Below are 216868 nucleotides of genomic sequence, written 5' to 3'. Positions count from 1 at the left end.
CGTCTGGGCGCTGCTCCGTGACAACCGCCGCTTCACCACCGAGGCACCGGCCCCCGCAGCCAACGCGGCTTGACACGGTCATTGAAACTCCTCGGGGCGGGTCGTCAGGCGGGAACGGGGACCGGCGTGCGGCGCAGGGCGGCCCGCCGGCGGGCGGTCCACAGTGCGACCGGGCCGAGTACGGCGGCCGCGAGCAGCGGCGAGACGACCATCAGCACCCCCGGTGGTACGAACAGGGCCAGGACCACGCGCAGGCCCGCCTCGGCGAGCAGCGCGCACCCCCACACGATCGTGATCCCCCGGAGCGCGCGACGGAACCCTGGATCCACCCACCGGGCCTCGATGACCTCGGCCGCCCCGGGCCGGCCGCGCAGGAGCAGGACGGGCAGGGGGCGCCGCGCGAGCAGCGAGCCGAGGAACCCCAACCCGATCACCCCGGTCATGAGCGACTCCTTGACCAGCAGGAACGTCGCGCTGTGCAGGAGCAGCGCGCCGGCCACGCTTGCGGCGATCGCACCGAGCGAGAGGGCGGCGAGCACGTCGACCCGCCGCTCGCGCGCGATCCCGACCAGCACGCCGACCAGCGGGAACAGTGCGCCCCAGGCCAGCGCGGTCAGGTCGGACGCCCCGAGCGCGGTGAGCACCCAGTACGCGGCGATCGGGGCGACGATCCCGAGCAGGAGATCGGCCCGGCGCATCGGTCCTCCAAACATGCCGACGACGCTAGGCACGGCCGGGCTTCCGGGCGTCCACCTGCGGGTGGGACCTCGGATCTCCACCCGAGGGTGGACGGCGACGAATTTTCGCGAGTCGCGCTGGCGCCCCCGGCGAGTCGGGAGCTGTGGCCCCCGCGAGTCGGGACTTCCAGCACCGCGAGTCGGGACTTCCAGCACCGCGAGTCGGGAGCTGCGGCACCGCGAGTCGGGAGTCTCGGGTCATCGAGATGCACATGTCGGGAGGGCGCGACCCCGCCGACGCGCGGACCGGCGGAGGAGCGGGCAGGGTGGGGACGTGGACCCGCTCGTCGTCACGGCCGTGCTCGACGAGCCGGCGCAGTCCCGGCTGAACACGTTGCGGCGCAGACACTTCCCTCCCGAACGGAACCATCTCGACGCCCACGTCACGCTCTTCCACGCGCTGCCCGGCGAGCACGAGACACCGGTCGCTGCGGCCCTGACCGACGCGGTTCGGCGGGAGCCGCCGGAGGCCGTCGTCTGTGATCCGCGACTGCTCGGTCGCGGCGTGGCCTTCCGGGTCGACGCGCCCGGGCTGCTCGCCCTGCGCGCCGATCTCGCGCGGGCGTTCGGCCCGTGGCTGACCCGCCAGGATCGCGGGAAGCGCGAGCTGCACGTGACCGTGCAGAACAAGGTGCAGCCGGAGCAGGCCCGGGACCTCCACGCCGCGCTGTCCGGCGACCCGCCCGAGCGCACCGCCGTCGTCGCGCTCGGTCTGTGGCGCTATCGCGGCGGGCCGTGGGAGCCGGTCGCAACCTTCCCCTTCGCGCCATGATCACCAGGAGTCGAGGGCCCGGAATCTCGTGATCATCCGACCCTGAGCCCCCCGCTCGGCGGCGGGAAGGATCAGCGCGTGACCTCCTCGACGAACGCCGAGGCCCGTTCTCGCAGGCCGGCACGGCGCTCGTCGACGGTCAGCCCCGGCGCGGGCCGCAGCGCCGCCGTCGCCTTCTCGACCCGGACGTGGTGACGGCAGCCGAGGTCGGCGCAGACGTACGTCCCGACCGTGTTCCCGTTGCGGCCCTTGCCCCCGCGGCGCGCGGCGGTGAAGAGTGTCGTGCCGCCCGCGCTGTGGGTGGTGCGGCACAGCGCGCACATCGCGGTCGCGCCGACGGCGTTCGACGCGGCGCGGAGCATGACCGCGATCGGCTCGTCGGCGCCCGGGACCAGCAGCACCGCGCGGTCGGGGGCCTTCGCGTCCCGCCAGCCGACGACGTCGTCCAACGTGTCGAGGTCGAGCTCACGGACGTCGGGCGGCAGGGTCAGCCGGCCGGCCTCGCCCTTCGAGCAGTTGGTCAGGACGCGGCGGATACGGGCGTCGGTGGTCATCGTGCGGTCCGTGGTCTCGGGGAGCAGGGCGTGATCACGCTAGGCACCGGGCCCGGCGAGGCGCATCCCTATTCCCGGGCGGACACTTCCCGACCTGCGTAGTTCGGTGACCCGGAGCTCCCGACTCGCGGTGCCGGAGCTCCCGACTCGCGGTGCCGGAACTGCCGACTCGCGGTGCCAGAGCTCCCGACTCACGGTGCCGGAAGTCCCGACTCGCGGTGCCGGAACTCCCGACTCGCGGAACTCGGGTCAGGTGAGGGGGTGGAGGGCTTCCCGGAGGAGTCGCAGGGCGGCGTCCGGGTTGTCCCAGAACACCATGTGCCCGGCGTCCGGGATCTCGACGAGCGAGGCGGCGGGGTTGGTCGCCTCCGCCTCCTTGGCCCCCTCCGCCGTGACGACGGGGGAGTCGGCGCCGTACAGCAACGTCGTCGGGGCCGGGACCGACGGCCAGACGTCGAAGAAGTCCTCGGTCTCGAAGCCCCGGTGGGTCTCCGCGATCGCCGTGCGCGAGCAGCTCGACAGCCACCGCGCCCGCAGCTCCTGCTCCCGCCGCGGCCAGCGTGGCCATGAGCGTGCGACCTCGTCCGCCGTCGTCCCGCGCACGGCCTCGTCGAGCTGGCCGAGGAAGGCCTCCAACGTCGTCGGGTACGGCCCGCGACCCGGCCCGCTCATCGGCGGGTCGACCAGGACCGTGCCGCGCAGGGGCCGGCGCACCGCCGTCGCGGCCACGATCCGCGCGCCCATCGAGTGCCCGACGACGACCGGGTCGTCCAGCCCGTCGAGCACGGCGAGGGTGTCCGAGGCGTAGTCCGCGAGCGTGTACGAGTCCCCGGAGTCGGACAGCCCGCGCCCCCGGACGTCGACGACGACGGGCCGGCCCAGGCCGACGAGCGCCCGCGCCACGAAGTCCATCGTGATCGCCGGGCTCGTGATGCCCGGGACGATCACGATCGGCACGCCGGAGCCGCCGTAGTCGAGCAGGTGCAGCCGGAGGGATCCGTTGCGCACCCACCGGGACGTCGCGGGGACGTCCGCCAGGTCGGCCAGCGCGTCCTGCCGCACGACACGGGTCACTTGAGTCCTCCCACGTACGCCAGGGCGTCGTCGAGCGAGATGACGTCCCCGTACTTCGCCTGGATGTCGAAGAGGTTCGCCTCGGCGGGACCGGAGGCCCGGTCGCCCACGCACTCCCGCGGGACCAGCACCGGATAACCGGACTGCAGCGCGTCCACCGCCGTGGCACGCACGCACCCGCTGGTCGTGGCGCCGCAGACGATCACGGTGTCCGCCTTGAGCGACGCCAGCAGCGCCGCCAACCCGGTGCCGAAGAACCCGGACGCGCCCTTCTTCATGATCAGGTGGTCGGCGTCGCTGTACGGCAACCGCGCGTCGATCTCCACCGCCTCCGACCCGACGGCCAGCGCCCGCATCCCCGGCGCCTTGTCCAGCCAGACCACGGTCTCCATCTCGGCGGGCGTGTACCCGATCGTCGTGTAGACGACGGGGACCTCCACCGAGGCAGCAGCCGTGACCAGCCGCGACGTCGCCGCGACGACGTCGGTCAGGTCCGCTCCCGTCGGGTATGCGGGGTCGGTGAACCCCTTCGTCAGGTCCACGACGACGATCGCGGGCCGCTCGCCGCGACGCACGGGCGCGCCGAAGCCGGCCCGGTCGTAGGTCGCGTCCGTCTCGGACCCGTGCAGACTCATACCCTGCTCCCGGCGAGTTGCTCCTGGAACGCCGCCCGGCGGCGGGAGGCGCAGTCGTCGATCGCCTCCACGATCGTCTGGTAGCCGGTGCAGCGACAGAGGTTCGAGGCGACGACCTCGCGGATCTCCTCGGTCGTGGGTTCCGGCTCCTCGGCGAGGTAGCCCTCGGCCAGCATGAGCATTCCGGGGGTGCAGAAGCCGCACTGCAGCCCGTGGTGCTCGGAGAAGCACTGCTGGAGGTCGTTCAGCTCGCCCTCCGGCGATAGCGACTCCACCGTGCGGATCTCCGCGCCCTCCACCTGCGCCGCGAAGATCAGGCAGGCCCGGGCCGGCGCGCCGTCGACCAGCACCGTGCAGGCCCCGCAGATCCCGTGCTCGCAGCCGACGTGCGTGCCGGTGAGTCCCAGGTCGTGGCGCAGGACGTCGACCAGGGTGCGGCGCGGCTCGATCGCGAGGTCGTGCCGCTCCCCGTTCACGGTGAGCTCCATCAGCTGGATCATGACGTCTCCAATGCGCGGAAGATCGCCTCGCGGGGGATCGGGGTGTCGTCGAGCTCGACGCCGGTGTGCCGCAGGGCGTCGTTGACGGCGTTGAGCACCGCGGCCGGCGCGCCGATCGTGCCGCCCTCGCCCGCGCCCTTGGCTCCGTTCTCGGTGAACGCGCACGGCGTCTCGAGGTGCTCGATCCGCACGTCCGGGATCTCCATCGCGGTCGGGACCTTGTACTCCATGAAGCTCGGGGCGAGCGGCTGGCCGGCGTCGTCGTACCGGACCTCCTCGAACAACGCCCCGGCGATGCCCTGCGCGATCCCGCCCCGCGCCTGCCCCTCGACGACCTGGGGATGGATCGCCACCCCGCAGTCCTCGACGCAGACGTACCGCAGGATCTCGACGCCGCCGGTGCCCGGGTCCAGCTCGACGACGCAGCCGTGCGTCGCGTTGGAGAAGGTCCCGTCGCCGCCGACGTCGAAGCTCGCCGTGGCCGACAGCCCGGGCCCGACGCCCTTGGGCAGCAGGTGCGCCTTCAAGTAGGCCACGTCCGCGATGTCCGCGTACGACAGCCAGGACGAGCCGACCCGGACGCCGCCGTCCTCCAGCACCGCCGCCTCCGGATCGCCGGAGAGGAGGTGCGCCGCGATCTCCCGCAGCTGGTCGCCGAGCTTCACCGACGCGGCCGCGACGGCACTGCCGCCGATGGTGATCGACCGTGAGGCGAACGAGCCCCAGCCGTAGGTGATCCGGTCCGTGTCACCCTGGACGATCTTCACGCGGTCGTACGGGACGCCGAGCCGGTCGGCGACGATCTGCGCCATCGTGGTCTCGTGGCTCTGCCCGTGCGACAGCGTGCCCGTGGTGACGGAGACCGTGCCGTTGAGGTCCATCCGGATCTCGGAGAGGTCGAAGCCCGGCACGACCTGCATCTTCCGCTGCGCGAAGGCGCCGGAACCGTAGCCCGTCCGCTCGGAGAAGCAGGCGAAGCCGATCCCGATCACCTTGTTGTCGTCCGAGCGACGGGAGAACCAGCCCTCCTCGCGCAACGTCGCCTCGCAGAGGTCGAGCGACTCCAGGTAGGAGCCCGGGTCGTAGGTGATGTTGTTGACGCCCGTGTACGGGAAGACGGTGATCACGTTGCGGCGCCGCAGCTCCACGGCGTCCATCCCGAGCGCCCGGGCGGCCTTCTCGAAGATCCGCTCGACCACCATCACGTACTGCGGCCGGCTCACCCCGCGGTAGGGCGCGGTCGGCGCCTTGTTCGTGGTGACCGCCCGACCACGCACTCGATAGGCCGGCACGCGGTAGACGCTCGGCATCTCGGCCGACGCCATCAGCGGCTCGATACCGGCCGTGAACGGGTAGCAGGAGTAGGCGCCCATGTCGCAGACGACGTCCGCGTCCAGGCCGAGGATCTCGCCGTCGGCGGAGAAGGCCGCGCGGACGGTGTAGCGCTGCTCGCGGGCGAGGAAGGCGGCGGTGAGCGCGTCGCGCCGGTCCTCGATCCACTTGACGGGCCGGCGCAGGCGCAGCGCCGCGGCCGCGGCGGCGATCTCCTCGCGCCCGACCACGCACTTCTGCCCGAACCCGCCGCCCATGTCCGGCACGGTCACCCGGACCTGCTTCTCGTCCAGCCCGACGCACCGCGCCAGCACCGTCCGCACCTGGTGGGGCACCTGCGAGCAGGTCTGCACACGCAGCTGCTCGTCCCGGTCGTCCCAGTCGGCGACGACGCCGCGGGTCTCCAGCGGGAGCGCGTTCTGCCGGCCGGTCTTGCTCCGGACCTCGACGACCACGGGAGCCGAGGCGAACACGTCGTCGATGCCCTCGGTGGCGAAGAGCGAGACGTCGACCAGCGTGTTGCGCGGGGCCTCGGCGTGCACCAGTGGGGCGTCCTCCGCCAGGGCCCCGAGATCGGTCACCACCGGCTCGAGCGGCGCGTACTCCACGACGGCCGCCTCGACGCCGTCCTCGGCCGCGTACGGGTCCTTCGCGACGACGACCGCGATCGGCTCGCCGACGTACCGGACCTTCCCGCGGGCCAGGACCGGCATGGCGGTGGGCACGAACTCGTGCGGCGGGCGGTCGAGCTCCGCCGTGATGTCGGCCAGGTCCAGGTCCGCCGCGGTGTAGGCGGCGACCACGCCTGGTGTCGCGCGGACCTCGTCGAGGTCGACGGCGAGCAGGTCGGCGTGGGCCTCGGTGCTGCGGACGAACTGGGCGTGCAGCATGCCGGGCAGGGTGATGTCGTCGACGAACCGGCCGCGGCCGGCCAGCAGCCGCGGGTCCTCGCGGCGCGGGACCGAGGCGCCGACCCAGGCGCCGTCGCGGCGAAGGTGTGGATCTCTCGGGGGCGGTTCAGCAGCCACAGGAGGCCTCCTCGCAGGCGCGTTCGACGAGCGTGCGGACCAGTCCCCGGCGGTAGTGCGCGCTGATCCCCGGCTCGTCGCGCAGCTCAAGGGAGCCGGCGACCGCATCGGCCCAGCTCACCGGGGGTCGTGAGTGCGAAGTGCCGCTAGAGGGGCAGTCGGCACTCACGGGGGTGGGACCGACGCCGCCCAGCACCACCCGGTCGGCGTCCAGGTCGACGGCCGCCGCGACCAGGGCGAAGTCGCCCTTGCGGTCGGCGTACTCGGTCAGCGCGGCCCGGGGGGCGGGGCGGGGGAACACGAGCTCGACGATCAGCTCGTCGGGCTCCAGGGCGGTGGTGAAGGGGCCCAGGAAGAACTCCCCGGCCGGGATCTCCCGGCGGCCGGCCGGGCCCTCGGCGACGATCCGGGCCTCCAGCAGGACGGCGAGCAGGCACCACTCCGCGGTGGCGTCGGCGTGCGCGATGCTGCCGCCCACCGTGCCGCGGGTGCGGATCGGCAGGTGCCCCACCCAGCGCATCGCCCGGGACAGCACGCCGAAGTCCCCGAGCTCCGCCTTCTCGACGGCGCGGTGCGTGGTGAGCGCCCCGATCCGCAGGGTGTCGCCCTCCCGCCGGATCCCGGAGAGCCCGTCGATGTGCGTGATGTCGACCAGGTGCTCGGGGCGGGCCAGCCGGAAGTTCATCATCGCGACCAGGCTCTGGCCCCCGGCGACGACCTTGGCGTCGTCGCCGAGCTCGGTGAGGAGCCCCACCGCGCCCGCCACGGAGCGGGCGCGGTGGTACTCGAAGGCGGCGGGCTTCACGAGCGGACGGCCCCGGTGGCCGGCGAGGCGTCCGAGGCCGGCGCCTCGGCCCCGGTGACCTCCTCGGACCCGGTGATCCGGTCGAGCTCGCGGCCCTTGGTCTCCGGCGCGCCGACCGCCATGTAGATCACGGCACCGAGCACCACGACCGCCATCAGCGCGAAGGTCAGTGGGAGGCCCAGGATCGGCCAGAGCACGCTGCCGAAGATCAGCGGCACGAAGCCGGTGACCGCGCGGCTCATCGACGAGGCCCAGCCGAAGCCGCTGGCCCGCAGCTCGGTCGGGTAGAGCTCGGAGACGTAGGCGTACATCACCGGGATGACCACGAGGGCGAAGAACCCGAACACCGCGATCATCGCGATGGCGGCCGTCGACGAGCCCAGGACCAGCGAGAAGACCAGCAGCGCGACGGCGGCGAGCGGGGCGGCGACGCCGATCACCCACTTGCGGCCGACCACCTCGACGAGCAGCACGGAGGTGATCACACCCAGGATGCCCACCGCGTTCATGACGGTCGTGGAGCCGAAGGCCGCGACCTCGCCCATGCCCTGCGCCCGCAGGATCGACGGCATCCAGGACAGCGCCGCGTAGTAGACGACCATGACCGAGATGAACAGGGCCCAGGCCACGCCGGTGACGACCGGGTTGTAGGCCCACACCAGGCGGAGCTGGTCGAACGCGGCCGTCAGGCCCTTCTTGCGCGACGCGGCGGCCTCCGGCACCACGGCCGGGATCTCGTACGGCTCGGGCGTGGCGCCGGTGCGCCGGACCATGTCGTCGATCACGGCGCGGGCCTCGGCCTCGCGGCCGGTCCGGGCCAGGTAGAGCGGCGACTCCGGCACGCCGCGGCGCACCCAGAACAGCAGGATCGCGGGCAGCACCATCAGCGCGAGCATCCAGCGCCAGTTGCCGCCGACGGGCACGAGGAACGTCGCCGTGACGCCGGCGAGCGTGGTCCCGATCGGCCACCAGCCGTCCATCGCGGCCAGCACCCGGCCGCGCTGCTTCTTCGGCGAGAACTCGCTGACGATCGCGTAGTCCACCGGGATGCAGCCGCCCAGCCCGACGCCGGCCAGGAAGCGCAGCACCAGGAAGACCTCCCAGCTCGGCGACAGCGCGCCCAGCACGGAGAACAGCGCGAAGATCATCAGGGTGATCGAGAAGGCCTTCTTGCGGCCCATCCGGTCGGCGATCGTGCCCCAGGCGATGGCGCCGACCGCCATGCCGATCAGGTTGGCCGTCGCGACGAGGCCGCGCTGGCCGGTGGAGAGCCCGAACTCGGTGCCGAGCAGCGGGGTGAGGAAGCCGTTCAGGGAGACGTCCCAGGCGTCGAACATGTACCCGAGACCGCCGATGACGAAGATCCTTCCCTGCACCCCCCACTTCCACGGGAGGTCCTGGACGACCTGGTCGCCTGTACGCATGATGTGCTCCGGTTCCGGTGGGGTGCGGTCAGCGGGCGAACGGGTAGGAGTGGGACTCGGTGTCGGGGTCGTTCAGCGGCGAACCGCCCCAGAGCCAGTCGTACGAGACGTCCGACTCACCCCGGAAGTCGGCCAGCTGCGCGTCGCGTCCGCGCTGCTCCGGGCCGTCGGGCAGGTGGTAGAAGCGCATGTTCTCGAGGGAGGCGTCCTGGACCATGCCGGCGTGCGTGGCCCGGCGGTTGACGTAGCGGATCAGTGCCGCGTCGATGCCGTCGCGGGTCACGGCGCCGAGCTCCTCGGCCAGGACGGCGGCGTCCTCCATCGCCTGCGACGCGCCCTGGGCCTGGTAGGGCAGCATCGCGTGGCAGGCGTCGCCGAGCAGGGCGACCCGGCCGTCGACCCACACCGGGTCGCGCCGGCGGCGGAACAGCGCCCACTTCGACGCGTCCCCCTCGGCCTTGGAGAGCATGGCCGCGACCCGGTCGTCCCAGCCGGGGAAGGCGTCGACGAGCTCGTCCGCCGTCGCCGGGAGCGTCCAGGCGTCGGTGGTGTCGAGCGTGTTCGGGACGACCGCGACCACGTTGAGATGTTCCCCGCCGCGGACGAAGTAGTGCACGAGGTGCCGCTCGGGCCCGTACCAGATCGTGGAGTGGAAGCGGTCGAGCAGGAAGCGGGTCGCGGGGTCGGCCGCGATCTTGTCGCCGGGGATCAGCGCGCGGTAGCACATCTCCCCGGAGAAGACGAGCGTGTCGTCGAAGCCGGCGGCGTCGCGGACCCGCGAGCGGATGCCGTCCGCGCCGACCAGGACGTCGCCGGCGAAGCGCCGGCCGTCCGCCGTGACGGCGACGGGGCGGGCCGGGTCCGTGCGGTCCACCTCCGCGACGCCCGAGTCGGTGTGGACCTCGGTCGCCGGGCCCGGGCCCTCGGGGTCCAGGCACGCGTCGAGCAGGATCCGGTGCAGGTCGGCTCGGTGGTAGTGCCAGTACGGCGCGCCGTACTCGCGCACCACCCGCTCGCCCAGCGGCAGCGAGGCGATGATGCTGCCGTCCTGCCAGCGCCGGCGCACCTGGTCGGTGGGCGCGGTGCGGATGGCCTGCATCTTCTTCCGCAGGCCCAGCCCGAACAGGATGCGGCTGGCGTTGGGCGCGGTCTGGATGCCCGCGCCCACCTCGCCGAGCTGGGCCGCCTGCTCGAGGACGACCGTGCGCAGCCCCCGCCGACGTAGCGCGAGCGCGGTGGTGAGACCACCGAGCCCGCCGCCGACGACGGTGACCGTGAACGACTGGCTGGCCACGTGCCCTCCCGGGTGAGATCCATTCTGGACGGTGCGCCGTCCCCGCCGGTGCCGCCGTGATCCGGCAGCTCAGGGCGATGCCGTGCGCCGCCCGTTGAGATAATCCGAACACTGACGATCCCGGAGCGCAAGGGGTCACGCAAGCTGTAACGCGTCAGAAACCGGGAAACACGGGTCGGCAACACCTGCGGGTCGCGCCGTGGGCCTCCGCGGGTCGCGCTGTGGGTTCCGGCGGGTCGCGCTGTGGGTTCCGGCGGGTCGCGCTGTGGGTTTCGGCGGGTCGCCAGCTCCCGGCCCGCGATGCGGGAAGTGTGGGCTCGCGAAGCTCAGGCCCCGACTCGCGGGAGCCCAGACCCCGACTCGCGGATCAGTCGTCGACCAGGGACTCCCAGTGCTCGGCGATGCCGTTGAGCCGGGTGAGCAGCGCGGTCTCCTCGGCGTGCTCGATGCCGCGCATCAGCAGCTTGTCGAGCGCCCGAGCCTTGTCGTAGGCCTGCTGCAGGGTGGTCGAGCCCGTCTCGGTGAGGTGCAGCAGCCGCTTGCGCCCGTCCTCGGGCGGCGTGACCCGTGTGATCAGTCCGCGGTCCTCGAGTCGGCGCACGATGCTCGCCATCGTGGACCGGTCGAGCGCGACGGCCCGGGCCAGCGACCCCTGCTCGACGCCGGGGTAGGCGTCGACCGCGGTCAGCACCGCGAACTGCGGGCCGGTGAGGAGCGGGTCGACGTGGCGCTGCCAGGCCGCGGTGTAGGCGCTGTGCAACCGCCGCGCGACGTACCCCGGCGCGGCGAGGAGGGCCTCCGGCGCCGGGAGCTGCTCCGGGCCGGCCTGTGCGCGCTCGTCACCCACGGCCTCCATTCGACCACGTGTGGTGCGACGGGGTCGCGGCGACCGGCGCAGAGCCCGTCGACGCCGAAGGCGGTGTCGCCGCTCGTTCGGACGTTCCACAGATCGTTGACGCTCAGCCTCAGCGTTGTAGAGTGTCGGGTACCACCGCACGAGGTATCCCTTCCCGACCTGGCAGCGACGACAGGAGGCCCGGAGTGAGCGACCCGTCCGGCGAGGAGCAGGTACCCGAGGTCTCCTTCGCCACGTCGCCCGACGCGTACCGGCACTGGCGGCTCGAGGTCGACGGCGAGGTGGCCACGCTGACCCTCGACGTCGACGAGACGGCGGGCATCGTGCCGGGCTACGAGCTGAAGATGAACTCGTACGACCTGGGCGTGGACATCGAGCTCTACGACGCCACCCAGCGGCTGCGGTTCGAGCACCCCGGCGTGCGGGCCGTGGTCGTGACCAGCGCGAAGGACAAGAACTTCTGCGCGGGCGCCAACATCCGGATGCTGGCGCAGAGCTCGCACCCGTGGAAGGTGAACTTCTGCAAGTTCACCAACGAGACCCGCAACGGCATCGAGGACGCCACCGAGAACTCCGGCCAGACCTGGATCGCGGCGGTCAACGGCACCGCGGCCGGCGGCGGCTACGAGCTCGCCCTGGCCTGCGACGAGATCCTGCTGATCGACGACAACTCCTCCGCCGTCTCGCTGCCCGAGGTCCCGCTGCTGGGCGTGCTGCCCGGCACCGGCGGGCTGACCCGGGTCACGGACAAGCGCAAGGTGCGCAAGGACCGGGCGGACGTGTTCGCCACCCGCGCCGAGGGGATCCGCGGCAAGCAGGCCGTGGAGTGGAAGCTCGTCGACGAGACGATCCCGAAGCGGGTGTGGGCCGAGACGGTGGCCGAGCGGGCGCGGGAGGCCGCCGCCGCGTCGTCCCGGCCGACGGACGCGCAGGGTGTCGCGCTGCCCCCGCTGGAGCCCGACGTGACGGCGGACGGGATCGCTTACCGGCACGTCAAGGCCGAGTTCGACCGCGCCCGCGGCCTCGTGGAGATCACCGTGTCCGGGCCGGACGGCGGGGTGCCGGAGTCCCTGGAGCGGGTGCACGAGCTGGGCGAGGCGTTCTGGCCGCTGGCCATGACCCGCGAGCTCGACGACCTGATCCTGCGGCTGCGCGCCAACGAGCTCGAGCTGGGCACGTGGCTGGTCCGCACGCGCGGCGAGGTCGAGGACGCGCTGGCCTTCGAACGGCTCATCGCCGAGCACTCGAAGGACGACTGGCTGGTCAACGAGATCCGGCACTACTTCAAGCGGGTGCTCAAGCGGCTCGACGTGACCTCGCGGTCGCTGATCGCGCTGATCGAGCCCGGCTCCTGTTTCGCCGGCGCGCTGCTGGAGCTGGCCCTGGCCTGCGACCGGCAGTACATGCTCGACGGGACCCTCGACGAGGACGACTCCGAGCAGGGCGACGAGGCCCAGATCATGTTGTCGGCCGGCAACTTCGGCGCCTTCCCGATGGGGAACGGCCTGTCCCGGCTCGCCAGCAGGTTCTGGGGCGACGACGACCACGTCGCCAAGCTGCGGCAGGAGACCGACCGGCGGATCGAGGCCCGCGAGGCCCTCGAACTGGGCCTGGTCACCGACGCGCCGGACGACATCGACTGGGACGACGAGATCCGGATCATGCTGGAGGAGCGGGCGTCGCTGTCCCCGGACGCGCTGACCGGCATGGAGGCCAACCACCGGTTCGTCGGCCCGGAGACGATGGAGACGCGCATCTTCGGGCGGCTGACCGCCTGGCAGAACTGGATCTTCGTGCGGCCCAACGCCTCCGGTCCGGAGGGGGCGCTGCGCCGCTACGGCACGGGACGCAAGGCCGAATTCGATCGCAAGCGGGTGTGAGCACATGAGCATCGACTACTCCGAGAAGATCCCCAACAACGTCGACCTCGCGAGCGACCGCAAGCTGCAGCGTGCGCTGGAGTCGTGGCAGCCGAACTTCCTCAACTGGTGGAAGACGATGGGCCCGGCGGTCCCGACGCAGGACGTCTACCTGCGCACGGCGGTCGACGTCGGCAAGGAGGGCTGGGCGCAGTTCGGGCACGTCGCCATGGAGGAGTACCGGTGGGGCGTGTTCCTCGCCGAGCGCGGCGACGACCGGCGGATCGCCTTCGGCGAGCAGAAGGGCGAGCCGGTCTGGCAGCAGGTGCCCGGTGAGTACCGCGCCGACCTGCAGCGGCTGATCGTGATCCAGGGCGACACCGAGCCGGCCTCGGTGGAGCAGCAGCGCCGCCTGGGCGAGACCGCCCCGTCGCTCTACGACCTGCGCAACCTCTTCCAGGTCAACGTGGAGGAGGGCCGGCACCTTTGGGCGATGGTGTACCTGCTGCACGCCTACTTCGGCCGCAACGGCCGCGAGGAGGCCGAGGCGCTGCTGCAGCGCAACTCCGGCGACGTCGACAGCCCGCGCATCCTCGGGGCGTTCAACGAGGAGACGCCGGACTGGCTGTCCTTCTACATGTTCACGTACTTCACCGACCGGGACGGGAAGTACCAGCTCGGCACGCTGAAGGAGTCCGCCTTCGACCCGCTCTCGCGCACCTGCGAGTTCATGTTGAAGGAGGAGGCGCACCACATGTTCGTGGGCACCACCGGCATCGACCGGGTGGTCACGCGGACCTGCGAGCTGATGCGCGAGCACGACACCGCCGACGTCGCCCCGCACGGCGGCATCCCGCTGGACGTGATCCAGAAGTACATCAACTTCCACTACTCGGTGTCGCTGGACCTGTTCGGCTCCGAGCAGTCCACGAACGCGGCCAACTACTTCACCGCCGGCCTGAAGGGCCGCTGGCAGGAGGAGCGCCGCAAGGACGACCACCGGCTCACCGAGGACGCCTTCACCATCGACACCGTCAAGGACGGGCGGATGACCACCGACGAGGTCTCCGCGCTGCTCGCGCTCAACCTCGACCTGCGCAACGAGTACGTCAAGGACTGTCAGTCCGGCCTCAAGCGCTGGAACCGCATCCTGGCCAAGAACGGCTTCGACGAGTCGCTGTACCTGCCGCACGTCGGCTTCAACCGGCAGGTCGGGCTGTTCTCCGAGCACAACGTCACGCCCTCGGGCGAGGTCGTCGGCGAGGACGCGTGGAAGGCCAAGGAGGACTCCTGGCTGCCCAGCGCCGGCGACAAAGCGCACGTGCAGAACCTGATGCGCCCGGTCTACGAGCCCGGCAAGATCGCCGGCTGGATCGCCCCGCCGACCAACGGCATCAACGGCCAGCCCTTCGACTACGAGTACGTCCACTTCGCGTGACCCGTGAGCGGCAACTGCCCCTAGAGGGGCAGTTGCCACTCACGACCACGGCCGACCAGCGACGATCCCGTTGCGGCGGGGTCACGGCGCCTCGACGGGCCGGCGGTCGGGGTGCCCGGTGAACTGCGCCGGATCGCCCGGCGGGTCCGACGCGATCCCGATCAGCGCCATGTGGGCGATGGCCCAGCCGTCGCCGCGGCGGACGAGGCGCTGGGTGTAGCGACCCCAGAAGTGCCAGACGGCCTCGCCGGCGGAGTGGTACGCGTAGAGGCTCGCGGAGATCCGGGCGGTGTCGCCGGCGACGTCCACCAACGGGTTGCTCGCGTGGTGGCTGGTCCGCTCCCAGGCGGACAGGGCGGTCCGCAGGTACCGCACGATGTCCGCCGGTCCGCGGTGCTCGGTGTTGAGGATGTCGTAGACGCCGTCCTCGGTGAACAGGGCGCCGACGGCGTCGACGTCCCCGGCGTCGACGCGGTCGAGGTAGGTGTACAGCGGGCGCAGCGGGTCGTCGGTCACGACGTCGCTCCTCTCAGGGGTGTTCAGCGCGCGGTGTAGCCGCCGTCCGCGGCGAAGACACCGCCACTGATTCAGGACGACTCGGGGGAGAGCAGGAACAGGGCGAAGGCGGCGATCTCGGCGGGGGTGCCCAGGCGGCCCAGCGGGTAGCCGCGCGCCGCCCGCTCCCGCATCGCGTCCATCGAGCCGAACGTGGCGTCCCCGCCGCGCCCGGCGTACGTGCGCTCCACCAGCGGGGTCCAGACGGTACCGGGGCACAACGCGTTGGCCCGGATCCCCTCGCGGCCGTAGTCGACGGCGATCTGCCTGGTCAGGGCGGTCACGCCGCCCTTGGCCGCGCTGTAGGCAGCCAGGTCCGGTACGCCCGTGAGGGCCGCGGTGCTGGCCTGTGTGACGATCGAGCCGCCGCCCGCGGCGAGCATGGCGGGGAGCACCGCGCGGATGGTGAGCCAGGTGCCGGTGAGGTTCACGTCGAGCACCCGGGACCACCGCGCGTGGGTGAGCTCGTGGGCGCGCCCTGCGCCGTCGATCCCGGCGTTCGCGTAGAGGCCGTGGATCCGGCCGAAGGCGTCGACGGCCGCCGCGGCCATCGCGGCAACCTGGGCCTCGTCCGTGACGTCCGTGGCCACGGCGAGGCCGCCGGTCTCCTTGGCGACCTGCTCGACGGCGTCGGCGTCGCGATCGGCGAGGACGAGGTCCGCCCCCTCCGCGGCGAAGGCCTCGGCGGCCGCCCGGCCGATCCCCGACCCGGCCCCGGTGACCACGACGGCGAGGCCGCGCAGCCGGTCACCCACGGCCGGAGATCACCCGCTGGTACTCGGCCGCCTCCGCGGGATCGGCCGCCTCCAGCCCCATGACCGCGCCGAACATCTGGCCGGCCACCCCGACCAGGCAGACGAACGCGACCAGCTCCACGATCTCGTCCTCGGTGAACTCCTCGCGCAGGACGTCGAACTGGGCGTCGGTGATCCCGGCGGGGTCCTGCGCGATGAGCTGGGCGAAGGCCACGGCGAGCGACTCGCGCCGGTCGGTGGCGCCGGGACGGTCGCCGGTGTCCAACGACGCGCAGTACTCGCACCCGATCTCACCCGCGGTGGCCCGGCGCAGCGCCTCCTTGAGCGACCCCGGCAGCAGCCCGTGGAACCGGGTCGCCGCGTCGAGCCGGGCGAAGGCCTTCAGGATCTCGGGGCGCCGGCCCATCGTCCTGGCCAGGACGCTGTTGGTGACCGCGTTGCCGGACTCGTCGACGGGCAGCGGCGTGATCCGCGGCATGTTCCCACCTCCCTCGGTGTGGGCCCGACACTGCCAAACGGTCGTTTGACACTCAACCGCGATCACCTGTTCGGCCGAGGAGGCCGCGCTCTAGTCGCGGTAGACGGCGGGGCGGCGCTCCTTCGCGGCGGCCAGGGCCTCGTCGAGGTCGGCCGAGATCAGCGTGCCCGCGTTCCAGGTGGCGACCTGGTCCAGCGCGTCGGCCACGGTGTGGTCGCGGGCGTAGGTGATCGCGTGCTTGGTGCCGCGCAGGGCGAGCGGCGGCTTGGCGGCGAGCGACGCGGCCAGCTCGGCGACCCCGGTGGCGAGCGCCTCGGCATCGGGGTACACGCCGTTGACCAGCCGCAGGCCGAGCGCCTCGCCGCCGCTGACGGTCCGGCCGGTGTAGGCGAGCTCGCGGGTCACGCCCTCGCCGACGATCCGCGGCAGCCGCTGCAGGACGCCGACGTCGGCCACCACGGCCATGTCGATCTCCTTGACCACGAATCGCGCGTCCTCGGTGCTGTACCGCAGGTCGCAGGCGGTGGCGAGGTCCATCCCGGCGCCGACGCACGCCCCGTGCACGGCCGCGATCACCGGCACCCGGCACCGCTCGACGCTGGTGATCACGTCCTGCAGGTCGAGGATCGTGCGGCGCAGGGCCTCGGCCGCCCGTCCCGCGCAGTCCGCGCCGGCGCGCAGGCTGCCGAGCATCTCGAGGTCGATGCCGGCGCAGAAGTGCTTCCCGTTGCCCGCGATCACCACCACGCGGACGGTCGGGTCGGCGTCGAGCGCGTCGACGGCCGTGCGCAGCTCCGACCAGAGCGTCCGGTTCAGCGCGTTGGCCTGGGCGGGCCGGTCGAGCCGCAGCTGCGCGACGCCGTCCTTCGCCTCCACGGTGAGCGTCTCGAACTCCATGGTGTCCTCTCGCGGGTACCGGTCAGGTTCGACCGTCGGTGAGCATCTGCCGCGCGAGCCGCTTCCACAGGTCCAGGTGCGGGTCCGTGGTGGGGTCGCGCGGGTCGATCGCGTAGGTCAGCGCCACGCCGCGCATGCTGGTGAACATCAGCTCCCGGACGTCGTCGAACGCCGGGTGGGTGGAGTGGACCGGCCCGAACAGCGCCGCGACCACGTGCTGGATCGCCAGGCCCAGCCGCCGCTCCTCCGGCAGCAGCTCGGCGCGCAGGGTCTCGTCCGTGCGGGCGGCCGTCCACAGCTCCATCGCGGCCCAGAAGTAGGGCTGGCGGAAGGTCTCCCAGAGCAGCTCGACCGCCCGGTCGATGCGCTCGGCGCCGCTCGCGGTGGCGTGCGGCCAGCTCTCCATGTCCGTGATCCGCTCGACGGCGAGGTGCTGGGCGGCGGCGACGAGCAGCGCGGTCCGGGAGGGGAAGTGGTGCAGCAGCCGCCCGCGGGAGACCCCGGCGCGCTCCTGGATGGTCACGGTGGTGGCGCCGGAGTAGCCGTCCTCCATCAGGCTGCGCACGGCGGCGTCGAGGATGAGCGCGTGGCTGCTGGCCCGCCGCTCGCCCTGGGTGCGACGCGGGGTCGGTGCGGCCATGCCCGGGAGGGTAGTCGGCCGCGGCCGGGTTTCCCGGCACGACCGACTGTTTTGCCCGCCCGATCTGGGCGGGCGCGCGAAGATCGGGTTGACTGACGCCGTGGTGGTCCGGGTCGCGGTGCTCGGCCCGGTCCGGGCCGAGGTCGCCGGCGTGCCCGTCGACCTGGGCGGGCCGCGGCAGCGCGCGGTGCTGGCCCGGCTCGCCGTGGCGGGCGGCGAGGTGGTCTCCACCGACCTGCTCGTCGACGACCTGTGGCGCGGCGAGCCGCCACCCCGCGCGCTCGGCGCCCTGCAGGTCCACGTCTCGCACCTGCGGCGGGTGCTCGAACCGGACCGGCGGCCCCGCACGCCGGCGACGGTGCTGGTCAGCGAGCCGCCGGGGTACGCGCTGCGGCTGCCCGCCGACGGCCTGGACTCCCGGCGCGTGGGCGCCCTGCTCGACGCCGCCGCGGTCGCCCCGCCGGACCGGGCGGAGGAGCTGCTGGCCGAGGCGCTGCGCTCCTGGTCGGGACCCGCCCTCGCCGAGTTCGCCGACGAACGCTGGGCCGCACCGGAGGCCGCGCGGCTGGGCGAGCTGCGGCTCGTCGCGACCGAACGGCTCGCCGAGGCCCGGCTCGCGCGGGGCCGGGCCTCCGACGTCGTGCCCGATCTCGAGCTCCTGCTGCGCGACCATCCCCTGCGCGAGAACGCGGTGCGGCTGCTCGCGCTCGCCCTCTACCGCACCGGCCGCCAGGCGGACGCGCTCGCGGTGCTCGCGGCCGCGCGCACGCGGCTGGCCGAGGAGCTGGGCGTCGACCCGGGGCCGGAGCTGCGGGCGGTGGAGCAGGACGTCCTCACCCACGCCGAGCACCCCGTCGCGCCGCACCCCGGCGCGCCCCGCGCCGTCGCGCCGGAGCCCGGACCGGCCATCGTGGGGCGGGCCGCCGAACTGGAGCGGTTGCGCGCCGCGGCCGAGCGCGCCCGGTTCGGGGTGGCCGTCGTGCTCGTGGAGGCCGACGCGGGTGGCGGCAAGTCCGCCCTGGTCGAGGCGTTCCGGGCGGGCCTCCCGGGGTGGACGACCGCGCTCGGCCGGTGCCCGGAGGTCGACGGCGCCCCGCCCGGCTGGGCCTGGACCGAGCTGGTCGAGGAGCTGGCCCGGGCCGCACCGGTGCCCGACGAGCTCGCCGCGCGGCTCGCCCCGCTGCGGGCCGCCGGGCCCGGGCGGGAGGAGGTCGGCGAGACGTTCTGGTTGTCCCGGGCCGTCGTCGAGCTGGTCGGAGGCGCCGCGGCGGGCGGGCCGGTGCTGCTCGTGCTCGACGACCTGCACCGGGCCGAGGACGAGACGCTGCAGCTGCTCCGCGCGGTCGTCGGCGGGCTCGGCGCGGCGCCCGTACTCGTCGTCGCGACGCTGCGGCCGACCGAGGTCGGCCCGGACCTCGCCGCCACGCTGGCCGCCCTCGCCGGGCCGGTCGCCGACCGTATCGCGCTGGCCGGATTGACCGGGCCGGAGGTGCGCGCGCTGCTGGCCCGGCAGGGCGTCGCCGATCCCGACGAGCACACGGTCGCCCTGGTCACCGAGCGCACGGACGGCAACCCGCTCTTCGTCCGCGAGACCGCCCGGCTGATCGCGGTCGAGGGCACCGGGGCCGCAGTTGACGCGATCCCGGCCGGGGTGCGGGACGTCCTGCGCCGCCGGGTCGCGCGGCTCCCTGCGCCCGCCCGGACCGTGCTGGGCCAGGCTGCGGTGCTCGGCCGGGAGGTCGACATCGACACCCTGGTCCGGTTGGCCGGCGCAGCGGGTGGTTCGGAGGACGGCGTGCTCGACGCGCTCGAGCTGGGCGTGCTCGCGGGCCTGCTGACCGAGCCCGCACCCGGCCGGGTCCGGTTCGCGCACGCCCTCGTCCGGGACACCCTCGACGCCGACCTGCCACGGCTCCGGCGCACCCGCCTGCACGCGGCGGCGCTGACCGCGGTCGAGGCCGGCTCCGGTGATCCCGCGGCCCTCGCCCGGCACGCGCTCGAGGCGGGCCCGGCCGTGCCGGCGGCCGTCGCGGTGCGGCACGTCGAGGCGGCGGCGCACGAGGCCGCGGGCTTCGGGGCGCACCGGGACGCGGCGCGGCTCTGGGCGGCCGCGATCGACCTGGCCGGCCCGGCGGGCGTCGGCGTCGACCACGAGGTCGCCCTGCGTTGCGGGCACGTCTCCGCGCTGGCACACGCCGGCCAGGTGGCCGCGGCCGTCGGTGCCCGCCGTGCCGCGGTCGACCGTGCGCGCGGCACCGCGTCCCTGGTCGCGGCGTTGACCAGCTACGACGCGCCGGTCTCGTGGACGATCCGGCAGGACGTCGCCGTCGACGCGGAGCTCGTCGGCCTGCTCGACGGGGCCCTCGCCGAGCCCGGCCTCGACCCGGCGACGCGGTGCCGGCTGCTCGTCGCGCTGACGTTCGAGCTGGAGTCCCACGACGACGTCCGGGTCCGCCGGCTGACCGCCGAGGCCATGGACCTGTCGACCGGCCTCGGCGACCCGCTGCTGCGGTGCCGGGTGCTCAACGCCCGCTCCTTCGCCGCGCTGGGCCCCGACCTCCGGCACGAGCTCGAGGGGGTGGGGCGCGAGCTGCTGGGGACCGCGGAGCGGGCCGGGCTGGCGGGGTACCGCTCCGAGGGCCACCACCTGCTCTTCATGATCGCCTGCGAGCGGTTCGACCTCGACGGGGCGCAGCGGCACGCCGACGCCGCGATCGCCGCGGCCTCCGGCGGCCAGCTCGGCGTGACGCTCGCGTGGGCGGCGATCTTCGCCGCGCTGCGCGCCGTCGTCGCCGGGGACTTCGCGCGGGCCGAGCAGGGGTACGCGACGGTGCAGGCCGCCATGGAGTCCGTCGGCGCGATCAACGCCGACACCCTCGGCCTCTTCGGGCTGTTCGGGGTCCGGCACGCGCAGGGCAGGCTCGCCGAGCTGGCCCCGGCCTTCGCGGCGCTGCAGGCCCGGATCCCCATCGCCATCACCGACCCGACCGCCCGCGCACTGGTCGCCGCCGGGCGGGTCGACGAGGCCCGCGCCCTCTGGCGGCCCGACCTGCACCCGCCGCGCACCTACTACTGGCTGCTGTTCATGGGGCTGCGCGCCGAGGTCGCGGTCGCGCTCGGCGACCGGGAGGCCGCGGCCGCCTGCCTGGCCGAGCTCGGGCCGTGGGCCGACCAGCTGGCCGGGCTCGGCAGCGGGACGGTCACGCTCGGCCCCGTCGCGCAGCACCTCGGCGAGCTCGGCGGAGTGCTGGGAAGGCCGGTCGACGAGCGGCGAGCCCACTTCGAGCGCGCCGGTGCGATCGCGCGCCGGCTCGGCTCGCCCCACTGGGAGGCGCGGGCGGCCGCGTCGCTCGCCGAACTCGACCGGGTTTCCGCAGGTCAACCGATGTCGTGAGTGGCAAGTGCCCCTCTAGGGGCAGTCAGCACTCACGGGGTGCCGAAGACGAGGCTGACGCGGCGGGCGTGGCGGGGGCGGAGCAGGGCGAGCAGGAGCACGAGCACCGGGCCGGCCTCCGCCTTGATCGCGGCCAGCTCGTCCGGCGTGGTGACCTCGGCGATCCGGGGCAGGACGAAACCCATCGGCGGGCCGCCCTTGCGGATGGCCTTCTCCATCTCCTGCCAGTCCGCGGCCGCGACGTACCGCTCGATCACCGGGAAGAGCTCGGCCTCCTCGTTCTCGATGTGCTCGTCGAGCTCGTCGCGCACGCGGGCGAGGGCGTCGGCGAGGACCGCGGCGCGCTCGGGGTAGATCGGGGCGTCGAGGAAGCCGGCGGCCGCGCGGCGCAGGCGGTCGAGCAGGGGGTCGAGGGCGCGGTGGTCGTCGGACAGCACGGTGAGGTCGACGGCGGTGCCGGCGCTGTGCTCGATCAGCGGCCAGGTCAGCTCGTCCTCGACGGTGTGGTGGTGGTGGATCTCGTCGGCCAGCGTCGCCACCCAGCGGGTGAGGGCCTTCGCGCGGCGGCCGTCGCAGGGCTCGCCGGCGGCCAGGCGCTGCGCGACGGCGGTCAGCCGGTGCAGGTCGCCGCGCATGATGCGGTGCGCCAGGCGCATGCCCAGCAGGTCGGGGGTGGTGGGTGGGGCGGTCATGACGTCTCCTCCTCGGGGTGTGTCGCCACCCTCCGTCACCCCGCTTAAGCCTCACCTGCCGTCGACTTGTGGTGCCACTTGTCGCGGGCGCGACTCGCGGTGCCGGAGCTCGCGACTCGCGGTGCCGGAGCTCCCGACTCGCGGTGCCGGAACTCCCGACTCGCGGCAAAGTTTCCGCTGAGTGGGAGGATCGGAGGGTGGCGGGCAACCTGTCGACTCCGGGGGCGAGTGTGGCGTCACGGGTGTTCGCGCTGCTCGGGGCTTTCGACGCCGAGCACCGGACCTTGTCGTTGACCGCGCTGGCCGAGCGGGCCGGACTCCCGCTGGCGACGGCGCACCGGCTGGCGGGGGAGCTCGTCGGGCTGGGCGGGCTGGAGCGGCGGGGCGACCGGTACGTCGTCGGACGACGGGTGTGGGACCTGGGGCTGCTCGCGCCCGTGCAGGCGGAGCTGCGGCAGGTCGCCGCGCCCTTCCTGCACGACCTCTACGCCGCGACCCACGCGACCGTGCATCTCGCCGAGCGTGCCGGCACCGAGGTGCTCTACCTGGACCGGCTCTCCGGCCGCACGACGGTGCCCGTGGTCAGCCGGGTCGGCGGGCGGCTCCCGCTGCACACCACCGGCGTCGGCAAGGTGCTGCTCGCCCACGCCCCGGACGACGTGTTGCGGACAGTCCTCGCCGACCTCTCGCGCGTCACGCCGTACACGATCACCCAGCCCGGCCGGCTGCGCGAGCAGCTGCGCCGGGTGCACCGCGAGGGGTTCGCGCAGACCGTTGAGGAGATGAGCCCCGGCGCCTGCTCCGTCGCGGTCCCGGTCCGACGGGGAGCGGACGGCGAGGTCGTGGCCGCGCTCGGGCTCGTCGTGCCCGACCTGCGGCGCGGCCGGGCCCGGCTGGTGGCCGCACTGCAGGTCGCGGCGGCCGGCATCGGCCGTTCGCTTTCCACTGAGTGAAAGCCGACGCTAGGCGCCGGGCGGCCGGGCGGACACACTCCTCCCATGCGTACCCAGGTCGCCATCGTCGGCGCCGGCCCCGCCGGGCTCCTGCTGTCCCACCTGCTCGACCGCGCGGGCGTCGAGTCCGTGATCGTCGAGACCCGTTCCCGCGAGTACGTCGAGGCGCGGATCCGCGCGGGCATCCTGGAGCACTCCACCGTGCAGCTGCTGCACGAGGTGGGGCTGGGGGAGCGGCTCGCCCGGGAGGGCGACGAGCACCGCGGCATCTACCTGCAGTGGCCGGGCGAGCGCCACCACCTCGACTTCGTGGACCTCGTCGGCCGCAGCGTCACCGTCTACGGGCAGACCGAGGTGACCAAGGACCTCGGGAAGGCGCGCGAGGCCGCAGGCCAGGAGATCCGCTACGAGGTCACCGACACCGCGGTGCACGACCTGGAGACCGAGCAGCCGTACGTCACCTTCACCGGCCCGGACGGCACCGCCGAGCGTATCGACGCCGACGTGGTCGTGGGCTGCGACGGCTCCTTCGGCCCCTCCCGCGCCGCCGTGCCGGACTCGGTCAAGCAGACCTGGGAGCGCGTCTACCCGTACTCCTGGCTGGGCATCCTCGCCGACGTCGCGCCGTCGACCGACGAGCTGATCTACGCCTGGCACCCGGACGGCTTCGCGCTGCACTCCATGCGTTCGGAGCACGTCTCCCGGCTCTACCTGCAGGTTCCGAACGGCACCGACATCGACGAGTGGTCCGACGACCGGATCTGGGACGCACTCGCCACCCGCCTCGGCCACGGCCAGGACGGGTGGACGCTGACCCCCGGCCCCGTCACCGAGAAGTCCGTGCTGCCGATGCGCAGCTTCGTGCAGCAGCCCATGCGGCACGGCCGCCTCTTCCTCGCTGGCGACGCCGCCCACATCGTGCCGCCCACCGGCGCGAAGGGGCTGAACCTCGCCGTGGCCGACGTCGCGCTGCTCGCCCCGGCCCTGGCGGCGCTGCTGCGCGACAAGGACCCCGCGCTCGCCGACGCCTACTCCGACACGGCCCTGCGCCGGGTCTGGCGCTGCACCCACTTCTCCTGGTGGATGACGACGATGCTGCACCGGTCCGGCGACCCGTTCGACGCCCAGCTGCAGCTCTCGCAGCTGCGCTGGGTCGCGGCCAGCGAAGCCGGACGGATGGGCCTCGCCGAGAACTACGCGGGCCTGCCGATCGGCTTCTAGGAGCCCTCGCCCGGATCGCCCGGCACCGCGCCGATGGCCGGCACGGCGGTCCTGGCCGGGCCGGTGCCCGGCCCGACGGCCCGGTGCGGGATCGCGCACGCGACGACCAGGACCGCATAGCACGAGAACAGCAGGACCGAGGCCCACGCGCCGTGCGGGGTGAGCAGCGACCCGATGTCGTCGAGCAGGTGCACCACGAGCAGGTAGGCCGGGACGGGCAGGAGTGCGGCCGACCCGGTCGACCACCGGCCGCGCCGGGACCCCCGTCCGGACAGTGCGTAGCCGCCCGCCATCGCGGGCAGCACCAGGACCAGCGCGCCCGGGTCGACCCCGAACACCAGCGGCGACAGCGCGAGCCGGCGCCACCGAGCGCGCCCGCCCGTGCGCCGCCGGTGTTCGGCCAGCCCGAACAGGCCACCGACGATCGTGGCGGCGGGCAGGATCACGCCGAAGGTCCCGAACCAGCTGACGGTCGACACCGGCTCGGCGACGGCCGCCATGAACCCCCGCATGCCGGCGCCCCACGCCAGACCGCACACCGCACCGGCCACCACCAGCCGCCACGCCGGCCGGGACGGGTCCGGAGGGCCGCGATGCGGGAGCGCACACCCGAGCGAGAGCACTGCGAGCAGGGACAGGAAGAGCACCGCCGTCCACGCGCCGCGTGCGCTGCCCAGTGGCGGTCCGAGCCCGGCCGCCGACGCCGCGACCAGCCACGTCGGGACCGGGACGAGGGCGAACGCCCCGGCCGCCCACCGCGCCGGACGGGAGCCGCGCCCGGCCAGCGCGTAGCCGCCGGCCATGCCGAACAACGGGACCGCGAGGGCACCCCCGCCCAGACCACCGTCGACGAACATCGAGACGACGACCCAGGGACTGAAGAGCACGAAGACCAGTGGTGCGGCGGCGAGCCACGGGTGGTGGCGGCCGGTGCGCCGCAGGTGCTCGGCCCAGCCGAGCAGGCCGCCGGCGACCGCGCCGGGCAGCAGGATCCCCTCGAACGTCCCGATCCAGCCGAACGTCGACGCCGGGCCCGCGACCTCGACCATGAACGCGCGCAGGGCAGCGGCCCAGGCCAGCCCGGACACCGCGCCGACCAGCACCGGCGACCGCCCGTCCCGACCCCCTGCGGGGCGGACGGCCGCTGCGGCGCTCACGAGCCCGACGGCGCGAGCGCCGCCGCGATGCCGAGCTCGCCGACCTCGAACTCCACGTGCCGCGGGCCCGGGTCCGCGGGCAGCCCGGCCCGGCGCAGGGCCGGGTGCAGCCGCTCCGCGACGAACCGGTCGTGCTGCACGCCCGACTCCCAGACCGACACGATCTGCAGGCCCTGCTCCGACTCGCCCGCGACCTGCACGAGCAACCCGTCCGGCCGGCCGGCGCCGGCGACGAGCGCGGCGATCTCCCGGTACCCGGCCAGCGTCCCGGCCGGGATCGCGGTGATGGTGGCGAACGCCATGACGGCCTCCCCGTGGCTCGGGACGTCCGGACGCGTCGACGCTAGGCGGGCGGGCCCGGCCCCCGCGTCCGCCGAAATACTCCGCCGCCTACTCAGGTCCGGGTGCCGAGGTTGTGCACCGCCCACACCGCGATCTGGCTGCGGCGGGAGAACCCGAGCTTGGTGAGGATGTGCTGGACGTGGTTCTGCGCGGTGCGCTCGGAGACGACGAGCGCGGCGGCGATCTGCGGGTTGCTCATCCCGCGCGCGACGCATGCCGCGACCTCCCGCTCGCGCGCGGTCAGCAGGGCGGCCGGGGCGCGGCGCAGCCGCTCGTCGAGGGCGGCGAGCCGGGCCGCGAACCCGGGCATGCCCAGGCCCTCCGCCGCGGTACGCCCCTCGGCGACCAGCGTTGCCGCCTCGCCCAGGTCGTCGGTGCGTCCGCGGCGCGCGAGCACGGCCGCGAGCTCCGTCTGCGCCTCCACGGCGTACCCCGCGGCGCCGCCGGTGCGGCAGGTCGCCAGCGCCGACCGCAGCTCGTCGACGGCCGTGTCGAGCTCGCCGAGGCGTGCGGCGGCCGAGCCCAGATGGAGCGTGACGGGCCCGCCGTAGTGCGCGACGCCGGCGCCGGAGCCGACGTGCCGCCCACGGTGGGGCAGCAGCAGTCCGCGCAGGGCGGCGACGTCGGCGGCCGCGCCCTGGGCGCCGGCCACGGCGACGCCGGCCGAAAGGACCGTCAGCAGGAAGAACGGGGCCGGGCGCCAGCCCGCGGGCGGGCCGAGCGACCGGTACAGCGCGCCGGCCTCGGGCAGCCGCCCGGCGTCCGTGAGCATCAGCGCGGGACCCAGGGTGAAGGTGATGCGGTAGCCCGAGCCGGCGGCGAGGGGACCGCCGGCCGCGGCGAGCGCCTCGAGCGCGGTCGCGGTGCCGGCGTGGTGGTCCACGGCGGTGAGCAGCGCGAGCCGCGATCCCACGGCGCCGCCCGTCCCGTTCCCCGGAGCGGCGGCGAAGGCCTCCGCGCCCAGCCGGGCCGCCTCGGCGAGCCGGCCGTGGGCCTGGGCCAGCATCGCCTTGACCTTCAGCACGTGCCACCGCGCGGTCGCCCCGCCGTACCGCCCGGCCACCCACTCCAGGCGGTCCAGCTCGGCGGCGGCGTCGAACAGCTCGCCGCGCTCGACGAGGGCATCGATGAGCCACAGGTGCGCCCACAGCCGGGCCTCGTCCCGCGCCGTCGTCGCGGCGAGCAGGCGCTGCGCCAGGACGGTCCGCTCCTCGACGCCGTCGGGCCCGCTGCGCGCCAGCTGCCGGGCCCGCAGCGCCGCCACCAGCGCGGACGCGTCCCCGCAGCCCTCGGCGGCGGCGAGCGCCTCGCGGCTGGCCGAGTCGGCCTGCGCGACGTCCTCGAGGTACATGTCGGTCTCGGTGAGAAGGGCGAGCAGCCGGGCCCGGCGGGGTCCCGTGACGGCCCCGGCGAGCGCCTCCTCGCACAGCGCGCGCACGGTGCGGTCGAGGCCCTGGTCGTTGGTGCAGCCCAGGGTGAGCACCGCGTCGGCGACCAGCCGGGGCCGGTCCGGCCCGTGGGCCACGGCGATCGCCTCGCCGGCCGCCGCCACCGCCCCGGCCGGATCCGCGGCGCGGAACCGGGCCGCGGCCAGGCCGGTCAGGAGGCGGTGGCGCGTCACGGCGTCGACCGCGGCGTCGCCGACGTCGAGTGCGAGCCGGTAGAGCCGGGCGCCCTCCTCGAACGCGAGCGTGCGCACGGCGGCAGCGGCCGCCCGCTCGATCCACGCCGACGCCTCGGCCCGCTCGCCGGCCACGGCCGCGGCCGCCCAGTGCCGGGCGAGGTCCGCGAGGTGGGGATCGACCCGGTCGCCGGCGTGGCGCAGGATCGCGTCGACGGCGGCCCGGTGCAGCCGGACCCGCTCGCCGCCCGGGAGGCCGGCCTCGACGGCGTCCCGGACGAGGGGGTGGACGAACCGGTACCGGCCGGGCGCGTCGCCCGGTTCGAGCAGGCCGGCGTCCGCCGCCTCGTCGATCGGGTCCAGGCACTCCAGCAGCGGCCGGCCGACGACGGCGGCGAGGACGACGAGGTCGACGCACGGGCCGAGCACCGCCGCGATGCGCAGCTCGTGGCGGCACCGGGGGGAGAGCCGGCCCAGCCACCGCCCGACGGCCTCGCGCACGCCGACCGGGACGCCGATCGGGCGTCCCTCGGCGAGGTCGCGGCCCAGCTCGGCGGCGAGGAAGGGATTTCCGGCACTGAGCTCGTGCACCCGCTCGGCTTGATCGACGGGCACCGCGGCCCCGACGACATCCGCGAGCTGCACCGCGACGGCCTGCGGCGGGAGCCGGCGGAGCGCGAGGCGGTCGACCGCCGGCCCGCTGGGCAGGGACGCCGGTCCGGCGGTGTCGTCGTGGGTGGCGACGAGCAGCAACCGGCCGCCGCGCAGCTGCGCGGCCACGTGGTGCAGGAGCCGCAGCGACGCGGGATCGGCCCGGTGGACGTCGTCGAGCACGACGAGGAGCCCGGCCGGCTCCGCCGCCGCGTGCAGCACCCGGACGACGGTGTCGAACAGCCGGAACCGGTCCTCCTCCTCGACGGCCGCCACCCCGTCGGTCAGCGGGGCGAGGTCGGACCCGCCGGCCGGTGGGGCGGGACCGGGGAGCCCGCGCAGGACCTGGCGCCAGGGCAGGAACGGCGGCGCGACGTCCGGCCCGGCGCCCGCACCCCATGCGACCGGGACGCGGTCTGCGGCGGCCCGCGCCGCGAGCTCCGTGGCGAGCCGAGTCCGGCCGATTCCGGGCTCGCCGCCGCAGAGCACGAGCCGGGGGTCGCCGGTGAGCGCGGCCGCGAGCATGCCGGTCAGCGCGGCCAGCTCGCGGTCGCGACCCACCAGCCCGGACGGCACCGCTCCCGCACCCCCTCCGCGCCCGCGGCGCGACCGGGAGCAGTGTCGTCCGGGTGACCGGCCCGGGCAAGCGTCAGGCCGGTACGCGCTCCCCGGTACGGGTCTCGGCGAGCACCGCGGCGCCCAGCGCGGCCCACAGCAGGTGCCAGACGCCGAGGGCGGTCACCGCGGCCGGGGCGCCCGGGCCCGGGCCGCCGGTCAGGATGATCACGGGCACGGCGACGACGACGATCCACGCGCCGACGAGCAGGGGCACGACGCGGTGCCACCCGCTCCACCGCCCCGAGCGCAGCACCGCGGCGCCGGCGAGCAGCATCCCGAGCGCTGTCAGCAGGGGCACGACGGCGTACAGGGCGTCGCCGGTCGGGCCCGGCGAGGCGGCCTCGGCGGCGATGAAACCGAGCAGGCCGACGATCGCGAGGGCGACGCCGACCCGGCCCGTCCCGCCCGCCGCCGCTCCGGTGAGGGCCAGCGCGACCACCCCGGCGAGCGTCGCGACGTAGATCGGGAGCAGGTAGGGCGACTCGTCCGCCGGCGCGAAGCCGGCGAGCAGGGCGGCGGAGAACAGGACGGCGCCCAGGGCGCCGACGACGCAGAGCACGGCGCCGGCGCGGGCCGCGCGGATGGGGTCCATGGCGTTCCTCTTCGACGAGGTGGGTGGGACGCCTCGACGCTAGGGAGGCCGGCCCGCCGGACGCGTCCGCCGAAGTACTCCCGCCCTACTCAGAAGCCCCTCCGCGCAGGCTCCTACTCGCAGTGCCCTACCTCGCAGTGCCCTACCTCGCGGTGCCCTACCTCGCCGTGCCCTACTCGGACGCCGCGCTGAGCTCGTCGACGAAGAAGTCGAGCTCGGGGTCGTCGCCGCCGCCGTAGCGGGTGAAGTCGGTGACCCCGGTCTCGCGCAGGATCTGCACGTCGATGATGGTCTCGCCGCTGCGCTCCTGCGGCAGGGACAGCACGGCCATGGCGGCGTCGGCCATGATCTCCGGGTCGCGCGAGCGGTCCACGGTGTCGGTGCCGCCGAGCAGGTTCTGCACGGCCGCGGTCTTGATCGCGGTCTCGGGCCAGAGGCAGTTCGCGGCGATGCCGGCGTCGGCGAACTCGGCCGCCCAGCCCAGGGTCAGGATCGTCATCCCGAACTTGGACAGCGCGTAGGCCGGGAACTTCCCGAGCCAGTGCGGTGCCATCGTGACCGGCGGAGACAGCGTGAGCACGCGCGCCCGGTCGGACTTGCGCAGGTGCGGCAGGGCGGCCTTGAACAGCAGGAACGTGCCGCGCGAGTTGATCTGCTGCATCAGGTCGTAGCGCTTGACGCTGAGCTCCTCGGTGCCGGTGAGGTTCAGCGCCGAGGCGTTGTTGACCACGACGTCGATCCCGCCGAACCGCTCGACGGCCTGTGCCGCGGCGCGCTCGACGTCCTCCTCCTTGCGGACGTCGCCGACCACGGCGAGCGCCTGCCCGCCGGCCTGCTCGATCTCGGCGACGGCGGTGTGCACCGTGCCGGGCAGGCGCGGGTCGGGCTGGTCGGTCTTGGCCAGGATGACGACGTTGGCGCCGCGCCGGCCGGCGGCGACGGCGATGGCCAGCCCGATGCCGCGGCTGCCGCCGGACATCAGGATGGTGCGGCCGGCGAGGGCGTCCTGCTCGCTCACGGGCTCCTCCTCTGCGCTGGGGACGCCCGGACAGTAACAGTCAGTCCTGACCGCTACTGGGTGATCTCGACCACCACGAGCACGTTCCCGTCCGGGTCGCGCAGCGTGAACATGGGCGGGGCGTACTCGCCCATGCGCAGCACCTCGGGATCGACGTCGACGCCGCGCTCGCGCAGCTCGGCGTGGGCCGCATCGGCGTCGGGGCTGGCGAGCCGGACCGCGGTGCCCAGGCCGCCCGGCGCGGGCTCGCCGGCGACCAGTGCGATCGACGTCGCCGAGCCGGCCGGGGCGACCTCGATCCAGCGGCCCTCGCCGAAGGGGGCGTCCCTCCGCTTCTCGAGGCCGAGCGCGCCGACGTAGAACTCCAGCGCCCGGTCCTGGTCCCGCACGGTGAGCGCCACGGTGTGGATGCCGCTGATCATGGTGTGCCTCCTCGGGTCGACGGGCGGTGGACCGCGCCCTGCCCCGGAACTCATCGGCCGAGCAGCCGTCGGCCCCGGGATGTCCGACCGCATGATCGGGAGCACGATGGCGGCATGACCGCTCCCGTCCGCATCGGGCTGCAGCTGCAGCCCCAGCACGCCGACTACGGCCGCATCCGTGACACGCTGCTCGCCGCCGAGGAGGCCGGCGCCGACGTCGTCTTCAACTGGGACCACTTCTTCCCGCTCTACGGCGACCCCGACGGCAAGCACTTCGAGTGCTGGACCATGCTCGGGGCCTGGGCGGAGACCACGAGCCGCGTCGAGATCGGCGCCCTCGTGACCTGCAACAGCTACCGCAACCCCGAGCTGCTGGCCGACATGGCCCGCACCGTCGACCACATCTCGCAGGGCCGGCTCATCCTCGGCATCGGATCGGGCTGGTTCGAGAAGGACTACGCCGAGTACGGCTACGACTTCAAGACGGCCGGCCGGCGGCTCGACGACCTCGGCGCGGCCCTGCCCCGCATCCGCGACCGCTGGTCGAGGCTCAACCCCGCCCCGACCCGCGACATCCCGATCCTCATCGGCGGCGGCGGGGAGAAGAAGACGCTTCGCTACACCGCCGAGCACGCCGCGATCTGGCACGGCTTCGGCGACGCCGACACCGTGCGGCACAAGTGCGCCGTGCTCGACGGGCACTGCCGCGACATCGGCCGGGACCCGGGCGAGATCGCGCGGTCCTGCGGCGTGCAGAAGCCGCCGTCGGAGGCCGCGCAGGAGCTCCTCGACGTCGGGGTCTCGCTGTTCACCGTGGGCGTGGGCGGGCCGGACCACGACCTCTCCCTGCTCAAGGAGTGGATCGCCTGGCGCGACTCGCTCGGCTGAGTCCGGTCACGCGAGCTCCTCCCGGAGCAGGGCCGCGGCGCCCGCCATCGCCCGCATCTTCCCGACCGCCGAGTCGCGCGGCAGGTACTTCATCCCGCAGTCCGTGGCGATGACGATCTGCTCGGCCGGGAGCCGGTCGAAGGCGCGCCGCGTCCGCGCCGCCACGGTCTCGACGGACTCCACGGCGTGGTCGGACAGGTCGATCACGCCGAGGAGGATCGTCTTGTCCTTGAGGTCGGCGAGCACCCCGAGGTCCAGCCCGGACTGCGCGGTCTCGATGGAGATCTGGTCGGCGGTGCAGCCGGCCAGCTCCGGCAGGAACGAGTACCCCTCGGGGCGCTCGTGGATGATCGCGGCGTAGCCGAAGCAGAGGTGCACGACGGTGGTGCCGGTGATCCCCTCGAGCGCGGCGTTGAGCGCGGCCAGCCCGTAGGCGCGGGCGGCGTCCGGGCGGGCCTGCAGGTAGGGCTCGTCGATCTGGACGACGTCGGCACCGGCCGCGAACAGGTCCCGGATCTCGTCGTTCACGGCGGCGGCGTAGCCCATCGCTGCGGACTCGAGGTCCGGATAGTGGTCGTTCTGCGCCTGCTGGGACATCGTGAAGGGGCCCGGCACCGTCATCTTCACCGTGCGGTCGGTGTGCGCCTTGAGGAAGCGCAGGTCGTCGACCTGCACGGGCCGCGGGCGGGAGATCGGCCCGACGATCCGCGGCACCGGGTTGGGGTGCCCGCTGCGGTCGAGCGCCGTGCCGGGGTTGTCGACGTCGACGCCGTCGAGCGCGGTGGCGAAGTGGTTGGAGTAGCTCTCCCGCCGGATCTCCCCGTCGGTGACGATGTCCAGCCCGGCCTCCTCCTGCTCCCGGATCGCGACCCGGGTCGCGTCGTCCTGGGCCTCGGCGAGGTGCTCCGGCGGGATCCGCCAGAGCTCGCGGGCACGGACCCGGGGCGGGAAGCGGCCGGCCAGCCGGGCGCGGTCGATCAACCATTCGGGCTGGGCGTAGCTGCCGACCAGGGAGGTGGGCAGCAGCGGAAGCGACGGCGACACGGGCTCCTCCAGGAACTCAGACGACGAGGACGATCCGGCCCTGCGCGGCGCCCGCGGCCTGGCGCTCCCAGGCCGCGCCGGCGTCCGCGAGCGGGACGGTCTCGTGGGCGACGGTCAGCTCCTGCCCGGCGAGGTGGGCGACCGACTCGGCGCGCTCCTCCCTGGTCAGGGCGTTGTTGGTGTAGCCGAGCACCCGCAGCGAGCGGCTGCGCAGCGTCGAGGAGTCGACCGGGAAGGTGTCCCCGGCGGAGCTGCCGAGGTTGACCAGCCGTCCGCCGGGCCCGAGCGCCTGCGCCGCGGCGGCGGCCGGCACCCCGTAGAGCGGGTCGAGGACCAGGTGGGCGGGGCCGCCGGCGGCCTCGGTGAACCGGCCCGCCAGCTCGGCGACGTCGTCCGTGTCCAACGCGACCACGGCGTCGGCGCCGGCGGCGGAGGCGCGCTCCCGAGCGGCGGCCGACCGGGCACCCGCGACGACCCGGGCGGCCCCGGCGAGCCGGGCGAGCTGCACGGCGACCTGGCCGACCACGCCGCCGGCGCCCAGCACGATCACGGTCTCGCCGGGCCTCAGGCCGCCGGTGCTCAGCAGCGCGCGGTGCGCGGCCACGGCGGACAGCCCGAGCGCGGCCAGCCGGACGGGGTCGACGCCCGCGGGCAGCGGGACGAGGTCGGCCTCGGGGACGCACGCGACCGCGGCCATGCTGCCGTCGCCCGGTGCCATGCCGGCCGGGGTCGGGAACCACACCGTGCGGCCGTCGAGCGTGCCGACGCCCTGCACACCGGGCACGTACGGGGTGCGCGGCACGCCGAAGTACGAGCGGCCGGAGGCGCAGAGCACGTCGAGCGGGGTGATCGGGGCGGCCAGGACCTCGACGAGGACCTCGCCGGGCCCGGGCTCCGGCGGCTCGCGGTCCGCGACCACGGGCGGCCGGCCGGGCTCGGGGATCAGGGCGGCGCGCACGGGTCGGTGTCCAGGTTCGCTCCGCAAGCTGCGCTCATGCGGGCTGCAGGCGGAAGTCGTACCGGGCCTCGAGCCAGGGCACGTCGGACTTGCCGCCGTCGGGCGTCGGTCCGGGCTCGCGCTCCTCGAACGCCACCACGAGCTCCTGCTTGGTGCCGAACACGACGTCGCTGTCCAGGAACTCCGCGCCCTCCTCGAACAGGTGCGTGATCAGCGGCGCGTAGCCGTCGACGGCGAGGAGGAAGTGCACGTGCGCGGGCCGGAAGTGGCTGATCTCCGTCCGCCCGATGAGGTCACCCACCGGGCCGTCCATCGGGATGGCGTAGCCCTTCGGGGCGATGGTCCGCAGGCAGTAGGAGCCGTCGGCGCGGGTCGTGTACTTGGCCCGCAGCCGCGCCTCGTCGATCTCGGGCAACTGGGCCTCGTACACGCCGTCCGCGTCGGACTGCCAGACGTCGAGCACGGCGCCGCCGACCGGGGTCCCGTCGAGCGCGGTGACGCTGCCGCTGATGTAGAGCGGGGTGCCGGGCAGCCCGTCGGACATGTCGCCGCCGAAGTCCAGCTCCGGCGAGCCGTCGATGTGGAACGGGCCGAGCACCGTCGCCGGGGTCGCACTGGGGTCGAGCCGGTTGTTCATCTGCACGACGAGCATCGACAGGCCCAGCACGTCCGAGGCGAGGATGAACTCCTCGCGCTTCTCGTCGCTGATCTGGCCGGTCGCGGTCAGCCACTGCATCGCGGCCATCCACTCGGCCTCGGTCAGCCGGACCTCGCGGGCGAAGTCGTGCAGGTGCCGGACCAGCGCCGTGAGCACCTCACGGGTGCGAGGGTCGCGGGCCGTGGACCAGCGCTCCACCGCGAGGTCGGTGATGTTCTCCTCGGTGACCAGCTTCATCGCTGCCTCCCGCGTTCGTCACAGGTCCCGCACCGTCAGGACGGTCGGTAGGGGTCCGGGTCGACCGGCCTGTTGTGGAGGTCGACGGACAGGAAGATGTCGTTGCCCACGGGGTGCCGCAGCTCCTCCGCGAGCTGGCCGATGAGCCCGGCGGTGCGGGCGAGCAGGGCGAACCCGCGCAGCAGCTCCATCGGCAGGCCCAGGTCGGCCAGCGCGGCGCCGCAGACGCCGGCGCCGTTGAGCGGCAGGGTCCGGCCCAGGACCTGCGGGTGGACGCGGCCGATCGCGGCGAACAGCTCCAGGTGCGGCCCGACCAGGTCCTCCTCGCGGGCGATCGCGTAGAGCCGGCGGGTGCGGGGATCGCCGTCCTTGTGCACATGGTGGCCGAGACCCGGCACGAACCTCTTCGCCTCGCGCTGCTCCCGCACGACCCGCAGGGCGATCTCGTCCCAGCCGGCGTCGTCCATCGGGAGCTGGTCCGGCAGCCGCTCGTGCAGGAACCGCCCGCAGTCCTCGGTCACGCCGAGGAACCGCGACCCGCCACCGAGCAGGCCTGCGGCGAGCGCGCCCTGGACCGAGTCCGGGGCGGACAGGTAGGTCAGCCGGGTGACGATCGCGGTCGGGGTGAAGCCGTGGTCGGCCAGCGCGGCCAGCACGGCCTCGAACACCCGGGTCTCGCCCTTGCTCGGGCGGCGCTGGCTGGCCAGCCAGAAGGCGAGCTCGCCGAACCCGACCTGGCCCATGACGTCGTCGGCCAGGTCCTGGCCGAGCAGGGTGATCGTGTCCAGGGACGCCGCGCCCAGTGCGGTCGGGTACTCGCGGACCGGTTCGTGCTGGTCAGGCATCCTCGCTCAGCCACTTCCTCAGTTCGGCGCCGTGCTCGTCGAGCTCCGGCGGGGGGAACCGGTAGACCGCGGGCGTGGCGGAGAACCGGATCGGGTGCCGGGTCGTGGGCACCGCACGATCACCCTCCCCGACGGGGACGACGGGGTCGAGCCCGAACCGCTCGGCCATGGCGAAGCCGCCGTCGATGGTCTGGATCGGCCCGGACGGCACGCCCGCCGCGGTGAGCAGGTCGAACCACTCCACCGCGGTCTTCTGCCGTAGCCGCTCCACCAGGACCGGCCGCAGCTCCTCGCGGTTCGCGGTGCGGTCGGCGTTGCGGGCGAAGCGCGGGTCGTCGGCGACCTCCGGGATCCCGAGCACGCCGCAGAGCTTGCGGAACTGCGGGTCGTTGGCGGCGGCGACGATCAGGTCGTCGTCCGCGGTGGGGAGCGGCTCGTAGGGGAAGACGCTGGGGTGGGCGTTGCCCATCCGGTAGGGCACGGTACCGCTCGCGACCCAGGCGGAGCTGTGGTTGACCAGGCCGGTCAGCGCGGAGGACAGCAGGTTGACCTCGACGTGCTGGCCCTCGCCGCTGCGGTCGCGGTGCCGCAGCGCGGCGAGGATGCCGATCGCGGCGTGGTTGCCGGCCATGACGTCGAAGACGGAGATCCCGGCCCGGTACGGCGGCCCGTCCGCGTCGCCCGTGAGCGACATCAGCCCGGACATGGCCTGCACCATCAGGTCGTAGCCCGGCACGTCCCGGCCCGGGCCGGAGCCGAACCCGCTGATCGACGCGTAGACGACGCCGGGGTTGGACCCCCGGACCGCGTCGTAGTCCAGCCCGAAGCGGGCCATCCCGCCCGGCTTGAGGTTCTCGATGACGACGTCGGCGCGCCGGGCGAGCTCGCGGGCGGCGGCCAGGTCGGACTCGTCGCGCAGGTCCAGGGCGATCGAGCGCTTCCCGCGGTTGATGCCCAGGAAGTAGGTCGAGACGCCCTCGCGGACCGGCGGCATCCAGGTCCGGGTGTCGTCGCCGGCCGGGCCCTCGACCTTCACCACCTCGGCGCCCAGGTCCGCCAGCAGCATCGTGGCGTACGGGCCGGCCAGGATCCGGGAGAAGTCGGCCACCAGCAGGCCGGCGAGCGGGCCTCCTGTCGTGGGATCGGGCGCACTCATCCGATACCCTCCTGTCCGCTGAACGGACATCCGTCCGTCGCGCCTCGGATTCTTCGACCTGAGGCGGGCGGCGTCAAGCGGGGCGCGACGAGCCGGGCACCGTCACGTGCGGGACGGTCTCCAGCCGGGCGAAGTCCGCGCTGATCTCCCCGGCTGCGTGAAGCAGCAGCGGCAGGTGGTGCTCGCGCAGGTGCTCCACGGACGTCTCCGCCGCGTGACAGTTGACGTTGACCCCGGCGATCACCCGGCCCGACCCGTCCCGCAGGGGCGCGGCCACCGAGCGGATGCCGGGCGCGAGCTGCTCGTCCGTGAGCGCCCAGCCGCGGGCCCGCACCTCGCGCAGCACCGCGTCCCGCTCCGCGCGGTCCGGCTGCCACCGCGGGACCAGGCCGGAGCGGGTGGGTTCGGCGAGCACGCGCTCCAGCTCGTCGGGCGGGAGGGCGGCGAGCTGGACCTTGCCCAGCGAGGTCTGCAGCGCGGGGAACCGCGTGCCGATCTGCACCGCCAGCGACACGATCTTGGGCACCGAGACGCGCGCGACGTAGACGATGTCCGAGCCGTCGAGCTGGGCGATCGAGCACGACTCGTTCGTCCGCTCGACCAGCCGCTCGAGGTGCGGGCGGGCGACCTCCCACAGGCCGGTCGACCGGACGTAGGCCACGCCCAGGTCCAGCACCCGCGGGGTCAGTGCGAAGCCGCGCTCCTCGGCGCGGACGTAGCCGAGCTCGGCGAGGGTGAGCAGGATGCGCCGGGCCGTCGGCCGGGCGAGGTCCGCGGCGGCGGCGACCTCGGCCAGGGACATCACGGGCCGGCCGGGCCGGAACGCCGTGATGACGTCCAGCCCGCGGGCCAGGGCCTCGATGAAGTCCGGACCCGTTCCCTCGCGTGGCATGCGTACCCCCGTCCCGCCGCGTGCGGCGCCCACCGTAGCCCGGCCGCGTCCGCGGGCCGGTCAGGGCGGTACCGGGGCGGGCCCGCCCCGGGCCCGGAGTGATTGACACCGCCGACGGGCTCGACCACAGTAGCCCGCACGCGGGGCTGACCGACAGGCGGACGATGGTCCGAAGATCGCGAGGGAGCGAGCCGATGAGCGAGTCGACCGAGGGGCGCCCGATCGTCCTCCGCGGCGGGACCGTGCTGACGATGGACCCGGCCAAGCGGGTCCTCGCCGGTCAGGACCTGCTCGTCACCGACGGCCGGATCGCCGCCCTCGGCCCGGACCTCGAGGTGCCCGAGGGCACCGTCGAGATCGACGCGACCGGCGGCGTCGTCATGCCGGGGATGATCGACACGCACCGCCACATGTGGCAGACGGCCATGCGCGGCTACGGCGCCGACTGGACCCTGACCCAGTACTTCGTCTGGTACTACCTGGAGTGGGGCAAGGCCTTCCGGCCCGAGGACGTCCACGCGGGCAACCTGCTCTCCGCGCTCGAGGCGCTCGACGCCGGCGTCACCACCACTGTCGACTGGTCGCACGGCCTGCAGACCGTCGACCACGCCGACGCCGCCGTCGACGCGCTGCAGGCCGTGCCCGGCCGGTTCGTGCTGGCTTACGGCAACATCCAGCAGGCGCCGGCCGAGTGGAGCGCGGCACCCGAGTTCCGCGACTTCGTCTCCCGCCGCCGGGACGACCTGCTCGGCTTCCAGATGGCCTTCGACGTGACCGGCGACCCGGCGTTCCCGGAGAAGCAGGCCTTCGAGGTGGCCCGCGAGCTGGGCGCGCCGGTCACCACGCACGCCGGGGTCTGGGGCGCCACGAACGACGACGGCATCCGGCTCATGCACGAGCACGGCTTCATGACGCCCGAGTCGGTCTACGTGCACGCCGCGACCCTGTCCGCGGACTCCTACCACCGGATCGCGGCCACCGGCGGCTCGGTGTCGGTGTCCACGGAGAGCGAGCAGAGTGCCGGCCAGGGCTACCCGCCCACCTGGGCGCTGCGGCTGCACGGGATCCCGGTGTCACTGTCCATGGACACCTCGGTGTGGTGGAGCGGCGACCTGTTCTCCGCCATGCGCACCACCCTCGGCGCGGACCGCTCGCGCGAGCACCTGGAGGCGCACGCCAAGGGGAACACCGTCACCCACGCCGCGCTGCGCGCCGAGCAGGTCGTGGAATGGGCGACGCTGGGCGGGGCCCGGGCGCTGGGTCGCGACGCCGAGCTGGGCAGCCTCGAGGTGGGCAAGTCCGCCGACGTGGTGCTGATCCGCAACGAGCACTCGCCGGTGATGTTCCCGCTGCTCAACCCCTACGGGCACGTCGCCTTCCAGGCCCAGCGCGGCGACGTCGACACAGTGCTCGTGGGCGGGCGGATCGTGAAGCGGGCGGGCCGGCTGGTCGACGTCGACCTGGCGGCGGCGCGGGCGACGGTCGAGCGGACCGTCGAGCACCTGCGGTCGACGCTCGGCGAGGAGGCGTGGGCGCAGGGCATGAACCCCGACGTCCCGGAGACCAAGATCCTCGACAACCCGTACACCTACACCGACTACCAGAGCGCCGCCACGCACGGCGGGTGAGTCACGCCGCCACGGGGAGCGCGACGCCGGTGAGCCGCTCGGACTCGGCCCACAGCCGGGCCGCCAGGTCGCCGTCCCGTGCCCGGCGCGGCACCCGGGCCTCGGTGGTGGTCCCGACCAGGCCGAACCGCCCGTCCGGTCCGTAGTAGCCGCCGTCGGTCGCGGCGGGGTCGGCCGCGGCGAACAGCAGGGGCTCGGCGCCCTGCCGCGGCTCCTGCGACGGCAGGACCCCCACTCCCCGGCCCATCAGGCTCGGCCTGGTCCGGCCCATCGTCGGCCCGGCGGTCTGCAGGTTGGTGCGGGTGAACCCGGGGTGGGCGGCGGTGCTGCGCAGGGTCCAGCCCCGCTCGCGGGCCAGCGTGGAGAGCTGCCGCGCCATCAGCAGGTTCGCGAGCTTCGACTGCGCGTAGGCGAGCGTCGGGCTGTACCGCCGCTCCCACTGCAGGTCCTCGAACCGGATGCGGCCGAGGTGCGCCGCCCCGCTGCTCATGGTCGCGACCCGCGGTTCCGGCGCGGCCAGGACCAGCGGGAGCAGTCGCACGGTGAGGGCGAACGGGCCGAGGTGGTTGCTGCCGAACTGCAGCTCGAACCCGTCGGCCGTGGTGAAGCGGGTGGGCGGGGCCATCACGCCGGCGTTGTTGACCAGGGTGTCGACGGGCGTGCCCTGGTCGAGCAGGCCGGCCGCGAACTCCTCGACGGACGCGAGGTCGGCCAGGTCGACCCGGCGGACCTCCAGCTGTGCCGCGGGGTGCTCGCGCAGGATCTCGGCCTTCGCGGCCTCGCCCTTGTCCGGTGTCCGGACGGCGAGGACCACCCGGGCGCCCGCCCCGGCGAGCCGCCGCGCGGCCTCCTTGCCGGTGCCGCTGTTGGCCCCGGTGACGACGACGAGCTTCCCGGACTGGTCGGGGACGGTGTACATCGGCTTCTCCTAACAGACCGTCGGTCTTTTCACGACCTCGACAGTAACGGACCGTCGGTCCGATAACAAGTGACCAGCGGTCTGTAAACTCGGCACCGTGGGTTTCCAGCGGGCACGCAGCGCGGAGCAGCGCGAGGAGCGGCGGCGCGCGATCCTCGGCACGGCCGAGGCGATGCTGCGCGAGGCGCCGGTCGCCGACCTGACCCTCACCGCCCTCGCCCGGGGGTCCTGCCTGGCCAAGTCCGCGGTGCTGCGCTACTTCGACTCCCGCGAGGCCGTGCTCCTGGAGCTGCTCGTGGCCGAGTGGCAGGCCCTGCTCACCGAGCTCGCCGAGCGCCTCCCGGCCGCGGTGACCGCCGACGACCCGGGCGCCCGCCGGGAGGAGCTCGCCGGGGCGCTGGCCGAGGCGCTGGCCGCCCGGCCGGTGTTGTGCGACCTCGCCGCGGCGCAGGCCGCCGTGCTGGAGCGCAACGTCTCGCCCGGAGTCGTGGCCCGGTTCAAGCGCGCCGCGATCGCCGCCACCGAGGAGCTCGCCGACCTGGTCCGCGCCCGGCTGCCCGAGCTGACGGCGGAGTCGGCCTTCGCTTTCGCCGGGGCACTGGCCCTCACCACCGGGGCGCTGTGGGCGCACTCCCAGCCCTCGGCCGCGATGCTCGCGGCCTACGACTCCGATCCGGAGCTGGCTACGTTGCGCCTGGACTTCACCGGCACCCTCCGCGAGCTCCTCGCCGTGCTGCTGGCCGGTCTGGCCGCGCGCGCCGGCTGACCGGTACGCCGCGCAACGGTCCTAGGTTGGACGGGTGCGCGTCCTGATCTCGAGCATCGCCGCCCACGGCCACACCTACCCGCTGCTGCCCTTCGCGATCGCGGCACGCGAGGCCGGGCACGAGGTGACCTACGCGATCGCACCCAGCTTCCACCCGCTCGTCGAGCGGTTGGGGTTCCGGCCGGTCGCGGCCGGCGGCGAGATCCGCGAGGCGTTCGGGCAGGTGTGGGCGCAGTCCGGGAAGGACCCCCGGGACCGGTTCTCCACCCCGCCGAACGAGGTGATGGCGATGGCCGGCCGGGTCTTCGGCGAGGTCCTGCCGCGGCGCACGGCCGCCGACCTCGCGCCCGTACTGGCGGAGCTGCGCCCGGACGTCGTGGTGCACGAGGCGGGCGACCTCGGGGCCGGGCTCGCGGCGAAGGTGGCCGGGATCCGGGGCCTGTGCCACGGGTTCGGACGGGTGGCGGGCGGCAAGATGCTCGCCCGTGCCGGCGACCACGTGGGCGGGCTGGCCGCCGAGCTGGGGCTGGACCCCGCCGTCGTCGCAGGCCCGGGACTCGGCGACCCGTTCCTCGACGTCTGCCCGCGGTCGCTGCAGGACCCGGCCTTCCTGGCCGCCTTCACCCCGGACCGCGCGCCCCGCGTGCCGCTCCGTTCGGTGCCCTTCGCCGAGCCCGCCCCGCTGCCGGCCTGGGTGGGGGAGCCCGGACCGCCGCTGGTCTACCTCACGCTGGGCACGGCGTTCGCCGAGGGCAGCGTCCTGCGCACCGCGATCGACGGCCTCGGCCGGCTGCCCGCCCGGGTGCTGGTGGCCGCCGGGCCCATGATCGACGCCGCGCTGGTCGACGACCTGCCGGACACCGTGCGCGTCGAGCAGTGGGTGCCGCAGGCGGACGTGCTCCCGCACGCGGCGCTGGTGGTGCACCACGGCGGCTCGGGAACCACCCTCGGCGCGCTGGCCTCCGGGGTGCCGCAGCTCCTCCTGCCGCAGTGCGCCGACCAGTTCGACAACGCCGGGGCGGTGCTGGCCGTCGGGGCCGGCCGGCGGCTGCTGCCCGGCGAGGCGACGCCCGACGCCGTCGCCGAGGTCGCCTCGTCGCTGCTCAACGACCCGGAGCCGCGGGCGGCCGCCGGGGTGGTGGCCCGGGAGATCGCCGGGATGCCGTCGCCCGCCGAGGTCGTCGCCGCGCTGCTGGTCTGATCGTGGCCGGCCTGGTCAGGCCGGGCAGGGCTCGGGCCGCGCCGCGGTCCCGACGGGCTCGGCGTGGTCCGCCGGCCGGGCGTGCCGGAGGGCCACGGCGGCGACGCCGGCGATCACCACCGCGACGCAGCCCGCCGCGAAGGAGGTGACCTGCATGCCCGTCACGAACACCTCGCGGGCCAGCCCGAGCAGCTCGCCGCCGACGGGCGCGGGCAGCTCGGCCGCCACCCGCGCGGCCCCGCCCAACGTGTCCTCGGCGGCGGCCGCCGCCTCGGCCGGGACGCCGGCCGGCAGCGCACCGGCGATCCCGCCGCGGTAGAGCGCCACGCCGATGCTGCCCAGCACCGCGATCCCGAGCGCGCCACCCAGCTCGGCGGCGGTCTCCGAGATCCCCGAGGCCGCGCCCGCCTTCTCCTCCGGGGCCGAGCCGACCACCATCTCCGTGGTCAGGCCGAACACCGGGCCCATCCCCAGCGAGATCACGACCGAGGCCACGACCAGCGCGGTCAGGCCCTGCTGCGTGGTGACCGTGGTGAGCAGGAACATCCCGGCGGCCGCGCAGCCCAGTCCGCCCGCGACGACGCGCGCCGGCCGGACCCCGCCCAGGAGCCGCGGCGCCAGCTGGGAGGCGACCACGAACGCCGCCGCCGACGGCAGCGACCACAGCCCCGCCTCCAGCGCCGTCTGGCCCAGCACGAGCTGCAGGTACTGCGCGACGAAGAGGAAGTAACCGATCATCACGAAGATCGCGAGGAAGTTGACCACGAGCGCCGCGGTGAACCGGCGGTTCCGGAACAGCGCCACGTCGATCATCGGCTCGGCGAGCCGGCGCTGCCGCCGCACCCACAGCACGCCCACGACCAGGCCGGCGGTGATCGCCACGAACGCGCCCGTGCCCGGCCCGTGCTCGGCGATCCGCTTCACGCCGAACACCACGGCCAGCAGCGCGACGACGGACATGGCGGCGCTGAGCACGTCGAGCCGGCCGGCGTCGGGGTCGCGGAACTCGGGCAGCACGCGGGGACCGATGATCAGCAGCGCGCCCATCACGGGCAGGGCCAGCAGGAACACCGAGCCCCACCAGAAGAAGCCGAGCAGCACGCCGCCGAGCACGGGCCCGATCCCGCTGCCTGCGGAGAAGGCGCCGATCCAGATCGCGACGGCCAGCGAGCGCTCCCGCGGGTCCCGGAACATGTGGAAGATCAGCGACAGGGTGGAGGGCGCGATCGTCGCGCCGGACAGGCCCAGCAGCGCCCGGCTCGCGATCAGCATCTCCGGCGTGGTGGAGAAGGCCGCGAGGACCGACGTCAGACCGAAGGCGGCGGCGCCGACGAGGAGCAGCCGGCGTCGGCCGATGCGGTCGCCGAGCGTGCCCATCGTGACCAGCGCGCCGGCGACCATGAAGCCGTACACGTCGACGATCCACAGGAGCTGGCTGCTCGACGGCTGGAGGTCCGCGCTGACCTGGGGGAGCGCGAGCTGCAGCACCGTCAGGTCCATGACGTAGAGCAGGCACGCCAGCGCGAGCACGGCCAGGCCGGTCCACTCCCGGCGGCCCGCCCTCGCGGGCGAGGTGGTCGGCGTGCTCATCGGGCTCTCCTTCCGCGGGTGTACGGAAGGGGGACCGCGGCGGGGCGCGGAACTCATCGCGCCCGGGCCCGCCGGCCGGCGAGGGTCAGAACAGGTGGAGGACGCCGTAGGCGTAGGCGGTGCCCGCCAGCAGCAGGCTCAGCACGGCGAGGACGACCAGCGAGGCCCGGCCCGCGGGCCCGCGCTCGTCGGCGGCCGGCGCGGCGGTGAACAGCGGCGGTGCCCAGGGCTCGCGGGCGTTGCAGCCCCAGCCGGAGGCTCCCCACGCTGTGTGACGGTCGGGCACGACGAACTCCCTCGAACGGATGGCTCCCGTCCTTGTAGTCGTCACCGCCCGCTCGGCGTTACGCCGTCCGGCGCAGCAGGCGCCACACCCGGCTAGCTTTCGGGCACCTCGCGGCGGATCTCGTCGAGCCAGATCCGCGCCGACATGTCCGACGGCGCCCGCCAATCCCCGCGCGGGGAGAGCGACCCGCCGGCGGAGACCTTCGGGCCGTTCGGCAGCGCACTGCGCTTGAACTGGCTGAACGAGAAGAACCGCTGCGCGAACACCTCGCTCCAGCGCCGGATGTCCGCCATCGAGTAGCTCGGCCGCTCGTCCTCGGGAAAGCCGGGCGGCCACGGGCCCTGCGCCGGGTCGTGCCAGGCGTGCCACTGCAGGAAGGCGATCTTCGACGGCCGCAGCCCGTAGCGGAGGGTGTAGAAGAGCGTGAAGTCCTGCAGCGAGTAGGGGCCCACCTTGGCCTCGCTGCTCTGGACCTCCTCGTCCTCACCGGTCGGCACCAGCTCCGGGGTGATCTCGGTGTCGAGGACGTCCGTGAGGACCTCGCCCACCTCGTCGTCGAACTGCTTTGACGAGACGACCCACCGGATCAGGTGCTGGATGAGGGTCTTCGGCACCCCGCCGTTGACGTTGTAGTGCGACATCTGGTCGCCGACGCCGTAGGTGGACCACCCCAGCGCCAGCTCGGAGAGGTCGCCGGTGCCGAGCACGATCCCGCCCCGCTGGTTGGCCGCGCGGAACAGGTAGTCGGTGCGCAGCCCGGCCTGGACGTTCTCGAACGTCACGTCGTAGACGGGTTCGCCGGCGGAGAACGGGTGGCCGAGGTTGCGCAGCATCAGCCGCGCGGTCTCGGTGATGTCGATCTCCTCGAAGGTGACGCCGAGGGCCTCGGCCAGGCGGTAGGCGTTGCCCTTCGTCCGGTCGCCGGTGGCGAAGCCGGGCAGGGTGAACCCGAGGATGTCGCTGCGCGGCCGCCCGGCCCGGTCCATCGCCCGCGCCGCAACGATCAGCGCGTGCGTGGAGTCCAGGCCCCCGGACACCCCGATGACGACCTTCGGGTTCCCGATCGCCCGCATCCGCTGCTCCAGGCCGGAGACCTGGATGTTGTAGGCCTCGTAGCAGTCCTGCTCGAGGCGCGACTCGTCCGCGGGCACGAACGGGAAGCGCTCGATCTCGCGGCGCAGGCCGAGGTCGCCGCGCGGCGGGTCGAGCCGGAACTCGACGCGGCGGAAGGCGTCCGTGCGGTCGGCGTGGTGGCGGCGGTTGTCGTCGAACGTCCCCATCCGCACCCGCTCGGCGGAGAGGGTCGCGATGTCGACGTCGGCCACGGACTGGCGCGCCCCCTGGGGGAAGCGCTCGGTCTCGGCGAGCAGCAGGCCGTTCTCGTAGATCATCGTCTGGCCGTCCCACGCGAGGTCGGTCGACGACTCGCCCTCGCCGGCGGCGGCGTAGACGTAGGCGGCCAGGCAGCGCGAGGAGGCGCTGCGGGCCATGAGCTTCCGGTCCTCCGCCCGGCCCACGGTGATCGGGCTGCCGGACAGGTTGGCCAGCACCGTCGCGCCGGCCAGCGCGGCCTCGGCCGAGGGCGGGACCGGCACCCACATGTCCTCGCAGATCTCCACGTGCAGCACGAAGCCGGGCACGTCGGAGGCGGCGAACAGCAGGTCGGGCCCGATCGGCACGTCCTCGCCGCCGATCCGGATCGTGCCGGTGACGTCGTCGCCCGCGCCGATCTGCCGGCGCTCGTAGAACTCCCGGTAGGTCGGCAGGTAGGACTTCGGCGCGACACCGAGGACGCGCCCCCGGTGGATCACGACCGCGCAGTTGCGCACGCGCTGCCGGTGGCGCAGGGGCGCGCCCACCACGAGCACCGGCAGCAGCCCGGCCGAGCCGGCCACGATCTCGTCGAGCGCCGCGGCCACCGCGTCGAGGAGCGTGTCCTGCAGGAGGATGTCCTCGATCGAGTAGCCGGTCAGCGTCAGCTCGGGGAAGACCGCGAGCCCGACCCCGTCCTCGTCGAGCGCGCGCGCCGTCTCCAGCACCGCGGCGGCGTTCGCCGACGGGTCGGCGATCGTCGTGTGGATCGTGCAGGCGGCCGTGCGCAGGAAGCCGTGCCGGTAGGCCGAGAAGAAGTCCTCCACACCGGCAGTCTGCCCCAGCTGATCCGCACGTAATCCCGCCGGTCGGTGCCGGTTCGTCCCCGCCGGTGGTCGTCCGGCGGCGGAGCCGGACCGTCGGCGGGGAAGATCCCGGCTCCGGCATCCGGGCGATCGACCGGCCCGCGGAACGGCCTTACGCTGCGCTTTCCGGCCATCCACGGAGGACACACGTGTCGATCCCCGCGCCCGACCCGATCCCCGTCGTCTTCGTCCACGGCCTCTGGCTGCACGCGTCGAGCTGGACGCCGTGGGTGGAGCTGTTCACGGAGCGCGGGTACGCGCCCGTCGCCCCCGGCTGGCCCGGCGAGGCGCCGACGGCCGAGGAGTGCCGCGCCGACCCCGATGCCGTGGCGAACCGCGGCATCGCGGTGGTCACGGACCACTTCGCCTCGCTGATCTCCGACCTGCCCACCCAGCCGATCGTGATCGGCCACTCCTTCGGCGGGCTGATCGCCGAGAAGCTCCTGGGCCAGGGGTGCGCGCGGGCCTGCATCGCGTTCTCGCCCGCCCAGTTCAAGGGCAACCTGGCGCTGCCGCCCGCCCAGCTCAGGACGGCGTTCCCGGTGCTGAGCAAGCCGAAGCTGCGCACCAGGAGCTGGATCCACTCGAAGGACTCCTGGCACGCGGGCTTCGCCAACGCGATCAGCCGCGAGGAGTCCGACGCGCTCTACGACGCCTACGCCGTCCCCTCGCCGATGAAGCCGCTGTTCCAGGCCGCGACCGCCAACTTCGCGCTGCACAGCGAGGCGTCGGTCGACGTGCACCGCGACCGCGGGCCCGTGCTCGTCGTCGGGGCCGGGAAGGACCGGACGGTGCCGGAGGCGACCAGCCGCGCCGCCTACCGCATCCTCTCCCGCAGCCCCGGGGTCACGGAGTGGGCCGCGTTCCCGGATGCCGGCCACTCGTACGCCGTCGACTCGACCTGGCGGGACGCCGCGGACCTGGCCCTGGAGTTCCTCGCCCGGCACGGGATGGGGTCGACCAGCCCCGCCGGTGCCGCCGCGCCCGCGGACCCGGCCCCGGCCTGATCGCTGGCTAGGCTGCCGGGATGGCGATCCCGGTGGGGACGGAGCGGCGCCAGCTGTCCGAGCACGTCGCGATGGTCGTTCGCGAGGCGATCATGTCCGGGGAGCTCCGCGGGGCGGACTACCTGCGCACCGAGCAGCTCGCCGAGCGGCTCGGGGTGAGCGCCACGCCGGTGCGCGAGGCGCTGATGGTGCTGCACAGCGAGGGCGCGGTGCGCTGGGAGCCCCGGCGCGGGTTCCGGGTGGTGCCGCTGACCGAGCGGGACGTCGTGGACATGTTCGCAGTGGCCGCGTTCATCGAGGGCGAGCTGGCGGCGCGGGCCGTGGACCTGCTGACCGACGCCGACGTCCGCCGGCTGCACGAGCTGCAGGCCGGGCTGGTCGACGCCGCCCGCGCCGGCGATCCCGACGAGGTCTTCCGGGTCAATCACGAGATCCACTCGGCGATCAACCGGCCGGGCCTCTCGGCGCGGCTGCAGACCCAGCTGACGATGTCGCTCAAGTACCTGCCGCGCAGCCACTACGGCCGGGTCGACGGGTGGGTGAAGGCTTCGGTCCGCGACCACGGCCCGGTGCTCGCGGCGCTGGCCGCCCGCGACGCGGGGGCGGCGCGGGCGGCCATGCGCGACCACATGCTGCACATCGGCGAGCTGCTGCGGGTCCACCTCGAACGGGCGGGAGTGTTCACACCCTGAGGCGGAGCGCCCCTCACACCCTGATGGTCGCCATGGAGACGTCCCACAGCCGCTCGGCGGACTCGGGGTCCACGGCGTAGTCCGCGACACCCCGGTAGGTACCCGGCACGTGCGGGCCGGCCTCGGCGCAGTCCTCGAAGTACCGCCCGCCGATGCCCTCCACCAGCGGCGACGCGGCGAGCAGCACCGAGGTCGCGGCCCCCTGCTCCGGCGTCTTCCAGCCCGTCGCGGCGCCCCGCTGCTCCAGCGACGTGAGCTCGGCCGGGCGGAGGTGGCGCTGCAGGTTCGTACGGATCCCGCCCGGGCTGAGGGCGTTGACGTGGATCCCGTCGCCGCCCCACTGCCGGTTGGCCTGCACCGCGAACAGCACGTTCGCGGTCTTGGACTGCCCGTACGCGGTCCACGGGTCGTAGTCCCGGCCGTGGTAGTGGACGTCGTCGAACACGATCGGCGAGCGCAGGTGCGCCGCCGACGACACCGACACCACCCGCGCCCCGTCCGCGGCGACGAGCGCCGGGAACAGGCCGGTGGCCAGGGCGAAGTGCCCGAGGTGGTTGGTCGCGAACTGCAGCTCCCAGTGCTCCGCGGTGCGGGTCAGCGGTGCGGCCATGACCCCGGCGTTGAGGACCAGCATGTGGAGCGGGCCGTCCCAGTTGGCCACGAAGGCCCGGATGGACGTGCGGTCGGTGAGGTCGAGCCGGGCGACCGAGACGAGCTCGTTGTCGGTGACCCGGGTGATCTCGGCGGCGGTGGCGGCCCCCGCGTCGAGGTCGCGCACGGCGAGCGTCACGCAGGCGCCGGCGGAGGCGAGCGCGCGGGCGGTCTCGAGGCCGATGCCGGAGGCCGCGCCGGTGACGACGGCGCGGCGGCCGCCCAGGTCGAGGCCGGCGACGACCTCGGCGGCGGTGGTGTCGGCCCCGAACGGGCCGGTGAAGGGGCGGGAGATCGAGGGGGTGAACGTGACGGTCATGGGAACCCCTTCCGCGAGAATCGTGGCACGCCCGGCGAGTGCGCCCGGGCGCGTACAGTGCAACCGGAGCTGCCTCCGGTCCGAACCCGGGTGAACCGGAGGCTGTTCCGGTTGACAGGAGACAGTGATGCAGGTCACAACTGGCGGCGACGCGCCGGCGGAGTCGGGACGGCCGCTGCGCGCGGACGCGCGGCGCAACCGCGAACGGCTGCTCCAGGTGGCCGTCGAGGCCTTCTCCCAGCCCGGCCGGGACGTGTCGCTGGAGGGCATCGCGAAGGCGGCGGGCGTCGGGATCGGCACGCTCTACCGGCACTTCCCCACGCGGGAGGCCCTGGTCGAGGCGGCCTACCGCAGTGAGGTGGCCCGGCTGTGCGACGCGGTCCCGGGCCTGCTCGAAGCCGAGCCGCCGGACCGCGCGATGCGGACCTGGATGGACCGCTTCGTCGACTACATGACGGCCAAGCGCGGCATGGCGGACACCCTGCGGGCGATCGTCGCGACCGGAGGCAACCCGTACGCCGAGACCAAGGCGCGGATGCGCGAGGCCGTCGGCTCCTTCCTCGAGGCCGGCGCGAAGGAGGGCACCCTGCGCTCGGACGTCGACCCCGGGGACGTGATCGCCGCGCTGTCCGGGATCACGCTGTCCGCCGGTGCGCCCGAGCAGCGCGAGCAGGCCGGCCGGCTGCTCGACCTGGTCATGGACGGGCTGCGCCCCCGCAACTGAGCCACCGGGCTACCGGGCTACTGCGGCGCCAGGGCCTCGACGGTCGCGACCGGGTCCCCGCCGCCGAGCGGCGCCAGCACCGGCGTGCTCACCCCCGCCTTCACGTACTCCTCCACCTGCTCGCGCACCGCGGCGGCGGGACCGTGCAGCACCAGCCGGTCGACGACGTCGTCGGGGATGGCCTCGACGGCACCGCGCCGGTCCCCGTCCGCCCAGAGCTTCCACATCGGCCCGAGCTCGGTGCGGCCCAGCCACTGGTGGAAGGCGCGGTAGACCGGGACGTTGAGGTACGCGGCGGCGAGCCGGCGGCCGAGCGCGCGGGCCTCGTCCGGCTCGGCGTCGGGCACCACGAAGATCCGGGCCACGATCTCGGCGTCGGGCTTGCCGTACTCGCGCACGTGCGGGGCGACGGCCCGGACGTCGTCGGCCGTGAGCCAGTTGACGATCGCGCCGTCGCCCTCCCGGCCGGCGAGCCGCAGCATCCCGGGCCGCAGCGCCGCGACCAGCACCGGCGGCACCGGGTCGGGCACCTCGCCCAGCCGGAACCCGCGGATCGAGAACGACGCCCAGTCCTCGGCCACCCGCTCGCCGGTGAACGCCGCGCGGAGGAACCGCAGGGTGTCCCGCACCCGCCCGTAGGGCTCGTCGAAGGGGATGCCGTTCCAGCCCTCCACGATCACGTCGGACGAGCTGCCGATGCCGAGCGCGAACCGGCCGGGCGCCAGGTTGGCGAGGGTGGCCGCGGACTGCGCGAGGAGGGCCGGGCCGCGGGTGAAGGCCGGCACGATCGCGGTGCCCAGCCGCAGCGCCGGGGCCCACTGCGCGGCCAGGACCAGCGGGGTGAACGCGTCGGTCCGGTCCGCCTCGGCGCTCCAGACGTCCGTGTAGCCGAGGTCGGGGAGCCGTTCGACCACCGCGCGTTGCTCGCGGAGCGGGAGGCCGGAGAGCGGCAGGGTGATGCCCCAGCGGTCGGGCACGAGGTACCTCCACGAGCGACGGTGATCTTCTCCCGACGCTAGTTCGCCCGTGCCCCCCGGCGCCACCACCGGCTCCGCCGCGGTGCGGGCGTCTCCCGTGCGCGGGCCTGCCGCAGGGCGGCCGAACGCGCCTCCCGGTGGGCCCGCCAGGCCTCCGCGACGGCGTCGGGATCGGCGCGGCGCAGCGGCAACCGCGGCCCGTCCGGGGCGCGCAGACAGGTGGCGATGCGGGTGTTCAGCTCGGCGACGAGATCGCGCACGGCCTGCTCGGTCGGCAGGTCACGAACCGTCTCCGGCAGCCGCTCGACCTCCTTGCGGAGCTGGACCGGGGTGGGCAGCAGCGCGTCGGACGGCACGCCCTCGCGCCGCAGGTAGCCCTTGATCCACCAGTTCTCGTCCGCGTCGGCCAGGTTCGGCAGCGGCCGGCCCTTGCCGGGCAGGTCGTCGAACTCGCCGCGTTCCACGGCCTCGCGGATGGCCTTCTCGACGGCGGACTCGTACCTCATGGAGCACCCCCGGCTCCACGGTAGGCGATGAGTTCCGGGCGTGGCGGCGGTCCATCCGACGACGACCCGAGGAGGCCCGCCATGACCCGCACGCTCGAGCCGGTGACCGAGTTCGACGGCCGCTACAGCGAGCCCGCCGCCCAGCCGACGCCGTGGGCGACCGCCCGCGCGCGGCTCGCCGACGCGCCGTTGTACTGGGTCTCGACGGTCCGGCCCGGCGGCCGCCGCCCGCACGTCACGCCGCTGATCGCGGTGTGGCACGAGGGGGCGCTGCACTTCTGCACCGGGGCGGGGGAGCGCAAGGCCCGCAACCTCGCGGAGACCCCGGGCTGCGTGGTCACGACCGGCTGCAACGACCTGGACCGGGGGCTCGACGTCGTCGTCGAGGGCGAGGCGGTGCGCGTCACGGACACCGCGGCGCTGCAGGCCGTCGCCGACGCCTACGTCGCGAAGTACGGCGAGGAGTGGCACTTCGACGTCGCGGACGACGGCACCTTCGTCGGCGACGGCGGCCCCGCCCTGGTGTTCGCCGTGGCCCCCGAGGCGGTGTGGGCCTTCGCCAAGGGCACCTACGGCCAGACCCGGTACCGCTTCTGACCCCGCTCCCCCCGGTGAACGGCGCTCTCGCTCAGACCTCTCGAGCGAATGCGCCGCCCGCTCAGGACAGCGCGTCGGCCACGGCCTCGAGGCCGCGCGGGTCCCCCTGCACGAGGATCGTGTCGACGACGGTCTCCTCCCAGGCGGGGAGCTCCGCGCGGATCTTCTCCTTCGGCCCGACCAGCGCGACGTCCTCGACCATCGCCGTGGGCACCGCGGCCACCGCCTCCTTCTTGCGGCCCTCCAGGTACAGCTCCTGGATCCGGGCGCACTCGGCCTCCCAGCCCATCCGGACGAAGACCTGGTTGTGGAAGTTGGCGTCCTTGGCGCCCATCCCGCCGACGTAGAGGGCGAGGAAGGGCCGGACGTGGTCGGCGGCGCGCTCGACGTCCGCGTCGACGATCACGGGCAGGGAGGCCTGGACCCGGAAGTCGTCCGCCGTGCGGCGCGCCCCGGGGCGGGCGAAGCCCTCGGCGAGGGCGTCGCGGTAGAACGCGTCGGCCTTGGGGGAGAAGAAGAGCGGCAGCCAGCCGTCCGCGATCTCGGCGGCCAGCGCGACGTTCTTCGGGCCCTCGGCGGCCAGGTGGATCGGCAGGTCCGGGCGCACGGGGTGGACGGTCGAGCGCAGCGGCTTGCCCAGGCCGGCGCCGCCGTCGACCGGCAGCCGGTAGAACTCGCCGTCGAAGGCCACGGGCTCCTCGCGGGCCAGCACCTTCCGCACGATCGCGATGTACTCGCGGGTGCGGGCCAGCGGCCGCGGGTAGCGCTGCCCGTACCAGCCCTCCACGACCTGCGGGCCCGACGCGCCGAGGCCCAACACGAACCGGCCGCCGGAGAGGTGGTCCATGGTCAGCGCGGCCATCGCGGCGGCGGTCGGGGTGCGCGCCGACATCTGCAGGATGTTGGTCCCCAGCGTGATCCGGCTGGTCGCGGCGCCCCACCAGGCCAGCGGGGTGAGGCAGTCCGAGCCGTACGCCTCGGCCGACCACACCGACTCGTAGCCCAGCCGCTCGGCGGCCAGCACCGACTCCTGCGCACCCGGCGGCGGGCCCGAGGACCAGTAGCCGATGTGGAACCCCAGCCGCATGACGCCTCCTCGTGTCTCGCCGCGGAACCTACCCGGGGTCCTGTGGACACCCCTGTGGTCGGTCCCGGACGACGAACGGGGCGCGCGGACCACGGGACCGCCGCTAGTCTCCGCCGCATGAGCCCGGTCGACGAGATCCTCGCCCAGGTTCCGCTCGGAGACCTCGCGGCCCGCCTGGGCGTCGACGAGGCCACCGCGGAACACGCCGCCCGTCAGGCGCTGCCGGCCCTGCTCGGCGGCATCCAGGCCAACGCGGAGGACCCCGCGGGGGCCGCCTCCCTCGCGCACGCGGTGCAGCAGCACGACTCCGGCCTGATCGACGGCGGGGTGGACCTCGGACAGGTCGACACCACGGACGGCGACCGGATCGTCGGGCACGTGTTCGGCGAGCAGCGCCCGGTGGTCGTCAACCAGCTGGGCGGGCTCGGCCCGCTCGGCGGGAGCCCCGGCGGCGGGGCCGCGGCCCCCGGCGCGCAGGGCGCGCTCGGCGGGCAGGACGGCTCCGGCCTGATCGCGAAGCTGCTGCCGATCCTCGCCCCGATCGTGATGTCCTACCTGGCCAAGAAGCTGGCCGGCGGGTCCGCGGGCACGGGCGGCCTGTCCGGGTCCGGCGCGGGCTCGGGTGGCGGTCTCGGGGACCTGCTCGGCGGGATCCTCGGCGGCGGCGCGGGCGGGCAGTCCGGCCAGGGCGGGATCCTCGGCGGCGGGCTGGGTGACCTCCTCGGCGGCCTGCTCGGCGGCGGCCGCAAGTCTCCCTAGGGATCGCCCACTGCGGAGATCGTGTACCGCTTCACGTCCGCGTCGAGGATCTGCGCCTGCTGGCCCTCGGAGGGCCCGCCGCCCCGGAAGGCGAGCAGCGGCTCCTCCGCCGTCCAGCGCTCGTAGACGTTCACCCTGCCCGGGTCGAGCACGTCCGCGGTGATGGAGAAGTCCAGGCAGCCCTCGGCCGCCCGGGCGAGCTCCACGACCTGCGCACATCCGGCGACGTAGCCGTCCCGCTCGGCGGGGTCGACGACGAGGTGTCCCGCGACGATCAGCATGTCCTTCTGACCGTCGCGGGACCCCGGACTCATCGCACGCGGTCGCGCAGCACCGGCTTGAGGACCTTGCCCGACGCGTTGCGGGGCAGCGCGTCGAGCACCAGCACCCGGGTCGGCTTCTTGTACGAGGCGAGCCGGGTGCGGCACCACTCGGTGAGGTCGTCGAGCGACGGCGGGGCGGCCGGGTCCAGCGGCACGACCACGGCGACCGGGGTCTCGCCCCACTTCTCGTGCGGCGCGGCGACCACGGCGACGTCGGCCACCCCGGGGTGCGCGGCCAGGACGTTCTCGACCTCGGCGCAGTAGATGTTCTCCCCGCCGGAGATGATCATGTCCTTCTTGCGGTCGACGACGTAGAGGAAGCCCTCCTCGTCCTCCCGCACCAGGTCGCCGGAGTGGAACCAGCCGCCGGCGAACGCGTCCGCCGTGGCCTCCGGCAGGTTCCAGTAGCCGGCCATCAGGTTCGGGCCGCGGTAGACGATCTCGCCGATCTCGCCCTGCGCGACGTCCTTCATCTCGTCGTCGACGATCCGGATGGACACGGCCGGGACCGGCTTGCCCACGGACCCGATCTTGCGGATCGCGTCCTCGCCCTCCAGCACCGTGGTGACCGGGGACATCTCGGTCTGGCCGAAGGTGCAGACGTTGGGCACGCCCGGGAAGGTCTCGGCCATCCGCTCCAGCAGGGTGACCGACGCCGGGGCCGCGCCCCAGCACATGACGCGCAGGTGGGCGGCCCGCGCACCGGCGTCGGGCACGGCGACCACGGCCTGCCACTGTGCCGGGACGAGGAACACGTGCGTGACCCGTTCGCGCTGCAGGACGTCGAGCAGCCCGTCCGGGTCGAACTGGCCGCTGGGCAGGATCACCGTGGTGCCGCCGGTCGCGATGAGCGGAGCGATCCCGCCGATCGCCGCGATGTGGAACATCGGCGAGGCGCAGAGGTTGACCTCGTCGTCCCGGTAGAGGCGCCAGTAGCGGATCAGCGTCTGCGTCTGCACCGACAGGTTGAGGTGGCTGAGTACCGCGCCCTTCGGCCGCCCGGTGGTGCCGGACGTGTACATGATCAGCGCCGGGTCGTGCTCGTCGATCGCGATCTCGGGCAGCGGGCGCTCCGGCCCGGCGGCCAGCTCGTCGAACGACAGCGAGCCGGGGCCCGCGTCGGCGGGATCGGTCCCGGTGACCAGCACGACGGCCGGGCCCGCGAGCGTGCCGCGGACCTGCGCCGCGAGCGGGGCGAGGTCGGCGTCGACGGCCAGCGCGACGGAGCCGCTGTCGCCGAGGATGAACGCGACCTCCTCGGCGGAGAGCCGGAAGTTCACCGGCACCGCGATGGCGCGCAGCGCGTTCGCGGCGAGCACGGCCTCCAGGAACTCGGGCCGGTTGCTCATCAGCACCGCCACCCGGTCGCCCTCGCGGACCCCCTGCTCGGCCAGCGCCCCGGCCAGCGCACGCACCCGCGACCGCAGCTGCGCCCAGGTGATCCGCTCGCCGCGGAAGACCAGGGCGGCGCGGTCGGGTGTCTGGTGGGCGTGCCGGTCGATCTGCGCGATCCAGTGCTGGCCGCTGCCGGGCAGTCGCGGGGACGTCATCGTTCTCCTGAGGTCGCCTGGACGTGGGTCATCCTCCGGCGGCGGGAGCGGCCCGCCGCCGGAGGAGAGCTTGCCTGACCGCGGTCTACCAGTCGGCCTCGGTGTAGCGGACGACTCCGCGCAGGTTCTGCCCGTCGCGCATGTCCTGGTAGCCCTGGTTGATCTCCTCCAGGGTGTACGTGCGGGTCACGAGCTCGTCGAGCTTGAGCCGGCCCGCGCGGTACTCGTCGAGCAGCCGCGGGATCTGGGTGCGCGGGCTGATCCCGCCGAAGATCGCGCCCTGGATCCGCTTCTGCAGCAGGGCCAGCTCGAACAGCCCGACCTTCGCGTCGACCTGCTGCATGTCCGCGATCGCCGTGACGACGACCTGGCCGCCCTTCGCCGTGAGGTCCAGCGCGGGCTGGATCATGTCGCCCTCGAGCTCACCGACGGTCAGCGCCACGGTGTCGGCCATGGTGCCCCAGGTGAGGTCGCGCAGCGGCTCGAGCGCCTCGGCCATGGAGGAGAAGGTGTGGGTGGCGCCGAACTCCTGGGCCCACTCGCGCTTGTAGGCCACCGGGTCGACCGCGACGACCATGCGCGCGCCGGCCGCCGCGGCGCCCTGCACCGCGTTGATCCCGACGCCGCCGACGCCGACGACCACCACGACGTCGCCGGCCTTGGTGCCGCCGATCGAGGCGGTGGAGCCCCAGCCGGTGGAGACGCCGCAGCCGAGCAGGGCCGCGGTGGCCAGGTCGACGTCCTTCTCGATCTTGATCACGGACGACTGGTTCACGCAGACGTACGGCGAGAACGTCCCGAGCAGGCACATCGGCGACACCGGGTTGCCCGACGCGGTGATCCGGAAGGTGTCGTCGGCGATCGCCTTGCCGGTCAGCAGGTTCGCGCCCTGGTCGCAGAGGTTCTGCATGCCCTTCGAACAAGGCTTGCAGACGCCGCAGGCGGGGATGAAGCCGAGGACGACGTGGTCGCCCTCCTCCAGCCCGACGACGCCCGGGCCCACCCGGGTCACCACGCCGGCGCCCTCGTGCCCGCCGAGGACGGGGTACACGGGCACGGTGTTGGCCCCGGTGCGGACGTGCTCGTCGGAGTGGCAGAGGCCGGTGGCGGCGAGCCGGACCTGCACCTCGCCCGCGACCGGGTCCCCGATCTCGATCTCCTCGACCTTCCAGTCGGTGTTCGGCTCGTACAGCAGTGCACCCTTGGTCTTCACACTTCCTCCGACGCTGGGGGGTCTCGGACGACCGCGCGAGTCTCACATGACGGCGACGTCACACTCAAGGCCCTTCTTATCGATCGTTCAGGGCCGGACGACCGTACGGGCGGCGTCGGGTCGGTCACACCGGTTCGCCCGCAACGCCCCGCGCACCCTTAGCGTCACCCGTGCGCGGTTCGCGCACTCCAGCTCTCCCCGCACTCACGCCGCAGCCTCCGCACCGTCGCCGACCGCTGCCCGGCGACGACCCGTGAAGGCCGCCCGTGTCCCGTCCTGCCCTGTCCGCCCCGCCTGCCCTGGCTGCGCTGACGAAGCCCGCCGTCCTGCGCACCGAGGTGCTGTCCGGCCTCGTGGTCGCGCTCGCCCTCATCCCGGAGGCGATCGCCTTCTCCCTCATCGCCGGCGTCGAGCCGCAGGTGGGGCTGTTCGCCTCGTTCACCATGGCCGTGACGATCGCGGTGGTCGGCGGTCGCCCCGCGATGATCTCCGCGGCGACCGGGGCGGTGGCTCTCGTCGTGGCCCCGCTGGTGCGCGACCACGGGCTGCCGTACCTGGTCGCCGCCGTGATCCTGGCCGGGGTGCTGCAGGTGGTGTTCGGGCTGCTGGGGGTGGCGAAGCTGATGCGCTTCCTGCCGCGCAGCGTGATGGTCGGCTTCGTCAACGCGCTCGCGATCCTCATCGCGGCCGCGCAGTTCCCGCAGGTGTGGGGCGTGCCCTGGGCGGTCTACCCGCTGCTGGCCGTCGGCCTGGCGATCATGGTCCTGCTGCCCCGGCTCACCACGGTGGTGCCGGCGCCGCTCGTCGCGATCGTCGTGCTCACCGCCGTCACCGTCGGCGCCGGGATCTCCGTGCCCACCGTCGGCGACCAGGGAGCCCTGCCGTCCACGCTCCCGGTGCCGGGCCTGCCCGACGTGCCCCTGAGCTGGGAGACGCTGCGCATCATCGCGCCGTACGCGCTCGGGATGGCGCTGGTCGGGCTGCTCGAGTCGCTGATGACCGCGCGGCTCGTCGACGAGATCACCGACACGCGCTCCGACGCCCGCCGCGAGTCCTGGGGTCAGGGCGTGGCCAACGTCGTCACCGGGATCTTCGGCGGCATGGGCGGCTGCGCGATGATCGGCCAGACGATGATCAACGTCCGGGCCGGCGCCCGCACCCGGCTGTCCACCTTCCTCGCCGGCCTGTTCCTGCTCGTGCTCTGCGTGGTCCTCGGCCCGGTCGTCGCGCGGATCCCGATGGCCGCCCTCGCCGGCGTCATGATCATGGTGGCGGTGGGGACCTTCGACTGGCACAGTCTCCGCACGCTGCGCGGCATGCCGCGCAGCGAGACGGCGGTGATGCTCGCGACGGTGGTGGTCACCGTCGCGACCCACAACCTGGCCTACGGCGTCGGGGTGGGGGTCGTCGTGGCCGCGCTGCTGTTCGTGCGGCGCGTCGCCCGGCTCGTCGAGATCGACCGGGAGGCCGACGAGGAGCGGGTGGTCTACCGCGTCCGCGGCCAGCTGTTCTTCGCCTCCAGCAACGACCTCGTGCTCCGCTTCGCCTACGCCGACGACCCCGCGGAGGTCACGATCGACCTCTCCGGCGCGCACGTCTGGGACGCCTCCACGGTGGCCGTGCTCGACGCCGTCGCGCAGAAGTACGCGGCCCGCGGGACCGAGGTGACGATCACCGGGATGAACGCCGACAGCGCACGCCGGCACGAGGCCCTGGCGGGGCGGCTCGCCTGAGCTACAGCGCGCCGGTGGCGGCCTGCAGGCCCAGGCTCGACGCGGCCACGGCGACCCAGAGCAGCCCGCCGAGCAGGAGCGGGCGGAACCCGGCGGCGCGCATGTCGGCGAACCGGAGGGTGAGGCCGATGCCGGCCAGCGCCGTCGTCAGGAGGAAGGTTCCGAGCAGGGCGAGGCCCGCGTGCCAGCCCACCGGGACCAGGCCGAGGCTCTGCGCGCCGGCGGCGAGGAGGAAGCCGACCAGGAACAGCGGGACGACCTTCCGCCACGGCACCGGGCGGATGTCGCCGGTCCGGCGCCCGCGCAGCAGCGCCAGGGCCAGCACCACCGGCACGATCATCAGGGTTCTCGTCAGCTTGACGACGATTCCCTCCTGCGCTGCCTCCGGCCCGTAGGAGACGGCCGCCGCGACCACGGACGAGGTGTCGTTGATCGCCGTCCCGGCCCAGAGGCCGAACGCCGTCTGGTCCATCGCCAGCGCGTGCCCGACCACCGGGAAGAGCAGCACGGCGGCCACGTTGAAGGTCACGATCGTGCCGACCGCGTAGGCGAGGTCGGTCCGCCGGGGCTCGATCACCGAGGCGACCGCGGCGATCGCCGAGGCCCCGCAGATGCCGGTCCCGACCGAGACCAGGGTGCGGGTGTCACCGGTGACGCCGAGCAGCCGGCCGAGCAGCCAGCCTCCGCCGAGGGCCACCGCGAGCGTGCCGAGCATGACCGGGAGCGAGCCGAGCCCGACGCGCACCACCTGCTGCAGCGAGAGGCCGGTCCCGAGCACGACGATCGACGCCTGCAGCAGCGGCCGGGCGGCCACGGCCAGGCCCGGGGCGAGGACCCGGCCCGGGCGGACCACCGCGCCGACCAGCGCGCCGAGCACGATCCCGAGCACCGGCCCGCCGAGCACCGGGACGAGCCGGCCGATGCCGGTGGCGGCCGCGGCGACCAGCAGGGCGAGCGCGAGACCCGGGCCGACGCGGCGGACGGCCCGCCCGGCACGGCCGAGACCCGCGGCGGCGGAGCCGACCAGCCCCGCGTGGGGATGACCAGGTGTCCAGCCGGCCGACCAGCTGCTCATGTCTCTCCCCTCGGGACGGCTGCACAAAATGTACGGACATTAAGGGGCTGTGGCAAGGGGCGGGGCCGAAAGCAGATCGCAAGGTGATCCACCCTGCGTGAACTGATTCACGGTGCAACACTTCCGCTCGTCACACCGCCGGACCGGGAGAGGCCGCCATGGCCACCATGGGTTCACAGTCAGTCACCGCGGAGCGCGTCGCGGGGGTGAACGCCCGGCTGGACCGGCTCCCGGTCTTCGGGCTCTCGCCCGTGGTGTTCGTCGTCGTCGGGGCGTCGTACTTCTTCACCTTCTACGACATCACCGCGATCGGGGTCACGCTGCCGGTGCTGGAGGAGCGGTTCGGGCTCAGCGGCGCGGACCTCGCCCTGCCGGTGACGACCAACCTCTTCGCCTACATCGTCGGCGCCTACGTCCTGTCCAGCCTCGCCGACTACATCGGCCGCCGGCGCGCGCTCGCGCTGTCGGTGGTGCTGCTGTCCGTCGGGGCCGTCCTCACCGCCCTGTCCTGGAGCGTGACCAGCCTGGCGATCTTCCGGGCCGTCACCGGGCTGGGGATGGGGGCGGAGATCGCGCTCGCCGCGACGATCATGACCGAGCTGTCCCCGCCGCGGCTGCGCGGGCGCGGCGTGGCGCTCAACGTCTTCTGGGGCGGCGTCGGGCTCGCGGCCGCGCCGTGGATCGGGCTCGGCCTGATCTCGTGGCTGCCCGCGGACATCGGCTGGCGGGTGGTGTTCGCCCTCGGTGCCCTCGCGATCGTCGTGCTGGTCTTCCTCACCGACCGCTGGGTGCCCGAGTCGCCGCGCTGGCTCGTGCTGCACGGCCGGCCCGACCGGGCGGACGGGCTGCTGGACCGCATGGAGACGCACGTCCGGGCGCGGGGACACACGCTGCCCGAGCCGCGTCCCGTCGCGGCCGAGGGGGACCTGTCCACCTTCCCGACCTGGGAGCTGCTGCGTCCGCCGTACCTCGGCCGGGTCGTCGTCGTGTTCCTGTTCTGGTTCTTCAGCTACATGGCCGCGTACGCCTACCTGGCCTACCTGCCGACGCTGCTGGAGGAGATGGGCGTCGGGAAGAGCCTGCTGTACAGCGCCATCGGCGACCTCGGCTTCCTCGTCGGCGGGTTCGTGTCCGTGCTGGTCATCGACCGCTGGAACCGCAAGCACTCGGCGGCCGCGGCCGGACTCGTCGGGATGCTCGGCATCACCCTGGTCGCGGTGAGCCACGGGCCGGGGCTGCTGATCGTCGGCGCGTTCCTCGCCGGGATCTGGATCATGGCGCCGGCGCTGGGCTACGCCTACACCTCGGAGGTGTTCCCGACGCGCGCCCGCGCCTCCGGCATGTCCATCGGCGACGGCCTGGGGCACCTCGGCGGGGCGGTGCAGCCCTACATCGTGGTCGCCGCGCTGGCGGCGTTCGGCCCGCGCGGCACGTTCGGGCTGATGGTCGGCATGATCGCGGTGGCCGCGTCGATCATCCTGTTCGGCGGGATCCGCACGGCCGGGGACTCGCTGAGCGACCTGGCCCGGTGACCCGGTCGACGCGGCCGTTGACCGGCCCGCCCGGCGCCGGGCAGAGTCGGCGCCCGTGAAGATCGACGCGCGGTTGCGGGACGGCCTCGAGCACGTGGCGGAGGACGCCCGGACCGCCGAGGACCTCGGCTTCGACGGCGCCTGGAACAGCGAGAACAAGGCGGACGCGTTCCTGCCGATCGCGGTCGGGGCCGAGCACACCACTAGGCTGGAGCTCGGCTCGTCCGTCGCGATCGCCTTCGCCCGGACGCCGATGACCGTGGCCTACCAGGCCGTGGACCTGCAGCGGTTCTCCCGCGGCCGGTTCGTGCTGGGCCTCGGCAGCCAGATCCGCCCGCACGTCCAGCGGCGGTTCTCGATGCCGTGGTCGAGGCCTGCGGCGCGGATGAAGGACTTCGTGATGGCGCTGCGGGCGATCTGGCACGCCTGGGACACGGGCGAGCGGCTGCACCACCGCAGCGAGTTCTACGACCACACCCTGATGACGCCGAACTTCGTGCCGCCCGAGAACCCGTACGGCCCGCCCGAGGTGTTCCTCGCCGCCGTCGGGCCGCACATGCTGCGGACCACGGCACAGGTGGCGGACGGGCTGTTCACGCACCCGTTCCTCACCGAGCGGTACCTGCGCGAGGTGATCCTCCCGGAGGTCGAGGAGCACCGCGGGGAGGGCCTGGCGCCGCTCGAGATCGCGCTGTCCGCCTTCGTCGCGCTCGACGAGGCCGACGTCGAGGCCGTCCGCCGGCAGATCTCCTTCTACGGCTCCACGCCCGCCTACCGCCCGGTGCTGGAGCTGCACGGCTGGGGCGACCTGCAGACCGACCTCAACACGCTCTCCAAGCGCGGGCGATGGGACGACATGGTCCCGCTCGTCACCGACGAGATCCTGGAGAGCATGTGCTCGATCGGGACCGAGAAGGAGATCGCCGCCGACCTGCGCCGCCGCTACGACGGCCTCGCCCACCGGGTCCGCTTCAACCGCCCCGGTGACACCTCCGGCCCCGCCCGCTTCGGCGGTCTCGTGGACGCCCTCCGCACCCCGTGAGTGCCGACTGCCCCTAGAGCGGCAGTTCGCGCTCACGACCCCCGGTGAGCTGCAGAGACGAGGCGCAGGGCCGCGTCGGCGGCGAGCTCGAAGAGGGCGGCGCGGATCTCGGCAGCCGTGGTCCATCCCCGGTGCTCCCACTCCTCGCCCGCGAGGGAGTCGCCGGCGAAGAGCAGGTGGGCGAGCCGGATCCCGCGGTACCGGGCGACCGCGATCAGCGCCGACGCCTCCATGTCGACCACCGCGCAGCCCTCGGCGACGCGCCGGGCGACCCGGCCGCGGGTCTCGCGGAACACGCCGTCCGTGGTCCAGGCGCGGGCGGTGACGTAGGGGACGTCGGCGGCGTCGAGCGTGCCGGTCAGCGCGGCGACGCCCGCGGGATCGGCCTCCACGACCCGGCCGGCGGGCAGGTAGTGGAAGGAGGTGCCCTCGTCCCGCAGGGCGCTGTCGACCACGACCGCGTGCCCGACGGTCAGCTCCGGCACGAGCGACCCGGCCCCGCCGACGGCCACCGCCGCCCGCACGCCGAGCGCGATCAGCTCCTCGAGGAAGATCGCCGACAACGGCGCCCCGACGCCGGGCTGGATCACCGCCAGCCGCCGCCCGTCCCGCTCGATCTCGTGCACCGGCCACGGCCCGAGCTCCGACGACAGGTGCACCGTCCGCACGGCGGGTACCGCGGCCACGACCTCCGGGAAGAAGCACAGCACCGCGGCCTCCGGCAGCCGCACCCGGCGGGGCACGACGCGGTGCGGCTCGAGCACCCCCGGGTCGGCCAGGTCGTCCTCGCAGAGGGGCAGCGGATCCACGGGCCGATCATGCCCCGCGGCGCTACCGTTTCCGGGAGCGGGCACGGAATGTTGCACGCTCAACAATCGTTGGACGGGGTACCACCGACGGAAGGGGAGTCCGATGCCGCAGCCCGAGGGAGCCGAGCTCGAGGCCATCCGCGCCCGACGCGCCGACCTGCGCGGAAAGTACCTCCAGGCACCCGCCGACCGCAGGCCGACGACCGTGCAGGGCGTCCACCACCTCGCGCTGATCTGCAAGGACGTCGAGGAGACCATCCGCTTCTACCAGGAGGTGCTGGGCTTCCCGCTCGTCGAGCTGGTGGAGAACCGCGACTACCGCGGCTCCAGCCACTTCTTCTTCGACATCGGCCACGGCAACCTGCTGGGCTTCTTCGACTTCCCGGGCCACGACCACCCGGACTTCAGCGAGACGATCGGCGCGGTGCAGCACCTCGCCCTCTCCACCTCGCCGGAGGAGTTCGAGCGCGCCAGGGCCCGGCTCGACGAGGCCGGCATCGACTACCTCGGCCCGGACCGCGGCGTCGAGAACAGCCTCTACATCCGGGACCCCAACGGTGTCGGGCTCGAGTTCTACCGCGAGGAGCTCGGCAAGTTCGAGGGCGAGGAGCTCCTCACGTGACCCGTTGATCCTTCCGGCCCGCCGCCGGCACCGGCCGGCGCGGGTTCCGGACCGTCGCGCAACCCCGGCCGCTCCCGCGCGTCCCATGGTTGAGGGACCGGTACGGCCCCTCGCTACCGTGGTCCGCGACCGGAGCGGACCGGCGACTCGCCGAGCGGAGCTTGCGGAGCGAGCATCGCCTCGAGCGGAGCGCACGGAGCGAGCCTCGACACCGACGGGACGGTGCAGGGACGGATGAACGGTGACCGACGCGGCCCTGCCGGGCCGCCGCCGGGCAGGGGCGCCCCGCCCCCGCGGCGCGGCGGCGGGCCGGGCTGGACCGCCCAGCCGGGGCGCCGTCCCGCGCCGCCGCCCCAGGGGCGTCCGATGCCACCGCCGGGCGCGAGGCCGTCGGGCCCGCCGCCGCGGCAGGGTCCACCGCCCCCGCAGAACACCCGGATGATGCCGTCGTCGGCCCCCGCGCCGGAGACGTACCGGCCGCCGGTCCGCACCCGCCCGCCGAAGCCGCCCCGGGCCCGCCGGCCCGGGCGGTGGGGGCGCCGCATCAAGATCGCCCTCGCGCTGATCCTCGTCGCCCTGATCGGGTGGGGCGTCTACCTCGACCAGAACCTCAACCGGGTCCAGGCGCTGCCCGCGGACAGCACCGCGGAGTCGTCGGGCACGAACTGGCTCATCGTCGGCTCGGACAGCCGCGCCGACCTCTCCGCCGAGGACGAGGAGCGGCTGGGCACGGGCGACGCCGCCGGCCAGCGCACCGACACGATCATGCTGCTGCACTCCGGCAGCTCCGGATCGGTGCTGGTCAGCCTGCCGCGCGACTCCTACGTGCCGATCCCGGGGCACGGCTCGAACAAGCTCAACGCCGCCTACGCCTTCGGCGGGGCGCCGCTGCTGATCAGTTCGGTCGAGGCCGCCACGGGGCTGCACATCGACCACTACGCGGAGATCGGGTTCGGCGGGTTCGTCGACGCCGTCGACGCGGTGGGCGGCGTCGACCTGTGCGTGCCGAAGGCGATCAAGGACCCGAAGGCGGCGCTGGACATCCAGGCCGGTTGCCAGGAGCTCGACGGGCAGACGGCGCTCGGTTACGTCCGCACGCGGGCGACGGCGGGCTCGGACTTCGACCGCGTGCAGCGGCAGCGCGAGTTCCTCTCGGCGCTGATCGCGAAGGCGACGAGCGTGGGCACGCTCGTCAACCCGTTCCGGGTGGTCCCGCTGGCCGACGCGATGACCGCCCTGCTCACGGTCGACGACAACGACCACATCTGGAACGTCGCCCAGCTCGGCCTGGCGATGCGCGGGGTGACCAACGGGGGCATCGCGACGACCGCGCCGGTCGGCAGCACGCCGACGATCGGCGGGCAGTCCGTGGTGCGCTGGGACAAGACCCGGGCGAGCGCGCTGTTCGGCGCGCTGCAGAAGGACCAGACGCCGGCGCAGAGCTCGCTCGGCCCCTGACCACGTCGTCGCAGGTCACCTGCGGTCGTGAGTGCGTACTGCCCCTCTAGCGGCAGTACGCACTCACGGGGTCAGGCGGTGCGGCGCTTCCGGGTCGTGGTCTTCTTCTCGGCGCCGTCCTCGCCCTCGTCGGCCTTCTTGCGACGGGTGCTCGGCTTGCGGGCGCGGGCGGGCTTCTCCTCCGCCGGCTCCTCGGTCTCCTGCGGCTCCGCGCCCGCCTTCGTCGCGGCCTTCTTGCCGGACGAGCCGCGCGCGGCCTCGACGCTCGCCTGCAGCGCCGAGAGCAGGTCGGTCATCGAGTCGCCCTCGTCGTCCCGCTTCTGCTCGACCGGGGCCGGCTTGGTGTCGCCGTGCTCCTTCTTCGACTCGATCAGCTCGACGACGGCGTCCCGGTACTCGTCGTGGAACTCGGTGGGGTCGAAGTCCGCGCCCATGCTCTCGATCAGCGACGCGGCCATCTGCCTCTCCTGCGGCCGCAGCTCGATGTCCTGGTCGAGGATGTCGAAGTCCGGCTCGCGCACCTCGTCCGGCCACAACATCGTCTGCAGCACGATCGTCTTGTCCCGCACCCGCAGCAGTGCGAGGCTCTCCCGCTGGCGCAGCGCGAACCGCACGATCGCCATGCGGTCGGTCTCGGCCAGCGCCTCGCGCAGCAGCGCGTACGGCTTCGCCGCCTTGGTCTCGGGTTCGAGGTAGTAGCTCTTGTCGAACAGCAGCGGGTCGATCTGGTCCGCCGGCACGAACTCGACCACGTCGATCTCGTGCCCGCTGGCCACCGGCAGCGAGTCCAGGTCGGACTCGTCGAGGGTGATCAGCTCGCCGTCCTCGGTCTCGTAGCCCTTGACGATGTCCGCGTACTCCACGACCTCGCCGCACACCGTGCAGGTCCGCTTGTACCGGATGCGGCCGCCGTCGGCGCCGTGCACCTGGTGGAAGCGGATGTCGTGGTTGGTCGTGGCCGAGTACAGCTTGATCGGCACGCTGACCAGTCCGAAGGACACCGCGCCGCTCCACATCGCGCGCATGGTCGCCCGTCCCTTCCGCGCCGGTTGCCGTCCGTGACGGCCCGTCGGGTGACAGCATGACGGTGTGCAGCCCATGCTCGCCACTCCCGGACCGCTCCCGACGGGGCCGGAATGGGTCTACGAGGTGAAGTGGGACGGCATGCGGCTGCTCGCGGAGGTCACCGACGGTGAGGTCCGCCTGGTCACGCGCGCGGGCCGGGACGTCACGGCCACCTTCCCCGAGCTGACCGGGCTGACGTCGATCGCTCCGGACGTCGTGCTCGACGGCGAGGTCGTCCTGCTCGAGGAGGGGGTGCCGAGCTTCGCCGCGCTCGCCGACCGGGTGCACCGGCCGGTGTCCCGGGCCCGTGCCCTGGCCCGGCCCGTCACGTTCATGGTGTTCGACGTGCTGCGGCTCTACGGCGTCCCGCTGCTCGAACGCCCGATGCACGAGCGCCGCGCGACCCTCGAGCGGCTCGACACCGCCTCGGTCCCCGCCGTGGCGCTCTCCCCGCTCTACACGGACGGGCGCGCCCTGTTCGACGCCACCGGGCGGCGGGGGATGGAGGGCGTCCTCGCCAAGCGGCGCGAGTCGGACTACCGGCCGGGCGGTCGCAGCCCCGCCTGGGTGAAGGTGACCCACCGGCACACCCAGACCTGCCTGATCGGCGGCTGGCGGCCCGAGCGGTCCGGACAGGGCACGCGGATCGCGGCGCTGCTGCTCGGGGTGCCCGACGGCGGCGACCTGGTCTACGCGGGCCGGGTCCCGGTGGGGCTCGCCGGAGCGGTGGTGCAGCGGGTGCTCGGCGAGCTGATGACGGACCTGGAGACGGACGCGTCACCCTTCCGTGCCCGCCCGCCCCGGGCCGAGGCCGCCGGGGCGCACTGGTGCGAACCCGTCGTCACGGTCGAGGTGGCGCACCACGGCTGGACGGCCGAGGGCCGGTTGCGCCAACCGGTCTTCCGCGGGGTCCGGGCCGACGTCGACCCCGCCGAGGTGCGGCGGGAGGACCGGTGAGGGTCGACACGTCTGGAAACCGGCGGCACGGAGGTGTTGGATGACGCGGACGGCGATGCTCGAGAAGGGGGCACCCACCGTGGACATGCACGCACCGGCGGGCCGGGCACCGGCCGGACACGACGGGCGGCGGAGGGGTCCCGCCGTCGAGCCGACCGAGGGCCGCGCGCAGCCGCTGCCCCTGTAGATCATCTGCCCGACGACGGGCGTGTCGTACCGCGCCCGTCCCCGCTCCCTACGGTGGTGTCGATGACGACAATGCTCACCTGGCAGGCCGACGGCCGTCCGGGCCTCGAGGGCACGCGCGTGCACTTCGGGCCGGGTCCCGCCGGGTTCCGCGCGCTCGGCCGGATCGTCCGGCCGGACCCGGAGGGCGACTTCACGGCGTCGTACAGCCTGGTCGTCCGCGAGGACGGCACGCTCGGCCGGCTCTCGCTCAGCTCGGCGACGACCGGGTCGGAGAAGCATCTGACGATCAGCCGGACCGAGGGCTTCTGGCTCCTCGACGACGGCTCCGGCAGCGCGCGGCAGGACTTCGACGGCGCGGTCGACGTGGACCTGGCCTTCAGCCCGCTGTTCACCGCGCTGCCCATCCGGCGGCTGGGCGCGCACCGCGAGGCCGTCGACGTCGAGGTCCCCGTGGTGTTCGTGTCCCTGCCCGATCTCGAGGTGACCCTGACCAGGCAGCGCTACCGGACCGTGCGGCCGGGGGAGGGGGACTCGCCGGCGGTGGTCGAGTTCTCCCGCGCGGACCTGCGGGTCGAACTGGAGGTCGACGCGGACGGGTTCGTGCTCACCGTGCCGGGCCTCGCCGCGCTGGTGTCGAACGAGCGGGCGGAGCCGGCGCCGCAGAGCTGACGCCCGGCCGGGGCTACTTCCAGCCGCCGACCACGTCGCCGCGGCGGCCGAGCTCGCGCAGCTCGGCGAGGGCGTCGGGACCGTCGAGCGAGACCTCCAGGGCCAGCGGCTCGCGGGTCGAGGCCCAGCGTTGCCGGGCCAGGTACCCGGACTCGACGGTGGCCTTGAGCCCGCCGGTGGAGGCGAGGGCCCCACGCATCACGCCGAGCCGGCCGAGGGCCTCGTCGACCGCCGCGAGCAGCGCCGGCCGGTTGCCCTCGCACATGGCCAGGGTCAGCTCGGGGCGGGTGCCCGCGACGCGGGTGCCGTCGGCGAAGGAGCTGGCGGAGAGGGCGAGGGCCAGGTCGTCGTCGGGCTCGCCGGCGCCGACCGTCGCCAGCACGGCGGCGAGCAGGTGCGGGAGGTGCGAGATCCGGGCGACGGCGAGGTCGTGCTCGTCCGCGGCCGCCGGGACCACGCGCGAGCCGCAGGCCCAGGCCAGCTCGGCGACGTCCTTCCACACGTCGAGGTCGGCGCCGTCGTCGGCGATCACCACCCAGGCGGCCCCGCGGAACAGCTCCCCGTCGCCGGCGGCCCAGCCCGACTCGGCCGTGCCGGCCATCGGGTGCCCGCCGACGTAGCGGGCGCGCGGGGCGAAGGTGGCGACGGCGTCGGCCACGGCGACCTTCACGCTCACCGCGTCGGTCATCCGGACGGTGGGCGCGACGGCGTCGACCCGCTTCAGCACGCCCTCGACCGCGGGCAGCGGCACCGCGACCAGCACCAGCGCGTCGGCCTCGGCGGCCCTGCGCAGCGCGGCGTCGAGATCAGTGTTCACGTCGAACCCGTCGGCCCGGGCGGCGGACGCCGTGCCGTCGGACGCCGCGACGCCCCAGCACTCCCGGCCCGCGGCCCGCGCCGCGCGCAGCAACGACCCGCCGATGAGCCCGGTCCCCACCACGCACAGCGCTCGCATGGGCGAGCAGGCTAGTCGACCGGCCCGCCCCGCCCGAGCCGTGGTCAGTCCCGCTCCAGCGCCCCCGCCACCCGGAGGATGCCCCGCTCCTCGAGCCGGACGCCCGTGATCTGCACCCCCGCGGGCAGCTCACCCGCGGCGACGGGCGCCGGGACGGACACCGAGGGCCACCTCGTGAGGTTGAACGGGCTGGTCAGCGCGAGCAGCGCCGACCGCACCGGCACCCCGTCGACCTTCCGCTCGCCGATCGGCGTCGCCCGCAGCCGGGTCGTGGCGCTGACCAGTACGTCCATGTCGGACACGGCCGCGCGGAACTCCGCGGTGAGCCGCTTCCGGGTCCGCTGCGCCGCCACGTACGCGTGCGCGGGCCGGTCCGCGACCATCTCCAGCCGCTCGACGGTCTCCGGCTGGTAGTCCGCCCGCCGCGTGGCCAGCCAGTCCCGGTGCGTCGCGTAGGCCTCGGCCCCGACGATCTCGGCGTACGCCGCGGCCAGCTCGCCGATGAACGGCGTCCGGATCTCGAAGACCTCGGCGCCCGCCTTCTCCAGCAGCCGCACGGACTCCCGCACCGCCTCGGCCAGCACCGGGTCGGCGGCCTGCCAGTAGTCGTCGACCAGCACGCCGACGTGCGCGCCGCGGATGCCGGGCGGCTGGATGCCGCCGCCGGTGCCGTCCGGGCGGGACAGGACGTCCCAGGCGACGGAGGCCGAGTGCACGTCCGCGGCGAGGATCCCGACGGTGTCGAGCGTCTCGGCCAGGGGGAACACGCCGTCGGCCGAGAGAGTGCCGTACTCCGGCTTGAGCCCGACCACCCCGCACAACGCCGCGGGCGTCCGCACGCTCGCCCCGGTGTCGGTGCCGAGTGCGAGGGGCAGGTGCCCCGCCGCGACCGCCGCGGCCGAGCCGGACGACGACCCGCCGGTGATCCGCGTGGGGTCGCGTGGGTTGCGGGCGGAGCCGGTGGCGGAGACGTCCCCGGTCGGGCCGTAGGCGAACTCGTGCGTGGCCAGCTTCCCGACGATCACCGCACCCGCCTCGCGCAGGCGCGCCACGACCGGGCCCTCGGTCGTCGCGGCGGGGGCGTCGGCGAGCACCGCCGAGCCCGCCCGCGTGGGCAGGCCGACGACGTCGAACAGGTCCTTCACCCCGACCGCCACGCCGTGCAACGGGCCCCGCCACTCGTGCCCGGCCAGCTCGGCGGCGCGCTCCTCGGCGGTGGCCAGCGCGCGCTCGGCGTCGAGGGTGACGACGGCGGCGTGGTCGTCCGCGGCGAGCCGGTCCAGGACGTCCCGGACGTGCTCGACGGGCGAGAGCTCGCCGGAGCGCAGGGCGAGGGAGAGATCGCGCAGGCTGGTCACCCGTCCAGCCTGCCACCCCCTCAGAGCAGGGCCAGCGCGGCGTAGAGGGCGGCGCCCGCCGGGATCACCGACTCGTCGAACCGCACCCGGTTGGAGTGGTTGGGCGAGGTGTCGTGCGGCGAGGCGCCGGGCGGGCAGGCGCCGAGGAAGGCGAGGGCACCGGGCACCCGGGCCAGCACGTAGGCGAAGTCCTCGGCGCCCATGATCGGTGTGGGCAGGGTGCCGACGCGGGCGTCGCCGAGCAGCCGGCGCGCGACGTCGGACAGCCGGGTCGTGGCGGCCGGGTCGTTGACGGTCACGGGGTAGCCGGGCTCGATCTCGACCCGCGCGGTGCAGTCGTGGGCGAGCGCGGTGTGCGTGCAGACCCGCTCGATCTCGGCCCGCACCGCCTGCCGCACGCCCTCGGACATCGTCCGCAGGGTGCCCTCGAGCTCGGCGGTCTCCGGGATGACGTTGTCGGTGGTCCCGGCGCTGATCCGGCTCACGGTCAGCACGGTGGGGTCGTGCGTGTCCACCTTCCGGGTGATCATCGTCTGGAGGGCGCCGACCATCGCCGCGGCCGCCGGCACGGGGTCGACGGCGTGGTGCGGGGCGGACGCGTGGCCGCCGCGTCCCGTGACCGTGACCCGCAGGACGTCGGCCGCCGCCATGATCGGGCCGGGCCGGGAGTACACCTCGCCGCTCGGCATGGTGGCGCTGACGTGCAGGGCGTAGGCGGCGTCGGGCCGGCCGCCGGGCCCCCGGCGCTCCAGCAGCCCCTCCTCGATCATCTGCCGGGCCCCGTGGAAGCCCTCCTCGCCCGGCTGGAACACCAGGACGACGCGGCCGGCGAGCTGGTCGCGCCGCTCGCACAGCAGCCGCGCCGCCGCGGCCAGCATCGCGACGTGCAGGTCGTGGCCACAGGCGTGCATCACGCCGTCGACCTCGGAGCGGAACGGCACGGCCGCGTCCTCGCGCAGCGGCAGCGCGTCCATGTCCGCGCGGAGCAGCACGGTGCGGCCGGGCCGGGCGCCCTCCAGCACCCCGACGACCGAGCTCAGCCCGTTCCCGAGGTGTAGGCGCAGCGGGAGGTCGGCGAGGTCGGCGAGCAGGGCGTCGCGCGTCAGGGGCAGGTCGAGGCCCACCTCGGGCCGGCGGTGCAGGGCGCGGCGCAGCGCCACCGCGCGCGGCTGGAGGGACCGGGCGGCGCCCAGGAGGGTGGCGGGGGCGGTCGCGAGGTCGGGCACGAACCCGATCCTGGCACCGCGGGCACCTCCACCCGAATTGTGGTTTGTGACACAGCCGAAACGCGCCTACCGTGAGCGCCATGCCGGTGCAGACGGTGGAGGCGCCCACGGAGGCGCGGGGTTCCTCGCTGCCCGGGTTCGCGGTCGCCGCGATCCGGGAGGAGGGGCGTTGGCGATGCGTGCGTCTGGATCCCGACGCCCTGGTCGACCTCGACGCCGCGATCACCGAGCTGCGCGGGCTGCGGTCCACCGGCGCCGTCGTCGGGCTGCTCGACGTCGACGACGAGTTCTTCGTCCTCCTCCGCCCGGTCCCCAACGGCGTGTCCCTGATGGTGTCCGACGCGGTGGCGGCGCTGGACTACGACGTCGCGGCCGACGTGCTCGACCTGCTGCGGGTGGAGCTGCCGCCGGACGAGGACGCGCTCGACGACGACCCGTGGCCCGAGGGCGACCTCGCGATCCTCGCCGACCTCGGGCTGCCGGCCGAGGAGCTGGGCGTGCTCGCCGGCGAGATCGAGCTGTACCCGGACGAGCAGCTGGCCGCGATCGGCCGCCGTTGCGGGTTCGGCGAGGAGCTGGCCAAGCTCATCGGCAGCTGAGCGGAGCTCGCGGAGCGGACATCGGCGCTGAGCGGAGCTCGCGGAGCGGACATCGGCGCTGAGCGGAGCTCGCGGAGCGAACATCGGCGCTGAGCGGAGCTCGCGGAGCGAACATCGGCGCTGACCGGGCACGATGGCCGGGTGCTGCCCACCCCGGCCGACGACGTGCTGCTCGGCCGCGCCCTCGAGGTCGCGGCCGGTGCGCTGCGCACCGGTGACGTGCCGATCGGTGCCGTGGTCGTCGACGCCGCGGGGCGCGAGCTGGCGGCCGCGGCCAACGCCCGGGAGGCCCTGGGCGACCCCACCGCCCACGCCGAGATCCTCGCGCTGCGCCAGGCCGCCCGGGTCCGGGGGGAGTGGCGGCTCGAGGGCTGCACGCTGGCCGTGACCGTCGAGCCCTGCACGATGTGCGCCGGCGCGCTCGGCCTCGCCCGCGTGGGACGGGTCGTGTTCGGGGCGTGGGAGCCGAAGACCGGCGCCGCCGGGTCGCTGTGGGACGTCCTGCGCGACCGCCGGCTCACGCACCGTCCCGAGGTGGTGGGCGGGGTCCGGGCCGCCGAGGCGGCGGCGCTCCTGGAGGCGTTCTTCGCGGGGCACCGGGGGGCCTGAAATCCGTTGAGACCCGGCTTGTAACCTTGTCGGCGGTAGCGTGTCCGAGCGGCCGAAGGAGCGCGCCTCGAAAGCGCGTGAGGTTCACGCCTCCGTGGGTTCAAATCCCACCGCTACCGCCAGACCCGCCGGGCGGGCCCGCAAGGGCCCCCCGGCGTTCGTCGTTCCGGGCCGTTGACGTGGGCCGACGCACTCAGGACCATCGACCGATGCGCCTGCTGGACCGAGCCGCCGTCCAGGCCCTCCTCGACCCGGACGCGCTCCTCGACGCGGTCGCGACGGCCCTGGTCGACCTGAGCACCGGGCGGGCGTCCGTCCCGCCGCGGATCGCGGCACAGGTCGGCGAGCTCGGCCTCCTCGCCGCCATGCCGGCGTACAGCGAGACGCTCGGTGTCGTCGCCGCGAAGCTGCTGACCCTCTACCCGGGGAACGAGTCGCTGGGGCTGCCGACGCACCAGGCCCTCGTCGCGGTGTTCGCTCCGGAGGACGGCACCCTGCGCGCGCTGATGGACGGCGACGTCATCACCGCCGACCGCACCGCGGCGGCGTCGGCACTGTCCGTGCAGGCCCTGGCCCGGCCCGACGCCCGGATCCTGGCCGTGCTCGGCACCGGCCCACAGGCGCAGGCCCACGCGCGCTACGTCGCGCGGATGCGTCCGTTCGAGGAGATCCGCATCGGCGGACGCGACCCGCACAAGGTCGCCGCGGTCGTCGACTCCCTCGCGGCAGAGGGCGTCGCCGCGCGGGTCTGCACGATCGAGAGTGCGTTGCACGACGCGGACGTGGTCTGTGCGGCGACCAGCACCCTCCGCCCGCTCGTCGGGCCGGACGGGCTGCCGGACGGGGTGCACGTGGCCTCCGTCGGCTACCGCCCGGAGGGGCGGGAGGTGGACGCGGCCCTGCTGACCCGGGCGCAGATCGTCGTCGAGCACCGCCCGACCACCCTCGCGCCCTACCCCGTCGGCTCGAACGACCTCGCCGAGCTGCTCGAGCGGGGGAGGATCCACCCCGACGTCGTCGTCGAGCTCGGGGAGGTGCTCGGCGGCCTGCGCCCCGGCCGGGCCTGGGACGAGCAGCCCACCGTCTACAAGTCGGTGGGGGTGGCGGTGCTCGACGTGGCGGCCGCGGCGGTGGTCCTCGACGCTGCGGAACGGGCGGGAGCGGGCCTCGAGACGGCGCTGTAGTCCCTGAGAACGACGAACGCCGGGCATCGACCCGGCGCTCGTGCTCGCGTGGCGGAGGATAGGGGATTCGAACCCCTGAGGGATTGCTCCCAACACGCTTTCCAAGCGTGCGCCCTAGGCCACTAGGCGAATCCTCCGGCGGGAACGATACGCGACGCGATTTCCGACCCCCGCCCCGGGACCCTCCCCGGCGCATGTGGCTACACTCGGCACCGGACCCCGCGCGGCGTCCATCCTGTGAACTCCCCCAGGGCCGGAAGGCAGCAAGGGTCAGCGGGCTCTGGCGGGTGCGCGGGGTCCCCTTCGTTCTCTCCCTCTCCGGCTCCGCCCCTTCCCGAAACTTGTCGGGGGTGGTCGGTAGCCTCGCTCGCGTGGCGCTGGCTCTCTACCGGAAGTACCGCCCGGCGAAGTTCGCCGAGGTGGTGGGGCAGGAGCACGTCACCGAACCCCTGGGCACGGCGCTCTCCGCCGGCCGGATCAACCACGCGTACCTGTTCTCCGGCCCGCGCGGCTGCGGGAAGACGTCGTCGGCGCGGATCCTGGCCCGCTCGCTGAACTGCGTCGAGGGCCCCACGCCCGATCCGTGCGGCGTCTGCGCCTCGTGCGTCGCGCTCGCGCCCGAGGGGCCGGGGAACATCGACGTCGTCGAGCTCGACGCCGCGTCCCACGGCGGCGTGGACGATGCGCGCGAGCTCCGTGACCGCGCCTTCTACGCGCCGGCCGAGTCGCGGTACCGGGTGTTCATCGTCGACGAGGCACACATGGTCACCACGCAGGGCTTCAACGCCCTGCTGAAGATCGTCGAGGAGCCGCCGGAGCACCTCGTCTTCGTCTTCGCGACCACCGAGCCGGACAAGGTGCTGCCCACCATCCGGTCCCGCACACACCACTACCCGTTCCGGCTGATCCCGCCCGGCACGCTGCGCGCGCTGCTCGAGCGGATCTGTGCCGACGAGGACGTGCGCGTCGAGCCGGCGGTGTACCCGCTGGTCATCCGCGCGGGCGGCGGCTCGGCGCGCGACACGCTCTCGGTGCTCGACCAGCTGCTCGCGGGCGCCGGTCCGGAGGGTGTCACGTACGAGCGCGCGGTGGCGCTGCTCGGCGTCACGGACGTCGCCCTGATCGACGACGTGGTCGACGCCCTCGGCGCGGCGGACGGTGGCGCCGTCTTCCAGGCCGTCGACCGGCTGGTCGAGGCCGGTCACGACCCCCGCCGCTTCGCCTCGGACCTGCTGCAGCGGCTCCGCGACCTGATGCTGCTGCAGGCCGTGCCGGAGGCCGCCGAGCAGGGGCTGGTCGAGGCGGCGGACGACGAGTTGTCCCGCATGATCGAGCAGGCCGCCCGGTTGGGCCCGGCCACGCTGACCCGGTACGGCGAGATCGTGCACGCCGGGCTCACCGAGATGCGCGGGGCCACCGCGCCGCGCCTGCTGCTCGAGCTGCTGTGCGCGCGAATGCTGCTGCCCGCGGCCACGACGTCCGACGCCGGGCTGCTCGAGCGCCTCGAGCGGGTCGAGCGGCGGCAGGCCATCGCGCCCGAGCCGGGTGCGCCTGCGTTGTCGGGCGGGTCGGCTCCGGCCGGCGGTACTGCGCCGGTGGCGTCGGGTGGGGATGCGGCGCCGCGGTTCGTGCGGCCGTCGCAGCGGACGAGGAGTGGTGCTCCGGCGGCCCGGCCGGCGCAGGAGAGTGCGGCGGACGGGGCCCGGCCCCCGCGGGCGGCGGAAGGTGACGCGGCGCCGGGGCAGGTCGCGGCCGGTCGGGACGACGTCCCCGCGCGAGCGGAGGACCGTCGGCCGGCTGCTGCCGGACACAGCAGCTCGGCGGAAGGTGCGCGCGGTGGCGACGCTCCCGCCCCCGCCGACGCACCAGATCGCGCCGACGCATCTGACCCCGCCGAGGCACCTGGCCGCGCAGACGCACACGCCCGCGCAGGCTCGGCCGCCCTCGAGTCAGAGCCACCGGTGCGAGGCGAGGGCTCGGAGCCCGCGGCGCACCTTCGCGGCAACGCCCCGGGCCGCGAGGCCGAGGCCGACCGCGCGGGCGCCAGCCGCGAGGCGACTTCACCCACGCCCGCTGGGCGTGAGGCCTCAGCCGAGGCCACCGGACGTGGCTTCGCGGGTCCTGAGACGTCGGGCGAGGCGGCCGGACGTGGGTCCGCGGGTGGCGAGGCGTCGGGTGAGGCCGCCGGAAGTCGTGAGGCGGCAGGCCAGGAGGGCGTTGGAAGCGGCGCTCCCGGTCGCGCCGCGGCGTCCGAACAGGAGGCGCCCGGCCGCGAGGGAACTGGGCGTGAGACTGCCGCCGGCGATGCGCTCGGCCGCGACACTGCCGGTCGCGAGCCTGCTGGTCGTGAGTCCGGTGGTCGCGAGGCTGCGGACCGCGAGCTTGCTGGGCGCGACTCTGCCGACCGTGGGTCTGCCGGTCTCGAGAGTGCAGGTCGCGTGGGCGCCGGAGCCCGAGGCGCCGGGAGTGCAGAGGCGGCAGGAGCCGAGAGCGTCGGAGGCGAGGCGCGCAGCGGTGAGGCACCCGGCCGCGAGGCCTCCGCCCGCGAGGCCTCCGCCCGCGAGGCCTCCGCCCGCGAGGCCTCCGCCCGCGAGACTTCGGACCGTGAGACTTCGGACCGCGAGGCACCCGGCCGCGGGGCTCCCGGACGTGGGACCCCGCTCGAGCGTGAGGCTGCCGCCCGCGAGACCGCTGGACCGAGGGACGAGCCGCGGCGGCCCGAGGCACCCAGTCGGCCCGACACTGGGGCGAGCGCCGAGGCGCCGCCGCAGCAGGCGGCCCCGAGCCGTCCGTCGCCCGCAGCGCAGCCCAGCGCTGAACCTGCCGCCCCTGCTGCGGCCGAGGCGCCTGCCGCACACGGTCTCGACGCGAGCGCCGTGCGGCGTGTGTGGTCGGAGATCCTGGTCGCAGCGCGTCAACGCAGCCGCAGCACGGAGGCGCTGCTGGTCAACGCGACCGTCCGCGCGGTGCAGGACGACACGCTGGTCCTGAGCATCGCCTCGCCGCCGCTGGCCCGCCGCCTGTCGGACCAGCGGAACACGGATGTGATCGTCGAGGCGCTCCGCGCCGTGCTGGGCGTGCAGTGGCGCGTCCGCTGCGAGACGGGCGACGGCGGCGGTCCCGCGCAGCCGCCGCCCCGGCAGGCGGCGCCGCGACCCGCTCCGCAACGCCCGTCGCGGCGCGAGGCCCCGGAGCCGGAGCGGCCGAACCGTCCGGAGCCGGCGCGACAGGAGCGCCCCGAGCCGCGACGCCCGGCACCGGCGCAGCGTCCCCGCGGTGGAAGCGGCTCGGACGACGGCATCCCGCTCCCGCCCGAGCCGCCGTCCGACGAACCCCCGCCGGACGACGAGGAGGCCATGTTCGCCGAGGCCGACGCCTCCCGCGCGGAGCGCAGCGTGCGCCGCGATCCGGAGGAGGTCGCCATCGAGCTGCTCTCCTCCCAACTCGGCGCCCGCGCCTTCGACCAGCGGTGACCCCGCCCGACCAGCCGCCTCCCGGCCGACGCTGACGAACCGAGCACCACTCGCACACCCGTTCGCGCTTGGATCGCAGCGCACCAAGATCAGTGTGGGCGGCACGAGAACATGCAGCGTGGTGCAGCAGCGTGTCGTTCGGATCGATCACCGCCACGGTGATGGCTACGAGCGCCACCTGAGTGCGCGTCTAGCAACCGCAGTGTCACCCTCGGATTGATCACGGCGCTCAGCACGTGTGTGCGGATCCGCGGGCGCTACCAACGACCCACTGAGCAGCCTGCGCCAGTCCCGACAGGGCTGTCGGCCCTGCTCGCGAACCGGCACGGCGCTCGACACCAGCTCAGCGGCGGGCGAGGTGACAACGGTGTGTGCGAGCTGTCGCCGTCTGCATGATCGCGGGTTGAGGAGCGGAATCCGCGCTCACCGCGGAGCGCGCTCCCCAACTGGCGATCATGGCTGAAAGGACATGCAGGTTGCGGTGCCTCAGCCGCTCCAGTGCGGCTGCTGCACCACATCCCGCCCCAGCGCGACTCGCGGGGGATGTAGGGCGCGACCTGCGGGGGTGCAGGGCGCGAGCCGCGGGGGTGCAGGGCCCGACTCGGTTGCTGGAAGTCCCGACTCGCGGTGCTGGATCTCCCGACTCGCGGGGCCAGAACTCCCGACTCGCGGTGCTGGATCTCCCGACTCGCGTCGTCAGAGGTGGGAGAGAAGCTCTACACCCCTCCCGAATGCTGTGATCTTGTTCTCCCGCTTGTCGGGGCCGTGGCCCTCGTCCGGGAAGATCAGCAGCTCGGCGCCGGTGGCCTCGGCGATCTGCCGCGCCTCGGAGACCGGGACCCTCGGGTCGTTCTCTCCGTGCACCACGAGCAGCGGCGCGCGGATCTCCTCGACCCGCGTGAGCGGTGACGCGGCGGCGAGGAAGGTGGGGTCGGAGCCGTACTCGCGTTCCCGGAACGCCCGCCGGTGCGGCGCGGTGTTCTGCAGGAACGTGACCAGGCTGGACATGCCCGCGATGTCGACCCCCGCGGCCCACCGCTCCGGCTGGAAGGCCAGCCCGAGCAGCACCAGGTAGCCGCCGTACGACCGCCCCCACAGCGCCGCGCGCGCCGGGTCGCAGCCGAGTCCGGGCAGGGCGTCGTGCAGGGCCGCGAGGTCGAGCAGGACGTCGAGGCGCCGCTCCCGGTCGTCGGCGGAGTACCAGCGCTTCCCGAACCCGGTGGAGCCGCGCACGTTCGGCACCAGCACCGTGTGCCCGGCGGCGACGAGCAGCTGCACCACCGGGTCGAAGCTGCGCACCGCCTGGCTCTCCGGCCCCCCGTGCAGCACGACGACCGCCGACCCGTCCGGCGACGCGGGCCGGTACACCGCGCACGGCACCCGCTCGCCGTCCGACGCCGGCACCCGCACGTCCACGGGGTGCACGAACGGCGGTCCCTCCCACGCCGCGACGGTGCGGGTCAGCGGGGTGGCCTCCCCCGAGGCGAGGTCGAGCAGCACCACGTCGCCAGGTGTGTCCGGCGCGGTGAACGAGAGCGCCGCGTACCGGCCCGACGGCGAGAAGACCGGCGGGGTCCGCGTGACCACCCCGTCGACCGGCAGTGCGACGGTCGTCCGCGGCTCCCCGGTCGCGGCGTCGTGCAGCCGGAGTGTGTCGACGCCCTCGGCGGACCGCACCACCAGGAGCGTGCCGCCGTCCGGGGTGAGCAGGCCGAGGAGGTCGGCGTCGTCGTCCGCGGCGAGCCAGGAGCCGCCGAGCAGCGCGACGCCGATGCGGTCCCGGCCCGCGTCCGTGCTGACGACGACCTCGTCCCCGGCGAACTGCGGCCGCACGAACCGTGCGCCCTCGGCGAGCACGTGCACGCGCCCGCCCTCGGTCTCCGGCATGGTGTCGACGGCCAGCAACCGGTCGGTCATCGCCGCCTCGCCCGCCACCGTGACGAGCAGCCGGCGCCCCTCCGCGTCGGCCGCGACCTCGCCGATCGGCGTGCCACCGGCCAGCACGGTCTCCTCGGCCCCGGCGTCGACCCCGTGGATCACGAGATCGAACGCGACGCCGTCGGACCGGTTGGTCATGTAGACCACGCGGCCCGGCAGCACGGCGAGCAGCAGGTTCACGTGGTCCGGGTCGTCGACCAGCGGGGTGAGCTCGCCGGTCGCGAGGTCCAGCAGGCTGAGCTGGGCGCGCTCGTCGCCACCCCGGTCGTGCTCGACGACGACCCGGCGCTCGCCCGGCAGGTACCGCCCCCGGCAGGGGCTGTCGAAGGCGGTGAGCGGGGTCGCGCTGCCGTCCGGGGCGAGTTCGACGAGCTGGACGGAGCCGGAGGCGTCGCCGCCGGCGAGGACCCGGCCGGAGTCGTCGACGTCGAAGGCCCGCCAGGTGGGGAGCGCGAGGAGCTGTTCGGCGTGCACCGCGGGCACCTTACGAAAGGATCAGGCCGGCAGCCCGGCGAGGAACGTCGTGATCCCCGCGGCGATCGCGGCGGCGTAGCGCTCCCGCCCCTCGGCCGACGAGACCACGGCGGCCTCCTCGGCGTTGCGCATGTTCGCGCACTCCACCAGGGCCGCGGGCACCGTGGCGAAGTTGAGCCCGCCGAGGTCGGCGCGCGGGGAGAGGCCGTCCCGGCCGATGTAGTCGCTGGTCGGGAAGCCGTCGGCGCGCAGCGCGTCGCGCAGGTCGCGGGCGAGATCGACGGCGGGGCCGGACTGCGCGTCGTTGAGCGGCGGCGAGGAGTAGGCGACGTGGAAGCCGCGCCCGGAGGCGGCGGCGCCGTCCGCGTGCAGCGAGACGAGCAGGTCGGCGCCGGCCTCCTGACCGGCCTTGCCGCGCTCGTCGACGCAGGGGCCCACGCCGTCGTCGGAGGTCCGGGTGAGCACGACGGCGACGCCGGCGGCCTCGAGGTGGGCGCGGACCCGTGCGGCCAGGTCCCAGGTGAAGGCGTGCTCGGGGTAGCCGGCGTCGGTCGAGGTGCCGGTCGTGTTGCAGGCCTTGGTGCCGCCGCGGCCGTCGGGGACCTGGCGGGTGACGGCCGCTCGGGCGGATCCGTTGCCGCCGTTGTGCCCGGGGTCGAGGACGACCGTGCGCGTGGGGGCCGCCGGCGCGGGCGACGCGGCGACGCTGCTGGTCGGGACGGCCACGGAGGGCGCCGGGGCCGCGGGCCCGGCGGCCGTGCAGGCGACCAGCAGGAGCAGGGCCGGCGTCAGGACGAGGGCGCGACGCGGGGCGGACACGGCGGACAGCGTGTCACGGCTACCCTGGGTCGCGAGACCGCACACGCGGGCGAGACCTCGAGGAGTGTTCTGGTGCAACCGGGTGGTCAGCCGGACATGTCGATGATCCTGCAGCAGGCGCAGAAGATGCAGGAACAGCTCATGACGGCGCAGCAGGAGCTCGCCGAGGCCGAGGTGACCGGCCAGGCGGGCAACGGGCTCGTGCGTGTCACCCAGACGGCGGCGGGCGAGATCCGCCGCGTCGAGATCGATCCGAAGATCGTGGACCCCGAGGACGTCGAGACCCTGCAGGACCTGCTGGTGGGCGCCATCCAGGACGCCTCCCGCGCCGCGCAGGAGCTGCAGGCCGAGAAGATGGGCCCGCTCACCGGCGGCCTGGGCGACCTCGGCGGATTCGGCCTCCCCGGCGTCTGACGTGTTCGAGGGACCGGTCCAGGACCTGATCGACGAGCTGGGCCGGCTGCCCGGCATCGGTCCGAAGAGCGCGCAGCGCATCGCGTTCCACCTGCTCGCCGCGGACGCCGCGGACGTCACCCGGCTGCAGGAGGTCCTGCAGAAGGTCAAGCAGGGCGTGCAGTTCTGCGAGGTGTGCGGCAACGTCTCGGAGAACGAGCGCTGCCGCTACTGCTCCGACGCGCGCCGCGACCCGACGGTCGTGTGCGTGGTCGAGGAGCCCAAGGACGTCCTGGCGGTGGAGCGCACCCGCGAGTTCAAGGGCCGCTACCACGTGCTCGGCGGCGCGCTGGACCCGCTGGGCGGGATCGGGCCGGAGTCGTTGCGGATCCGCGAGCTGCTCGCGCGGCTCGGCGGGACCGGCCCGGCGACGGACGAGGGCGACATCGGCGAGGTCATCATCGCGACCGACCCGAACACCGAGGGCGAGGCGACCGCGACCTACCTGGTCCGGCTGCTCAAGGACTTCCCCGGGCTCAGCGTCACGCGGCTGGCCTCGGGCCTGCCGATGGGCGGCGACCTGGAGTTCGCGGACGAGATGACCCTCGGCCGCGCCCTCGCAGGCCGCCGTGCTCTCTCCTGAGGCCCTGTCCTAACCGGCCAGCACCTTCGTCAGCACCTCGGCGAACTCCGCCGGGGCGCCGAGGAAGCCGCCGTGGTCGCCGGGGAAGAAGGTCGGCTCCACCGCGAGCCGCTCGGCGAGGGCGGTCGACGTCGGGTGGGTCAGCAGGTGTCCGGAGTCCTGGCCGATCCCGACGACGATCCGGGTCCGCGCCGCCCGCAGCGCCTCGACGTCCGGCACGTACCGGGTCGTGACCAGCAGGTCGTGGGCCAGGAACCGCTCGGCGTCGCGCATGTCCTGCTCGGACGGCGGCGGGCCGGGCGGGGGCTCGGCCGGCGCACCGGCGTCGTCGCCCACGAATCCCGCCGCGGCCATGAACTTGGCGAACGCCGGACCGGCGCCCTCGGCGTGGAAGGTCGCGACGACGTCCTCGGTCGCGGCGCGCCGCGCCTCGCGGTCCGGCAGCAGCTCGAGCAGCGGCGGCTCGTGCGCGACGAGAGTGCGCAGCCGGTCCGGGTGCCGGGCGACGAGCGCGAGGCCGGTGGTCGCGCCGCCGCTGGAGCCGAACAGGTCCGCGGTGCCGGCGCCGAGTGCGTCGAGGATCGCGATGACGTCGTCCGCCCGCTGCTCCACCGGGACGTCGACCGTCGGGTCCTCGAGCGCGCTGTTCGCGATCCCGCGGGGGTCGGTGGTGACCACGGTGTGGTGCGCGGCGAGGGCGTCGGCGAGCGGCGCGAAGTGCGCCGCCGACATGGGCGAACCCACCACGACGAGCACCGGGCCGGAGCCACGGACCTCGTAGTGCAGGCGCGCGCCGGGAACGTCGAGCGTGTGGACCTCTGTCACGGTTCCTCCTGGTCTTCGGGGCCGGCAGGGGAGTGACCGTGCGCCGGGCGAGAACTCATCGCACGCGACGGAAAAGACCCGACGCCGCGGTGTGCGGCGCCGGGCCGAAGGTCCGGACCCGGTCCGCCCGGGCGGACCGCCTTCCCGGTGGGGCCGGTGGGGGCGCCGGTCCCGCTCCAGCGGGACCACCGCGCGCAGGAACCCCCCGGCACTGCGCAGTCAGTCGCCGTCGTCGTCACCCCAGGAGTCGTGGCCCGACCGGCCCATGGCGGCCTGCCGGCCCTCCCAGTTGCGACGGCGTTCGGCGGCGACCCGCCGCCAGGCGCGGGCCTGTGCGGCATCCAGGATGCCGACGACCACGCCGATGACGGCCAGAACACCCAGCCCGACCAGGACGATGCCGATGGGGCCGATCACGGGGACCACCTGCCCGACCGACGGCGGGCGACCTTGCTGGACGGGGCTCCGGCACGCGTGCGAACGGCTCGGATGTGGGTCATCGGATGGCACCTTCCACTCGGAGTGCTGCCCGGCGGGTGCCGGGAGTCGGTGGGGTCCCTCGGAGCGGGACCGGGGCCGCGGGGCGGCGGGTGCGACGGGCGGGGCGCGGGCCGGACGGGGAGATCACGGGCGCCCTCCTTCCCTCGGGGACCCCGGGTGGAGGTGATGCGAACCACTCGGGGTCCAGCTGTGCTTAGATTGCCCGACGGGATGTCCTCCTGCAATTGCATGGAAGGGTCCACGTGCGAATCACTCGCTCGGAGCATCCGGCCGGTTCCGACGGGTGACCGGGACGGGGGAGGTGGGATGGCGCCACAGCAGGGGCCCGCGGGTCCGCGCCGCCGGCTGGGCGCCGAGCTCCGGCGACTCCGGCTCAACGCCGACATGACCCTCGACGAGGTCGCGGAGAAGATGACCTGCTCGACCTCGAAGATCAGCCGGTTGGAGACGGGCAAGGGCATCCCCAAGCTGCCCGACGTCAACGAGCTGATCCGGATCTACGGCGTCACGTCCGACGCCGAGCAGGACATGCTGCGCCGGCTGGTCCGCGAGGGCCGGACGCAGGGGTGGTGGGAGCCGATCACCGAAGGCGTGCATCCCGAGCGGTTCGTGCTCGACGCCCCCGCGCGCTTCGCTGCACTGGAGACCGAGGCGGTCGAAGTGCGCACGTTCGACAACACGGTGCTGCTCGGGCTGCTGCAGACCGAGCGGTACGCCCGGGCTCTCATGCGGGCGCTGCTGCCGAGCCACTCGGACTCCGAGATCGAGCTCCTGGTGCAGCTCCGGATGCGGAGGGCGCGTGCGCTGCGGCGCGCCGAGGCCCCGCTCCGGGTGCGCGCCGTCATGGACGAGAGCGTGCTCTGCCGCCTGGTCGGCGGGGCCGAGGTGATGGCCCAGCAGGCGGAGCACCTGCTCGAGCTCGGGAACCTGCCGAACGTCTCGATCCAGGTGCTCCCGTTCGAGATCGGGATGCACCGGGCGCTCGCCGGTCAGTTCACCGTGCTGCGCTTCGCGGACGAGCTCGCGGGGGATGTGGTCCACATCGAGGGCAGCGCGGGCGACACCTACCTCGAGGCTCCGTCCGATGTGGATCTCTATACGAAGATCTTCGACGACGTCGCCGGGGTGTCGCTGTCCCCCGGTGACAGCGCAGAGCTGATCGCCCGCTACGGTGCGCGCAACAGTGCGCGAGGGGGCGGGTCGTGATCGAGTTCCGGACCAGCAGTTTCTGCAACCGCGGCAGCTGCGTGGAGGTCGGGCGCACTCCCGACGGCACGTTCCTGGTGCGGGACACCAAGAACCGTGAGCAGACGGCGCTGGCCTTCACCCGCGAGGAGTGGGCGGCGTTCGTGGCGGGCGTGAAGAACGGCGAGTTCGAGGCGTCCTGATCGGACTGTCGTACGTCCACGGTGGACGCTTGATCCGCCGGGTGGGTGTGCTCGCGCCACGGAGCGTGAGACTGTTACGCCCGCCTCACGCATTTGAGCTGGTTTTGAGGTAGCTGTGCCCCAACTGTGACGTTGCGGGCTACCGACGGGTAAACACCTTGACTAGCGTCTCCGGGCATCGCTCGAAACCCCGACGACCTCGAGGTGCCCTGAGAATGCCCACCACACGACGTCTGCTCGCCACCATCGCCGCTGGCGCGCTCACCGTCTCGCTCGCCGCCTGTGCGACCTCCGAACGAGGTGACGGCGGGTCGGCCGGCGCGACCGGCGGCACGATGGTCTTCGGCGCCGCCGGCGCCCCGAAGAACTTCGACCCGATCTTCAACGACGACGGCGAGAGCTTCCGTCCCGTCCGTCAGATGTACGACACGCTGATCACGTACAAGCCGGGCACCACGGACCTCGCGCCGGGCCTGGCGACCGAGTGGTCGTCCAGCCCCGACGGCAAGCAGTGGACCTTCACGATCCGCCAGGGCGTGAAGTTCCACGACGGGACCCCGCTCGACGCCGCCGCCGTCTGCACCAACTTCGACCGCTGGGCGAACACGACCAGCGAGGCCGCGCAGAGCAACATGATCTACTACGCGGACGTCTTCGAGGGCTTCAAGAACTCCGGCGGGATCTACGAGTCCTGCCAGGCGAACGGCGACAAGGCCACCATCTCCCTGAGCAAGTACAAGGGCGCCTTCCCCGCCGCCTTCGGCCTGACCTCGCTGTCGATCTCCAGCCCGGCCGCGCTGAAGCAGTACGACGCGGACAACGTCACGCAGAGCGGCGACTCGTTCTCCTACCCGGCCTACGCCACGGACCACCCGACCGGCACCGGCGCGTTCAAGTTCGAGAGCTACGACCGCACCGCGAACACGATCACCCTGGTCCGCAACCCCGACTACTGGGGTGAGAAGGCCAAGCTGGACAAGCTCGTGTTCAAGATCATCCCGGACGAGAACGCCCGCAAGCAGGAGCTCACCGCCGGCACGATCGACGGCTACGACTACCCGTCGCCCGCCGACTACAACGCCCTGAAGCAGGCCGGCCAGCAGGTGCTGATCCGCCAGCCGTTCAACGTGCTCTACATGGGCATCAACACCAAGAACAACCCGGCGCTCAAGGACATCCGGGTGCGCCAGGCGCTGGCCTACGCGATCGACCGGCAGGCGCTGGTGCAGACCAAGCTGCCCGAGGGCGCCGAGGTCGCGACGCAGTTCATGCCCAAGACCGTCGCCGGGTACGCCGACGACGTCCAGCAGTACCCGTACGACCCGCAGAAGGCGAAGGACCTGCTGGCCCAGGCCGGGGCGTCGAACCTGACGCTGAACTTCTACTACCCGACCGAGGTCACCCGGCCCTACATGCCGAACCCGACCGACCTCTTCCAGCTGATCTCGGAGAACCTCAAGCAGGCCGGGATCACGGTCAACGCGGTGCCGCGCCCCTGGAACGGCGGCTTCAAGGACGACGTCCAGACCGCGGGCAAGCAGGACCTGCACCTGCTCGGGTGGACCGGCGACTACAACGACGCCGGCAACTTCATCGGCACCTTCTTCGGCCGCGAGAAGCCGGAGTTCGGTCCGGAGGACCCGGCGATGTACGCGCAGATCAACGCGGCCGACGCCGAGCCGGACCCCGCCAAGCACGCCGCGGCGTACGAGCAGGCCAACCGCGACCTGATGGCGAAGTACCTGCCGGCCGTGCCGATCAGCAGCAGCCCGCCCGCGATCGTCGTCTCCGGTGCGATCCAGGGCCTGGTGCCCAGCCCGCTGACCGACGAGCGGTTCAACACCGTCAGCAAGACGCAGAGCTGATCCGACCGAATCGCATTATGGTTCCGTAATGCGACGATCCGGCTGCCCTGAGCGCGTCATGGTTCCCTGACGCGCTCGGGGTGCCGGTGTGAAAGGCCACCATGCTGCGCTTCATCGTGCGGCGGTTGATCCAGGTCGTCCCGACGCTCCTGCTGCTGTCCATCCTCCTGTTCGCCTGGCTGCGCTCGCTGCCCGGCGGACCGGCGGCCGCGCTGCTCGGCGACAAGGCGACCCCGGAGAAGATCGCCCAGCTCAACACCGTGCTCGGGCTCGACCAGCCCGTCCCGGTCCAGTACTTCCGCTTCCTCGGCCGCGCCCTGACCGGCGACTTCGGCAACTCCCTGATCACCGGCGAACCTGTGACGACCGAGATCGCCCGGGCGCTCCCCGCGACGATCGAGCTCGCGATGGCCGCGCTGCTGCTCGCCGTGGTGCTGGGCATCCCGCTCGGCTACGTCGCGGCGCGCTACCGCGGCCGCCCCCTCGACACCACCACCGTGATCGCGACGCTCGTCGGCGTGGCGGTCCCCGTGTTCTTCCTGGGCTACCTGCTCAAGCAGTTCTTCGCCGTGGACCTGGGCTGGTTCCCGCCCTCGGGGCGGCAGGCCGTGGACATCGACGCCACGCACGTCACCGGGTTCGCCGTGCTCGACGGGCTCGTGACCAGGGAGTTCGACGCGTCGTGGGACGCCCTCGTGCACCTGGTCCTGCCCGCGGTCGCGCTGGCCACGATCCCGCTCGCGGTGATCGTGCGGATCACCCGGGCCTCCGTGCTCGACGTCATGGGCTCGGACTTCGTGCGCACGGCCAACTCGAAGGGCCTCGCGCCCCGCACCGTCCGCGAGCGGCACGTGCTGCGCAACGCCCTGCTGCCCGTCTCGACGACGATCGGTCTGCAGACCGGCCTGCTGCTGGCGGGCGCGGTGCTCACCGAGAAGGTGTTCGTCTGGGGCGGCCTCGGCACGCTGCTCGCGCAGGCGATCGAGCGCCGCGACTACCCCCGGCTGCAGGCCGTGGTGCTGCTCGGCGCGCTGGTCTACGTGATCGTGAACCTGCTCGTCGACCTCTCGTACGCGGTCATCGACCCGAGGGTGAGGGTGCGATGACCTCGCCGAGGGGCAGCCTGCGACCCCGACCCCCGACACTGCTGGACCGCCGCCGGCGCCGGGTCGACGAGCTGGCCGAGGCGAGCGGGCGCAGCCTCACCGCCGACGCCTTCCGACGGCTGCGGCGCAACCCGGTCGCGATCGTCGGCGCCGTGATCGTCGGCCTGTTCGTGCTGGTCTCGATCCTCGCGCCGTGGATCGCCCCGCACGACGCCGCGACCGCCTTCCCCGAGCTGCAGCGCACCCTGCGCCCGGACTCGATCCCCGGCGCGCAGCCCGGCTTCCCGCTGGGCTCGGACCAGAACGGCCGCGACTTCTTCTCCCGGATGATCCTGGCCTCGCGCCAGACGCTGCTGGTCGGCGTGCTGGCCACCTTGATCGGGCTGGTGCTCGGCGTGGTGATCGGCGCGCTCGCCGGCGCCTTCGGTGGCTGGGTCGACACCGTGCTCATGCGGGTCACGGACGTGCTGCTGTCCATCCCGTCGCTGCTGCTCGCGATCTCGATCGCCGCCCTGGCCGCCAAACCCAGCCAGACGACGGTGATCATCGCGGTCGCGCTGGTCAGCGTGCCCGTGTTCGCCCGGCTGCTGCGCGGCTCGATGCTCGCGCAGCGGGAGAGCGACCACGTCCTCGCGGCCACCTCGCTGGGAGTCCGGCGTCGTTCGATCGTGCTGCGGCACATGCTGCCCAACGCGATGGGTCCGGTGATCGTGCAGGCCACGCTGACCCTGGCGACGTCGATCCTCGACGCGGCCGCGCTGTCCTTCCTCGGGCTGGGCGACGGCGACCCGGCCCGCGCCGAATGGGGGCTCATGCTCGCCAACGCCCAGTCCTACCTCGACGTCCGGCCCGCGCTGGCGTTCTGGCCCGCGATCGCGATCATCCTGGTCGCGCTCGGGTTCACGCTGCTCGGTGAGGCCCTGCGCGAGGCGCTCGACCCGAAGGGGCGCCGATGAGTGCGTTGCTGGAGGTCGAGGACCTGAAGGTGGCGTTCACCCGGCGCGGCGAGCCGGACACGGTCGCCGTGGACGGGGTGAGCTTCGACGTGAAGCCCGGCGAGATCGTCGGGCTGGTCGGCGAGTCCGGCTGCGGCAAGTCGGTGACCTCGCTGGCGGTGATGCGGCTGCTGCCCGAGCGCGGCAACCGCGTCGCCGGCTCGATCCGGATGGACGGCGAGGACCTGCTGGGCCTGTCGGACTCCGCGATGCGCGAGCGCCGCGGCCGCGACCTGTCGATGATCTTCCAGGACCCGCTGTCCTCGCTGAACCCGGTGATCCCGGTGGGGCTGCAGGTCACCGAGGTGCTCACCCGGCACCGCGGGATGAAGAAGGACGCCGCGCGCCGGGAGGCCGCGGAGCTGCTCGACCGGGTCGGCATCCCGGACCCGACGCGGCGGCTCGACTCGTACCCGCACCAGATGTCCGGCGGGATGCGCCAGCGCGCGCTGATCGCGATCGCGCTGGCCTGCACGCCCCGGCTGCTGATCGCCGACGAGCCGACGACCGCCCTCGACGTCACCATCCAGGCCCAGATCCTCGACCTGCTCAAGCAGCTGGTCGCCGAGACGGGGACGGCGCTGGTGATGATCACGCACGACCTCGGCGTCGTCGCCGGGCTGTGCGACCGGGTCAACGTGCTCTACGCGGGCCGGATCGTGGAGCGGGCCGACCGGCACGAGCTGTTCCGGCAGCCGCGGCACCCGTACACGCACGGGCTGCTCGGTTCCATCCCGCGGCTCGACGGGCCGCCGGGGGAGGACCTCGCGGCGATCCGCGGCTCGGTCAACGACAACCTGCCGTGGGCCTCGCCGGAGGGCGGGGCGTGCGCCTTCATGCCGCGCTGCCCGCGCGCGCTCGAGGTGTGCGCGGAGGTCACGCCGGCGGCGGAGGAGGCCGGGACGCGGCTGCTGCGCTGCCACAACCCCGTCCCGGTCGCGGAGGGAGCGGAATGAGCGAGCAGGCCGACGGGTCGGCCCCGGCCCTGCTGGAGGTCGAGGACCTCGCCGTCCACTTCCCGATCACCCAGGGGGTGTTCCGGGCCCGGACGGTGGGGCACGTGTATGCCGTCGACGGCGTGTCGCTCACGGTGCGCCGCGGCGAGACCTACGGCCTGGTCGGCGAGTCCGGCTGCGGCAAGTCGACGCTGGGCCGGGCGATCCTCAAGCTCACCGAGCCGACGCGGGGCCAGGTCCGGTTCGACGGCCAGGACATCGCCGGGCTCAAGGGCGAGGAGCTGCGCCGGCGGCGCCGCCGGTTCCAGATGGTGTTCCAGGACCCGATGTCGAGCCTGGACCCGCGGCAGTCCGTGGAGTCGCTGCTCGCCGAGGGCATGAAGGCGCACGGGCTGTCGCAGGGCCCGGAGGTGGACCGGAAGCGGCTGCAGGAGCTGGTCGACGCCGTCGGGCTGCCGAAGGGCGCGCTGCGCCGGTACCCGCACGAGTTCTCCGGGGGGCAGCGGCAGCGCATCGGGATCGCGCGGGCGTTGTGCGTGGAGCCCGACCTGATCGTTGCCGACGAGCCGGTGTCCGCGCTCGACGTCTCGGTGCAGGCCCAGGTGCTCAACCTGCTGTCCCGGCTGCAGCGCGAGCTCGGGCTGACCTACCTGGTCATCGCGCACGACCTGGCCGTGGTCCGGCACGTCAGCGACCGGGTCGGCGTGATGTACCTGGGCGGGATCGTCGAGGAGGCGCCGTCGACGGACCTCTACGCCGACCCGCAGCACCCCTACACCCGGGCGCTGATGTCCGCGGTGCCGCTGCCGGACCCGGAGGCCGAGGACCGGCGGGAGCGGATCCTGCTGGCCGGCGACCTGCCCTCGCCGGCCGCCCCGCCCAGCGGCTGCCGGTTCCACACCCGCTGCCCGTGGAAGCAGGCAGAACGGTGCGACACCGAGCGGCCCGACCTGCGCCAGCTCGAGGGCGCGGCGGCGGGCCACCGCGTGGCCTGCCACTGGGCGGAGCAGATCCGGGACGGCCGGATCCGCCCGCACCACGTCGACGCGGACATGGTCGACGAGGCCGCCAACCTCGCCGTCGGCACCCCGGAACACGCCGGCTCGGTGACGGAGATCCTCGGCCGCTGACCCCCGTGAGTGGCGATGGTCGCCGGAGCGACCATCGCCACTCACGAGCAGCCCGGGCCGGGGGTGAGGTCCGGGTGGTCGGGCTCGGGGCGAGGACGGAGGCCCGGAACGGGTGGGGTGGTTCCCGTCCTCCGGGCCGCGGCGCGGGCGGCGAGATCGTCGCCACCCATACCGCCGTCGGCACCGCCTCGGCGCGGGATCACGCGGCGGGCGGTGAGCACGTACACACGTCGGGCAGACCCGGCGCCGCACTCGCGGCGACCGGATTTCCGCAAGTCAGGCGGGGTCGTGAGTGCGAACTGCCGCTCTAGGGGCAGTTCGCACTCACGGGATCAGCGGAGGGCCCGGTTGATCGCCGAGACCAGCGCCTTGAAGGAGGCGGCGACGATCGAGGAGTCGATCCCGACGCCCCAGAGGACGGTGTCCTCGATGGCGCACTCCACGTAGGCGGCCGCCCGGGCGTCGTCGCCGCCGCCCATCGCGTGCTCGTGGTAGTCGAGGACGCGCACGTCGAACCCGATGCCGGCCAGCGCGTCGACGAACGCCGCGAGCGGGCCGTTGCCGCTGCCGGCGATCTCGTGCAGCTCGCTCTCGACCCGGACGGTCGCGACGATCTCGTCCCGGCCCTCGCCGTCGCTGGTCAGCCGGTGCCGGATCAGCTTGAGCGGGGTCTCGCGGGTCAGGTACTCGGTCTCGAAGACGTCCCGCATCTCCTTGGGCGAGACCTCGCCGCCCTCGGAGTCGGTGACCTCCTGGACGACCTTCGAGAACTCCATCTGCAGCCGGCGCGGCATGTCCAGCTGGTGCTCGGTCTTCATGATGTAGGCGACGCCGCCCTTGCCGGACTGCGAGTTCACCCGGATGACGGCCTCGTAGGTGCGGCCGATGTCCTTCGGGTCGACCGGCAGGTACGGCACCTCCCACGGGTGCTCGTCGACCGGGTGCCCGGCCTCGGCGGCCTCGGCCTTCATGGCGTCGAAGCCCTTGTTGATCGCGTCCTGGTGGCTGCCGGAGAAGGCGGTGTAGACCAGGTCGCCGCCCCACGGGTGCCGCTCGTGCACGGGCAGCTGGTTGCAGTACTCGACGGTCCGGCGGATCTCGTCGATGTCCGAGAAGTCGATCTGCGGGTCGATGCCCTGGGTGAACAGGTTCATGCCCAGGGTGACCAGGTCGACGTTGCCGGTGCGCTCGCCGTTGCCGAACAGGCAGCCCTCGATGCGGTCGGCGCCGGCCTGGTAGCCCAGCTCGGCGGCCGCGACGCCGGTGCCCCGGTCGTTGTGCGGGTGCAGGGACAGGATGATCCCGTCCCGGCGGGCCAGGTTGCGGTGCATCCACTCGATGCTGTCCGCGTAGACGTTGGGCGTGGCCATCTCGACGGTCGCCGGCAGGTTGACGATCATCGGGTTGTCCGGCGTGGGCCGCCAGATCTCGCTGACGGCGTTGCAGACCTCGACCGCGTACTCCAGCTCGGTGCCCGTGTAGGACTCCGGCGAGTACTGGAAGCGCCAGTCCGTGTCCGGGTACTTCTCGCCGAACTGCTGGACCAGCTCCGCACCGTCGGTCGCGATCTTGGTGATACCGGCGCGGTCGGAGCGGAACACCACGCGGCGCTGCAGCACCGAGGTGGAGTTGTACAGGTGCACGACGGCGCGCGGCGCGCCCTCGCAGGCCTGGAAGGTGCGCTCGATCAGCTCGGGGCGGGCCTGGGTCAGGACCTGGATCCGGACGTCCTCCGGGATCGCGTCCTGCTCGATGATCTCGCGGACGAAGTCGAAGTCCGTCTGGCTGGCGGCCGGGAAGCCGACCTCGATCTCCTTGTAGCCCATGCGGACCAGCAGGTCGAACATGCGGCGCTTGCGCGCGGGGCTCATCGGGTCGATCAGGGCCTGGTTGCCGTCGCGCAGGTCGACCGCGCACCACAGCGGGGCCTTGGTGATCCGCGTGGCGGGCCAGGTGCGATCGGGCAGCGAGACCGGCTCCACCAGCTCGTGGAACGGCTTGTACCGCCCGATCGGCATATGGGAGCCCTTCTGGGGGTTCCACACGGGCTGGCCCGCGGGCGCCGGTACGGAGGGCGTGCGGATCCTGCTGGCCGAGGAGGCGGTGTAGGCGTCGGGCGACATGGACACGGGGATCGTGCTCCTTCTGGGGGTGCTACCGGGAGGTGTCGACCGGCGGCACGCCAGAACCCGCGACGAGGGGCCGGTCGGTCAGACCCCGCCGCGGCGGCGAAGGAGCAGGCGCGCCATGGAGTCGACTGTAACCCCCCGCCCCGGGGCGTCGGCAACCCCGACCCCCGTCGCGATGACGGCGGCCACACTTCGTGACGCCGGGCCACCCGATAGGGGGAGCGCGCCGACCCCGCCGAACGGCCCACCGTCTGAGAGGATGCGCGCAACTCGTGCCGTGGAGGGAACACACAATGGCGGTGGGAACGACCGTGCGTCGCGGGGCAGGCCTGCTGGCCTCCCTGGTCCGGATCGTCGGGATGCTGATCGTGGCGGTCCTGGTGATCCACATCGTGCTGACCCTGCTCGACGCGAACCCGGCCAACGGCTTCACGATCTTCATCAGTGACCTGGCGGAGTACTTCAACCTCGGGCTCGGGAACCTGTTCCTGCCCGCGGAGCCGAAGCTCGCCGTGACCCTGAACTACGGCACCGCGGCGATCATCTGGGGCATCATCACCGCCGTCGTCACCCGGCTGATCCGCCGGATCGGCTGAGCCCCACCGCGGGGCCGGCCGCACGCGTGCGGTCCAGCCCGATGCGGCGGAGCCGCTCCAGGAAGTAGTCGGCGGCCGTGCGGGACGGGAACCTGTCCGGGTTCGCGCCCCACCGCTCGTGCGGCCGCAGGTCCACGTCCGCGCGGGGATAGACGAACAGCGGCGCGGAGTAGCGGGCCTCGGTGGTCGGGCGATCGGGTGCGTCGATGCGGTGCGCGGCGGACCGGAGATGGCCGCCGGTCATGTACTGCAGCATGTCGCCGACCTGGACGATGGAGTGGCCGGGCGGGGCGACCGCGTCGATCCAGCCGCCACCGCGCACCTTGACCTTCAGGCCGGTCGAGGTGGACGGCGGCAGGACCGAGACCAGGTTGCCGTCCGTGTGCCGGCAACCCCAGACCACGCGGCCGAGCCGCTCCGCCGGGACGGGCGGGTAGCGCAGCGGGCGCAGCGACGAACCGGCGTCCCGGGTCACCTCGTCGAAGAAGCCCTCCTCGTAGCCGAGCCCGGGTTCGAGTGCCCGCAGCACCTCGCGTCCGATCGCGTCCAGCCGGGCGTGCAGGGCGAGCGACCGGTCGCGGAAGCCGGGTGCGTCCTCCGGCCAGACGTTGTCGGCGTGGAAGGCCGGGAACCGGGACCGCAGTGTGGGGTCGGTGAACCCGTCGGGGCCGATCAACCAGCACGACCGGTGGTCCGGCTGGGGCGCGCCGCCGCGACCGCTCCGCCGGCACGCCGCGGCGGTCTCGGCACCCAGCGGCGTGTAGCCCCGGAGATGGTGGATGTCCGGCCGGCGGTACCGCTCGAGCTCGGCCTCGGGCCGGTCGAGGACCTCGGCGAAGGTCCGGTAGTCAGCCCGCAGCCGCTCGGCCACCTCGGGCGTGCGGACGAAGACGAAGCCGATGTCGCGCAGCCCGCGGTGCACGGTCTCCGCGCAGGCCCGGCGGCCGTGGGGCGCCGCCGACCGGAGGTCGGCCAGGTCCACGGCGGGAATCACGGACGCGGTGTCGGTCATCGTGACGCTCCTCGGGGTGGGTCCGGGAGGCGCCACCCCGGGCCTCGCCCGTACCGTAGCCCGACGCGTCGCCCGCTCGGAGGCCGTCCGGCGACGCGTCGCCGGACGGTCCTCAGATCGCGTACGGCCAGTCGGCCAGCGCGTAGGCCCCGAACCAGGCCGAGACCAGCACCGCCGCGACCAGCACGGACACCCGCGTGCCCGGCCTGCGCCTGGCCAGGCCCACGGCCACCGGCAGCAGCAGCGTGAACGCCGGCACGAGCAGCCGCGCCTTGGAGCCCATGAGCCCGTTGCTGCCCACGTCCATGACCAGCACCACCGCCGAGTAGACGACGAGCGGCCACGGCATCCACCGGCGCACGGACTGCGCCACGGACACCGCCAGCAGCGCGATCGCCCCGAGCAGGACGCCGACGGTCGCGACCTCCATGACCGACCGGCCGTCGGCCAGCGCGGCGGTGGCGAACGACGCGGTGGCCCTCCCGCCGTCGAACCGCGAGTCCCAGCCGCGCTGCTGCAGGGCGAACCAGCCGGTGAGCGAGCCCGTGCGGGTCGCGACGTAGCCGAGGTAGCCGAGCAGCCCGGTGGCCGCGAGCGGGCCGCCCAGCCAGGGCCGCCATCCGTCCCGCCGCCCGACGACGGCGACGACGGCGGCCAGCCCCACGGCCGCGACCAGTGCCGCCGCGGTCGGCCGCACCAGCCCGGCGCCGGCCGCGGCCAGGCCCGCCCCGATCCACTGCCCGCGCAGCAGGAACACCAGCGACCAGGCGGCGGCCGCGCAGAACAGGGCCTCGGAGTAGGCCATCGAGAAGACGACCGCCATCGGCGTGCTCGCGAACAGCACCACCAGAACGAGCCCGACGCGCCGGGACCCGCCGGGGACCAGCTCGCCCAGCTTCGCGAGACCGTAGGCCGCCACGATCCCGGCCAGGACGGTCGCCACGAGCGCCGCCGACAGCAGCGGCAGGCCCGTGAGGAACCGGACGACGGCGACCGTGGCGGGGTAGCCGGGGAAGAACGCCAGCGGGGTCTCGCCGCTGCGGTTGCCGTAGGCGTCGCTCAGCCCGATCGGGACGCCGTCGTAGCCGCCCTGGGCCAGGCCGAGGAACCACTGCCCGTCCCAGGAGCCGAGCTCGTCGCCGAGCCGGGTGCCCTGCCGGGTCGCGACCATGGCGAGCACCACGATCCCGACGCAGCGGACGCCGAGGAAGAGGGCGGCAGGGAGCAGCGCCCGCCCGATCGCGGCCCAGGGGACTGCGCGGCCGCGCGCCCGGACCGCCGCGAGCGGCTCGGTCGGGCGTTCGGCGGCCCCCGGGACCTCGTCCCGGACCACCTCCGCGCCCCTGTCGCCGCCCGCCGCGCTCATCGGTCCATGATCTCCTGCCGGTGCCCGGGCGTTCCGGCCCCCGCCGACCCGTACCCGACGGAGTGGTTTCGCGGCTGCGTCGCCGCGGTAGCCACCCAGCGCCCGACGGCCGGGTTCCCGCGCGGTGCCCCTCAGCTCCGGCCCCCAAACGTGGCGTGGGCCTCTGTGGCATCGGTCAAACAGGTTAACCCTGCACGTCGCAGCCGGTATCCTCGGCTCCCGACCAGCGCCCGGAGAGCGGTGCGAACACGCCCCCGAGGCGGAGGACCAGGGCGCCGGACCGGCGCCGGACAGGAGGTCGGAGTGGCCCTCGTCGTGCAGAAGTACGGCGGATCGTCGGTCGAGAGCGCGGAGCGGATCAAGAAGGTCGCCGAACGCATCGTCCGCACCCGCAAGGAGGGTCACGACGTCGTCGTCGTCGTGTCCGCCATGGGCGACACGACGGACGAGCTGACGGACCTCGCCGAGCAGGTCTCCACCGGAGCCCCGCCACCGCGCGAGATGGACATGCTGCTCACCGCGGGCGAGCGCATCTCCAACGCCCTCGTCGCGATGGCGATCCACTCGCTGGGCGCCGAGGCCCGCTCGTTCACCGGCTCGCAGGCCGGCATGCTCACCACCTCGAAGCACGGCGACGCGCGGATCGTCGAGGTCAACCCGCACCGGCTGCGCAGCGCGCTGGCCGAGGGGCACATCGTGCTCGTCGCCGGGTTCCAGGGGATGAGCGAGGACTCGAAGGACATCACCACGCTCGGCCGCGGCGGCTCGGACACGACCGCCGTCGCGCTGGCCGCGGCGCTCGAGGCGGACGTCTGCGAGATCTACACGGACGTCGACGGCATCTACTCCGCCGACCCCCGGATCGCCCCGAAGGCGCGGCACCTCGAGACCGTGACCTACGAGGAGATGCTCGAGCTGGCCGCCTGCGGCGCGAAGGTGCTGCACCTGCGGGCCGTCGAGTACGCCCGCCGCTACAACGTCCCGCTGCGCGTCCGCAGCTCGTACAACGAGAAGCCCGGCACGCTCGTCGCCGGCTCGATCGAGGAGATTCCGTTGGAGAACCCCATCATCACCGGGGTCGCGCACGACCGGTCCGAGGGCAAGATCACCGTGACGGGCGTGCCGGACACCCCCGGCATGGCCGCCCGGATCTTCCGCGTCGTGGCCGATGCCGAGATCAACATCGACATGGTGCTGCAGAACATCTCCAACCAGTCGGACGGCAAGACCGACATCACCTTCACCCTGCCCCGCTCGGACGGCCCCAACGCCGTCGCCGCTCTCGAGAAGGCCAAGGAGCAGATCGGCTACGCCGAGCTGATCTACGACAACGAGGTCGGCAAGGTCTCGCTGGTCGGCGCCGGCATGCGCAACCACCCGGGCGTCACGGCCACGTTCTGCGAGGCGCTCTCGGACGCCGGGATCAACATCGAGACCATGAACACCTCGGAGATCCGGATCTCGGTGATCTGCAAGTCCGACCAGCTCGACGACGCCGTCCGCGCGCTGCACGCCGCGTTCGAGCTCGACTCCGAGGAAGAGGCCGTCGTCGCGGCCGGGACGGGGCGCTGAATCATGGCCGGACCTGTACTCGCCATCGTCGGCGCCACCGGTGCCGTCGGCACCACCATGATCGAGATCATCGACGCCCGCGGGTCCGTGCCGTGGGGCGAGATCCGGCTGATCGCCTCCGCGCGCTCCGCCGGCAAGGTGCTGAAGGTCCGCGGTGAGGACGTCACCGTGCAGGCCCTCGCGCCCGAGGTGTTCGACGGCGTCGACATCGCCCTGTTCGACGTGCCGGACGAGATCTCCGCCGAGTGGGCCCCGATCGCCGCCTCCCGCGGCGCCGTGGCCGTCGACAACTCCGGCGCCTTCCGGATGGACCCCGAGGTGCCGCTGGTGGTGCCCGAGGTCAACGCCGAGGCCGCCGCGAACCGCCCCAAGGGGATCATCGCGAACCCCAACTGCACCACGCTGTCGATGATGGCCGCGATGGGCGCGCTGCACCGCGAGTTCGGGCTCGAGGCGCTGGTCGTGGCCTCGTACCAGGCCGCGTCGGGCGCCGGTCAGCCCGGCATCGACCGGCTGCAGGCCGAGCTGTCCGCGGTGGCGGGCAAGGACCTGGGCTCCCGGTCCGGCGACGTCGCCGCGGCGGTGGCCGACCTGGGCGACGACTCCCCGTTCCCGGCCCCGCTCGCGCTCAACGTGGTGCCGTGGGCCGGCTCGCTCAAGGACGACGGCTGGTCGTCCGAGGAGCTCAAGGTCCGCAACGAGTCCCGCAAGATCCTGGGCATCCCGGACCTGCGCGTCTCGGCGACCTGCGTGCGCGTCCCGGTGATCACCACGCACGCGCTGGCGGTGCACGCCACCTTCTCCCGGGACGTCACGGTCGAGGCGGCGCACAAGGTGCTGGCCGCGCAGCCCACGATCGTGCTCGAGGACGACCCGGGCGCCGGGGTGTGGCCCACGCCCGCCGCCGTCGTCGGGCAGGACCCGACGCACGTCGGCCGGGTCCGGCAGGCGCTGGACTTCCCGAACACCCTCGAGCTGTTCGTCTGCGGCGACAACCTGCGCAAGGGTGCCGCGCTGAACACCTACGAGATCGCGGAGACGATCGCCGACCAGGTCTGACCCCGCTCGCCTGCTGCACCGACGGCACTTTCGTGCGGAGCTACCGCACGAAGGTGCCGTTCGTGCATTCTCCGGATGCGCATCGGGAGTGAGATGTGCCCCAAGCGGGCATCCCGGCCTGCCTCGTCCCGGTCCGTCCGAGATGATGTGCGCCGTGAGCTACGACGAGCTGCTGACGCGGTACGAGGCCGGTGGCGGTCGCCTGGCCAAGGCGAACGCGGAGGGCCTGGCGGTCCCGCCCGCCCTGCACACCGCGGTGGTCACCTGCATGGACTCCCGCATCGACGTGTTCGCCCTGTTCGGGCTGAAGCTCGGCGAGGTGCACGTGCTCCGGAACGCCGGGGGCGTCGTCACCGACGACGTGATCCGCTCGCTGACGATCAGCCAGCGCAAGCTGCACACCCGCGACGTGCTGCTCGTCCAGCACAGCGGCTGCGGCCTCAACACCTTCTCCGACGAGGACTTCACCGAGGAGCTCGCCGACGAGACGGGGATGCGCCCGTCGTGGCGGACCTTCGCGTTCAAGGACGTGGCGACCAGCGTCGCGCGCGGGGTCGCCCAGCTCCGGCACGACCCGTTCCTGCACCCGGAGACGCGGGTCCGCGGCTTCGTGCTCGACATCGAGCGGTTCGTGCTCGACGAGGTGTTCGTCGACGACGAGACGGACGGGGTCAGGGCAGCCGCAACGTCGTGAGGACGGCCCGGTGGTCGCTGCCGGGCAGGTCCAGGACCTCGAACGACTCCGAGGTCGCGCCCTGGTTGGCGAAGACGTGGTCGATCTCGGCGCCCAGCCAGCGGGGCAGCATCGCCGGCCAGGTCGCGGTGAGCGCCGAGCCGCGCTGCGCGGCCGCGTCGCCGCAGTCCGCGGTGGCGCTCCGCAGCACCGAGTGGTCGAGGGTGGCGTTGAAGTCGCCGGCCACGATCGCCGGCGAGCCCGCGGAGCACCACCGGGACACGCCTGCGAGGTCCTGCCGCCACTGGGCGACCGAGCCCGCGGTGGGGGCCACCGAGTGGAAGGCGACGAAGGTCAGGTCGCCCATCTCCCCGCCGGAGACCTGCACGTACGGGAACGGCGAGTCCTCCGTGATCTTGCCGATGTCGAAGGTCACGTCGCCGAACCGCGGGGACACCGCCGCGACCACGCCGTTGACGTCCTGCGACCGCCGGTCGACCGAGGCCTCCGTGCGGTAGCCGAGGTCCTCGACGAGCGGCGCGAGCTTCTGCCGGTAGCGCTCCCCGGCCTCGGGCAGGGCGATCAGGTCCGGCCGCTCGCGGTGGATGAGGTCGGCGAGGGCCCGGACGTCCGCGTCGCCGGTGTAGACGTTGAAGGACAGCACCTTCACGGGCGTGCCGCCGGTCGGTACCGGGTCGGCGGACAGCCGCGGCACCATCGTCGACGCCGTCACGGCGACGACGGCGAGCATGGCCAGCGGAAAGGGCCACACGCGCCGCATCCCGAGCGTGACCAGCGCCAGCGCCAGCGCGACGACGGTCACGATCACCAACAGGATCGCGCGGAAGGCCACGATCTGGGTGAACGGGCTCCACCGGTCGAGCCCGAACCACAGGTCCGGCACGGTGAACACCGAGGCGGCCACCGCGAGCAGGACCGCGCCGACGACCCGTCCGCCGAGACCGCGCCGCGGCCGTCGGCCTCCGCCGCCGTACCCGGGCTCGGGGGTGCGCGGGGGCGGCGGGCCGGAGCCCGGACGGGCCGTGGGGACGGCCGGCGGGAACGGCCCGGGGGGCGCGCTCACCGCGCACCGCCGGCGCGGTGCGGGAACGGGATCTCGCTCATCGCGCACCAGTCTGCCCGAGCACGGGCGGCGCCCGGAGTGGTCACTCAGCGTGGCTTCAGGTACGCGCGAGGGATCCTCGCTCCGGTGACCCGGTCGAAAACTTGACTCGGTCCAGAGAACGTGGTGCAGTGGTGGTACGCGCACGGTTCCCACCACGGCGGTCGGCCCCCACACCCCTTCCCGGGTGCGGGGGCCGGCCCCTCTCAGGACCCGCAGACGTCCGGGTAGCGCTCGCACCAGGGCGTGGTGCCCGGCAGCCGGCCGCGGTGCCGGGCGACCCACGCGTAGACGCGGTCCTGCACCGGCGCGGTGCGGGAGTAGAGCCGCTGGGGCAGGTCCGTGCGCAGGGCGACCGCGAGGGCCGCGTTGACGGCCGCGGCGCCGGTGACCGTCCGCCCCTCGGCGGCGAAGTGGACCTCGTCGGCGCAGGCGGTGGTCGTCGCGCCGGCCTTCTCGGGGGCGCCCGCCTGCTGGTAGGGGAGCGTGGTGATCCGCGCGTCCCGGTCGAGCAGGCGCAGCCACCCGACGGTGCGGGTGCAGAACCCGCAGCGGCCGTCGAAGACCAGCAGGCCGGTGGTGGGAGGCGTCATGCCGGCCAATCTAGGCTCGGCGCATGACCGACGCCGGGCCCCAGGACGCCGTGACCATCTGGCACAACCCGCGCTGCTCGAAGAGCCGCGGCGCGCTCGCGCTGCTCACCGAGCGCGGCGTGGACCCCGCCGTCGTGCGGTACCTCGACGACGCGCCGGACCGCGCCGGGCTCGAGCGCGTGCTCGCGCAGCTCGGCACGGACGACCCGCGCGCGATCGTGCGGACGGGGGAGAAGCTCTACACGGAGCTCGGGCTCGCCGACGCGGACCGGGACACCCTGCTCGACGCCCTGGCCGCGCACCCGATCCTGATCGAGCGGCCGATCGTCGTCGTCGGGGACCGGGCCGTGGTCGGACGTCCGCCGGAGAAGGTCCTCGACCTGCTCTGATCCCTCGTGAGTGGCGATAGTCGCCATGGCGACTATTGCCACTCACGGCTAGCCGACGCGGGTGACGACCGGGCTCAGCGGGGCGCGGACGTGCAGCATCCCGCCGGCGATCTCGGCGGTGGGGCGCAGGCCGGCGCGCCGCAGCAGCTTCACCACCTGCATGTTCTGCGTGTGCGTGGTGGCCATCAGTTCCTCGTTGCCCTGCTCCGCGGCCACCTCGGCGGCGCGGCGGACCAGTGCGGTGCCCAGCCCGCGGTCCTGCCAGGCGTCCTCCACGACCACGGCGAACGAGGCCGCGGCCGCGCTCGTGCGCTCGACGTTGACCATCCCGACCGCGCTGCCGCCGTCCGTGGTGAGGGCGAGGACCGTGCGCTGGGCCCCGCGGCCGAACACCGTGTGCGGCGCCCCGACGAGCGTGTCCAGCTCGTCGGGGTCGAGCCGCGCGGTGGCGGAGAGGAACCGCGCGCTGCGCGTCGCCGGCGAGCAGCGGGCGTGCAGCGCGGCGACCAGCGGGAGGTCGGCCGGCGCGGCCGTGCGCACCCGGACCTCCGAGCCGTCGACCAGCAGCAGGATCGGGTCCGGCTGCGCGACCCTCCGCGAGGGCGGCCCGGTGAGCGAGAGCTGCCCCGCGAGCTCGAGCAGCGCGGCGGCGCGGGAGAGCTCGGTGGCGGTGAAGGGCCACGACCGGCCCAGGTGCACCTGCGAGGTGCCGACGCGCAGCGTGTGGACGTGCCCGGTGCGGGCGGGCGCGCCGGGCTCGACGATCCGCGCCCGCAGCAGCGTGGCGACGGCCTGGGGTGCGCTGCCCGGGTCGGCCGCGACCATCCGGGCCAGGGCGAGCGCGGTGGTGGCGGTGTCGGCCAACTCGGTCGCGTCCGCCCGGACGAGCAGGGTGCACGGGATCCCGGCCTGTTCCACGGCGGCGATCATGCTGGCGGGCTCGATCCCGTCCGGGATCTTGACCAGCAGCTCGTCCGTGACCGACCCGTCGTCGGCCGGTTCCCCCACCACGTGCAGCGAGAGGATGTTGCACCCGGAACGGCCGACCGCGGTCGCCAGCTCACCGAGCCGGCCGGGTCGATCCTCCAGCTCCACGTGCACGCGCCACAGCGCCACCGTGACCGCCTCCTTGCAGAGTCGACCCCATCGTGGCGGCGGCGCGTTACGGGATCGCTACACCGGCATGACGCCTAGGTGCGCGCGACTGTGATCCTCTCCAGGGCGCGGCGGGCGAAGTCGATCTCCGTGGCCACATGCCGCAACGTCTCGGCGACGACCAGGGAGCCGTGTCCGGCGTCGAACCGCGCGACCTCGTAGGGCAGGTCGGCGCGCTCCCGCAGCGCGTCCAGGTAGTTGTCGATCTGCCGGATCGGGCACCGCGGGTCGTTCTCCCCGGCCAGTACCAGCACGGGCGCGCGCACGTCGCCGACGTAGGTCAGCGGCGACGCGAGCCGGTAGCGCTCCGGCACCTCCTCGGGGGATCCCCCGAACAGGGCCCGGTCGAAGGCGCGCAGCTGCTCCATCTCGTCGGCGTAGGCGGCGAGGTAGTCCGCGACCGGCACCCCGCCGATCGCCCCGGCCCACCGCCCGGGCTGGGTGCCCGCCGCGAGCAGCGCCAGGTACCCGCCCCACGACCAGCCCTCGACGACCGTGCGCGCCGGATCGACGAGCCCGGCGGCGACGACGGCGTCGTGCACCGCCGCGACGTCCTCCAGCTCGGTCAGCCCCGGCCGGCCCTCGATCGCGTCCCGCCAGACCGAGCCGTAGCCCGTCGAGCCGCGGTAGTTGACCTCGACCACGGCGAACCCGGCGTCGACCCAGGCGGCGCGGCCGGCGGAGAACCGGTCCTCGTCGGCGGCGTGCGGGCCGCCGTGCAGGGCGAACACCGCCGGGAAGGGGCCTTCGCCGGCCGGCCGGGCGATCAGGGCGTGGACCTTCCCGCCCGGCCCGTCGACCCACAGGTCCTCGACCGGGACGGACTCGGGCGCGGGCTCCCCGGGCGGGGTCAGCAGGCGCCGGTCGGTGCCGTCCGGGTGCAGCGCCCGCACCGCCGACGGCATGGCCGCCGACGAGCTGGAGTACTCCACCGTGCCGTCCGGCCGGACGTCGGCCGAGCCGATGCACCCCGGGGCGGTGGCCAGCTCGGTGAGCTCGCCGGTGGTCAGGTCGTAGCGGTGCAGCCGGGTGCGGGCGGCGTGGGTGTGCCAGATGAGCAGGGCCGAGGCGTCCGGGTAGAAGTCGGCGTCGATCTCGCCGGGCAGGCCCAGGTCGAGCTCGGTCTCGATGTCCGTGGCGACGTCCCAGATCAGCAGCTCCTCGCGGCCGCGGCGCTCGTGGCCGACCAGCAGCCGCTGGTCGCCGCGGACGGGCGCGAAGGCGATCGGGCTCAGGCCCTTGCCCGGGCCGTCGGACTTCTCGGCGACGAGGTCGCCGTCGACGGTCATGACACGCAGCGCCGGGTGCCGGGAGTCGCCGTGCTCGGAGTGGCTGATCGCGAGCAGCGTCTCGTCCTCGGACAGGCCGCCGACGCCGGCGTCCTCGGCGTGGTGGTAGACGCGGGTGGCGGGCCCCGCGGCGCCGCGGCGGTGCAGCCAGATCGTGGTGCCGTCGTCCGTCGAGGTGCCGACGGCGACCAGCGCGCGGCCGATGTCGAGACCCGCGGGGTAGCCGTCCTCGACGCCGGGCAGGGGGTTGGCCGGCGCGGCGCCCGCGGGCAGGCCGGCGAAGGGCTCGGCGACCCAGTGGCCGAACTCGTCGCCGTCGGTGTCGGCGAACCACCAGACCTCCCCGCCGTCCGGCGGGAGCGTGGCGAAGTGGGTGCCGGCGGGCCGGTCGGTGACCTGCCGGTGCAGGTCCGTGGCGCGGTCCCAGGTGTGCACCTGGGTGGTGCCGCTGGCGTTCGACGAGTACACGCTGCGGTCCGGCGCGTCGAGCGCCCAGGCGGGACGGGACATGCGGACCGCCGTGAAGCGGGCACGCCAGCGCTGCTCGCGGTCGTCGTCGAAGAGCCGCTCCGGGACGGGGGCGACGGGGTGGCCGGGGGATGCCGTACTCACCTCAACGATCCTGCACGATGAGCCCGGTGAGCCGCAGGCGGTTGATGGCGGCCAGCTCGGTGCGGGTGCGCCGGGCCTCCTCGGCCGCCGTGGTGCCGAGCCGTTCGCGCAGCACGGCCAGCAGCTCGTCCGCGCTGCGGCCGGCGGCGCACACGAGGTAGACGTGCCCGAACCGGCGCTCGTACTCGGCGTTGCCCTCGGCCATCGCCGCCCTGACCTCGTCCGACGCCCCGGACATCCCGGCCTGCTCGCGGGCGGAGGTGGCGGAGTGGATGGCCCGCTCGCCGATGCGCGGATGCCCGGCGAGGGCGTCGGCGATGCCGGCCTCGTCGAGCCGCTCGAGCTGGGTGTCCGCGGCGGCGAGGAGGGCGTCGAGATCGTCGTACGGCCGGCCGTCGGCCATTGCCTCGGCCCACGCGGGCGAGCAGCAGACGGCCAGCAGGGCGGCGACGGCGTCGGGCCGGGGGAGGTGGTCGAAGGCGGCCGTTCCGGGGGAGGTGGCGCGGGTTTCCGGGGAGCTGGGGCCCGTCATGCGCACAGCATGGTGGGCGGCGCGCATCCGGGCGATCCCTGATCCGTCACACCGGCCGGGCGGGCAGCATGGGGGCGTGACCGAGCCGGTGCGCCCCGAGGACATGCGCGTCTCCGACGCCGACCGCGCCCGGGCCGCGCGGCACCTGCAGTGGGCGCAGGGCGAGGGCCTGCTCGACCTCGACGAGTACGACACCCGCTCGCGGGAGGTCTTCCGGGCCCGGACCCGCGGGGACCTCGAGCGGCAGGTCCGGGACCTGCCGGCGGCCCCGGCGCGGCTCCCCGACGCCACCGCCCGCAGGCGGGTCTTCTCCGACACCGCCGGCGGCACGGCGCTGCGCGTGCTCACGATCATCTTCAGCACGATCGCCGTGGTGAACCTCGTGGCCTGGGGGATCGTCTCGATCACCACGGGCGAGCTGCTCTACCCGTGGTTCCTGTGGACGGGGCTGCCGCCGCTCGCCGCGCTGGGGGTCCTGTACGCGTTCGGGATCGGCCGGCCGTCCTCCGATCGGTGAGCGCGGGTCAGTGAGCCGCGAGCTCCGGCGACCCGACGAGCATCCCGATGGCCTCGGCCACGTCCGCACCCGAGGGGGCGTCCTCCGGGTCGACGACCCACTGCACCATGAGCCCGGTGAGCAGGGCCTGGTAGAAGCCGCCGAGCACGCGGGTGCGGTGGTCGGCCTCGGCCGGGTCGTCCGGCAGCGCGTGGAACATCGAGGCCAGCTCCTCGCGGGTCTGGCGCTGCGCGCCCACCAGCGCGTCGTGCAGTCGGGGCGAGCGCGCGGACTCGGCGAGGGACTCCACGTAGGTGACCCACAGCCGTCGTTCCCGGGTGAACAGGTCCACCACGGCGGTCCAGGTCTGCGCCACCCGCTCCTCCGGCGAGGCGGCCGGGTCGACCTCGGCGAGCGCCCGGTCGAGGGCCTGCGCCCAGTCCGCGGCGCCGCGCACCGCGGCCTCGGTGAGCAGGGCCTCCTTCGAGCCGAAGTGGTAGCCGATCGAGGCGAGGTTGGTGCCGGAGACGGCGACGACGTCCCGCGCGGTCGTCCGGCCGAAGCCCTTCTCGTACAGGCAGTCGGCGGCGCCGTCCAGCAGGTCCTCGCGATGTCCCATGGGCGGCGACAGTAGTAGGTGATCAAGACACCCGTCTGGAACGGGTGTCCATCGTGTCGGTCACGTCGGCGGTGACGCTGTGACGTCGACCGAGCTCAGGGGCGGCCGTGCGACGCGGTTGCGGAACCCCTCGGGTGGTGCGCCTCGGCCGCGGACGGACACGCACCGCTGTCGGCACCTGCTCCGGCCGCCCACGCCGGTCGAGGGCCTGCCGCTGCTCGGGTGACCCACGGGTGTCCCGTTTTCGGACACGGCGCGACGGACGACGCACCCCACGATGACGGTGCCCCCTCCCCGCGCCCTCCCGCGCGGTGCGAGCAGTGAGGATCGACGACGATCAGGAGCAACCCGTGACCCGACTGCGGTTCGGCACCTTCCTCGCCCCCTTCCACGTGCCCGGGCAGAACCCGACGCTCGCCCTGCAGCGCGACCTCGACTTCGTCACGCACCTGGACCGGCTCGGCTACGACGAGGCCTGGATCGGCGAGCACCACTCCGCGGGCAGCGAGATCATCGCGTCGCCGGAGATCTTCATCGCGGCCGCGGCCGAGCGGACCCGCAACATCAAGCTCGGCACCGGCGTGACCTCGATCGCCTACCACAACCCGCTGTGGGTGGCCGACCGCATGGTCATGCTCGACCACCTGACCCGCGGCCGGACGATGCTGGGCGTCGGCCCCGGGTCGCTGCCCACGGACTCGGCGATGATCGGGCTGAACCCGACCGACACGCGCGAGCTGCTCGACGTCAACATCGACATCATCATGCGGCTGCTGCGCGGCGAGTCCGTCACGCAGCAGACGAAGACCCACAACCTGATCGACGCCCAGTTGCAGCTGCGTCCGTACACGGACCCGTGCTTCGACATCGCCGTCGCCGCCGTGGCGTCGCCCACCGGCCCGCGGCTCGCCGGCCGGCACGGGGTCGGCCTGCTGTCCATCGGCGCCACCCTCACGCAAGACGGCTTCGACGCGCTGGCCCACCACTGGAACGTCGTCGAGGAGCGGGCCGCGCACTTCGGCCAGCAGACCCCGGACCGCTCGGGCTGGCGGCTGGTCGGGCTGATGCACATCGCCGAGACCAAGGAGCAGGCGTACCGGGACGTCGAGTTCGGCATCGTGCCCTGGTTCAACTACTTCCAGAAGGTCGCGGCCTTCCCGCAGATGGACGTCGGCGACTCGACGGACATCAAGGGCATGATCGACTTCATCAACGAGGCCGGTATCGGCGCGATCGGCACCGTCGAGGACGCCCGTGCGCAGGTCCAGCGGCTGTGGGACCAGAGCAACGGCGGCTTCGGCTGCATGCTGCTGCTGGGGCACGACTGGGCGAACCCGGAGGCCACCAGGCGCTCCTACGAGCTCATCGCGCAGCAGGTGTTCCCGCACTTCCAGGGCCAGGCCGAGAGCACCCTCGCGGCGAAGAAGCGGGCGCTCGACACCCGTGAGGCGCACGCCGCGACCCAGCTCGCCGCCGTCGACCACATGACCGCGAAGTACGAGAAGGAGCTGTCCGAGAAGGGCTGATCCCGGCCCACCGGGGGCGGGCCCGCGCGGCCCGCCCCCGTCAGGCCGTCCGCGCGCGCCGCAGCCGCAGCCGGGCCGTCGTCGACTCCTTCAGCGGCACCATGCGGCCGGCCGTGGCGAGGCCGTGCGGCGGCATGTTGTGGTAGATCGCCTCGTACTCACCGGCGCGGACGAGGTAGGTCTCGTGCCAGATGCCCGTGCCCTCGTGCCGGGCCGCGCGGCGGTAGTAGTTCAGCCAGGCCGGGCGGTGCAGGTCGCCGGGGTCGCGGGCGAACGCCTCGAGGTGCTCGAAGGAGCGCCAGTACTGGACGATCAGCAGACCGCTGCTCTGGAAACCCAGTAGGCCCTTCTCCGGGTCCCGGCTCAGCTCCTTCAGCATCGCCGTCATGCCGCGGCGACCGCCGAGGTCGAGGAACGTGCGGATCGGGTGACGCAGCGACGGGCGCGCCCCGATCACGAAGACCACGAAGTCGCCGTCGATCTCCGCGGTGTGGTGCCCGTACCGGATGTCGGCCATCGGAACCTCCTCGTCTCCGGTGTGGAGCGGCGTCGCCGCGTGCCTGATACCGCGCCTTGACAGGCAACCTGTTGGTTGCCTATAAAGGCAACTCCAGGGTTGCCCGTGGAGGTGGGGATGGACGAGGTGTTCCGTGCGCTCGCCGACCCGCACCGCCGTGCGCTCCTGGACCGCCTGCGGCTGCGCAACGGGCAGACCCTGCGCGAGCTGTGCGCGGGGCTCGACATGAGCCGGCAGGCGGTGGCCAAGCACCTCGCGGTGCTCGAGGCCGCCGGTCTCGTCACGACCCGGCGCCGGGGGCGGGAGAAGCTGCACCACCTCGACGCCGCACCCATCGACCTGATCGCCGAGCGCTGGATCGGCCGGTACGCCCGGGAGCGCGTCCGGGCGGTGGCGGACCTGCGCGCGGCGCTGGAGGGAGCACCCGTGTCCCCGACCGAGTTCACCTACACCACCTACGTGCGGACCACGCCCGAGCGGCTGTGGGAGGCGCTCACCGATCCCGCGTTCACCCGCCGCTACTGGGGCGTGGCCTTCCGGACCGAGTGGCGCAAGGGCGCCCCGATGGTCTGGGAGGAGAACGGGCGCGAGACCGTCGACCCCGAGCAGGTCGTGCTGGAGGCGGACCCGCCGCGCCGGCTCGCCTACACCTGGCACACCTTCACCCCGGAGTGGGCCGCGGCCGCCGGGATCGACGAGGAGACCCTGACCCGCATCTCGGCCGAGCGCCGCTCGCGGGTGGCCTTCGAGATCGAGCCGGAGGGCGACGTGGTCAGGCTGACGGTCGTGCACGACGACTTCGACCGAGGCAGCCGGGTCGCCGAGATGGTGGCCCAGGGCTGGCCGCGGCTGCTGGCGGACCTGAAGACGCTGCTGGAGACCGGCGAGCTCTAGTCCCGGGCCTGCGAGGGCGGGTGGCCGTAGCGGCGGCGGTAGGCCGCGGCGAACCGGCTCGCGCTGGAGAAACCCCAGCGCGCGGCGGCCTCGCTGGTGGTGAGCGTGGCGTCGGCGAGCAGGTCGGCGCGGGCGCGCTGAAGGCGGATCCCGGTCAGGTACTCGGTCGGCGTGCAGCCGAGCCACTCCCGGAAGCCCTCCTGCAGCCGCCGCACGCTCGTGCCCGCCGCGGCCGCCATCTCGCCGGCGGTCCAGGCCCGGCCCGGGTCGTCGTGCAGCTGGTCGACCACGCGCGCGACGGTCCGCGGGCGTGCCGGGGACCCCGTCCCGGCGCCGGGGCAGCTGGCGAGGAGGAAGCCGGCGGCGATCGCCCCGGCCAGCTGGTCCTTGACCGGGCCGCAGCCGCCGAACAGGTCGGGATCGTGCAGGTGCGCCGCCATGCTCCCGACGAGCTGGCGCCACGCCCGCCCCGGACCGGCCGCCAGGTCCACCTGGTCCGGCAGCAGGCTCCGGACCGTCACCCGGTCGTCGCCCAGCACGCGTTCGGCCTCCCGGTCGAGCCAGGTCCGGTCGAACTTGACGCCGAGGACCGTGCAGGTCGCGTCCCAGTGGCTGATCAACGACGGGGTGTCCGCGCGGAACACGGTCGCCTGCCCGGGCAGCGAGACGACGCGGCCGTGCCGGCCGCGGCTCTCCAGGTGCCCGGTCAGCGGCAGGTTGATCTCGTAGGAGCCCGGGTAGTCGCACGCGATCCGGACGTCCGCGCCCCAGCCCACGTGCCCGACGAGCACGGCGCCGAGATCGAGCGTGCGCAGCGTGAGGCGCGGCTCCCGGCCCCCGCCGAGCAGCTGCAGCTCGTGCGGGAAGTACGCCTGCGCGACGGCCCGGGAGGCCTGGTCCCAGTCCCGGGGCGCTGCACGACGCCGTGCGGACATGCCGGGAGCGTACCTGAGAGTGACCTCACGAACCCGCCGCGCGATCCGTACCGGGGCCGCGCTCACGGTGTCGCCGGGCGTCGGGGTCGCGACCTACCTTCCCGTCCCATCCCGGACGACCCATCCCGGACGACGCTGTGGGAGGAGACGGTCGATGACGACCACCGAGAAGCCCGATCTGTCCTGGCTCGACGACGTCACGATGAGCGAGCTCGAGCGCAACCCGTACCGCACCTACGAGCGGCTGCGCGCCGAGGCGCCGCTGGCCTTCGTGCCGGTGCTGGGCTCGTACGTCGCCTCCACCGCCGAGGTGTGCCGCGAGGTCGCGACCAGCCCGGACTTCGAGGGCGTGATCACCCCGGCCGGCGGTCGCACCTTCGGGCACCCGGCGATCATCGGCGTGAACGGCGACATCCACGCGGACCTGCGGTCGATGGTCGAGCCGGCGCTGCAGCCCGTCGAGGTGGACCGCTGGATCGACGACCTGGTCCGCCCGATCGCGCGCCGCTACCTGGAGCAGTTCGAGAACGACGGGCAGGCCGAGCTGGTCTCGCAGTTCTGCGAGCCCGTCAGCGTCCGCGCGCTCGGCGACCTCCTCGGCCTGCAGTCGGTCGACTCGGACAAGCTCCGCGAGTGGTTCGCCAAGCTGAACCGCTCGTTCACCAACGCCGCGATGACCGAGGACGGCGAGTTCGCCAACCCCGAGGGCTTCCGTGAGGGCGACGAGGCGAAGGCCGAGATCCGCGCGATCGTCGACCCGCTGATCGACAGGTGGATCGTCGAGCCGGACGACAGCGCGATCTCGCACTGGCTGCACGACGGCATGCCGCCCGGCCAGACCCGCGACCGCGAGTACATCTACCCGACGATCTACGTCTACCTGCTCGGCGCGATGCAGGAGCCCGGCCACGGCATGGCGTCCACGCTCGTCGGTCTCTTCAGCCGCCCGGAGCAGCTGGAGCAGGTCGTCGACGACCCGGTGCTCATCCCGCGCGCCATCTCCGAGGGGATGCGCTGGACCTCGCCGATCTGGTCGGCCACCGCGCGCATCTCGACGAAGCCGGTGACCGTGGCGGGCGTCGACATCCCCGCCGGCACCCCGGTGATGCTGTCCTACGGGTCGGCCAACCACGACACGGGCGTCTACGAGGCGCCGTCGACCTACGACCTGCACCGCCCGCCGCTGCCGCACCTCGCGTTCGGCGCGGGCAGCCACGCGTGTGCGGGCATCTACTTCGCCAACCACGTCATGCGGATCGCCATGGAGGAGCTGTTCGAGGCGATCCCGAACCTCGAGCGCGACACCCGCGAGGGCGTCGACTTCTGGGGCTGGGGCTTCCGCGGACCGACGAGCCTGCACGTCACCTGGGAGGTCTGAGATGGGCTTCGCGGTGACCGTCGGCGGTCGCCGGGTCGAGTGCGACGCCGACCAGAGCCTGCTCGACGCCTGCCTGCGTGCCGGGCTGTGGATGCCGAACTCCTGCAACCAGGGGACCTGCGGCACCTGCAAGCTGCAGGTCGTCGGCGGGGAGGTCGACCACCGCGACTCGCCGTTCGACACCCTCACCGCGGAGGAGCGGGCGGCGGGCATGGCGCTGGCGTGCCAGGCCCGTCCGGTGTCCGACGTCGAGGTGGGCGGTGCCGGCGACCGCGCCACCCACCCGCTGCGGGACCTGACCGCGACGGTGCTGGAGGTCGCGGACATCGCCCGCGACACCCGGCGGGTGCTGCTCGGCCTCCCCGAGCCGCTGGCCTTCTCCGCCGGGCAGTACGTCGAGCTCGTCGTCCCCGGATCCGGGGCGCGGCGGCAGTACTCGCTGGCCAACACGGCCGACGAGGACAAGGTGCTCGAGCTGCACGTCCGGCGGGTGCCGGGCGGGGTGGCGACCGACGGCTGGCTCTTCGGCGGCCTGGCCGTCGGCGACGAGGTGGAGGCGACCGGCCCGCTCGGCGACTTCCACCTCCCGCCGGAGTCCGACGACGACGGCGGCCCGATGGTCCTCGTCGGCGGCGGAACCGGGCTCGCCCCGCTCGTGGGCATCGCCCGCACCGCGCTGGCGCGGCACCCGTCGCGCGAGGTCCTGCTCTACCACGGGGTGCGGGGCGCGGCGGACCTCTACGACCTCGACCGGTTCGCCGAGCTGGCGGAGGAGCACGCCGGCTTCCGCTTCGTGCCGGTGCTGTCCGAAGAGCCCGCGGCCGGGCGCCGCTCGGGCTTCCCGACGGACGCCTTCGTCGAGGACGTCCCCAGCGCCCGCGGCTGGTCGGGCTGGCTCAGCGGGCCGCCCGCCATGGTCGAGGCGGGGGTGAAGGCCTTCAAGCGTCGCCGCATGGCCCCGCGGCACATCCACCGCGAGAAGTTCACCCCCGCCGACGCCCTGGGATGAGGGGTGGGGCGGCCCGGGCGGAGCGTCCTCCGCCCGGGCCGTCGTCATTTCTGACGACGCTCGGTAATGGTGTTGCGACTCCTCCGATGGTCCGTTCAGCGGTGCGGCACGACGCCGTTCGCACCCAGGACCCGGAGAGGACCCCCATGACCGCGACCCAGCCGTGGACCCCGATCCCGCCGACGACCCCGGCCCGGCCGGGCAACGCCCCGGCCACCGCCGGGTTCGTGCTCGGGCTGGTCGGGCTCGTCGCCGGGTGGCTGCCGATCGTCGGGCTGCTCGTGACGGTCCCGGCCCTGCTGCTGTCGCGCGCGGGCCGTGCTCGGTTCCGGGACGGACGCGCCTCGTCCGCGGGCCGGAGCGGCACCGGCCTGGTGCTGGGGTGGATCGGGACGGCGATCTGCCTGCTGATGACGGTGTTCGCGTTCGTCGGCGCCGCTCGTGCCCCCGAGCCCGCCGCCGTCGTGCAGCCCGCGCCTGCGCCCGCCGCGCCGGTCCTCCTCGCCGTGCCCAACGTCGTCGGGATGGCCGATGCGCAGGCCCGCCAGGTGCTCGCGGCCGCGGGCTTCACCAACGTCGTGCTCGGCCCCTCGACGGGGTCCGTCGCGGGCGTGGCGGAGGGGACCGTCACCACGCAGCTGCCCGGCGCCGCGGCGCTCGCCTCGGCAGGCGACCCGATCACGCTCGGCGAGGCCGCCGCCCCGCCGGTTCCTGCTGCGGTCCCCACCGCCGCTCCTGCTGCTGCTCCTGCTGCCGTGGACGAGCCGGTGGCGGAGTCTCCGCGCGTCGACGCCCCGCGGCCCTTCGTCGCAGCGCCCCGCGCCGCCGCCCCGGCCGCTTCGGCGCCCGCACCCGTGGCATCCGCGCCAGCGTCGGGTGGGTCCTCGACCTACTACGCCAACTGCTCCGCGGCCAAGGCCGCCGGTGCCGCCCCGCTGTACGCGGGCGACCCGGGCTACCGGCGTGCGCTCGACCGCGACGGCGACGGCGTGGCCTGCGAGAGCTGAGCCGCTCCTCCCGCCCGGCAGGAGGTCGGGCGGGATGTGGTGCGGGCCCCGCTGGCGGAATGCGCCGGCTGGCTGTGCGGCGAGGCGGCACGGCACCGGGCCGGCCGCCGAGGCGGCGTTGTTCCGGCGGGCGGGTGGTGACGCGGCGCGGTGTCGGGCTCAGGCCGCGGGCCGACGGCCGTACGTGAGGTCGTGAGGTTGGCGGCGCGCCCGGCGTTCGCGAAGGTCGATCACGTTGCCCATCCGGCTCGGCGCGCCGGCGCCGCAGCCGCGACATCGGTACGTGTCGATCCCGTACTCGGTCCGGATGGTGATGATGGCCGTGCAGCGGGGGCAGAGGGCGGTGGTGAACATGGGGTCCTCCTGGGCGCGATGCGGACTCGCCAAGCGTGCGCTGCGGACCCCTTCCCCCTCGTCGGCGGACACTGCCCATTCGGGGCCGGCGACTGCCCATGTCGACGCGGATGCATGGGCATCGGTACATGGGCGCTCCTCGCGGTCTGAGCACAGGCGCAGCCGGTGCCCGCGATGCGGCGCGGCTTCTCTTGGCGGCTGCAACCCCAGCCGGGTGCCGAGTGGACGCCCGAGGAGCCGCGGAGGATCCCGGCTTCTGCCTGCCCTTGTCCCCGGCAGCCCCGTACTCATCGGCCCTTACTCCACGGGCTGGAGGAGGGGTGGTGGTTTCCGGCGGGGTGTGCGGCTGCGGTCGATCCAGCTCGGCGGGAGGAACTCGGGCAGCCCGTCGAGCATCCGGACCTCCCAGTGGGAATGGTGGATCAGCCGGTGGTGGACGGAGCAGAGCATCACCAGGTTGTGCAGGGCGGTCGGCCCGCCGTGCTGCCACTCGCGCACGTGGTGGATGTCGCACCAGGAGGGTGGGCGGTCGCAGCCGGGGAAGGCGCAGCCGCGGTCGCGGACGGTGACCGCGCGGCGCAGCCCGTCCGGGACGGTGCGGCTGGTCCGGCCGACGTCGAGGGGGACGCCGGTGCCGTCGAGCACGACCGGGATGACCGCGGCGTCGCAGGCCAACTGGCGCAGGGTCTGTGGGGTGAGCTGGCCGCCGAACTCCAGGGACGCAGACGATGCGCGCCGCTCGAGGTCCTCCAGCCGGACGGTGACGGTCAACTGCGGGCGCCGGCCGCCGGTTTCGGGCAGTCGCCCACGCGACAGCACCTGCACACACACCTCGGCGAGCGCTTCGGCCTGCCGCTGCGCGCTGCTGCGCTGGTCGTCGGCGTCCCGCGGGGCGGCCCCGGCATCCACGACCGCAGCGATCGCGTCGAACAGGGCGGCGTCGTCGTAGCGGCCGGCGAGCTTGCCGCCGGGGCGGGTGCGGAAGCGCGAGAGCCGCAGTTCGTTGAGCTGCGCGGGTGGGGTGTCGTCGGGTTCGGGGCCGTCCTGGTCGAGGAGCTCGAGCAGTTGGGTGCCCCAGGTGTGCAGCTCGGAGGGCGTGTAGATCGCGGCGTTGGCGGCGAGTTGGACCTCGGCGCCGGCCCAGGTCTTCGGGTCGAGTCGGCGGGCGGGGCCGCTGTCGAGCAGCCGGGCGATGACTTCGACGTGGCGGAGCCCGGCTTCGCCGGAGGCGAACACGGTCGCGGTGGCAGGAAGTCGGGCCGGCAGCGGAACGCCGTCGAGCCCGATCTGTTCGCAGACGTTCTCGGCGGCGATCACGCGGCGGCGGGCCTCGAAGCGTTCCCAGCCGAGCAGATCGGAGAGTGCGCCGGTGGGCGAGCGGTAGCCGCGCTCGGCGAACACACCGCGCCGCTGGAGATCGGCGGTGGCGTCGACCACGGCCCGGTCCAGGAAGCGTCGGGCTTCCTCGTAGGCGATCAGCGCGGCGATGAGGTCGTCCGGTTCGGCGATGGGTCCAGCGGCATCGGTCAGCTGCGCGATGGCCTGCTGGAGGCGCTCGCGCGCGGTGCCGACGGGCCCTGCGTCCATGCCCTGATCATACTCGAACTGATGTTCGAACTCTGGCTCATCGTCGCAGGTCAGTGGCCGTTCGGCGCTATGCCGAGGACCCATCAGGAGCGCGTCCTCCTGGCCTGGGCCGCTCGTCGCGCTTCACTCACCGCTCCCCAGAGAGCCGTCCGCACCACCTGAATGGCGGCCCGTGTCCGTGCGGGCCGCTGCCGCCGGCAACGCGCTCCTGAACGTAGTCCCGGCGCTCACCGAAGCGGCCTCCAGGCGCGCGGAGCGCAGTGGCAGCGGATTCCACCTTCACATCGGCGAGTAGATCCCGAGGCCGGCTTCGACCCCTGCCGCCGAGCTGAGGACACCAGGGAGCTCCAGGACTCCAGGTCATCCGAGAGAACGACGAAGGCCCAGGTCTGCTGACCTGGGCCTCCGAATATGGTCGGGGTGACAGGATTTGAACCTGCGACCTCTTCGTCCCGAACGAAGCGCGCTACCAAGCTGCGCCACACCCCGAGGGCCCGCGGTCTCCCTGCGAGCCGTGGTGAACTCTACCCGACGGTTCCGGCGGCCTGCGCGGGGGTGGCCCTTGCGGCGCCGGGGGCGGCCGGACGGGGCACGAGGGTCAGCAGGCTGGCCTCCGGCGGGCACGCGAAGCGCACCGGCGCGTAGGGCGAGGTGCCCATGCCGGCCGAGACGTGCAGCCAGGTGTGGGCACCCCAGCGGGAGGCGCCGCGGGCCCGCGAGCGGTCGATCCCGCAGTTGGTCACGATCGCGCCGTACCAGGGCAGGCGCAGCTGGCCGCCGTGCGTGTGCCCGGCCAGGACGAGGTCGACGTGGTCGGCCGCCATCCCGTCGAGCACCCGCGGCTCGGGCGAGTGGGTCAGGCCGAGCCGCAGGTCGGCCGTCATCGGTCCGGAGACGCTGTCGTAGCGGTCCAGCGACAGGTGCGGGTCGTCGACCCCGACGATGCCGATCCGCCGGCCGTCGACGTCGAGGAACAGCCGCTGGTGCGTCGCGTCCTGCCACCCGCGCTCGACGAACGCCGCCCGCAGGTCCCGCCACGGCAGCGGCTCGCCGTGGATGCGGCGGTCCGAGCTGCGCAGGTAGCGGGCGGGGTTCTTCGGGGTGGGGCCGAAGTAGTCGTTGCTGCCGAACACGAACAGGCCCGGCTTCTCCAGCAGCGGCCCGAGCGCGGCCAGCACGCCGGGCACCGCCCGCGGGTGCGCCAGGTTGTCGCCCGTGTCGACGACGAGGTCCGGCTCCAGCGCGGCCAGCTCGGCGACCCAGCGCTTCTTGCTCTCCTGGTCGGGCGTGAGGTGCAGGTCGGAGACGTGCAGGATCGTCAGCGGCCGGCTGCCCTCGGGCAGGACGGGCACGGTGGCCTCGCGCAGCGTCCACCGACGCCGCTCGTACCCGGCCGCGTAGGCGACCCCCGCAGCGCCGGTGGTGACGGCGCCGATGGCCAGGCGAGCGAGGCTGTTCACGTATCCCAGCGTACGGGCAGCGAGCGGTCGACTAGCGTCACGCCCGTGAGCACCCTCAAGGAGCAGCTGCGCAAGGACCTCACCGCGGCGATGAAGGCCCGCGACGAGCTGGTGAAGGGAACCCTGCGGATGACCCTGACCGCGATCGGCAACGCCGAGGTCGCGGGCGAGGCGCACCGGGAGCTCTCCGACGACGAGGTGCTCGGCGTGATCCGCAAGGAGGCCAAGAAGCGGGCCGAGTCCGCCGAGGCGTTCTCCGCCGCGGGCCGCGAGGAGCTGGCCACGCAGGAGAAGGCCGAGGGCGAGGTCCTGGCCCGCTACCTGCCGCAGCAGCTGGGGGACGACGAGCTGGCCGCCCTCGCCCAGCAGGCCGTGGCGGACGTCGAGGCCGAGACCGGTGAGAAGCCCGGCCCCCGGCAGATGGGGCAGGTCATGAAGAAGGCGCAGGCCGCCGCCCAGGGCCGCGCCGACGGCAAGCGCCTCTCCGCCGCCGTGAAGTCCCTGCTCACCTGACCTGCCCGAACCGGACGTCGTGCGCTAGGTCCGCACGACAGAGCCGTAGGTGTATTCCGGACGTCGTGAGTGGCATGGCACGTCGCTCTGTTGCGATCGCCGATCGCGGAACTTCATGTCGACGCGCCCCAGTCGTGTCGCTTCTTCTCCTTCTGAATCCAGTCTCGCCCTTCGATGGCAACAGCCTCCATAACGCGCATCGCGTTCCTGACCCCCGAGGTCTCTAACGCGAGCTCAAACAGCCGTGCCTGATCCTCGCCCGGCTCCGTCAGGTCCTTATAGTTCTCCACTCGGATCTCGGTCTCCGAGCCGTTGACCAATGCGATGATGAAGTCCTGCTGGTAGAGATGACCAGTCTCGTCGGCGCTCGCCTCGATCTCGTTACCGGTCTCGTCCTCAACGCTGATGATCGTGAGTCGCCTGCCCGGCGCGACCCGACCCGCCTCACGGACGGTGGCCGAAGCCACCTTGTCGTAGTGGAACCCGAGGCGCTTTCGGTCCCCGAGGTGTCCGGTGAAGAAGTCGAGCTCGATCTCGAACTGACGAAGTCCGTTCTCGGTGAGTAGGAGCAGCTTCGTTCCGTACTTCTCATAACGCACTGGACCGCGTGGCTCCCGCGCTCGGCGGCCGTCGGGTCTGCCCTCCGTCAGCGCGAGGTGAGTGAAGAGGTCACCAGGACGGAGTCCGTAGAGCTTCAGGGCATCGTTGCGGATCGCCCGAAGATCAAAGTCGAGCCACGTGGCGATCTCAACGTCTGAGGGCCGGTCCTTGAGGTAGTCCATCTGACGGTGGAACGCGCGGGTGGCTTCAGCGAGTTCGTCGTCTGTCTCGCGACGTTGCCACGTCGCCACCTTGTGGCTCGCGCAGGTTGACGCAACCTGGACGTACGCGCCGCTCCCCGCGACGAGGGTGCACAGCCAAAGGAGGATGCCGGCGCCTGAAGCTGTCGCGATGATGTTCGCGCTGAGTAGCACTGCGATGACGAGCAGGAGGACTGCGCCCACCGGCCCAGCCAGACGGCGGAAGTGGTCAGGTCGGTAGATGTCAGGCCAGGCTTTGAACTCGGCTCGGTCCCAACGTTGCCTCATGCGTTCGGCGTGGTGCCGGGCGAGCCATTCAAGGCTAGCCGGGTTGCGGCGATGCCGGGATCCGTACAGATCGATGCACTCCTGGCGCAACGATCGCCGGATACCCTCGGTATCCTTCCGCCACTGCTTGGCCTTCTGCTTATCGGTCGGGCTCGCGAAGAAGAACTCCCGGTTGTACATATCCCGCACGGTCGCCTTGAACCGTTTCGCATCCTCTCGGGAGTCGATCCTCGTGTCATCGAAGCGCGGAGCGCGGCGCTTCTCGAGGCGCGTCCTCGTGAGCCGGTTCCACCGACGGGCCGCGCTGACCCCTACGAACCCCCATCCCGCGCCTGTGGCAGCGGCGACGAGTGCCGGGAGAAGGAAGCTGGCCACAGTGCGGCCGATGCCCGACGTGAGGGCCAAGAAGTACCCGGCTGTTAGGGCAAACACGATGCACAGCGCCCCGGACAGCGCCCAACTCCGAATCGGATGAGGATCCTGGTCGACATAGCGGCGCAACGGCCTGGCCGGGTCGGGGATGAAGTACTTTCTGGCTCGTCGACGGCGGTCGCCGTCGAAGCGCCCTTGGTCGATCTCCTCGGCACGGCGCAGTTCCATCTCATCCTCGGCCACGCCCGCGAGGAGTCGGTCGAGGTGGCGGCCGATGTCTCGCCGCACGTCCCGCGCGAGCGCGGTGTACAGAGCGAACACCTCGTCACGATCGGGTGCCGGGGCCGGTGCCGGCGGAGCACCTCGACGCAGGACGAGGTCGAGGATGCGGCCGATGACGAAGAGCCCTTGTTGGTAGTGATCGTCCGGAGCGCTCGACGCTTGCTCGATGAGAAGCTTGAGCGTGGGCCGAGACTCCATCAGCGCGAGCTCGCTGGCAGAACGATTGCTGACCAGTGCGAGCGCGTGACAGAAGCGGACCTCAGGCGTGTCGTGTCCGCGCGCCCGCGCGTCCTCAATCAATTCTGCTGCTTTGCCCGGGGCTCCTGCCTGCAAGAAGTTGCGGCCGATGCGGAACTTCTCGGCCGGGCTGTCATCCCGTGTCTGATACGTGTAGTTGACGTTGCCATGGACGAAACCGAACTGGGCTCCGACTTGAGCGCCATCGGTGGCCGAGTTCGTCGAAGACTGGCTTGCTGCCCCGTCTTCCCTCCCGTCCGGCTGGTTGCCGGGGCCGGTCATGCCAGATGCTGGATCGAGTCGACGATCTCCGCGATGTCGCCCGACACTGCGGCAGCGCCGGCGACGGCCGTCTTCAAGCCGGTGAGCCCGGCGACGAACCTGGCCCTCCAGCCAGCCTTTCCAGCCTCCTTGTCGTCGATTGCCGCCGAGGCCTCCTCAATGGAGTTCAGCGCTGCCGCAGCCTGGGCTCTACCGATGCCCTGCGTGGACCGGGCCGAGGCGATCAGCTGTTCAAGCTCATCGAGTTGCGCCTGTATGCGTGGGACGCCGGCGACTGCTTCCTGAGGCGGAAGCGATTGCTCGACGTTGCCGGCCACAAAGCCCACCTGCATGCCGACGCGTGCATGGCCCTGCGCGGTGTTCTTGCTGTTTTGATTCACGTTCGCCCCCCGACTACCCGATCGGGTGACAACGCTACGTGCCGTGACTGGGTCGACACATCTCATCTATTGCGGATTGACGGCGGCCTGATGGCTTGATCTCACCGTGGAAGCACGAACGGCGCCTCCGCTCCCTTGAGAGGAGCTGAGGCGCCGTTCCGGTGCGTACTACTTGGCCGGGGTCTTCCTCGCCGGGGCCTTCTTGGCGGCCGGCTTGCGGGCGGGGGCCTTCTTCTTGGCCGGGGCCTTGGCGCGCCGCTCGGCGAGCAGCTCGGAGGCGCGCTCGTCCGTGATCTCCTCGACCGAGTCGCCCTTGCGGAGCGAGGCGTTGGTCTCGCCGTCGGTGACGTAGGGGCCGAAGCGGCCGTCCTTGATCACCATCTTCTTGCCGGTCGAGGCGTCCTCGCCCAGCTCGCGCAGCGGCGGGGTGGCGGCGGCGGTGCGCCGGCCGCGCTGCTTGGGCTGCTTGTAGATCTCCACCGCCTCGTCGAGCGTGACGGTGAACAGCTGGTCCTCACTGGTCAGCGACCGCGAGTCGGTGCCCTTCTTCAGGTAGGGCCCGTACCGGCCGTTCTGCGCCGTGATCTCCTCGCCGGACTCCGGGTCGGTACCGACCAGGCGCGGTAGGGAGAGCAGCTTGAGGGCGTCGTCGAGGGTGACCGTCTCCAGGGACATGTCCTTGAAGAGCGAGCCGGTGCGCGGCTTGGTCTTCTTCGAGGCGTCCTCGGGCAGGAGCTCGGTGACGAACGGTCCGTACCGCCCGTCCTTGGCGACGATCTCGTGCCCGGTCACCGGGTCCGTGCCCAGCGACCGGCCCTCCTGCGGGACCGAGAACAGCTGCTCGGCGATCTCCTCGGTGAGCTCGTCCGGCGGCAGGTCCTCGGGCAGGTTGGCGCGCTGCGTCTTGGGCTTGCCCTCGGCGTCCGTCTCGCCCGTGGGGCGCTCCATGTACGGCCCGTACCGCCCGACGCGCACCACGGCCTCGCGGCCCTGCGAGTCGGTGAACAGCGGGATCGAGTTGATCTCGCGGGCGTCGATCTCCTCGAGGTTCACGCCGACGAGCTTCTTCAGCCCGCCCGCCCTCGCCACCGAGCCCTCCGAGCCCGCGCCGTCGCCGAAGTAGAAGCCGGTCAGCCAGGCGTTGCGGGTGAGGTTGCCCGACGAGATGGCGTCGAGCTCGTCCTCCATCGCGGCGGTGAAGTCGTAGTCGACGAGCCGGCCGAAGTGGTGCTCCAGCAGCCCGACGACGGCGAACGCCACCCACGAGGGCACGAGCGCCGAGCCCTTCTTCCAGACGTATCCGCGGTCCTGGATCGTCTTGATGATCGACGCGTACGTCGACGGCCGGCCGATCCCGAGCTCCTCGAGCTTGCTCACCAGGCTCGGCTCGGTGAACCGGGCCGGCGGGTTCGTCGAGTGGCCCTCGGGCGTGAGCTCGGCAGCGGTGAGGGCCTGGCCCTCGGTGAGCTGCGGCAGCCGCGACTCGGCGTCGTCCGCCTGGCCGCCCGAGCCCTCCTCGATCGTCTCGACGTACGCCTTGAGGAAGCCGGGGAAGGTGATCGTGCGGCCGGAGCTGGCGAACACGACGTCCTCGCCGGTCGCCGCCGTGCCGTTGATCCGCACGGACACCGTGGTGCCGCGGGCGTCGGCCATCTGCGAGGCGACGGTCCGCTGCCAGATCAGCTCGTAGAGGCGGAAGTCGTCCCCGTCGACCTCGCGGGCGATCTCGCCCGGGGTGCGGAAGGTGTCGCCGGCGGGCCGGATCGCCTCGTGGGCCTCCTGGGCGTTCTTCACCTTGCGGGTGTACTGCCTCGGCGACGGCGCGACGTACGAGTCGCCGTACAGCTCGCGGGCCTGCGCCCGGGCGGCCTGGATCGCGGCGTCGGACAGCGTGGTCGAGTCCGTACGCATGTAGGTGATGTAGCCGTTCTCGTACAGCCGCTGGGCGCTGCGCATCGTGCGCTCCGCCGAGAAGCGCAGCTTGCGGCCCGCCTCCTGCTGCAGCGTCGACGTCATGAACGGGGCGTACGGGCGACGGGTGTACGGCTTCGACTCGACCGACGCGACGGTCAGGTCCCGGCCCTCGAGCGACTCCGCCAGCCGGCGGGCGCTCGCCTCGTCGAGCACGGTGACGTCCGTGTTCCTGAGTTTGCCGTCCGGTCCGAAGTCGCGGCCCGCGGCGACCCGGCTGCCGTCGACCGAGACCAGGCGCGAGCCGAACTGGCGCGGGGTCGCGTCGGCGCCCGCGTCCATGGTCGCGGCGATGTCCCAGTAGCCGGCGGAGACGAACGCCATCCGCTCCCGCTCCCGCTGCACGATCAGCCGGGTCGCGACCGACTGCACGCGGCCCGCCGAGAGCTTCGGCATGACCTTCTTCCACAGCACGGGGGAGACCTCGTAGCCGTAGAGCCGGTCGAGGATCCGCCGGGTCTCCTGCGCGTCGACCAGGTCCTGGTCCAGCTCGCGGGTGTTCTCCGCGGCGGCGCGGATCGCCGGTTCGGTGATCTCGTGGAAGACCATCCGGCGCACCGGGATCTTCGGGCGCAGCGTGTCGAGCAGGTGCCAGGCGATGGCCTCGCCCTCGCGGTCGGGGTCCGTCGCGAGGAGGAGCTCGTCGGCGTCCTTGAGCAGGTCCTTGAGCTCGGAGACCTTCGACTTCTTCTCCGGCGTGACGATGTAGAGCGGGTGGAACTCGTTGTCGACGTCGACACCCAGGCGGGCCCACGACTCGCCCTTGTACTTGGCCGGGACGTCCGCCGCGCCGCGCGGCAGGTCCCGGATGTGCCCGACCGACGACTCGACGACGTAGTCGTTGCCGAGGTACGGCTGGATCTTCTTCGCCTTGGTGGGGGACTCGACGATCACCAGGCGGCGCACGCGCCCGCCGGCCGATGTGGCCGTGCCGTTCCCGTTGCGGCGCCCCCCGCCGGCCGCGCTGCGGCGCGTGCGGGTGCCGGCGGCCGTGCCGTTGCTCTCGGCAGGCGCGTCGGTGTCGGTGCTCGTCGTTCGGGTTGCCACGTGGTCCTACTCCATCCCTCCGGCCGCGTCGCCGGTCACGCACCGGTTCGCGTCCGACTTCCGGGCGTCTCGGTCGGGGCGGCGCGACGGACCGTTACCTCCGGTCACCGCGTCACTCCCCTTCGACCCCGGGATCGACAGTATTGCTCCCCCGCCGGTCCCCGCCGCCACGGTCGCACACCGACCGAGCATGTCGCATCCGTCACACCGCGTCGCGACCTCCGGGGCGACCGGGGGAGCGTAGCCCGCGGGTCAAGCCCTGGGTCGACCCCAGTGCCTGGGCCATTCGGCGGTGTCCACATCCTCGGGCGCGGGGCCGACCAGCTCCACGAGACGCTGCAGGCGCCGCGCTCCTGCGATCCGTAACGCCGGTCCGGCCGCCGGGCATTCCGGCGCGACGGCCGGGACGAGCGCGAGGTGGTGGCTCCGGCACTGCGCCGGGGCGGGCGGCGCCGGCGGCAGGTCGAGGGCGGTGGTGCCGTCCGTGAGCAGGATCGCCGGGGCCGGGCGGGTGGGCGACGACCTGGGCGCGGGTGGGATGACCGGGCCGCTCGTGGGCGCGGGTTCGGCGTCGGGACATGCATCGGGGTCGTCCGTGGTGAGAGCGTCCTCCGTGAGCGCGGAGCCCGCCTCGGTGTCCGCCGCGGCGCGCTCCCGACAGCCCTCGCAGGGTGGGAGCACGATCCGCGCGGGCGGCAGGCCCAGCCGCGTCGTGGCGGCGATCAGGGCGTCGTGGGTGCCGGGTGCGGCGCCGTCGAGGGGCAGGACGCAGCCCCCACGCCCGTCCGCGCGGCCGCAGGCGAGCACCCAGAGCCGCAGGGCGGTGCCGTCGAGCTGGAAGCCCGCCGGCACGCTCTTGCGCCGGTCCCGGCCCGTCCAGGCCCGCGCGAGGCCGGCCAGGTCGCGGCGGTAGGCGGTACGCAGCTCCCGTCCCGCGCAGGTCCGCTCGCCGAGCTCGAACGGGATGCCGAGCGGCGCCGCCGCGGCCCGCACGGCCGCCGCCCGCCCCGCGTCGGCCACCTGGAGGCTGATCCGTGCGGTGTCCCCGGCCCCGAAGCGGGTGATCCGGGCCGGCCCGCACAGCAGCCCGGCGAGATCGCCGAGCCGCAGGGGCCGGGCGTCCGCGGAGAACAGCGAGAGCTGGGACACGTCGCGCACCCTAGAACATCTGTTCGAGAGGTGATCGCGCGGCGCGCCGGATTCGCCCGACCGGACGGCGACACGCCGAACCGACACGCGCACCCCGGGTTACCGGGTGCGGCTCATCGCGGTGCGGCGCCCGGGATCGCCGCGAGCTTCGTGCAGTTGCCGGCCTGCTGGGCCGCCTTGTCGAGGCGCGGCGAGGTCTTGAGGTCGCCGAGCGCGTCGGGCGCCGTGAGCTGCGTGAGGTTGGTGTTGGTCTCGTCCAGGGCGGCCCGGAAGGCGTCGACGTTCGCCGGGTCGGCGGCGTCGACCTTCGCCTTGGCGGCGCCGATGTCGTTCTGCAGCTTCTCCAGGCCGGACGAGATCCGCGCGACGGTGTCGTCGCCGCCGCCGACGGGCGAGGCCCCGACCGTGCCGAGCTGGTCGCGGCTCTGCTGGAGGCCGGTCTGGCTGGCGCCGAGGTAGTCCGACAGCCGCTGCTTGATCGTGGGCAGGTCGGCACCCTCGAAGGCGGGCTGGGCCAGCACCGGGGTCGTGTAGGTCAGGACCGCGCCGCAGACCTTGTCGACCCAGGCCACCGGGTCGGCGCCGCGGCCGGCCGTCGGACGCGGCGCGGGGTCGGCGGTCGGGGTGCCCGCGACGACGGTCGCGCAGCCGCTGACGGACAGCAGCCCGCCGAGCACCACGGCGACGGCGAGCCGGGACGGGCGAGGCACGGGGCGCCTCCAGGGGACGAGGGGAGCGGGGGCCGGGGACCGACAGTACGCGAGCGGGCCGTCCCGCCTGCTCAGCCGCCGGGCGTGGGGCTGCTGAGGCGGCTGAGGTTCTGGCAGGCGGGCGCCTTCGTCGCGGCGTCGGTGACCGCGGAGTCGAGGCCCGCCAACGGGTCCTGGTTCGCGTCCTGCAGCTGCAGGACCGGCGCGACCGCGCCCTCGATGTCCTGCTGCAGCGTCGGGGAGGAGAGGTCCAGGGCGTCGACCTGGGTCCTGGCCTGCTGGAAGGCCGAGCGGTAGCCGGTGAGCTGGTCGCGGAACTTCGTGACGGCCTCGTCGCCGCCGGAGACCGGGGAGGCGCCGAGGGTGTCCAGGTCGGCCAGCGCCTTGTCCAGCGACGTCGCCGTGTTGCCGAGGTAGGCCGACAGGTTGCGCGCCTGGGCGGGCAGGTCCGGGGCCGCCTGCGGCCCGACGATCGCCGCCTCGCGGAAGGTGGCGTAGGAGCTGCACAGGCCGTTGGTCCAGTCGACCGTCTCCTGCTCGCTCGCGCCGCCGCACCCGGCGAGCAGCAGCCCGGTCGCGACCGCGGCCACCGCCGCGGCGCGGCGCCGGGCGGCGCTGGTACGCATCGTCATCCGTGTCCTCCACGTCGGCCCTGCTGGCGGCCCCCCGGACGCCCGTCCGTCCCGTTCGCCCCGTCCGGGGCGCTGAGACGGTAGCGAGTCCGGCGTGGACGCAGGAGGCCGCCCGCCCCCGGAGGGGGACGAGCGGCCTCCTGGATCGCCGAGAGGGCCCGGCGCCCGGCCGACCGGACTCCGCCGGTCGGCCGCGCCGGATCACGCCACGGGGCTGTCCGCGGGCGTCTCCTGGATCGACGACGTGCGGCGCTTCGACACCGTGACCGCCGCGACGATGATGATCACCGCCACGACGGCGATCGCGATGCGGATCGGGGCCGAGGCGCTGTCGCCGACGGTGAACACGACGACCGCCGGCGCGATCAGCACCGAGACCAGGTTCATGACCTTGATCAGCGGGTTGATCGCCGGGCCCGCGGTGTCCTTGAACGGGTCGCCGACGGTGTCGCCGATGACCGTCGCCTCGTGGGCGTCGGAGCCCTTGCCGCCGTGGTTGCCGTCCTCGACCAGCTTCTTGGCGTTGTCCCACGCGCCGCCGGAGTTGGCGAGGAAGATCGCCATCAGCGTGCCGGTGGCGATGGCGCCGGCCAGGTAGCCGGCCAGCGGGCCGACGCCGAGGCCGAAGCCGACCGCGATCGGGGCGAAGATCGCGAGGAGGCCGGGGGTGGCGAGCTCGCGCAGCGAGTCCCGGGTGCAGATGTCGACGACCCGGCCGTACTCCGGACGGTCCGTGCCGTCCATGATCCCCGGCTTGCTGGCGAACTGGCGTCGCACCTCGTAGACGACCGCGCCCGCGGCCCGGGTCACGGCGTTGACCGCGAGCCCGGAGAACATGAAGACGACGGACGCACCGATGATCACGCCGACGAGCGTGTTCGGGCTGAACACCTCCGCGCTGAACGTGTTGCCGGCGTCCTGCAGCGCGACCCCGGCCTTGGCGAGCGCCTGGGTGAACGCGTCGCGGTACGAGCCGAACAGCGCCGTCGCGGCCAGCACCGCGGTGGCGATGGCGATGCCCTTGGTGATCGCCTTGGTGGTGTTCCCGACGGCGTCGAGCTCGGTGAGGATGTCGACGCCCTCGCCCTCGACGTCGCCGGACATCTCGGCGATGCCCTGGGCGTTGTCGGAGACCGGGCCGAAGGTGTCCATCGCGACGATCACGCCGACCGTGGTCAGCAGGCCGGTGCCCGCCATGGCCACGGCGAACAGCGCGACGACGATGGAGCCCGACAGCAGGAACGCCCCGTAGACGGCGGCGCTGATCACGAGCGCCGTGTAGACCGCGGACTCGAAGCCGATCGAGATGCCGGACAGGATGACGGTGGCGGCGCCGGTCAGCGACGAGCGTCCGACGTCCTGCACCGGCTTGTCCTCGGTGCCGGTGAAGTAGCCGGTCAGCCAGAGGATGACGCCCGCGAGCACGATGCCGATGATCACGGCGACCGACGCGATGATCCGCGGGTCCTGGGTCAGCGTGGTGACGGACGCGTCCGTCGGGTTCGTCAGGTCGGCGAAGCTGCCGGGCAGGTAGACGAACGCCGCCACGACGGACAGCACGCCGGCGAAGACCGCCGAGATGTAGAAGCTGCGGTTGATCGCCTTGAGGGTGTTCTCGCCGGCGCGGGCCCGGGTGACGTAGACGCCCATGACCGCGGTGATCACGCCGATGGCGGGGATGATCAGCGGGAACAGCAGGCCCTGCAGGCCGAACGCGGCCGAGCCGAGGATCAGCGCCGCGACCAGCATGACCGCGTAGGACTCGAACAGGTCGGCCGCCATACCGGCGCAGTCGCCGACGTTGTCGCCGACGTTGTCCGCGATGGTCGCGGCGTTGCGCGGGTCGTCCTCCGGGATGCCCTGCTCCACCTTGCCGACGAGGTCGGCGCCGACGTCGGCCGCCTTGGTGAAGATGCCGCCGCCGACTCGCATGAACATCGCCAGCAGCGCGGCACCGAAGCCGAAGCCCTCCAGGACCTTGGGGGCCTGACCGGCGTAGACCAGCACGACCAGGGCCGCGCCGAACAGGCCCAGGCCGACGGTGAACATGCCGACGACGCCGCCGGTGCGGAACGCGATGCGGGTGGCCTTCTCCCGGCCGCCCGGTTCCCGCGAGGCCGCGGCCACGCGGATGTTCGCCCGGGTGGCGAGCCACATACCGGTGTAGCCGATCGTGGCGGAGAAGACCGCACCGATCACGAAGAAGATCGACCGGCCGATGCGTTCGCCCAGGTCGTCGGCAGGCAGCGCCAGCAGCAGCAGGAAGACGACGACCACGAAGATGCCGAGCGTCCTGAACTGTCGTTTCAGGTACGCCTGGGCGCCTTCCTGGACCGCTTCTCCGATCTCCTGCATCCGCTTGGTGCCCTGGCCGGCGGCCAGCACCTCCCGGAGCAGCATGTAGCCGATGGCCAGGGCCGCGAGCGCGACGACGGCGACCACGCCGACGACGACGCGATCACCCGAGCCGAGCTCGAGGCCCACAGCGGGCACGGACATCCGTCCTCCTGTTGCGTCGGTGTGCGCCAGGGAGGCCGATCCGGCCGGCTCGCGTTCCGACGGCATCCCTGGCGTCGAGCGCATGCTCCGTCGCGTCGGTGCGACGGGCGCGTGCAGTGTACGAGTGTGTCCGATGTCGCAGTTGAGATCCACACCACCCCACCTCCCCGTCGGGCGAGGTGATCGAGAACACAGACGGCCGAATGGCCGAACCCGCAGGTCCAGTTGATGATTGAACGATCATCGAAAGAGGCCGTCTGCGGCTTCTACGACCACGTGCTCGACCTGCCGGCCGCGGATCGCGAGCTGCTCCTCGGAGCCCTCGCCGCGGCGCCCGCCCGGGACGGGGTCGCCCAGGACTTCGGGCTGCTCGCGCCGGGCCCTGCCACCGGTGCGGCCGCCGGCGCCGTGGCCGAGCAGGGCTGGATGTGCTGCTTCTCCGGCCGCTACCACCTGCACAGCGCCGGGCTCCTCGGCCCGGAGGAGCGGTTCGTGGTCGCGGTGCTCGGCGGCCGGCCGCGGGTGGGCGGCCGGGCGCAGGCGCGGGACGAGTCCGACGCGGTGGCGTCGGCGGCCGACGTGCTCACGGGGGCGTTCGGCAGCGACTGACCTTGCGCCCGATTCCCGGGCGTGCGCGCGGAACCGTCGGTGCGGTGTGCGAGCCTCGACCGTATGCGTGACCAGGCGATCGGGTGGGCGGGCGACGGGCCGGTGCTCGTCGAGGGGCCGCCGGACCCGGTCGCGCCCACCGCGCCGGCGCCACGGTCGGCGCGCGGGCTGGAGCTGCTGAACCGGGTGCTCGCGGGCTCCGGCGTCGATCCGGACGTGCCCGTGGTCGAGGTCGAGGCGGACGGGACCCTCCCGCCGGGAGCGGCCGGGGACACCGAGGAGCTCGAGGACGAGTTCGACCCCGCCGAGGCGGCGAACCCGCTGCGCCACGCGGTGCGCCTGCCGCCCCGGCCCGGTCGGGCCGTGGCCTGGCCGGCCTGGGCGCCGCAGGAGGTGGTCGAGGCGTTCCGCCGCGCAGGCGTGGCGCGGCCGTGGAGCCACCAGGCCGAGGGCGCCGAGCTGGCCCACGCGGGGCGGGACGTCGTGGTCGCCACCGGCACGGCGTCGGGCAAGTCCCTCGTCTACCAGCTGCCGGTGCTGTCGCGGCTCGCCATCGACCCCCGCGCCACGGCGCTGTACCTGTCCCCGACCAAGGCGCTCGCCGCCGACCAGCTGCGGGCCCTGCGCGAGCTCGGCCTGCCGGACGTCCGGCCCGCGGCGCTCGACGGCGACACCCCGATGGACGAGCGGGACTGGGCTCGCCGGCACGCCCGGTGGATCTTCAGCAACCCGGACATGCTGCACCGCTCGGTGCTGCCGCGGCACGGTCGCTGGGCGGGCTTCCTGCGCAAGCTCGCCTTCGTGGTCGTCGACGAGTGCCACACCTACCGCGGGGTCTTCGGCTCGCACGTCGCGCTGCTGCTCCGCCGCCTGCTGCGCGTCGCGGCGCGCTACGGCGCGCGCCCGACGATCGTGCTCGCCTCGGCCACCGTGGCCCGCCCCGGCGAGTTCGCCTGCCGGCTGACCGGCCGCGAGGTCAGTGCGGTGACCGAGGACAGCTCGCCCAGCGCGGGCCGGACGGTCGCACTGTGGGAGCCGCCGCTGCTGCCCGAGCTCAGCGGCGAGAACGGCGCCCCGGTCCGCAGGCCAGCGTCGACGGAGTCCTCCCGGATGCTGGCGGACCTCGTGGTGGAGGGCGCCCGGAGCCTCGCGTTCGTGCGCTCCCGCCGCGGCGCCGAGGTCACCGCGCTCGGTGCGCAGCGGCTCGTCGCCGACGTCGACCCGGACCTGGTGCCGCGCATCTCGGCCTACCGCGGCGGCTACCTGCCCGAGGAGCGCCGGGCCCTGGAGAGCGCGCTCATGCGCGGCGACCTGCTCGGCGTGGCCACGACCAACGCCCTCGAGCTGGGCGTCGACATCGCCGGGCTCGACGCCGTGGTCGTGGCCGGCTTCCCGGGCACCCGCGCCTCCTTCTGGCAGCAGGCGGGCCGCGCCGGCCGGGCGGCGGACGAGGCGCTGGTGGTGCTCGTCGCGCGGGACGACCCGATGGACACCTACCTCGTGCACCATCCGCGGGCCCTCATCGGCGCGCCCGTGGAGAGCTGCGTGCTCGACCCCGGCAACCCGTACGTGCTGGCGCCGCAGCTCGTGTGCGCCGCCGCCGAGATGCCGCTCACCGAGGCGGACGTCGCGGGCGTGTTCGGGGGCGCCGTCGCGGAGGAGGTGCTCGCCGAGCTGGTGGAGGACGGGGTGCTGCGCCGGCGCCCGACCGGTTGGTTCTGGCCGACGCCCCGGGAGCAGCCCGCCGCGTCGGTCGACATCCGCGGGTCCGGGCTGGGGCAGGTCGCGCTGGTGGAGGCCGGCACCGGGCGGATGCTCGGCACGGTCGACGGCGCCTCCGCGCCCGGGACCGCGCACCCCGGGGCGGTCTACCTGCACCGCGGGGAGAGCTACGTCGTCGACGAGCTGGACCTCGACGCCGGCGTCGCGCTCGTGCACCAGGAGGAGCCGGACTGGCGCACCGACGCGCGGTCGAACTCGGACGTCGAGATCGTGGCCGTGCGGGCCCGCAGCGACCACGGCCCGGTCTCCGTGTACTTCGGCGACGTCCGCGTGACCAGCCAGGTCGTGGGCTACCAGCGCCGCACCCCGGACGGGACGGTGCTCGAGACCGTGCCGCTGGACATGCCCGCGCAGACGCTCGAGACCCGCTCGGTCTGGTACACGATCGACGAGGGTGTGCTGGCCGATGCCGGTCTCGACCCGGCGCGGTTGCCCGGCGCGCTGCACGCCGCCGAGCACGCCGCGATCGGCCTGCTCCCGCTCTTCGCCATCTGCGACCGCTGGGACATCGGCGGCCTCTCGACCGCGCTGCACCCCGACACCGGATTGCCGACGGTGTTCGTCCACGACGGTCACCCCGGCGGCGCGGGCCTGGCCGAGCGGGGGCACGCCGTGCTCGAGCGCTGGCTGCGGGCGACCCGCGAGGCGATCCGGAACTGCAGCTGCCGCACCGGGTGCCCCTCGTGCGTGCAGTCGCCCAAGTGCGGCAACGGGAACAACCCGCTGGACAAGGCGGGCGCGGTCCGCGTGCTGGACCTGGTGATCGGCGCGCTGGTGCGGCACCCGGCGGTCGGCTGAGCGATCGGGCGGCGCGACTGCAGGGGACGTCGTCGGCCGCCGCCGGCGGGCCCGTCGGGGGCCGGACCGGCCGGCGGCGGCCAGCGAGCGGTGGGTCCGTATGGGGGTCAGCGACGGAGCGCCTCGGTCCCACCGCGGTCTGGGGAGCGTGCTCGTGGACGGTGCTGCCGACTCCGCCGTGCTCGTCGATCGCGCCGTGCCGTGTTCAGTAGGCCCGGTCCGCGCGGGACCCGCCAGACGCGGTCGCCGATCGGTTCCGGTCCCACGACGAGCGCGGGTGCCGGAGTCGATCGACGGGCAGCCGTCGGGCGGGCGGCTGCAGGTGGCGGAGGCCGGTATCGCGACACCGTTCACCGGGTCTTCCCGACCGTTCACCGGTTCGTCGCTCGGTGGTCTTCCCGTGGCCGTCGTGGAGGCCGTGTCGGGTACCGGTCCGGCGTGGGCGCGGCCGGTCGCCGCCTCTGCCGCGAGCAGGCTCCACGGCCGCCGCACCTGCACCTCCACCAGGGCGTTCCAGCCGTCCAGAGTGCACCGGGTGAGTTCGGCGGCCATGGCGCCGGTGACCCGGCGCGCCGCCGCGCAGGCGGCCTGCTCGCCCTGCACGGGGTCGCCGGCCGCCGCGAGTGCGGCGAGATCGGCGGCCGCTTCCGCCCGGTGCCGGGCGAGCACCGCGCCGCCGACGTCGACGAGGAAGGCCGTCACCGCCAGGAGGGTGGCCGCCGCGAGGGCCGCCCACACCGTGGCGGATCCCCGGTCACGGAGCTCCCTGCAACGCGGCTCGGCGCTCGACCGGCGCGCGCCCTGCAACCCGGTGCACGCGGCCGAGCGGTGTGGCGTGGTCCGGGTGCTCACGCGGCCGCCTCGGAGGCGGTGACGGCGCCGGGTTCGAGGGCGCCGACCGCCGTGCCGCTGACCTGGATCGGCACGGGGCCGACCGGCGCCGCGGTGACGACGGCCCGCACCTCGAGGGCCCCGACGGTCAGCTCGAGAGTTGCGCCGCGCGGAGCGAGCGCCGCTGCGGCCGCGCGCCCGCGGTCGGCCTCACCCCGTGCCGCGAGGCGGACCAGCTCCCGGGCCGCGTCGGTGCAGCGGACCGCGGCGGCGACCGTGGCGACGGCGCCGAGCGCGGCGAGGACGACGAGGGTGAGCGCGCCGAGCGCGATCGCCGCCTCGACGGTGACCGCGCCGCGCTCGGCCTGGCGCATCAGAACGTGACCGACAGCGCGCGCTGCACGAGCTGGGTCAGTGCCGTGACGATCGAGTCGCCGCTGATGACGGTGTAGAGCACGGCGGCGAACGCGGCCGCCGCCAGCGTCCCGATCGCGTACTCGACGGTGGACATCCCCCGGTCGTCGGCGGTGATCCGCGCCGCGAGCGCGCGGAGGAGTGTGGCGAGCCGGTGGCGGAGTCGCCGGAGCGGCGAGCTGCGGTCGGGCGGGCCCGGGTCGGCCGGTGCGCCGGACAGCCGCTCGACCGCGACGGGCGACGGCAGGTCGGCGGGCCCAGACCACGTGCGAAGTGCGTTGCTGCCGGGACGGGGCCGCGGGTCGGGACGCGGCTCGGGCCGGGGCAGGGCGAGGGCGGGCAGGGACATCGGGTCCTCCTCGGGTCGGGGTCGGGGTCGGGGTCGGGGTCGGGGTCGGGGTTGGGATCGGGTCGGTGGGACGAGTGGTCGGGTGGTGGTGGGGTGGGGGCGCGCGCCCGCCGGGTGTCAGCCGTGGGCGCTCCCGGGTCGGCGGAGCCGGCGCGGCGGGGGAGGTCGGGCGGTGCGGGGAGCGGTCACCATCGCGCCAGGGCCTCTCCGGCGAGGCCGATGACGACCGGCGCGATCCCCAGGGCGAGGAAGGCCGGGAGGAAGCAGAGACCCAGCGGCGCAGCGATCAGCACCGCGGCGCGCTCCGCCTTCGCCTCGGCCGCGTCGCTGAGCCCGGCGCGCAGCCGGGCCGCCTCCGACCGGGCGACCCGCGCCAGCCCGGCGCCGGTGTCGGCCGAGCGGCGGGCCGCCCGCCCGAACGCCTCGAGGCCCGGTACCGCCGCGACCGCGCCCCACGCCTCCGCAGGCGCCGACCCGAGCTCGAGCAGCCCGGCCGCTCGGCGGAGGCCGGTGCCGACCTCGCCCTCGATCCGCAGCGCCGCCGCCTCGGCGGCCGCGGGAACCGGGAGCCCGGCCTCGAGGCAGGTGGCCAGGAGCTCCCATCCCGCCGCCAGGCCACCCGCGTCCGCCCTGCGGACCGGGCGCGCCACGGCCCGCGCCACCAGGAGGTGCAGGCCCACGGCTGCGGTCGCACCGACGACCACGGCGCCGAGGACGCCGGCCGCACCGGCCGCGGGCCCGCCGACCACCGTCCAGACGACGACGGCGACGGCCAGCCCTCCGACCGCCGTCCAGCCACGGCGGAGGGGTACGGCCGGTTCTGCGGCCGGCGCGGCCGTCGACACCAGGCCGCCCAACCGGGCCCTGGCCCCCGGAGCGCCGCCCACCAGCAGCGCGAGGGCGAGGAGCACCAGTGCGGCGGCCGTGGTCATCGGCTCACCGGGCCCGTCGCGATGCGGTCGCTCCACAGGAGGCCGGCCAGCAGCAGGCCGGAACCGACCAGCAGCAGAACCTGACCGAGCAGCCCGCCGCGCAGCACCCCGAGGGGATCGGCTCCGAGCAGGTGGCCCAGGCCGAGCCCGAGCACCGGCAGCGCGGTCAGCACCCCGGCGGTGGCGCGCGGCCCGGCGAGCCTGGCGCGGACCCGGGCCTCGAAGGCGAGCCGCCAGCGCAGGTCGGCGAGCGTGCCGGACAGGAGGTCGGCGAGCGGGGCGCCGTGCCGGTCGGCCAGGGACCAGGCGCCGGCGAGGCGGCGCAACTCGGTCCCCACCAGATCGCCGCGGTCCGCGGCGCCGCGGCGGAGGGCGGCCGGGACGTCGTCGCCCAGGCGGGCGGCAGCGGCCGCCGGAGCGAGCGCCTCGGCAGCCAACGGACCGTCCGAGCGAGCGCCGTCGAGCGCGGCCGCGGGGTGCGCCCCGCTCCGGAGCTCCTCGACGATCCGCGACACGGCCTCGGCCAACTCGCCCGCGGCCGCGCTAGCTCCGGCCCGCTCCCGGGCCCGTGCGCGCCGGTGCCGGACCACTTCCGCCGCCCCGGCTCCCGCGACCCCGCCCGCGGGCCCGCCGAGCACCAGGCCGAGCCCGGCACCGGCGAGCACGACCAGCAGCCGGAGCGGCGGGACGGCGAGGACGCGCGCTGTCGGCGCCGGCGCGAGCACCCGCAGCCGACGGCGCGCCGAAGGGCCGGGCGCGCACACCAGCGCCGCCGCCAGGAGGGCCGGCACCGCGGCACTCACGGCGCATCCCACGGTGTCGGAACCCAGTCTTCGGTGCACGACCGCTGGAGGTGCCCGGGGACCCGGTCCCGATCCCACAGCGCCTGGACGACCCCGGCGTCCGAGGTCGTGACGGCGTTCACGACGCACTCCACGGCGCCGGGACTCCTCGTTCGGCGAGGAGGCGGTCGAGATGGTCGCGGTCGGCGGTCCAGCCGCGGCCGCGCTCCCACACCGGCCGGACGACCACCTCCGCGGGCCCGGCCGACGTCTGCCGGCCGAGCACACCGACGGCCTCGAGCACCCGGCCGCGGGGGGTGCGCCGCATGTGCAGCACGACCTGCACCGCTGCGGCGAGCTGGCTGTGCAGGGCCGCGCGCTCCATGCCGCCGAGCGCGGCGAGTGCCTCGAGCCGGGCCGGCACCTCGCGGACCGAGTTGGCGTGCACGGTGCCTGCGCCGCCGTCGTGACCCGTGTTGAGGGCCGACAGCAGATCGCAGACCTCGCCGCCGCGTACCTCGCCGACGACGACCCGGTCCGGCCGCATGCGCAGTGCCTGGCGGAGGAGGTCGCGCAGGCTGACCCCGCCCGCGCCCTCGATGTTCGCGGGGCGCGCGACCAGCCGCACGACCTGCGGGTGCCGCGGCTGGAGCTCCTGCGCATCCTCGACCGTGAGGATCCGCTCGGCCGGGTCGACCGCGCCGAGCAGGGCGGCGAGAAGGGTGGTCTTGCCCGAGCCGGTCCCGCCGGAGACCAGCACCGCGAGCCGGGCCGCGACGACCGCGCGCAGCAGCTGTTCGGCGGCCGGCTCGAGCGTGCCGAGCCGGGTGAGTGAGCCGAGGTCGTGCGCGGCGGGGCGGAGCACGCGCAGCGAGAGGCAGGTCCCGTCGACGGCGACGGGGGCGAGCACGGCGTGCAGCCGCACCCCGCGGGACCCGCCGGAGCCCCCGGGACCGCCCGCGAGCCAGCCGTCGACGTAGGGGCTGGCGTCGTCGAGCCGGCGGCCCGCCGCGAGCGCCAGACGCTGGGCGAGCCGCCGGACCGCCGACTCGTCCGGCAGCCGGACCGGCGCGGGTTCGAGCCCGGCGCCCCGGTCGACCCTCACGATGCCGCCCCCGGAGACCAGCACGTCCGTGGTGCGGGGATCGCGCAGCAGCGGATCGAGCGGGCCCGCCCCGACCAACTCCTCACGCAGCACCCGGAGCGCGGCGAGGACGTCGAGGTCCGAGGCGACGCCGCCGGACTCGGCGCGCACGGCGTCGGCCACGGCCGCCGGGGTGGGCTCGTGGCCGTCCTCGGCGAGCCGGGTCCGGACGCGGTCGACGAGCGTGGTCACGAGGCCCGCCGCAGGTCCGGCGCCCCGGTGCCCGCCAGCGCGGTGAGCAGCTCTCGGGCCGCGGTGCTGAGCGGGCCGCGCTTGCGGCCGGGTGGCACGCCCTGCTCGGTGAGCCGCGCCAGCGTGCGCTCCGGCGTCATCGACGCGAGCAGCGGGAGTCCGAGCGCCTCGGCGATGTCGGCCGGGGCGAGGCCGCCGGGCGAGGGGCCACGCACGACGAGACCGACCTCGCGCGTCTGCTCGGCCAGCACCGCCGCGACCCGGCCCGCCGCGGCGCAGGAGCGCACGTCGGCCGGGACGACCAGCGCGGTCAGGTCGGCGGCGTCGAGGGCCGCGACGGCCGCGTCCGTGGGGTAGCGCGGGACGTCGCACACGACCGTCTCGCCCGCCCGGCGGCCCGCGTCGAGCACGGCGGTGACGGCACCGGCCGACGGTCCGGCCGCCTCCCGCGCACACGACAGCACGCCGAGCTCGGCACCGGACCGGCTGATCGCGGGTGCGGGCAGCGCGGCGTGCAGCGCCGAGGCGGGCACGCGGCCGTCCGTGATCGTGAGCTCGGGCCAGCGCAGGCCCGTGACCTCCTCGGCACCGAGCACCAGGTCCAGTCCGCCGCCGAGCGGATCGCAGTCCACGAGCAGGGTGCGGTCGCCCGCAGTTGCCGCGACCACGGCGACGGCTGCCGCCAGCACGGACGCCCCGGCCCCGCCCTTCCCACCGACGACGGCGAGCACCCGCCCCACCCCCGTGGCCTCGCCCTGCTCGGCCGCGGCCGCGAGCCGTTCGACGAGGTGCGGCTCGGCGGCGGGCAGCTCGACCGCCTGCTCCGCACCGAGCGCGACGGCACACTCCAACGCCTCGATCGACGCCCGGTCGAAGCCGACCAGCATCAGGTCGGCGCGCCGGGGCAGGCCGGCGCGTACGCAGCGCCGGGCCGACTCCTCGTCGAGCAGCACGAACGGGGCGCCCGGCCAGTGCCGCCGCGCGTCCGCCGCATCGGCCGCCCGGTGCACCTCGCAGCCCGCGGCCGCCGCCAGCCGGAGGACGGCGTCGAGGAGTTCGGGGTCCTCGACCATCACCAGTGTCCGCTCGCCCATCGCACGCTCCCTCCGCCGCTCCCGTCCCTCGGGGCCGATCACGAGCCTGCGGCCTCGGGGCGCGGGTGGACGGACCGATCGCGCCGCTGTGGATCGTCGGGGTCGGGTGTGGACAGATCGGTCCGGGTCGGCCTCCGACCTCGGGAATCGTCGGGGTGCGGGGGCATGATCGTGCGGGGGCGTGTGGGTGCCGCTCGGGGCAGGGTGCGGTGGGTCGTGGTGGCGCTCCGGGCGGGTGTCGGGGTGGCGGTCGTCGTGGTTCGTGGTGGCGGCCGTTCTCGATCCGCGGCGGCGGTCGGGGTGGCGCGGGCTCGCCCGGCCGCAGTCCCGCGACTGTTCTTCCGCGGCGCCCACCCGACGCCTCGTGCCGTACCTGCGGCCCGCCGCCCCGCCGCGCCCCGCACCTGCACTCCGCCGTCCGGCCGTCGGGCGATCGCCCGGCAGACAGTCATGGCCCCGGGACGTACTTGCGGTTACAGTTGTCGTCGGCTCGGACCGTGTCCGAGCGGGTTCAGCTCGACCCCCCGGGGCTGAACCGCCCGACGGCCTCCGCCAATCCCCCCTGGCGGAGGCCGTCCCCATTCCGGGGCCGGCCGGGCGCCGCGTCGGGCCCGATCCGCGGATCTGGCAGGCTTCCCCGGTGCCCGCTCCGACCGCCCCCGCCGAGCAGCCGGCCGCTCCCCGGGCCCCGCGGCCGGCCGCCGCGTTCTTCGACCTCGACAAGACGATCATCGCCGGTTCCTCGGCGCTGGCCTTCTCCCGGCCCTTCCGCCGGCAGGGCCTCATCACCCGGCGGGCGGTGCTGCGCAGCGCGTACGCCCAGCTCCTGCTGCTGTTCGCGGGTGCCGACGCCGACACGATGGACCTGCTGCGCCGCCGCATCACCGCGCTCGCCACGGGGTGGGAGGTCGCCCAGATCCGGTCCATCGTGGCCGAGACGCTGCACGAGATCGTCGAACCGATGATCTACGCCGAGGCCGCCGAGCTGATCACCGAGCACCACGCCGCGGGCGACGAGGTCGTCGTGCTCAGCGCGTCGGGGATCGAGGTCGTGGAACCGATCGCCGCGCTGATCGGCGCCGACCGCAGCATGGCCACCCGGATGTCCGTGCGCGACGGCCGCTACACCGGGGAGATCGACTTCTACTGCTACGGCGAGGAGAAGGCGGTCGCCGCGCGGGCGATCGCGGCCGAGCGCGGCTACGACCTGGCCGACTGCCGGGCCTACTCGGACTCGATCACCGACCTGCCGCTGCTGCTCGCCGTCGGGCACCCGACGGTGGTCAACCCGGACAAGGCGTTGCGGCGCGAGGCGGAGCAGCGGGGCTGGCCGGTGCTCGCCTTCGCGGCCCCGGTCTCGCTGCGTTCCCGGCTCCGTCCGCGGGCGCCGGTCCTGGCCGTGGCCGCCGCGGGGCTGGGTCTCGCGGCCGCGGGGCTGGGTCTCGCCGCGGCGGGCGGCGCCGGCTGGTGGGCGCAGCGGACCCGCGAGCGGGGCAGCCGTTTCCGCAGGTCGGAGGCATTCTGACGGACAGGGCGGCCGCTCGCATCCGCCGTCCGGGTCGCGTCGCGGACCGCCGATCGACACCCTCCGGGACTGAACCGGTGCACCTCGCCGGACCCCTTGCTGTGGTGCCGCTCACGGGGTACGAATGTCCTCACGGACCTCCGCGAGGCCAGAGCCGGTGCGGCAGAGAAGCACCCGACTCCCCTTCCCGGAGCTCCGTGCACGACCGCCGGGCACTCCACGCACAGCACGCCGCGGGAGGCATGTCGTCGTGGGCCTGCGTACCGGGACGCCGGACGCCGAGGCCGGAGCACGACACGTAGTGCACGCCTGGATCCCGGTGCTTCGTGCGAGTGGGCGGTGCCCCTTCCCGACACGGTGGGGGCACCGCCCCCTCTCGTGTCGGGGGTCGGTCAGGCGCGGGCGTCGGCGATCGACATCCCCTCGCGGGCGCCGGCCTCCCAGGCGCGGCAGCAGTGCAGGATCCACTCGCGCAGCCCCTCCGGCGTCCCGGCGGCGAACCCCTCCGCGGCCGCGCGGTACTCCTGCGCCCGGCGCAGGTGCCCGACCTCCGGCACGGCGAGCGACTTGGGGTCGTAGCCGGTGGCCACGGCGGTGAGCCGGGCCGCCGCCCGGGCGACGACGCCGTCGGCGGTCCCGAAGGGACGCAGCGCGAGCAGCTCCCCGTGCACCACCGCGACGACGACGGGCGCGGGTACCGCGGTCCCGCCCGTCACCAGGTCGGCCAGCAGGGACAGCCGCGCCGACGCGCCCTCGCGCGGTCGTCCGAGCCGGGCCTCGTGCTCCTCGACCGGGATCAGGTCGGTGGCCGCCAGCACGTGCAGCCGGGCCAGCGCCTGCAGCGGCGCCCCCTTCCACGCCGCGAGCAGCTTCGTCGCCTCGTCGGCCACGCGGACGGCGCCGGCCAGCACCGGGTCGGTGACGTGGTCCTCCCGGGCGGGGGTGAGCGGGGCGCCGTCGAGCGCCGCCGACGCCCGGGCCCCGCGCAGCGCCGCCTCGGCCGAGGTAGCCGGCCAGCCGCGCCGGTTGACCTGGTGGTTGTGCACCGGGACGAGGGCAGCGCGGGCGGCGGCGACGGCGTCGGCCACCCCGGGCAGGTCCGTCAGCGGGGCGAGCGGGTCGGTACGGGCGGGCACCGGGCCATGCTGCCACCGGGACCTGCTGACCGACCGGGTGGTGTCCTCTCCGTACTGACGGTGCGCAGGCGCATCCGGAGCACTACGTTTTCCCTGACGTGCGCGCCGCCGCTCAGCACCGGTGCGCCGAAGCGCCACGGCTAGAGGAGGGCACGAGAACATGGCCGAGTCCGGAGCGACGCTCGACAACCTCTCGACCGAGAGCCGGAGCTTCCCCCCGAGCGAGGAGTTCGCGGCGCAGGCCAACGCCACGGAGGACTGGTACGGGCGGGCGGACGAGGACCGCGAGGGTTTCTGGGCCGAGCAGGCCGACCGGCTGACGTGGGGGACGAGGTGGGAGCGGGTCCTCGACTGGGAGGCGCCGTTCGCCAAGTGGTTCGTGGGCGGGAAGCTCAACGTCGCCTACAACTGCGTGGACCGTCACGTCGAGGCCGGCCACGGGGACCGCGTCGCGTTCCACTGGGAGGGCGAGCCGGGCGACACCCGCACGATCACCTACGCCGACCTGCAGCGCGAGGTCTCGAAGACCGCGAACGCGCTGGCCGAGCTGGGTGTGGGCACCGGTGACCGGGTCGCGATCCAGCTGCCGATGATCCCCGAGGCCGTGTTCTCCATGCTGGCCTGCGCCCGCCTCGGGGCGCTGCACAGCGTGGTCTTCGGCGGGTTCTCCCCGGGCGCGCTCAAGGCGCGGATCGAGGACGCCGAGGCCAAGGTGCTCATCACCAGCGACGGGCAGTTCCGCCGCGGCAAGCCGGCGCCGATGAAGGAGAACACCGACCAGGCCGTCGAGGGCACCTCGATCGAGCACGTGCTGGTGGTCAAGCGCACCGAGACCGAGGTGCCGTGGACCGAGGGGCGCGACCTGTGGTGGCACGACGTCGTCGACGCGGCCTCGGACCAGCACACGCCGGAGGACTTCGACTCCGAGCACCCGCTGTTCATCCTGTACACCTCGGGCACCACGGGGAAGCCGAAGGGCATCCTGCACACCTCCGGCGGCTTCCTGACCCAGGTCGCCTACACGCACAACGTGGTGTTCGACCACAAGCCGGGCGAGAGCGTCTACTGGTGCACCGCCGACATCGGCTGGGTCACCGGGCACTCCTACATCGTGTACGGGCCGCTGGCCAACGCCGCCACGTCGGTGATGTACGAGGGCACGCCGAACACCCCGCACGAGGGCCGGCACTGGGAGATCGTGCAGAAGTACGGCGTCACGATCTACTACACCGCGCCCACGCTGATCCGCACGTTCATGAAGTGGGGCAAGGAGATCCCGGAGAAGTTCGACCTGTCCTCGCTCAAGGTGCTCGGCTCCGTGGGCGAGCCGATCAACCCCGAGGCCTGGATGTGGTACCGCCAGGTCATCGGCGGCGAGCGCTGCCCGATCGTCGACACCTGGTGGCAGACCGAGACCGGCGCGATCATGATCTCGCCGCTGCCCGGCGTCACGGCCACCAAGCCCGGCTCGGCGATGCGCCCGCTGCCCGGCATCGGCGCCGCCGTGGTCGACGAGAACGGCACCCCGGTCGGCCACGGCCAGGGCGGCTACCTGGTGCTCGACAAGCCGTGGCCGTCGATGCTGCGCACGATCTGGGGCGACGAGGAGCGCTACCGCGACACCTACTGGTCGCGCTTCGAGGAGCAGGGCTACTACTTCGCCGGCGACGGCGCGAAGTACGACGACGACGGCGCGGTCTGGCTGCTCGGCCGCGTGGACGACGTGATGAACGTCTCCGGGCACCGGATCTCGACCACCGAGGTCGAGTCGGCGCTGGTCTCGCACCCGACGGTGGCCGAGGCCGCGGTCGTCGGCGCCTCGGACCCGACGACGGGCCAGGGGATCGTCGCGTTCGTGATCCTGCGCGGGAACGTGGCCCAGGACGAGGCGAAGGGCGAGGAGGCCATCGCGGCCCTGCGCAACCACGTCTCGACGGAGATCGGGCCGATCGCGAAGCCGCGCCAGATCATGGTCGTCGACGAGCTGCCGAAGACCCGCTCGGGGAAGATCATGCGCCGGCTGCTGCGCGACGTCGCGGAGAACCGGGAGGTCGGCGACGTCTCCACGCTGGCCGACTCGGCGGTCATGGACCTGATCCAGACCGGCCTCAAGGAGGGCAAGGGCGAGGACTGACCGGCAGGATCGCCGGCATGACCGACGACCCCGACGGCGTGTTCGTGCGTCGCGGGGTCGTCGTGCCCGCGCGCGAGCTCCGCTGGCGGTTCTCGCGCTCGTCCGGTCCGGGCGGGCAGAGCGTGAACACCACCGACTCGCGCGCCGAGCTGTCGTTCGATGTGGCGGGCTCGCCCAGCCTGCCCGACGACGTGCGGGAACGGGCCCTGGCCCGGCTCCGCGGGCGGTTGGTCGACGGGGTGCTGACGGTGGTCGCGAGCGAGCACCGCAGCCAGCTCCGCAACCGCGAGGCGGCCCGCGAGCGGCTCGCCCAGGCCCTCCGCGCGGCGACCGCACCCGATCCACCCTCCCGGCGCCCGACGAGGCCGACGAAGGGGTCGCAGCGCCGTCGCCTCGACGCGAAGGCCCGCCGCGGGGCCGTCAAGAAGCTGCGGGGCCGCCCCGACGAGTGATCGCCGGTTCGGCGTCCACGATCCGGGGAAGACCACCGTGGACCGTGGAACCGCCCAGGCACGGCGCCGGTCGCCGTGGCACGATGACCACTCGCCGACCGGCCCGCGCCGGTGCGGCGGATCCGCTCGACGAACGCAGGAGGCACCGCGGTGGCCACCCCGACCAGCTCCAGCGGCACGGACGTCCCGCCCGTGCTGCCGTCGATCCCGCTGTCGAAGGAGCCGGCTCCCGGCTCCGGCGACCAGTCGATCGGCGCCCTCGTGCGCGACGTCACCACCCACGTCTCGACGTTGATCCGCTCCGAGGTGGAGCTGGCCAAGGCCGAGGTGACGACCGAGGTCAAGAAGGGTGTCCAGGGCAGCGTCTTCTTCATCGTCGCGCTGGTCATCGCCCTGTTCAGCCTGTTCTTCTTCTTCTTCGCCATCGGCGAGCTGCTGTCGATCTGGCTGAACCGCGCCGCGGCGTTCGGCATCGTCTTCGGCATCATGATCATCGCCGCGGGCGTGGCGGCACTGATCGGCTACCTGCGGGTGAAGAAGATCCGCAAGCCCGAGCGGACCATCTCCTCGCTCAAGGAGACGGCCGAGGTGCTGCAGCACCGGGGGAAGGCCCAGTCGAACGGGACGCCCCAGCTGGACGGCACCGCCCGCTGAGCGGGATGGGTCGCGGGGGTCCGCGGCCCGAGCCGTCGTCCGTCCGGGTCCCCGGCCCCTGGCGGCACGGGTCGGTGTCCGCCAACGGGATCCGGCTGCACACCGTCGAGGCGGGCGAGGGCCCGCTCGTCGTGCTGCTGCACGGGTTCCCGGAGTTCTGGTGGTCCTGGCGGCACCAGCTGGTCGCGCTGGCCGCCGAGGGGTTCCGCGCGGTGGCCGTCGACCTGCGCGGGTACGGCGACTCGGACAAGCCGCCCCGCGGCTACGACCTGTGGACCCTGGCCGGCGACGTCGCGGGCCTGATCCGGGCGCTGGGCGAGCCGAAGGCGCACGTCGTCGGGCACGACTGGGGCGGCCTCATCGCCTGGACGCTCACGGCCCTGCACCCGCGGCTCGTGCGCACGCTCACGGTGGTCGACGCGCCGCACCCGCTGGCGATCCGCTCCTCGGCGGTGCGCGACCCCGCCGGGCAGCTCCGCGCGACCGCGGGCTACGCCCTCGGTTTCCAGCTCCCGCGGCATCCCGAGCGCTCCCTGCGCGCCGACGGCGGCGCCCGGGTCGAGCGGATCATGCGGGCCTGGTCGGGCCCGGACTGGCCGGCCACCGCGGACTTCGCCGAGGCCGCGCGGCGCAACCGCGAGGCCATGCAGATCTCGACGGTGGCGCACTGCTGCCTGGAGTACTACCGCTGGGCGTTGCGCTCCCAGTTCCGCGCGGAGGGCCGCCGGTTCGCGGCCGCCGTCGCCCGGCCGGCCGAGGTGCCCGTCCTGCAGATCCACGGCGCGGATGATCCCTGCCTGCTGGAGCGAACGGCGCAGATCTCGCCGCGCTGGGTCACCGGTCCGTTCACCCACCACGTCCTGCCCGGCACGGGGCACTTCCCGCATCAGGAGCGGCCCGCCGCGACGACCGCGGCGATCCTCAGACGGCTGTCAGGCTGAACGCGGCCACCGCGGTGTCGGGGTAGTCGGAGAACACGCCGTCGACGCCCGCGTCGAGGAAGGCGCGGTACTCGGCGAACACGTCGCCGTGGTCGGCCTCCCGCCCGGTGCGGCGCATCCCGCGGGGCAGGAACGAGTTCTCGTTGCGGAACGTGAACGCGTGCACGAGCAGCCCGGCCGCGTGGGCGTCGTCGACCAGGGTGGTCGGCTCGCCGTCCGGCGGGATCACCAGCTCCTTGGCGGGCCCGACGGCCGCGGCGTAGGCCGCGATGCGGGCCAGCTCGTCGGGCCGCGTGAGGTCCGCGAAGGTGCGCGGGTCGCCGGCCGCGACGAGGTCGGCCGGGGCGCCGAGGTCGTCGAGCAGCTGGACGAGCCGCACCGGGATCTCCTCGTGGAGGGCCCGCAGGTTGGCGGTCTCGAAGGACTGCACGAAGACCGGCGAGTCGGCCCGGTCCAGGCCGTGCGCGCGCAGCGACGCGACCAGCGCGGGCTCGCACGCGAGGCCGCGCCCGGCGAAGTAGGTGGGGTTCTTGGTCTCCGGGTAGACGCCGATCTCGCGGCCCAGCTCGGCGGAGAGCCGGGCGCGCAGGTCGAGGATCTCCTCGAAGGTCGGGACCGGGAAGAGGCCGTCGTAGACGGTGTTCTCCTGGCGCAGGTGCGGCAGCCGCTCGACCGCGCGCAGGGTGCGCAGCTCGGCCAGGGTGAAGTCGTCGGCGAACCAGTCCTCGACCGTGACGCCGTCGATCGTGCGGACCGTGCGCCGGCGGGCGAACTCGGGGTGCGCCGCGACGTCGGTGGTGCCGCCGATCATCGGCTCGTGCCGCGCGACGAGCACCCCGTCGGCCGTGCTGACCAGGTCGGGCTCGAGGAAGTCGGCGCCCATGCGGGCGGCCAGCTCGTAGCCGGCGAGCGTGTGCTCGGGCCGGTAGCCGGGGGCGCCGCGGTGGGCGATGACGAGGGGGGCGTGCGGCGCCGGGGCGGTCAGCAGCGCGGTGGGCACGGGGGAGTGTCCTTTCGCCGGGAAACGGCTCGCTTCCCAGCCTGCGCGGACGGGGGGTCGGGGATGCGACCGCCGGGCATCGGTCTCGTGAACTCCGGACGGCGGGTCGCGAGGCTACCCACGCGGGCGGGTGACACGCCCCGGACGGGTGAGCGGGATCATGCGGCGGGGACGGGACCGGCCGTCACGGCGTCTAGGCTTCCGACCCGTGCGCGTACTGGTCGTCGGGAGCGGAGCCCGAGAACACGCCCTGGTCCTCGCCCTGGCGCAGGACCCCCAGGTGACGGCGCTGGCCTGCGCCCCCGGCAACGCGGGGACCGCGGCGGTCGCCGAGCAGCACGGGCTCGACGCCCGTGACGGCGCCGCCGTGGTGGCGCTGGCCCGGGAGTGGGACGCCGGGCTCGTGGTGATCGGGCCGGAGGTGCCGCTGGTCGCCGGCGTCGCCGACGCGGTCCGCGAGGCGGGCATCCCGGTGTTCGGTCCGGGCGCCGCGGCGGCCCGCATCGAGGGGTCCAAGCAGTTCGCCAAGGACGTCATGGCCGCCGCCGGCGTACCGACGGCCACGTCGACCGTCGTGGACAACCCGGCGAACCTGGACGCCGCGCTGGCCGGCTTCATCCCGCCGTACGTCGTCAAGGACGACGGGCTGGCCGCCGGCAAGGGCGTGGTGGTCAGCGAGGACCTGGAGATCGCGCGGGCGCACGCCATGCACCTGCTCGACGAGGGTCACCCGGTCCTGCTCGAGGCCTTCCTCGACGGGCCGGAGGCCTCCCTGTTCTGCCTGGTCGACGGCACGACCGTGGTGCCGCTGGTCCCCGCCCAGGACTTCAAGCGGGTCGGCGACGGCGACTCCGGGCCGAACACCGGCGGCATGGGCGCCTACGCCCCGCTGCCGTGGGCCGGCGAGGGCCTCGTCGACGACCTGGTGGCCCGGGTCGTCCAGCCGGTCGCCGACGAGCTCGCGCGGCGCGGCACGCCGTTCAGCGGGCTGCTCTACGCCGGCCTCGCCCTGACCTCGAACGGTCCCGCGGTCATCGAGTTCAACTGCCGCTTCGGCGACCCGGAGACCCAGGTGGTGCTGGCGCTGCTGCGCACGCCGCTCGCCGGGGTGCTGCACGCCGTCGCGACCGGCACGCTCGCCGACCAGGCACCGCTCGAGTGGAGCGACGGCGCCGCGGTCACGGTCGTCGTGGCCGCCGAGGGCTACCCGGGCACGCCGCGGCTCGGCGACGTCATCAGCGGGGCGGAGGCCGAGGGCGTGCTGCACGCCGGCACCCGCCGGCGGGACGACGGCGCGGTGGTCTCGGCGGGCGGCCGGGTGCTGTCCGTGGTGGGCACCGGCCCGGACCTCGCCGCCGCGCGTGCCGACGTCTACCGGCGGGTGGAGGGCATCCACCTCGCGGGCTCGCACCACCGCACGGACATCGCACTGCGGGCGGAGAAGGGCGAGGTCTCGGTCCCCGGACGGTGATCTCCGCTTCACGCGTCCGTGGTCCAGGTTTCCGCGGTGTGTCCCCGCCGTTGCGGCCGGCCGTCCGCATGGTCCCGAATCCGGCAAACGTGCCGGACGTCCGGTAACCAGGGAGTAGCCCGATCGGACCAACAAACAGGGCTGTGCGGGTGTGGTTGTCAGCGTGCAAACAGCGTGTAAACCCGTTCGCCGCCGGTTGATCACGGAGGGGTCGGACGGCCAGGGTTCCCCCGTCGTCGCGCACACCGACGTGCCCGGCGTACCGAAGGAATCCGAATCCCCCGAAAGCGAGATCCCATGGGTTCGCATGCTCCCCGCACCACCCGTCCGACCCTCGCGAAGCTGGGCTTCGCGGCCGTCGCCGCCCCGGCCGCGATGCTCGCGGTCGCCGGTCCGGCCTCCGCGGCCGAGCTGGCCCCGGTCGGCGCCTACCTCGACGAGAACGTCACCCACGGCACCCCGCCGCTGGAGCCGGCCCTCGAGTACGTCGACGAGACCGTCGCCGCCACCGACAAGCAGGTCTTCGACGTCGTCGGTGTGCTGACGGGCCAGTTCGAGAGCTGATCCGTCGCCGGCGGCGGGCTTCTCCTGACCGTCGTCCGGCACCGGTCGCCACGGCGCCCGGGCGGGTCCCCCGAAGACCCGTCCGGCGCCGTCCGGCCTCCGCGCCCGGCACCAGGGGCTCAGGCCGGGCGTGTCGCGGTGCGGTGTCCCCGGCGGCGGCACCGCACCGCCCGGACCGGAGTTTTAGGCTCGCGGGCGTGACCTCCCTGAACCCCGGGATCGCGGGCCCCTCGGCCCGGTCCGGCATCGCCCCCTTCCACGTCATGGACGTCTGGGCGGCCGCCGGCGAGCGGCAGCGCACCCGCGGTGACCTGATCAACCTCTCCGCCGGGCAGCCCTCCACCCCGGCGCCCGCACCCGTCCGGGCCGCCGCCGCGGCGGCGCTGGAGACCGAGGTGCTCGGCTACACCGTCGCCCTCGGCATCCCGGAGCTGCGGGCCGGCATCGCCGCCCACCACGGGCACGCCTACGGCCTCGCCGTCGACCCCGACGACGTCGTGGTCACCACCGCCGGCTCCGGCGGCTTCCTCCTCGCCTTCCTGGCCGCCTTCGACGCCGGCGACCGCGTGGCGATGGCCCGCCCCGGCTACCCCTGCTACCGCAACATCCTCACCGCGCTCGGCTGCGAGGTCGTCGAGCTGCCGTGCGGGCCCGACACCCGGTTCCAGCCGACGGTCGCGATGCTGGAGGAGCTCGACGAGCCGGTGAAGGGCCTGATCGTGGCCAGCCCGGCGAACCCGACCGGGACGGTGCTGGACCCGGCGGAGCTGGCCGGGCTCGCGCGGTACTGCGAGGAGCGCGGGATCCAGTTCGTGAGCGACGAGATCTACCACGGCATCGGCTACGCGGGCTCGCCCGCGACGGCCTGCGCCTGGGAGACCTCCCGCGAGGCGATCGTCGTCAACTCCTTCTCGAAGTACTTCTCGATGACGGGCTGGCGGCTGGGCTGGCTGCTGGTGCCCGAGCGGCTGCGCCGGGCCGTGGACCGGCTCGCGGGCAACCTCACCGTCTGCCCGCCCGCGCTCCCGCAGCACGCCGCCGTCTCCGCGTTCACCCCGGAGTCCTACGCCGAGGCGGACTCGCACGTGGAGCGCTACGCCGTGAACCGGGACCTGCTGCTGCGCGGCCTGCCCGCGCTGGGGATCGAGCGGCTCGCGCCCGCCGACGGGGCCTTCTACGTCTACGCCGACGTCGGCCACCTCACCGAGGACTCCATGCGGCTGACCTACGAGCTGCTCGACGAGACCGGGATCGCGGTCGCCCCCGGTGTCGACTTCGACCCCGTGGACGGCCACCGGTACGTGCGCCTGTCCTTCGCCGGGGCGACCGAGCCGATCGCCGAGGCACTCGAGCGGTTGCGGCCCTTCGTGGCGAAGCGGTCATAGTGACCGCATGACCAGTGCGGACGCACAGCGCGAGGAGCCGCGCATCGCGGCCTGGAACCGGTGGCTGGACTGGCCGCTGACCGTCCTCGCGGTCGCGTTCCTGGCCTGCTACGCGTGGACAGTGCTGGACACCTCGCTGTCGCCGGACACGCGCGCGGCCGTCGACACGGGTCTCACCGTGGTCTGGGTCGTGTTCGGGGTGGACTACCTGATCCGGCTCGCGCTGGCCCGGCGGCGCCTGCGGTTCGTCGGCACGCACCTGCTCGACCTGGCGATCCTGCTGCTGCCGATGTTCCGCCAGCTGCGGGTGCTGCGGCTGGTCACGGTGATCAGCGTGCTGAACCGGCAGCTGCGGGACGACTTCCGCGGCCGGGTCGCGGTGTACGTGACCGGCACCGTGGCGCTCGTCGGGTTCGTCGCGGCGCTCGCGGTGTACGACGCCGAGCGCGGCGCCCCGGACGCGTCGATCACGACCTTCGGCGAGGCGGTGTGGTGGACGATCACCACGATCTCGACGGTCGGCTACGGCGACCGCTACCCGGTCACGGTCGAGGGGCGGATCATCGCGGCGACGCTGATGGTGGCCGGGATCGCGCTGCTCGGCGTGGTGACGGCGTCGATCGCCAGCTGGTTCGTCGAGAACCTGCGGCGCACCGCGGAGACGACGGCAGAGCGCACGGAGAGCGAGCTCGCCGAGTCCGAGCGGAAGATCGACCTGCTGCTCGAGGAGGTGCGCCGGCTCAGGGCGCGGCTCGACGCGCTGGAGCCGCCGGCTGCCGGACGGCCCGCTCCAGCGGTCCGATCCGATCCAGCGCCGCGCTGACGTCCGCGTCGGTGAGGTCGGCGTGCGTCATCAGCCGGACCTTCCCGGACATGGCGCTGACCCGCACCCCGGCCTCGGCGAACCGGGCGATCGTCCCGGCCAGGTCGGCCACGGTGACCAGCACGATGTTGGTCTCGGGCTCCTGCACCCGCCAGCCGCGCTCGCGCAGGCCGGCGGCGAGCGTGGCGGCGCGGGCGTGGTCCTCGGCCAGCCGGTCGATCCGGTCCAGCGCGACCAGCCCGGCCGCGCCCAGCACGCCGCCCTGCCGGACCCCGCCGCCGAGCATCTTGCGCAGCCGGCGGGCCTCCTCGACGAACTCGACCGACCCGGCGACGACCGACCCGACCGGCGCGCCGAGGCCCTTCGACAGGCAGACCTGCACCGTGTCGGACCCGACGGTCAGCGCGCCCGGCGGCACACCGAGCTTCACGGCGGCGTGCCAGAGCCGCGCACCGTCGAGGTGCACGGCGAGGCCGGCGGCCCGGGCGGCGCCGGCGGCCTTCGCGTGCTCCTCGGGGCGGGTGACGGTGCCGCCCGCGGCGTTGTGCGTGTTCTCCAGGCACAGCAGCCGGGTGCGCAACGTGTAGTACGGCCCGGCGGTGCCCGCGGCGCGGCGGACCGCGGCGGCGGAGACCTTGCCGGGCCCGGCGTCGTGGTCGAGCGGCTGCGGCATGCCGCCGGCCAGCCAGGCGGCGGTGCCCAGCTCGGCGTCGAGCACGTGGGCGCCCTTCGGGGCCAGGAACGAGTCGCCCCGCTGCAGGTGCGACATCAGCGCGATGAGGTTGCCCATCGAGCCGCTCGGCGTCCACAGGGCGGCCGACGCCCCGAGGATCCCCGCGACCCGCTCCTCCAGCTCGCGCAGCGTGGGGTCGCCGTCGAGGACGTCGTCGCCCACCTCGGCGTCGGCCATCGCCGCGCGCATCTCGCGGGTCGGCCGGGTGACCGTGTCCGACCGGAGGTCGATCGGCGCGTCCGGATCCGGCTTGCTCGCCTTGGCCCGGGCGGAGACCGCCGAGGAGACAGTTCTCGCCGCAGGTCGCCGGGATCGCGTCGGGGTCCGCATCGGACGGAATTCTGTCAGCCCCCGCCACTCTCGGTCTCGCCGGGTCACGAAAAGGTCACGACGTTGGGCCGGACGGGTGAGGTCGGTGGGGGGATGCAACCGTGGTCGGCGTCCGCATCGTCACAGGGGCGACGAAGGGAGGGCACCAGGTGGACGACGCCGCCGAGCGCGCGTTCGCGGAGTACTTCCGCGCGCGCCGCGACGCCGTGCGCCGCACGGCCTTCCTGCTCTGCGGGGACTGGCACCGGGCGGACGACCACGCGCAGTCGGCGTTCGTCGCGCTGCACCGGCACTGGCACCGCATCCGCGACCCGCAGGCGCTCGACGCCTGGGTGCGGCGGACTCTGGTGCGGGCGGTCGTCGACGAGTCGCGCCGGCCCTGGCGCCGCGAGCGGCCGGTCGAGATCACCCCGGACCGCGCGGCCACGGGCCCGTCGGCCGACGGGGTCGCGACGCGGACGGCCCTGGTCGAGGCGTTGCGCGCGGTCCCGGCCCGGCAGCGCGCGGTCCTGGTGCTGCGATACCTGGAGGGACTCGACGTCACGGCCACGGCGGAGGCGCTCGGCTGCTCGACCGGCACGGTGAAGAGCCAGACCGCACACGGGTTGGCGGCGTTGCGGGCGATCCTGGGGGACACGCTCGACGACCTCCGGGCCGCGGGATGACGGACGGGACGAGGAGGTGACCCGGATGGAGAACGACGACGACCGGCTGGCGGCCGCCTTCCGGGCCGCCGTGCAGGACGCCCCCGAGGCCGGCTTCGACCACGAGGACGTGCTCGCGGGCTCGCGGCGACTCGCCCGGCGGCGCCGGACGCTGGTCGCCGGCGGCGTCGCCGCCGCGGCGATCGTGCTGGCCGGCGGGGTCACGACCGGGGTCGTGCTCACCCGCGACGGCGGCACCACGACCTCGGCGGCGGCCCCGGCGCCTGAGCGGGCCGAGCAGGCAGGGCCCGGATCGGCGGCCGACGCGGCGGCACCGCGGGCCGCGGCGGCCCCGTCGGCGCCCCGGTCGGGAGCGCCGCTGGGCCCGGCCGCGGGGGACTGCGTGAACCCGCAGGACCCGGAGCTGCGGGCGCTGGTCGACGCGGCGCTGCCCGGGCTGGCCGGCGCGCGGGAGGCGCCGACCACGATGATCTGCCGGCCCGGGGGCGGCCGCGAGGTCAACCTGGAGGTCACCGACGGGGCGCTGACCGGCCTGCTCACCGTCGTCTACACCCCGGCGGGGGGGCCGCCCGCCCAGACCGCGAGCGCGGTGGGCTGGGTCACCGCGGAGGTGCCGACCGCCTCGGGCGGCACCGTGGTGGTGACCTCGCGCGGCGACGCGGACTCCGGCGGCGTCCCCTTCGCCGACGATGTCCGGCCGCTGGCGGAGGCGCTCGGCCCGCAGCTGTGAGCAGGGGACCGCAGGGCAGACTGGCGGCGTGACCACGGAGAAGGGCGAGCGCCGCCGGCAGGCGCTCACCGAGGCCGCGGGGGAGCTGCTCCGCGAGGGCGGCTTCGACGCCGTCCGGCACCGTGCGGTCGCCGAACGCGCCGGCCTCCCGCTCGCCTCCACGACGTACTACTTCGACTCGCTCGACGAGCTGGTCACGGCCGCGGTCGAGCTCACCAGCCGGCAGGAGCTCGCGGCCGGCCGCGCGGAGCTCGACGCCGGCACCGAGGCGGACCCGCTCGAGCTGGTGCTCGACCAGCTGCTGGGCCGGGACTCCCGCAAGGGCGGGCTCGACGCGGTGCTGCTGCGCTACGAGCAGCTCGTCGGGGCCGGGCGGCGGCCCTACCTCGCCCCGCTCATGCGCACCCTGCGCGCCGAGCTCGACAGCCTGCTCACCGAGGCCCTGGCCCGTGCCGGGCACCCGCTCGACGCGGGCGGGCTGCGGCGGGTGATCGAGGTCGTCGACGGCGCGGTCCTGTCCGCGCTGATCGAGGCCGACCCCGATCCCCGGGCCACCGCGCGGGCGGCGCTCCTGCGCGTTCTGTAGCCACGTACCCTGGTCAGACGTGATCCCCAACGTGCTGGCCGCGCGGTACGCGAGCCCCGAGCTGGTCGAGATCTGGTCGCCCGAGTACAAGATCGTGCTGGAGCGGCGCCTGTGGATCGCGGTGCTCAAGGCGCAGCGCGATCTGGGTGTCGACGTGCCGGAGCAGGCGATCGCCGACTACGAGCGCGTGGTCGAGCAGGTCGACCTCGCCTCGATCGCCGAGCGCGAGCGCGTCACGCGGCACGACGTGAAGGCCCGGATCGAGGAGTTCAACGCCCTCGCCGGCCACGAGCAGGTGCACAAGGGCCTGACCAGCCGCGACCTCACCGAGAACGTCGAGCAGCTGCAGATGCGGCTGTCCCTGGAGCTGGTCCGGGACCGCACGGTCGCGGTGCTGGCCCGGCTGGCGCGCCGGGCGTCGGAGTACGCCGAGCTGGTCATGGCCGGCCGCAGCCACAACGTCGCGGCCCAGGCCACCACGCTCGGCAAGCGCTTCGCCTCCGCGGCCGACGAGCTGCTCGTCGCGTACCGGCGGCTGGAGGAGCTGCGGGCGCGCTACCCGCTGCGCGGCATCAAGGGCCCGGTCGGCACGGCCCAGGACATGCTCGACCTGCTCGACGGCGACGCCGCCAAGCTGGCGCAGCTCGAGTCCCGGGTCGCCGGGCACCTCGGTTTCGCGGGCGTGTTCACCAGCGTCGGGCAGGTGTACCCCCGCTCGCTCGACCACGACGTCTGCTCGCTGCTCGTGCAGCTGGGCGCGGCGCCGTCGTCGCTCGCCACCACGATCCGGCTGATGGCGGGCCAGGAGCTCGCGACCGAGGGCTTCAAGCCCGGCCAGGTCGGGTCGAGCGCGATGCCGCACAAGATGAACACCCGCTCCGCGGAGCGGATCAACGGGCTGCAGGTGGTGCTGCGCGGCACCGCGTCGATGGCCGCCGAGCTGGCCGGCGCGCAGTGGAACGAGGGCGACGTGTTCTGCTCCGTCGTCCGCCGGGTCGCGCTGCCCGACGCCTTCTTCGCCCTCGACGGCCTCTACGAGACCACGCTGACCGTGCTCGACGAGTTCGGCGCCTACCCGGCCGTGATCGCCCGCGAGCTGGACCGCTACCTGCCTTTCCTCGCCACCACCAAGGTGCTGATGGCGGCGGTGCGGGCCGGGGTCGGCCGGGAGACCGCGCACGAGGTGATCAAGGAGCACGCGGTCGGCGTCGCGCTGGCGATGCGGGAGAAGGGCCAGCAGGACAACGACCTGGTCGAGCGCCTGCAGGCCGACGAGCGCCTGGGGCTCCCGGCGGGCCTGCTCGACGGGCTGCTCGCCGACCCGCTGTCCTTCACCGGCGCCGCGACCGCGCAGGTCGCCGCGGTGGTCGCGCAGGTCGCGGAGATCACGGACGCGCTGCCCGAGGCCGCGGCCTACACCCCCGGAGCGATCCTGTGAAGCTGCTGCACTCCGGCAAGGTCCGGGACATCTACGAGGACCGGGGCGACATCGTCCTGGTCGCGTCGGACCGGCTGTCGGTGTTCGACGTCATCCTCCCGACGCCGGTGCCGGACAAGGGCAAGATCCTCACCTCGCTCTCCCTGTGGTGGTTCGACAAGGTCGCGGACCTCGTGCCGCACCACGTCCTGAGCTCCACGGACGTCCCCGAGGAGTTCGCAGGCCGGGCGGTGCGGTGCCGGCGGCTGGAGATGCTGCCGGTCGAGTGCGTGGCTCGCGGCTACCTGACCGGCGGCGGCCTCACGGAGTACCGCGAGACCGGCACCGTGTCCGGCATCGCGCTGCCGCCCGGGCTGGAGGACGGGTCGCGGTTCCCCGAGCCGATCTTCACGCCGTCGAGCAAGGCGCCGAAGGGGCAGCACGACGAGGCGATCACGTTCGCGCAGGTCGAGGACCTGGTCGGCGCCGAGACCGCGGCCCGGATCCGGGACCTCACGCTCGAGGTCTACCGGATGGGCGCGGAGATCACGGAGAAGAACGGGATCCTGCTCGCCGACACCAAGCTGGAGTTCGGCCGGGACGCCGACGGGCGGATCGTGCTGGGCGACGAGGTGCTCACGCCGGACTCGTCGCGGTTCTGGCCCGCCGACCAGTGGGAGCCCGGCCGCCCGCAGTACAGCTTCGACAAGCAGTACGCGCGGGAGTGGGCGCTCTCCACGGGCTGGGACAAGACCGAGCCCGGCCCCGAGGTCCCGCCGGAGGTGGTCGCGGCCGTCCGCGCCCGCTACACCGAGGTCTACGAGCGGATCACCGGCAGCCCCTGGACCCTGTGAGTGGCGATGGTCGCCAGAGCGACCATCGCCACTCACGACCCTGTCCGGCGCCGTTCACCTGCGGAGCGTTCCCTTCGGGGCATGTCCGCCCGACTGGTCGTCTCGCTCTCCGGGCTCACCGACGCCCGGGCCGACGCCCTGCCCCGCGCCCGCGCGCTGGCCGCCGACCTCGACCTGCGCGGCGTCCCGCTGACCCACCTGGTGCAGCCCGCCTCGCCGGACGGGCCGCCGCCGCCCGAGCTGCTGGGGTGGCTGCGCGACCGCACCCGCGGTGCCGACGAGCTCGCCCTGCACGGCTACGACCACACCCCGGACCCCGCGCGGCGCGGCGGCGTCGGGCGCAAGGGCGAGTTCGCCGCGCTGCCCCGGCACGAGGCCGGCCTCCGGCTCACCGCCGCCCGGCGCGCGCTCACCGGTCTCGGGCTGGGCACCGCCGTGTTCGCCGCGCCGCGCTGGCTCGCCTCGCCCGGCACCGTCGAGGCGGTGCGCGAACAGGGCTTCCGCATGTGTCTCGACGACGGCGGCGTCCACCTCTTCGCCGACGGCGTGCTCCTGCGGGCGCGCGCCCTCGGCTTCCGGCTCGACGCCGTGGTGTCCGGTGACGACCGGCGGCGGGCCGAATCCTGGCGCTGCCGGGTGCTGCACGCCGAGGCCGTGCGGATCGCCCGCCGGGCGGGTGTCGTGCGGATCGGCGTGCGCGCCAAGGACCTCCGCCACGACGACCGGGTCCGCACGGTGCGGGAGACCGTCGACGCCGTCCTCGCCGAGGGGGCGTGGCCCACCACCTACGCCGCGCTGTCCGCGAGCCCGGCCGCCCGCACCGCCTGAGGCCCCTGGCGCTTCCTCGATCGTCGGAGGACCCTGTCCGGCTCCCGCAGGACCGCGAGAAGGGAGAGGGACATGCCGCACGGCCGCTGTGTCATCTACTCGTTCGCCGGTGACGAGCAGGAGATGATCGCGAAGGCGAAAGCCGGTGTCCTGCCGCTCATGCAGGCCCAGCCCGGCTACCTCGCCTACGGGGTGATGACCCAGGAGGGGAAGATCATCTCGATGAGCGCCTGGGCGTCGCAGGCGGAGGCCGAGGCCGCCGACGAGGTCGCCCGCCAGTGGGCCAAGGACAACATCGACGCCACGGTGCTGGAGCGCTTCGTGGGTGAGTACGCCTGGCTCGACATCGGTCAGCAGTAGGGCCACGCGCGGGTCGGCACCTCCGGTCGCCCGGAACCCCACGTCCCCGTCGTCCCGGGACGTGCGGCCCGGAGGTGCCGACCTCGGGCTCAGGGAACCAGCACCGCCTTGCCGGCGACCTCGCGGTCCTGCAGCGCGGTGTGGGCGTCCGCCGCCTTCGCGAGCGGGAAGCGCCGCCCCACCACCGGCCGGATCCGGCCCGCGGCCGCCTCCCGCAGCATCCGCTCCTGGCGGGCCCGCCGGCCGCCCCCGAACCCGGCGAGCTGCTCCGTCCCCCGCACGCCGATCCCCCGGGAGTGCGCCTCCACCGGGTCCACCTCGGTCGGACCGCCACCCGCGACGCCGTAGTTGGAGTAGCGGCCACCCGCGCCGACCAGCCCGAACGCGGCCCGGCCGAGCGCGCCGCCCACGCCGTCCAGCACCACGTCGACCTGGCCGACCCGGCGGCGCACGGCGTCCGCCCACTCCGGTTCGCCGTAGTCGACGGCGAGGTCCGCGCCGAGCGAGCGGGCCAGCGCGAGCTTCTCGGCGCCGCGCGCCGCACCGATCACCCGCGCCCCGGTCGACCGTGCGAGCTGCACGAGCAGGCTGCCCGCCCCGCCCGCCGCCGGCAGGACGAGCACGAGCTCGCCGGGCCGCACGCCGAGGTCGCCGAACAGGGCCAGCGCAGTGCCGCCGTCGTGCAGCAGCACCATCGCCTCGGCCGCGCCGAGCCCGTCGGGGACGGGGAGGACGGAGGTGAGGGGCGCGACGAGCTGCTCGGCGTAGGCGCCGCCCTCGACGTCGGCCAGCACACGGCGCTCCAGCCAACCCGCGTCCACGCCCGCGCCGACCTCCCGTACCCGGCCCGCCGCCCCGCGCCCGGGGACGTAGGGGAGCGGGGTCGCGAACCGCGGGCCGGCGGCGCCACGCCGGATGATCGTGTCGAGGGTCAGCACGCCGGCGGCCTCGACCTCCACCACGACCTCGCCCGGCCCCGCGACCGGGTCGGGCACCTCCACCGGCCGCAGCACCTCGGGACCGCCGAACTCGTCCACCCTGATGACCAGCACTTCTCCTCCTCGGGTCGTCGCCGGACCCACCCTCGGAGGTGAAGTGCGGTTCAGGTCAAGGGTCGGACCGTGGTGGCCTTCTCCCGGTCCAGCACCTCGACCGTGGTCCCCTTCGGCGCGAGGTTGGTGAACAGGCCGTAGTGCATCGCCGGGTTGGCGAGCACCGCCTCGTGGATCGGCACGGCGGTGCGCGGGGTCATGGCACGCAGGTAGTCCACGGCGTCGCCGGCCTTGAGCCAGGGCGCGCCCGTCGGCAGCAGCAGGGTGTCGACCGGGTCGCGGCCCTCGGGCAGCGGGACGTAGGCGTCGCCCGGGTGCAGCAGGGCGTCGTCGACCAGGTAGCCGTTGTTGCGGATGATCGGGATGTCCCGGTGGATCTCCGCGTGGTCGCCGTTCCCGACCACCTCGATCCGCGCGCCGGCGACCTCGAGCACCGCGCCCGGGGCGGTGGTCTCGTACTCCGGGCCGTCGAGCTGCTCGGCGGTGCCGTCGTCGACGATCAGCCGGGCGTCCGGGTTGGCGCGCAGGAGCGCGGTGAGCCGGTCGGCGTCGAGGTGATCGAAGTGCTGGTGGGTCACCAGGACCGCGTCGAGTCCGGTCAGCGACTCGAAACCGGTGGAGAAGGCGCCCGGGTCGAACAGCAGGCGGGCGGAACCGGTGTCGACCAGCACGCAGGCGTGGCCGTAGTGCGTGAGCTGCATGCCCCCACCCTGCTCCGGTGCGCGGCCCCCGGCACGCGCGGGCCGCGTGTCACCAGCCTCACCCGGGCGGGGCGCCGTCGTCGTCGCAGTTCACCGTACGCTTGACGGCGTGGCGAGAGTGGTCGTGGACGTGATGCCCAAGCCCGAGATCCTGGACGTGCAGGGCCAGGCGGTCTCCCGCGCGCTCACCCGGATCGGCGTGTCCGGCATCGAGGTGCGGCAGGGCAAGCACTTCGAGCTCGAGGTCGACGACTCGGTCGACGACGAGACCCTGCACCGCATCGCCGGCGACCTGCTGGCCAACCCGGTGATCGAGGACTGGACGGTGACGCGGGTATGAGCACGCGGATCGGGGTCATCACCTTCCCCGGCACGCTCGACGACGTCGACGCCTCGCGGGCGGTCCGCTACGCGGGCGCCGAGCCCGTCGCGCTCTGGCACGGCGACCACGACCTGCAGGAGGTCGACGCGGTCGTCGTCCCCGGCGGTTTCTCCTACGGCGACTACCTGCGCGCCGGCGCCATCGCGAGCCTCGCGCCCATCATGCGCGAGGTCGTCGAGGGCGCGGCGAAGGGCCTGCCGGTCCTCGGCATCTGCAACGGCTTCCAGATCCTCTGCGAGGCCGGGCTGCTGCCGGGCGCGCTGACCCGCAACGAGAAGCTGCACTTCGTCTGCCGGGACCAGAAGCTCCGCGTCGAGAACGCCGACACCGCCTGGACCAGCGGGTTCACCCGGGACGAGGAGATCCTCGTCCCGGTGAAGAACGCCGAGGGCCGCTTCGTGGCCGCGCCGGACACGCTGAAGGCGCTGGAGGCCGAGGGCCGCGTGGTGTTCCGCTACGTCGGCGGCAACCCCAACGGCTCCGCGGCGGACATCGCGGGCGTCGCCTCCGAGAACGGCCGGGTCGTGGGCCTCATGCCGCACCCGGAGCACGCGATCGACCTGCTCACCGGGCCCTCCGAGCAGGGCCTGGGTTTGTTCACCTCGGTCCTGGGCACGCTCGCGGGTGCTCCCGCAGCCTGAGATCGTCCGCGTCCCATTAGGCTGGCGGTCCGCTCCACCGACCGAGAGGCCGTTCGTGACCCGACCCCTGCCCGGTGCGGCCAGCCACCGGGTCCTGCTGGTCGAGGACGACCCGGGCGACGTCTTCCTCGTGCAGGAACTGCTCGCCGAGGTCGACCCGTCCGTGCGGGTCACCGTCGCCGAGTCGGTGCGCGCGGTCGTCGAGCGGAACCTGCTGCCCGCCGCGGACTGCGTGCTCCTGGACCTGAACCTGCCCGGTGTCAGCGGGCTCGACGGGCTGCGCGAGGTGCTGCAGGCGGACCCGTCCGCGGCCGTCTGCGTGCTCACCGGGCTCGACGACGAGCACCTCGGCATCGCCGCGGTCGGTGTCGGCGCGCAGGACTACCTGGTCAAGAACAAGGCCGACGGGGCCGTGCTGATCCGCGCGATCCGCTACGCCGTCGAGCGCCGGCGGGCCGAGGCCAGCATGGTCCGGCTCCGCGAGGAGCAGCTCGTGGCCGCGGAGTCGGTGCGCCTCGAGCGCGGCCTGCTGCCGTCGCTGCTGCTCGACGGCAGCGCCGTGCACGGCCGCTCCTTCTACCGCTCCGGACGCACCCGCGCGGTGATCGGCGGGGACTTCTTCGACGCCGTCCGCGGGCCGTCGGGCACGGTGCACGCGATCATCGGCGACGTGTCCGGCCACGGTCCGGACGAGGCCGCGCTCGGCGCCCTGCTCCGGGTCTCCTGGCGGGCCCTGGTGCTGGCCGGGGTCGACGAGCCGCAGGTCCTGCCGAACCTGCAGGAGGTGCTGGTCAGCGAGCGGCACGAGCGCACGCTGTTCACCACCGTCTGCACCCTGACGATCGACCCGGCTCCCGAGGGCGGCAGCCGCGTGCTGCTCCGCTCGGCCGGCCACCCGCCGCCCGTGTCGCTGCGCCCCGGCCCGGTGTCGTTGCGGCCGCGCGTCGGCGTGCCGCTCGGCGTGCTGCGGGACGCGAAGTGGGAGCCCGAGATCCTCGAGCTGACGCCGGGGTGGGCGTTGCTGCTGTTCACGGACGGGCTGATCGAGGGCCGCGGCGCGCGGCCCGACGAGCTGCTCTGGCAGGAGGGCCTGATCGACGTTCTCGGGAAGGAGCGGGACACCCCGATGTCCGAGCTCCCGGGCAGGCTCGTCGAGCACGTCGAGCGGATCAACGGCGGCCCGCTCGCCGACGACGTCGCCATGCTGCTGCTCACGGACCTCGCGGGGGACGAGTGACCGCGCCTGCCGCCCCCCGACGCCGCGGCCCGGTCCGGTTGCGGCTCGACCCCGCCACGATGGAGGACGCGCAGCAGCGCTGGACGCTGCGCCGGTGGTTCACCGTCGGCGCCACCGTCCTCGGGGTGCTCTCGGTGCTCGCCGTCGTGCTCGGTGCCTGGGCCGTCGTCCGGATCGCCGACGCGCGCACCGTGCTCTACGACGAGGTCGCCCCGGCCGTCACCGCGAGCCAGAACCTGTCGTCGGCGGTGCGCGACCAGGAGACCGGGGTGCGCGGGTTCACCATCCTCGCCAACGACGTCTTCCTCGCGCCCTATGTGAACGGCAAGCAGGCCGAGGCGGCCGCCGTCGCCGCGCTGCAGCCGCTGGACCGGTCCTTCCCCGGCGCGCGCCTCCCGGCGAACCTGCAGGAGGTCGAGGTCGCCGCGGACACGTGGCGCCGCGACTACGCCGAGCCCACCATCGCGGCCGCCCGGGCCGGCGCGCCGACGCCGAACGCCGAGGAGGGCCGGCTGCTCTTCGACCGCGTCCGCGTGGCCACGGCCACGCTGATCGACGACCTGCAGACCGAACGGCTCGCGGCCCGCCAGCGGCTGGACTCGACGATCACCTTCCTCGCCGTCGTCGGGATCACGATCACGGCGGTGGCCGCGGTGTTCCTGCTGCTCGCCTCGATCGGGCTGCGCAAGGTCATCCTGAGTCCGATCCGCCGGCTCGCGGCGCAGACCCGCCAGGTCGTCGAGGGCTCCGTCGGCACCCGCGTGCTCGGCAGCGGCCCGCGCGAGCTCGTGGAGCTCGGGGCGGACGTCGAGGCCATGCGCTCCCACATCCAGCGCGAGGTCGACGAGCTGCAGGAGGCCAACGCCCAGCTCGACGACCGCACCCGCGACCTCGAGCGCTCCAACCGGGACCTGGAGCAGTTCGCCTACGTCGCCAGCCACGACCTGCAGGAACCGCTGCGCAAGGTCTCGAGCTTCTGCCAGCTGCTGCAGCGGCGCTACGGCGGCAAGCTCGACGAGCGGGCCGACCAGTACATCGAGTTCGCCGTCGACGGTGCCCAGCGCATGCAGCGGCTGATCAACGACCTGCTGGCGTTCTCCCGTGTCGGCCGCACCACCACCGGCTTCGAGCCGGTCGACCTGGGCAAGGCCGCCGGCGCGGCCGCGGCACAGCTGGCCGCGCAGGTGGAGGAGACCGGCGGCGAGATCGCGATCGCGGACGGGCTCCCCACCGTGCCCGGCGATCCCTCGCTGGTCCAGCAGCTGCTGATGAACCTGATCGGCAACGGTCTGAAGTTCCACCGCACGGACGTGCCGCCGGTCGTCCGCGTCGACGCCGTGCAGCGCGGCGACGAGTGGGAGGTCTCGGTGTCGGACAACGGCATCGGCATCGAGCCCGAGTTCGCCGACAAGATCTTCGTGATCTTCCAGCGCCTCCACGGCCGCGACGTCTACGCCGGCACCGGCATCGGGCTGGCCCTGGCCAAGAAGATCGTCGAGTTCCACGGCGGCCGTATCTGGGTCGACCACGGCGAGCCCGACGAGCCCGGCACGGCCATCCGTCTGACCCTGCCGGTGTCCCCGGCCGACCCGCCCCCCGCCGACCCGGCCCTCGCCGGCGCGGTCCCGAGCAAGGAGTCCCCGTCGTGACCGAAGCCCTCACCGACCCCGCCCGCATCGTCAACGTCCTCCTGGTGGAGGACGACCCGGGCGACGTCCTCATGACCCGCGAGGCCTTCGAGGAGCACCTGCACAACCGGCTCGACGTCGTCACCGACGGCGCCGCGGCGCTGGCCTACCTGCGCAACGAGGCGCCCTACGAGGACAGCCCGCGGCCGGACCTGATCCTGCTCGACCTGAACCTGCCGCGCCGCGACGGGCGCGAGGTGCTCGCCGAGGTCAAGGCGGACGAGGCGCTGCGCTCGATCCCGGTCATCGTGCTCACCACGTCCCAGGCGGAGGAGGACGTGCTGCGCAGCTACCAGCTGCACGCCAACGCGTACGTGACCAAGCCGGTGGACTTCGACGGGTTCATCGAGGCCATCAAGCAGATCGACCACTTCTTCGTCAGCGTGGTCAAGCTGCCGGGCAGCTGACGAAGCCGATCAGAGCATCGCGTCGATCTCGGCGCGGTGGTACTTGAGCGGCGTGGTCGGGAAGCCGAACTCGTCCTTGTGCAGTGTCGCCGAGCCGCACCAGCCGCAGCGGCCGGCGGCGTCGATCACCGCGCGCCCCTCGAGCTCCGCCCGCCGGTCGGTCGCGCCGCCGCTCCGCCCGAGGGTGACGGGCGCGCCCGCGGCCAGCGCCGGCGGCTGCTTGCGCGCCTTCACCTGCTTGTAGATCCAGTACGCCCCCACCGGGATCGCGACGATCAGGGCGATTCCCAGTATCCACTGCACCAGCCCGACGGCCACGCTGATCGCGATCCCCGCCAGCACCAGCACCCCGACGATCTGCGCGACCCGCAGCACGACCTTGGACACGACCGGCCTCCTCCCGCACCCGCCCTCGTGACCGACGTTACCGGGATCCGGCCGCGGGGGACTGGGCCGAACGGCCGGTGGACGGGACCCGGGACTACCGCGGCGTCGCCGCGATCGTCTCCTCGATCTCGGCGCGGTGGAACGCCGCCGGATGCATCACGCCACCGCGGGCGTCGAGATGCATGGAGCGTTGGCCGCACCATCCGCAGCCGCCGGCCGCGTCGAAGACCGCGCGGCTCTCCACCTCGCGACGGCGCTCCGCCGCGTTCGCCGCGGCCCGTTCCGCGGCCGTCCGTCGCTTCGCCGTCGAGACGCGGTCGTAGAAGAACCATGCGCCGAACGGCACGACGAGGATCGCGGCGGTGATCAGGAGCCACTTCACGATGGTCACGACCACCGCGACCACGATCATCAACGCCACGAGGTGCGCGAGCCCGAACTTCTTCATGTCAGCACCACCACTTCCGCGCGCAGTAGCCGCCGGTCAGGAGACCGTCGGGGAGGCCCTGGTCACCCGGCGTCGGCCAGTCGACGTTGCCGTCGCCGTCCGACGAGTACGTCCCTGCCGGGCCGGGGGCCGGGGCCGCGCACACCTGTCCGCCGTAGTCCCGGCTCCGCAGCTCCGCGAGGTAGGCCGCAGGCGCGCCATGTCCGTCGTAGACGGTCGTGTGGTCGTAGATCACGGCGGACTCGGCGAAGTCGCCCCCGGGCGTCTCGACGTAGCGGAGGTCGTTGCCGTGCCGGTCCAGCTCGATGCCCGGCTCGCGGGTCAGGGTCACCTGCCGGCCCTCCAGCGTGCTCCTGGCGTGCCGGGTCGCCTCGTCACCGCCGTACGTGCCCGGCTCGCACGCGTCGATCCCGATGACCTGGACCGTCCCGCCGTCCGACGTCCGGAACGTGTCGCCGTCGACGACGTGCGTCACCGTCACGGCGTCCCCGGCCGGTGCGGCCACTGTCGTGGGAGCCGCGGCGGCCGGAACCGCGGGCACGGACGACGAGGTAGCGGCCCTCGTCGAGGCCGACGACGGCGAGCGGTCCTCGGACGCCCCGGACAGGTCCGAGATCGCCACGATCACGAAGACGCCGGCGGCGATCCCCGTCCACACCTTGTAGGCCTTGCGCACGCACCCGTGTCGCGTCCCGGACGATCTTTGTGAGCGACGCTCGTCAGATCTGTTGAGACGGACGGCTCGCCGAACCAGTCCTCCGCGGCGTTTACGCTGGTACCCGTGACCGAGCTCGACGCCCGCACCGTCACCGACATCCCGATCGACACCGTCGCGAACGCCGCGGCCTCGCCGGACCAGCCGCAGCCGTTCCGCGAGCTCGGCCTGAAGGACGACGAGTACGCCCGCATCCGCGAGATCCTGGGCCGCCGGCCCACGGACGCCGAGCTGGCGATGTACTCGGTGATGTGGAGCGAGCACTGCTCCTACAAGTCCTCGAAGGTCCACCTGCGCTACTTCGGCGAGACCACGACGGCCGCCATGAAGGAGAAGATGCTCGCCGGCATCGGCGAGAACGCCGGCGTGGTCGACATCGGGGACGGCTGGGCCGTCACCTTCAAGGTCGAGTCGCACAACCACCCGTCGTACGTCGAGCCCTACCAGGGCGCGGCGACCGGCGTGGGCGGGATCGTCCGGGACATCATGGCGATGGGCGCGCGGCCGATCGCGGTCGGCGACCCGCTGCGCTTCGGCCCGGCCGACGCCCCGGACACCGCGCGGGTGCTGCCCGGCGTGGTCGCCGGCGTCGGCGGCTACGGCAACTGCCTGGGCCTGCCCAACGTCGGCGGCGAGGTCGTGTTCGACGCCAGCTACGCCGGCAACCCGCTGGTCAACGCCCTGTGCGTGGGCGCGATGCGCACCGAGGACCTCCACCTGGCCTTCGCCTCCGGAGCCGGCAACAAGATCATCTTGTTCGGCGCGCGGACCGGACTCGACGGCATCGGCGGCGTCTCGGTGCTGGCCAGCGAGACCTTCGGCGAGGGCACCGGCCGCAAGAAGCTGCCGAGCGTCCAGGTGGGCGACCCCTTCACCGAGAAGGTCCTCATCGAGTGCTGCCTGGAGCTGTTCCACGCCGGCCTGGTCGTGGGCATCCAGGACCTCGGCGGCGCCGGCCTCTCCTGCGCCACCTCCGAGCTGGCCAGCGCGGGCGACGGCGGCATGCACATCGACCTCGACGCCGTCCCGCTGCGCGCCACCGGCATGACCCCCGCCGAGATCCTCTCCAGCGAGTCGCAGGAGCGGATGTGCGCGGTCGTGGCGCCGGAGAACGTCGAGGCGTTCATGGCCGTCTGCCGCAAGTGGGACACGATCGCCACGGTGATCGGCGAGGTCACCGACGGGGACCGGCTGGTCATCGACTTCCACGGGGAGACCGTGGTCGACGTGCCGCCGCGCACCGTCGCGCACGACGGCCCCGTCTACGAGCGGCCGGTCCTGCGGGGCAAGGGCCAGGACGAGCTGGCCGCGAACACCCCGGCCGCGCTGCCCCGGCCGAGCGCGCCGTCCGAGCTGCGCGCCGAGATCCTGCGCCTGGCCGCCTCGCCGAACCTGTGCAGCCGCGCCTGGGTCACCGACCAGTACGACCGGTACGTCCGCGGCAACACCGCCTCCGCGCAGCCGGCCGACGCCGGCGTGGTCCGGGTCGACGAGTCCACCGGCCGCGGGATCGCGGTCGCCACCGACTGCAACGCCCGGTTCGCGGCCCTGGACCCGTACGCCGGGGCGCAGCTCGCGCTGGCCGAGGCCTACCGCAACGTCGCGACCTCCGGCTCCGTGCCGCTCGCCGTGACCAACTGCCTGAACTTCGGCTCGCCCGAGGACCCGCACGTCATGTGGCAGTTCTCCGAGGCCGTCCGCGGCCTGGCGGACGGGTGCGCGCAGCTCGGCATCCCCGTGACCGGTGGAAACGTGAGCTTCTACAACCAGACCGGCACGCAGGCGATCCTGCCGACCCCGGTCGTCGGCGTGCTCGGCGTGATCGACGACGTGGCCGCCCGCATCCCGTCCGGATTCCGCCGCGAGGGCGACGTCGTCGTCCTGCTCGGGTCGACGGCGGACGAGCTCGGCGGCAGCGAGTGGGCGCACGTGGTGCACGGGCACCTGGGCGGCGAGCCCCCGGCCGTCGACCTCGCGCACGAGCAGCGGCTCGCGCAGCTGCTGGTCGCGCAGGCCGGCGTGCTGACCGGCAGCCACGACCTGTCCGACGGCGGCCTGGCCCAGGCCCTGGTCGAGGCCACCCTGGTCGGCGGGCACGGCGCCGCCGTCGCGCTGCCGGCGGCGCTCGCGGTCGACCCGTTCGTGGCGCTGTTCTCCGAGAGCACCGGGCGGGTGCTGGTCACGGTCGCCCCCGAGGCGGCCGACGCGCTGCTCGCCGCGGCGGCGGAGGCGGGCGTCCCGGCCGAGCGGCTCGGCACGGTCGGCGCGGCCGAGTCGTCGGGGGCGGAGCTCGCGATCGACGACCTCGCCGCCCTGCCGCTCGCCGAGCTGCGCGCGGCGTGGGAGGGCACCCTGCCGGCGCTGTTCGAGGCCGGCTTCGAGTCCCGGGCGGGCGCCGAGACCCTGTGAGCGAGCCGGACCTGCTCGACGCGTGGCTGGCCGGCGGGGCCGCCCCGCCACGCAGCGTGATCAAGGAGGCCGTCAAGGAGTCCCTGGCCGCGCTGGCCGAGCGGGCCCCCGGGCGGAGCGTGGAGGTGCGGATCCCGCCCTACGCCGCGGTCCAGTGCATCGAGGGGCCGCGGCACACCCGCGGCACCCCGCCGAACATCGTCGAGACGGACGCCCGGACCTGGCTCGCGCTCGCCACGGGCGGTCTGAACTGGACGGATGCGGTGAGATCGGGCACCGTGAGCGCCTCGGGGTCACGTGCCCCGGAGGTCGGGGCGCTGCTCCCGCTGCGCTGAGGACCACCGTCCGGGGCTCTCGTCGGGTCCCCGGAACGGGCGACGCCTGCACCGTACTGGTGGCGAAACGGCGTCCCGAGGTCGAAGATTGCCCCGATCGGCACACGGACGGACCCGACGGGCGACGGGAGGTGGCTGCGTGGTGGCAGCGGGTAGCCTCCCAGGCCCCGACGATCTGCCGGCCGGACTGTTGCGGACGGCCGCGGCCGGCGCGATCGGCGGGCTCGACGGGATCCTCGGCGAGCAGCCGGGGCCCGAGGTCCGCTCGCTCGCGGAGCGCTGGGCCGAGCTGCTGCCGAACGCCGGGATCGAGGACGCCGGCGTGCTCGCGTCGTTCGTCACCCGGTTGGGGGCCGCGCTGCGGGCCGAGCCCTTCTGGCCGCTGGCCGTGCGGGGGATCGGGTCGGACCTGGCCGCGTCGGGCTTCTGCGGGGACCGCGCCGGCCTGGTCGGCGCCGCACCGGAGGACGTCCTGCCCGGCACGGTCCGGCTGCTGCGCGAGGCCGCGCCGGGGGCGCTGGGTCTGACCTCGCCGGGGGACCGGTATCGGCTGTCCCTCGCGCTCGACGAGCTGGCCGCCGGGTTCGCCGGCGCCCTGCGGTTCCGCGCCCACCAGGCGCAGGAGGACCTGATGCGGGCCACCCTGCGGGCCCGCCGCAACGTCGAGAAGGCGCTCGCGGAGAGCGAGGCGCACTACCGCACGATCTACACCCAGGGACCGGTCGGCATCGCGATCGCGACGCTGGAGGGCGAGGTCGTCGACCTCAACCCGGCCGCCTGCCGCATGCTCGGGATGCTCGAGCGCCCCACGCTCCCGCGCCCGGTCTCCGACTTCATCCACCCGGACGACTACGAGGCCTTCGACGCCGCCTACCGCCGCCTGGTGTCCGGCACGCCGGACACCGTGAGCATCGACGTCCGGTTCGCCGGGCCGACCCGGATGTACGTCTGGGGGCACGTCACCGGCTCGCTGATCCGGGACGACACGGGCCGGCCGAGCCACCTCATCGGCGTCATCGAGGACGTCTCCGAGCGGTACCGGCTGCGGACGCGGCTCGTCGAGGCGTCGTCGCGCGACCGGCTCACCCGGCTGCCGAACCGGGACATCACCGAGGAGGCCGTGCAGCAGGCGTTCGCCGGCTCGGCGACCCGGGTGGGGCTGTGCGCGATCGACGTCGACGACTTCCGCCGGGTCAACGAGATCCACGGGCACGCCGTGGGCGACGAGCTGCTGGCCGCGCTGGCCGACCGGCTGCGCACCGCGGCCGGCCCGCACCTGGTCACCCGCACCGGCGGCGACGAGTTCGCCGTGCTGCTCACCGACCCCGAGGGCGTCGGCGAGGTGTCGGCGGTCGCCGACCGGCTGCTGCAGGCCCTCGCCGCGCCCTTCCACGTCTCGGGCCGGTGGATCGGGGTCACGGCCAGCATCGGCATCGCCGAGGGCGGCACCGACTCCGAGTGCCCGGCCGAGCTGCAGCGGGCCGCGGGTGTGGCGTTGTCCTGGGCGAAAGGTCAGGGCGGCGGCACGCGGGCGGTGTTCGACCCCGAGCGCGACGCCGGCGAGGCGGCCCGCTTCGAGTTGGTCGCGGCCCTGCGCGGCGCGGTCGAGCGGGACCAGTTCCGGCTGGCCTACCAGCCGCTGGTACGGCTGACGGACCGCTCGGTGCGCGGCGTCGAGGCGCTGGTCCGGTGGGAGCACCCGGAGCAGGGGCTGCTCGGGCCCGGCCGGTTCATCGAGCTCGCCGAACGCAGCGGCGCGATCGTGCCGCTCGGCCGGTGGGTGCTGGGGGAGGCCTGCCGGGAGGCGGCGTCCTGGCAGGAGGAGCTCGGCGTCGACGCGCCGTACGTGAGCGTCAACGTCTCGCCGGTGCAGCTGCCCGAGCCGGGGTTCGTCGAGGAGGTCGTCACCCTGCTGACCGAGACCGGGCTCGCCCCGGACCGGCTGCAGCTCGAGATCACCGAGCAGGCGGTGCTGGGGGACGAGCCCGCCACGATGGACGCGCTGTCCGCGCTGCGTGCGGCGGGCGTGCGGCTCGCGCTCGACGACTTCGGCACCGGCTACTCCAGCCTCGCCTGGTTGCGCCGGCTGCCGGTGCACGCGCTGAAGATCGACGGCTCGTTCATCGACGGCCTCCGGCACGAGAGCCCGGACCCCGTGGACGAGAGCATCGTGGGCTCGTTGGTCGCGATGGCGCACGCGTTGGGCCTCGAGGTCACGGCCGAATGGGTGGAGACGGACGTGCAGGCGGAGCGGCTCCGGCGGCTCGGCTGCGACCTCGGCCAGGGCCGGTGGTTCGGTGACGCCGGTCCCGCCCGATGGGTTCCGGGCCTGCGGCGGCGTACCATCGAGTAGCCGCCACCCCGAGTTCCCCGAGGAGCGAGTGCGTTGAGTTCCAGCCGGAACGAGACCCCCGTCCACTCCGACACCCCCTCCGACGAAGCCGACCCCTCGGTCGACGACTCCCCCAAGGAGGAGTGCGGCGTCTTCGGCGTCTGGGCTCCCGGGGAGGACGTCGCCAAGCTGACCTACTACGGCCTCTACGCCCTGCAGCACCGCGGGCAGGAGGCCGCCGGCATCGCCGTCTCGGACGGCCGCCGGATGGTCGTCTTCAAGGACCTGGGCCTGGTCAGCCAGGTCTTCGACGAGCAGACGCTCTCGTCGTTGCGTGGGCACCTGGCCGTCGGCCACTGCCGCTACTCCACCACCGGGTCCACGACCTGGGAGAACGCGCAGCCGGTCTTCCGCACCACCGCCACCGGGAGCGGCCTGGCCCTCGGGCACAACGGCAACCTGGTGAACACCGCGGAGCTGCGGGAGGAGGTCGGGAAGCTCCAGGACAAGGGCCGCGACTCCGGGGTGCAGGCCACCACGGACTCGGACCTGGTCGCCGAGCTGCTCGCCGCCACCGCCGCCGACACCGGCGTCGAGGAGGCCGCGATGCGGCTGCTGCCGCGCGTGCGCGGCGCCTTCTCCTTCGTCTTCGCCGACGAGAACACCCTCTACGCCGCCCGCGACCCGCACGGCGTCCGCCCGCTGGTCCTCGGCCGGCTGGAGCGGGGCTGGGTCGTCGCGAGCGAGACGGCCGCGCTGGACATCGTCGGCGCCTCGATGGTCCGCGAGGTCGAGCCGGGCGAGCTGCTCGCGATCGACGCGGACGGCATGCGCAGCTCGCGCTTCGCCGCGCCGGAGCCCAAGGGCTGCGTCTTCGAGTACGTCTACCTGGCCCGTCCGGACACCTCGATCTCCGGGCGCTCGGTGCACGCCGCGCGCGTCGAGATCGGGCGCCGGCTTGCCCAGGAGGCCCCGGTCGAGGCCGACCTGGTGATCCCGGTCCCCGAGTCCGGCACCCCGGCCGCCATCGGCTACGCCCAGGGCTCGGGCATCCCCTACGGCCAGGGCCTGGTCAAGAACGCCTACGTGGGCCGGACCTTCATCCAGCCCTCGCAGACCATCCGCCAGCTCGGCATCCGGCTGAAGCTCAACCCGCTCCGGGACGTCATCCGGGGCAAGCGGCTGGTCGTGGTGGACGACTCGATCGTCCGCGGCAACACCCAGCGCGCGCTCGTCCGGATGCTGCGCGAGGCCGGGGCGCTCGAGGTGCACGTCCGGATCGCCTCGCCGCCCGTGCGTTGGCCCTGCTTCTACGGCATCGACTTCGCCAGCCGCGCGGAGCTCGTCGCGAGCGGGCTGGACACCGAGGGCGTGCGGCGCTCCATCGGGGCGGACACCCTCGCGTACGTGTCGGTGGACAACATGGTGGCCGCCAGCGAGCAGCCCCGCAGCCGGCTGTGCTGCGCCTGCTTCGACGGCGAGTACCCGATCCCGCTCCCCGAGGAGGCCCGGCTGGGCAAGCACCTCCTCGAGGCCCCCGCGCTCGACGCCGCGGGCGCGGCCTCCGGCGACCCCGGACCGCTGCGGGAGAACGCCCGGGACACCCCGGCGCCGCTGTCCGTCGGCTACGGTGCTGCGGAAGCCCTGAACAGGCCCTGAGGCCTGTGCGGCCCGGCCCGCGACCGCGGGCCGGGCGGCCGGGGCGGCGCACGCCCGCCGACCCGGCGGACGCGGGTGCCCCCGTGTCCGAGACCTCCCTCCAGGAACGAGAGCCCGACCCATGCCGACCTCCCCGTCGACCCCCGAGCAGGACCCGCACGCCAGCTACGCCGCCGCGGGCGTGGACATCGAGGCGGGTGAGGAGGCCGTCGAGCAGCTCCGGCCGTACGCCGAGAAGGCCACGCGCCCGGAGGTCCTGGGCGGGATCGGCGGGTTCGCCGGGCTGTTCGCGCCGAAGCTCGGCAAGTACACCGAGCCGGTGCTGGCCGCGTCCACGGACGGCGTGGGGACCAAGGTCGCCATCGCGCAGGCCATGGACAAGCACGACACCATCGGCCTCGACCTGGTCGCGATGGTGGTCGACGACCTCGTGGTCTGCGGCGCCGAGCCGCTGTTCCTGCAGGACTACATCGCCGTCGGCAAGCTGGTGCCCACGCAGGTGGCGACGATCGTCAAGGGCATCGCCGAGGGCTGCCAGCAGGCGGGGTGCGCGCTGCTCGGCGGCGAGACGGCCGAGCACCCGGGCCTGATGGAGGCCGGCGGGTACGACCTGTCGGCCACCGGGATCGGGATCGTCGAGGCCGAGGCCATGCTGCGGCCCGAGCGGGTCCGCCCCGGGGACGTGCTGGTCGCGATGGAGTCCTCCGGCCTGCACTCCAACGGCTACTCGTTGGCCCGGCACGTGCTGCTCGACATCGCGCGCATGCCGCTCGACGGGCACGTCGAGGAGTTCGGCCACACCCTCGGCGAGGAGCTGCTGAACCCCACCCGCATCTACGCCCGGGACTGCCTGGCGCTGGCCGCGGAGACCGGGGTGCGGACGTTCGCGCACATCACCGGCGGCGGGCTGGCCCGCAACCTCGAGCGCGTGCTTCCCCAGGGCCTGGTGGCCGTCGCCGACCGCGGGTCCTGGACGCCGGACCAGGTGTTCAAGCTGATCCAGGGCCGCGGCCGGGTCGAGCGCGGCGAGATGGAGAAGACGTTCAACATGGGCGTCGGCATGGTGGCGGTCCTTCCGCCGGACGACGTCGACCGCGCCCTCGCCGTCCTCACCGCCCGGCACGTGCCGGCCTGGGTGCTCGGCGACGTCCGGCGCGCCGAGGGCGAGGCCTCGGGCGGGGTCGGGTCCCGGGTGCAGCTGGTGGGCGAGCACCCCCGCTTCTGACCCGTGCGCGCGAACTGCCCCTAGAGCGGCAGTTCGCGCTCACGACCCCTCCTGAGCTGCTGGTTCAGGTGGTCGCGTGGGCCAGGGCGACGGGCTCCCGCAGCATCGGCGGGTGCAGCGCGGTGGCCGGGCCGCGGCGGAAGAGCTGCGGTGGCCGGCCGCGGCCCCCGGTGACCCGGGTGGCCGTCGGGATGAGGAAACCGGGCGTGGAGGTGACCTTGCGCTGGAAGTTGCGCGGGTCGATCTCGGTGCGCCACACGGCCTCGTAGACCCGGCGCAGGTCGGTCACGGTGAACTCCGGGGGGCAGAAGGCTGCGGCCAGCGTGGTGTACTCCAGCTTCGCCCGCGCCCGCTCCACACCGTCGGCGAGGATCGTGTCGTGGTCGAAGGCCAGCCCGTACACGTCCTCGACGGGCAGGAACGCCGCCGTCGGTCCGCCGGTGGGCTCGGGGTCCGGCACGTCCGGCAGCAGCGCCAGATAACCCATGCTGAGCACCCGCCCGCGGGGGTCCCGGTCCGGTGCCGCGTACCCGCCCAGCTGCTCGAGGTGCCCCTGCACCGCGCCCTGGGTGGCCGCCCCGGTCTGCGCGACCAGCTCCCGCGCGGCCGTGTCGCCGAGGTCCTCGTCCGCCCGGACGAACCCGCCGGGCAGCGCCCAGTGGCTCTCGTAGGGCCGCTCCCCACGCCGGACGAGCAGCACGTTGAGCTGGTCGTGGCGCACGGTCAGCACCACCAGGTCGACCGCCACCGCGAACAGGTTCCCGCGCATCCCTCACCGCCTTCTCGTCGGCGTGAGGCTATCGGGTGAAGATCGGTCGCCGCAGGGCGGGCGGTACGCCCGGTCGCCGGGTCGGCGGGCATCTCCGCAGGTGCGCTGACCTGCACAGGAGTCCGATGACGGCGCAGCGTGGCCGACGCCCGGGCGCGTCCTCCGCTCGGGAACGATGGGGCGACCGTGGGAAGGCTCACGTCCCCGAGGGGCCGTGCGAGAGGCGCCACCGGCCCTGACGGACGCCTCCCACCCGTCCGGAGGCGGGTGGGAGGGAATGCGTCGTGACGTCCGGTGGTGCCGAACAGCCCGCCCCGGCGGTGGGCGGGAGGACCGCGCTAGCGGCGCTCGTCGTCCTCGTCGTCGGCGTACGACCCGTAGCGCTCGGCGTACTCGTCGTACGACTCGTCGTCGTCGGTTACCGCCGTCCCACTGCCGATCTCCCGCTGCAATGCATCGAGATCCATCGTGGGGGAGCTGTACTTGAGCGCTCGGGCCACCTTCGTCTGCTTGGCCTTGGCTCGTCCGCGCCCCATGGCTGGTCCCCCTTACAACAGGGAAGGGGCGGCCGGATGTCTCGGCGGCCCCGTCTGTGTCATCACTGTCCTGGGCTCCACAGTACCGTGCGATAGCGCGAGCGTGCGACGTGGCATCGACGGTGTGACCGAACTCGGTACGCGGTCCCGCGCGCACTCCGCGGTGCGATCACGCGGAGGGCGTGTCCGGCGGGCGGGCGGGTGCGGAAGGATCTCGGACCGTGCCGTCGCCGTTCCTCTCCTACCTGCGGGTCTACGAGCCGCTGCGCGCGTTCGACGGCGCGTCGGGCGCCGCGGTGCGGGCGGGGCTCGCGCGCGGGGCCGTCCGGCCGGACAGGGCGGGCCGCCGGGAGCGCGAGCTGTGCCTGCGGGCGATGCTGCGCGGGCGGCTCCTGCCGGGCGACGCCGGCGGCGGGGCGGGTGCCCCGGTCGACGTCCTGGTCCTCGGGGGCGAGGGCGGCGAACCGTTCGTCTGCCCGCTCGACACCCGGCCGCGCGCCGGGGCGGCCGTGCTGGGCTTCCTGGCCGAGGAGGACCCGGTGCTGCGGTCGTCGGCGCTCGTGGTGCCCGAGGCCGCGGCGCGGCGCCGGGCGGAGCGTGCGGTGGCCGAGCTCGGGGACTCCGCGGCCCACGTCGTGACGGCCGCGTGGACCGTCCCGCTGCCCTGGTTCGCCCTGGTCGACCCGGAGGAACGGCAGGTCAGGCTGGATGCGCAGCGCCGCGTCTGGTGGCGGGTGCCGATCGCCAAGGCGCTCGGCCGCGCCGGGCAGGCCGAGCGCGTCGTGCGCGGCGCCCTCGGCGACGACGGGCCCGCGGAGGTGCTTGCCGAGACCCGCGGCTGGCTGGAGCGGTTCGACCGGACGTCGATCGTCGAGCTGGACTACGGCGGCCTCGTTGACCTCGTCGACGACGCCGCCCTGCGCGCCGACGACTCGGCGGGCGAGGTCCAGCGGGCGCTGCGGCTGCTGCGCGCGGGAGACCTCGACGAGGCCACCGAGTGCTACGGCCGGCTGCGCGACTTCTGGGGCCGGGTCGCCGCCCGTCAGCGGGACGGTTAGCGGACCCGCAGCTGCGCCGCGCGCCCGGGCGGCGGGGCGCCGTCGTCGGCCGCGTAGGAGTCCGGGTCGATGGCCGCGGGCGAGGCCCGCTCCTCGGTCCCGGCGACCAGCTCGGCGTCCGCGGGCACCGACCGCTTGAGGAGCGCCAGCGCCACCGAACCCAGCTCGTGGTGCTGTGTGACACTGCCCACACGCCCGACGGGTCGCCCGTCCTTGAGGACGGGGTCGCCGGTCACCGGCAGCTCCTCGTCGCCCGCGTCGAGGTGCAGCAGCACCAGCCGGCGTGGCGGGCGCCCGAGGTTCGCGACGCGCGCGACCGTCTCCTGGCCGCGGTAGCAGCCCTTGGTGAGGTGCACGGCCGACGGGATCCAGTCGACCTCGTGCGGGATCGTCCTCCCGTCCGTGTCGAGGTGGACGCGGGGGCGACGGGACTCGACCCGGAGCGCCTCGAAGGCCATCGTCCCGGCCGGACGGGCACCGGCGGCCGTGAGCCGCGCCCACCACGCGTCGCGCTCGGCGCGGGGGACGAGCACGTCGGCGGCGTCGGGCCCGGGCCAGGGCATGCGCCGGACGAGCCCGCCCTCGGGCAGCGCGGCGCTGGCGTAGGCGCCCTCGGGCACCGGGAGGCCGGCCGCGGTGAGTGCCGCGGCCGTGTCCGGACCCACCACGGACAGCACGGCGAGCTCGTCGGTCGCGTCCCGCGGCTCGACCTTCGACCAGAACACCATCTTCTGCAGGTAGGCCAGCAGCTCGGCCAGGTCGGCCTGCTCGGTGTCGAGCCAGACCGTGTCGCCGGCGTGCGAGACCACCGCGTGGTGCAGCACCCGACCCTGCGCGTCGAGGATCAGCGCCTCGGTGCCCGCACCCTCCGGCAGCTCGCTGACGTGCTGGCTCAGCAACAGGTGCAGCCAGCTCAGCCGGTCCTCGCCGGGCACCGCGATAACGCCGCGGTGGGAGCGGTCGACGACCGCGGCCGAGCGGGCCATCGCGCGCTGCTCGGCCAGCGGGTCGCCGCGGTGCGCGGGAACTGCGGCGTCGGGGTCCGGCTGCTCGACGGTCGCCTCGGGTCCCTCGGTCACGCGCGCGCCTCCTTCTCTCCGAGTTCCTGGGACGCCTTCAGATCGGCCTCGCGGCAGGTCGCGCACCGCCCCGAGAGCGCCACGTGCGTGACGTCGAGCTCGAAGTCCTCCCGCTCGCGCAGGCGGTCCGCCAGTTCGTCCATCAGTGCCGTGGGCGCCTCGCTCACCGCGCCGCAGTGGTGGCACACGAGGTGGACGTGCTCGTGCGCCCGCTCCGAGTAGGTCGGCGCGCCGTGCCCGAGATGGGTGTGCCGGACGAGCCGCAGCTCCTCGAGGAGGTCGAGCGTGCGGTAGACGGTGGTGATGTTCACCGCCGGCGCCGCGCGCTGTACCTGCGTGCAGATCTGCTCGGGCGTGGCGTGGCCCAGCTCGCGGACCGCGTCGAGCACCAGCTGGCGCTGGGGTGTCATCCGCAGACCGCGCCGGTGCAGCGTCGACTTGAGCGAGGTGTCCACGGCCCTGATGGTAGGCGCGTCGACGGGCGTGGGACCGTGGCGAGGGTGAGTGCTCCACGGGCTGCTGTCGCAAGTCGACTGGCCGGGTGGAGTCGTGCTCCGTTAGGGTGAACGCTTCTGAACGCGAGTACGGATCTCCCTACCCTCGGCGAAGTGAGCGGTGGGGCGACGACGGAAAGGGTCGGGACATGACGGCTGACGGGGGTGAGCGCTCGCTCGGTGCCCCGCGGTTCGACGTCGTGCTCCGCGGCTACGACCGCAGGCAGGTCGACGAGCACGTGGCGCGCCTGCAGCGGGTCCTCGCGCGCATGCGCGCCGACCTGGACGCCGCCCGCAGCCATCCCTTCCCTGCCGTGGGGCCGCAGCCCGGCATGGGCCCTGGGCCGCGCCCGATGGGACCCGGGGGGCCGATGGGCCCACAGCCGGGACCGCCGCCGGGTGCCCGCCCGCGTCCCACACCGCGTCCGCGCCCGGGCGGACCCGAGTCGCCGGACATGATCGGCTCTTTCACCGACCGCATGCAGAGCATCCTGCAGGCCGCGGAGGAGGAGGCCGAGGAGATCCGCACGTCGGCCCGTCGCGAGGCCAGGGCCGAGACCGAGTCGCTGCGCAAGGAGCAGGAGAACGCGCGCACCGAGCTCGCCGAGCTGAGCCGGCAGCGCGACGCCGTCGTGGCCGAGCTGACCCGCCTCCGCGGCCAGCTCGAGGGCCTGCTCGGCGCCCCGACCGCGCGGTTCGCCGTCACGCCGCCGTCGTCCGGCGCGTCCTCGCCGTCGACGGGCGAGGACGCGCGCACCGATCGGCCCGTGCGGCCGAGCCCGCGTCCGAAGCCCGCACCTGCGCCGGCCGAGGGTCCGGCCGCGGGACCCGCCGCCCAGCCGCTGCCGGGTGCGGCGCCGTCCTCGTCCTCCGGGGCTCCGGGTGGGACCGCCGGGTCGCAGGGCGCGTCGTCGCCTGGGTCGGCGTCGGCGGCCGAGGAGACCACTGCCGTCCGTCGTCCCGAGTCCGGCTCGGCGCCCGGCGACCTCTTCCGGCCGGCCTCCGAGACCCGCGCCGAGAACCGCACCGGGACCCGCGCCGAGACCCGCGCCGAGAACCGCACCGAGAACCGCGCCGAGAACCGGGGCGAGAGCCGTCCGGAGCCCGACGAGGACGCCGAGCCGGCCACCGCGATGGTTCCGCTCGCGTCGTCCGATGAGGACGCCGAGAAGCCCGAACCGTCTGCGCGGCAGGTGGAACCGGACCGCACGGTCGCCGTGTCCGCGGTCTCCGCGCTGTCCCCGGCGAAGCGATCCGGGGACACCGGATCGGCTGAAAAGTCGAGCGCCACCCCGCCCGCGAGCGGGTCGGACACGCCGGGTGACACGCCCACGGCGAAGGCCGAGCCGGCGGCGAAGGCCGCGGCCGACGAGGTGTCCGAGACGGTCAAGGTCAGCGCGGTCCGGCCGGCGCCCGCGCCGTCCGGCGACTCCGCCAAGGGGCGGAACGGCAGGTCAGGGCCTTCCGATGAGTCGCGCAGCGGTGTGTCGGCCGGGGAGCGCAGCGGGTCGTCCGGGTCGTCGTCCGGATCGGCGCGCCCGTCCGGGAGCGACGACGCGGCCCGTGCGGACCGGTCGACCTCGGGATCACGCTCCGGATAGAACGACTGCACACCGTGACGTAGATCGGCGTAGCGTGCGCGCTCATGGAGCAGGCGTTCTCGGCTGACGTCCTCGTGCCGCTCGGCGTCGGGGCCGCGGCACTGGTGATCGCGGTCGTGATCGTCGTCGTGCGGGCGTTGCGCGGCAAGGCGAAGTCCCAGCCGGTGGCCGAGCCTACCCACTCCGACTGGACCGGCGAGTCCGTCGGCGAGATGCCTGCGCCGCGCCCCGCGCCCGAGCCCGTGCCCGCCGGGGTCGCGGCGGGTGGTGCTGCTGCGGGTGGTGCTGCTGCGGGTCCCGATGACGCGGCCGCGCTCGTCGGGCAGGCCCGCCCGCGGACCGTGGCCGACGCGGTGGCCGTCCGCGAGGCCGACACCGCGCCGCTCCCCGTGCAGTCCGACGTCCTGCTCGCGCGTGCCCGCGCCCACCGTGCGGCGGCCGAGCACGCCGCCGCCATCCAGACCGAGGCCCGCCGCGCCGCCTCGGGCGACGACCCGGGCCCGCAGGAGGAGTCGCGGGGCGACGAGCCGGGCCCGGGGCGCACCGACGGCCGCGCGACCGCCGTCGGACACCGTTCGCTCGCCGACCAGGGTGCGGTGGATGTCGAAGCCGACGCCGCCGGCGAGGACACCTCCGCAGCCCGGCCCGCCGGCGACGCCACGTCGGAGGGAGCGGCGGAGGGAGTGACGGGCCGAACCGCCCCTGCGGAGCCGCCGACGACAGGCGCCGATGAACCGGCTGCCCGAGCTGCTGCTGCCGACCGGCAGGAGGGCGTCGCCGACGTCGTGTCGCTGCGGCGCGACTCCGTGCCGGTCATCGGCGAGTCCGGCCCCCGCTCCGTTCCTGCCGACCGGCCAACTCCCGACGCCGAGGAGCCCGAGCTCACCCCGGCAACCCGCGCTGCGCGGCTCATGGCGGCCGCGAAGGGTGCGCCCACCCCCTACGCGCGCTCCCGCGAGGCGGTGCCGGAGAGCGGGCAGGAGCCGGCCGCGGGCGACGCGGTGGCTCCCACCGACGAGCGCCCCACCGCCGCCCAGCTCGCCGCCCTCGCCGAGCAGAGCACCGTGCCGGCCGCGAGCACGGACGCCACCGGCCCTGCTCCCTCGGGGCCCGACGGGTCCGCTGACGGTGGCGAGAACGAGCCGGAGACCGAGACGGAGACCGAGACGGTGACCGGAAGCGGGGCCGCCGACCAGACCTCGGCCGACCGCCCTGCCCAGGCCGAGCCGCCGGGCTCCGAACCGCAGGACGCCGACCAGCAGGAACCCGCTCAGCCGGGTGGGCTCGAGCCCGTCAGTGCCGAGCAGCCGGGCATCGACCAGCCGGGGCCGGAGGAGGCGGGGTCCAGCCGGACCGTCGCCGCGGCCGTCCAGCACGCCCTGGCGGCGCGCGCGCGTGCCGCGCAGCCGAACGGCGTGGTCGACCCGCGCCGCGGCGACGCCCGCGACCGGCTCCTCGCCGTGCTGCTCGACGACCCGGCGCGCGCGGTCGGCGCGACGGTCGAGCTGCAGAGCCAGCAGGAGGAGCTCAGCCGGCTCGCGGAGGAGATGCGTACCCGCCGGGACGAGCTCGGCGCCGTCGTCCGCCGGCTGGCCGCCGCCGGCCTCGGCCCGGACCAGGTCGCGAAGCTCGCCGGCCTCGACCGCGCCGAGGTCGACCGCATGCTCGGCCGGCCCCGCCGCCCCTGACCCGCCCGCACCGCACGATCACTCCGAGCGCGACAGGCGCTCCTCAGCTCATCGGCGCCAGTGGCACGGTCACACCGGAACGATCATCGCCACAGCGGACCGCCCTCAGCCCACCACCCGGTGCAGCAGGGCGGACATGTGCGGCTGCATCGGCTGCCCCTGCATCGCCCGCTCGTCGACGTAGGCGAGGTCGCCCTGGTTGACCAGGCCGTAGAGCCGCTTGGCCGCGACGACGTCCTTGGCGGACGGGGTGCGCACCACCGCGTCGGTCTCGATCTGCCAGGAGCGCAGGTCGCCCTTCTCGCCGTACCAGGCCTCGATGATGCCGGTGGCGTGGGCGATGAGGACCTCGAGCGAGCCGTCGGGCTGCGGGCGCCAGAACCCGGTCTCGCGCGCGGCGGGCCGGATGACCTTCCCGTCCTCGTCGAGCAGCCAGGCTCGGGCCTCGTACGAGACGAACGGGCGCCCGTCGTGCGCGAACACGAGCTGCTGGCCGAAGTGGAAGGGTCCGTCGATGGTCGGGTAGACGACCTCGCCGGTCCCGCGCCACACGCCGATCAGCGGGAGCAGGCCGACGCACTGCTCGTGCAGGTCCGGGCCCTGCCGGAGGTTGGCGGTGTCGTCGGGGACCGGCAGGTCGTCCCACTGGGGGCGGTTGCGCTGCGGTGAGTCCGGCGCGGCGTTGACGGGGCCGGTGATCGTGGTGGGGACGTCGTTGCCGTCGGGCTGCGTCATGCGGAGGGCTCCTCCGGGACTTCCTCGGTCGGCCGGGCCGCGAGCGCGGCGGCGGCGTCGGGCGCCGTCGTGAAGAGGCGCCGCAGCAGGAAGCCGGTGAAGGCGACCGTGCCGGCGCTCGCCGCGATCAGCAGCACGGTGAAGAACCAGTGCACGGCGGGCGAGCATAGTCCCGCCGACCCCCCGTTCGCCCGACCCGGGTGAGGGCGGCGCGCCTCCGTACGGACCACGCTGCGGGCGGGAGGGGCGGAATGGGTGGGCTCGCGGCCGAGCCGGCGACGACGACGGTCGTCCGGCTGATGGACGGCGCGGCGGTGGCCTTCGAGGTCCTCGGCGCCGCGGTGCTGGTGATCGGCCTCGTCTGGTCGGTCGTGCTGTCGGCGCGGGTCTGGCTCGCCACCGGGCGCGGCCGCGAGGGCTACCAGACCCTGCGCGAGACCTTCGGCGGCACGCTGCTGCTCGCGATCGAGGTCCTGGTCGCCGCGGACCTGCTGCGCACGATCGCGGTCGAGCCGACCCTGCAGAACGTCGCGATCCTCGGTCTGATCGTCGTCATCCGCACGTTCCTCAGCTTCTCGCTGGAGATCGAGATCGACGGTGTCCCGCCCTGGCGCCGCGCCCTGACGAGCGGCCCGGAACGCATGGCCGCCGCGGCCGTGCGGGCTCGGGACCGGACGAGGGCCGCGAGCGACTGAGTCACCCGCTCCGGGCGGTGCCGCCCGGGCGCGCGGGCGCGAGGGTGGACGACCGGCGCGACGACGGGAGACCGCTGATGGCCCAGGCGGACGAGGCCGCGAGGACCGGGACGACGACGGGCACGGCGGCACCGCAGTCCCCCGAGGACGTCCTCCGCTCGGCCGGCTACACCCGGCTCCTGATCCTCGCGGCGATCGTCGGTGCGCCGATCTCGGCGGCCGCGTACTTCTTCCTCCAGCTGGTGTCGGGGCTGCAGAGCTGGACCTACACCGACCTGCCGCGCGCCCTCGGCTTCGCCACCGCGCCCGTGTGGTGGCCGTTCCCGGTCCTGGCCGTCGCGGGCCTGATCGTCGGGGCGGTCATCCGCTACCTGCCCGGGCAGGGGGGCCACTCGCCCGCCGACGGCTTCAAGACGGGCCACGTGCCCGTCCCGCGGGATCTGCCCGGGATCCTGCTCGCCGCGCTCGTCGGGCTGGGGCTCGGGGTCGTGCTGGGGCCCGAGGCGCCGCTGATCGCCCTGGGCGGCGGTCTCGGCGTGCTGGCCCTGCACGCCTTCCGCAGGGGCGCCGACGGACGGACGACGGCCGTGCTCGCCGCGACCGGCAGCTTCGCGGCGATCAGCGCCCTGCTGGGCTCGCCGATCCTCGGTGCCTTCCTGCTGATGGAGGCGTCGCTGGCCGCGGGTGCGGCGCTCGGCGTGATCCTGCTGCCCGGCCTGCTCGCGGCCGGGATCGGCTCGCTGATCTTCCTCGGGCTCGACTCCCTGACCGGGCTCGGCACGGCGTCGCTGACGCTGCCCGGCCTCCCCGCGTTCGGCACGACCGACATCGTGGAATTCGGGTGGGCCGTGCTGGTGGGCCTGCTGGCGGCGCTGGTCGGCGTCGTGATCCACCGGTTGACGGCGGTGGTGCGCCGGCAGGTCGAGCCCCGGATCGTCGTGGCGGGGCCGGTGGTCGGGGTGGTCGTGGCCGGGCTGGCGGTGCTGGCGGCGGTCCTGAGCGGGCACGACGTGTCGTTCGTGCTGTTCTCCGGGCAGGAGGCCCTGGGTCCGCTGCTGCTCGGCAGCGCCGGGTGGAGCGTGCCGGCGCTGGTGATCGTGCTCGTGGCCAAGGTGCTGACCTACGCGCTGTGCCTCGCGAGCTTCCGCGGTGGCCCGATCTTCCCGGCGTTGTTCATCGGGGCGGCCGGCGGCGTGCTGCTCTCGCACCTGCCCGGGCTGCCGCTCGTCGCGGGGGCGGCCATCGGCATCGGCGCCATGTCCGTGGTGATGCTGCGGCTGCCGCTCACCTCGGTGCTGCTGGCGACGCTGCTGCTCGGGGCCGACGGGCTGGCCGTGATGCCGCTGGTCATCGTCGCGGTCGTCGTCGCGCACGTGACGGCGGCACGCCTCGCCCCGGCACCACCGACGGTCTGACCCCGACCCGCGGGAGGCCGGACAGCACACCGCCCCGGCCACCGCGAGGGTGACCGGGGCGATGCGGGTCCGCGGTCGTCAGGCGACGGCGATCTCCGTGCGGTGCAGGCCCGGCGCCTCCGGCGAGAGCGTGGCCTCGCCGTTGCCGCTGCGGGACAGCGCCCGGACGGTCCAGGTGCCCGGCGCGGCGAAGAACCGGAAGTCGCCGGAGGCCGACGACACGACCTCCGCTGTGAACTCGCCGGTCCCGTCGAGCAGGCGCACGAACGCGCCGCCGACCGGCTTGTCACCGGCCACGACGCGCCCGGCCAGGACGGTCTCCTTGGTCAGGTCGGTACCGGCGGGCAGCTGCGCCGCCTGGTCAGGTGCTCCACACATTGGTCACTTGCTCCCCAGCTCGATCGGCACGCCGATGAGCGAGCCGTACTCGGTCCAGCTGCCGTCGTAGTTCTTGACGTCCGAGTGCCCCAGCAGCTCACGCAGCACGAACCACGTGTGGCTGGAACGCTCGCCGATGCGGCAGTAGGCGATGGTCGACTTGCCGGCGTCGAAGCCCGCCTCGCCGTAGAGGGCGGTGAGCTCCTCGTCCGACTTGAAGGTGCCGTCCTCGTTGGCCGCCTTCGACCACGGGATGTTGATCGCCGACGGGATGTGGCCCGGCCGCTGCGACTGCTCCTGCGGCAGGTGGGCCGGGGCGAGGATCTTGCCGGAGAACTCGTCGGGCGACCGGACGTCGACCAGGTTCTTGGTGTCGATCGCCTCGACGACCTCGTCACGCAAGGCGCGGATCGTGTTGTCGGCCGGCTTGGCGGTGTAGGTGGTGCCGCTGCGCTCCGGGACGTCCGTGGTCAGCGTGCGGCCGTCGAGCTCCCACTTCTTGCGGCCGCCGTCGAGCAGCACGACCTTCTCGTGCCCGTAGAGCTTGAACTCCCAGTACGCGTACGCGGCGAACCAGTTGTTGTTGCCGCCGTAGAGGACGACCAGGTCGTCGTCGGCGACGCCCTTGCTCGACAGCAGCTCGGCGAACTGCTCCTGCGACACGATGTCGCGGCGGACCGGGTCCTGCAGCTCGGTCGTCCAGTTGATCTTGACGGCACCCGGGAGGTGGCCGCCGTCGTAGGCGGTGGTGTCCTCGTCGACCTCGAGGAACACGACGCCCTCGGTGCCCAGGTTCTTCTCCGCCCAGTCGGCGGTGACCAGGACGTCCTCGCGGCTCATGGTGATGTCACTCCTGTGTGTCGGTGTCGATGGTGAACGAAGAGGGGTCAGGCGCGTGCGGCGCGCGCCCGTGCGAGCAGGCCGTACATCTCGCAGCCCAGGCAGAAGCCGAAGGCGGCGTTGAGGAAGGCGGCCACCAACGCGAACGCGGTGGCGACGATGCCGAGCACGGTCAGCCCGGAGAGGTAACCGAGCGCGCCGACCGCGGCGAAGAGGAAGCCGACAGTCTGGGAGAAACGGACGGGGGCCGCCTCCTCGCGCTCGGCGGGCGGGCCCAGGCGAGGGGCGACCGCCAGCCGGTAGAGCACGCCGTAGGGCGCGAACCGCATGCCGGCGAACGCGCCCAGCGCGAACACCAGCGCCTGCGCGGCAGCGAGCCAGCCGCTGCCGCTGACGAGGACCAGCGCCAGGACGACGGTGGTCAGTCCGGCGGCGGACCGCACGCCGCGCGGGTCCAGGGGCGGGTCGACCGAGCGCGCGGGAGCGCCGGACCCGTCCGGTGCGGACATGGGGGAACTCCTGAGGGTTCTCGACGAAGGGGTCGGGGTCAGGAGGGCCGACACAGGCAGCCGGCCACGCGGCACAGATCGACTGCGCGGCGTCGGGTCAGCGGCCAGTTCACGGCAGCGAGGGTAACCGAAAGGTCCGGTCGGCGGGAGCGGCGTCCCGGAAGATGGACGCCCGTCACGCCGGGCGTCCGCGCAGCTCCGGGGCCAGCGCCGCGGCGAGCTCCGCGCGCCGGGGCACGCCGGACACCCGCAGCAGCTCACGGCCGGTGCGGTCGAAGCCGATCGTGGTGGGCGTCCGCATCACGGACAGCGCGCGGGCGACGTCCGGGCGATCGGCGACGTCGATCTCCACGTGCCGCACCCCGGGCTCGCCCGCGGCCAGCTCGCCGAGCACGCCCGCCGTCTGCCGGCAAGGGGTGCAGACCGGCGACGAGAGCTGCAGCAGGAGCACCTGCTCCGCACCCTCGGGGGCGGAACCGGTGAGGGCCCAGCCGTCCGGCGAGCCGGCGCCGGACGGGGTCCGCACCCGGCCGTTGCGGGCGCGCAGCACCAGCCCCAGTGCGGTGGCCGCCACCAGCACCGCGATCAGGACCACGAGTCCCGTACCGCTCATGTCCCGGGCCAACCCGGCCGGCCGGCGCGATGTTCCCGGGTCAGCCCGTCGTACCCGATCCGGGGAGTGCCCCGACGACGACGTCGCGCGCCTCGCCGGAGATCTCCAGCGTGCCGTCGCGGGCCTGGAGCTTCGTGGGCACCACGCCGAAGGGGAGGCCGCCAGGGTCGATGCGCAGCGCGAAGGTCTGCTCGACCAGCTCGGTGATCGCCTCGGGCAGCGGGTCGCCGTCGCTGCCGCGCACGTCCCGCGGCACGACTCGCATGACGCCGTCGGCCACCTGCAGCTCGGCGAGCACGACGGGCTGGTACTCCTCGCCGGCGATCGTCACGGTGCCGGAGAGCCGCGCGACGGAGTCCGGGTCGAGCTGGCGCATGGTCGGGTCGCCGCCCTCGTCGACGACGTCGGCGATCGCGTTGGCGTCGACGTTGCCGAGGCTGAACCGCTCGACGCCCGGGAGCATCCGCTGCAGGTCGTCCGCGCCGACGCGGGCCGCACCCTCGGCCGTGGTCACCCGCAGGCCGGGCGTGCCGCCGCCGAGCAGGCCGGACAGCGGCGCCTCGACGTTCCGCAGGTCGGCGCGCAGCTGCACGTTGTGCAGGTCGCCGACCTGGAGCCGGTCCGCGCGGACCTCCACGGAGCGGTACTCGCCCGAGACCGCCTGGGTGAGGAAGGGGAAGCCGTTGATCCGCACCGAGGGGTCGTCGGCCAGGCCGAGCCGGTCCCGCAGCTCGCGGGACACCACCGACTCCGCTGCCGCGGCGGCGGCGTAGTCCGCGGCGACCAGTACCCCGGCGAGCACCAGCACCGCGACGATCAGGCGTTTCACTCTCGACCTCCGGCTCCCACACGTCGCGCGGGCCCAACCTAGAGACCCCCGACGCCGGCCCGTGCGGCGGGCCCGCCACCCGCCATCCGTAACAGTGCTCTGACGGGTACGTAACGCGCCCGAAACCGCAGCCGCCTCCGGATGAGGGAATTCGTCACGCACAGGTATTTCTGCAGCGCACGAGCACGTCGAACGGGGTGAGCTGGCTCGCGGAACTCGTGTCCGCGGCAACCGCTTGTCTATTCTTGACCGATCCGCGTGACGGACCCGCCGGGTCACGCGGTGCGGGACGGAGGTCGGCGTCGCCCACCGTGACCAGAACGACGGACGCCGGGCGTGGCGTCCGCCGTCGATTCCCCGGTGGAGAGGAGGCAGCGGTGGAACTGCTACTGCTGACAGCGGACACGGACCCCGGTTCGGTGCTCCCCGCGCTGACCCTGCTCCCGCACGGCGTCCGGACGGCAGCGCCCGAGGTGGCCGCGCTGCTCGACGCCGGCCCCCACGACGCGGTCCTGGTCGACGCACGGACCGACCTGGTCGCCGCGCGGAGCCTCTGCCGGCTGCTCGGCAGCACCGGCACGGACGTGCCCGTCATCGCCGTGCTCAACGAAGGCGGACTCGTGGCCGTCTCCGGTGAGTGGGTGGTCGACGAGATCCTGCTCCCGTCCGCGGGTCCCGCGGAGGTCGACGCCCGCCTGCGGCTGCTGAAGTCCCGCCCGGGCGCGGACTCCGCGAGCGCGGGCGGCGCACTGGTGCTGGGCGAGCTGGTGATCGACGAGGCGACCTACGCGGCGCGGCTGCGCGGGCGCCTGCTCGAGCTCACCTACAAGGAGTTCGAGCTGCTCAAGTACCTCGCGCAGCACGCGGGCCGGGTGTTCACCCGGGCTCAGCTGCTGCAGGAGGTCTGGGGCTACGACTTCTTCGGTGGCACCCGCACCGTCGACGTCCACGTGCGGCGGCTGCGCGCGAAGCTCGGCCCCGAGCACGAGCAGATGATCGGCACGGTGCGCAACGTCGGCTACAAGTTCGTCCGCCCCGGCCGCGCCGGGCTGGGCGTGCCGGCCGGCGGGATCCCCGAGGAGAGCGACACGGACACGGACGACGACGGCGACCGAGCCGCCTTCCGTGGCCTGCACCAGATGCACTGATCGACCGATCACGGCACACCGGGACGGCCCGCGGGTAGGGTCGTCCCGGTGAGCGCCGTCCGGGTCCTGTCCGAGATCGACCCCGCCACGACGGCCGGCGTCCGCGCCCTGGCCGAGGCGGCCGAGCGGGCCGACGGGCGCGAACCCTTCTCCGAGCAGTTCCTGCTCAACCTGCGCGGCGGGCCCCGCGAGGGCGTCACGCACCTCGTGGCCCGCGCCGACGGGACCGTCGCCGGGTACGCCCAGCTCGACGGCACGTCGGCCGAGCTGGCCGTGCACCCCGACCACCGCCGCCGCGGGCTCGGTGCCGCGCTGCTCGCCGAGCTGACCGGCCGGGCCGCGAAGATCGATGTCTGGGCGCACGGCGACCTCCCGGCGGCCGCCGCCCTCGCACAGTCCCACGATCTGGAACGCGCCCGGGTGCTGTGGCAGATGCGCCGCACCCCCGGCGCCGGCCCGCTGCCCGCGCTGACCGTGCCCGCGGGCGTCACGATCCGCCCCTTCGTGGTGGGCGAGGACGAGAGCGAGTTCCTGCGCGTCAACAACGCCGCCTTCGACTGGCACCCGGAGCAGGGCGGCTGGGCGGTCGACCAGGTCCGCGAGCGCGAGGCCGAGGACTGGTTCGACCCCGAGGGTTTCCTGCTGGCCGTGGACGCCGACGGCACCCTGCTCGGCTACCACTGGACCAAGGTGCACCCGCCGACGGCGACCGAGCCGTCCCTGGGTGAGGTCTACGTCCTCGGCGTCGACCCCGCCGCGCACGGCCGCGGCCTGGGCCGCGTGCTGACCCTGGCCGGCCTGCACCACCTGGCCGGGCGCGGGCTCGACACCGTGCTGCTCTACGTCGAGGCGGACAACGCGCCGGCCGTGCGCGTCTACGAGAAGCTCGGCTTCGCCGTCCACACCTCGGACGTCATGTACTCCTCGTGATGCTGCGTCAGCCCCCCGTCACCGGTCCGTGTGGCCGATCACGTCGCAGGTCACGGGTGAGTCACGCCCCGTCGGGCGGGTGATGAACCCCGCGCCGTTCGGGTTACCTGTTCACTCCCCGTTCATTCGCCGTGGGTCGAGCGTCCACCGGACGCACTTAGCGTTCGACGCCGAGCGGCTCGGTGTGGGTCGCACGTGCGGCCGGTTCCGACCGGCTCCCCGAACCACGGAGGAACCAGCAGTGAAGACCATGCGCCAGAAGCGCGCGCGGATCGCCGCCGTCGGCCTGGCGGCCGGTGGGGCCATCGTGCTCGCCGGCTGCGGTGCGGCCAACGAGGGCTCGTCGGCGGGCGGCGCGTCGAGCGCCCCGTCGTCGAACGTGTCGGGCACGATCTCCGGCGCCGGCGCCAGCACCCAGCAGGCCGCCACCCAGGCCTGGGTCGCGGGCTTCACCGGCAGCAACCCCGACGCCACCATCAACTACGACCCGAGCGGCTCGGGCGCGGGCCGCACCCAGTTCATCGCCGGTGGCGTGGACTGGGCGGGCAGCGACGCCTACATCAAGGGCGACGAGCTGGGCAAGGCGCAGCAGCGGTGTGGCGGCGACATCGTCGAGATCCCCGTCTACGTCTCGCCGATCGCGGTCGTCTACAACCTCCCGGGCGTCGACAACCTGCAGCTCTCGCCGTCGACCCTGGCGAAGATCTTCGACAAGAAGATCACCACCTGGAACGACCCGGCCATCGCCGCGGACAACCCGGGCGTGAACCTGCCGTCGACCGCGATCGCGCCGGTCAACCGGTCGGACAAGTCCGGCACCACCCAGAACTTCGCCGACTACCTGAAGGCCGCCGCCGGTGCGGACTGGCCGTACGACGTCAGCGACAGCTGGCCGGTCCAGGGCGGTGAGGCCGCCCAGGGCACCTCGGGTGTCGTCGGCGCCGTCAAGGCGGGCCAGGGCACCATCGGCTACGCGGACGAGAGCCAGGCCCAGGGCCTCGGCCAGGCGAAGATCAAGGTCGGCGACCAGTACGTCGGCCCGACGCCGGACGGGGCGGCCAAGCTGCTCGAGTCCTCCGAGCGCGTCTCGGAAGGGGGCCCGCACGCCTTCGCCTACAAGCTCAACCGCACCGTGACCGACTCGAGTGCCTACCCGATCTCGCTCGTGTCGTACGCGATCGCGTGCAGCAAGTACACCGACGCCGCCAAGTCCGGCCTCGTCAAGGCGTACCTGAACTACGTGATCAGCCCGGAGGGTCAGCAGGCCGCGCAGCAGGCCGCCGGCTCCGCCCCGCTGACCGACGCGATCCGCCAGCAGATCACGCCGGCGGTCAGCTCCATCGCCTGATGAGCACGTGAGCCGGCGGGGCCGGGTCGTCGCACCGCGACCGCCCGGCCCCGCCCGGTGCCGCCCCACCCCGCTTGCAGAGAGGACGCCGTGAGCGCCCCCACTACGACCCCCGCGACGGCGACCCCGTCGACCAAGCCCGTCCGTCAGCTCGGCGATCGGATCTTCGCCGGGTCCGCCACGGGCGCCGGCGTCCTGATCCTGATCGTGCTCGCCGGTGTGGCGGTCTTCCTCATCGCGCAGGCGATCCCGGCCTTCACCGCCTCCCCCGAGGAACTGCCGGGCGGCCGCAACCTGGCCGTCTACATCGGCCCGCTGGTCTTCGGCACGCTGCTCTCCGCCCTGATCGCGTTGCTGATCGCGACCCCGCTCGCGGTGGCCGTCGCCCTCTTCATCACCCACTACGCGCCTCGCCGGCTGGCCCAGGGTCTCGGCTACGTGGTCGACCTGCTCGCCGCGGTGCCCAGCATCGTGTACGGGCTGTGGGGAGTGGCCGTCCTCGCGCCCGCCTCGCTGCCGTTCATGACGCGGCTGCAGGACTACCTCGGCTGGATCCCGCTGTTCGCCGGGCCGGTGTCGGCCACGGGCCGCACGATGCTCGTCGTCGGCGTCACGCTCGCGGTGATGATCCTGCCGATCATCACCGCCGTCTCCCGCGAGGTCTTCCTCCAGACGCCGAAGCTGCACGAGGAGGCCGCTCTGGCCCTCGGCGCGACGCGCTGGGAGATGATCCGCATGGCCGTCCTGCCGTTCGGCCGCTCCGGCATCATCTCGGGCGCCATGCTCGGCCTCGGCCGCGCACTCGGCGAGACGATGGCCGTCGCGATCATCCTGTCCGGCTCGGGCATCGTCACCTTCAACCTGATCAGCTCGAGCAACCCGTCGTCGATCGCGGCGAACATCGCCCTGCAGTTCCCCGACTCCACCGGCGTCGCGGTGAACACCCTGATCGCGTCGGGCCTGGTGCTCTTCGTGATCACCCTGCTCGTCAACTCCATCGCGCGCTGGATCATCAACCGGCGGCGCGAGTTCTCGGGGGCGAACTGATGACCAGCGACACCCGCACCGACACCGAACGCTCCCGGACGGACGGCGAGTTGGCCGAGCAGGCCGTCGTCCCGATGCCGCTCGTCCACGGGGAACTGCCCCGCTGGGCGCCGTGGGCGATCCTCGTCGCCTCGCTCGTCGTGGTCGGCGGGATCCTCGCCGCCACGGGCAATTTCGGCCTCGGGCTCACCCTGGTGCTCGGCGCCGTCCTGTACGCCGTCGCCACGTACGCCGTCTCGCGCTTCGTGGAGGGCGGCCGCAAGGCGACCGACCGCGTCGTCACCATCGTGGTCACGGTCGCCTTCCTGATCGCGCTGATCCCGCTGATCTCCGTGGTCGTCACCGTGATCCAGAACGGGCTGGCCCGCTTCGACGCGGCGTTCTTCACCAACTCGATGCGCGGCGTCGTCGGCGAGGGTGGCGGCGGCTACCACGCGATCATGGGCACGCTGATCATCACGGCGCTGGCCGCCCTGATGTCCATCCCGATCGGCATCCTGACGGCCGTCTACCTGGTCGAGTACGGCAAGGGTCGGCTGGCGCGGGCCATCACCTTCTTCGTCGACGTCATGACGGGCATCCCGTCGATCGTCGCGGGCCTGTTCGCCTTCGCGTTCTTCGCGCTCTTCGCCGGCCCGGGCATCCGCTTCGGCTTCGGCGGCGCGGTCGCCCTGTCGATCCTGATGATCCCCGTCGTCGTGCGCTCGACCGAGGAGATGCTCAAGATCGTCCCGAACGAGCTGCGCGAGGCCGCCTACGCGCTCGGGACGCCGAAGTGGCGCACCATCCTCAAGGTCGTCATCCCGACGTCGATCGCCGGTATCGCCTCCGGCGTGACCCTCGCGATCGCCCGCGTCATCGGTGAGACGGCCCCGCTGTTGATCATCGCCGGCCTGACCACGGGGGTGAACCTCAACCCCTTCAGCGGCCGGATGACCACGCTGCCGGTGTTCGCGTACAACTCCTACGCCGCGCCGGGCGTGCCCCGCGAGCCCTTCATCGACCGCGCGTGGACCTCGGCCCTCGTGCTGATCATCATCGTGCTCGTCCTCAACCTGCTGGCGCGCCTCGTCGCCAAGCTGTTCGCCCCCAAGACCCGATAAGGCGAGGATCCGACGTGAGCAAAGCCGTCACCGCCAAGAACCTCAACATCTACTACGGCTCGTTCCTCGCCGTCGAGGGCGTCGACATGGAGATCAAGCCGAAGACGGTCACGGCCCTGATCGGGCCGTCCGGCTGCGGCAAGTCGACCTTCCTGCGGTCGATCAACCGGATGCACGAGGTGATCCCCGGCGCCCGCGTCGAGGGGAAGCTCGAGCTCGACGGCCGCGACCTCTACGGCAGTGGCGTGGACCCCGTGGGCGTGCGCCGGCAGATCGGCATGGTCTTCCAGCGGCCCAACCCGTTCCCCACGATGTCGATCTACGAGAACGTGATCGCCGGACAGCGCCTGAACAACAAGCGGGCCGGCAAGAAGGCGACCGACGAGCTCGTCGAGCGCTCCCTGCGGGGTGCCAACCTGTGGAACGAGGTCAAGGACCGCCTCGACAAGCCGGGTTCGAGCCTCTCCGGCGGTCAGCAGCAGCGGCTCTGCATCGCCCGCGCGATCGCGGTGCAGCCCGACGTGCTGCTCATGGACGAGCCCTGCTCGGCGCTCGACCCGATCTCCACGCTCGCGATCGAGGACCTGATCAACGAGCTCAAGACGGACTACACGATCGTCATCGTGACCCACAACATGCAGCAGGCGGCGCGGGTCAGCGACTTCACGGGCTTCTTCAACATCGAGGGGACCGGAAAGCCCGGCCACCTCGTGGAGATGGACGAGACGAAGACGATCTTCTCGCAGCCGAAGCAGAAGGCGACCGAGGACTACGTCTCCGGCCGGTTCGGCTGAGCCGGGGACCTGCGGGAACGGACGCCGGCGGTGCGCGATGCCGCCGGCGTTCGGCGTTCTCGGCCTAGATCTGCAGGGCCTCGGGGTGGTGCCCGGTCACGACGTAGACGGTGCGCTCGGCCAGGGCCACGGCGTGGTCGGCGATGCGCTCGTAGAAGCGGGCGAGCAGCGTCAGGTCGACGGCGGCGGGGATCCCGCAGGTCCAACGCTCGCCGAACATCAGGGCGAACAGGTCGCGGTGCAGCGCGTCCACCCGGTCGTCGTCGGACTCGAGCTCGAGGGCAAGGAGGACGTTGCGGGTCCGCAGCACCGTGACGGCCTTGGCCACCATGGCGGTGACCTGGGCGCTGAGCTCCACGACGAGGTCGCGGGCGACGTCCGGCACGGCCGGCAGCGGGTCCCGCCGGTGCGCGGCCTCGGCGATGTGCTGGGCGAGGTCGCCCACCCGTTCGAGCTCGTGCGCGGACTGGATGGCCGCCACGACCACCCGCATGTCCGGCCCGACCGGCGCGAAGATGGTGATGGTCTCGGTCGCGAGGACCTCGATCCGCGCCCGCAGGTCGTCGATGGCCGGGTCGCCCTCGATCACCCGCTGGGCCAGGCGGGGGTGCCGGTCGAGCAGGGCGGCGCAGGCCGCCCGGAACGCGACCACGACGGCGTCGCCCATCTCGCCGAGCAGCGCCTGCAGCCGGGCGGTGTTGCCGTCCAGGGTCTCCCGTGCCACCGGGTCAGCCTAGGAAACGGGACGGACGACCACGGCCGGGTCCCCGTGAACGGTCGATGAACGACGGGCGTTCTAGGCGCCGAGCCGGAAGCCCACCTTCAGCCCGACCTGGAAGTAGTCGACGGCCCCGTCCTGCAGGTTTCCGCGGATCTCCGTGACCTCGAACCAGTCCAGCCCGCGGAGTGTCTCGTGGGCACGGCTCACGCCGTTGCGGATCGCCGCTTCGACGCTCTCGGGCGAGGTGCCGACGATCTCGGTGACGCGGTACACATGATCCGTCATGCACCTGTGTAGCCCGATCACGGGGTGCCGCAAACGTGGGAGCGGCGATCAGACGGCGAGCGGCCCCGGCATCTGCCCGGTGACGACGTAGACGATCCGCCGTGCGACGGCGACGGCATGGTCCGCGTAGCGCTCGTAGAACCGGGCGAGCAGCGTGACGTCGACCGCCGCCTCCACGCCGTGGTCCCAGTTCCGGTCCATCAGCACCGTGAACATGTGCTTGTGCAGGTCGTCCATCGCGTCGTCGTCCGACTCGAGCTCGGCGGCCGCCGCGAGGTCGCGGCTGCGGATGACCGCGCCGGCCTTGCGGGCCAGTGCCACACCGACCCGGCCCATCTCGGCGAAGTACGGCGCGATCTCCTCCGGCAGCACCGGCTGGGGGTGGCGGCGCCGTGCGGCCTGCGCGACGTGCAGCGCCAGGTCGCCCATCCGCTCGATGTCCCCGGCGCCGTGGATCGCGGAGACGACGATCCTCAGGTCCGTCGCCACCGGGGCCTGCAGGACGAGCAGGGCGAACGCCTTCTCCTCGGCGGAGTGCCGGATCTCGTCGATCCGGATGTCCTCGTCGATGACCTGTTCGGCGAGCCGGAGATCCGCGTCGAGGAGCGCGCGGGTCGCCTTCTCCATGGCCGTCGCGACGTCCTCGCACATCCCGGCGAGAGCGTCGCCGAGCTCGTCGAGCTGGTCCGTGTAGGCGTCGCGCATGGTCCGAGGGTAAAGGGGTGCGATCCGGCGCACAGCAGCAGGACGTGAACCGGCGATGAATGCTCGGGGTCGCGGTCAGCCGCAGGAGGCGGTCGGGGCCGTCTGCGCCGCCGGGGCGGCCGCGTCGGTCACGGGGGCCCGCACGGTGCCGTCGAACGAGCTGCCGAGGACCAGCTGGAGGGTCCCGGTGCTGCCCGGGTCCTGGACGAGCCGGGCGCCGGGGACGACCTCGCGGAGCAGCTCGGCGGCGTCGGCGCGGTCGGGGGAGAAGCGCAGGACCGTCTCGGCGGAGGGCTGCGCGGCGTTGCCGACCTCGCCCACGCCGAACCCGAGCGACCGCAGTGCGTCGCCGACCTGGCGGCCCAGCCCGTCGCGGCCCGCGGCGTTGACCACGCCGACCGTCACGTCGGAGGGCTTCGGCCCCTCGGCGGACGCCACCGGTGTCGTGGTGGTGGGGAGGGGCTGGCCCTTGCGCAGCGCGGAGAACAACCGGGAGGACTCGGTGTCGCGCAGCTCCAGGTTGCCGCGGGTGTTCGGCACGGCCGAGACGGGCAGCGGCAGGAAGGTCACGCCGTCGGCGGACGGCCGGTCGAGCGCCGAGGTCAGCCGGACCATCTCGTGCACGCCGACGTCGTCGGCCAGCATGCTGCGGCCCAGGGCGGCGGCGAAGTCCCGGGTCGTGGTCGGGGACAGCAGGGTCGAGGCGGAGAGTGCCTCGCGGAAGGTGGCCGCGAGCAGCTGTTGCTGACGTTGCAGCTGGCCCAGCGCGGGGGAGGGGTCGGTCGGCACCGCGGCCGCCTCGGCGAACCGGACGGCCTGCGTGCCGTCGAGCCGGGTGGTGCCGGCCTGCGGGACCACGGTCCCGAGTGTGCGGTCCTCGACGGGTTGCCCGACGCACACGTCGACGCCACCGATCGCGTCGACCATGCCGGCGATGCCGGGCAGGTCCAGCGCGACGAACCGGGTCACGGACATCCCCGTGAGCTGCTGGACGGTGCGGACCAGGCATCGCGGCCCGCCCACCGTGTAGGCCGACGACAGTGCGGTGCGGGTCTCGGCGGGGACCGTCTCGTCGAGGTAGGTGGCGGCCGCGGGATCCCAGCGCGGGCAGGGCGGTCGGTTGATCTCCAGGTCCATCGGGAAGGAGACGCCGACGACCCGGTCCCCGTCCGCGGCGACGTGCGCGAGCATCAGGGTGTCCGTCCGCTCGTCCGTGGCCGCCGGGGTGCCCGAGCTGCCGGAGGCGGTGCCGAGGACCAGGACGTTGTCGTCGCCGGCCTGGCCCGCGGCGTCGATCACCCCGGACTCGGGGTCGAGGGCGGCGACCGAGCGGATCGTCGAGTCCATCCAGCGGGTGGCGCCCCAGCTCAGCGCGACGCCGAGGAAGGTCAGGACCGCCAGCGCGGCCGCGGTGATCCGGCCGGCCAGGGCGAGGCGGGACGGCCGCTTCGGCGGGGTGTCCGTGGCGGTCCGGCGGTCGGCGCGACGGGCGCGGGGGGCCTCGTCCTCGTCGCTCTCGTCGTCCTCGTCGTCGTCCAGGCTGACGCCGGCATGGGCGGCGGTCAGGCGGGTGAGGCTCGCGTCGATCGCGCGGGTGCGGTCGGCGAGGGCATCGTCGTCTGCGGCCTCGTCCTCGACGGGGGGAACGAGCGCGGTGTCGTCGCCGCGGGGGGTGCGCAGGGCGCGGCCGGGGCTGTCCGGAGAGCCCGTGCGGGCGCGGAGGCGGGTGGTGGGGGAGGCGGTCGTCCCTTCGGCCTCGTCCGGCTGCGGGCGCGGCGCGGCGCCGGGTCGGCGCGCAGGGCTGGCCTGGGGTGCGGAGTCCTGCGCCGGCGGTCGGCCGCCGGCGTTCGGGGTTCGGAGCGGTGCACCGGCGGGGCCGGCCGGGACGCCGACGGTGCTCGTCGCGGGATCGGAGGGACGGCGCGGCCTGTCGGGGCGGATCCCCGTTGTGGCTGCGGCGTCGGAAGCGTCGGGTCGGCGCGGGACCGCGCGCCGCGGGTCGGCGCTCGACGGGCCGGGGCGGGCATCCGGCCGTCGGTCGCCGGCTTTTCCGACCGGTCCGGCGGGACCGGCCTGCGGGCCAGCCTGTCTGCCGCCACCCTGGTCGCCACGTAGGCGGTCGTAGCCCTGAGGCCCGGGGGTGTTCCGGCCGGCGCCGTTCTGCCCGACCCCGTTCTGGCCGGCGCCGTTCTGGCCGACGCCGCTCTGCCCGAACCCGTTCGGTCCCGTGTTCGGCGGGGCGTTGTTCCGCCCGGGGCCGTCCGCCCCGGTGTTCTGGGCGGCGCTGTTCGGCGTGGGGATGCTCTGCGTGGCGCCGGGCGGCCCGTACCCGCTCTGTCCGGCGCTGTTCCGGCCGTAGCTCCTCGGCTCGGAAGAACCGGGGGCAGCGCCGTTGCCTCCTGGACGGCCCTGTCCCGCGCCGCTGCGTCCGTAGCCTTCCCGTCCGACGCCGTTCTCGCCCTGCCCGGCCGGGCCGTGGCCGTTGCCCTGCCCAGCGGGGCCGAGGCTGCTGCGCTCGTCGGCGGCTCGGCGTCCGGCCTGTCCGGTCCCGGCCTGCTCGTACCCGCCGGGCTGCCCCGGCCAGGACTGGCTCGGGGCGGTGCCGTTCCGCGGCCGGCCGTTCGTCGTCGGGGCGGGGTCGTACCCGCCAACGCCCGGTCCCTCAGGGGCGCGGCGCTCGCGCCCGGAGGTCTCGTCCGCCCACGGGGCAGGCTCGGGGTCTTCGGTGGCGCGGATGCCGAGCCGGGCGAGGACGTCGTCCGCAGGGGGAGGCCCGTCCCCCCGGGCACGCCGGCCCGCGCGGGAACCCCGCGACCGCCGGTCGTCCTCGTCCTGCACGTCACCTCCGGCCCACCGACAGCGGGAAGGGCGGAGTAGCCGTCACCGGCAGTGTCCGCCCCGGCCGTCGAGTTTACGGAGCCGCAATGCTCCGACCGGCGGAGGGTCAGCCGGTCGTGCGAACCGGCTGGGGTATGGACCGGCGCGCCCCGGCCGGCCCGGCGAGCCGCACCCGGCCGCCGCGCGCGGTCCGGTAGGCCACGGCGTTGCGCCCCGCCTCCTTGGCCGTGTAGAGGAGCATGTCGGCCTCGCCGATCAGGCGCTCGACCTCGGCGATCCGCCCCGCGGCGTGCGCGACCCCGATGCTCACGGTGACTCGCAGGTCGGGGTGCAGGTCGGACCAGTCGTGCCGCGCGATCCGGTCCCGTGCCTGCTCGCTGATCTCCACCGCCTGGGCCAGGTCGCGGCCGGGCAGGACCAGCGCGAACTCCTCGCCGCCGTAGCGGGCGCAGAAGCCGCCCTCGGGCAGCGCGGCGTCGAGCTCGGTCACCATGCGTTGCAGGACGCGGTCGCCGAACAGGTGCCCGTGGGTGTCGTTGACGAGCTTGAAGTGGTCGATGTCGACCAGCGCGAGGCACAGCCCGGTGGTCCGGAAGGGCGTGCCGTCGATGTCGGCCAGCAGGGCGGCGAGCCGCTCGTCGAGGTAGCGGCGGTTGTAGCTCGCGGTGAGGCTGTCCCGGCGGCTCTGCTCGCGGGCCTCGGCGTGCTCGCGGCGGAGGCGGTCGAGCTCGTCGTGCGCGTCGGGCAGGGGCTCGTCGCCGTGCAGGAGGCGCAGTGCCGCGTGGAGGTGGCCGTAGGCCTGCTCCCAGGCGCCCTCGGCGGCGAGGCGTTCGGCGGCGGCGGTGTGCAGGGCCGCGCGGTTGCGCGGGGACGCCGGCGGGGTGTCCGTGACCGTCGGCGCGTCGTGCACCAACGTCCGCACCGTCGCCCTGCCGTCCATCCCGATCACCCCCCTGCTGCCCCTATCGTCGTCGTGACTCGTGTGGTTCTTGAGACGGACGGGACGTTCCTACCCGTTCGCGTCCCACTCCACCCGACCGGGCGAAAGATGATCCACGGGGCGTCGGCGCGCGACGTCACCCGCCGGAGTGCTCCAGCTCCGCGCCGAAGGGCACGGAGGGGTCGTCGGCGTCGTCGAGCCAGTGTTCGGGCAGGACGACCTTGCCCGGCGAGCCCTGCCGCCCCCGCGGGCCCTCGGCGTCGGCGGGGAACTCCTGGTCGAGGTCGAGCTGCGCGAGGAGCTCGTCGAGCTGGTCGATGCTCTCGACCATGCCGAGGCTGCGCCGGAGGTCGCCGCCGACCGCGAAGCCCTTGAGGTACCAGGCGATGTGCTTGCGGACGTCCCGGATGCCCTTGTGGTCCCCCATGTGCTCGCACAGCAGCACGGCGTGCCGACGCAGCGTGGCCGCGACCTGTCGCAGGTTCGGCGGGGTGGGCAGCGGGCGCCCGGCGAAGGCGGCCTCGAGGTCGCCGAACAGCCATGGCCGGCCGAGGCACCCCCGCCCGACGACGACGCCGTCGCACCCGGTTTCGCGGACCATGGCGAGCGCGTCGTCGGCGCTGAAGATGTCGCCGTTGCCCAGCACGGGGAGCCCGGCGGGCAGGTGGTCGCGCAGGCGCGAGATCGCGGACCAGTCGGCGTGCCCCGAGTAGCGCTGCGCCGCGGTCCGGGCGTGCAGCGCGACGGCCGCGACCCCGGCCTCGGCCGCGATCCGGCCGGCCTCGAGGTAGGTGTGGTGCCCGTCGTCGATGCCGATCCGCATCTTGACGGTCACGGGCAGGTCGCCGGCGTTGTCGACGGCCGCCTTCACGATCCGCTCGAACAGCCGCCGCTTGAACGGCAGCGCCGCCCCGCCGCCCCGCCGCGTGACCTTCGGCACCGGGCAGCCGAAGTTCATGTCGATGTGGTCGGCGAGGTCGCGCTCGACGATCATCCGCACGGCCTGCCCCATCGCCGCCGGGTCCACGCCGTAGAGCTGCATGGAGCGCGGCCGCTCGTCCGGGTCGAACGCGATCATGCGGAAGGTCAGCGGGTTCTTCTCGACCAACCCGCGCGAGGTGATCATCTCGCAGACGTAGAAGCCTGCCCCCTGCTCGCGGCACAGCCGCCGGAACCCCGGGTTCGTGATGCCCGCCATGGGCGCCAGCACGACCGGCGTCGCCACCTCGTGGCGGCCGATGCGCAGCGGCGGCAGCACCGGGCGGGCGGTGCTCGCGGGGGTGTCCAGCAGTGTCACGGGATCCCATTGTCCACGTGCGTGTCGCGACGGTGTGGGATGAGGGGGTGAGGGTGATCCGGATGACGGTCGTGGGGCTCGGTCTGGCGCTGTCGGCCGCCTGTTCGGCCTCGCCTGCGCCGGCCGAACCCGCCGCACCCAGCCCGGCTCCCTCGCGCACGGTGGTTCCGGTGCCCTCGCAGGTGTTCGAGCAGCCCGGCCACAGGACCGTCCTGCCCGGCCGCGTCGACGAGGCCGAGCTCGGCGTGTCCTACGAGTTCAGCGTGTACGCACACTGCGGTGGCCGGTACACGAGCTTCGACTCGCGCTCCTGGGACGCCGGACGTGATCCGTTCGACGCCGGCGGCGCGCTCGGCTACGTGGCAGGCGTGATGACCCTGGTGTCCGACGACCTCGCCCGCTTCGAGACCGGCGGCGCGGTCATCGATTACCGCCCCACCGTCGGCGCGACCCCGCTCTGCGCATGAGCCGCCCTTCGCACCCCAGCCGGCGTCCACGCGTCGAGTAGGCTCGACCGCGGTCGACCTGGGCAGCTCCCCGGGGTCCGGCCAGGGCCTCTAGCTCAATCGGCAGAGCAGCGGACTTTTAATCCGCGGGTTCAGGGTTCGATCCCCTGGGGGCCCACCCTGCCTGAGCTGCAGATATTGGATCAGAGGCGTAGCGCAAGCTTGTAGTGACTGCGAGTTCGAGCGACCGCTTCAGCTCTTCGTGGCTCGTTCGATGTTGTGTGTTGGCTGCTTGGGCGGGCCGGAACTGCATATCGATGCCTTGATCCGTCCTGCGCGAGCTGAGCTCAGTGAGCACGAGCTCGCGGAAGAGGCCGGTCGAGGGCGAGCCCTTGGCGAACTCGGTGTCCGGACGGGAGTACGTCGAGTTCGGGGCGAGCCTTGGCGTAGAGCAAGAACAGAATTCGGTAGAGGTAGCGCCGGCTCTGCCGGGTGAGGTCAGCGGCGAGTCTGTCGACGTCGGGCTGGCCCTCGTCACGGCGGCGGCGCAGGACCTCGGAGGTGAGGAGCTCGATCGACTCGCACGCCGTCGCGCAGATCCTTCGGAACGCCGACGGCGTGTTGACCGACTCCTTGCTCAGACCCAGCGGCCGGGCGTTGTCCTCACCCGTGTCCGGGACGAGGCTCTCGGCTTCGACGAGGATCGGCGATGATCTCGATGTCGCCGCTCGCCTTAGGGCCGCGGCGTTCGAGGGCGGTGGCGAGGTCGATTCGCGGTAGCGTCGCCGGGCCTGCTGCCCGCTCGGCGAGCTGCCCGGACATGGCCGCAGCCCAGCGATGGGCTCGGCCAGCGCGTCGCCCGGCGGCAAGCGTGACGACCTGTTTCACCTGTACTGCACGCCGATCGACCGGGCGCCGGGCTACTGCTGCACCCCGACCGACGGGGACGACGCGAAGTCCAGCCGCTGGTGGGGCGGCACCGGCGGCCGAGGCGGCTCCGGGCCGGGACGGCCGACCTCGAATCCGATGCCGGCGTGCAGGATCAGGAACGCCGCTGGTAGTCGCGCACGGCTATCGAGTCGTGCAGCCGCAGGCCGCGGCGGTTGAGCCGGCCGAGGGCGCGGGCCAGCGCCGGCGGGGTGTGCGAGGCCAGCCGTGCGCCGTTCGCGATCGCCCACAGGACCAGCCGGTTGACCGGGACGATGCTCTTGGCCGTGGCGCGGGCGAATGCCCGGCTGCCCCGCACGTAGTCGCCGATCGCGGCCTCGTAGGCGGGGAACGCCCGCGCTGGGTCGCCTCCGGCCTCGGCCAGTTCTCCGGCCAGCACGTAGGCCCCGACGACGGCCAGGCTCGTGCTGCCGCCGACGGCCGGTCCGGGGCAGTACCCGGCGTCCCCGACCAGGCTCACCCGCCCGCGCGACCAGGTGTCCAGGTGCAGCTGGGTGATCGAGTCGAAGTAGAACGCGGGGGTCGTGTTCAGCTCGGCGAGCAGCGCCTCCACCCGCGCACCCGCGCCCGCGAAAGCCGCCCGCAGCAGCTGCTTCTGCCGGGGCACGTCGCGATGGTGGTAGGCCAGCGGCGCCTCGGTGCGGAACAGGAACACCGCCCGGCCGTCGCCGGTGCGCCGCGCGCCGTAGAGCCCGGCCATCCGGCCGACCCCGGCGTCGACGATCATCTCGCCGCGCAGCCCGAGATCGTTGGGCACTGACGCGACCGCCACGTACGCGCCGAGGTGCGTGGCGAACCGCGTCTCCGGTCCGAACACCAGCCGCCGCACGTTCGAGTGCAGCCCGTCGGCGCCGATCACCACATCGAACACCCGCGGCCGGGCGCGCGCGAAGCTCACCTCCCCGCCCTGCCCGATCGCGGTGATCGAATCACCGAACAGATACTCCACGGTGGCGGCCGTCGAGGAGTGCAGGATCGTGCTCAGGTCGTCGCGCATGATCTCGACGTGCCGGTCGGACACGGCGGCCAGCAGCCGGGTGAGATCGATGTGCACCGGCGTCGCGACGCCCTCACGGTAGAGCGTGATGCGGTCGGTGCCGGTGGCTGCCGCGGCGACCTGCTCGGCCAGCCCCATCCGATCGATGATCTCCAGGGCCGGCCGGAACAGGTCCACGGCGTGCCCGCCGGCGTGGCGCAGCGCAGGGGCCTGCTCGACCACCGTCACCTCGAAGCCGTAGCGATGCAGCCAGTAGGCCAGCACCGGTCCCGCGACGCTCGCGCCGGACACGAGTACCCGCACCACCCACACACCCAAGCAGACCCGCGACCAGTCAGGGTAGGGAGCAAGCACGGCGGCTGCACTCGTCCAGGACCCCGTCGCCGGCTGGCCGCCCGCGAGGACGGTCGGTGCGACGGTGTCCCGCCCGTACTCGGGCGGGATACCGGCCAAGATGTTCGTCGCGCCGATCGATCAGGATGTTCTTTCCCGTTCGCGAATGTGAATCGGAGCGAGCCTTGGCCCGAACAGCGAGCTCCGGATACGGCACCGATCGCCAGCCGCGTCGGCCTCTTCGGATTCGAGCAGCCTACGTGCAGGAGGTCGACGACATCCTCACCGAGGTGCTGTGCGTCAAGGCTGAATCGGCATTTATCGTAGACCCTCTGCCCTGTCGTCCATGTCGACGCGAATCGATTTGCAGCGCACGGGCCGAAGGGCAAGAACAGCTCTGCATAGCGGGTCGGAGAACAAGGCTTCCGGCCGTAGGGCAGACCGGGTAGAGGTGATGGTTGCCACGGTCACGTGACTGTCCAGTCTGGGGGCGCACGGCTGAGGCGAAGACGGCCGGCTGGCTGCTGGCGTCGGACGCACGGTAGGAGGACGAGTGGAAGGCGGTCGCGAAGTCGGCGCGGGTCAAGGTAGGCCGTCGACCCGCGGTCGCGGGGGTGCTAGCAGCGCCAACGTTCACCGGCCGCTACCGGGCGCAACGCCGAAGGCTCCGCCGCGACCTATGCCTGCTTCTTCGTCGCCCGCGCGAACAGGACCTGACAACCACGGCGACACGCGAGGGTCCGCTCTTCTAGGCCTGACCGACCGGTAGTGGCGGACCTGAAAGGCTGATGCGGCCGATGCTGATCGTGGAGCCGACCGAGACGTGCCAGCGGATCATGTCGCCGGTGTCGGCCCGGTCAGCAGAGTGACCACACCAGCGCCCAGACCCCTTTCGACCTGCGACGGCGGTACAACCCGTTGATCGACTGCCGGTGACCGTAGCGTTCGGGCACGTCCGCCACGGCGCGCCGACCCGGGTGCGCCGGGATCCCGTCGACCGCGGGCGCCCGCCGCCACCACGGCAGCGCTACGGGCACCGACGCCATCAGTCGCACGGGCGAGCCGCACGGGCGCGGGCTCATTGACGAACGCGGTCGGGCCGGAACCCGTTCGCCCACCAGGCCAGCGTTCGGCGGCGTCGACCTCGTAGAACCGGCGCGGTGCCGAGCGGCACTGCGGTGGCGACCGCGGCGCCGTCGACCAGGTCAGCTCGGCTGATCGCCGCGCCGGACGGGCCGCGCAACCGCCCGACCGGCCGGAAGGCGTCGACCTGGTCGACCAGCGCGGGCGGAACCACAGCGGATTACCGGCCAGGGCGCCAGCGACCACGGTTGTCAGCCGGTCGGCGTGCTGGCCACGTCGAGCGCTGCGAGCAGTTGCTGGGCCACCGGGTGAAGTCGGTCGGCGTCGCCGATCTCCTCAGCCGATCACTGCGCGTGCGGTCTTGACCGGGAAGCGGCTGGCCGGGCGCGTGCCGGTCACCGAGGTCTTCCCGTACTTGGCCATCCCGAACCCGTCGTAGCCGTGTGCTGCGACCTCCGCGCAGATCTTCCGGTAGTTCCCGACGCCGCCGACGTACGGGTAGAGGTTGCGCGGCTTGCCCGGAATGTTCGCACCGACCCACCAGGAGTTCGCCATCGGCAGCAGCGTCGCCTGGGTCACCGCGTTGTGGTGGTCGACCCAGTCGTCCTCGGCCTCGGGCAGCGGCTCGATCTTGTCGAGCTTGTGCTCGCGCATGTACTTGATGCAGTCGGCGATCCAGTCGACGTGCTGCTCGATGGAGACCGGCATGTTGCTCAGCACCGACGGGCTCTGCGGTCCGGTGATCATGAACAGGTTCGGGAAGCCGTGGGTCGCGACGCCGAGGTAGGTCCGCGGCCCTTCGGCCCACTTCTCCCGCAGGGCGACGCCGCCCCGTCCGGCGATGCCCATGTTGAAGAGCATGCCGGTCATGGCGTCGAACCCGGTCGCGAACACGATGGCGTCGACCTCGTACTCCGCGTCCCGCGTCCGCACACCTGTGGGGGTGATCTCCTCGATCGGTGAGCGCCGCACGTCGACGAGCGTCACGTTGTCCCGGTTGAAGGTCTCGTAGTAGCCGTTCTCGAGGGGCGGCCGCTTGGTGAAGAACGGGTGGTCCTTGGGAGCGAGGAGTTCGGCGACCTCCGTGTCACGCACCCGTGCGCGGATCTGGTCACGGACGAACTCCGAGGCCGTCTCGTTGGCCGCCGGGTCGGTCAGGAGGTCGTTGAACGTGAGGCCGATGCGGAAGCCGCCCTGCGCCCACGCCGTCTCGTAGATGCGCTGCCGCTCCTCCTCCGGCACCGAGAGGGCGGGCCGCTCCGGGGCGTCGTAGGGGAAGCCGAAGCTCGTCTCCCGGGTCCGCTGCCAGATTTCGTTGTAGGTGGCCTTGGTCTCGCGCACGTACTCCTCGCTCAGCGGCCCGTTGCGCCCCGCGATGTCGTAGTTCGGGGTGCGCTGCAGCACGTACACGTGGGCCGCCTGCTCGGCGATCTCCGGGATGGCTTGGACCGCGGTCGCCCCGGTGCCGATCACTGCGACGCGCTTGCCGGTGAAGTCGACTCCTTCGTGGGGCCAGCGCGCGGTGTGGTACTGCTCGCCCCGGAAGCTGTCACGTCCCTCGAAGTTGGGCAGGTTGACCGCGGACAGGCAGCCGACGGCCGTGATGAGGAACGTCGCGGTGACCCATCCGCCGTCGTCGGTGCTGATCCCCCAGCGGTTGGTCGCCTCGTCGTAGTCGGCGCTGGTGACCCGGGTGTCGAACTGGATGTCGCGCCGGAGGTCGAAACGGTCGGCGACGTGCTGCAGGTACCGCAGGATCTCCGGCTGGGCGGCGAAGCGCTCGCTCCAGGTCCACTCCTGGAGCAGGTCCTCGGACAAGCGGTCGGAGAAGCTGTAGAAGTAGCTCTCCGAGTCACACCGGGCGCCGGGGTAGCGGTTCCAGTACCAGGTGCCGCCGACGTCGTCCGCCGCCTCGAACACACGCACCGACAGTCCGAGCGTGTTGCGCAGGCGGTGGAGCATGTATAAGCCCGAGAACCCCGCCCCGACAACGATCGCATCGAAATCTGTTCCCGGTCCGACACCGTTTCCCGGAGTGGTGTGCTGCTCGCTGGACATGCCTTACTCCCCGGTTGATCTTCCTAGGTCGGTACTACCTCCGGCAGGACCTGCCGGCAGCGAAGGACGTAGCCCGAGTGGGCCGAGCGTGCGGTTCCAGGAAGCTCTCACCGGCACTCCACGGATCGTCGAGGCCCAGCTCTGTGGCCGTTCGCGCTCCGCCGTCCCGTCCCGGCGCGGCACGAGGGGCGCCAGACGGTGGTGTGGCGGAGTGTGAGCTGGGGCACGGCGAGTGTCAAGGCTCGGCCGCCCACTGGTCCGGCCTGCGGCTGACCGGTGTGGAGGGCGCCGATGACCCCGAGCGGCGCTCGTCGCGACTCTTGGATTCGCGATGATCGAACGCATGCAGATGCTGCGCGGGAGCACGGCCTATACGAGTGGGTTTTGACCGTCTACTCCCCAACCGCTCAGAAGCCGGGGTTATTCGGTTCCCGCTGTTCGCCGAGAGGCGCGTGGTCCGACGATTGCCGTATATGTGACTCGTCGAACCTCGGTGAGGCCGACCTGCTCCCGTCGAGCAGCGGACCGACGGCATGGTGCGGCCGCGCGGGCTTGGCGTCGAGTTCGGTGTCGGGCAGGTCTCCGAGCAGCAGCCGTGGGCCGCGTCGCGCGGCGGGGCGGGAGTCGCGGATCGATCGTCGACGATCGGGGCAAGTCATGCGGGTGCCGGGGGACTCTGTCGGGTCGGAACCAGAATGTCCGCCGCGCAGACGGGTAGACGGCCTGTGTGCATCGTCGCACGTGAGGAGCGCCGGTGATGGTTCTGTCCCGCCTCACTGCTGCCGCCCGCCTGATGGCGGGAGCGGCCCTGAGCGCCTCCGCGACCGGGGTCGGGTTGACCGCGGGCCTGGTCGCGGGGTCCGCCGTGGTCGGCGCCAGGGCCACCCGCGCGGTCGCCGGGGCCACCGTCACGGTCGCCGGCAGCTCGCTGGCGCTCGCGCGGAGCGGCGCAGAGGCCGGCGTCAGGCGGGTCGCCACGGAGGTGACAGGGTCTGATCCGTTCACCGACGGACGGTTGGCGCGGGTCGCGGACGTAGCCCGGAGCATGTTCGAGCCGGCGGACGAGCGGCACCACCGCCGCGTCTGGGTCTCCGGGGGTCACGCGCACGTCGAGCTCGCCGAGCCGGCCGTCGAGGGCAGTGCGGAGATCCGGCGCGCCCTGCGCCGGCAGCTCGAGCGCCTGGAGGGCGTGGAGTGGGCGACGGTGAACGACGTCGCCGGCCGGGTCCTCGTCGCGTTCGACCAGCGGCGCGTCGGGGTCGAGGACGTCGTCGAGACGGTGACCGCGATCGAGCGGGCCCGCGGCGGGCGGCAGGTCTTCCCCCGTCACGACGAGCACCCGGCCGACCTCGAACCCCTGCTGGCCGCGCTCGCCATGGCGGCCGTCGACACGGCGGGGATCGGGGTGGCCGTCGCGGGGAAGCTGCTCCCGATTCCCGCGCTGCCCCGGCACGCGACGCTCGCGCTCGCCTTGCTCGACTCGCAGGGCTGGATCACCGAACGCCTGTCCCGGCACATCGGTCGGATCGGTACCGACCTGGTGTTCAGCGGCACGAGCGCGCTGCTGCACGCCCTGACCCAGAGCCCCGCCATCCCCGCGTTGAATGCGGTTGCCGCCGTCGAGCGCGCGCTGGAGGTCTACACGCGCCGGCAGGTCTGGCGCCGGCGGGAGCCGGAGTTGTGCCGCCCCGAGCAGGCGGAGGGGCCGGGCGCGCCGCTCGCGCCACCGGGGGAGCGGCCCGTTCCGCTGCCGCCGGGGCCGATCGAGTCCTACGTGTCCCGACTGAACCCCGCCTCGCTGCCGGCCGCCCTGGGCCTGCTCGCGCTGACCCGCGCACCCGGACGCTCGGCGGACCTGCTGAAGGCCCTGTCGCCCCGGACGGCGACCATGGGCCGGGAGTCGTTCGCCACCGTGCTCGACCTGCTGATGTGCCGGCGCGGGGTGCTGCCCATGGACGGTTCCGCGTATCGGAGGCTGGACCGCGTGGACACCGTCGTCCTGGACTCGGACGCGTTGTGCACCGGTCCGCCGGTCGTGCTCCAGGCCACCGCCGGAGCAGACGACTGGGACGAGCGGGCGATCTGGGGGACGGCGGCGCGCCTGCTCGCCGACCCCGACCGGAAGGCCGGCGCCCGGCTGGGCCCGCCCGAGGGGTCACCGGACGGGCCCGGTGGCGTGGTCCGGGCGGTGCTCGACGGCGACCGGCAGGTCGGGACGGTGACGGTCGCGGCGGAGCTCGACCTCCACGCCGAGGCGCTGCTCAAGGCAGTGGCCGCGGCCGGTCACCGGCTGGTGCTCACCGAGCACGACGGGACGCGCGAGCTCGCCGGCCTCGCCGACGAGATCGCGCCCTCGGGCGAACTGCTGGCGCAGACCGTGCGACGGCTCCAGGCGCAGGGCCGCGGCGTGCTCGTCGTGTCCGTGGTGGACGGTGCGGCGCTGCAGGCGGCGGATGTCGCCGTCGCCCCCGTCCGCCGCGGGTGCGCTCCCGCGTGGGGCGCGGACCTGGTGACCGGGCCCGGGCTGGCCGACGCCTGCCGTGTCGTCGCCGCGACCCGCCGGGCCCGGGAGGTGAGCGCGGAGGCCGCCCGCGGCGCCGTCGTCGGCAACGTCCTCGGAGCCCTGCTCGCCGCCGTCGGCGACCCGCGGCGTGGGCAGCGGAAGGCGACGGCGCCGGGCAAGACGGCGACCGGGGTGATGATGGCGCGGGGGGCGTGGGCCGCGCTGCGGCTCGACGCCGAGCCGGCGCCCCCGCCGACCGTGCAGACACCCTGGCACGCCCTCGAACCCGAGCAGGTCCTGCGCCGGCTGGCCGATCGGGCCGCGCAGGACGGCGAGGAGCATCCGCGACGGCCTCGTGCCGAACGGCCCAGGACCAGCCGGCCCGCGCGCTTCGCCCGCACGGTCATGGCCGAGCTGTCGGACCCGCTCACGCCCGTCCTGAGCACCGGGGCGGTGGCCACCGCGATCCTCGGCGAGGTGACCGACGCCGTGCTCGTCGGCGCAGTCACCGTGGTCAACGCGGTGATCAGCGGCTTCCAGCGGATGCGCGCGGAGACGGCCCTCGAGTCATTGCTGCTGCAGCAGGAGGTGGTCGCGCATCGCGAGGTCGACGGCGGCCGCGAAGACGTGCCGGCCGACGCCCTGCGTCTCGGGGACGTCCTGCTCGTCGAGGCCGGGGACGTGGTGCCGGCGGACCTCCGCCTGCTCGAGGCCTGCGATCTGGAGGCCGACGAGTCCAGCCTCACCGGCGAGTCGCTCGCGGTCGCCAAGTCGCCCACGGCGACGCCCGGGGCGGCGGTCGCCGACCGGACCTGCATGCTCTTCGACGGCACGACCGTGGTCGCCGGCCGCGGACGGGCCGTGGTCGTGGCGACCGGCGACGCGACCCAGGCGGGACGGGCCGCCGCAGCGGCCGGAACGGTGCCACCCCCGGTCGGGGTGCAGGCCCGGCTCGGCGAGCTCACCCGCGCGGTCCTGCCGGTGACCCTCGCCGGTGGCGCCGTGGTCGCCGGGCTCGGGGTGCTCTGGCGGCGCCCGCTGCGGGAGGCCGTTCGGGCGGGCGTCGCGGTGGCGGTCGCGGCGGTCCCCGAGGGGTTGCCCCTGGTCGCGACCGTGGCACAGCTGGCCGCGGCGCGCCGGCTCTCCCGGCGGGGGACGGTCGTGCGCAGCGCCCGCGTGCTGGAGGCGCTCGGCCGGGTCGACACGGTCTGCTTCGACAAGACCGGCACCCTGACCGAGAACACGTTGCGGGTGGTGCGGCTCGTGCCGGTCGACGGTGCCGGCGGGATCGGCGAGGGCGGGCTGCTGCAGCTCGCCGCGTCTGCCGTCGGCAACGGTGACGGTCAGGCACACGAGACGGACCGTGCGGTCCTGGACGCCGCCACCGAGCGGGGCGTGGCCGTCGCGCAGGAGCCGGAGACGAGCCTGCCGTTCGCCACCGGGCGCGCGTTCTCCGCCGCGGTGCGCGACGGGCGGCTCGTCGTGAAGGGCGCCCCCGAGGTCGTGCTGGGGCGTTGCACCGGCGCGGAGGCCGTGCGGGAGCGCGCGCACGCACTCGCGGCCGAGGGGCTGCGCGTGTTGGCGGTGGCCGATCGGCCGGTCGACGGCAGCCCGGACGACCTCGACGAGGCGGCGCGGGAGCTGACGCTGCGCGGGTTCGTCGCCCTCGCCGACACCGTCCGGAAGTCGACGGCCACGGTGGTGGAGCAGCTGCGTGCCGCCGGGGTCCGGGTCGTCGTCGCGACCGGTGACCACCCGGAGACGGCGAGCGCGATCGCGGCACAAGCCGGTGTCCCGAACGCCGACCGCGTGGTGACCGGCGCGCAGCTCGCCCGGGCGTCCGACGCCGAACGGGCCGCGCTCGTGCGCGAGGCGGCCGTCTTCGCCCGGCTGTCCCCGGAACAGAAGGTGACGTTGGTGGCGGCGCTGCGACGGGCCGGCGCCACGCTCGCGATGACCGGTGACGGGATCAACGACGCCGCCGCGATCCGCCTGGCGGACGTGGGGATCGCGGTGACGGGCACCGAGTCACCGGCCGCGCGCAGGTCCGCGGACGTGGTGCTCACCGACGCCGACCTGACCCCGTTGGTCGATGCGGTCGCCGAGGGCCGGGCCATGTGGTCCAGGGTGCGCGACGCGGTGTCCGTCCTCGTGGGCGGCAACGCCGGGGAGGTCGCCTTCACCGTCCTCGGCACCGCGTTCGGCGGCCGGTCCCCCCTGGGGACCCGGCAGCTGCTGCTGGTCAACATGCTCACCGACATGTTCCCGGCGCTGGCGATCGCGGTGGCGTCACCGCGCCGCAGCGGCGGCGACGGTGACGGCGACGGCGGTCCGCTGGCCGCGCACCCGCTCCGGGACGTGCTGCTGGCCGGCCCGCACCGCGGCTTCACGCGATCGGTGCGCCAGATGGTGCTGGTGCGCGGCGTCGCGACCGCGGCCGGGGCCGGGGGCGCGTGGGCGGTGGGCTCGCTCACCGGGTTCCGGGGCAGGGCGAGCACGATGGGGCTTGCCGCGCTGATCGCCAGCCAGCTCGGCCAGACGGCCTGGGCCGGGCGACGGAGCCCGCTGGTGCTGGCGACCGCCGCCGGTTCCCTGCTCGTGCTCGCGGCGGTCGTGCAGACGCCGGGAGTGAGCCGGTTCTTCGGCTGCACGCCGCTGGACCCCCTGGCCTGGCTGGTCGTCCTGGGCTGGGCCGGGGTCGCCACCCTCGGTGCCGAGGTCGTGCCCCGCCTGGTGCGGCAGTGGCGGGAGCGGGGCACGCCGTCGGTCGGCGCACCGCTGACGAATTCGGACAGCACGAACAGGGAGGTCGACGATGGCACTGACGAACCCCTTCTACACCCCTGAGATGCAGGGACCGTACGAGCTGTACGGCCTGGGGGAGTTCGAACTCGAGGAAGGCGGGGTCATTCCCGACCTGCAGTTGGCCGTCGCGACGTTCGGGACCCTCGACGAGGACAAAGGCAATTCAATTCTCCTGCCGACGTGGTTCTCCGGGACGCACCTGACCTGGGAACAGGCCTACATCGGGCCGGGACGAGCGCTGGATCCCGACAAGTACTTCATCGTCGTCGTCAACCAGATCGGCAACGGGCTCTCGACATCGCCGCACAACACCGACGGTGATATCGCGATGTCGACGTTTCCGAAGGTGCGCATAGGTGACGACGTCCGGGCTCAGCAGCAGTTGCTCCGACAGCAGTTCGGGATCGAGCGGCTGCACGCCGTGGTCGGCGGCTCGATGGGCGCCCAGCAGACCTGGGAATGGGCCGTCCGCTTCCCGGAAGAAGTGCTGCGGGCGGCTGCGATCGCCGGCACCGCGAAGAACACCCCGCACGACTTCCTGTTCACGCAGACCCTCCTCGACGCGATCACCGACGACCCGGGCTGGAACGGTGGCGAATACACGTCGAACACCGACGTCGGCCGTGGCCTGGCTCGGCACGCCGACATCTGGGCGGTCATGGGCCTGTCCACCGAGTTCTGGCGGACCGAGTTCTGGCGCAACATCGAGCTCCCCGACGTCACCTGGAACAGTGCCATCGAGTTCAAGGACCGGTTCATCCGCGCCGTCTTCGCCGCCATGGACCCCAATTCGCTACTCGTGCAGGGCTGGAAATGGCAGCGCGGCGATGTCTCCCGCAACACCGATGGGGATCTCGCGGCCGCGCTCGGCCGGATAACGGCCAAGATGTTCGTCATGCCGATCGACGAGGACATGTTCTTCCCGGTTCGGGACTGCAAGGCGGAGCAGGCCTTGGTGCCGAACAGCGAACTCCGGGTAGTGCACTCGATCGCGGGCCACTTCGGCCTCTTCGGGTTCGAGCAGTCCTACCTGCAGGAGGTCGACGACAACCTCACCGAACTGCTGAGCTCCGAGGTCTGAACCTGCATACCCTTGAGCGTCGGCTCATATTCATGTCGGCGTGAGTCGACCCCCCGGTGTATGGGTCGAAGATCGAGAACCGCCCTGGCCATTTCCCGCATGGGGACCGTGTCGCTGGGTAGCTCCGTGCCATGGCGGCTGACGAAGTCGTTGCCCTTACCGGGCATCGAGCTCGATCGGGACGCTGGGCAGAGATCTCGACGGAAGTGGAGTATCGCGGTGGCTGATCGGCACGTGCGCAATGACCTGGCAGAACTCAAGGGGATCGGCCCCAAGTACGCCCAGATGCTCAAGGACATCGGCGTGGACTCGATCAAAGAGCTCAGCCACCGCAACCCGTCGCATCTGAAGCAGATGATCGAGGAACGGCACGGGCCCGTCGTCGCCATGTCGGAGGATGAGTGCCGCGACTGGATCGAGCAGGCCAAGGCGCACCAGGCCTGACGGCACCGTGGACCGAGGCGCCGACGGCCGGGCGTGCTGGTGGGGCCGATGGCGGTTGACCGCGCCGGAACGCGTCCTGAAACAGGCGAGCCGGCTCGACCGTCGTCACGGTTCGTTACTGCGACCCTGCGGCCACCAGTGTCGCGGTGAGGGGTTCGAGCTCGGTGATCAGCTCGTCGAGCTCGGCGGGGGAAAGGGCGTCGTAGGGCGGGGCGGCGAGCTCGTCGGTGAGGTCTTCGATGCGTTGCTTGGTCTCGCGGCCGGCGTCGGTGAACCGGCTCTCGGCGTCGACGAGCCCGCGCTCGCGCAGCCCGGCCATGACCGCGGCCAGCCGCTTCTTCGGCAGGTGATGGATGCGCCCGAACGACTCCGGCGGGTGGATGCCCATCTCCAGCGCGGACAGCACGTGGGCCTCCGTGCCGCCGATGCGCGCGCCGACGAGAGCGGCGACGTGCCCGTCACCACGGTGCTCGCGCAGCATGGTTGCGGAATGCCACAGGCGGGCGACCGGGTCGCTCGGCACCGGCAGGGTGCGCATCCCGGCGTAGTTCACCCGACCTTCCGTGGGCGCGCTCGTCGCGGCTCTGGTGGTCAGGTCGGCGGCGCGCACCAGGCCCGGGGAGTCGGCCAGCTCGTCGCCGAGGATCCGCCGCACGGAGGCCGCGCTGCCCCGCTCCCGCGCGGCGAGGGACGCCTCGGGCGGGATCGTCTCCCACGCGCTCGGGATGTGCCGCGCGGCCTCCCCCTCGGCGAAGCTGTAGAAGGCCGCGTGCACGACCTGCGCCGGCACCCGCCCCAGGGGCGCAGCGCGGCTGGCGAAATAGCCGTCCCAGTAGGTGCGGTGGCCGAGCGCGGCCAGCTCCTCGTTGCACTCGTCGGCGAAGTAGGTGACCAGGCAGATCGGCTCCAGGAGCTCGAACATCCGGCGGGCGGTGCTCGCAGTGGGCATGCCTGATCTGACTCGGAGAGCCCCCCGAACTCATCGGCTTGTGGAGTAGAACGTCGGCTACTTCCGTCGCTCGACCAGGGTCCGCTCGGTGTGATGGGGCGAAGCCGACCGAGGCCCCGACCATCGGGTGGAGCGTGCCGACCCCCTCGGTCCGGCATCCGGACACCGGAGCTTCTCGCATCACAGCCCGGGCGCTGGAACCCGTACGTCGACCACTCGACGTCGTGCAGACGTGCTGTTCAGTAACGCCGCCGAGCGGTCGGCAAAGGTCGGGTCGGCTGCTCTGCATCGGCCCAGACGCCAGCTTCGTCCTTGCCGGGCGGTGTCCCGTTGCTCCATTCATCGCCCGACCACCGCCACAGGGCGATGATGCCCGCAACCACAAGGTGCACCAGGACCACGACAGCAAAGACGAGGACGCGCAGGGCGAGGAAGACGCCGGCAGCGACGGGCGTGAGAAGGCACAGCAGCGGCGTGCATCCGACGAGGATGAGAAACAGCAGTAGAGAGATCATGCCGCCTCCTGGCTGCTGGGCAGCGGCGAGCCGGAAATTCTGCCAGCCCTCGTCGAACCCCGCCATCGCCTCGGCCGGGACGATCTCCTCGGGTCGGCGGCGTCGTCGTACAGGTACCCGGCTACTCGGCGCCGGGCCCGAAGTCCGTCCAGCGCGGTCTTGGCGCCGTGATCGAGTTGCAGCTCCCCGGCGCATCCCCGAGTCTCTTCATAATCGAGATTTTGTCGGAAGGGTGATCGTTGTGGCTCGTCTTCTCGGGGATGTGCGCGGAGCGGTCGCGCGGCGCGCACGCTCCGGTCGGTGGAGCGGCTGGACGGTGGGACTGGTGGTGCTCGCTCTGGTGCAGCTCGCGGCGCCCCCGGTGATCTCGGCGCTGGGTGGGGGAGCGTTCACGACGGCGGACCGGGCCGGTGAGCCGGCGATCGTGCCGGCCGGATACGCGTTCTCGATCTGGCTGGTGATCGAGCTCCTGTCGCTGCTCTGGGCGCTGTGGGCGGCGGTGCCGTCCGGGCCGGACCCGGACCTTCGGGAGCGGATCGCGCGGCCGCTGACCGTGGTGTTCGCGGGGTTCACCGCATGGTTGGTCGCCGCCGAGCTCGAGCCGCGCTGGGCGACCTTCGCGGTGTTCCTGGTCATGCTGGCCGGGCTGCTCGCCGCGACCCGGATCGCGCTGCGGGAGGCGGCCCGCATCAGGGCGTGGAGCGGCTACGGACAGGCCTTGCTGTGGGGCACGTTGGGGCTCTATCTGGGATGGAGCAGCGTGGCGATCTGGCTGAACCTCACCACGGCTCTCGTGGCATCCGGGGCGCCGCTCGACGGGTCGGCCGGGCTCCTCGGGCAGCTGGCGGTGCTGGCCGGGGCGACCGCGACCGCGGTGGCGCTGCTGCGCTGGACCGGTGTGCTGCTGCCCTACCTCGGCGCGGTCGTGTGGGCGCTGGCCGGGGCGATGCTCGGTGCGCGCGGAGCGGGGGAACCGGTGCTCGCGTTCGGTGCCGCGGTCGGGCTGGTTGTCGTGATCGTCGCCGCCCTCGGGATGCGACGACGCGGCTCGCATCTGCGGTGGGCCGGTCCTGGTCGGCGTCGGCTGGCGGAGGGCTGAGCGGTGGCCGGGACTCCGGGGGGTGACGCGGCTCTGTTCGCCTATCTGAGCTACCGGGATGCGCCCGCCGCGCTCGAGTGGCTCACCACGGTCGGGTTCGAGGTCGTCACGCTGCAGGACGGTCCGGACGGGCCGACCCGACCGACTGAGGCTCGACCCGACCCCAGACGGCGAGAGCATGCGGGCCTGGTCAGCAGCTGAGCTCCACAGGTCGCGTGGCCGATCTGATTCTCCGTGGTCACGTCGGGCACGAGCGAGCGAGGAACTCCTCCCTGCCCGGCAGGTCAGCACTGTCGCTCGGGACGCCGGCGCTCGCGTCCACGCTGTCGATGATCTCCGTTCTGTGCCAGAACGCTGCCGGAGAGTCCAGCAGGTTCCGATAGCGCAGGTAGGCCACGTGCACGGTGGGGTCGGTTCGAGCGGTCCTGACCACGTCCATGTGATCGAACGGGCGCTCCGGCGACCGCACAGGCTGGGCGCCGACCCATCGGGCGTTCGTCTCGGCATCCAGCAGGACGGTGTCGTGGAACCACGGCTCGAGGTTCTCCGTGGTCCAGGCGGTCGAGGCCACAGCCAGCATCGCGGGCTCCTCGCAGGTGTCGAGGAGGTCGACGAGAGCAGCGGCATGGGCCAGGGCCAGGGCGGCGCCCCGTCCCCAGGTCGGGTTCGTACAGACCGCGGCGTCGGCGACCGAGAGCAACCCGGCCGGTGACCGCGAGGACAGCCGACGCAGCTGGTTGGCCAACTTGCCCATGATCTGGACGGTGCCGACCGGTCGGGCGTCCGCGATCCACGTCGAGGCGGGGGGCACCGATCGAAGGGCGTGCAGGAACCCGTCCGTGTTCCGCAGCAGGGCCCGCAGTTCTCGGTCGTGGGCGGGTGCGAAGAAGGTGGCCGACAGCCAGCCCGCATCCACGGGAAGGACGAGCAGGGTCGCGAACGGCAGCTCGACCCGCAGCATCGGGTCGCTGCCCGTGAACCCGGTGTCGCGCCGGAACCACTGTGTGAAGTAGACCTGCCGGGTGTCGACCGTGCAGGTCGTCGGCGGGGCGGTGCCGGAGCGGACACACCACTCGGCCACCCGGGATCGTCGGCCGGTCGCGTCGACCACCACATCCGCCGGCAGCTCCCCGAGGGTCGTCGTCACCCCGGTCACCCGCGGCCTGCCCCGCGCGGTGACCAAGAGGCCGGTGACCTCGACGCTCGGCCGGAGAACAACATTGGGTTCGGCATCGACGGCCGCCCGCAGCACCCATTCGAGGACCGGTCGCCGGCACCGGAACTGCACGAGCTCGTCGGCGCCCGGGCGGAGACGGGCATGCGGCCGGGACGCGAGTAGGTCGACGTCGTGGGCACCAGCGGCGCGCAGCCGATCCAGGATTTCGGGTGCCCTTTCCGCCAGGATCGCCCGACCGAGCGCCTGCGTCCCGTGCAACTGGCGGAACTGGGGGACACCGCGCCGCTTCCAGCCGTGCCACACCTCCTCGACGCCGGCGGGCACCGCCTGCCCGTCGGCCTCGACGAGCACGACGTCGTGCCCGGCCCGGGCCGCGAACAAGGCGACCGCCAGGCCCCCGAGGCTGCCGCCCGCCACCATGATCGAGCTCATCGGCCACCCCCGAACCACGTCGGTATAGTAAGACTCTACTGAGTAGAGCGGTACTGTACGCAGATGGTGAAAGCTGTCAACCGCCCGTCGGGCCTGCGTGCCGAACAGGCCGCGCAGACGAAGGTCCGGATCCTCGAGGCGGCGCGCGAGGTCTTCGAGCGGCGGGGTTACGGGGGTGCCCGCATCGAGGACATCGCCGCCGGCGCCGGGGTGGCCGTGCCGACCGTCTACAAGACCTTCACCAACAAGAAGACCCTGCTGGCGGGCGTGGTCGCGCGGGCGATGACCGGAGCCGACTACGCGGGCGACGTCGACGAGCAGGACTGGTGGAAAGAACAGCTTCGCGAACCCGATCCCGCTCGCCAACTGCGACTGATCGCCCGCAATGCCCGCACGATCTACGGCCGCGCCGCGTCCGTGCTGGAGATCCTGCGGGCGTCGGCCCCGCTCGACCCTGACATCGCGGCCACCTGGGCCGACGTCTTCGCCCAGCGCCTCCAGCGAAGCCACCGGACGGCCCACAACCTGCTGGCGAAGGCCGGCAGGCGGGCCCGCTTCGACGAGCAGGAGACCGCGGTGACCCTGCTGGCGCTCACCCGACCCGAGCTCTACAGCGAGCAGATCGGCCTGGGCCGAGATCCCGACCAGTACGAGCGCTGGCTCGGCGACGTGCTCGTCACAAGCCTGCTGACAAGCGGAAGCGATCCCCAACCACTAACCGGTTCGGCGTGAGCATCCGGGGAGAAGCCGCGGTTCTCCCGAGTCGGCTCGGTGCGAGCGGAGCGTGTGTCCGGGAGCTCGCGCTGTGCCGTGATTCGTTCGTCAGGTGGCGCGGCCGCGGGCCAGGCTTTCGCCGGAGTGGCCGGGGTTGCCGTCGAAGTGCTCGACCGACACGTCGACGGTGTCCAGCACGTCGAGTGGGAGGTCTGCGGGCAGTACGAACCGGCCTGTCCAGCGGTCCGGGCCGCCGGCGGTGAGCCCGCCCAGTGCGTAGAGCCGGGTGGCGCCCTCGTCCATCAGCCAGGCCTCCAGGTAGCCGCCGGCCGGGACCGCGCTGTGTTCCAGCGCCACCGTCAGGATCCGGCGACCGCCGATCTCGGCGAGGCCGGTGCTGCCGGTTGCCCCCGAGCCGGGGTCCAGCGCGACCAGCGGCACGGCGCCGGGCGCGTCGGGGACCTCCGGGTCGCCGGGGCCCAGCGTCAGCCCGATGCCCACCCCGCCCGCGAGCCCCACGACCAGGGCGGCCGCGGCGAGGAGCAGGGGGCCGCGGCGCCGGGAGGGCAGTGTGGTGACGGTGCCGGGCCCGGCCGGGGCCGCCGCGGGGCCGGTGTCCAGGTCGGGGCCGAGCTCGTCGACGACGCGTTCCCACACGGTGGGCGGCGGGTCCTGCAGCGGCCGGTCGGCACCTTCGCGGGCCAGCTGCGCCGTGCCCCGCAGCGCCTCGACCTCGGCACGGCAGGTGGGACACCCGCGCAGGTGCGCCTCGGTCCCCGGATCCGGGTCCCGGGTCGACAGGGCGGCGTCGACGAGCTCGTCAGGCCCCGGGTGCCGCACCGCCCGCCTCCCATCGTCGTCGCATCCGGTCCACCCCGCGTCGGAGGTGGCTCTTCACCGTGCCCAGCGGGAGCCCGGTCACCGAGGAGATCTGCTGCTGCGTGAGGTCGTCGTAGAAGGCCAGCCGGACCACCCTACGTTGCGTCTCGGGCAGCCGGTCCAGTTCGTCGGCCACGACGACGACGTCGAGGACCTGCTCGGGCCGCGGTCCCACCGGGGGTGGCGGGCCGGCCCGTGCCGCGCCCTCGGCGGCCGCCCGCTCCCGCTCGCGCAGGGCCAGGCGGTCGGCGATCTGCCGTCGGGTGATGCCGAGCAGCCAGGGGGCGAGCCCACCGCGCTCCGGGTCGAAGCTGCCGCGGCCGCGCCAGGCGCGCACGAAGACCTGCTGGGTGACGTCCTCGGCGTCGTGGTGGCTCTGCAGCACCCGCAGCGCGACCGTGTGGACCACCCGCGCGTGCCGGTCGTAGGCCAGGCGGAGCGCCTCCGGGTCGCCGGCGCGCAGGCGGAGGGCGATCTCCCCGTCCGGGCCCTCCGCCGCTGCCGATCCGGTCGACCCGGTCACCGGCGACGGGAGCCGTCCGGGGTCCGCGGCGCTGCCCGGCTCCCGCGGGGGCCCCGGCGGCAGGATCTCCGTCATCCCGGTGTCCGGCGGCGTGTCACCGGACGAGCATCGCAGGGCCGGACGAACCGGGCATCCCGACGACGTGGCCGGGGTGTTCACGACGTACCCGCCGGCGGCACCAGCGGTACGGCCGTGACCACGACGTTGTCCCGGTACGACCGGCTCCCCCGGTCGAACGGCCCGCCGCACGTCACCAGGGTCAGCCGGGGCGGGCCGTCGCGGGCGAACAGCTCGCCCGCCGGGAGCGCCTGCTTGTCCACCACGCGCACCGCGCGCACCTCGTACCGCACCGGCGGGGCGGCGGAGCGGCGGATGGTGACCACGTCGCCCGGCGCGAGCCCGGCGAGATCGTGGAACGCGCCGGGCCCCTGCTCCCGGTCGTCGACGTGCCCGGCCAGCACCGCCGAGCCGGCACCGGCGCCCGGGGCCGGGCCGAAGCGGTACCAGCCGACCGTCGCGACCTCCGCCGGCACGCCCATCGCCCCGGAGGCGTCCACCCCCACCGGCAGCACCGGCGCGGTCAGCAGCGTCCGCCCGGCCCGATCGACCGTGAGCCCCACCGGTTCGGCGGTGACGGGTCCGGCTGCTCCAGGGTCCCACGCCGGGGCCGCGACCGAACCCGGGACGACCGGGCCCGCCGGCGGGGGCACCGGAGCGGGAGTGGCCCGGAGCGCCCAGGCCACCCCCGTCCCGGCGAGCAGCGCGAGCCCCGCGACCAGCGCGAACAGGGCCGCGACCCCTCTCACGACCCGACTCTCGACCGGACCCGGGGCTCGCGTGCGCGCCACGGTCAGGAGCGCGCGGCGCGCGTGCGGCGCAGGCCGACCGCGCCGGCCGCGACCAGCGCCAGGCCGGCCGCCGGCCATGCGCCGTCGCTCGCCGGGGCGCCCGACGGGGCCCCGGCCGGGACGCCGGCCGGGGCGCTGTGCAGGCCGTCGACGGTGAAGGTCACCAGCCGGAGGTTGTCCGCCTGCAGCGAGCCGATCGCGTGCACGAAGGTCGCCGTGCCCTCGGCCAGGGTCAGGTCGGCCGGGCCGAGCACGGGCTCGGTCGTGCCCGCGGCGGCGACCGCGGCGGACAGGGTGCCCGCCGGGACCTCGGCCGTGGCCTGGTTCGGGTTCGTCAGCCCGGTGAGCGCCGGGCTGCCGTTCGCCAGCACGTCGACGGCCGGCGCGGCGGCCGTGTGCCGGACGACCAGTCGGGCCTGCCCGGCCGGCACGGCCGAGACGTCGTCGACGAACGGGGTGACCGTCGGGGCGCCGTTCGCGTCGAGGTGGGCCGCGAGGGTGACGTCGCCGCCGGCCGGGACCTCCGCCTGCGCGGACAGCAGCGGCGCACCGGAGCCGTCGGCCGCGTCGGCCGGGAAGAGGGCCACGGTCCTGGTCCCGGCCGGCAGGTCGACCGGGCCCGCGGCGGTGCCCGGGGCGAAGTCGTCGAGCGCGCGCTGCCCGTCGACATAGACGTCGACCGGGGTGTCCGGGATGCCGTGCACGACGTGCACGGTGCCGGTCTCCTGGGCGGTTGCGGCCGGGGCGGTCGCAAGGACGGCGGCGCACGCCGTGAGCAGTCCGCCGAGGGTGAGGGTGAGGCGTCGCATCGGATCTCCGTAAGGTTGTTGATGTTCGGGACGAGGTGTTCCGGACGCCCGCGACGGCAGGGTGTGGCTGATCGGTTCTTGTCGTTGGTGGCTTCTGAGGA

Annotated in this window: 204 protein-coding genes, 4 tRNA genes, 1 other RNA gene and 2 pseudogenes; 97 read left to right on the top strand and 114 right to left on the bottom strand. The window is 74.0% G+C overall.

Annotated features, from left to right (window positions below; all coding sequences use genetic code 11):
- Positions 1-104 precede the first annotated feature (104 nt).
- Positions 105-713, bottom strand: a complete 609-nt coding sequence (locus PKE99_RS13930; RefSeq protein ID WP_156067732.1) for a VC0807 family protein — start codon at positions 711-713, stop codon at positions 105-107.
- Between the two features lie 298 nt (positions 714-1011).
- Here PKE99_RS13930 and PKE99_RS13925 point away from each other — a divergent pair, with 298 nt between their 5' ends.
- On the top strand, positions 1012-1509 hold the full coding sequence (locus PKE99_RS13925; RefSeq protein ID WP_037048397.1) for a 2'-5' RNA ligase family protein: 498 nt from the start codon (positions 1012-1014) through the stop codon (positions 1507-1509).
- 71 nt (positions 1510-1580) lie between these two features.
- On the opposite strand, the gene PKE99_RS13920 is transcribed toward PKE99_RS13925, so the two are convergent.
- The 9 genes from PKE99_RS13920 to PKE99_RS13880 form a co-directional block, all read right to left on the bottom strand.
- The gene (locus PKE99_RS13920; RefSeq protein WP_051737750.1) at positions 1581-2063 is read right to left on the bottom strand and encodes an FBP domain-containing protein; all 483 of its coding nucleotides are present in this window, start codon (positions 2061-2063) and stop codon (positions 1581-1583) included.
- Positions 2064-2312: 249 nt separating this feature from the next.
- The gene (locus PKE99_RS13915; protein ID WP_037048398.1) at positions 2313-3137 is read right to left on the bottom strand and encodes an alpha/beta fold hydrolase; all 825 of its coding nucleotides are present in this window, start codon (positions 3135-3137) and stop codon (positions 2313-2315) included.
- A complete protein-coding gene (locus PKE99_RS13910) occupies positions 3134-3772 on the bottom strand; it encodes an isochorismatase family protein (protein WP_037048399.1) in 639 nt (212 codons plus the stop codon). Before PKE99_RS13910 ends, PKE99_RS13915 begins: the two co-directional genes overlap by 4 nt.
- Positions 3769-4272, bottom strand: coding sequence for a (2Fe-2S)-binding protein (locus tag PKE99_RS13905; protein WP_037048400.1), 504 nt, complete (start codon positions 4270-4272; stop codon positions 3769-3771). Before PKE99_RS13905 ends, PKE99_RS13910 begins: the two co-directional genes overlap by 4 nt.
- Positions 4269-6632: a xanthine dehydrogenase family protein molybdopterin-binding subunit gene (locus tag PKE99_RS13900; RefSeq protein WP_037048401.1), complete on the bottom strand. Its 2364-nt coding sequence runs from the start codon at positions 6630-6632 to the stop codon at positions 4269-4271. The genes PKE99_RS13905 and PKE99_RS13900 overlap by 4 nt, the downstream gene beginning before the upstream one ends.
- Complete coding sequence (locus PKE99_RS13895; RefSeq protein WP_037048403.1) at positions 6622-7437, bottom strand: FAD binding domain-containing protein; 816 nt, start codon at positions 7435-7437, stop codon at positions 6622-6624. Before PKE99_RS13895 ends, PKE99_RS13900 begins: the two co-directional genes overlap by 11 nt.
- Positions 7434-8861 (bottom strand): MFS transporter, encoded by a 1428-nt coding sequence (locus PKE99_RS13890; RefSeq protein WP_037048404.1) that lies wholly within the window; start codon positions 8859-8861, stop codon positions 7434-7436. Before PKE99_RS13890 ends, PKE99_RS13895 begins: the two co-directional genes overlap by 4 nt.
- A gap of 28 nt (positions 8862-8889) precedes the next feature.
- On the bottom strand, positions 8890-10155 hold the full coding sequence (locus PKE99_RS13885; RefSeq protein WP_037048407.1) for an FAD-dependent monooxygenase: 1266 nt from the start codon (positions 10153-10155) through the stop codon (positions 8890-8892).
- A 367-nt stretch (positions 10156-10522) separates the two neighbouring features.
- Positions 10523-11011, bottom strand: a complete 489-nt coding sequence (locus PKE99_RS13880; protein ID WP_037048411.1) for a MarR family winged helix-turn-helix transcriptional regulator — start codon at positions 11009-11011, stop codon at positions 10523-10525.
- Between the two features lie 185 nt (positions 11012-11196).
- Here PKE99_RS13880 and boxC point away from each other — a divergent pair, with 185 nt between their 5' ends.
- Together boxC and boxB are read left to right on the top strand one after the other, a co-directional pair.
- On the top strand, positions 11197-12891 hold the full coding sequence (gene boxC / locus PKE99_RS13875; protein ID WP_037048415.1) for a 2,3-epoxybenzoyl-CoA dihydrolase: 1695 nt from the start codon (positions 11197-11199) through the stop codon (positions 12889-12891).
- Between the two features lie 4 nt (positions 12892-12895).
- Complete coding sequence (gene boxB, locus PKE99_RS13870; protein WP_037048418.1) at positions 12896-14308, top strand: benzoyl-CoA 2,3-epoxidase subunit BoxB; 1413 nt, start codon at positions 12896-12898, stop codon at positions 14306-14308.
- A gap of 81 nt (positions 14309-14389) precedes the next feature.
- On the opposite strand, the gene PKE99_RS13865 is transcribed toward boxB, so the two are convergent.
- The 5 genes from PKE99_RS13865 to PKE99_RS13845 form a co-directional block, all read right to left on the bottom strand.
- Positions 14390-14824 carry a nuclear transport factor 2 family protein gene (locus PKE99_RS13865; RefSeq protein ID WP_051737751.1) on the bottom strand — a complete coding sequence of 145 codons (435 nt, stop codon included), beginning with the start codon at positions 14822-14824 and terminating at the stop codon, positions 14390-14392.
- A gap of 71 nt (positions 14825-14895) precedes the next feature.
- Positions 14896-15618 (bottom strand): SDR family NAD(P)-dependent oxidoreductase, encoded by a 723-nt coding sequence (locus PKE99_RS13860; RefSeq protein ID WP_051737752.1) that lies wholly within the window; start codon positions 15616-15618, stop codon positions 14896-14898.
- Positions 15611-16096 carry a carboxymuconolactone decarboxylase family protein gene (locus PKE99_RS13855; protein ID WP_051737753.1) on the bottom strand — a complete coding sequence of 162 codons (486 nt, stop codon included), beginning with the start codon at positions 16094-16096 and terminating at the stop codon, positions 15611-15613. Before PKE99_RS13855 ends, PKE99_RS13860 begins: the two co-directional genes overlap by 8 nt.
- A gap of 90 nt (positions 16097-16186) precedes the next feature.
- Positions 16187-16993, bottom strand: coding sequence for a crotonase/enoyl-CoA hydratase family protein (locus PKE99_RS13850; RefSeq protein ID WP_037048421.1), 807 nt, complete (start codon positions 16991-16993; stop codon positions 16187-16189).
- Positions 16994-17015: 22 nt separating this feature from the next.
- On the bottom strand, positions 17016-17633 hold the full coding sequence (locus tag PKE99_RS13845; RefSeq protein WP_037048423.1) for a TetR/AcrR family transcriptional regulator: 618 nt from the start codon (positions 17631-17633) through the stop codon (positions 17016-17018).
- Between the two features lie 88 nt (positions 17634-17721).
- On the opposite strand from PKE99_RS13845, the gene PKE99_RS13840 reads away from it, so the two are divergent.
- The gene (locus tag PKE99_RS13840; RefSeq protein WP_197040725.1) at positions 17722-21027 is read left to right on the top strand and encodes an ATP-binding protein; all 3306 of its coding nucleotides are present in this window, start codon (positions 17722-17724) and stop codon (positions 21025-21027) included.
- Positions 21028-21059: 32 nt separating this feature from the next.
- Here the strand turns inward: PKE99_RS13840 and PKE99_RS13835 are convergent, their stop codons facing one another.
- Positions 21060-21719 (bottom strand): hemerythrin domain-containing protein, encoded by a 660-nt coding sequence (locus PKE99_RS13835; protein ID WP_037048424.1) that lies wholly within the window; start codon positions 21717-21719, stop codon positions 21060-21062.
- Between the two features lie 197 nt (positions 21720-21916).
- Here PKE99_RS13835 and PKE99_RS13830 point away from each other — a divergent pair, with 197 nt between their 5' ends.
- Together PKE99_RS13830 and PKE99_RS13825 are read left to right on the top strand one after the other, a co-directional pair.
- Positions 21917-22672 carry an IclR family transcriptional regulator gene (locus PKE99_RS13830; protein ID WP_037048425.1) on the top strand — a complete coding sequence of 252 codons (756 nt, stop codon included), beginning with the start codon at positions 21917-21919 and terminating at the stop codon, positions 22670-22672.
- 45 nt (positions 22673-22717) lie between these two features.
- A complete protein-coding gene (locus tag PKE99_RS13825; protein WP_037048426.1) occupies positions 22718-23893 on the top strand; it encodes a 4-hydroxybenzoate 3-monooxygenase in 1176 nt (391 codons plus the stop codon).
- On the opposite strand, the gene PKE99_RS13820 is transcribed toward PKE99_RS13825, so the two are convergent.
- The 6 genes from PKE99_RS13820 to PKE99_RS13795 all read right to left on the bottom strand — a co-directional run bounded on the left by PKE99_RS13820 (position 23890) and on the right by PKE99_RS13795 (position 30314).
- Positions 23890-25050: a hypothetical protein gene (locus PKE99_RS13820; RefSeq protein WP_156067734.1), complete on the bottom strand. Its 1161-nt coding sequence runs from the start codon at positions 25048-25050 to the stop codon at positions 23890-23892. The genes PKE99_RS13825 and PKE99_RS13820 overlap by 4 nt on opposite strands.
- Positions 25047-25352 (bottom strand): hypothetical protein, encoded by a 306-nt coding sequence (locus PKE99_RS13815; protein ID WP_037048427.1) that lies wholly within the window; start codon positions 25350-25352, stop codon positions 25047-25049. The genes PKE99_RS13820 and PKE99_RS13815 overlap by 4 nt, the downstream gene beginning before the upstream one ends.
- 92 nt (positions 25353-25444) lie before the next feature.
- Complete coding sequence (locus PKE99_RS13810; RefSeq protein WP_156067736.1) at positions 25445-28225, bottom strand: helix-turn-helix transcriptional regulator; 2781 nt, start codon at positions 28223-28225, stop codon at positions 25445-25447.
- Positions 28226-28313: 88 nt separating this feature from the next.
- A complete protein-coding gene (locus PKE99_RS13805) occupies positions 28314-28874 on the bottom strand; it encodes a hypothetical protein (RefSeq protein ID WP_037048429.1) in 561 nt (186 codons plus the stop codon).
- Positions 28875-29046: 172 nt separating this feature from the next.
- Complete coding sequence (locus PKE99_RS13800) at positions 29047-29892, bottom strand: SDR family oxidoreductase (protein ID WP_037048431.1); 846 nt, start codon at positions 29890-29892, stop codon at positions 29047-29049.
- Positions 29893-29945: 53 nt separating this feature from the next.
- Entirely contained in the window at positions 29946-30314 is a 369-nt protein-coding gene (locus PKE99_RS13795; RefSeq protein ID WP_037048433.1) for a VOC family protein, read from the bottom strand.
- A 114-nt stretch (positions 30315-30428) separates the two neighbouring features.
- Here PKE99_RS13795 and PKE99_RS13790 point away from each other — a divergent pair, with 114 nt between their 5' ends.
- Positions 30429-31202, top strand: a complete 774-nt coding sequence (locus PKE99_RS13790; protein ID WP_037048435.1) for an LLM class F420-dependent oxidoreductase — start codon at positions 30429-30431, stop codon at positions 31200-31202.
- A gap of 6 nt (positions 31203-31208) precedes the next feature.
- Here the strand turns inward: PKE99_RS13790 and PKE99_RS13785 are convergent, their stop codons facing one another.
- The 6 genes from PKE99_RS13785 to PKE99_RS13760 form a co-directional block, all read right to left on the bottom strand.
- Positions 31209-32246, bottom strand: coding sequence for a uroporphyrinogen decarboxylase family protein (locus tag PKE99_RS13785; protein WP_051737757.1), 1038 nt, complete (start codon positions 32244-32246; stop codon positions 31209-31211).
- 16 nt (positions 32247-32262) lie between these two features.
- Positions 32263-33204 carry a quinone oxidoreductase family protein gene (locus tag PKE99_RS13780; protein WP_156067738.1) on the bottom strand — a complete coding sequence of 314 codons (942 nt, stop codon included), beginning with the start codon at positions 33202-33204 and terminating at the stop codon, positions 32263-32265.
- 34 nt (positions 33205-33238) lie between these two features.
- On the bottom strand, positions 33239-34099 hold the full coding sequence (locus tag PKE99_RS13775) for a dioxygenase family protein (RefSeq protein ID WP_037048437.1): 861 nt from the start codon (positions 34097-34099) through the stop codon (positions 33239-33241).
- A 35-nt stretch (positions 34100-34134) separates the two neighbouring features.
- Positions 34135-34944 (bottom strand): citryl-CoA lyase, encoded by an 810-nt coding sequence (locus PKE99_RS13770; RefSeq protein ID WP_037048438.1) that lies wholly within the window; start codon positions 34942-34944, stop codon positions 34135-34137.
- Entirely contained in the window at positions 34937-36100 is a 1164-nt protein-coding gene (locus PKE99_RS13765; RefSeq protein ID WP_037048440.1) for a CaiB/BaiF CoA transferase family protein, read from the bottom strand. The genes PKE99_RS13770 and PKE99_RS13765 overlap by 8 nt, the downstream gene beginning before the upstream one ends.
- A 73-nt stretch (positions 36101-36173) precedes the next feature.
- Positions 36174-36992: an IclR family transcriptional regulator domain-containing protein gene (locus tag PKE99_RS13760; protein ID WP_037048441.1), complete on the bottom strand. Its 819-nt coding sequence runs from the start codon at positions 36990-36992 to the stop codon at positions 36174-36176.
- A gap of 194 nt (positions 36993-37186) precedes the next feature.
- On the opposite strand from PKE99_RS13760, the gene PKE99_RS13755 reads away from it, so the two are divergent.
- Positions 37187-38620, top strand: coding sequence for an amidohydrolase family protein (locus PKE99_RS13755; RefSeq protein WP_037048444.1), 1434 nt, complete (start codon positions 37187-37189; stop codon positions 38618-38620).
- A gap of 1 nt (position 38621) precedes the next feature.
- On the opposite strand, the gene PKE99_RS13750 is transcribed toward PKE99_RS13755, so the two are convergent.
- Positions 38622-39539, bottom strand: a complete 918-nt coding sequence (locus tag PKE99_RS13750; RefSeq protein ID WP_037048445.1) for an SDR family oxidoreductase — start codon at positions 39537-39539, stop codon at positions 38622-38624.
- A 97-nt stretch (positions 39540-39636) separates the two neighbouring features.
- On the opposite strand from PKE99_RS13750, the gene PKE99_RS13745 reads away from it, so the two are divergent.
- Both PKE99_RS13745 and PKE99_RS13740 read left to right on the top strand, forming a co-directional pair.
- Positions 39637-40305 (top strand): TetR/AcrR family transcriptional regulator, encoded by a 669-nt coding sequence (locus PKE99_RS13745; RefSeq protein ID WP_037048447.1) that lies wholly within the window; start codon positions 39637-39639, stop codon positions 40303-40305.
- A 34-nt stretch (positions 40306-40339) separates the two neighbouring features.
- Positions 40340-41506, top strand: a complete 1167-nt coding sequence (locus PKE99_RS13740) for a glycosyltransferase (RefSeq protein WP_037048450.1) — start codon at positions 40340-40342, stop codon at positions 41504-41506.
- A 15-nt stretch (positions 41507-41521) separates the two neighbouring features.
- On the opposite strand, the gene PKE99_RS13735 is transcribed toward PKE99_RS13740, so the two are convergent.
- The 3 genes from PKE99_RS13735 to PKE99_RS13725 form a co-directional block, all read right to left on the bottom strand.
- A complete protein-coding gene (locus PKE99_RS13735; RefSeq protein ID WP_037048453.1) occupies positions 41522-43096 on the bottom strand; it encodes an MFS transporter in 1575 nt (524 codons plus the stop codon).
- Between the two features lie 85 nt (positions 43097-43181).
- Positions 43182-43382 carry a hypothetical protein gene (locus PKE99_RS13730; RefSeq protein WP_037048455.1) on the bottom strand — a complete coding sequence of 67 codons (201 nt, stop codon included), beginning with the start codon at positions 43380-43382 and terminating at the stop codon, positions 43182-43184.
- A gap of 92 nt (positions 43383-43474) precedes the next feature.
- Complete coding sequence (locus tag PKE99_RS13725) at positions 43475-45520, bottom strand: NAD(+) synthase (protein WP_037048456.1); 2046 nt, start codon at positions 45518-45520, stop codon at positions 43475-43477.
- A gap of 188 nt (positions 45521-45708) precedes the next feature.
- Here PKE99_RS13725 and PKE99_RS13720 point away from each other — a divergent pair, with 188 nt between their 5' ends.
- A complete protein-coding gene (locus PKE99_RS13720; RefSeq protein WP_231498297.1) occupies positions 45709-46566 on the top strand; it encodes an alpha/beta hydrolase in 858 nt (285 codons plus the stop codon).
- 20 nt (positions 46567-46586) lie between these two features.
- A complete protein-coding gene (locus tag PKE99_RS13715) occupies positions 46587-47258 on the top strand; it encodes a GntR family transcriptional regulator (RefSeq protein ID WP_037048458.1) in 672 nt (223 codons plus the stop codon).
- Between the two features lie 13 nt (positions 47259-47271).
- Here the strand turns inward: PKE99_RS13715 and PKE99_RS13710 are convergent, their stop codons facing one another.
- Entirely contained in the window at positions 47272-48228 is a 957-nt protein-coding gene (locus tag PKE99_RS13710; RefSeq protein ID WP_037048461.1) for an SDR family NAD(P)-dependent oxidoreductase, read from the bottom strand.
- A gap of 127 nt (positions 48229-48355) precedes the next feature.
- Here PKE99_RS13710 and PKE99_RS13705 point away from each other — a divergent pair, with 127 nt between their 5' ends.
- Complete coding sequence (locus PKE99_RS13705) at positions 48356-48952, top strand: TetR/AcrR family transcriptional regulator (protein WP_051737758.1); 597 nt, start codon at positions 48356-48358, stop codon at positions 48950-48952.
- Positions 48953-48969: 17 nt separating this feature from the next.
- Here the strand turns inward: PKE99_RS13705 and PKE99_RS13700 are convergent, their stop codons facing one another.
- A complete protein-coding gene (locus PKE99_RS13700) occupies positions 48970-49929 on the bottom strand; it encodes an LLM class F420-dependent oxidoreductase (protein WP_037048463.1) in 960 nt (319 codons plus the stop codon).
- Positions 49930-49967: 38 nt separating this feature from the next.
- Positions 49968-50435: a DnaJ family domain-containing protein gene (locus PKE99_RS13695; RefSeq protein ID WP_037048465.1), complete on the bottom strand. Its 468-nt coding sequence runs from the start codon at positions 50433-50435 to the stop codon at positions 49968-49970.
- 81 nt (positions 50436-50516) lie between these two features.
- On the opposite strand from PKE99_RS13695, the gene PKE99_RS13690 reads away from it, so the two are divergent.
- Positions 50517-51032: a pyridoxamine 5'-phosphate oxidase family protein gene (locus PKE99_RS13690; RefSeq protein WP_037048468.1), complete on the top strand. Its 516-nt coding sequence runs from the start codon at positions 50517-50519 to the stop codon at positions 51030-51032.
- 61 nt (positions 51033-51093) lie between these two features.
- Here the strand turns inward: PKE99_RS13690 and PKE99_RS13685 are convergent, their stop codons facing one another.
- Positions 51094-52119, bottom strand: coding sequence for an LLM class F420-dependent oxidoreductase (locus PKE99_RS13685; RefSeq protein ID WP_037048471.1), 1026 nt, complete (start codon positions 52117-52119; stop codon positions 51094-51096).
- Between the two features lie 117 nt (positions 52120-52236).
- Between PKE99_RS13685 and PKE99_RS13680 the strand changes: the two genes are divergently transcribed.
- Positions 52237-52878 carry a DUF937 domain-containing protein gene (locus PKE99_RS13680; RefSeq protein ID WP_037048473.1) on the top strand — a complete coding sequence of 214 codons (642 nt, stop codon included), beginning with the start codon at positions 52237-52239 and terminating at the stop codon, positions 52876-52878.
- Here PKE99_RS13680 and PKE99_RS13675 read toward each other — a convergent pair.
- The 3 genes from PKE99_RS13675 to PKE99_RS13665 form a co-directional block, all read right to left on the bottom strand.
- Positions 52875-53159, bottom strand: a complete 285-nt coding sequence (locus tag PKE99_RS13675; protein ID WP_037048477.1) for a putative quinol monooxygenase — start codon at positions 53157-53159, stop codon at positions 52875-52877. The genes PKE99_RS13680 and PKE99_RS13675 overlap by 4 nt on opposite strands.
- Positions 53160-53188: 29 nt before the next feature.
- A complete protein-coding gene (locus tag PKE99_RS13670; protein ID WP_037048478.1) occupies positions 53189-54751 on the bottom strand; it encodes a long-chain-fatty-acid--CoA ligase in 1563 nt (520 codons plus the stop codon).
- A gap of 85 nt (positions 54752-54836) precedes the next feature.
- Entirely contained in the window at positions 54837-55964 is a 1128-nt protein-coding gene (locus PKE99_RS13665; protein WP_037048480.1) for an NDMA-dependent alcohol dehydrogenase, read from the bottom strand.
- A gap of 266 nt (positions 55965-56230) precedes the next feature.
- Between PKE99_RS13665 and PKE99_RS13660 the strand changes: the two genes are divergently transcribed.
- Positions 56231-57697 carry a SulP family inorganic anion transporter gene (locus PKE99_RS13660; RefSeq protein ID WP_051737759.1) on the top strand — a complete coding sequence of 489 codons (1467 nt, stop codon included), beginning with the start codon at positions 56231-56233 and terminating at the stop codon, positions 57695-57697.
- A 1-nt stretch (position 57698) separates the two neighbouring features.
- Here PKE99_RS13660 and PKE99_RS13655 read toward each other — a convergent pair whose 3' ends face one another.
- Entirely contained in the window at positions 57699-58772 is a 1074-nt protein-coding gene (locus tag PKE99_RS13655) for a YeiH family protein (protein WP_037048483.1), read from the bottom strand.
- 167 nt (positions 58773-58939) lie between these two features.
- Here PKE99_RS13655 and PKE99_RS13650 point away from each other — a divergent pair, with 167 nt between their 5' ends.
- Entirely contained in the window at positions 58940-60304 is a 1365-nt protein-coding gene (locus tag PKE99_RS13650) for an MFS transporter (RefSeq protein ID WP_197040726.1), read from the top strand.
- A gap of 55 nt (positions 60305-60359) precedes the next feature.
- Positions 60360-61346 (top strand): TIGR03617 family F420-dependent LLM class oxidoreductase, encoded by a 987-nt coding sequence (locus tag PKE99_RS13645; RefSeq protein WP_037048489.1) that lies wholly within the window; start codon positions 60360-60362, stop codon positions 61344-61346.
- A gap of 32 nt (positions 61347-61378) precedes the next feature.
- Here PKE99_RS13645 and PKE99_RS13640 read toward each other — a convergent pair whose 3' ends face one another.
- Entirely contained in the window at positions 61379-62155 is a 777-nt protein-coding gene (locus tag PKE99_RS13640; RefSeq protein WP_037048492.1) for a nucleoside phosphorylase, read from the bottom strand.
- A 103-nt stretch (positions 62156-62258) separates the two neighbouring features.
- Between PKE99_RS13640 and PKE99_RS13635 the strand changes: the two genes are divergently transcribed.
- On the top strand, positions 62259-62777 hold the full coding sequence (locus PKE99_RS13635; RefSeq protein ID WP_037048495.1) for a VOC family protein: 519 nt from the start codon (positions 62259-62261) through the stop codon (positions 62775-62777).
- A gap of 438 nt (positions 62778-63215) precedes the next feature.
- Positions 63216-64235 (top strand): LCP family protein, encoded by a 1020-nt coding sequence (locus tag PKE99_RS13630; RefSeq protein WP_037048498.1) that lies wholly within the window; start codon positions 63216-63218, stop codon positions 64233-64235.
- 71 nt (positions 64236-64306) lie between these two features.
- On the opposite strand, the gene ku is transcribed toward PKE99_RS13630, so the two are convergent.
- Positions 64307-65260, bottom strand: coding sequence for a non-homologous end joining protein Ku (gene ku, locus PKE99_RS13625; RefSeq protein ID WP_037048500.1), 954 nt, complete (start codon positions 65258-65260; stop codon positions 64307-64309).
- Positions 65261-65333: 73 nt separating this feature from the next.
- Here ku and ligD point away from each other — a divergent pair, with 73 nt between their 5' ends.
- The 3 genes from ligD (at position 65334) to PKE99_RS13610 (ending at position 67115) form a co-directional block, all read left to right on the top strand.
- The gene (gene ligD, locus PKE99_RS13620; RefSeq protein WP_081924359.1) at positions 65334-66257 is read left to right on the top strand and encodes a non-homologous end-joining DNA ligase; all 924 of its coding nucleotides are present in this window, start codon (positions 65334-65336) and stop codon (positions 66255-66257) included.
- A 40-nt stretch (positions 66258-66297) separates the two neighbouring features.
- Positions 66298-66444, top strand: coding sequence for a hypothetical protein (locus tag PKE99_RS13615; protein WP_156067740.1), 147 nt, complete (start codon positions 66298-66300; stop codon positions 66442-66444).
- Positions 66445-66506: 62 nt separating this feature from the next.
- Positions 66507-67115, top strand: a complete 609-nt coding sequence (locus PKE99_RS13610; protein ID WP_051737760.1) for a putative glycolipid-binding domain-containing protein — start codon at positions 66507-66509, stop codon at positions 67113-67115.
- A gap of 13 nt (positions 67116-67128) precedes the next feature.
- Here PKE99_RS13610 and PKE99_RS13605 read toward each other — a convergent pair whose 3' ends face one another.
- Genes PKE99_RS13605 through PKE99_RS13595 form a run of 3 tightly spaced genes read right to left on the bottom strand, consistent with a single transcriptional unit; the run spans position 67129 to position 70654 of the window.
- Positions 67129-68070, bottom strand: coding sequence for a prephenate dehydrogenase (locus PKE99_RS13605; protein ID WP_081924361.1), 942 nt, complete (start codon positions 68068-68070; stop codon positions 67129-67131).
- A 44-nt stretch (positions 68071-68114) separates the two neighbouring features.
- On the bottom strand, positions 68115-69428 hold the full coding sequence (locus tag PKE99_RS13600; RefSeq protein ID WP_037048505.1) for an amidase: 1314 nt from the start codon (positions 69426-69428) through the stop codon (positions 68115-68117).
- 20 nt (positions 69429-69448) lie between these two features.
- The gene (locus PKE99_RS13595; RefSeq protein WP_037048507.1) at positions 69449-70654 is read right to left on the bottom strand and encodes a M20 metallopeptidase family protein; all 1206 of its coding nucleotides are present in this window, start codon (positions 70652-70654) and stop codon (positions 69449-69451) included.
- A gap of 80 nt (positions 70655-70734) precedes the next feature.
- On the opposite strand from PKE99_RS13595, the gene PKE99_RS13590 reads away from it, so the two are divergent.
- The 4 genes from PKE99_RS13590 to PKE99_RS13575 all read left to right on the top strand — a co-directional run bounded on the left by PKE99_RS13590 (position 70735) and on the right by PKE99_RS13575 (position 73046).
- Positions 70735-71253 carry a tRNA adenosine deaminase-associated protein gene (locus PKE99_RS13590; protein WP_051737761.1) on the top strand — a complete coding sequence of 173 codons (519 nt, stop codon included), beginning with the start codon at positions 70735-70737 and terminating at the stop codon, positions 71251-71253.
- A gap of 141 nt (positions 71254-71394) precedes the next feature.
- On the top strand, positions 71395-71862 hold the full coding sequence (locus PKE99_RS13585; protein WP_037048509.1) for a nucleoside deaminase: 468 nt from the start codon (positions 71395-71397) through the stop codon (positions 71860-71862).
- A 34-nt stretch (positions 71863-71896) separates the two neighbouring features.
- A tRNA-Ser gene (locus PKE99_RS13580) sits at positions 71897-71984 on the top strand.
- Between the two features lie 87 nt (positions 71985-72071).
- Positions 72072-73046: an ornithine cyclodeaminase family protein gene (locus PKE99_RS13575; RefSeq protein WP_037048512.1), complete on the top strand. Its 975-nt coding sequence runs from the start codon at positions 72072-72074 to the stop codon at positions 73044-73046.
- Between the two features lie 49 nt (positions 73047-73095).
- On the opposite strand, the gene PKE99_RS13570 is transcribed toward PKE99_RS13575, so the two are convergent.
- Positions 73096-73183 (bottom strand) — tRNA-Ser (locus PKE99_RS13570).
- Positions 73184-73256: 73 nt separating this feature from the next.
- Here PKE99_RS13570 and ffs point away from each other — a divergent pair.
- Positions 73257-73353, top strand: an RNA gene (gene ffs, locus PKE99_RS13565) — signal recognition particle sRNA small type.
- 64 nt (positions 73354-73417) lie between these two features.
- Positions 73418-75046, top strand: a pseudogene (locus PKE99_RS39590) (DNA polymerase III subunit gamma and tau); the annotation flags it as partial.
- A 2169-nt stretch (positions 75047-77215) separates the two neighbouring features.
- Here the strand turns inward: PKE99_RS39590 and PKE99_RS13555 are convergent.
- Both PKE99_RS13555 and PKE99_RS13550 read right to left on the bottom strand, forming a co-directional pair.
- Positions 77216-78931 (bottom strand): S9 family peptidase, encoded by a 1716-nt coding sequence (locus PKE99_RS13555; RefSeq protein WP_037048517.1) that lies wholly within the window; start codon positions 78929-78931, stop codon positions 77216-77218.
- Positions 78932-78952: 21 nt separating this feature from the next.
- Positions 78953-79750, bottom strand: a complete 798-nt coding sequence (locus PKE99_RS13550) for an N-acetylmuramoyl-L-alanine amidase (protein ID WP_037048631.1) — start codon at positions 79748-79750, stop codon at positions 78953-78955.
- 72 nt (positions 79751-79822) lie between these two features.
- Here PKE99_RS13550 and PKE99_RS13545 point away from each other — a divergent pair, with 72 nt between their 5' ends.
- Both PKE99_RS13545 and recR read left to right on the top strand, forming a co-directional pair.
- Positions 79823-80164, top strand: coding sequence for a YbaB/EbfC family nucleoid-associated protein (locus PKE99_RS13545; protein WP_081924365.1), 342 nt, complete (start codon positions 79823-79825; stop codon positions 80162-80164).
- Between the two features lies 1 nt (position 80165).
- A complete protein-coding gene (gene recR, locus PKE99_RS13540; protein ID WP_037048522.1) occupies positions 80166-80786 on the top strand; it encodes a recombination mediator RecR in 621 nt (206 codons plus the stop codon).
- A 9-nt stretch (positions 80787-80795) separates the two neighbouring features.
- Here the strand turns inward: recR and PKE99_RS13535 are convergent, their stop codons facing one another.
- Both PKE99_RS13535 and PKE99_RS13530 read right to left on the bottom strand, forming a co-directional pair.
- Positions 80796-81611 carry an alpha/beta fold hydrolase gene (locus tag PKE99_RS13535; RefSeq protein ID WP_037048524.1) on the bottom strand — a complete coding sequence of 272 codons (816 nt, stop codon included), beginning with the start codon at positions 81609-81611 and terminating at the stop codon, positions 80796-80798.
- A 219-nt stretch (positions 81612-81830) separates the two neighbouring features.
- Positions 81831-82028, bottom strand: a complete 198-nt coding sequence (locus PKE99_RS13530; protein WP_156067742.1) for a hypothetical protein — start codon at positions 82026-82028, stop codon at positions 81831-81833.
- Positions 82029-82418: 390 nt separating this feature from the next.
- Between PKE99_RS13530 and PKE99_RS13525 the strand changes: the two genes are divergently transcribed.
- The 7 genes from PKE99_RS13525 to PKE99_RS13495 all read left to right on the top strand — a co-directional run bounded on the left by PKE99_RS13525 (position 82419) and on the right by PKE99_RS13495 (position 89552).
- A complete protein-coding gene (locus PKE99_RS13525; protein WP_037048528.1) occupies positions 82419-83318 on the top strand; it encodes a helix-turn-helix domain-containing protein in 900 nt (299 codons plus the stop codon).
- On the top strand, positions 83315-83500 hold the full coding sequence (locus PKE99_RS13520) for a DUF397 domain-containing protein (RefSeq protein WP_037048530.1): 186 nt from the start codon (positions 83315-83317) through the stop codon (positions 83498-83500). The genes PKE99_RS13525 and PKE99_RS13520 overlap by 4 nt, the downstream gene beginning before the upstream one ends.
- Before the next feature lie 215 nt (positions 83501-83715).
- A complete protein-coding gene (locus tag PKE99_RS13515) occupies positions 83716-85365 on the top strand; it encodes an ABC transporter substrate-binding protein (protein WP_037048533.1) in 1650 nt (549 codons plus the stop codon).
- A 101-nt stretch (positions 85366-85466) separates the two neighbouring features.
- Positions 85467-86471, top strand: a complete 1005-nt coding sequence (locus PKE99_RS13510; protein ID WP_037048536.1) for an ABC transporter permease — start codon at positions 85467-85469, stop codon at positions 86469-86471.
- Positions 86468-87427, top strand: coding sequence for an ABC transporter permease (locus PKE99_RS13505; RefSeq protein ID WP_051737762.1), 960 nt, complete (start codon positions 86468-86470; stop codon positions 87425-87427). The genes PKE99_RS13510 and PKE99_RS13505 overlap by 4 nt, the downstream gene beginning before the upstream one ends.
- Positions 87424-88422 carry an ABC transporter ATP-binding protein gene (locus PKE99_RS13500; RefSeq protein WP_037048539.1) on the top strand — a complete coding sequence of 333 codons (999 nt, stop codon included), beginning with the start codon at positions 87424-87426 and terminating at the stop codon, positions 88420-88422. Before PKE99_RS13505 ends, PKE99_RS13500 begins: the two co-directional genes overlap by 4 nt.
- Entirely contained in the window at positions 88419-89552 is a 1134-nt protein-coding gene (locus PKE99_RS13495) for an ABC transporter ATP-binding protein (protein ID WP_037048541.1), read from the top strand. Before PKE99_RS13500 ends, PKE99_RS13495 begins: the two co-directional genes overlap by 4 nt.
- A gap of 332 nt (positions 89553-89884) precedes the next feature.
- Here PKE99_RS13495 and leuA read toward each other — a convergent pair whose 3' ends face one another.
- Positions 89885-91675: a 2-isopropylmalate synthase gene (leuA, locus tag PKE99_RS13490; RefSeq protein WP_037048543.1), complete on the bottom strand. Its 1791-nt coding sequence runs from the start codon at positions 91673-91675 to the stop codon at positions 89885-89887.
- Positions 91676-91974: 299 nt separating this feature from the next.
- Between leuA and PKE99_RS13485 the strand changes: the two genes are divergently transcribed.
- Positions 91975-92277 (top strand): hypothetical protein, encoded by a 303-nt coding sequence (locus PKE99_RS13485; RefSeq protein WP_081924374.1) that lies wholly within the window; start codon positions 91975-91977, stop codon positions 92275-92277.
- Here PKE99_RS13485 and PKE99_RS13480 read toward each other — a convergent pair.
- The gene (locus PKE99_RS13480) at positions 92249-93289 is read right to left on the bottom strand and encodes an isopenicillin N synthase family dioxygenase (RefSeq protein ID WP_037048545.1); all 1041 of its coding nucleotides are present in this window, start codon (positions 93287-93289) and stop codon (positions 92249-92251) included. The genes PKE99_RS13485 and PKE99_RS13480 overlap by 29 nt on opposite strands.
- 112 nt (positions 93290-93401) lie before the next feature.
- Positions 93402-94655, bottom strand: coding sequence for a membrane protein (locus tag PKE99_RS13475; protein WP_037048548.1), 1254 nt, complete (start codon positions 94653-94655; stop codon positions 93402-93404).
- A 303-nt stretch (positions 94656-94958) separates the two neighbouring features.
- Between PKE99_RS13475 and PKE99_RS13470 the strand changes: the two genes are divergently transcribed.
- The 3 genes from PKE99_RS13470 (at position 94959) to PKE99_RS13460 (ending at position 97980) form a co-directional block, all read left to right on the top strand.
- Positions 94959-96227, top strand: coding sequence for an aspartate kinase (locus PKE99_RS13470; RefSeq protein WP_037048551.1), 1269 nt, complete (start codon positions 94959-94961; stop codon positions 96225-96227).
- A gap of 3 nt (positions 96228-96230) precedes the next feature.
- On the top strand, positions 96231-97286 hold the full coding sequence (locus PKE99_RS13465) for an aspartate-semialdehyde dehydrogenase (RefSeq protein ID WP_037048554.1): 1056 nt from the start codon (positions 96231-96233) through the stop codon (positions 97284-97286).
- A 154-nt stretch (positions 97287-97440) separates the two neighbouring features.
- Complete coding sequence (locus tag PKE99_RS13460; RefSeq protein ID WP_156067746.1) at positions 97441-97980, top strand: beta-class carbonic anhydrase; 540 nt, start codon at positions 97441-97443, stop codon at positions 97978-97980.
- On the opposite strand, the gene PKE99_RS13455 is transcribed toward PKE99_RS13460, so the two are convergent.
- On the bottom strand, positions 97958-99043 hold the full coding sequence (locus PKE99_RS13455; RefSeq protein ID WP_037048555.1) for an endonuclease/exonuclease/phosphatase family protein: 1086 nt from the start codon (positions 99041-99043) through the stop codon (positions 97958-97960). The two genes, PKE99_RS13460 and PKE99_RS13455, sit on opposite strands and share 23 nt — an antisense overlap.
- A gap of 245 nt (positions 99044-99288) precedes the next feature.
- On the bottom strand, positions 99289-99675 hold the full coding sequence (locus PKE99_RS13450; protein ID WP_037048556.1) for a thiol-disulfide oxidoreductase DCC family protein: 387 nt from the start codon (positions 99673-99675) through the stop codon (positions 99289-99291).
- A gap of 23 nt (positions 99676-99698) precedes the next feature.
- Between PKE99_RS13450 and arsC the strand changes: the two genes are divergently transcribed.
- On the top strand, positions 99699-100064 hold the full coding sequence (gene arsC / locus PKE99_RS13445) for an arsenate reductase (glutaredoxin) (protein ID WP_037048557.1): 366 nt from the start codon (positions 99699-99701) through the stop codon (positions 100062-100064).
- Positions 100065-100112: 48 nt separating this feature from the next.
- Here the strand turns inward: arsC and PKE99_RS13440 are convergent, their stop codons facing one another.
- The 3 genes from PKE99_RS13440 to uraD form a co-directional block, all read right to left on the bottom strand.
- A complete protein-coding gene (locus tag PKE99_RS13440; RefSeq protein ID WP_037048558.1) occupies positions 100113-101180 on the bottom strand; it encodes a GNAT family N-acetyltransferase in 1068 nt (355 codons plus the stop codon).
- Between the two features lie 74 nt (positions 101181-101254).
- A complete protein-coding gene (locus tag PKE99_RS13435) occupies positions 101255-103120 on the bottom strand; it encodes a S9 family peptidase (RefSeq protein WP_037048559.1) in 1866 nt (621 codons plus the stop codon).
- Between the two features lies 1 nt (position 103121).
- Complete coding sequence (uraD, locus tag PKE99_RS13430; RefSeq protein ID WP_037048560.1) at positions 103122-103652, bottom strand: 2-oxo-4-hydroxy-4-carboxy-5-ureidoimidazoline decarboxylase; 531 nt, start codon at positions 103650-103652, stop codon at positions 103122-103124.
- 76 nt (positions 103653-103728) lie between these two features.
- On the opposite strand from uraD, the gene PKE99_RS13425 reads away from it, so the two are divergent.
- A complete protein-coding gene (locus PKE99_RS13425) occupies positions 103729-104169 on the top strand; it encodes a DUF1707 SHOCT-like domain-containing protein (protein WP_051737763.1) in 441 nt (146 codons plus the stop codon).
- 7 nt (positions 104170-104176) lie between these two features.
- Here PKE99_RS13425 and PKE99_RS13420 read toward each other — a convergent pair whose 3' ends face one another.
- The gene (locus PKE99_RS13420; RefSeq protein ID WP_037048562.1) at positions 104177-104767 is read right to left on the bottom strand and encodes a TetR/AcrR family transcriptional regulator; all 591 of its coding nucleotides are present in this window, start codon (positions 104765-104767) and stop codon (positions 104177-104179) included.
- A gap of 350 nt (positions 104768-105117) precedes the next feature.
- On the opposite strand from PKE99_RS13420, the gene PKE99_RS13415 reads away from it, so the two are divergent.
- On the top strand, positions 105118-106293 hold the full coding sequence (locus tag PKE99_RS13415) for an LLM class flavin-dependent oxidoreductase (RefSeq protein WP_037048565.1): 1176 nt from the start codon (positions 105118-105120) through the stop codon (positions 106291-106293).
- Between the two features lie 40 nt (positions 106294-106333).
- Here PKE99_RS13415 and PKE99_RS13410 read toward each other — a convergent pair whose 3' ends face one another.
- Entirely contained in the window at positions 106334-106810 is a 477-nt protein-coding gene (locus PKE99_RS13410) for a DUF4188 domain-containing protein (protein ID WP_037048569.1), read from the bottom strand.
- A gap of 117 nt (positions 106811-106927) precedes the next feature.
- Here PKE99_RS13410 and PKE99_RS13405 point away from each other — a divergent pair, with 117 nt between their 5' ends.
- Positions 106928-107704 (top strand): ArsR/SmtB family transcription factor, encoded by a 777-nt coding sequence (locus tag PKE99_RS13405; protein ID WP_037048574.1) that lies wholly within the window; start codon positions 106928-106930, stop codon positions 107702-107704.
- Here the strand turns inward: PKE99_RS13405 and PKE99_RS13400 are convergent.
- Positions 107701-108639: an AraC family transcriptional regulator gene (locus PKE99_RS13400; protein WP_037048576.1), complete on the bottom strand. Its 939-nt coding sequence runs from the start codon at positions 108637-108639 to the stop codon at positions 107701-107703. The genes PKE99_RS13405 and PKE99_RS13400 overlap by 4 nt on opposite strands.
- A 154-nt stretch (positions 108640-108793) precedes the next feature.
- On the opposite strand from PKE99_RS13400, the gene PKE99_RS13395 reads away from it, so the two are divergent.
- The 3 genes from PKE99_RS13395 to PKE99_RS13385 all read left to right on the top strand — a co-directional run bounded on the left by PKE99_RS13395 (position 108794) and on the right by PKE99_RS13385 (position 112033).
- Positions 108794-110017: a cytochrome P450 gene (locus tag PKE99_RS13395; protein WP_037048579.1), complete on the top strand. Its 1224-nt coding sequence runs from the start codon at positions 108794-108796 to the stop codon at positions 110015-110017.
- A gap of 1 nt (position 110018) precedes the next feature.
- Entirely contained in the window at positions 110019-111026 is a 1008-nt protein-coding gene (locus PKE99_RS13390; protein WP_037048581.1) for a 2Fe-2S iron-sulfur cluster-binding protein, read from the top strand.
- 146 nt (positions 111027-111172) lie between these two features.
- On the top strand, positions 111173-112033 hold the full coding sequence (locus tag PKE99_RS13385) for an excalibur calcium-binding domain-containing protein (protein WP_051737764.1): 861 nt from the start codon (positions 111173-111175) through the stop codon (positions 112031-112033).
- A gap of 159 nt (positions 112034-112192) precedes the next feature.
- On the opposite strand, the gene PKE99_RS13380 is transcribed toward PKE99_RS13385, so the two are convergent.
- The 4 genes from PKE99_RS13380 to PKE99_RS13365 form a co-directional block, all read right to left on the bottom strand.
- Positions 112193-112387 carry a hypothetical protein gene (locus PKE99_RS13380; RefSeq protein ID WP_037048584.1) on the bottom strand — a complete coding sequence of 65 codons (195 nt, stop codon included), beginning with the start codon at positions 112385-112387 and terminating at the stop codon, positions 112193-112195.
- A gap of 297 nt (positions 112388-112684) precedes the next feature.
- Positions 112685-113974 (bottom strand): HNH endonuclease signature motif containing protein, encoded by a 1290-nt coding sequence (locus PKE99_RS13375; RefSeq protein ID WP_271214879.1) that lies wholly within the window; start codon positions 113972-113974, stop codon positions 112685-112687.
- Positions 113975-114386: 412 nt separating this feature from the next.
- Positions 114387-114463, bottom strand: a tRNA-Pro gene (locus PKE99_RS13370).
- 35 nt (positions 114464-114498) lie between these two features.
- Positions 114499-115434 carry a metallophosphoesterase gene (locus PKE99_RS13365; RefSeq protein ID WP_037049425.1) on the bottom strand — a complete coding sequence of 312 codons (936 nt, stop codon included), beginning with the start codon at positions 115432-115434 and terminating at the stop codon, positions 114499-114501.
- A gap of 45 nt (positions 115435-115479) precedes the next feature.
- On the opposite strand from PKE99_RS13365, the gene PKE99_RS13360 reads away from it, so the two are divergent.
- A complete protein-coding gene (locus tag PKE99_RS13360; protein ID WP_037049431.1) occupies positions 115480-115947 on the top strand; it encodes a GatB/YqeY domain-containing protein in 468 nt (155 codons plus the stop codon).
- Positions 115948-116060: 113 nt separating this feature from the next.
- Here PKE99_RS13360 and PKE99_RS13355 read toward each other — a convergent pair whose 3' ends face one another.
- From PKE99_RS13355 to PKE99_RS13325, 7 genes are all read right to left on the bottom strand, one after another.
- Positions 116061-118208, bottom strand: a complete 2148-nt coding sequence (locus PKE99_RS13355; protein WP_037049433.1) for a hypothetical protein — start codon at positions 118206-118208, stop codon at positions 116061-116063.
- Positions 118205-118588, bottom strand: a complete 384-nt coding sequence (locus PKE99_RS13350; protein ID WP_156067789.1) for a hypothetical protein — start codon at positions 118586-118588, stop codon at positions 118205-118207. Before PKE99_RS13350 ends, PKE99_RS13355 begins: the two co-directional genes overlap by 4 nt.
- Before the next feature lie 168 nt (positions 118589-118756).
- Positions 118757-121453 carry a type I DNA topoisomerase gene (gene topA, locus PKE99_RS13345; protein ID WP_051737866.1) on the bottom strand — a complete coding sequence of 899 codons (2697 nt, stop codon included), beginning with the start codon at positions 121451-121453 and terminating at the stop codon, positions 118757-118759.
- A 405-nt stretch (positions 121454-121858) separates the two neighbouring features.
- Positions 121859-122755 carry a hypothetical protein gene (locus PKE99_RS13340; RefSeq protein ID WP_156067791.1) on the bottom strand — a complete coding sequence of 299 codons (897 nt, stop codon included), beginning with the start codon at positions 122753-122755 and terminating at the stop codon, positions 121859-121861.
- A 113-nt stretch (positions 122756-122868) separates the two neighbouring features.
- Positions 122869-123465 (bottom strand): hypothetical protein, encoded by a 597-nt coding sequence (locus tag PKE99_RS13335; RefSeq protein ID WP_037049437.1) that lies wholly within the window; start codon positions 123463-123465, stop codon positions 122869-122871.
- A gap of 71 nt (positions 123466-123536) precedes the next feature.
- Positions 123537-124097 carry a hypothetical protein gene (locus PKE99_RS13330; RefSeq protein ID WP_037049439.1) on the bottom strand — a complete coding sequence of 187 codons (561 nt, stop codon included), beginning with the start codon at positions 124095-124097 and terminating at the stop codon, positions 123537-123539.
- Between the two features lie 201 nt (positions 124098-124298).
- The gene (locus tag PKE99_RS13325) at positions 124299-126596 is read right to left on the bottom strand and encodes a sodium-translocating pyrophosphatase (protein WP_051737848.1); all 2298 of its coding nucleotides are present in this window, start codon (positions 126594-126596) and stop codon (positions 124299-124301) included.
- 228 nt (positions 126597-126824) lie between these two features.
- Between PKE99_RS13325 and PKE99_RS13320 the strand changes: the two genes are divergently transcribed.
- Both PKE99_RS13320 and PKE99_RS13315 read left to right on the top strand, forming a co-directional pair.
- Entirely contained in the window at positions 126825-127205 is a 381-nt protein-coding gene (locus PKE99_RS13320) for a hypothetical protein (RefSeq protein ID WP_156067793.1), read from the top strand.
- A 63-nt stretch (positions 127206-127268) separates the two neighbouring features.
- Positions 127269-129785 (top strand): DEAD/DEAH box helicase, encoded by a 2517-nt coding sequence (locus PKE99_RS13315; protein ID WP_081924479.1) that lies wholly within the window; start codon positions 127269-127271, stop codon positions 129783-129785.
- A 441-nt stretch (positions 129786-130226) separates the two neighbouring features.
- Here the strand turns inward: PKE99_RS13315 and PKE99_RS13310 are convergent.
- The 7 genes and pseudogenes from PKE99_RS13310 to ssd all read right to left on the bottom strand — a co-directional run.
- Positions 130227-130637: pseudogene (locus PKE99_RS13310) on the bottom strand (Rv3654c family TadE-like protein); the annotation flags it as partial.
- A complete protein-coding gene (locus PKE99_RS13305; RefSeq protein ID WP_037049446.1) occupies positions 130634-130990 on the bottom strand; it encodes a TadE family type IV pilus minor pilin in 357 nt (118 codons plus the stop codon). The gene PKE99_RS13305 and the pseudogene PKE99_RS13310, both read right to left, overlap by 4 nt.
- Positions 130990-131379, bottom strand: coding sequence for a DUF4244 domain-containing protein (locus PKE99_RS38840; RefSeq protein WP_037049449.1), 390 nt, complete (start codon positions 131377-131379; stop codon positions 130990-130992). The genes PKE99_RS13305 and PKE99_RS38840 overlap by 1 nt, the downstream gene beginning before the upstream one ends.
- 185 nt (positions 131380-131564) lie before the next feature.
- Complete coding sequence (locus PKE99_RS13295; RefSeq protein ID WP_037049452.1) at positions 131565-132311, bottom strand: type II secretion system F family protein; 747 nt, start codon at positions 132309-132311, stop codon at positions 131565-131567.
- Complete coding sequence (locus tag PKE99_RS13290) at positions 132308-133114, bottom strand: type II secretion system F family protein (RefSeq protein ID WP_051737849.1); 807 nt, start codon at positions 133112-133114, stop codon at positions 132308-132310. The genes PKE99_RS13295 and PKE99_RS13290 overlap by 4 nt, the downstream gene beginning before the upstream one ends.
- Before the next feature lie 118 nt (positions 133115-133232).
- A complete protein-coding gene (locus tag PKE99_RS13285) occupies positions 133233-134429 on the bottom strand; it encodes a TadA family conjugal transfer-associated ATPase (RefSeq protein WP_037049455.1) in 1197 nt (398 codons plus the stop codon).
- Complete coding sequence (gene ssd / locus PKE99_RS13280) at positions 134426-135523, bottom strand: septum site-determining protein Ssd (RefSeq protein WP_037049458.1); 1098 nt, start codon at positions 135521-135523, stop codon at positions 134426-134428. The genes PKE99_RS13285 and ssd overlap by 4 nt, the downstream gene beginning before the upstream one ends.
- 640 nt (positions 135524-136163) lie before the next feature.
- Between ssd and PKE99_RS13275 the strand changes: the two genes are divergently transcribed.
- Complete coding sequence (locus tag PKE99_RS13275; RefSeq protein WP_037049460.1) at positions 136164-137048, top strand: HAD family hydrolase; 885 nt, start codon at positions 136164-136166, stop codon at positions 137046-137048.
- A gap of 392 nt (positions 137049-137440) precedes the next feature.
- Here PKE99_RS13275 and PKE99_RS13270 read toward each other — a convergent pair whose 3' ends face one another.
- Positions 137441-138184 (bottom strand): hypothetical protein, encoded by a 744-nt coding sequence (locus PKE99_RS13270; RefSeq protein WP_037049462.1) that lies wholly within the window; start codon positions 138182-138184, stop codon positions 137441-137443.
- A gap of 160 nt (positions 138185-138344) precedes the next feature.
- On the opposite strand from PKE99_RS13270, the gene acs reads away from it, so the two are divergent.
- The 4 genes from acs (at position 138345) to PKE99_RS13250 (ending at position 142365) form a co-directional block, all read left to right on the top strand.
- Complete coding sequence (acs, locus tag PKE99_RS13265) at positions 138345-140318, top strand: acetate--CoA ligase (RefSeq protein WP_037049464.1); 1974 nt, start codon at positions 138345-138347, stop codon at positions 140316-140318.
- A 17-nt stretch (positions 140319-140335) separates the two neighbouring features.
- The gene (gene arfB / locus PKE99_RS13260; protein WP_037049466.1) at positions 140336-140770 is read left to right on the top strand and encodes an alternative ribosome rescue aminoacyl-tRNA hydrolase ArfB; all 435 of its coding nucleotides are present in this window, start codon (positions 140336-140338) and stop codon (positions 140768-140770) included.
- A gap of 150 nt (positions 140771-140920) precedes the next feature.
- Positions 140921-141424, top strand: coding sequence for a phage holin family protein (locus PKE99_RS13255; protein ID WP_037049568.1), 504 nt, complete (start codon positions 140921-140923; stop codon positions 141422-141424).
- Positions 141425-141429: 5 nt separating this feature from the next.
- Positions 141430-142365 (top strand): alpha/beta fold hydrolase, encoded by a 936-nt coding sequence (locus PKE99_RS13250; protein ID WP_037049468.1) that lies wholly within the window; start codon positions 141430-141432, stop codon positions 142363-142365.
- Here PKE99_RS13250 and PKE99_RS13245 read toward each other — a convergent pair.
- On the bottom strand, positions 142346-143365 hold the full coding sequence (locus PKE99_RS13245; RefSeq protein WP_081924481.1) for a glycerophosphodiester phosphodiesterase: 1020 nt from the start codon (positions 143363-143365) through the stop codon (positions 142346-142348). The genes PKE99_RS13250 and PKE99_RS13245 overlap by 20 nt on opposite strands.
- 208 nt (positions 143366-143573) lie before the next feature.
- On the opposite strand from PKE99_RS13245, the gene purD reads away from it, so the two are divergent.
- The 4 genes from purD to PKE99_RS13225 all read left to right on the top strand — a co-directional run bounded on the left by purD (position 143574) and on the right by PKE99_RS13225 (position 147608).
- On the top strand, positions 143574-144836 hold the full coding sequence (gene purD / locus PKE99_RS13240; RefSeq protein ID WP_037049471.1) for a phosphoribosylamine--glycine ligase: 1263 nt from the start codon (positions 143574-143576) through the stop codon (positions 144834-144836).
- A 297-nt stretch (positions 144837-145133) separates the two neighbouring features.
- The gene (locus PKE99_RS13235; RefSeq protein WP_037049472.1) at positions 145134-145400 is read left to right on the top strand and encodes a hypothetical protein; all 267 of its coding nucleotides are present in this window, start codon (positions 145134-145136) and stop codon (positions 145398-145400) included.
- A gap of 263 nt (positions 145401-145663) precedes the next feature.
- Complete coding sequence (locus PKE99_RS13230; protein WP_051737868.1) at positions 145664-146785, top strand: pyridoxal phosphate-dependent aminotransferase; 1122 nt, start codon at positions 145664-145666, stop codon at positions 146783-146785.
- 7 nt (positions 146786-146792) lie between these two features.
- Entirely contained in the window at positions 146793-147608 is an 816-nt protein-coding gene (locus tag PKE99_RS13225) for an ion channel (RefSeq protein ID WP_051737850.1), read from the top strand.
- Here PKE99_RS13225 and PKE99_RS13220 read toward each other — a convergent pair.
- A complete protein-coding gene (locus tag PKE99_RS13220; RefSeq protein ID WP_231498332.1) occupies positions 147526-148530 on the bottom strand; it encodes a threonine aldolase family protein in 1005 nt (334 codons plus the stop codon). The two genes, PKE99_RS13225 and PKE99_RS13220, sit on opposite strands and share 83 nt — an antisense overlap.
- Before the next feature lie 290 nt (positions 148531-148820).
- On the opposite strand from PKE99_RS13220, the gene PKE99_RS13215 reads away from it, so the two are divergent.
- The 7 genes from PKE99_RS13215 to PKE99_RS13185 all read left to right on the top strand — a co-directional run bounded on the left by PKE99_RS13215 (position 148821) and on the right by PKE99_RS13185 (position 154111).
- Positions 148821-149336 carry a SigE family RNA polymerase sigma factor gene (locus PKE99_RS13215; RefSeq protein ID WP_037049580.1) on the top strand — a complete coding sequence of 172 codons (516 nt, stop codon included), beginning with the start codon at positions 148821-148823 and terminating at the stop codon, positions 149334-149336.
- 25 nt (positions 149337-149361) lie between these two features.
- On the top strand, positions 149362-150066 hold the full coding sequence (locus tag PKE99_RS13210) for a hypothetical protein (RefSeq protein WP_051737851.1): 705 nt from the start codon (positions 149362-149364) through the stop codon (positions 150064-150066).
- Positions 150026-150652, top strand: a complete 627-nt coding sequence (locus tag PKE99_RS13205) for a TetR/AcrR family transcriptional regulator (RefSeq protein WP_081924483.1) — start codon at positions 150026-150028, stop codon at positions 150650-150652. The genes PKE99_RS13210 and PKE99_RS13205 overlap by 41 nt, the downstream gene beginning before the upstream one ends.
- Positions 150653-150671: 19 nt before the next feature.
- On the top strand, positions 150672-152090 hold the full coding sequence (gene purB / locus PKE99_RS13200) for an adenylosuccinate lyase (protein ID WP_037049477.1): 1419 nt from the start codon (positions 150672-150674) through the stop codon (positions 152088-152090).
- Positions 152087-152923 carry a phosphoribosylaminoimidazolesuccinocarboxamide synthase gene (locus PKE99_RS13195; protein WP_037049480.1) on the top strand — a complete coding sequence of 279 codons (837 nt, stop codon included), beginning with the start codon at positions 152087-152089 and terminating at the stop codon, positions 152921-152923. The genes purB and PKE99_RS13195 overlap by 4 nt, the downstream gene beginning before the upstream one ends.
- An 81-nt stretch (positions 152924-153004) precedes the next feature.
- Entirely contained in the window at positions 153005-153751 is a 747-nt protein-coding gene (locus tag PKE99_RS13190) for a DUF2334 domain-containing protein (RefSeq protein ID WP_051737852.1), read from the top strand.
- A 72-nt stretch (positions 153752-153823) separates the two neighbouring features.
- Complete coding sequence (locus PKE99_RS13185) at positions 153824-154111, top strand: hypothetical protein (RefSeq protein WP_037049482.1); 288 nt, start codon at positions 153824-153826, stop codon at positions 154109-154111.
- Positions 154112-154200: 89 nt separating this feature from the next.
- Here PKE99_RS13185 and PKE99_RS13180 read toward each other — a convergent pair whose 3' ends face one another.
- Complete coding sequence (locus PKE99_RS13180; protein ID WP_037049485.1) at positions 154201-155163, bottom strand: zinc-binding dehydrogenase; 963 nt, start codon at positions 155161-155163, stop codon at positions 154201-154203.
- 50 nt (positions 155164-155213) lie between these two features.
- On the bottom strand, positions 155214-155864 hold the full coding sequence (locus PKE99_RS13175; RefSeq protein ID WP_037049486.1) for an MBL fold metallo-hydrolase: 651 nt from the start codon (positions 155862-155864) through the stop codon (positions 155214-155216).
- Between the two features lie 109 nt (positions 155865-155973).
- Between PKE99_RS13175 and purS the strand changes: the two genes are divergently transcribed.
- Genes purS through PKE99_RS13150 form a run of 5 tightly spaced genes read left to right on the top strand, consistent with a single transcriptional unit; the run spans position 155974 to position 160219 of the window.
- Entirely contained in the window at positions 155974-156204 is a 231-nt protein-coding gene (gene purS / locus PKE99_RS13170; protein WP_037049488.1) for a phosphoribosylformylglycinamidine synthase subunit PurS, read from the top strand.
- Entirely contained in the window at positions 156201-156887 is a 687-nt protein-coding gene (gene purQ / locus PKE99_RS13165; protein ID WP_037049490.1) for a phosphoribosylformylglycinamidine synthase subunit PurQ, read from the top strand. The genes purS and purQ overlap by 4 nt, the downstream gene beginning before the upstream one ends.
- Before the next feature lie 55 nt (positions 156888-156942).
- Entirely contained in the window at positions 156943-158124 is a 1182-nt protein-coding gene (locus tag PKE99_RS13160; RefSeq protein ID WP_037049492.1) for a PP2C family protein-serine/threonine phosphatase, read from the top strand.
- Positions 158121-159773, top strand: a complete 1653-nt coding sequence (locus PKE99_RS13155; RefSeq protein WP_051737853.1) for a sensor histidine kinase — start codon at positions 158121-158123, stop codon at positions 159771-159773. The genes PKE99_RS13160 and PKE99_RS13155 overlap by 4 nt, the downstream gene beginning before the upstream one ends.
- The gene (locus PKE99_RS13150; protein WP_037049495.1) at positions 159770-160219 is read left to right on the top strand and encodes a response regulator; all 450 of its coding nucleotides are present in this window, start codon (positions 159770-159772) and stop codon (positions 160217-160219) included. The genes PKE99_RS13155 and PKE99_RS13150 overlap by 4 nt, the downstream gene beginning before the upstream one ends.
- A 9-nt stretch (positions 160220-160228) precedes the next feature.
- Here PKE99_RS13150 and PKE99_RS13145 read toward each other — a convergent pair whose 3' ends face one another.
- From PKE99_RS13145 to PKE99_RS13135, 3 genes are all read right to left on the bottom strand, one after another.
- The gene (locus PKE99_RS13145) at positions 160229-160606 is read right to left on the bottom strand and encodes a hypothetical protein (protein WP_037049497.1); all 378 of its coding nucleotides are present in this window, start codon (positions 160604-160606) and stop codon (positions 160229-160231) included.
- Between the two features lie 94 nt (positions 160607-160700).
- Entirely contained in the window at positions 160701-161054 is a 354-nt protein-coding gene (locus PKE99_RS13140) for a hypothetical protein (RefSeq protein ID WP_037049499.1), read from the bottom strand.
- A 1-nt stretch (position 161055) separates the two neighbouring features.
- Complete coding sequence (locus PKE99_RS13135) at positions 161056-161730, bottom strand: thermonuclease family protein (RefSeq protein WP_156067797.1); 675 nt, start codon at positions 161728-161730, stop codon at positions 161056-161058.
- Between the two features lie 105 nt (positions 161731-161835).
- On the opposite strand from PKE99_RS13135, the gene purL reads away from it, so the two are divergent.
- The 5 genes from purL to purM all read left to right on the top strand — a co-directional run bounded on the left by purL (position 161836) and on the right by purM (position 169729).
- Positions 161836-164178: a phosphoribosylformylglycinamidine synthase subunit PurL gene (purL, locus tag PKE99_RS13130; protein WP_051737856.1), complete on the top strand. Its 2343-nt coding sequence runs from the start codon at positions 161836-161838 to the stop codon at positions 164176-164178.
- A complete protein-coding gene (locus PKE99_RS13125; RefSeq protein WP_037049500.1) occupies positions 164175-164513 on the top strand; it encodes a sterol carrier family protein in 339 nt (112 codons plus the stop codon). The genes purL and PKE99_RS13125 overlap by 4 nt, the downstream gene beginning before the upstream one ends.
- Before the next feature lie 139 nt (positions 164514-164652).
- A complete protein-coding gene (locus PKE99_RS13120; RefSeq protein WP_271214878.1) occupies positions 164653-166866 on the top strand; it encodes a putative bifunctional diguanylate cyclase/phosphodiesterase in 2214 nt (737 codons plus the stop codon).
- A gap of 33 nt (positions 166867-166899) precedes the next feature.
- The gene (gene purF, locus PKE99_RS13115) at positions 166900-168504 is read left to right on the top strand and encodes an amidophosphoribosyltransferase (RefSeq protein WP_037049502.1); all 1605 of its coding nucleotides are present in this window, start codon (positions 166900-166902) and stop codon (positions 168502-168504) included.
- A gap of 121 nt (positions 168505-168625) precedes the next feature.
- Positions 168626-169729, top strand: coding sequence for a phosphoribosylformylglycinamidine cyclo-ligase (gene purM / locus PKE99_RS13110; RefSeq protein ID WP_037049504.1), 1104 nt, complete (start codon positions 168626-168628; stop codon positions 169727-169729).
- Positions 169730-169793: 64 nt separating this feature from the next.
- On the opposite strand, the gene PKE99_RS13105 is transcribed toward purM, so the two are convergent.
- Together PKE99_RS13105 and PKE99_RS13100 are read right to left on the bottom strand one after the other, a co-directional pair.
- Positions 169794-170498 carry an NUDIX hydrolase gene (locus PKE99_RS13105; RefSeq protein ID WP_037049506.1) on the bottom strand — a complete coding sequence of 235 codons (705 nt, stop codon included), beginning with the start codon at positions 170496-170498 and terminating at the stop codon, positions 169794-169796.
- A gap of 338 nt (positions 170499-170836) precedes the next feature.
- Entirely contained in the window at positions 170837-171034 is a 198-nt protein-coding gene (locus PKE99_RS13100; RefSeq protein ID WP_037049508.1) for a DUF3073 domain-containing protein, read from the bottom strand.
- A 221-nt stretch (positions 171035-171255) separates the two neighbouring features.
- Between PKE99_RS13100 and PKE99_RS13095 the strand changes: the two genes are divergently transcribed.
- Positions 171256-172092, top strand: coding sequence for a DUF8083 family protein (locus tag PKE99_RS13095; protein WP_037049511.1), 837 nt, complete (start codon positions 171256-171258; stop codon positions 172090-172092).
- On the opposite strand, the gene ygfZ is transcribed toward PKE99_RS13095, so the two are convergent.
- Both ygfZ and PKE99_RS13085 read right to left on the bottom strand, forming a co-directional pair.
- Complete coding sequence (gene ygfZ / locus PKE99_RS13090; RefSeq protein WP_037049514.1) at positions 172089-173171, bottom strand: CAF17-like 4Fe-4S cluster assembly/insertion protein YgfZ; 1083 nt, start codon at positions 173169-173171, stop codon at positions 172089-172091. The two genes, PKE99_RS13095 and ygfZ, sit on opposite strands and share 4 nt — an antisense overlap.
- Complete coding sequence (locus tag PKE99_RS13085) at positions 173168-173626, bottom strand: Fur family transcriptional regulator (RefSeq protein ID WP_037049515.1); 459 nt, start codon at positions 173624-173626, stop codon at positions 173168-173170. The genes ygfZ and PKE99_RS13085 overlap by 4 nt, the downstream gene beginning before the upstream one ends.
- A 188-nt stretch (positions 173627-173814) precedes the next feature.
- Between PKE99_RS13085 and PKE99_RS13080 the strand changes: the two genes are divergently transcribed.
- Together PKE99_RS13080 and PKE99_RS13075 are read left to right on the top strand one after the other, a co-directional pair.
- Positions 173815-175266 carry a hypothetical protein gene (locus tag PKE99_RS13080; RefSeq protein ID WP_037049516.1) on the top strand — a complete coding sequence of 484 codons (1452 nt, stop codon included), beginning with the start codon at positions 173815-173817 and terminating at the stop codon, positions 175264-175266.
- 44 nt (positions 175267-175310) lie between these two features.
- Positions 175311-176954 (top strand): hypothetical protein, encoded by a 1644-nt coding sequence (locus PKE99_RS13075; RefSeq protein WP_037049517.1) that lies wholly within the window; start codon positions 175311-175313, stop codon positions 176952-176954.
- A 105-nt stretch (positions 176955-177059) separates the two neighbouring features.
- Here the strand turns inward: PKE99_RS13075 and PKE99_RS13070 are convergent, their stop codons facing one another.
- Together PKE99_RS13070 and PKE99_RS13065 are read right to left on the bottom strand one after the other, a co-directional pair.
- Positions 177060-177689, bottom strand: coding sequence for a heme-binding beta-barrel domain-containing protein (locus PKE99_RS13070; protein ID WP_081924491.1), 630 nt, complete (start codon positions 177687-177689; stop codon positions 177060-177062).
- Positions 177686-177844 (bottom strand): hypothetical protein, encoded by a 159-nt coding sequence (locus PKE99_RS13065; protein WP_156067801.1) that lies wholly within the window; start codon positions 177842-177844, stop codon positions 177686-177688. The genes PKE99_RS13070 and PKE99_RS13065 overlap by 4 nt, the downstream gene beginning before the upstream one ends.
- 96 nt (positions 177845-177940) lie before the next feature.
- Here PKE99_RS13065 and PKE99_RS13060 point away from each other — a divergent pair, with 96 nt between their 5' ends.
- Positions 177941-178384, top strand: coding sequence for a DUF1622 domain-containing protein (locus PKE99_RS13060; protein ID WP_197040750.1), 444 nt, complete (start codon positions 177941-177943; stop codon positions 178382-178384).
- A 77-nt stretch (positions 178385-178461) separates the two neighbouring features.
- Entirely contained in the window at positions 178462-179799 is a 1338-nt protein-coding gene (locus PKE99_RS13055; protein ID WP_037049600.1) for a chloride channel protein, read from the top strand.
- Positions 179800-179877: 78 nt separating this feature from the next.
- On the opposite strand, the gene PKE99_RS13050 is transcribed toward PKE99_RS13055, so the two are convergent.
- The 6 genes from PKE99_RS13050 to PKE99_RS13030 all read right to left on the bottom strand — a co-directional run bounded on the left by PKE99_RS13050 (position 179878) and on the right by PKE99_RS13030 (position 182968).
- On the bottom strand, positions 179878-180177 hold the full coding sequence (locus PKE99_RS13050; protein ID WP_037049519.1) for a DUF1416 domain-containing protein: 300 nt from the start codon (positions 180175-180177) through the stop codon (positions 179878-179880).
- A 3-nt stretch (positions 180178-180180) separates the two neighbouring features.
- On the bottom strand, positions 180181-181017 hold the full coding sequence (locus tag PKE99_RS13045) for a sulfurtransferase (RefSeq protein ID WP_037049520.1): 837 nt from the start codon (positions 181015-181017) through the stop codon (positions 180181-180183).
- A 47-nt stretch (positions 181018-181064) separates the two neighbouring features.
- Entirely contained in the window at positions 181065-181526 is a 462-nt protein-coding gene (locus PKE99_RS13040) for a DUF4395 domain-containing protein (protein ID WP_051737858.1), read from the bottom strand.
- A gap of 38 nt (positions 181527-181564) precedes the next feature.
- A complete protein-coding gene (locus PKE99_RS39010) occupies positions 181565-181639 on the bottom strand; it encodes an Ms5788A family Cys-rich leader peptide (protein WP_358202161.1) in 75 nt (24 codons plus the stop codon).
- 62 nt (positions 181640-181701) lie between these two features.
- Entirely contained in the window at positions 181702-182139 is a 438-nt protein-coding gene (locus tag PKE99_RS13035) for a thioredoxin family protein (RefSeq protein WP_037049523.1), read from the bottom strand.
- 40 nt (positions 182140-182179) lie between these two features.
- On the bottom strand, positions 182180-182968 hold the full coding sequence (locus PKE99_RS13030) for an LmeA family phospholipid-binding protein (protein ID WP_037049525.1): 789 nt from the start codon (positions 182966-182968) through the stop codon (positions 182180-182182).
- Positions 182969-183345: 377 nt separating this feature from the next.
- Between PKE99_RS13030 and PKE99_RS13025 the strand changes: the two genes are divergently transcribed.
- The 6 genes from PKE99_RS13025 (at position 183346) to pstB (ending at position 189338) form a co-directional block, all read left to right on the top strand.
- Positions 183346-184116, top strand: coding sequence for a winged helix-turn-helix transcriptional regulator (locus PKE99_RS13025; protein WP_051737859.1), 771 nt, complete (start codon positions 183346-183348; stop codon positions 184114-184116).
- A gap of 48 nt (positions 184117-184164) precedes the next feature.
- Entirely contained in the window at positions 184165-185046 is an 882-nt protein-coding gene (mshD, locus tag PKE99_RS13020) for a mycothiol synthase (RefSeq protein WP_037049527.1), read from the top strand.
- Between the two features lie 250 nt (positions 185047-185296).
- Positions 185297-186394: a phosphate ABC transporter substrate-binding protein PstS gene (gene pstS, locus PKE99_RS13015; protein WP_037049609.1), complete on the top strand. Its 1098-nt coding sequence runs from the start codon at positions 185297-185299 to the stop codon at positions 186392-186394.
- Between the two features lie 90 nt (positions 186395-186484).
- Positions 186485-187441: a phosphate ABC transporter permease subunit PstC gene (gene pstC, locus PKE99_RS13010; protein WP_037049530.1), complete on the top strand. Its 957-nt coding sequence runs from the start codon at positions 186485-186487 to the stop codon at positions 187439-187441.
- On the top strand, positions 187441-188544 hold the full coding sequence (gene pstA / locus PKE99_RS13005) for a phosphate ABC transporter permease PstA (protein ID WP_037049533.1): 1104 nt from the start codon (positions 187441-187443) through the stop codon (positions 188542-188544). The genes pstC and pstA overlap by 1 nt, the downstream gene beginning before the upstream one ends.
- Positions 188545-188558: 14 nt before the next feature.
- Positions 188559-189338, top strand: a complete 780-nt coding sequence (gene pstB / locus PKE99_RS13000) for a phosphate ABC transporter ATP-binding protein PstB (protein ID WP_037049535.1) — start codon at positions 188559-188561, stop codon at positions 189336-189338.
- Positions 189339-189402: 64 nt separating this feature from the next.
- Here pstB and phoU (PKE99_RS12995) read toward each other — a convergent pair whose 3' ends face one another.
- From phoU (PKE99_RS12995) to dusB, 6 genes are all read right to left on the bottom strand, one after another.
- The gene (gene phoU / locus PKE99_RS12995) at positions 189403-190062 is read right to left on the bottom strand and encodes a phosphate signaling complex protein PhoU (protein WP_037049537.1); all 660 of its coding nucleotides are present in this window, start codon (positions 190060-190062) and stop codon (positions 189403-189405) included.
- A gap of 72 nt (positions 190063-190134) precedes the next feature.
- Positions 190135-190344, bottom strand: coding sequence for a dodecin (locus tag PKE99_RS12990; protein WP_037049539.1), 210 nt, complete (start codon positions 190342-190344; stop codon positions 190135-190137).
- 48 nt (positions 190345-190392) lie between these two features.
- On the bottom strand, positions 190393-191049 hold the full coding sequence (gene phoU, locus PKE99_RS12985; protein WP_037049540.1) for a phosphate signaling complex protein PhoU: 657 nt from the start codon (positions 191047-191049) through the stop codon (positions 190393-190395).
- 75 nt (positions 191050-191124) lie between these two features.
- Positions 191125-193887 carry an LCP family glycopolymer transferase gene (locus PKE99_RS12980; RefSeq protein ID WP_037049542.1) on the bottom strand — a complete coding sequence of 921 codons (2763 nt, stop codon included), beginning with the start codon at positions 193885-193887 and terminating at the stop codon, positions 191125-191127.
- Between the two features lie 106 nt (positions 193888-193993).
- Complete coding sequence (locus tag PKE99_RS12975; protein WP_081924499.1) at positions 193994-194827, bottom strand: GGDEF domain-containing protein; 834 nt, start codon at positions 194825-194827, stop codon at positions 193994-193996.
- Positions 194828-194963: 136 nt separating this feature from the next.
- Positions 194964-196124 carry a tRNA dihydrouridine synthase DusB gene (dusB, locus tag PKE99_RS12970; RefSeq protein WP_051737860.1) on the bottom strand — a complete coding sequence of 387 codons (1161 nt, stop codon included), beginning with the start codon at positions 196122-196124 and terminating at the stop codon, positions 194964-194966.
- 62 nt (positions 196125-196186) lie between these two features.
- Between dusB and PKE99_RS12965 the strand changes: the two genes are divergently transcribed.
- The 3 genes from PKE99_RS12965 to PKE99_RS12955 all read left to right on the top strand — a co-directional run bounded on the left by PKE99_RS12965 (position 196187) and on the right by PKE99_RS12955 (position 197283).
- On the top strand, positions 196187-196591 hold the full coding sequence (locus tag PKE99_RS12965; RefSeq protein ID WP_156067805.1) for a hypothetical protein: 405 nt from the start codon (positions 196187-196189) through the stop codon (positions 196589-196591).
- A gap of 84 nt (positions 196592-196675) precedes the next feature.
- A tRNA-Lys gene (locus tag PKE99_RS12960) sits at positions 196676-196748 on the top strand.
- A gap of 172 nt (positions 196749-196920) precedes the next feature.
- Positions 196921-197283 (top strand): hypothetical protein, encoded by a 363-nt coding sequence (locus tag PKE99_RS12955; protein ID WP_156067807.1) that lies wholly within the window; start codon positions 196921-196923, stop codon positions 197281-197283.
- Between the two features lie 329 nt (positions 197284-197612).
- On the opposite strand, the gene PKE99_RS12950 is transcribed toward PKE99_RS12955, so the two are convergent.
- Together PKE99_RS12950 and PKE99_RS12945 are read right to left on the bottom strand one after the other, a co-directional pair.
- Positions 197613-198821: an FAD-dependent monooxygenase gene (locus PKE99_RS12950; RefSeq protein ID WP_231498329.1), complete on the bottom strand. Its 1209-nt coding sequence runs from the start codon at positions 198819-198821 to the stop codon at positions 197613-197615.
- A 1446-nt stretch (positions 198822-200267) separates the two neighbouring features.
- Positions 200268-201989 (bottom strand): flavin-containing monooxygenase, encoded by a 1722-nt coding sequence (locus PKE99_RS12945; RefSeq protein WP_037049549.1) that lies wholly within the window; start codon positions 201987-201989, stop codon positions 200268-200270.
- A 757-nt stretch (positions 201990-202746) separates the two neighbouring features.
- Here PKE99_RS12945 and PKE99_RS12940 point away from each other — a divergent pair.
- The 3 genes from PKE99_RS12940 (at position 202747) to PKE99_RS12930 (ending at position 208822) form a co-directional block, all read left to right on the top strand.
- Positions 202747-207339, top strand: a complete 4593-nt coding sequence (locus tag PKE99_RS12940; RefSeq protein ID WP_081924501.1) for a cation-translocating P-type ATPase — start codon at positions 202747-202749, stop codon at positions 207337-207339.
- A complete protein-coding gene (locus PKE99_RS12935; RefSeq protein WP_037049620.1) occupies positions 207308-208378 on the top strand; it encodes an alpha/beta fold hydrolase in 1071 nt (356 codons plus the stop codon). Before PKE99_RS12940 ends, PKE99_RS12935 begins: the two co-directional genes overlap by 32 nt.
- Before the next feature lie 219 nt (positions 208379-208597).
- Positions 208598-208822 carry a DUF4332 domain-containing protein gene (locus tag PKE99_RS12930; protein WP_051737862.1) on the top strand — a complete coding sequence of 75 codons (225 nt, stop codon included), beginning with the start codon at positions 208598-208600 and terminating at the stop codon, positions 208820-208822.
- A gap of 115 nt (positions 208823-208937) precedes the next feature.
- On the opposite strand, the gene PKE99_RS12925 is transcribed toward PKE99_RS12930, so the two are convergent.
- Entirely contained in the window at positions 208938-209771 is an 834-nt protein-coding gene (locus PKE99_RS12925) for an SCO6745 family protein (protein ID WP_231498330.1), read from the bottom strand.
- Between the two features lie 239 nt (positions 209772-210010).
- Positions 210011-210352, bottom strand: coding sequence for a hypothetical protein (locus PKE99_RS12920; protein ID WP_037049553.1), 342 nt, complete (start codon positions 210350-210352; stop codon positions 210011-210013).
- Positions 210353-210611: 259 nt separating this feature from the next.
- Between PKE99_RS12920 and PKE99_RS12915 the strand changes: the two genes are divergently transcribed.
- Positions 210612-211385: a TspO-related membrane protein gene (locus PKE99_RS12915; RefSeq protein WP_197040751.1), complete on the top strand. Its 774-nt coding sequence runs from the start codon at positions 210612-210614 to the stop codon at positions 211383-211385.
- 238 nt (positions 211386-211623) lie between these two features.
- Here the strand turns inward: PKE99_RS12915 and PKE99_RS12910 are convergent, their stop codons facing one another.
- Complete coding sequence (locus PKE99_RS12910; protein WP_037049556.1) at positions 211624-212994, bottom strand: FAD-dependent oxidoreductase; 1371 nt, start codon at positions 212992-212994, stop codon at positions 211624-211626.
- A 63-nt stretch (positions 212995-213057) separates the two neighbouring features.
- Here PKE99_RS12910 and PKE99_RS12905 point away from each other — a divergent pair, with 63 nt between their 5' ends.
- Positions 213058-213726 carry a TetR/AcrR family transcriptional regulator gene (locus PKE99_RS12905; RefSeq protein WP_051737864.1) on the top strand — a complete coding sequence of 223 codons (669 nt, stop codon included), beginning with the start codon at positions 213058-213060 and terminating at the stop codon, positions 213724-213726.
- A 90-nt stretch (positions 213727-213816) separates the two neighbouring features.
- On the opposite strand, the gene PKE99_RS12900 is transcribed toward PKE99_RS12905, so the two are convergent.
- The 4 genes from PKE99_RS12900 to PKE99_RS12885 all read right to left on the bottom strand — a co-directional run bounded on the left by PKE99_RS12900 (position 213817) and on the right by PKE99_RS12885 (position 216767).
- Entirely contained in the window at positions 213817-214548 is a 732-nt protein-coding gene (locus PKE99_RS12900; protein WP_037049558.1) for an anti-sigma factor, read from the bottom strand.
- Entirely contained in the window at positions 214529-215185 is a 657-nt protein-coding gene (locus PKE99_RS12895; RefSeq protein WP_081924495.1) for an RNA polymerase sigma factor, read from the bottom strand. Before PKE99_RS12895 ends, PKE99_RS12900 begins: the two co-directional genes overlap by 20 nt.
- A gap of 80 nt (positions 215186-215265) precedes the next feature.
- Positions 215266-215916, bottom strand: a complete 651-nt coding sequence (locus PKE99_RS12890; RefSeq protein WP_037049641.1) for a class F sortase — start codon at positions 215914-215916, stop codon at positions 215266-215268.
- A gap of 44 nt (positions 215917-215960) precedes the next feature.
- Complete coding sequence (locus PKE99_RS12885) at positions 215961-216767, bottom strand: DUF4397 domain-containing protein (protein WP_037049560.1); 807 nt, start codon at positions 216765-216767, stop codon at positions 215961-215963.
- Positions 216768-216868: the final 101 nt, after the last annotated feature.

This window comes from Pseudonocardia halophobica, from assembly GCF_027922425.1.
Taxonomy (GTDB): Bacteria; Actinomycetota; Actinomycetes; order Mycobacteriales; family Pseudonocardiaceae; genus Pseudonocardia; species Pseudonocardia halophobica.
This window is presented reverse-complemented; position numbering and strand designations above follow the sequence as displayed.

Excerpts from the sequence above, each read along its gene's own strand:
- PKE99_RS13305 (WP_037049446.1), bottom strand. The coding sequence starts at position 130,990 with ATGCGCCAGGCCGAGCGCGGCGCGGTCACCGTCGAGGCGGCGATCGCG.
- PKE99_RS12990 (WP_037049539.1), bottom strand. The coding sequence starts at position 190,344 with ATGACGGATCATGTGTACCGCGTCACCGAGATCGTCGGCACCTCGCCC.
- boxB (WP_037048418.1), top strand. The coding sequence starts at position 12,896 with ATGAGCATCGACTACTCCGAGAAGATCCCCAACAACGTCGACCTCGCG.
- PKE99_RS13575 (WP_037048512.1), top strand. The coding sequence starts at position 72,072 with ATGCGCCTGCTGGACCGAGCCGCCGTCCAGGCCCTCCTCGACCCGGAC.
- PKE99_RS13615 (WP_156067740.1), top strand. The coding sequence starts at position 66,298 with ATGACGCGGACGGCGATGCTCGAGAAGGGGGCACCCACCGTGGACATG.
- PKE99_RS13670 (WP_037048478.1), bottom strand. The coding sequence starts at position 54,751 with ATGACGTCCCCGCGACTGCCCGGCAGCGGCCAGCACTGGATCGCGCAG.
- PKE99_RS13850 (WP_037048421.1), bottom strand. The coding sequence starts at position 16,993 with ATGGAGTTCGAGACGCTCACCGTGGAGGCGAAGGACGGCGTCGCGCAG.
- PKE99_RS13690 (WP_037048468.1), top strand. The coding sequence starts at position 50,517 with ATGACCCGCACGCTCGAGCCGGTGACCGAGTTCGACGGCCGCTACAGC.
- arfB (WP_037049466.1), top strand. The coding sequence starts at position 140,336 with ATGACCGACGACCCCGACGGCGTGTTCGTGCGTCGCGGGGTCGTCGTG.
- PKE99_RS13190 (WP_051737852.1), top strand. The coding sequence starts at position 153,005 with ATGTCCGCCCGACTGGTCGTCTCGCTCTCCGGGCTCACCGACGCCCGG.
- PKE99_RS13515 (WP_037048533.1), top strand. The coding sequence starts at position 83,716 with ATGCCCACCACACGACGTCTGCTCGCCACCATCGCCGCTGGCGCGCTC.
- phoU (WP_037049540.1), bottom strand. The coding sequence starts at position 191,049 with ATGCGCGACGCCTACACGGACCAGCTCGACGAGCTCGGCGACGCTCTC.
- PKE99_RS13790 (WP_037048435.1), top strand. The coding sequence starts at position 30,429 with ATGACCGCTCCCGTCCGCATCGGGCTGCAGCTGCAGCCCCAGCACGCC.
- PKE99_RS13770 (WP_037048438.1), bottom strand. The coding sequence starts at position 34,944 with ATGCCTGACCAGCACGAACCGGTCCGCGAGTACCCGACCGCACTGGGC.
- PKE99_RS13755 (WP_037048444.1), top strand. The coding sequence starts at position 37,187 with ATGAGCGAGTCGACCGAGGGGCGCCCGATCGTCCTCCGCGGCGGGACC.
- PKE99_RS13815 (WP_037048427.1), bottom strand. The coding sequence starts at position 25,352 with ATGGCGTTCGCCACCATCACCGCGATCCCGGCCGGGACGCTGGCCGGG.
- PKE99_RS13495 (WP_037048541.1), top strand. The coding sequence starts at position 88,419 with ATGAGCGAGCAGGCCGACGGGTCGGCCCCGGCCCTGCTGGAGGTCGAG.
- PKE99_RS13930 (WP_156067732.1), bottom strand. The coding sequence starts at position 713 with ATGTTTGGAGGACCGATGCGCCGGGCCGATCTCCTGCTCGGGATCGTC.
- PKE99_RS13400 (WP_037048576.1), bottom strand. The coding sequence starts at position 108,639 with ATGTCCGCACGGCGTCGTGCAGCGCCCCGGGACTGGGACCAGGCCTCC.
- PKE99_RS13295 (WP_037049452.1), bottom strand. The coding sequence starts at position 132,311 with ATGACCACGGCCGCCGCACTGGTGCTCCTCGCCCTCGCGCTGCTGGTG.
- PKE99_RS13375 (WP_271214879.1), bottom strand. The coding sequence starts at position 113,974 with ATGGACGCAGGGCCCGTCGGCACCGCGCGCGAGCGCCTCCAGCAGGCC.
- PKE99_RS13500 (WP_037048539.1), top strand. The coding sequence starts at position 87,424 with ATGAGTGCGTTGCTGGAGGTCGAGGACCTGAAGGTGGCGTTCACCCGG.
- PKE99_RS13390 (WP_037048581.1), top strand. The coding sequence starts at position 110,019 with ATGGGCTTCGCGGTGACCGTCGGCGGTCGCCGGGTCGAGTGCGACGCC.
- PKE99_RS13105 (WP_037049506.1), bottom strand. The coding sequence starts at position 170,498 with ATGCGCGGGAACCTGTTCGCGGTGGCGGTCGACCTGGTGGTGCTGACC.
- purQ (WP_037049490.1), top strand. The coding sequence starts at position 156,201 with ATGAGCACGCGGATCGGGGTCATCACCTTCCCCGGCACGCTCGACGAC.
- PKE99_RS13680 (WP_037048473.1), top strand. The coding sequence starts at position 52,237 with ATGAGCCCGGTCGACGAGATCCTCGCCCAGGTTCCGCTCGGAGACCTC.
- PKE99_RS12935 (WP_037049620.1), top strand. The coding sequence starts at position 207,308 with ATGGCACTGACGAACCCCTTCTACACCCCTGAGATGCAGGGACCGTAC.
- PKE99_RS13485 (WP_081924374.1), top strand. The coding sequence starts at position 91,975 with ATGGCGGTGGGAACGACCGTGCGTCGCGGGGCAGGCCTGCTGGCCTCC.
- PKE99_RS13775 (WP_037048437.1), bottom strand. The coding sequence starts at position 34,099 with ATGAAGCTGGTCACCGAGGAGAACATCACCGACCTCGCGGTGGAGCGC.
- leuA (WP_037048543.1), bottom strand. The coding sequence starts at position 91,675 with ATGTCGCCCGACGCCTACACCGCCTCCTCGGCCAGCAGGATCCGCACG.
- PKE99_RS12965 (WP_156067805.1), top strand. The coding sequence starts at position 196,187 with ATGACGGTCGTGGGGCTCGGTCTGGCGCTGTCGGCCGCCTGTTCGGCC.
- PKE99_RS13920 (WP_051737750.1), bottom strand. The coding sequence starts at position 2,063 with ATGACCACCGACGCCCGTATCCGCCGCGTCCTGACCAACTGCTCGAAG.
- PKE99_RS12940 (WP_081924501.1), top strand. The coding sequence starts at position 202,747 with ATGGTTCTGTCCCGCCTCACTGCTGCCGCCCGCCTGATGGCGGGAGCG.
- PKE99_RS13910 (WP_037048399.1), bottom strand. The coding sequence starts at position 3,772 with ATGAGTCTGCACGGGTCCGAGACGGACGCGACCTACGACCGGGCCGGC.
- PKE99_RS13410 (WP_037048569.1), bottom strand. The coding sequence starts at position 106,810 with ATGGCCGACATCCGGTACGGGCACCACACCGCGGAGATCGACGGCGAC.
- PKE99_RS13750 (WP_037048445.1), bottom strand. The coding sequence starts at position 39,539 with ATGTACACCGTCCCCGACCAGTCCGGGAAGCTCGTCGTCGTCACCGGG.
- PKE99_RS13685 (WP_037048471.1), bottom strand. The coding sequence starts at position 52,119 with ATGCGGCTGGGGTTCCACATCGGCTACTGGTCCTCGGGCCCGCCGCCG.
- PKE99_RS12920 (WP_037049553.1), bottom strand. The coding sequence starts at position 210,352 with ATGGCGGGGTTCGACGAGGGCTGGCAGAATTTCCGGCTCGCCGCTGCC.
- acs (WP_037049464.1), top strand. The coding sequence starts at position 138,345 with ATGGCCGAGTCCGGAGCGACGCTCGACAACCTCTCGACCGAGAGCCGG.
- PKE99_RS13225 (WP_051737850.1), top strand. The coding sequence starts at position 146,793 with ATGACCAGTGCGGACGCACAGCGCGAGGAGCCGCGCATCGCGGCCTGG.
- PKE99_RS13675 (WP_037048477.1), bottom strand. The coding sequence starts at position 53,159 with ATGCTGATCGTCGCGGGACACCTCGTCGTCGACCCCGCCGAGCGGGAC.
- PKE99_RS12885 (WP_037049560.1), bottom strand. The coding sequence starts at position 216,767 with ATGCGACGCCTCACCCTCACCCTCGGCGGACTGCTCACGGCGTGCGCC.
- PKE99_RS13635 (WP_037048495.1), top strand. The coding sequence starts at position 62,259 with ATGCCGCAGCCCGAGGGAGCCGAGCTCGAGGCCATCCGCGCCCGACGC.
- PKE99_RS13140 (WP_037049499.1), bottom strand. The coding sequence starts at position 161,054 with ATGAAGAAGTTCGGGCTCGCGCACCTCGTGGCGTTGATGATCGTGGTC.
- PKE99_RS13355 (WP_037049433.1), bottom strand. The coding sequence starts at position 118,208 with ATGACCGGCCCCGGCAACCAGCCGGACGGGAGGGAAGACGGGGCAGCA.
- PKE99_RS13590 (WP_051737761.1), top strand. The coding sequence starts at position 70,735 with ATGCCGGTGCAGACGGTGGAGGCGCCCACGGAGGCGCGGGGTTCCTCG.
- PKE99_RS13230 (WP_051737868.1), top strand. The coding sequence starts at position 145,664 with ATGGACGTCTGGGCGGCCGCCGGCGAGCGGCAGCGCACCCGCGGTGAC.
- PKE99_RS13475 (WP_037048548.1), bottom strand. The coding sequence starts at position 94,655 with ATGAGCGCGGCGGGCGGCGACAGGGGCGCGGAGGTGGTCCGGGACGAG.
- PKE99_RS13525 (WP_037048528.1), top strand. The coding sequence starts at position 82,419 with ATGGCGCCACAGCAGGGGCCCGCGGGTCCGCGCCGCCGGCTGGGCGCC.
- PKE99_RS13765 (WP_037048440.1), bottom strand. The coding sequence starts at position 36,100 with ATGAGTGCGCCCGATCCCACGACAGGAGGCCCGCTCGCCGGCCTGCTG.
- arsC (WP_037048557.1), top strand. The coding sequence starts at position 99,699 with ATGACCGACGCCGGGCCCCAGGACGCCGTGACCATCTGGCACAACCCG.
- PKE99_RS13845 (WP_037048423.1), bottom strand. The coding sequence starts at position 17,633 with ATGGCCGCACCGACCCCGCGTCGCACCCAGGGCGAGCGGCGGGCCAGC.
- PKE99_RS13905 (WP_037048400.1), bottom strand. The coding sequence starts at position 4,272 with ATGATCCAGCTGATGGAGCTCACCGTGAACGGGGAGCGGCACGACCTC.
- PKE99_RS12895 (WP_081924495.1), bottom strand. The coding sequence starts at position 215,185 with ATGACGGAGATCCTGCCGCCGGGGCCCCCGCGGGAGCCGGGCAGCGCC.
- PKE99_RS13835 (WP_037048424.1), bottom strand. The coding sequence starts at position 21,719 with ATGACCGCCCCACCCACCACCCCCGACCTGCTGGGCATGCGCCTGGCG.
- PKE99_RS13480 (WP_037048545.1), bottom strand. The coding sequence starts at position 93,289 with ATGACCGACACCGCGTCCGTGATTCCCGCCGTGGACCTGGCCGACCTC.
- pstS (WP_037049609.1), top strand. The coding sequence starts at position 185,297 with ATGCGCCAGAAGCGCGCGCGGATCGCCGCCGTCGGCCTGGCGGCCGGT.
- PKE99_RS13175 (WP_037049486.1), bottom strand. The coding sequence starts at position 155,864 with ATGCAGCTCACGCACTACGGCCACGCCTGCGTGCTGGTCGACACCGGT.
- PKE99_RS13795 (WP_037048433.1), bottom strand. The coding sequence starts at position 30,314 with ATGATCAGCGGCATCCACACCGTGGCGCTCACCGTGCGGGACCAGGAC.
- PKE99_RS13385 (WP_051737764.1), top strand. The coding sequence starts at position 111,173 with ATGACCGCGACCCAGCCGTGGACCCCGATCCCGCCGACGACCCCGGCC.
- PKE99_RS13205 (WP_081924483.1), top strand. The coding sequence starts at position 150,026 with ATGTCCGGCCGCTGGCGGAGGCGCTCGGCCCGCAGCTGTGAGCAGGGG.
- PKE99_RS13735 (WP_037048453.1), bottom strand. The coding sequence starts at position 43,096 with ATGAGCACGCCGACCACCTCGCCCGCGAGGGCGGGCCGCCGGGAGTGG.
- PKE99_RS13710 (WP_037048461.1), bottom strand. The coding sequence starts at position 48,228 with ATGACCGTCACGTTCACCCCCTCGATCTCCCGCCCCTTCACCGGCCCG.
- PKE99_RS13405 (WP_037048574.1), top strand. The coding sequence starts at position 106,928 with ATGGACGAGGTGTTCCGTGCGCTCGCCGACCCGCACCGCCGTGCGCTC.
- PKE99_RS13055 (WP_037049600.1), top strand. The coding sequence starts at position 178,462 with ATGGCCCAGGCGGACGAGGCCGCGAGGACCGGGACGACGACGGGCACG.
- PKE99_RS13880 (WP_037048411.1), bottom strand. The coding sequence starts at position 11,011 with ATGGAGGCCGTGGGTGACGAGCGCGCACAGGCCGGCCCGGAGCAGCTC.
- pstA (WP_037049533.1), top strand. The coding sequence starts at position 187,441 with ATGACCAGCGACACCCGCACCGACACCGAACGCTCCCGGACGGACGGC.
- PKE99_RS12910 (WP_037049556.1), bottom strand. The coding sequence starts at position 212,994 with ATGAGCTCGATCATGGTGGCGGGCGGCAGCCTCGGGGGCCTGGCGGTC.
- PKE99_RS13045 (WP_037049520.1), bottom strand. The coding sequence starts at position 181,017 with ATGAGCCGCGAGGACGTCCTGGTCACCGCCGACTGGGCGGAGAAGAAC.
- PKE99_RS13715 (WP_037048458.1), top strand. The coding sequence starts at position 46,587 with ATGGCGATCCCGGTGGGGACGGAGCGGCGCCAGCTGTCCGAGCACGTC.
- PKE99_RS13380 (WP_037048584.1), bottom strand. The coding sequence starts at position 112,387 with ATGTTCACCACCGCCCTCTGCCCCCGCTGCACGGCCATCATCACCATC.
- PKE99_RS13855 (WP_051737753.1), bottom strand. The coding sequence starts at position 16,096 with ATGCCGCGGATCACGCCGCTGCCCGTCGACGAGTCCGGCAACGCGGTC.
- PKE99_RS13050 (WP_037049519.1), bottom strand. The coding sequence starts at position 180,177 with ATGTGTGGAGCACCTGACCAGGCGGCGCAGCTGCCCGCCGGTACCGAC.
- PKE99_RS12925 (WP_231498330.1), bottom strand. The coding sequence starts at position 209,771 with ATGCCCACTGCGAGCACCGCCCGCCGGATGTTCGAGCTCCTGGAGCCG.
- PKE99_RS13805 (WP_037048429.1), bottom strand. The coding sequence starts at position 28,874 with ATGGACCCCATCCGCGCGGCCCGCGCCGGCGCCGTGCTCTGCGTCGTC.
- PKE99_RS13760 (WP_037048441.1), bottom strand. The coding sequence starts at position 36,992 with ATGCCACGCGAGGGAACGGGTCCGGACTTCATCGAGGCCCTGGCCCGC.
- PKE99_RS13315 (WP_081924479.1), top strand. The coding sequence starts at position 127,269 with ATGCGTGACCAGGCGATCGGGTGGGCGGGCGACGGGCCGGTGCTCGTC.
- PKE99_RS12905 (WP_051737864.1), top strand. The coding sequence starts at position 213,058 with ATGGTGAAAGCTGTCAACCGCCCGTCGGGCCTGCGTGCCGAACAGGCC.
- PKE99_RS13655 (WP_037048483.1), bottom strand. The coding sequence starts at position 58,772 with ATGAGCAGCTGGTCGGCCGGCTGGACACCTGGTCATCCCCACGCGGGG.
- purM (WP_037049504.1), top strand. The coding sequence starts at position 168,626 with ATGCCGACCTCCCCGTCGACCCCCGAGCAGGACCCGCACGCCAGCTAC.
- PKE99_RS13630 (WP_037048498.1), top strand. The coding sequence starts at position 63,216 with ATGATGCCGTCGTCGGCCCCCGCGCCGGAGACGTACCGGCCGCCGGTC.
- PKE99_RS13185 (WP_037049482.1), top strand. The coding sequence starts at position 153,824 with ATGCCGCACGGCCGCTGTGTCATCTACTCGTTCGCCGGTGACGAGCAG.
- PKE99_RS13695 (WP_037048465.1), bottom strand. The coding sequence starts at position 50,435 with ATGAGGTACGAGTCCGCCGTCGAGAAGGCCATCCGCGAGGCCGTGGAA.
- PKE99_RS13420 (WP_037048562.1), bottom strand. The coding sequence starts at position 104,767 with ATGGGACATCGCGAGGACCTGCTGGACGGCGCCGCCGACTGCCTGTAC.
- PKE99_RS13330 (WP_037049439.1), bottom strand. The coding sequence starts at position 124,097 with ATGACGATGCGTACCAGCGCCGCCCGGCGCCGCGCCGCGGCGGTGGCC.
- PKE99_RS12945 (WP_037049549.1), bottom strand. The coding sequence starts at position 201,989 with ATGTCCAGCGAGCAGCACACCACTCCGGGAAACGGTGTCGGACCGGGA.
- PKE99_RS13060 (WP_197040750.1), top strand. The coding sequence starts at position 177,941 with ATGGGTGGGCTCGCGGCCGAGCCGGCGACGACGACGGTCGTCCGGCTG.
- PKE99_RS13450 (WP_037048556.1), bottom strand. The coding sequence starts at position 99,675 with ATGACGCCTCCCACCACCGGCCTGCTGGTCTTCGACGGCCGCTGCGGG.
- PKE99_RS13650 (WP_197040726.1), top strand. The coding sequence starts at position 58,940 with ATGGGTTCACAGTCAGTCACCGCGGAGCGCGTCGCGGGGGTGAACGCC.
- ligD (WP_081924359.1), top strand. The coding sequence starts at position 65,334 with ATGCTCGCCACTCCCGGACCGCTCCCGACGGGGCCGGAATGGGTCTAC.
- PKE99_RS13075 (WP_037049517.1), top strand. The coding sequence starts at position 175,311 with ATGGAGCAGGCGTTCTCGGCTGACGTCCTCGTGCCGCTCGGCGTCGGG.
- PKE99_RS13825 (WP_037048426.1), top strand. The coding sequence starts at position 22,718 with ATGCGTACCCAGGTCGCCATCGTCGGCGCCGGCCCCGCCGGGCTCCTG.
- PKE99_RS38840 (WP_037049449.1), bottom strand. The coding sequence starts at position 131,379 with ATGTCCCTGCCCGCCCTCGCCCTGCCCCGGCCCGAGCCGCGTCCCGAC.
- PKE99_RS13325 (WP_051737848.1), bottom strand. The coding sequence starts at position 126,596 with ATGTCCGTGCCCGCTGTGGGCCTCGAGCTCGGCTCGGGTGATCGCGTC.
- PKE99_RS13070 (WP_081924491.1), bottom strand. The coding sequence starts at position 177,689 with ATGACGCAGCCCGACGGCAACGACGTCCCCACCACGATCACCGGCCCC.
- ssd (WP_037049458.1), bottom strand. The coding sequence starts at position 135,523 with ATGGGCGAGCGGACACTGGTGATGGTCGAGGACCCCGAACTCCTCGAC.
- PKE99_RS13235 (WP_037049472.1), top strand. The coding sequence starts at position 145,134 with ATGGGTTCGCATGCTCCCCGCACCACCCGTCCGACCCTCGCGAAGCTG.
- PKE99_RS13320 (WP_156067793.1), top strand. The coding sequence starts at position 126,825 with ATGATTGAACGATCATCGAAAGAGGCCGTCTGCGGCTTCTACGACCAC.
- PKE99_RS13210 (WP_051737851.1), top strand. The coding sequence starts at position 149,362 with ATGGAGAACGACGACGACCGGCTGGCGGCCGCCTTCCGGGCCGCCGTG.
- PKE99_RS13510 (WP_037048536.1), top strand. The coding sequence starts at position 85,467 with ATGCTGCGCTTCATCGTGCGGCGGTTGATCCAGGTCGTCCCGACGCTC.
- ku (WP_037048500.1), bottom strand. The coding sequence starts at position 65,260 with ATGCGCGCGATGTGGAGCGGCGCGGTGTCCTTCGGACTGGTCAGCGTG.
- PKE99_RS13505 (WP_051737762.1), top strand. The coding sequence starts at position 86,468 with ATGACCTCGCCGAGGGGCAGCCTGCGACCCCGACCCCCGACACTGCTG.
- PKE99_RS12975 (WP_081924499.1), bottom strand. The coding sequence starts at position 194,827 with ATGGACGGCAGGGCGACGGTGCGGACGTTGGTGCACGACGCGCCGACG.
- uraD (WP_037048560.1), bottom strand. The coding sequence starts at position 103,652 with ATGACGGGCCCCAGCTCCCCGGAAACCCGCGCCACCTCCCCCGGAACG.
- PKE99_RS13465 (WP_037048554.1), top strand. The coding sequence starts at position 96,231 with ATGGCCGGACCTGTACTCGCCATCGTCGGCGCCACCGGTGCCGTCGGC.
- PKE99_RS13705 (WP_051737758.1), top strand. The coding sequence starts at position 48,356 with ATGCAGGTCACAACTGGCGGCGACGCGCCGGCGGAGTCGGGACGGCCG.
- PKE99_RS13080 (WP_037049516.1), top strand. The coding sequence starts at position 173,815 with ATGACGGCTGACGGGGGTGAGCGCTCGCTCGGTGCCCCGCGGTTCGAC.
- PKE99_RS13605 (WP_081924361.1), bottom strand. The coding sequence starts at position 68,070 with ATGCGAGCGCTGTGCGTGGTGGGGACCGGGCTCATCGGCGGGTCGTTG.
- PKE99_RS13610 (WP_051737760.1), top strand. The coding sequence starts at position 66,507 with ATGACGACAATGCTCACCTGGCAGGCCGACGGCCGTCCGGGCCTCGAG.
- PKE99_RS13220 (WP_231498332.1), bottom strand. The coding sequence starts at position 148,530 with ATGCGCGCGGCGATGGCCGACGCCGAGGTGGGCGACGACGTCCTCGAC.
- PKE99_RS13100 (WP_037049508.1), bottom strand. The coding sequence starts at position 171,034 with ATGGGGCGCGGACGAGCCAAGGCCAAGCAGACGAAGGTGGCCCGAGCG.
- PKE99_RS13890 (WP_037048404.1), bottom strand. The coding sequence starts at position 8,861 with ATGCGTACAGGCGACCAGGTCGTCCAGGACCTCCCGTGGAAGTGGGGG.
- PKE99_RS13040 (WP_051737858.1), bottom strand. The coding sequence starts at position 181,526 with ATGTCCGCACCGGACGGGTCCGGCGCTCCCGCGCGCTCGGTCGACCCG.
- PKE99_RS13250 (WP_037049468.1), top strand. The coding sequence starts at position 141,430 with ATGGGTCGCGGGGGTCCGCGGCCCGAGCCGTCGTCCGTCCGGGTCCCC.
- PKE99_RS13035 (WP_037049523.1), bottom strand. The coding sequence starts at position 182,139 with ATGAGCGGTACGGGACTCGTGGTCCTGATCGCGGTGCTGGTGGCGGCC.
- PKE99_RS13395 (WP_037048579.1), top strand. The coding sequence starts at position 108,794 with ATGACGACCACCGAGAAGCCCGATCTGTCCTGGCTCGACGACGTCACG.